The 230686-nt window shown below is 59.4% G+C and carries 215 protein-coding genes and 3 tRNA genes (2 of these 218 cut by a window edge); 128 read left to right on the top strand and 90 right to left on the bottom strand.

Annotated elements, in window-relative coordinates; all coding sequences use genetic code 11:
• Both F550_RS0105945 and F550_RS0105940 read right to left on the bottom strand, forming a co-directional pair.
• Positions 1–160: the beginning of an HWE histidine kinase domain-containing protein gene (locus tag F550_RS0105945; RefSeq protein ID WP_018147616.1), read on the bottom strand. It extends 2411 nt beyond the left edge of the window; only the first 160 of its 2571 coding nucleotides appear in the window; its start codon is at positions 158–160; the stop codon falls past the left edge of the window.
• Positions 157–663 (bottom strand): biliverdin-producing heme oxygenase, encoded by a 507-nt coding sequence (locus F550_RS0105940; protein WP_156807835.1) that lies wholly within the window; start codon positions 661–663, stop codon positions 157–159. Before F550_RS0105940 ends, F550_RS0105945 begins: the two co-directional genes overlap by 4 nt.
• A gap of 276 nt (positions 664–939) precedes the next feature.
• Between F550_RS0105940 and argF the strand changes: the two genes are divergently transcribed.
• The 3 genes from argF (at position 940) to F550_RS0105925 (ending at position 4099) form a co-directional block, all read left to right on the top strand.
• A complete protein-coding gene (gene argF, locus F550_RS0105935) occupies positions 940–1866 on the top strand; it encodes an ornithine carbamoyltransferase (RefSeq protein ID WP_018147614.1) in 927 nt (308 codons plus the stop codon).
• 44 nt (positions 1867–1910) lie between these two features.
• The gene (locus F550_RS0105930) at positions 1911–3176 is read left to right on the top strand and encodes a M24 family metallopeptidase (RefSeq protein ID WP_018147613.1); all 1266 of its coding nucleotides are present in this window, start codon (positions 1911–1913) and stop codon (positions 3174–3176) included.
• A gap of 95 nt (positions 3177–3271) precedes the next feature.
• On the top strand, positions 3272–4099 hold the full coding sequence (locus tag F550_RS0105925) for an SIMPL domain-containing protein (RefSeq protein WP_083910923.1): 828 nt from the start codon (positions 3272–3274) through the stop codon (positions 4097–4099).
• 9 nt (positions 4100–4108) lie between these two features.
• Here F550_RS0105925 and F550_RS0105920 read toward each other — a convergent pair whose 3' ends face one another.
• Positions 4109–6484 (bottom strand): pentapeptide repeat-containing protein, encoded by a 2376-nt coding sequence (locus tag F550_RS0105920; RefSeq protein ID WP_018147611.1) that lies wholly within the window; start codon positions 6482–6484, stop codon positions 4109–4111.
• 165 nt (positions 6485–6649) lie between these two features.
• Between F550_RS0105920 and F550_RS0105915 the strand changes: the two genes are divergently transcribed.
• The gene (locus F550_RS0105915) at positions 6650–7750 is read left to right on the top strand and encodes a Zn-dependent alcohol dehydrogenase (RefSeq protein WP_018147610.1); all 1101 of its coding nucleotides are present in this window, start codon (positions 6650–6652) and stop codon (positions 7748–7750) included.
• A 7-nt stretch (positions 7751–7757) separates the two neighbouring features.
• Here the strand turns inward: F550_RS0105915 and F550_RS0105910 are convergent, their stop codons facing one another.
• Positions 7758–8501 carry a hypothetical protein gene (locus F550_RS0105910; protein WP_018147609.1) on the bottom strand — a complete coding sequence of 248 codons (744 nt, stop codon included), beginning with the start codon at positions 8499–8501 and terminating at the stop codon, positions 7758–7760.
• 252 nt (positions 8502–8753) lie between these two features.
• Between F550_RS0105910 and F550_RS0105905 the strand changes: the two genes are divergently transcribed.
• From F550_RS0105905 to F550_RS17030, 3 genes are all read left to right on the top strand, one after another.
• Positions 8754–10325: an NAD(P)/FAD-dependent oxidoreductase gene (locus F550_RS0105905; protein ID WP_040500458.1), complete on the top strand. Its 1572-nt coding sequence runs from the start codon at positions 8754–8756 to the stop codon at positions 10323–10325.
• 10 nt (positions 10326–10335) lie between these two features.
• A complete protein-coding gene (locus F550_RS0105900) occupies positions 10336–10890 on the top strand; it encodes a RidA family protein (RefSeq protein WP_018147607.1) in 555 nt (184 codons plus the stop codon).
• A 93-nt stretch (positions 10891–10983) separates the two neighbouring features.
• Complete coding sequence (locus F550_RS17030) at positions 10984–12222, top strand: AI-2E family transporter (protein ID WP_018147606.1); 1239 nt, start codon at positions 10984–10986, stop codon at positions 12220–12222.
• On the opposite strand, the gene F550_RS0105890 is transcribed toward F550_RS17030, so the two are convergent.
• On the bottom strand, positions 12219–13529 hold the full coding sequence (locus F550_RS0105890; RefSeq protein ID WP_018147605.1) for an MFS transporter: 1311 nt from the start codon (positions 13527–13529) through the stop codon (positions 12219–12221). The two genes, F550_RS17030 and F550_RS0105890, sit on opposite strands and share 4 nt — an antisense overlap.
• A 262-nt stretch (positions 13530–13791) precedes the next feature.
• Here F550_RS0105890 and F550_RS17025 point away from each other — a divergent pair, with 262 nt between their 5' ends.
• Together F550_RS17025 and F550_RS0105880 are read left to right on the top strand one after the other, a co-directional pair.
• Complete coding sequence (locus F550_RS17025) at positions 13792–14394, top strand: YqaA family protein (RefSeq protein ID WP_018147604.1); 603 nt, start codon at positions 13792–13794, stop codon at positions 14392–14394.
• 84 nt (positions 14395–14478) lie between these two features.
• Positions 14479–15681: a serine hydrolase domain-containing protein gene (locus F550_RS0105880; protein ID WP_018147603.1), complete on the top strand. Its 1203-nt coding sequence runs from the start codon at positions 14479–14481 to the stop codon at positions 15679–15681.
• 2 nt (positions 15682–15683) lie between these two features.
• Here F550_RS0105880 and F550_RS17020 read toward each other — a convergent pair whose 3' ends face one another.
• Positions 15684–17657 carry a putative bifunctional diguanylate cyclase/phosphodiesterase gene (locus F550_RS17020; protein WP_169332251.1) on the bottom strand — a complete coding sequence of 658 codons (1974 nt, stop codon included), beginning with the start codon at positions 17655–17657 and terminating at the stop codon, positions 15684–15686.
• A 199-nt stretch (positions 17658–17856) separates the two neighbouring features.
• Between F550_RS17020 and hslO the strand changes: the two genes are divergently transcribed.
• Both hslO and F550_RS0105865 read left to right on the top strand, forming a co-directional pair.
• Positions 17857–18777 (top strand): Hsp33 family molecular chaperone HslO, encoded by a 921-nt coding sequence (gene hslO, locus F550_RS0105870; protein WP_026180601.1) that lies wholly within the window; start codon positions 17857–17859, stop codon positions 18775–18777.
• Between the two features lie 135 nt (positions 18778–18912).
• Positions 18913–19923: an NADP-dependent oxidoreductase gene (locus F550_RS0105865; RefSeq protein ID WP_018147600.1), complete on the top strand. Its 1011-nt coding sequence runs from the start codon at positions 18913–18915 to the stop codon at positions 19921–19923.
• A gap of 4 nt (positions 19924–19927) precedes the next feature.
• Here F550_RS0105865 and F550_RS17015 read toward each other — a convergent pair whose 3' ends face one another.
• Both F550_RS17015 and F550_RS19295 read right to left on the bottom strand, forming a co-directional pair.
• Positions 19928–20548 carry a 1-acyl-sn-glycerol-3-phosphate acyltransferase gene (locus F550_RS17015; RefSeq protein ID WP_018147599.1) on the bottom strand — a complete coding sequence of 207 codons (621 nt, stop codon included), beginning with the start codon at positions 20546–20548 and terminating at the stop codon, positions 19928–19930.
• A 2-nt stretch (positions 20549–20550) separates the two neighbouring features.
• Positions 20551–20706, bottom strand: coding sequence for a hypothetical protein (locus tag F550_RS19295; protein WP_018147598.1), 156 nt, complete (start codon positions 20704–20706; stop codon positions 20551–20553).
• Between the two features lie 92 nt (positions 20707–20798).
• Between F550_RS19295 and F550_RS0105850 the strand changes: the two genes are divergently transcribed.
• The 20 genes from F550_RS0105850 (at position 20799) to F550_RS0105755 (ending at position 36845) form a co-directional block, all read left to right on the top strand.
• Positions 20799–22052, top strand: a complete 1254-nt coding sequence (locus F550_RS0105850) for a DNA-packaging protein (RefSeq protein WP_018147597.1) — start codon at positions 20799–20801, stop codon at positions 22050–22052.
• Between the two features lie 157 nt (positions 22053–22209).
• Complete coding sequence (locus F550_RS0105845; protein ID WP_018147596.1) at positions 22210–23325, top strand: phage portal protein; 1116 nt, start codon at positions 22210–22212, stop codon at positions 23323–23325.
• The gene (locus F550_RS0105840; RefSeq protein WP_018147595.1) at positions 23322–23549 is read left to right on the top strand and encodes a hypothetical protein; all 228 of its coding nucleotides are present in this window, start codon (positions 23322–23324) and stop codon (positions 23547–23549) included. The genes F550_RS0105845 and F550_RS0105840 overlap by 4 nt, the downstream gene beginning before the upstream one ends.
• Positions 23542–23952, top strand: coding sequence for an HK97 family phage prohead protease (locus F550_RS0105835; RefSeq protein WP_018147594.1), 411 nt, complete (start codon positions 23542–23544; stop codon positions 23950–23952). Before F550_RS0105840 ends, F550_RS0105835 begins: the two co-directional genes overlap by 8 nt.
• Before the next feature lie 12 nt (positions 23953–23964).
• Entirely contained in the window at positions 23965–25140 is a 1176-nt protein-coding gene (locus F550_RS0105830) for a phage major capsid protein (protein WP_018147593.1), read from the top strand.
• A 105-nt stretch (positions 25141–25245) separates the two neighbouring features.
• The gene (locus tag F550_RS17010) at positions 25246–25797 is read left to right on the top strand and encodes a head-tail connector protein (protein ID WP_018147592.1); all 552 of its coding nucleotides are present in this window, start codon (positions 25246–25248) and stop codon (positions 25795–25797) included.
• The gene (locus F550_RS0105820) at positions 25794–26225 is read left to right on the top strand and encodes a DUF3168 domain-containing protein (RefSeq protein WP_018147591.1); all 432 of its coding nucleotides are present in this window, start codon (positions 25794–25796) and stop codon (positions 26223–26225) included. The genes F550_RS17010 and F550_RS0105820 overlap by 4 nt, the downstream gene beginning before the upstream one ends.
• A complete protein-coding gene (locus F550_RS0105815; RefSeq protein WP_018147590.1) occupies positions 26225–26644 on the top strand; it encodes a phage major tail protein, TP901-1 family in 420 nt (139 codons plus the stop codon). The genes F550_RS0105820 and F550_RS0105815 overlap by 1 nt, the downstream gene beginning before the upstream one ends.
• Complete coding sequence (locus tag F550_RS0105810; protein ID WP_018147589.1) at positions 26641–26931, top strand: gene transfer agent family protein; 291 nt, start codon at positions 26641–26643, stop codon at positions 26929–26931. Before F550_RS0105815 ends, F550_RS0105810 begins: the two co-directional genes overlap by 4 nt.
• Positions 26915–27088 (top strand): phage tail assembly chaperone, encoded by a 174-nt coding sequence (locus F550_RS18850; RefSeq protein ID WP_233349000.1) that lies wholly within the window; start codon positions 26915–26917, stop codon positions 27086–27088. The genes F550_RS0105810 and F550_RS18850 overlap by 17 nt, the downstream gene beginning before the upstream one ends.
• A gap of 3 nt (positions 27089–27091) precedes the next feature.
• A complete protein-coding gene (locus tag F550_RS17005) occupies positions 27092–27463 on the top strand; it encodes a phage tail tape measure C-terminal domain-containing protein (RefSeq protein ID WP_018147587.1) in 372 nt (123 codons plus the stop codon).
• Positions 27460–28089, top strand: a complete 630-nt coding sequence (locus F550_RS0105795) for a DUF2460 domain-containing protein (protein WP_018147586.1) — start codon at positions 27460–27462, stop codon at positions 28087–28089. Before F550_RS17005 ends, F550_RS0105795 begins: the two co-directional genes overlap by 4 nt.
• Positions 28090–28093: 4 nt before the next feature.
• Positions 28094–28735: a DUF2163 domain-containing protein gene (locus tag F550_RS0105790; RefSeq protein ID WP_018147585.1), complete on the top strand. Its 642-nt coding sequence runs from the start codon at positions 28094–28096 to the stop codon at positions 28733–28735.
• On the top strand, positions 28732–29163 hold the full coding sequence (locus F550_RS0105785; protein WP_018147584.1) for an NlpC/P60 family protein: 432 nt from the start codon (positions 28732–28734) through the stop codon (positions 29161–29163). Before F550_RS0105790 ends, F550_RS0105785 begins: the two co-directional genes overlap by 4 nt.
• A 5-nt stretch (positions 29164–29168) precedes the next feature.
• Positions 29169–32849 (top strand): baseplate multidomain protein megatron, encoded by a 3681-nt coding sequence (locus tag F550_RS17000; RefSeq protein WP_018147583.1) that lies wholly within the window; start codon positions 29169–29171, stop codon positions 32847–32849.
• 41 nt (positions 32850–32890) lie between these two features.
• Positions 32891–33742 (top strand): DnaJ C-terminal domain-containing protein, encoded by an 852-nt coding sequence (locus F550_RS0105775; RefSeq protein ID WP_018147582.1) that lies wholly within the window; start codon positions 32891–32893, stop codon positions 33740–33742.
• An 87-nt stretch (positions 33743–33829) separates the two neighbouring features.
• Complete coding sequence (locus F550_RS0105770; RefSeq protein ID WP_018147581.1) at positions 33830–34141, top strand: PepSY domain-containing protein; 312 nt, start codon at positions 33830–33832, stop codon at positions 34139–34141.
• 10 nt (positions 34142–34151) lie between these two features.
• Positions 34152–34835 (top strand): response regulator transcription factor, encoded by a 684-nt coding sequence (locus F550_RS0105765; RefSeq protein ID WP_018147580.1) that lies wholly within the window; start codon positions 34152–34154, stop codon positions 34833–34835.
• A gap of 25 nt (positions 34836–34860) precedes the next feature.
• Positions 34861–36258 carry an ATP-binding protein gene (locus tag F550_RS0105760; protein ID WP_018147579.1) on the top strand — a complete coding sequence of 466 codons (1398 nt, stop codon included), beginning with the start codon at positions 34861–34863 and terminating at the stop codon, positions 36256–36258.
• Positions 36255–36845, top strand: a complete 591-nt coding sequence (locus F550_RS0105755; protein ID WP_018147578.1) for a tetratricopeptide repeat protein — start codon at positions 36255–36257, stop codon at positions 36843–36845. Before F550_RS0105760 ends, F550_RS0105755 begins: the two co-directional genes overlap by 4 nt.
• A 3-nt stretch (positions 36846–36848) precedes the next feature.
• Here the strand turns inward: F550_RS0105755 and F550_RS0105750 are convergent, their stop codons facing one another.
• A complete protein-coding gene (locus tag F550_RS0105750; RefSeq protein ID WP_018147577.1) occupies positions 36849–37193 on the bottom strand; it encodes a nuclear transport factor 2 family protein in 345 nt (114 codons plus the stop codon).
• Between the two features lie 110 nt (positions 37194–37303).
• Here F550_RS0105750 and F550_RS0105745 point away from each other — a divergent pair, with 110 nt between their 5' ends.
• The 12 genes from F550_RS0105745 (at position 37304) to F550_RS0105690 (ending at position 50015) form a co-directional block, all read left to right on the top strand.
• Positions 37304–37729, top strand: a complete 426-nt coding sequence (locus F550_RS0105745) for a cytochrome c maturation protein CcmE (RefSeq protein ID WP_018147576.1) — start codon at positions 37304–37306, stop codon at positions 37727–37729.
• Positions 37726–39630 (top strand): heme lyase CcmF/NrfE family subunit, encoded by a 1905-nt coding sequence (locus F550_RS0105740; RefSeq protein ID WP_018147575.1) that lies wholly within the window; start codon positions 37726–37728, stop codon positions 39628–39630. Before F550_RS0105745 ends, F550_RS0105740 begins: the two co-directional genes overlap by 4 nt.
• Positions 39627–40034, top strand: a complete 408-nt coding sequence (locus F550_RS0105735; protein ID WP_018147574.1) for a cytochrome c-type biogenesis protein — start codon at positions 39627–39629, stop codon at positions 40032–40034. Before F550_RS0105740 ends, F550_RS0105735 begins: the two co-directional genes overlap by 4 nt.
• Before the next feature lie 80 nt (positions 40035–40114).
• Positions 40115–41356 (top strand): bifunctional alpha/beta hydrolase/OsmC family protein, encoded by a 1242-nt coding sequence (locus tag F550_RS0105730; protein WP_018147573.1) that lies wholly within the window; start codon positions 40115–40117, stop codon positions 41354–41356.
• Positions 41357–41463: 107 nt separating this feature from the next.
• Positions 41464–42999: a Do family serine endopeptidase gene (locus tag F550_RS0105725; RefSeq protein ID WP_018147572.1), complete on the top strand. Its 1536-nt coding sequence runs from the start codon at positions 41464–41466 to the stop codon at positions 42997–42999.
• Between the two features lie 22 nt (positions 43000–43021).
• Complete coding sequence (locus F550_RS0105720) at positions 43022–43696, top strand: winged helix-turn-helix domain-containing protein (RefSeq protein ID WP_018147571.1); 675 nt, start codon at positions 43022–43024, stop codon at positions 43694–43696.
• Complete coding sequence (locus tag F550_RS0105715) at positions 43693–45096, top strand: sensor histidine kinase (protein ID WP_018147570.1); 1404 nt, start codon at positions 43693–43695, stop codon at positions 45094–45096. Before F550_RS0105720 ends, F550_RS0105715 begins: the two co-directional genes overlap by 4 nt.
• A gap of 9 nt (positions 45097–45105) precedes the next feature.
• The gene (locus F550_RS16995) at positions 45106–47832 is read left to right on the top strand and encodes a bifunctional [glutamine synthetase] adenylyltransferase/[glutamine synthetase]-adenylyl-L-tyrosine phosphorylase (RefSeq protein ID WP_018147569.1); all 2727 of its coding nucleotides are present in this window, start codon (positions 45106–45108) and stop codon (positions 47830–47832) included.
• Positions 47833–47885: 53 nt separating this feature from the next.
• Positions 47886–48389, top strand: a complete 504-nt coding sequence (locus F550_RS16990) for an EF-hand domain-containing protein (protein WP_018147568.1) — start codon at positions 47886–47888, stop codon at positions 48387–48389.
• A gap of 6 nt (positions 48390–48395) precedes the next feature.
• A complete protein-coding gene (locus tag F550_RS0105700; RefSeq protein WP_018147567.1) occupies positions 48396–49013 on the top strand; it encodes a sigma-70 family RNA polymerase sigma factor in 618 nt (205 codons plus the stop codon).
• Positions 49010–49492, top strand: coding sequence for a hypothetical protein (locus tag F550_RS18445; protein ID WP_018147566.1), 483 nt, complete (start codon positions 49010–49012; stop codon positions 49490–49492). Before F550_RS0105700 ends, F550_RS18445 begins: the two co-directional genes overlap by 4 nt.
• The gene (locus tag F550_RS0105690; protein WP_018147565.1) at positions 49485–50015 is read left to right on the top strand and encodes a periplasmic heavy metal sensor; all 531 of its coding nucleotides are present in this window, start codon (positions 49485–49487) and stop codon (positions 50013–50015) included. Before F550_RS18445 ends, F550_RS0105690 begins: the two co-directional genes overlap by 8 nt.
• Here F550_RS0105690 and F550_RS0105685 read toward each other — a convergent pair.
• Entirely contained in the window at positions 50012–50407 is a 396-nt protein-coding gene (locus F550_RS0105685; RefSeq protein ID WP_018147564.1) for a GFA family protein, read from the bottom strand. The genes F550_RS0105690 and F550_RS0105685 overlap by 4 nt on opposite strands.
• A 6-nt stretch (positions 50408–50413) precedes the next feature.
• Positions 50414–51847 carry an amidase gene (locus F550_RS0105680; RefSeq protein ID WP_018147563.1) on the bottom strand — a complete coding sequence of 478 codons (1434 nt, stop codon included), beginning with the start codon at positions 51845–51847 and terminating at the stop codon, positions 50414–50416.
• A 191-nt stretch (positions 51848–52038) separates the two neighbouring features.
• Here F550_RS0105680 and F550_RS0105675 point away from each other — a divergent pair, with 191 nt between their 5' ends.
• The gene (locus tag F550_RS0105675; protein ID WP_018147562.1) at positions 52039–52740 is read left to right on the top strand and encodes a hypothetical protein; all 702 of its coding nucleotides are present in this window, start codon (positions 52039–52041) and stop codon (positions 52738–52740) included.
• A 20-nt stretch (positions 52741–52760) separates the two neighbouring features.
• On the opposite strand, the gene F550_RS0105670 is transcribed toward F550_RS0105675, so the two are convergent.
• The 4 genes from F550_RS0105670 to F550_RS0105655 all read right to left on the bottom strand — a co-directional run bounded on the left by F550_RS0105670 (position 52761) and on the right by F550_RS0105655 (position 58341).
• The gene (locus tag F550_RS0105670; protein WP_018147561.1) at positions 52761–53150 is read right to left on the bottom strand and encodes a metallopeptidase family protein; all 390 of its coding nucleotides are present in this window, start codon (positions 53148–53150) and stop codon (positions 52761–52763) included.
• Positions 53151–53214: 64 nt separating this feature from the next.
• Entirely contained in the window at positions 53215–54225 is a 1011-nt protein-coding gene (locus F550_RS0105665; protein ID WP_156807832.1) for an endonuclease/exonuclease/phosphatase family protein, read from the bottom strand.
• A 22-nt stretch (positions 54226–54247) separates the two neighbouring features.
• On the bottom strand, positions 54248–56404 hold the full coding sequence (scpA, locus tag F550_RS0105660; RefSeq protein WP_018147559.1) for a methylmalonyl-CoA mutase: 2157 nt from the start codon (positions 56402–56404) through the stop codon (positions 54248–54250).
• Complete coding sequence (locus F550_RS0105655; RefSeq protein ID WP_018147558.1) at positions 56401–58341, bottom strand: methylmalonyl-CoA mutase family protein; 1941 nt, start codon at positions 58339–58341, stop codon at positions 56401–56403. The genes scpA and F550_RS0105655 overlap by 4 nt, the downstream gene beginning before the upstream one ends.
• Positions 58342–58518: 177 nt before the next feature.
• Between F550_RS0105655 and F550_RS0105650 the strand changes: the two genes are divergently transcribed.
• Positions 58519–58773, top strand: coding sequence for a hypothetical protein (locus tag F550_RS0105650; RefSeq protein WP_018147557.1), 255 nt, complete (start codon positions 58519–58521; stop codon positions 58771–58773).
• 232 nt (positions 58774–59005) lie between these two features.
• A complete protein-coding gene (locus F550_RS0105645; protein WP_018147556.1) occupies positions 59006–59632 on the top strand; it encodes a hypothetical protein in 627 nt (208 codons plus the stop codon).
• On the opposite strand, the gene F550_RS0105640 is transcribed toward F550_RS0105645, so the two are convergent.
• Entirely contained in the window at positions 59633–60376 is a 744-nt protein-coding gene (locus F550_RS0105640) for a pyridoxine 5'-phosphate synthase (RefSeq protein ID WP_018147555.1), read from the bottom strand.
• Positions 60377–60499: 123 nt separating this feature from the next.
• On the bottom strand, positions 60500–60850 hold the full coding sequence (locus tag F550_RS0105635) for a hypothetical protein (protein ID WP_018147554.1): 351 nt from the start codon (positions 60848–60850) through the stop codon (positions 60500–60502).
• Positions 60851–61111: 261 nt separating this feature from the next.
• On the opposite strand from F550_RS0105635, the gene F550_RS0105630 reads away from it, so the two are divergent.
• Positions 61112–62062, top strand: a complete 951-nt coding sequence (locus tag F550_RS0105630; RefSeq protein ID WP_018147553.1) for a calcium/sodium antiporter — start codon at positions 61112–61114, stop codon at positions 62060–62062.
• A 77-nt stretch (positions 62063–62139) separates the two neighbouring features.
• Here F550_RS0105630 and F550_RS0105625 read toward each other — a convergent pair whose 3' ends face one another.
• The gene (locus F550_RS0105625; protein ID WP_018147552.1) at positions 62140–62871 is read right to left on the bottom strand and encodes a hypothetical protein; all 732 of its coding nucleotides are present in this window, start codon (positions 62869–62871) and stop codon (positions 62140–62142) included.
• 176 nt (positions 62872–63047) lie between these two features.
• On the opposite strand from F550_RS0105625, the gene F550_RS0105620 reads away from it, so the two are divergent.
• A complete protein-coding gene (locus F550_RS0105620; protein ID WP_018147551.1) occupies positions 63048–63620 on the top strand; it encodes a carboxymuconolactone decarboxylase family protein in 573 nt (190 codons plus the stop codon).
• Here the strand turns inward: F550_RS0105620 and F550_RS0105615 are convergent.
• Positions 63612–65189, bottom strand: a complete 1578-nt coding sequence (locus tag F550_RS0105615; RefSeq protein WP_018147550.1) for an ABC-F family ATP-binding cassette domain-containing protein — start codon at positions 65187–65189, stop codon at positions 63612–63614. The genes F550_RS0105620 and F550_RS0105615 overlap by 9 nt on opposite strands.
• Positions 65190–65371: 182 nt before the next feature.
• Here F550_RS0105615 and F550_RS0105610 point away from each other — a divergent pair, with 182 nt between their 5' ends.
• Positions 65372–66664, top strand: a complete 1293-nt coding sequence (locus F550_RS0105610; protein ID WP_026180597.1) for an NADH:flavin oxidoreductase/NADH oxidase family protein — start codon at positions 65372–65374, stop codon at positions 66662–66664.
• 82 nt (positions 66665–66746) lie between these two features.
• Here the strand turns inward: F550_RS0105610 and F550_RS0105605 are convergent, their stop codons facing one another.
• The gene (locus F550_RS0105605; protein WP_018147548.1) at positions 66747–67553 is read right to left on the bottom strand and encodes an SDR family NAD(P)-dependent oxidoreductase; all 807 of its coding nucleotides are present in this window, start codon (positions 67551–67553) and stop codon (positions 66747–66749) included.
• A 271-nt stretch (positions 67554–67824) separates the two neighbouring features.
• Here F550_RS0105605 and F550_RS0105600 point away from each other — a divergent pair, with 271 nt between their 5' ends.
• The 3 genes from F550_RS0105600 to F550_RS0105590 all read left to right on the top strand — a co-directional run bounded on the left by F550_RS0105600 (position 67825) and on the right by F550_RS0105590 (position 69828).
• The gene (locus F550_RS0105600) at positions 67825–68808 is read left to right on the top strand and encodes an NAD(P)H-dependent flavin oxidoreductase (protein ID WP_018147546.1); all 984 of its coding nucleotides are present in this window, start codon (positions 67825–67827) and stop codon (positions 68806–68808) included.
• A 133-nt stretch (positions 68809–68941) separates the two neighbouring features.
• Positions 68942–69370: a D-Ala-D-Ala carboxypeptidase family metallohydrolase gene (locus F550_RS0105595; RefSeq protein WP_018147545.1), complete on the top strand. Its 429-nt coding sequence runs from the start codon at positions 68942–68944 to the stop codon at positions 69368–69370.
• Positions 69358–69828 (top strand): hypothetical protein, encoded by a 471-nt coding sequence (locus F550_RS0105590; RefSeq protein WP_018147544.1) that lies wholly within the window; start codon positions 69358–69360, stop codon positions 69826–69828. Before F550_RS0105595 ends, F550_RS0105590 begins: the two co-directional genes overlap by 13 nt.
• Positions 69829–69896: 68 nt before the next feature.
• Here the strand turns inward: F550_RS0105590 and F550_RS0105585 are convergent, their stop codons facing one another.
• A complete protein-coding gene (locus F550_RS0105585; RefSeq protein ID WP_018147543.1) occupies positions 69897–72833 on the bottom strand; it encodes a TonB-dependent receptor plug domain-containing protein in 2937 nt (978 codons plus the stop codon).
• A gap of 274 nt (positions 72834–73107) precedes the next feature.
• On the opposite strand from F550_RS0105585, the gene F550_RS0105580 reads away from it, so the two are divergent.
• Positions 73108–75135 carry an alpha/beta hydrolase family protein gene (locus F550_RS0105580; RefSeq protein WP_026180596.1) on the top strand — a complete coding sequence of 676 codons (2028 nt, stop codon included), beginning with the start codon at positions 73108–73110 and terminating at the stop codon, positions 75133–75135.
• 206 nt (positions 75136–75341) lie between these two features.
• Here F550_RS0105580 and F550_RS0105575 read toward each other — a convergent pair.
• Positions 75342–75416 (bottom strand) — tRNA-Thr (locus F550_RS0105575).
• A 77-nt stretch (positions 75417–75493) separates the two neighbouring features.
• On the opposite strand from F550_RS0105575, the gene F550_RS19490 reads away from it, so the two are divergent.
• The 8 genes from F550_RS19490 to F550_RS0105535 all read left to right on the top strand — a co-directional run bounded on the left by F550_RS19490 (position 75494) and on the right by F550_RS0105535 (position 81484).
• Positions 75494–75625, top strand: a complete 132-nt coding sequence (locus F550_RS19490) for a hypothetical protein (protein ID WP_018147541.1) — start codon at positions 75494–75496, stop codon at positions 75623–75625.
• Entirely contained in the window at positions 75625–76827 is a 1203-nt protein-coding gene (locus F550_RS0105565) for a cytochrome P450 (RefSeq protein WP_018147540.1), read from the top strand. The genes F550_RS19490 and F550_RS0105565 overlap by 1 nt, the downstream gene beginning before the upstream one ends.
• A 65-nt stretch (positions 76828–76892) precedes the next feature.
• A complete protein-coding gene (murA, locus tag F550_RS0105560) occupies positions 76893–78179 on the top strand; it encodes a UDP-N-acetylglucosamine 1-carboxyvinyltransferase (RefSeq protein WP_018147539.1) in 1287 nt (428 codons plus the stop codon).
• A 9-nt stretch (positions 78180–78188) separates the two neighbouring features.
• Positions 78189–78647, top strand: a complete 459-nt coding sequence (locus tag F550_RS0105555; RefSeq protein ID WP_018147538.1) for a DUF2948 family protein — start codon at positions 78189–78191, stop codon at positions 78645–78647.
• Positions 78648–79958: a histidinol dehydrogenase gene (gene hisD, locus F550_RS0105550; RefSeq protein WP_018147537.1), complete on the top strand. Its 1311-nt coding sequence runs from the start codon at positions 78648–78650 to the stop codon at positions 79956–79958. It abuts the gene before it with no gap.
• A complete protein-coding gene (locus tag F550_RS0105545; RefSeq protein WP_018147536.1) occupies positions 79948–80436 on the top strand; it encodes a UPF0262 family protein in 489 nt (162 codons plus the stop codon). The genes hisD and F550_RS0105545 overlap by 11 nt, the downstream gene beginning before the upstream one ends.
• 236 nt (positions 80437–80672) lie before the next feature.
• Positions 80673–80891: a translation initiation factor IF-1 gene (infA, locus tag F550_RS0105540; protein ID WP_018147535.1), complete on the top strand. Its 219-nt coding sequence runs from the start codon at positions 80673–80675 to the stop codon at positions 80889–80891.
• 2 nt (positions 80892–80893) lie between these two features.
• A complete protein-coding gene (locus F550_RS0105535) occupies positions 80894–81484 on the top strand; it encodes a Maf family protein (RefSeq protein ID WP_018147534.1) in 591 nt (196 codons plus the stop codon).
• Here F550_RS0105535 and F550_RS0105530 read toward each other — a convergent pair.
• Positions 81460–82281, bottom strand: a complete 822-nt coding sequence (locus tag F550_RS0105530; protein ID WP_018147533.1) for a fimbrial biogenesis chaperone — start codon at positions 82279–82281, stop codon at positions 81460–81462. The genes F550_RS0105535 and F550_RS0105530 overlap by 25 nt on opposite strands.
• 135 nt (positions 82282–82416) lie before the next feature.
• On the opposite strand from F550_RS0105530, the gene F550_RS0105525 reads away from it, so the two are divergent.
• From F550_RS0105525 to F550_RS0105505, 5 genes are all read left to right on the top strand, one after another.
• On the top strand, positions 82417–83142 hold the full coding sequence (locus F550_RS0105525; RefSeq protein WP_018147532.1) for a fused DSP-PTPase phosphatase/NAD kinase-like protein: 726 nt from the start codon (positions 82417–82419) through the stop codon (positions 83140–83142).
• Positions 83143–83215: 73 nt separating this feature from the next.
• The gene (locus F550_RS16980; protein WP_018147531.1) at positions 83216–83524 is read left to right on the top strand and encodes a hypothetical protein; all 309 of its coding nucleotides are present in this window, start codon (positions 83216–83218) and stop codon (positions 83522–83524) included.
• 38 nt (positions 83525–83562) lie between these two features.
• Positions 83563–83835, top strand: coding sequence for a hypothetical protein (locus tag F550_RS0105515; protein WP_018147530.1), 273 nt, complete (start codon positions 83563–83565; stop codon positions 83833–83835).
• A 130-nt stretch (positions 83836–83965) separates the two neighbouring features.
• A complete protein-coding gene (locus F550_RS0105510; RefSeq protein WP_018147529.1) occupies positions 83966–84856 on the top strand; it encodes a hypothetical protein in 891 nt (296 codons plus the stop codon).
• 38 nt (positions 84857–84894) lie between these two features.
• A complete protein-coding gene (locus tag F550_RS0105505; RefSeq protein ID WP_018147528.1) occupies positions 84895–85863 on the top strand; it encodes a hypothetical protein in 969 nt (322 codons plus the stop codon).
• 9 nt (positions 85864–85872) lie between these two features.
• Here F550_RS0105505 and uvrA read toward each other — a convergent pair whose 3' ends face one another.
• Positions 85873–88788 (bottom strand): excinuclease ABC subunit UvrA, encoded by a 2916-nt coding sequence (gene uvrA, locus F550_RS0105500; RefSeq protein WP_018147527.1) that lies wholly within the window; start codon positions 88786–88788, stop codon positions 85873–85875.
• A 212-nt stretch (positions 88789–89000) separates the two neighbouring features.
• Here uvrA and ssb point away from each other — a divergent pair, with 212 nt between their 5' ends.
• Positions 89001–89492, top strand: a complete 492-nt coding sequence (gene ssb, locus F550_RS0105495; RefSeq protein WP_018147526.1) for a single-stranded DNA-binding protein — start codon at positions 89001–89003, stop codon at positions 89490–89492.
• Positions 89493–89551: 59 nt separating this feature from the next.
• Positions 89552–90145, top strand: coding sequence for a hypothetical protein (locus tag F550_RS18440; RefSeq protein ID WP_018147525.1), 594 nt, complete (start codon positions 89552–89554; stop codon positions 90143–90145).
• A gap of 10 nt (positions 90146–90155) precedes the next feature.
• Here F550_RS18440 and F550_RS0105485 read toward each other — a convergent pair whose 3' ends face one another.
• Genes F550_RS0105485 through F550_RS0105475 form a run of 3 tightly spaced genes read right to left on the bottom strand, consistent with a single transcriptional unit; the run spans position 90156 to position 92390 of the window.
• Positions 90156–90677 (bottom strand): GrpB family protein, encoded by a 522-nt coding sequence (locus F550_RS0105485; protein ID WP_018147524.1) that lies wholly within the window; start codon positions 90675–90677, stop codon positions 90156–90158.
• A gap of 33 nt (positions 90678–90710) precedes the next feature.
• Entirely contained in the window at positions 90711–91337 is a 627-nt protein-coding gene (locus tag F550_RS0105480; RefSeq protein WP_018147523.1) for a YitT family protein, read from the bottom strand.
• A 30-nt stretch (positions 91338–91367) separates the two neighbouring features.
• A complete protein-coding gene (locus F550_RS0105475) occupies positions 91368–92390 on the bottom strand; it encodes a Kelch repeat-containing protein (protein WP_026180593.1) in 1023 nt (340 codons plus the stop codon).
• Between the two features lie 176 nt (positions 92391–92566).
• Here F550_RS0105475 and F550_RS0105470 point away from each other — a divergent pair, with 176 nt between their 5' ends.
• The 6 genes from F550_RS0105470 to tgt all read left to right on the top strand — a co-directional run bounded on the left by F550_RS0105470 (position 92567) and on the right by tgt (position 100466).
• Entirely contained in the window at positions 92567–93802 is a 1236-nt protein-coding gene (locus F550_RS0105470; protein ID WP_018147521.1) for an acyl-CoA dehydrogenase family protein, read from the top strand.
• A gap of 191 nt (positions 93803–93993) precedes the next feature.
• The gene (gyrA, locus tag F550_RS0105460; RefSeq protein WP_018147520.1) at positions 93994–96729 is read left to right on the top strand and encodes a DNA gyrase subunit A; all 2736 of its coding nucleotides are present in this window, start codon (positions 93994–93996) and stop codon (positions 96727–96729) included.
• 57 nt (positions 96730–96786) lie between these two features.
• A complete protein-coding gene (gene coaD, locus F550_RS0105455) occupies positions 96787–97281 on the top strand; it encodes a pantetheine-phosphate adenylyltransferase (protein WP_018147519.1) in 495 nt (164 codons plus the stop codon).
• The gene (locus F550_RS16970) at positions 97278–98174 is read left to right on the top strand and encodes a peptidylprolyl isomerase (protein WP_018147518.1); all 897 of its coding nucleotides are present in this window, start codon (positions 97278–97280) and stop codon (positions 98172–98174) included. Before coaD ends, F550_RS16970 begins: the two co-directional genes overlap by 4 nt.
• 9 nt (positions 98175–98183) lie before the next feature.
• Positions 98184–99236 (top strand): tRNA preQ1(34) S-adenosylmethionine ribosyltransferase-isomerase QueA, encoded by a 1053-nt coding sequence (queA, locus tag F550_RS0105445; RefSeq protein ID WP_018147517.1) that lies wholly within the window; start codon positions 98184–98186, stop codon positions 99234–99236.
• A gap of 84 nt (positions 99237–99320) precedes the next feature.
• On the top strand, positions 99321–100466 hold the full coding sequence (gene tgt / locus F550_RS0105440) for a tRNA guanosine(34) transglycosylase Tgt (RefSeq protein WP_018147516.1): 1146 nt from the start codon (positions 99321–99323) through the stop codon (positions 100464–100466).
• Here the strand turns inward: tgt and F550_RS16965 are convergent.
• A complete protein-coding gene (locus F550_RS16965; protein WP_156807830.1) occupies positions 100411–101085 on the bottom strand; it encodes a hypothetical protein in 675 nt (224 codons plus the stop codon). The two genes, tgt and F550_RS16965, sit on opposite strands and share 56 nt — an antisense overlap.
• 108 nt (positions 101086–101193) lie before the next feature.
• On the opposite strand from F550_RS16965, the gene F550_RS0105430 reads away from it, so the two are divergent.
• Positions 101194–101269, top strand: a tRNA-Lys gene (locus F550_RS0105430).
• Between the two features lie 95 nt (positions 101270–101364).
• On the opposite strand, the gene F550_RS16960 is transcribed toward F550_RS0105430, so the two are convergent.
• Positions 101365–102312, bottom strand: coding sequence for a tyrosine-type recombinase/integrase (locus F550_RS16960; protein ID WP_169332250.1), 948 nt, complete (start codon positions 102310–102312; stop codon positions 101365–101367).
• Between the two features lie 446 nt (positions 102313–102758).
• Between F550_RS16960 and tnpA (F550_RS19555) the strand changes: the two genes are divergently transcribed.
• The 6 genes from tnpA (F550_RS19555) (at position 102759) to tnpC (F550_RS0105395) (ending at position 108012) form a co-directional block, all read left to right on the top strand.
• Entirely contained in the window at positions 102759–103319 is a 561-nt protein-coding gene (gene tnpA, locus F550_RS19555; RefSeq protein WP_407637644.1) for an IS66 family insertion sequence element accessory protein TnpA, read from the top strand.
• Positions 103316–103669 (top strand): IS66 family insertion sequence element accessory protein TnpB, encoded by a 354-nt coding sequence (tnpB, locus tag F550_RS0105415; protein ID WP_018147512.1) that lies wholly within the window; start codon positions 103316–103318, stop codon positions 103667–103669. The genes tnpA (F550_RS19555) and tnpB (F550_RS0105415) overlap by 4 nt, the downstream gene beginning before the upstream one ends.
• Positions 103670–103745: 76 nt before the next feature.
• Entirely contained in the window at positions 103746–105290 is a 1545-nt protein-coding gene (tnpC, locus tag F550_RS0105410; protein WP_018147511.1) for an IS66 family transposase, read from the top strand.
• Between the two features lie 103 nt (positions 105291–105393).
• Positions 105394–106041: an IS66-like element accessory protein TnpA gene (tnpA, locus tag F550_RS0105405; RefSeq protein ID WP_018147510.1), complete on the top strand. Its 648-nt coding sequence runs from the start codon at positions 105394–105396 to the stop codon at positions 106039–106041.
• Complete coding sequence (gene tnpB, locus F550_RS0105400; protein ID WP_018147509.1) at positions 106038–106391, top strand: IS66 family insertion sequence element accessory protein TnpB; 354 nt, start codon at positions 106038–106040, stop codon at positions 106389–106391. The genes tnpA (F550_RS0105405) and tnpB (F550_RS0105400) overlap by 4 nt, the downstream gene beginning before the upstream one ends.
• A gap of 76 nt (positions 106392–106467) precedes the next feature.
• Entirely contained in the window at positions 106468–108012 is a 1545-nt protein-coding gene (tnpC, locus tag F550_RS0105395) for an IS66 family transposase (RefSeq protein WP_018147508.1), read from the top strand.
• A gap of 349 nt (positions 108013–108361) precedes the next feature.
• Here tnpC (F550_RS0105395) and F550_RS0105390 read toward each other — a convergent pair whose 3' ends face one another.
• The 21 genes from F550_RS0105390 to F550_RS0105290 form a co-directional block, all read right to left on the bottom strand.
• Positions 108362–109171: a hypothetical protein gene (locus F550_RS0105390; protein ID WP_018147507.1), complete on the bottom strand. Its 810-nt coding sequence runs from the start codon at positions 109169–109171 to the stop codon at positions 108362–108364.
• 231 nt (positions 109172–109402) lie between these two features.
• Entirely contained in the window at positions 109403–110362 is a 960-nt protein-coding gene (locus tag F550_RS0105385; protein WP_169332249.1) for an EpsG family protein, read from the bottom strand.
• 129 nt (positions 110363–110491) lie between these two features.
• Positions 110492–112471 carry an asparagine synthase (glutamine-hydrolyzing) gene (gene asnB / locus F550_RS16955; protein ID WP_083910919.1) on the bottom strand — a complete coding sequence of 660 codons (1980 nt, stop codon included), beginning with the start codon at positions 112469–112471 and terminating at the stop codon, positions 110492–110494.
• Positions 112472–112520: 49 nt separating this feature from the next.
• Positions 112521–113558, bottom strand: a complete 1038-nt coding sequence (locus tag F550_RS0105375) for a glycosyltransferase family 4 protein (protein ID WP_083910918.1) — start codon at positions 113556–113558, stop codon at positions 112521–112523.
• On the bottom strand, positions 113555–114640 hold the full coding sequence (locus F550_RS0105370; RefSeq protein ID WP_018147503.1) for a glycosyltransferase: 1086 nt from the start codon (positions 114638–114640) through the stop codon (positions 113555–113557). The genes F550_RS0105375 and F550_RS0105370 overlap by 4 nt, the downstream gene beginning before the upstream one ends.
• Before the next feature lie 52 nt (positions 114641–114692).
• Positions 114693–115805: a glycosyltransferase gene (locus F550_RS0105365; RefSeq protein ID WP_156807828.1), complete on the bottom strand. Its 1113-nt coding sequence runs from the start codon at positions 115803–115805 to the stop codon at positions 114693–114695.
• 322 nt (positions 115806–116127) lie between these two features.
• Positions 116128–116601, bottom strand: a complete 474-nt coding sequence (locus F550_RS19290; protein ID WP_233348997.1) for an acyltransferase — start codon at positions 116599–116601, stop codon at positions 116128–116130.
• Between the two features lie 76 nt (positions 116602–116677).
• Complete coding sequence (locus tag F550_RS0105350; protein ID WP_018147500.1) at positions 116678–117655, bottom strand: glycosyltransferase family 2 protein; 978 nt, start codon at positions 117653–117655, stop codon at positions 116678–116680.
• A gap of 262 nt (positions 117656–117917) precedes the next feature.
• On the bottom strand, positions 117918–118643 hold the full coding sequence (locus F550_RS18840; RefSeq protein ID WP_169332247.1) for a polysaccharide pyruvyl transferase family protein: 726 nt from the start codon (positions 118641–118643) through the stop codon (positions 117918–117920).
• A 336-nt stretch (positions 118644–118979) separates the two neighbouring features.
• Positions 118980–120011, bottom strand: a complete 1032-nt coding sequence (locus tag F550_RS0105345) for a glycosyltransferase (protein WP_018147499.1) — start codon at positions 120009–120011, stop codon at positions 118980–118982.
• Positions 120008–121522 (bottom strand): O-antigen translocase, encoded by a 1515-nt coding sequence (locus F550_RS0105340; RefSeq protein ID WP_018147498.1) that lies wholly within the window; start codon positions 121520–121522, stop codon positions 120008–120010. The genes F550_RS0105345 and F550_RS0105340 overlap by 4 nt, the downstream gene beginning before the upstream one ends.
• Complete coding sequence (locus F550_RS0105335; RefSeq protein WP_018147497.1) at positions 121519–122616, bottom strand: DegT/DnrJ/EryC1/StrS family aminotransferase; 1098 nt, start codon at positions 122614–122616, stop codon at positions 121519–121521. The genes F550_RS0105340 and F550_RS0105335 overlap by 4 nt, the downstream gene beginning before the upstream one ends.
• Positions 122613–123422: a WxcM-like domain-containing protein gene (locus F550_RS19095; protein WP_156807827.1), complete on the bottom strand. Its 810-nt coding sequence runs from the start codon at positions 123420–123422 to the stop codon at positions 122613–122615. Before F550_RS19095 ends, F550_RS0105335 begins: the two co-directional genes overlap by 4 nt.
• Positions 123367–123924 carry a GNAT family N-acetyltransferase gene (locus F550_RS0105325; RefSeq protein WP_018147495.1) on the bottom strand — a complete coding sequence of 186 codons (558 nt, stop codon included), beginning with the start codon at positions 123922–123924 and terminating at the stop codon, positions 123367–123369. Before F550_RS0105325 ends, F550_RS19095 begins: the two co-directional genes overlap by 56 nt.
• Positions 123924–125198 carry a Vi polysaccharide biosynthesis UDP-N-acetylglucosamine C-6 dehydrogenase TviB gene (gene tviB / locus F550_RS0105320; RefSeq protein ID WP_018147494.1) on the bottom strand — a complete coding sequence of 425 codons (1275 nt, stop codon included), beginning with the start codon at positions 125196–125198 and terminating at the stop codon, positions 123924–123926. The genes F550_RS0105325 and tviB overlap by 1 nt, the downstream gene beginning before the upstream one ends.
• Positions 125199–125205: 7 nt before the next feature.
• On the bottom strand, positions 125206–126222 hold the full coding sequence (locus tag F550_RS0105315) for an SDR family NAD(P)-dependent oxidoreductase (RefSeq protein ID WP_018147493.1): 1017 nt from the start codon (positions 126220–126222) through the stop codon (positions 125206–125208).
• A 48-nt stretch (positions 126223–126270) separates the two neighbouring features.
• The gene (locus F550_RS16950) at positions 126271–126648 is read right to left on the bottom strand and encodes a MarR family EPS-associated transcriptional regulator (RefSeq protein WP_040500452.1); all 378 of its coding nucleotides are present in this window, start codon (positions 126646–126648) and stop codon (positions 126271–126273) included.
• A gap of 309 nt (positions 126649–126957) precedes the next feature.
• Entirely contained in the window at positions 126958–128079 is a 1122-nt protein-coding gene (locus F550_RS0105305; protein WP_026180588.1) for a glycosyltransferase family 4 protein, read from the bottom strand.
• Between the two features lie 288 nt (positions 128080–128367).
• Entirely contained in the window at positions 128368–129207 is an 840-nt protein-coding gene (locus tag F550_RS0105300; RefSeq protein ID WP_156807825.1) for a hypothetical protein, read from the bottom strand.
• Between the two features lie 299 nt (positions 129208–129506).
• Positions 129507–130001 (bottom strand): hypothetical protein, encoded by a 495-nt coding sequence (locus F550_RS19090; protein ID WP_156807824.1) that lies wholly within the window; start codon positions 129999–130001, stop codon positions 129507–129509.
• Between the two features lie 94 nt (positions 130002–130095).
• Positions 130096–130887: a metallophosphoesterase family protein gene (locus F550_RS0105290; protein ID WP_040500451.1), complete on the bottom strand. Its 792-nt coding sequence runs from the start codon at positions 130885–130887 to the stop codon at positions 130096–130098.
• A 277-nt stretch (positions 130888–131164) separates the two neighbouring features.
• On the opposite strand from F550_RS0105290, the gene nusG reads away from it, so the two are divergent.
• Genes nusG through F550_RS19550 form a run of 3 tightly spaced genes read left to right on the top strand, consistent with a single transcriptional unit; the run spans position 131165 to position 133390 of the window.
• Positions 131165–131677: a transcription termination/antitermination protein NusG gene (nusG, locus tag F550_RS0105285; protein ID WP_040500450.1), complete on the top strand. Its 513-nt coding sequence runs from the start codon at positions 131165–131167 to the stop codon at positions 131675–131677.
• Between the two features lie 19 nt (positions 131678–131696).
• On the top strand, positions 131697–133013 hold the full coding sequence (locus F550_RS0105280) for a sugar transferase (protein WP_018147486.1): 1317 nt from the start codon (positions 131697–131699) through the stop codon (positions 133011–133013).
• Positions 133014–133027: 14 nt separating this feature from the next.
• Positions 133028–133390, top strand: a complete 363-nt coding sequence (locus F550_RS19550) for a VanZ family protein (protein ID WP_018147485.1) — start codon at positions 133028–133030, stop codon at positions 133388–133390.
• Between the two features lie 119 nt (positions 133391–133509).
• Here F550_RS19550 and F550_RS18835 read toward each other — a convergent pair whose 3' ends face one another.
• Genes F550_RS18835 through F550_RS16940 form a run of 4 tightly spaced genes read right to left on the bottom strand, consistent with a single transcriptional unit; the run spans position 133510 to position 139050 of the window.
• Positions 133510–134931: an O-antigen ligase family protein gene (locus F550_RS18835; RefSeq protein ID WP_156807823.1), complete on the bottom strand. Its 1422-nt coding sequence runs from the start codon at positions 134929–134931 to the stop codon at positions 133510–133512.
• A complete protein-coding gene (locus tag F550_RS0105265; protein WP_018147483.1) occupies positions 134928–136079 on the bottom strand; it encodes a hypothetical protein in 1152 nt (383 codons plus the stop codon). The genes F550_RS18835 and F550_RS0105265 overlap by 4 nt, the downstream gene beginning before the upstream one ends.
• Positions 136080–136081: 2 nt before the next feature.
• Positions 136082–138346: a GumC family protein gene (locus F550_RS0105260; RefSeq protein ID WP_018147482.1), complete on the bottom strand. Its 2265-nt coding sequence runs from the start codon at positions 138344–138346 to the stop codon at positions 136082–136084.
• Positions 138347–138369: 23 nt separating this feature from the next.
• On the bottom strand, positions 138370–139050 hold the full coding sequence (locus F550_RS16940) for a polysaccharide biosynthesis/export family protein (RefSeq protein WP_018147481.1): 681 nt from the start codon (positions 139048–139050) through the stop codon (positions 138370–138372).
• A gap of 341 nt (positions 139051–139391) precedes the next feature.
• Here F550_RS16940 and rfbB point away from each other — a divergent pair, with 341 nt between their 5' ends.
• The 4 genes from rfbB (at position 139392) to F550_RS0105235 (ending at position 142563) form a co-directional block, all read left to right on the top strand.
• Positions 139392–140486, top strand: coding sequence for a dTDP-glucose 4,6-dehydratase (gene rfbB / locus F550_RS0105250; RefSeq protein ID WP_018147480.1), 1095 nt, complete (start codon positions 139392–139394; stop codon positions 140484–140486).
• A 4-nt stretch (positions 140487–140490) separates the two neighbouring features.
• Positions 140491–141393 (top strand): dTDP-4-dehydrorhamnose reductase, encoded by a 903-nt coding sequence (gene rfbD, locus F550_RS0105245; protein WP_018147479.1) that lies wholly within the window; start codon positions 140491–140493, stop codon positions 141391–141393.
• The gene (rfbA, locus tag F550_RS0105240; RefSeq protein WP_018147478.1) at positions 141390–142250 is read left to right on the top strand and encodes a glucose-1-phosphate thymidylyltransferase RfbA; all 861 of its coding nucleotides are present in this window, start codon (positions 141390–141392) and stop codon (positions 142248–142250) included. Before rfbD ends, rfbA begins: the two co-directional genes overlap by 4 nt.
• A gap of 130 nt (positions 142251–142380) precedes the next feature.
• Entirely contained in the window at positions 142381–142563 is a 183-nt protein-coding gene (locus F550_RS0105235; protein ID WP_018147477.1) for a helix-turn-helix domain-containing protein, read from the top strand.
• 24 nt (positions 142564–142587) lie between these two features.
• On the opposite strand, the gene terL is transcribed toward F550_RS0105235, so the two are convergent.
• The 4 genes from terL to F550_RS0105215 form a co-directional block, all read right to left on the bottom strand.
• Positions 142588–144012, bottom strand: coding sequence for a phage terminase large subunit (gene terL, locus F550_RS16935; RefSeq protein ID WP_018147476.1), 1425 nt, complete (start codon positions 144010–144012; stop codon positions 142588–142590).
• On the bottom strand, positions 144009–144422 hold the full coding sequence (locus F550_RS18430) for a DUF5681 domain-containing protein (protein WP_018147475.1): 414 nt from the start codon (positions 144420–144422) through the stop codon (positions 144009–144011). The genes terL and F550_RS18430 overlap by 4 nt, the downstream gene beginning before the upstream one ends.
• Positions 144419–145717, bottom strand: a complete 1299-nt coding sequence (locus F550_RS16925; RefSeq protein WP_051076816.1) for a site-specific DNA-methyltransferase — start codon at positions 145715–145717, stop codon at positions 144419–144421. The genes F550_RS18430 and F550_RS16925 overlap by 4 nt, the downstream gene beginning before the upstream one ends.
• A gap of 459 nt (positions 145718–146176) precedes the next feature.
• On the bottom strand, positions 146177–147499 hold the full coding sequence (locus F550_RS0105215; RefSeq protein WP_169332246.1) for a glycosyltransferase family 4 protein: 1323 nt from the start codon (positions 147497–147499) through the stop codon (positions 146177–146179).
• A 274-nt stretch (positions 147500–147773) separates the two neighbouring features.
• Between F550_RS0105215 and F550_RS0105210 the strand changes: the two genes are divergently transcribed.
• The 5 genes from F550_RS0105210 (at position 147774) to F550_RS0105190 (ending at position 151821) form a co-directional block, all read left to right on the top strand.
• The gene (locus F550_RS0105210; protein ID WP_018147472.1) at positions 147774–149201 is read left to right on the top strand and encodes a circularly permuted type 2 ATP-grasp protein; all 1428 of its coding nucleotides are present in this window, start codon (positions 147774–147776) and stop codon (positions 149199–149201) included.
• A complete protein-coding gene (locus F550_RS0105205) occupies positions 149201–150139 on the top strand; it encodes an alpha-E domain-containing protein (protein ID WP_026180584.1) in 939 nt (312 codons plus the stop codon). The genes F550_RS0105210 and F550_RS0105205 overlap by 1 nt, the downstream gene beginning before the upstream one ends.
• 9 nt (positions 150140–150148) lie before the next feature.
• Positions 150149–150958, top strand: coding sequence for a transglutaminase family protein (locus F550_RS0105200; RefSeq protein ID WP_018147470.1), 810 nt, complete (start codon positions 150149–150151; stop codon positions 150956–150958).
• Between the two features lie 2 nt (positions 150959–150960).
• Positions 150961–151695: a proteasome-type protease gene (locus F550_RS0105195; protein WP_018147469.1), complete on the top strand. Its 735-nt coding sequence runs from the start codon at positions 150961–150963 to the stop codon at positions 151693–151695.
• Between the two features lie 50 nt (positions 151696–151745).
• Positions 151746–151821: transfer RNA gene (locus F550_RS0105190), tRNA-Lys, on the top strand.
• Between the two features lie 9 nt (positions 151822–151830).
• Here F550_RS0105190 and F550_RS0105185 read toward each other — a convergent pair.
• The 4 genes from F550_RS0105185 to F550_RS16920 all read right to left on the bottom strand — a co-directional run bounded on the left by F550_RS0105185 (position 151831) and on the right by F550_RS16920 (position 156533).
• Positions 151831–152802: a lysylphosphatidylglycerol synthase transmembrane domain-containing protein gene (locus F550_RS0105185; RefSeq protein ID WP_018147468.1), complete on the bottom strand. Its 972-nt coding sequence runs from the start codon at positions 152800–152802 to the stop codon at positions 151831–151833.
• 73 nt (positions 152803–152875) lie between these two features.
• A complete protein-coding gene (locus F550_RS0105180; protein WP_156807822.1) occupies positions 152876–154777 on the bottom strand; it encodes a hypothetical protein in 1902 nt (633 codons plus the stop codon).
• A gap of 75 nt (positions 154778–154852) precedes the next feature.
• The gene (locus F550_RS0105175) at positions 154853–155734 is read right to left on the bottom strand and encodes a class I SAM-dependent methyltransferase (protein WP_018147466.1); all 882 of its coding nucleotides are present in this window, start codon (positions 155732–155734) and stop codon (positions 154853–154855) included.
• The gene (locus F550_RS16920) at positions 155727–156533 is read right to left on the bottom strand and encodes a glycosyltransferase (protein ID WP_018147465.1); all 807 of its coding nucleotides are present in this window, start codon (positions 156531–156533) and stop codon (positions 155727–155729) included. Before F550_RS16920 ends, F550_RS0105175 begins: the two co-directional genes overlap by 8 nt.
• A gap of 256 nt (positions 156534–156789) precedes the next feature.
• Between F550_RS16920 and F550_RS0105165 the strand changes: the two genes are divergently transcribed.
• The 4 genes from F550_RS0105165 to F550_RS0105150 are packed head-to-tail and all read left to right on the top strand — an operon-like array spanning position 156790 to position 162564.
• Entirely contained in the window at positions 156790–158136 is a 1347-nt protein-coding gene (locus tag F550_RS0105165; RefSeq protein WP_018147464.1) for an efflux RND transporter periplasmic adaptor subunit, read from the top strand.
• 11 nt (positions 158137–158147) lie between these two features.
• Entirely contained in the window at positions 158148–160085 is a 1938-nt protein-coding gene (locus tag F550_RS0105160; protein WP_018147463.1) for a MacB family efflux pump subunit, read from the top strand.
• A 4-nt stretch (positions 160086–160089) separates the two neighbouring features.
• Positions 160090–161442: an efflux transporter outer membrane subunit gene (locus F550_RS0105155; protein ID WP_018147462.1), complete on the top strand. Its 1353-nt coding sequence runs from the start codon at positions 160090–160092 to the stop codon at positions 161440–161442.
• A 48-nt stretch (positions 161443–161490) separates the two neighbouring features.
• On the top strand, positions 161491–162564 hold the full coding sequence (locus tag F550_RS0105150) for a serine hydrolase domain-containing protein (protein WP_083910913.1): 1074 nt from the start codon (positions 161491–161493) through the stop codon (positions 162562–162564).
• Between the two features lie 13 nt (positions 162565–162577).
• On the opposite strand, the gene F550_RS0105145 is transcribed toward F550_RS0105150, so the two are convergent.
• A complete protein-coding gene (locus F550_RS0105145; protein ID WP_018147459.1) occupies positions 162578–165097 on the bottom strand; it encodes an NAD-dependent epimerase/dehydratase family protein in 2520 nt (839 codons plus the stop codon).
• Positions 165098–165315: 218 nt separating this feature from the next.
• On the opposite strand from F550_RS0105145, the gene ku reads away from it, so the two are divergent.
• Positions 165316–166185 carry a non-homologous end joining protein Ku gene (gene ku / locus F550_RS0105140; protein ID WP_026180582.1) on the top strand — a complete coding sequence of 290 codons (870 nt, stop codon included), beginning with the start codon at positions 165316–165318 and terminating at the stop codon, positions 166183–166185.
• Positions 166186–166191: 6 nt separating this feature from the next.
• Entirely contained in the window at positions 166192–168675 is a 2484-nt protein-coding gene (ligD, locus tag F550_RS0105135; protein WP_018147457.1) for a DNA ligase D, read from the top strand.
• Here the strand turns inward: ligD and F550_RS0105130 are convergent.
• The 5 genes from F550_RS0105130 to F550_RS0105110 all read right to left on the bottom strand — a co-directional run bounded on the left by F550_RS0105130 (position 168672) and on the right by F550_RS0105110 (position 176018).
• Positions 168672–170945: a xanthine dehydrogenase family protein molybdopterin-binding subunit gene (locus tag F550_RS0105130; RefSeq protein ID WP_018147456.1), complete on the bottom strand. Its 2274-nt coding sequence runs from the start codon at positions 170943–170945 to the stop codon at positions 168672–168674. The two genes, ligD and F550_RS0105130, sit on opposite strands and share 4 nt — an antisense overlap.
• Entirely contained in the window at positions 170945–171994 is a 1050-nt protein-coding gene (locus tag F550_RS0105125) for an FAD binding domain-containing protein (protein WP_018147455.1), read from the bottom strand. Before F550_RS0105125 ends, F550_RS0105130 begins: the two co-directional genes overlap by 1 nt.
• Positions 171991–172479, bottom strand: coding sequence for a (2Fe-2S)-binding protein (locus tag F550_RS0105120; RefSeq protein WP_018147454.1), 489 nt, complete (start codon positions 172477–172479; stop codon positions 171991–171993). Before F550_RS0105120 ends, F550_RS0105125 begins: the two co-directional genes overlap by 4 nt.
• Before the next feature lie 152 nt (positions 172480–172631).
• Complete coding sequence (gene katG, locus F550_RS0105115; protein ID WP_018147453.1) at positions 172632–174833, bottom strand: catalase/peroxidase HPI; 2202 nt, start codon at positions 174831–174833, stop codon at positions 172632–172634.
• Between the two features lie 180 nt (positions 174834–175013).
• Positions 175014–176018 (bottom strand): zinc-dependent alcohol dehydrogenase family protein, encoded by a 1005-nt coding sequence (locus F550_RS0105110; protein WP_018147452.1) that lies wholly within the window; start codon positions 176016–176018, stop codon positions 175014–175016.
• A gap of 168 nt (positions 176019–176186) precedes the next feature.
• On the opposite strand from F550_RS0105110, the gene F550_RS0105105 reads away from it, so the two are divergent.
• Entirely contained in the window at positions 176187–177605 is a 1419-nt protein-coding gene (locus F550_RS0105105) for a DUF2252 domain-containing protein (protein WP_018147451.1), read from the top strand.
• Between the two features lie 86 nt (positions 177606–177691).
• On the opposite strand, the gene F550_RS0105100 is transcribed toward F550_RS0105105, so the two are convergent.
• The 3 genes from F550_RS0105100 to F550_RS0105090 all read right to left on the bottom strand — a co-directional run bounded on the left by F550_RS0105100 (position 177692) and on the right by F550_RS0105090 (position 182585).
• The gene (locus F550_RS0105100) at positions 177692–180034 is read right to left on the bottom strand and encodes a TonB-dependent receptor (protein ID WP_018147450.1); all 2343 of its coding nucleotides are present in this window, start codon (positions 180032–180034) and stop codon (positions 177692–177694) included.
• A 246-nt stretch (positions 180035–180280) separates the two neighbouring features.
• Complete coding sequence (locus F550_RS0105095) at positions 180281–181069, bottom strand: enoyl-CoA hydratase/isomerase family protein (protein WP_018147449.1); 789 nt, start codon at positions 181067–181069, stop codon at positions 180281–180283.
• A 31-nt stretch (positions 181070–181100) separates the two neighbouring features.
• Complete coding sequence (locus tag F550_RS0105090; protein ID WP_018147448.1) at positions 181101–182585, bottom strand: amidase; 1485 nt, start codon at positions 182583–182585, stop codon at positions 181101–181103.
• 127 nt (positions 182586–182712) lie between these two features.
• Here F550_RS0105090 and F550_RS0105085 point away from each other — a divergent pair, with 127 nt between their 5' ends.
• From F550_RS0105085 to F550_RS0105015, 13 genes are all read left to right on the top strand, one after another.
• Entirely contained in the window at positions 182713–184092 is a 1380-nt protein-coding gene (locus F550_RS0105085; RefSeq protein WP_018147447.1) for an L-serine ammonia-lyase, read from the top strand.
• Between the two features lie 53 nt (positions 184093–184145).
• Positions 184146–185213 carry an MBL fold metallo-hydrolase gene (locus F550_RS0105080; protein ID WP_018147446.1) on the top strand — a complete coding sequence of 356 codons (1068 nt, stop codon included), beginning with the start codon at positions 184146–184148 and terminating at the stop codon, positions 185211–185213.
• 233 nt (positions 185214–185446) lie between these two features.
• On the top strand, positions 185447–186271 hold the full coding sequence (gene lepB, locus F550_RS0105070) for a signal peptidase I (protein ID WP_233348994.1): 825 nt from the start codon (positions 185447–185449) through the stop codon (positions 186269–186271).
• Positions 186272–186345: 74 nt separating this feature from the next.
• A complete protein-coding gene (locus F550_RS0105065; protein WP_018147443.1) occupies positions 186346–187518 on the top strand; it encodes a GNAT family N-acetyltransferase in 1173 nt (390 codons plus the stop codon).
• A gap of 76 nt (positions 187519–187594) precedes the next feature.
• Positions 187595–188203, top strand: a complete 609-nt coding sequence (locus F550_RS0105060) for a histidine phosphatase family protein (protein WP_018147442.1) — start codon at positions 187595–187597, stop codon at positions 188201–188203.
• Between the two features lie 71 nt (positions 188204–188274).
• Positions 188275–188523, top strand: coding sequence for an exodeoxyribonuclease VII small subunit (locus tag F550_RS0105055; protein ID WP_018147441.1), 249 nt, complete (start codon positions 188275–188277; stop codon positions 188521–188523).
• Positions 188524–188533: 10 nt separating this feature from the next.
• Positions 188534–189418: a polyprenyl synthetase family protein gene (locus tag F550_RS0105050; protein ID WP_018147440.1), complete on the top strand. Its 885-nt coding sequence runs from the start codon at positions 188534–188536 to the stop codon at positions 189416–189418.
• 54 nt (positions 189419–189472) lie between these two features.
• Entirely contained in the window at positions 189473–191389 is a 1917-nt protein-coding gene (dxs, locus tag F550_RS0105045; RefSeq protein WP_026180581.1) for a 1-deoxy-D-xylulose-5-phosphate synthase, read from the top strand.
• A 96-nt stretch (positions 191390–191485) separates the two neighbouring features.
• Positions 191486–192127 carry a hypothetical protein gene (locus F550_RS0105040; RefSeq protein ID WP_018147438.1) on the top strand — a complete coding sequence of 214 codons (642 nt, stop codon included), beginning with the start codon at positions 191486–191488 and terminating at the stop codon, positions 192125–192127.
• Positions 192128–192208: 81 nt separating this feature from the next.
• Positions 192209–192844: a hypothetical protein gene (locus tag F550_RS18425; protein ID WP_018147437.1), complete on the top strand. Its 636-nt coding sequence runs from the start codon at positions 192209–192211 to the stop codon at positions 192842–192844.
• A 94-nt stretch (positions 192845–192938) separates the two neighbouring features.
• On the top strand, positions 192939–194684 hold the full coding sequence (locus F550_RS0105025; protein ID WP_018147436.1) for a class I adenylate-forming enzyme family protein: 1746 nt from the start codon (positions 192939–192941) through the stop codon (positions 194682–194684).
• Between the two features lie 15 nt (positions 194685–194699).
• Positions 194700–195707: an aldo/keto reductase gene (locus F550_RS0105020; RefSeq protein WP_018147435.1), complete on the top strand. Its 1008-nt coding sequence runs from the start codon at positions 194700–194702 to the stop codon at positions 195705–195707.
• A gap of 5 nt (positions 195708–195712) precedes the next feature.
• Positions 195713–196396 carry a DUF938 domain-containing protein gene (locus F550_RS0105015; protein WP_018147434.1) on the top strand — a complete coding sequence of 228 codons (684 nt, stop codon included), beginning with the start codon at positions 195713–195715 and terminating at the stop codon, positions 196394–196396.
• Positions 196397–196400: 4 nt separating this feature from the next.
• Here the strand turns inward: F550_RS0105015 and F550_RS0105010 are convergent, their stop codons facing one another.
• The 3 genes from F550_RS0105010 to F550_RS0105000 all read right to left on the bottom strand — a co-directional run bounded on the left by F550_RS0105010 (position 196401) and on the right by F550_RS0105000 (position 199351).
• Positions 196401–197387, bottom strand: a complete 987-nt coding sequence (locus F550_RS0105010; RefSeq protein ID WP_018147433.1) for a zinc transporter ZntB — start codon at positions 197385–197387, stop codon at positions 196401–196403.
• Entirely contained in the window at positions 197384–197716 is a 333-nt protein-coding gene (locus tag F550_RS0105005; protein WP_169332245.1) for a hypothetical protein, read from the bottom strand. The genes F550_RS0105010 and F550_RS0105005 overlap by 4 nt, the downstream gene beginning before the upstream one ends.
• Positions 197717–197842: 126 nt before the next feature.
• The gene (locus F550_RS0105000; protein ID WP_026180579.1) at positions 197843–199351 is read right to left on the bottom strand and encodes an acetyl-CoA acetyltransferase; all 1509 of its coding nucleotides are present in this window, start codon (positions 199349–199351) and stop codon (positions 197843–197845) included.
• Between the two features lie 118 nt (positions 199352–199469).
• Between F550_RS0105000 and F550_RS0104995 the strand changes: the two genes are divergently transcribed.
• Positions 199470–200456 carry a DNA topoisomerase IB gene (locus tag F550_RS0104995; protein WP_169332244.1) on the top strand — a complete coding sequence of 329 codons (987 nt, stop codon included), beginning with the start codon at positions 199470–199472 and terminating at the stop codon, positions 200454–200456.
• 3 nt (positions 200457–200459) lie between these two features.
• On the opposite strand, the gene F550_RS0104990 is transcribed toward F550_RS0104995, so the two are convergent.
• From F550_RS0104990 to F550_RS0104980, 3 genes are read right to left on the bottom strand one after another with little or no spacing between them, the layout of a single operon-like run.
• On the bottom strand, positions 200460–200795 hold the full coding sequence (locus F550_RS0104990) for a zinc ribbon domain-containing protein YjdM (protein WP_018147429.1): 336 nt from the start codon (positions 200793–200795) through the stop codon (positions 200460–200462).
• The gene (locus tag F550_RS0104985) at positions 200792–201421 is read right to left on the bottom strand and encodes a CoA transferase subunit B (RefSeq protein ID WP_018147428.1); all 630 of its coding nucleotides are present in this window, start codon (positions 201419–201421) and stop codon (positions 200792–200794) included. Before F550_RS0104985 ends, F550_RS0104990 begins: the two co-directional genes overlap by 4 nt.
• The gene (locus F550_RS0104980) at positions 201421–202152 is read right to left on the bottom strand and encodes a CoA transferase subunit A (RefSeq protein WP_018147427.1); all 732 of its coding nucleotides are present in this window, start codon (positions 202150–202152) and stop codon (positions 201421–201423) included. The genes F550_RS0104985 and F550_RS0104980 overlap by 1 nt, the downstream gene beginning before the upstream one ends.
• Positions 202153–202319: 167 nt before the next feature.
• Here F550_RS0104980 and F550_RS0104975 point away from each other — a divergent pair, with 167 nt between their 5' ends.
• Positions 202320–202988 carry a hypothetical protein gene (locus F550_RS0104975; protein ID WP_018147426.1) on the top strand — a complete coding sequence of 223 codons (669 nt, stop codon included), beginning with the start codon at positions 202320–202322 and terminating at the stop codon, positions 202986–202988.
• An 89-nt stretch (positions 202989–203077) separates the two neighbouring features.
• Here F550_RS0104975 and groL read toward each other — a convergent pair whose 3' ends face one another.
• Both groL and groES read right to left on the bottom strand, forming a co-directional pair.
• Complete coding sequence (groL, locus tag F550_RS0104970; protein WP_018147425.1) at positions 203078–204733, bottom strand: chaperonin GroEL; 1656 nt, start codon at positions 204731–204733, stop codon at positions 203078–203080.
• Positions 204734–204791: 58 nt separating this feature from the next.
• Complete coding sequence (groES, locus tag F550_RS0104965) at positions 204792–205079, bottom strand: co-chaperone GroES (protein WP_018147424.1); 288 nt, start codon at positions 205077–205079, stop codon at positions 204792–204794.
• A 236-nt stretch (positions 205080–205315) separates the two neighbouring features.
• Here groES and F550_RS18420 point away from each other — a divergent pair, with 236 nt between their 5' ends.
• Positions 205316–206641 carry an alpha/beta hydrolase family protein gene (locus tag F550_RS18420; protein WP_018147423.1) on the top strand — a complete coding sequence of 442 codons (1326 nt, stop codon included), beginning with the start codon at positions 205316–205318 and terminating at the stop codon, positions 206639–206641.
• A gap of 760 nt (positions 206642–207401) precedes the next feature.
• Here F550_RS18420 and F550_RS0104955 read toward each other — a convergent pair.
• From F550_RS0104955 to F550_RS0104930, 6 genes are all read right to left on the bottom strand, one after another.
• Positions 207402–207887 (bottom strand): PaaI family thioesterase, encoded by a 486-nt coding sequence (locus F550_RS0104955; RefSeq protein ID WP_018147422.1) that lies wholly within the window; start codon positions 207885–207887, stop codon positions 207402–207404.
• The gene (locus F550_RS0104950; protein ID WP_018147421.1) at positions 207884–208255 is read right to left on the bottom strand and encodes a tRNA-binding protein; all 372 of its coding nucleotides are present in this window, start codon (positions 208253–208255) and stop codon (positions 207884–207886) included. Before F550_RS0104950 ends, F550_RS0104955 begins: the two co-directional genes overlap by 4 nt.
• Before the next feature lie 12 nt (positions 208256–208267).
• Positions 208268–209038, bottom strand: a complete 771-nt coding sequence (locus tag F550_RS0104945) for an SDR family NAD(P)-dependent oxidoreductase (protein WP_040500789.1) — start codon at positions 209036–209038, stop codon at positions 208268–208270.
• Between the two features lie 89 nt (positions 209039–209127).
• Positions 209128–209481, bottom strand: a complete 354-nt coding sequence (locus F550_RS0104940; RefSeq protein ID WP_018147419.1) for a DUF423 domain-containing protein — start codon at positions 209479–209481, stop codon at positions 209128–209130.
• A 27-nt stretch (positions 209482–209508) separates the two neighbouring features.
• Entirely contained in the window at positions 209509–211011 is a 1503-nt protein-coding gene (locus tag F550_RS16905; protein ID WP_018147418.1) for a flavin-containing monooxygenase, read from the bottom strand.
• A gap of 102 nt (positions 211012–211113) precedes the next feature.
• On the bottom strand, positions 211114–211530 hold the full coding sequence (locus tag F550_RS0104930) for a PaaI family thioesterase (protein ID WP_018147417.1): 417 nt from the start codon (positions 211528–211530) through the stop codon (positions 211114–211116).
• A gap of 98 nt (positions 211531–211628) precedes the next feature.
• Here F550_RS0104930 and F550_RS18415 point away from each other — a divergent pair, with 98 nt between their 5' ends.
• From F550_RS18415 to F550_RS0104910, 4 genes are read left to right on the top strand one after another with little or no spacing between them, the layout of a single operon-like run.
• Positions 211629–212033 (top strand): VOC family protein, encoded by a 405-nt coding sequence (locus tag F550_RS18415; protein WP_018147416.1) that lies wholly within the window; start codon positions 211629–211631, stop codon positions 212031–212033.
• 5 nt (positions 212034–212038) lie between these two features.
• Positions 212039–213136, top strand: coding sequence for a hypothetical protein (locus tag F550_RS0104920; RefSeq protein ID WP_018147415.1), 1098 nt, complete (start codon positions 212039–212041; stop codon positions 213134–213136).
• The gene (locus F550_RS0104915) at positions 213129–214190 is read left to right on the top strand and encodes a phosphotransferase family protein (protein ID WP_233348992.1); all 1062 of its coding nucleotides are present in this window, start codon (positions 213129–213131) and stop codon (positions 214188–214190) included. Before F550_RS0104920 ends, F550_RS0104915 begins: the two co-directional genes overlap by 8 nt.
• Entirely contained in the window at positions 214187–214603 is a 417-nt protein-coding gene (locus tag F550_RS0104910; protein WP_018147413.1) for a hypothetical protein, read from the top strand. The genes F550_RS0104915 and F550_RS0104910 overlap by 4 nt, the downstream gene beginning before the upstream one ends.
• Positions 214604–214609: 6 nt before the next feature.
• Here the strand turns inward: F550_RS0104910 and dgcA are convergent, their stop codons facing one another.
• On the bottom strand, positions 214610–215587 hold the full coding sequence (dgcA, locus tag F550_RS0104905; RefSeq protein WP_018147412.1) for an N-acetyl-D-Glu racemase DgcA: 978 nt from the start codon (positions 215585–215587) through the stop codon (positions 214610–214612).
• Between the two features lie 102 nt (positions 215588–215689).
• Here dgcA and F550_RS0104900 point away from each other — a divergent pair, with 102 nt between their 5' ends.
• The 4 genes from F550_RS0104900 to F550_RS0104885 are packed head-to-tail and all read left to right on the top strand — an operon-like array spanning position 215690 to position 219154.
• On the top strand, positions 215690–216817 hold the full coding sequence (locus tag F550_RS0104900; RefSeq protein WP_018147411.1) for an ABC transporter permease: 1128 nt from the start codon (positions 215690–215692) through the stop codon (positions 216815–216817).
• On the top strand, positions 216814–217584 hold the full coding sequence (locus F550_RS0104895) for an ABC transporter ATP-binding protein (protein WP_018147410.1): 771 nt from the start codon (positions 216814–216816) through the stop codon (positions 217582–217584). Before F550_RS0104900 ends, F550_RS0104895 begins: the two co-directional genes overlap by 4 nt.
• A complete protein-coding gene (locus tag F550_RS18410; protein ID WP_018147409.1) occupies positions 217584–218546 on the top strand; it encodes an MlaD family protein in 963 nt (320 codons plus the stop codon). The genes F550_RS0104895 and F550_RS18410 overlap by 1 nt, the downstream gene beginning before the upstream one ends.
• Complete coding sequence (locus F550_RS0104885; RefSeq protein ID WP_018147408.1) at positions 218543–219154, top strand: ABC-type transport auxiliary lipoprotein family protein; 612 nt, start codon at positions 218543–218545, stop codon at positions 219152–219154. The genes F550_RS18410 and F550_RS0104885 overlap by 4 nt, the downstream gene beginning before the upstream one ends.
• A 10-nt stretch (positions 219155–219164) precedes the next feature.
• Here the strand turns inward: F550_RS0104885 and F550_RS16890 are convergent, their stop codons facing one another.
• The 3 genes from F550_RS16890 to F550_RS0104870 form a co-directional block, all read right to left on the bottom strand.
• Complete coding sequence (locus F550_RS16890) at positions 219165–221543, bottom strand: PAS domain-containing sensor histidine kinase (protein WP_156807821.1); 2379 nt, start codon at positions 221541–221543, stop codon at positions 219165–219167.
• 86 nt (positions 221544–221629) lie between these two features.
• Complete coding sequence (pepN, locus tag F550_RS0104875) at positions 221630–224227, bottom strand: aminopeptidase N (RefSeq protein WP_018147406.1); 2598 nt, start codon at positions 224225–224227, stop codon at positions 221630–221632.
• Positions 224228–224307: 80 nt separating this feature from the next.
• Positions 224308–224880, bottom strand: coding sequence for a hypothetical protein (locus tag F550_RS0104870; protein ID WP_018147405.1), 573 nt, complete (start codon positions 224878–224880; stop codon positions 224308–224310).
• A 179-nt stretch (positions 224881–225059) separates the two neighbouring features.
• On the opposite strand from F550_RS0104870, the gene F550_RS0104865 reads away from it, so the two are divergent.
• The 4 genes from F550_RS0104865 to F550_RS0104845 all read left to right on the top strand — a co-directional run bounded on the left by F550_RS0104865 (position 225060) and on the right by F550_RS0104845 (position 229348).
• Positions 225060–226175, top strand: coding sequence for an acyl-CoA dehydrogenase family protein (locus F550_RS0104865; protein WP_018147404.1), 1116 nt, complete (start codon positions 225060–225062; stop codon positions 226173–226175).
• Between the two features lie 12 nt (positions 226176–226187).
• Positions 226188–227390, top strand: a complete 1203-nt coding sequence (locus F550_RS0104860; RefSeq protein ID WP_018147403.1) for an acyl-CoA dehydrogenase family protein — start codon at positions 226188–226190, stop codon at positions 227388–227390.
• A gap of 71 nt (positions 227391–227461) precedes the next feature.
• Positions 227462–228190, top strand: a complete 729-nt coding sequence (locus tag F550_RS0104855; protein WP_018147402.1) for a hypothetical protein — start codon at positions 227462–227464, stop codon at positions 228188–228190.
• A gap of 189 nt (positions 228191–228379) precedes the next feature.
• Complete coding sequence (locus F550_RS0104845; RefSeq protein ID WP_018147400.1) at positions 228380–229348, top strand: alpha/beta fold hydrolase; 969 nt, start codon at positions 228380–228382, stop codon at positions 229346–229348.
• On the opposite strand, the gene F550_RS0104840 is transcribed toward F550_RS0104845, so the two are convergent.
• Positions 229340–230686, bottom strand: the 3' portion of a protein-coding gene (locus F550_RS0104840; RefSeq protein ID WP_018147399.1) for an amidohydrolase. Its footprint extends 30 nt past the window's final position; only the last 1347 of its 1377 coding nucleotides appear in the window; its start codon lies beyond the right edge, outside the window — the gene reads right to left on this strand; its stop codon occupies positions 229340–229342. The genes F550_RS0104845 and F550_RS0104840 overlap by 9 nt on opposite strands.

The raw sequence follows: 230686 nt of genomic DNA, 5'->3' as shown, positions 1-230686 counted from the left end.
GAAATTCGCGGACATTCAGCGAAACATGCTGAACCAGCCAGTCGGCATTCACCGCAATCAGGCAGCCGAACTGCTGGACATGACCAAGGATATGGATCGGTTCGCGGTCACAGTTCGTGAGGTCGATCTTGGTGTCGGGGGACACGGTCGGGGTCGTCATACGTCGTTACTTGCTTTCTGAACGGTACTGTGTGCCGCCTCAAACCACGAAAAAGCCGTTTGTGCGGAAGTCACTATCTTGTTTTCTTCATGTGGCTGACCTGACCAGCACTTGAGGGTTTTACTGACCGATTTCCACATTTCACTGGTTGCTGGGCAGGCAAAATACCGCGTCGCGGCGGCAACCTTTGGATCACCGGATGCCTGGATGTCTGAGAGTAGTATTCGCGCACCGAGCGTGGACCCGGCAATTACATAGATCAGCCCAAGTGGATGAACATCGGGAGCGGGGTCGGCGAAATGGCGTTCGCCTGGAACGGCTTCATCGAGCGCCTTGAGGTCTTCATCAATCGCCGCAATCATTGTCTGAAGCGTCTTTGCATAGGTGGAAGTCTGGTTTGAGAGGGCCGAAAGCGTCCGGTTCAGGGCAACCGAGTGGGCCCGTAGTACCGAGCTCAGACCGTTTCGGGTGGAGAGGTCGTGCTGGCTGAAAAGGGCGTCCACGGCGGCATGCGCATCCCTGGTTTCCTCGCGAAGACGTAGTCTCAGAGTCGACATGGTTGGCGCTGTATTTCTCCTGCCAGATCCCGGGCAACTGGCGTTTAGTTCTGTGTCTCTGTTCCACAAATACAGAGTGTAAAGCGCCGATCAAATGAAATTCCCCCACGCGCCGGCGGTTCCAGCGGAGCTGTCACTGGACGGCAATTTTGCATCAGCGCCGATTATGCTCTAAAGCGCGCGCTTCGATTTCTGGCGCTCACACGGGAAGGCAGACAAGCCATGGCGATCAGGCATTTCCTCGATATCTGGCAGCTCGAAGCAAGTGAGCTTCGGGCCATCCTTGATGATGCGCATGCGATGAAGTCGGCCCGCAAGGGCTGGCCCAAGGGACGTTCCGATGAAGGCGCGCCGCTGGACGGCCATATTCTGGCGATGATCTTCGAGAAGTCATCGACGCGCACCCGCACCAGCTTTGATGTGGGCATTCGCCAGCTTGGTGGTACGTCCATCGTGGTGAACTCTGCCGATATGCAGCTTGGCCGCGGTGAGAGCATAGGTGACACGGCGCGTGTCCTGTCGCGCTATGTCGACCTCGTCATGATCCGTGCCAATGAGCATAGCGATATCGAGGATTTCGCAGATTCAGCGGGCGTGCCGGTTATCAATGGGCTGACGGACCGCTCGCATCCCTGCCAGATCATGGCCGACCTCATGACGCTGGAAGAAAACGGGCTGGCGCTCAAGGGTGCGCGGCTTGCCTGGGTCGGCGATGGCAATAATGTCTGCTCGTCCTTTATCCATGCCGCGCCGAAGTTTGGCTTCACGCTGGCGATCGGCACCCCTGACCGCTATGCGCCCGACGATGACGACATCGAGCTTGCGCGTGAGATGCAGGGGCGCATCGAGCTTTGCAGCACGGCAGAAGATGCCGTTGCGGGCGCAGACGTCGTAATCGCAGATACCTTCGTTTCGATGGGCGATACCGACGCCGATGAACGCCTCGAAGAGCTTGAGCCCTTTGCCGTGACCGAAGAGCTGATGGACCTTGCCCAGCCCGGCGCGAAGTTCCTGCACTGCCTGCCCGCCCATCGCGGCGAAGAGGTCGACAGCGAAGTGATCGACGGGCCGAACTCGCTTGTCTTCGAGGAGGCAGAGAACCGGCTCCACGCCCAGAAAGCCATTATGCGGTGGTGTCTGGACAAATAGGTTCGCGCCGTCAGAGTGCTGCCCGGATGCGAACAGCCGGGAGGATGGGTATGCTGACGAAACGCGATCTGTTGAAGGTGGGCGGGGCCGCTGGTCTCATGATCGGGGCAGGGGGCGTCGCAGCGCGCGCGCAGCCCTCCGACGGCGGCGCAGCGCTTCCAAACCTCGCGGCGGATGCCGAACCCATCAGCAAGGCTGAGCACGAGACGCGGATCGCGAAAGCCCAACGACTGATGCAGGCGCAGGACATTCATGCGCTGGTCATCGAGGCGGGCTCGGCGCTTGTCTATTTCACCGGCCTTCAATGGTGGCGATCTGAGCGTTTTACCGGCGTCGTTATTCCCCAGGAGGGGACGCCCGTTGTCATCACGCCCTACTTTGAAGAGCCATCCATTCGCGAGACGGTGAAGGCCGATGTCGAGGTGCGCACCTGGCATGAAAATGAGAACCCGTTTGCGCTGGTTGCTGGCGCGCTCAGCGATTTCGGGCTTGATGGCGGCAAGATCGCCATTGAGGAGACCGTCCGGCATTTCGTCTCCAACGGGATCGTCAGGGCGGCGCCTGCTTTCGATCTCGTCTCCGGCATGAGCGTCACGCGCGGTGTGCGTATGTACAAGTCGCCCGCCGAGATCGCCCTGATGCAGACGGGCAATGATGTGACGCTGGCTGCCTATCGCCATATTTATCCCAGGGTCGAACTTGGCATGAGCCAGGGCGACATCGCTGCCATGATGAGCGAGGCAACGCGCCAGCTTGGCGGCAATGTCGAGTTTTCCATGGTGCTCCTGAATGAGGCAAGCGCCTATCCGCACGGCACACGCAGCCCTCAGACCGTGCGCGAAGGCTCCGTCATTCTCATGGATTGTGGCTGCGGGGTGCATGACTACGAGTCTGATATCTCGCGGACCTGGGTGTTCGGAGAGCCGACGGCGAAACAGCGCGAGGTCTGGAATACGGTGAAGGAAGGCCAGGAACTGGCGCTTGAGACCGCAAAGGTCGGCGTGCGGGCAGGTCTCGTCGATGAGACGGTGCGCGCTTTCTATGAAGCGCAAGGCTATGGGCCGGGTTACAGGACGCCAGGGCTCTCGCACCGCCTCGGCCATGGTATCGGCATGGACGGCCATGAGCCGGTGAATTTCGTTGAGGGTGAGGACACGCTGCTGGCACCGGGGATGTGCTTTTCAAATGAGCCGGGCATCTACATCTTCGGCGAGTTCGGCGTGCGTCTGGAAGACTGTCTCTACATGACTGAGGAGGGACCTGAGCTCTTCAGCCCGCTGTCGCCGTCCATCGACCAGCCCTTCGCTTGAACGCCTCGCCAATTTTCGAAATTCTTTTCTCAGGTGCTGGCGTGCCGCCCGCGCTCGTGTAGTGTTTTGGCGTGGGACTTAGTGGGGGGTATAGGATGCGATCAGTTGTTCCGGCCATTGCGGCTTTGGTTTGCGCAGGCTCGGCGCTTGGACAGGAAGCGACCAGTTTCAGCCAGCCATACTGGATCGACAAGCCGGTCATCGAGGCGATCGGGCGCGCAGAGCTTCAGGTCGATCCCAACCGGTCGAATTTCTCTGTCGGGTTCAAGAATACCGCCCGCACCTCTGCCGAAGCAACACGGCTGGCCACGGCGCGGGCCAAGCGCGCCTATCAGGCCATGGAGGGTGTCGCTGGTGATGATTTGACGATTGAGAGCCGCGTCAGCGTCTCGGCCATCTACAATCAGGTCGAAGATGATGAGGGCAATCTGGTCACCGATTATTCGGCCGACAATATCCGCGCCTATGAGGCGAGCGTCCTCTATTCCGTCGGCGTGAAGGACCTCTCCAAGGCGAGCCGGACGCGCGCGGCGGCGCTGGCTGTCGGGCCAGAAACCTCCAGCTATTTCAACAATAGCCTGCAGCGCGATACCGACATCCTGCAGGCCGCTTACCGGGCCGCCATTGTCGATGCGCGAGAGCGCGCGCAGCTGATGGCAGAGGCCGCTGGCGTGTCGCTGGGGCGGCTGCTGGTCGTTCAGGAAGGCTCTGGGCCATGTCTCGGCGAATGGAGCGGCTCTGTCGGGGCCACGTCCTATATGCGAAGCTCCTCACCGCCCCCACCGCCTCCACCCCCACCGCCGCCAAGTCCGGGAAGCGAGAGCATCACCGCAGATGATCTCGATGCGCTGGAACTGCCCAACACACCTGACAAGGTCGGCATCAGTGCGCAGGCCTGTTTGGTGTACGAGATCCGGCAGTAAACGGCGAGTTCAGTTGATCTGGAACTTCCGCCGGACTGCGAGGCCCGAGAGAAAGACAAGGACGATGGCGGAGAGCGACTGGAAGGATGCGATGAGGCGTATCCAGATCGGCGTGCCCGGCCACCACAACTTATAGTCGACCCCGTCCTGAATGGCGCAGGGATCCGACCCCGGCTCTGGCGAAAGGTCCAGCAAGCGGCCTATCAGACCGCAGGCATCCGGTTCGCTCCATGGCCCGACGGGTAGGACGCGCCCGAAGGAGAATGACAGCGCGTCGCCCCACCCTTGCCAGGATGGCGTGAAGGCAAACCATGTCCCCATCATCCAGTAGAGTAGGGCGAAGACGAAGACCGATCCCGCCAGCCAACCCAAGGGCAAAAGGGGCGACGTGCCGAAATCAGAAATCGCGCCATAGACATCGGAGGCCAACCGTTCTGGCCTTTTAACATGCCGGTCGCGGCGTTTGCGTCTGGCTTTAAGTTCAAGCTTGAAGAAGCGCGCTTCCTGACCCCGGTCACGCTTGTCTTCATTGAGCTGCTTCAGCGTACGGTAACAGTCTTCCAGGCGTCCAAAATAGGCTGACTGTTCATTCTGCGGGGCCGCGCTGAAATCATCTTCAGCCGTCTGGCGCTTTTGAGTGAAGTCTTTTGTCCAGACTTCGAATTCGGGAACCGGTTTGCCTTCTATTTCCGCGGCGCGTTTTTCGGCGCCATAAAGACGATTTAGCGCGGCGTCCCAACTGGGCTGAAATTGTGGGTCAATTTCTGGAAACGCCGACCCCCTTTCCACCCCAGACTTCATCTGCGTGTCGCGAAACGAGATGCCGCGATGCAGTTTGCTGTCATGAAATTCCGCTTCGCGCAGAAAGATGGCGTTCGTGAAAGAAGTATTTGAGAGAAAATCGCGATTATCGAATCGTGCTGAGCCCATAAAGACAGCCTGTCTGAAAGACGCAGTGGGAAACGAGCGTCTTGCTATCCAGCTGTCCTGTTCAGGAAATTCGATTTCGCCATGGGCGGGGCCTGAGGAAGTGGTGCTCAGCGCCTTGATGTGCACGGCACCTTTCCAGCTATCCGTTGTGACAGATGTGCCTTTGCCGGTGAACCAGATATCACCGGCAAAAACGACCTCTTGGAACGACGCATCACCGGAAAAGGCGGCCCTAGAGAACTGGGCGTCACCGGCAAAGGCGGACTTATCGAGCGAGGTATAACCTGCAAAGGAAGCGTCGTAGAACCAAGCGTCACCGACAAAGGCAGTTTCGTAGAAATGGGCGGAGCCGATAAAGTTCGCCTCTTGAAACCAGGCGTCACCGGCAAAGGCGGCTTGGTGGAACCAAGCGTCACCGGCAAAGCGGGCCTGCCGAAATCGGGCGTCACGCTCAAAGGTTGCCCTTTGGAACGAGGCACCGGCAAAGGCGGCTTTGTCGAAAGAGGATTTATCGTCAAAGGCGGCCTCCTCAAACGAGGCCCCACCATCGAAGGCGCCCATGTCGAATGACGCGGGGCCGCCAAAGATGGCCAGGTGGAATGAGGCGTGACCGGCAAAGTTGGCGCTGTCGAAGCTTGAGTCACCGACAAAGGTGGCCTCGCGGAACAACGGGGCGCCGTCAAAGGTGGACTCTCGGAACGAGGCCCGACGGGCAAATGAGGCCTTGTCGAACCGAACTTCACCAGCAAACGTTACCCTCTCGAACGACGCTTTATCGACAAAGGTGGTCCTGTCGAACCGGGCAAGTGCGGAAAAGGCAGCTTCATCGAACGAGGCTCGACCGGCAAAACAGGTCTTGCTAAACCACGTGTCACCGGCAAAGGCGCAAATCTCGCAACAGATAGAGAGTTTGATCTGCTCCCATCCTGGCCGCAGGTTTACCGGCAATCGCTGAACATCGAATTCGAGTATGACACCCCCTTGCAATTGGGCTCGCCAGTCAACGAACGTCTGAAGGCCTTCCATAAAGGCGCGGTCATTGACGCGATTCATTCGGTTATTCAGAAGCGCGTTCAGCGCCGTCGGTTCCCAGTTTGCCTTCGGTGTCTCTGCGTTGTCCGGCCAGAGAAAGGGGAGGTGTAGCTTTGTAAAGGCCCAGGTGCGGCCTTTATATTTGATGGGGGTGCCGTTTTCATCCTGCCAGACCTGAAGACTATCTTCCTGATCGCGCCAATAGTCCTGAAGCGATGCCGGGCGCGCTTCGGGACCAAAGCGTTGTGCTAGATTGGGATGCTCTCCCGGCCAATCATATTCATCATCTGCCTCTGGCTCCGCTCCCGGCTCGGGTACGACCCATCCCCTCCAAGGCTTCTTCGCCAGTCCCTCCCACGACCAGTCTTTTGCCCACCAGCGGTCCCACCATTCCTGGCTTATGCCGTCTACGCCGCCTGCCATGATGTGTTCCCCACTGCCGAACCCGCCGCCCGCACCTTAGCGCGGCTTGGGCGCAAGTTGAAAGACGGTTTCCCCTGCGCACCCCCTAGTCAGCACTGAGGGTGTGGGCCAAAGTTGCGGTCAAAGACGCGCCGAAAAGAGCGCGCCGCAACAGGAGGAAACACCATGAAAGCTGCCGTATTGCGTGAGCCTAACAAGCCGCTGTCGATTGAGGAGGTCTCGATCTCCAAACCCGGACCGCGTGAGGTTCTGGTACGGCTCAAGGCCGTCGGCGTTTGCCATTCGGACGTGCACTTCTGGGACGGGGCTTTTCCGCATGAGTTACCGACCATTCTGGGTCATGAGAGTGCGGGCGTGGTCGAGCAGGTGGGCAGCATGGTGTCGGCGGTGAAGCCGGGCGATCATGTCGTCTCTATCCTCTCGCCCTTCTGCGGGACGTGCGAGTTCTGCCTGACCGGCCATATGTCGGTCTGCCACACGGTTAACCGGCCGCTGTTCAACCGGGCGCCAGAGGATGCGCCGCGGCTTTATGCAGGCAAGGAAACGCTCAACCAGTTCCTCAACCTGTCGTCCTTTGCTGAGCAGATCCTGGTGCATGAGAACACGCTGTGCGCCATCGATCCGGAAATGCCCATGGCGCAGGCGGCGCTGATTGGGTGCGGTGTCATTACCGGTGTCGGGTCGGTGTTTCATGCCGCGAAAGTTGAGCCCGGCTCGACCGTGGCAGTGGTCGGTTGCGGCGGGGTCGGCCTCTCGGCGATCAATGGCGCGGCGATTGCCGGCGCCTCGCGGATCATCGCGGTTGATCTTTCAGATGAAAAGCTGGCGATGGCGAAGAAGTTCGGCGCGACCGATTTCGTCAATCCGAAGAATGGCGACCCGGTCGAGCAGGTCAAAGAGCTGACCGGCGGCGGCGTCCATTATTCGTTTGAGTGTATCGGTCTGAAGCTGACGGCCGAGCAGTCCTATCTGATGCTGCGTCCGCGCGGCGTCTCCACGATTATCGGCATGATCCCGCCCGGCGTGAACATCGAGGTGCCGGGCATCGAGCTGCTGGTCACCGAAAAGCGGCTGCAGGGCGCCGTGATGGGGTCGAACCGGTTCCGGGTCGATTTCCCGCGTCTGATCGAGCTCTACAAGCAGGGCAGGCTCCATCTTGATGATCTCGTGTCCGACCGGATCGGGCTTGATGGCATTACGGGCGCGCTTCAGAATTTGAAGGACAACAAAGGCACGGTCGCCCGCCAGGTCGTGGTGTTCGACTAGCGCACGCCTAGAAGCTTTTGGTGATCCAGAGCCGGATGTCGTTCTCAGGGGCGGCATCCGAGAGGCCAAAGAGCGTGCCTGCCGTCCAGCCATAGCCGTTGCCAAGCTTGCCTGACAAAGCAGGGCCAGCCTGCTGGACGCGCCCGCCAACGCTGAAATCATCGCTCGAGCCGAGATTGGTGAAGCTCAGCAGGGCGATGTCATGATCGGCGCCGATCTTCCAGCTCAGGCTGGAGCGAACCTCGAAATCGATGGATTTGCGGCCGTTGTAGCCGAGCTGGCGCGTCGCGATGAGTTGGGCCCGGGCGCGAAGCCTGTCTGACAGCTGCCACTGATTGAGCCAGTTGAAGCCAATCCGCTCTGGATCGGGGCCGTTGGACACGCGGGCGTCAAAGCGGATACCGGTCTTCCAGATGTCGGCATCTTCGGGCGAGAGTTCGATGAGGTATTCGACATTGATATTGTCGAAGCGGATATCCTCCCCCGGATTGTCCTCGAAATTTGTGGCGACCTTCAGACTGGTTCGCTCATTGACCGAGAGACGATAGTCAAACCGGTGGCCAAAGCTGTCACCGCGGCCGTCTTCGCCCGGAACCCAACCGAACCTGTATTCCACTTCGCGGTCGCCGGCGCTGACCACGGGTCCGGAAACCGAAGAGGTGTTCTGTGCTTGGGCAACTCCGCAGGCCATGAGAGCGGCGGTGGCAGCTGCAAGCAGGGGACGGGCGCAGCGAATAGGGAGGGTGTTCATCAATGAGTTCTCAGGTCGGGCGCGGTCAACAGGCGCGCAGGATGACAATTTTGTGTCAACTGGGCGTTCTGCTTGAATTTGCCAAGATATCCAAGTGACAGGACCGCGCTTCCCGTCGCTCCGTTTCCAGCCGCGAAGCTGGGCGCGGGTGCCAGACATCCGGTCACATCAGCGCTCAAGGCCCTCATGTAGGAGGTTCCGCTGGTGGACTGGGCGCTCACGGGGTATGCTGCAACTGTGGGGGACGCCAGTATGAGCGGATCGATTTCCCGGCGCGACGTGATATGGAATTTTTCCAGGGTCATGGGCGTAGCCGGCGCCTATACGGCCATGGAGGCGCTAGGCCTGGTTGCGGAAGCCGGGCCTTATACTGGTCCGCCTGAAGCAGAGCCGATGCTGGGATCGGGGCGGCGGGTCGTGGTTCTTGGCGCAGGCATTGCCGGTCTGGTCGCGGCCCATGAGCTGAAACAGGCAGGGTATTCGGTGAGCGTTCTAGATGCGCGCGAGCGGCCGGGCGGACGTGTCTGGACGGTGCGCCGGGGCAGCGTCATGGAACATGACCACCTCCCGCCACAGCGCTGCCAGTTTGACACGGGGCATTATTTCAATGCCGGGGCTGCGCGTATCCCATCGGTTCACACCGGGGTTCTGAACTACTGCCGCGAGTTTGGGATACAACTCGAAGCGCTCATCAATGAAAGCGGGGCGTCGAAATTCGTCAGCTCGAAACTGCGCAATGGTCTGCCGGTCGATCACCGCCAGGTGGTCAATGATATCCGCGGCGGGGTCAGCGAACTTCTCTCCAAAGTGGCCGGACAAGGCGCGCTGGACGATGATCTGACTGGCGAAGACAAGACCCGGCTTCTCGACTTTCTGTCGGTCTATGGCGCGCTCGGCGATGGGTCCGTCTATCAGGGCAGCGACCGCAGCGGCTATGAGGTGGAGCCAACTGTCCTCAATGCCGCGTCGCAAGCCCGCGCCGCCATTCCGCTTCGCGAACTGATCTCCGACAGATCCATTGCACTCAATCTCGTCTTCAGCGAGGGGCTGTTCCAGCAGGCGACGATGCTGCAGCCGGTGGGGGGCATGGATGCAATCCCCTATGCGTTTGCCGCCAAATTGCGCGGCGAGATCGAATACGGCGTGCGGGTCAGCTATCTTGGTCGCACCGATGAAGGCGTCCGCGTGCTTTATGACCAGAAGGACGGGACGGGCGGGGTCGTCGAAGCCGACTTCTGTGTCTGCACGCTGCCATTCTCCGTCGTACAGTCGCTCAATCTCGGCCTGTCGGAGCCTGTGCGCGACGGGATCAATGCGTTCCGCTATGAGGCGGCTGGCAAGGTTGCCTGGCAGTCTCGGCGCTTCTGGGAGACCGATGATCACATCTATGGCGGGATATCCTTTGTCGACACGGACTCGAACATGGCCTGGTATCCAAGCCAATCCTTCCAGTCGCGCGACGGCGTGCTGATCGGCACCTATAATTTTGCCGGCCAGTCGGAGCGCTTTGCCGCGATGGGCTGGGACCAGCAATTTGCCGCCTCTCGCGCATCGGTTGACCGGATCCATCCTGGCAAGGCGGTGCAGCTTGGCCGGCCCGTTGGGGTCAACTGGGCACATGTGCCTTATTCGATGGGCGCCTGGGCAAGCGAGAGCGGCGAGGATCATCCGAGCAGGGCGCAGGTCGATGCGGTCATGGGCGGCGATGGCCCGATCGTGTTTGCCGGCCAGCATCTCAGCCCGATTGGCGCGTGGATGGAAGCGGCTATAAGATCATCGCACCATGCGATTGCGCAGGTGCACGAAAGAACAAGAGCAGGTTAGGGGACGCGAGATGAAAAGCTGGACAAAAGTTGGATTGGCCGGATCGGCGGTGGCAGGTCTTCTGCTCGGCGCATGCGGTAGTGATGCGCCGGACGGCGGGGCTGCACCTGCGGGGGAGACGACGCCGGGCACAATCAATCGTATTGCCATACCCGGCTCTGACTTTCCGATTTCCATGGCGGTCGAGACGAGCGGGAATATCGAAGGGATGTATGTTAGCGGGATTGTCCCGCAGGTGGTCGACCCGGAAGCCGACCCAAATAGCCGGGCGGCTTATGGCGACACCAAGCGCCAGACCGAGAGCGTGCTGGAAGCCATGCGCGAGCGGATGGAAGGCGCGGGATGGTCGCTCGGCGATATCGTCATGATGCGCGTCTATCTGGTTGGCGATGAGGTCAATGAGGGGCGCCTGGACTTTGCCGGCTTCATGGAAGGCTATTCGCAATTCTTTGGAACGCCTGAGCAGCCAAACAAGCCAGCGCGCGCTGTGGTCGAGGTTTCCGGTCTGATCCGGCCGGGATGGAGGGTCGAAATCGAGGCACAGGCAGCAAGGCCTGCAGAGTAGAAGCCGCGCCGGCGGAACGCCTGCGTCGACTGGTCGTTATGCGTTGAGGTTCAGGCGACAGGCCGGGCCGGGTGCAAGGCGGGTGATGCGACTTTGAAAACAGGTATTCTGTCAGGCAAGGTCGAGCCGGCCTATACACATTGGGCCATTATCGGCCTTTTCATTTTCGCGTCGGTCAGCGCGCTGTCCTTTGCGCAGGCTTTCTTTATCCCGGTCGTCTTCGCCATTTTCCTGGCGCTGATCTTCAGTCCGGTCCGCAGGTTCCTGGGCCGGCTCGGTATCGGGCCGGCCTTTGCCGCTGCCATCATCATGACCGTGTTCTGCCTCGCGGCATTCACGACGCTTTATGTGATCTCCAATTCGCTCGCGGCCATTCTCAGCGATGAGCCGCAGATCATGAACCGGATACAGACCCGGCTTCAGGAAATATCCGGTGTGCTCGAGCCGGTCCGCGAGGCGGGCAAGCAGATCGAGCAAATGCAGGGGGGCAATCAGGGCCCCGAACGCGTTGTCGTGCGCGAGGAAGGCATCTTCAGCCTGTGGGCCGAAACAACGCCCTATGTTCTCGGCCAGGCCGCGCTGGCCATTGTTCTGGCGACCTTCCTTATCGGCTCCGGCGACATGTTCTATGAAAAGCTGGTCCGGGTCATGCCGACGGTTTCGCGCAAGAAAGTCTCGCTCGGGATTGCGCGTGAGGTGGAAAACCAGCTCTCGACATACTTCCTGACGATCTTTGCGATCAATCTTGCGCTGGGCGTTGCCATCGCCCTTGCGATGTGGGCGCTCGGAATGCCCGACCCTGTTTTCTTTGGCGTGATCGCGTTTGCACTGAATTTCATCCCCTATGTCGGCTCGCTTGCCGGGATCGGTTTCGCGTTCGTCATGGCACTGGTGACCTTTGACAGCCTGCTGATGACGCTGGCACCGCCATTCGTCTACTGGCTGATCAATACGGTCGAAGGCCAGTTCATGACGCCCGTATTCGTTGGCAGGCGCCTGAAGCTGAATGCGGTGGCGGTCTTTCTCTCGCTCGCCTTCTGGGCCTGGCTCTGGTCCTTCGTCGGCATGTTTCTGTCGACCCCTATGCTCATCGCCCTGAAGGCCTTTAGTGAGCGCACGAATGAGCTGTCCTGGCTCGATACCTTCCTTCAGGGGCGGACCGAGTGCGACCCTGACGACAATGCAATCGTGCACGATGTCCTCGACGAACCAACCGATGCCTGTGACGCGCCCGATGCCATTCCGGAGGAAGAAACGACCGATGGGGCGGCCGAGAGCACTGAGGAAACCGCTGGCGATGACGATGACCGGATAGCGCCTGCGATTACCTAGGCGTTTTCGGCCTGCACTTCCTCAAGTCCGAGCGCGACCAGTACCGATAGCGCACTCATGGCCCCCAGAACGCCAAGGACGACGGGGACGCCTGCGGTTTCTGCCAGCAGACTAAACGCGCCGCCAAGGGCCAGAAGTAAGCCGATGATCGTATTCGAGAGCGCGGTGTAGGCGGCGCGCGTTTGTTCGGTTGCCATATCGACAAGGTGCGTGGAGCGGCCGAGCCGGACGCCCTGATAGGCGAGCATGAGCGCAAAGATCATAGCCGGCAGGGCCCAGACCGCTTCGAGCAATCCAAGAGCATTGAGCGTGAGCGTTGCGGCGAGTGCGATGGTTGCGGCAATGGCCGAAAAGACAAGGACCTTGCGGCTGGACCGGTCGGCGAGGCGGCCCCAGACGTAAGAGCTGACGAGCGCCGCGCCTGCAGATGCGATGACCAGAAGCCCCAGGCCTCCAAATGCGTTTTCGGTTCCGTCTGGCGCGCCAAGCGCAACCATGAAGGGCGGGGCGAGCGCTGTTGAAATGAGAAGACCGCGGGTCGCAATGAAACGGCGAAGCTGGGCGTCCTTTGCGAGCAGGCCGAAATTCTCCCGGGCCGCTGCAAGTGGGTTGGCCCCGCCTTCTGTCGCGCCGGGTTCTTCCTCAAGCGTCGAGAATAAGAGCGCCGCAGCGATCCATAGGCCGGAGGCGACGAAGAGGCCGGCAATCACGATAGGCATACGATTGAGCCAGCCGCTGGCGAGGGTGACGCCAAATATGATGACGAAGAGAGCGGCGGTAGAGCTGGCGGTGCCGGTGGCCGTGCCGCGCCGTGCCTTCGACACGGTCTTTCCGAGAACATCCTTATAGGTGACTGAACAGACGCTGCGGGCGAGGGCGAGCACCGCCAAAGCTGTAACGATGGCGTATCCCGCGGCGGCGCCTTCGAGAAAGATCGCAGAGAGCGCAATTGCTGCAGCGCTTGCGCCCTGCACGGCGCTGCCGGCGCTCCAAGCCCATTTGCGCTGGGCGAGCTTTCTCAGGCTGGCCGCGGTCAGAAGTTGAGGCAGGAGGGCGCCCGCTTCCCGCACCGGAACGAGCAGGCCGATAAAGGCGGCGGGTGCCCCGAGTTGCGTCAGGAGCCAGGACAGGACGAGCTTTGGGTCGATAAGGCCGTCAGCTGTCTTCGTCGCCCCGAGGGAGATAATATGGGTCAGGAAGTTCTTCGGCTGATGATTGCAGGCGCTTTCGGGAATATCCCGGCAGACACGGCCATCATCATCCGATGTCAGCATCCCGTAGGCTTTTTCCAGCGTTGTCTCGGCCATCGGTCGTGATCGTCCTCAGTGAAGTCAGAGCGCAGGTAGGCCAAAGGAGGGGCGCGTCAATGATGCTTCAAGCGAAGCGCCATTCTGTCAAACCTAAAAGGGTCTCGCACGTCAGCGCGGTTAATGGGGCGCTCATCGAGGCCGGTCTTGATATGGCCTGTCGGCTCTGATCACCCGTTCATTTCAGGTTCCAGATGAAGGATCTCCGTCTTCTGACAAGTGAGCACCGGAACACCTCTGTTGCATCGCTCGTTTGTGACTCATGTCAGCCAGAACCGACGATCAGTCACAATCGCTCAGGGGGCGTATCAAGTCGTGGGCCAAGGGCCCGCTCTATTATCCGATTGCCATACTTGTGGGCTTTCTGGAGGGCAGTTTCGTCCTTGTGCCGATGGAGCCTGTCTACATTCCGATGATGGTTATGAGGCGCAAGCAGGCCTGGCTTGTCGCTCTGGCCTTGCTGCTTGGAAATGTGCTTGGCGGTCTGCTGATCTACTGGCTTGGGGCGGTTCTGGCCGACGATCTGATGCAACCGATGATCTCGTTCTTTGGCGCTCAGGAGACCTATGATGCGACGCTCCAGAAGCTGAACAATAATGGTTTCACGACGCTGTTCATGATCGGCGTAACGCCGTTTCCCTTCCAGATCGGCGTCGCCGCTGCGGGTGCTGCAGGCTTTTCAGTGCTGCTCTTCACCGTTGCGGTAACGGCGTCACGTTCGATCCGGTTTCTCGTCATTGCGCTTCTGGTCATGATCGTCGGCCAACGTGCCGAGGACCTTCTCAAGAAGTACGATGTCGAGATCTTTATCGGCGGGCTTCTGCTGTTTGCCGGCTTTGCCACCTATCTTGTCTTCTTCCGCTAACCCGACGTCAGAAATCTCTCTGCTTGATAAGGCGAGGTCGCTCGTTTCATATCCGCCTCAAAACGGCAGGGAGGAACGAGCATCATGTCTGGACAGGTTCAGGGCCATTGCGAGCCGAAATTTGCTGAGCTGCGCGAGGAGTTCGAGCGCAATTTCAAAGAGCGCGGCGAGAAGGGCGCGTCGGTTTGCCTGAGTGTCGGCGGTGAAAGGCTGGTCGACCTCTGGGGCGGTGTCGCCGATGTGAAAACGCAGGACCCGTGGCGCGAGGACACCGTCTCCATCATCTTTTCCTGTACAAAGGCCGCGACGGCGATCTCAGCGCATATCCTGATCGACCGCGGCGAGCTGGAGCTTCAGGCGCCGGTCTCGAAATACTGGCCGGAATTCGCCAAGAACGGCAAGGAGAAGACCACGGTCCAGATGATGCTAAACCATGAGAGCGCCATCCCGGCCCTGCGCGAGCCGGTGAAGCCCGGCGGGTTCCTGGACTGGGATTACATGATCAAGCGGATGGAAGATGAGCCGGCCTGGTGGGAGCCGGGCACCCGCAATGGCTATCACATGGTCAATTTTGGCTGGACGGTCGGTGAGCTTGTCCGCCGGGTTTCAGGCAAGTCGCTGGGCCAGTTCTTCGCCGATGAGGTCGCCGGGCCGACGGGAGCGGATTTCTGGATCGGGCTACCGGATGGGGTGGAGCCACATATGGCAGCCATCCTTCCTTATATACCGCAGAAGGGCGACCAGCTGTCTGATTTCGCCGGACTTCTCATGGGAGATCCAACCTCAATCCAGGCGCTGTCCTTTGCCAATAATGGCGGATGGGGCGCCAATGACGCGGATGCCCACCGGGCTGAGATCGGCGGGGCAGGCGGCATCTCCAACGCTCGTGGGCAGGTTGCGATGTATACGCCGCTAGCGGTCAACGATGGCTCACTGGTTTCAAAGGACAGGGTGGCAGCGATGTCGATGGTGTCGACAGCGACCCAGCGCGATGCGACCTTGCTGGTGCCGACGCGGTTTGCATCGGGCTTCATGAAATCGATGGACAATCGCGGTCTGGAAGGCGCTCAGGCCCAGTCTGCGATTATCGGGCGCGACGCATTCGGTCATGTCGGGGCGGGCGGTCATATTGGTTTCGCCGACCCTGAATGCGGTCTGGCGTTCAGCTATACGATGTCACAGATGGGGCAGGGGTTGCTGATGAATGAGAGGGGGCAATCCCTCATCGATGCCGCGTACCGCGCGCTCGGTTACCGGACCAACGCGCCAGGGGCCTGGGTCCGGTAAGATCAGCTTGCGGCGCGGTGCAGCATGATTGATTCAAACTCGATCTGGAGAACCATATGGGCGTCTCCAGCCGAGAGAGGCTTGCTGTAGTAATAGCCCTGTATCTGGCTGGCACCGAGATCGCTGATGAGGTCGAACTGTTCCTGGGTCTCAACGCCTTCAACAACGCAATTGAGGCTCATATTCTCGCAAAGGTCGAGGATGGAGCGAAGCACGTTCGTGCTCTTCTCGCTTTGTGGGAGATCGCGCACGAAGCTGCGGTCGACCTTGAGCGCGTCGATCGGCAGACGGTGCACATAAGCCAGGCTTGAGAAGCCGGTGCCAAAATCATCAATGGCGATGCGGGCGCCGGCAGCCTTGATTTCTTCGAGCACTTCAAGCGCGCTCTCGAAGTCTTTCAGAACGGCCGACTCGGTAATCTCGAAGATCAGCCGGTTGAACGGAAAGCCGAACTGTTCGGCCATTGAAAGCAGGCGGGTGACGGCTCGTGGCGTGTTCAGGCTGACGGCAGACAGATTGAAGCTGAGCGTCAGATGGTCTGGCCAGAGGCAGGCTTCGCGGATGGCCTTGCGGAAAAGCACTTCCGTCAGCCGCCCGATGACGCCTGTATTCTCTGCGATATCAATGAAGCGATCCGGCCGGACATGACCGAGCGTCGGCGAATACCATCGCGCGAGGGCTTCGAGGCCGCATGTATGCCCCGCCTTGAGGTCGAGCGAAGGCTGGAATTCCACCGACATTTCTGTTTCCAGATCCGCGTGGCGCAGCGCGTGTTCGAGCGCACTGGTCTCAAAGACCAGCCGTTCATGGTCCTGTGAGAAGAAAACCGGTTCAGACTTCTGATGCTGCTTTGCAAAATAGAGGGCGTAGTCGGCCCGGTCGAAGAGATGGCTACGAGTTTCAGCGCTGTCTGGAAAACGGGCCAGGCCAATCGTTGCAGAGAGGTTCGCGGTGCCCTCATCGAAGGAGAAAGGTTCGCGAAGGGCTTCGCAAGCCTTGCGGGCGAGCCAGATAACTTCTTCGTCGCTGCCGGGTCTACGCATCAGGAGGCCGAACTCATCGCCCGCCAGACGGGCCACGGTGACGTCCCTTCCCTCAAGGACACTGGTCAGACGTGCCGATGTTTCAATGAGTACCGCGTCCCCGGCCGGGTGGCCGAACACGTCATTGATGGCCTTGAACCCATCAAGATCAAGCAATGCGACCACGAAGCTGGACTTTTCCTTCCCGCATTGATCAACGAGGTCATCGATTTTGGACAGGAACTGCCGCCGGTTCGGGAGCGAGGTCAGGCTGTCAGTGTTCGCGAGGCGGTGATTTTCCTCATAGAGGGCCTGAAGCTTCTTCTGGTGCTCGCGTTGCTCTGTCTTCTGGTTGATCATCTGAACGAAGTCTCGCTCGATATTGATCAGGATGTAGCTGAGAACCACCGAGACCAGGACAAGGTTCAAGGCAAGAGAGGTGTAGGCCAGTGACCCTTCAAGGATCAGAACGACGCAGGTGAGCGGTGTGACGGTTACAAGTACGAGTATCGCCGCCTGGCGAAGATGCGCGAGACAGAAAGCGCAAGCAGATACTGAAACGGCGTTGAAGAAGATCGCCTGTGCGTTTTGGCCAGCGTCGCCATAGGGCAGAAACAGGATGCCCCAGACGCCGAACAGCGCGCCTATCGGCACGACCAGGTTCAAGGTTGTCCGCAAGCTCCGAACAATTTCCTCGTCGGACATCGAATTGTTGTCAGTGCTGATGTATTTCACGGTCCGCGCCAGCATGAATGCCACCATCGCCACAGGGAGGATCATGGTCATCAGGATTGGCGCATCAGACCCAAAATGGGTCACCGACAGGCCGATCACGTTGATCGACAGGATGCCGTACATCAGCGGGACCTGCTTGCTCAGCGCGTTGTAGCGAGCGCGATTCACCTCGATCTCTGTTGAATCGAGCGACAGAAAAGAGCGCAATCTGGACAGCACGGGCGGGGCCTCGTCAATCTACCGAGGGTTAGGCCTATCCAACTGAGCTTAAATCGGGCTTTCGCAGATAGACGAGATTTCATCTATTCGCTCAACGCCCACGCGAACGCACAGGGCGTCAGCGTCTGCAGGGGGCCGCTTGTCTCGCGCCATGGCCGCCGCCACATGGTGGCGCAGCAGCAGCCCAGAGGAAAATTCAGTGAGCTCACTGTCATCTAATCCGGACGACTTCATCGCTGGCTTCACGTCGGACAAATTGCCAATCACGGGCCGTATTGTGCGTATGGGACCAAGATCGCTCTCGCCGATCCTGCAGCGCCATGCCTATCCAGACCATCTTGGAGAAATCCTTGGCGAAGCGCTTCTGCTGTCGACGCTGGTCGGGTCCGCGATGAAGTTTGAGGGCCGCATCCTGGCGCAGGCCGAAGGCGATGGACCGGTCTCGATGCTGGTCGGTGAATACCGAACCGATGGCGGTGTGCGGGCCTATTCGAAATTCGAACCCGAACGCTGGGCCTATCTGGAGAAGGTCAACAAGGGCGCCAAGCCCCATATGCCGCAGCTCTTCGGGCCGCAGGGCGCGCTGGCGCTCATCATCATTCAGGATGACACAAGGGTGCAGCCCTATCAGGGCATTGTGCCGCTGAACAAAGGGTCTCTGGCTGAATGCGCAGAAGACTATTTCCGCCAGTCGCAGCAGGTGAAGACCTGTCTGGCGCTGGCTGTCCGGCGCGATGCGGCAGGCGACTGGCATGCAGGCGGCATGATGATCCAGAAGATGGCGGGCGATGATCTGCGCGGCGACACCGAAGATGGCTGGCGTGAGGCGAAAGCCCTTTTTGCCACGCTGGAACCAGACGAGCTCTGCTCGGAAGAACTGTCTGCGCAGGACCTCCTGTTCAGGCTGTTCCATGAGGGCGGGGTGCGCATGCAGTCGCCTGAGCCTGTCGATGACGCCTGCACCTGTAATGAAGAAAGGCTGCGCCAGACCCTGTCAGGGATGCCGGACGAGTCGCTGCTGGAAATGGCGGAAGGCGATGGCACGCTCGGCATCGACTGCCAGTTCTGCGCGCGCCACTACGACATTCCGATCGAGTTGGTGACCGGCCCCACAAACTGAGCCGTTCGCGCGGGCAGCTTCCCGTGAGGTCAGCATTGATCCTGGACCGGTTTGTGCGCTTCAACCTGCAGATCGGCTGCGCCAGTAAAATGCGCGCGGCGTCTGTTTGAGCGGGAGGAGCTTGAAATGGCACGAATGAACAAGACCTGGATCCTGAAAAAGCGACCAGTTGGAGACGTTTCGGAAAGCGACCTTGATCTGGTCGAAAACCCGGTTCCTGCGTTGAAAGAGGGCGAGGTCTGCCTGCGTACCATCTATCTGTCGCTGGATCCGACGAACCGGATCTGGATGTCGGACCGCGAACAGTACATGCCGCCGGTTGGCATCGGCGATCCCATGCGCGGAGGTGGCATTTCCGTCGTTGAAGAAAGCCGTTTCGATGGGCTTGAGGCTGGCGATGTCGTGAATACGGGTCTCGGCCAGTGGTCGCTTTACCAGGTGAAGCCAGGCGCTGAGGTCAACAAGCTGCCTGACCTGCCGGGCGTGCCACTGACCGCGTTCATGGGCCCTATCGGGATGACCGGGATGACGGCGTATTTCGGCCTGATGGACATCGGCAAGCCCAAGGCCGGTGAGACAGTGGTTGTGTCGGCCGCAGCTGGCGCGGTTGGTTCCATGGTCGGGCAGATCGCGAAGATACTAGGCTGCCATGTAGTGGGCATTGCTGGCTCTGACGAGAAGTGCAAGTGGCTGACGGAAACCGCCGGGTTCGACGCCGCCATCAATTACAAGCGCGAAGATGTTGGCGAAGCGCTGGACCGGCATTGTCCGAACGGCATCGATATCAATTTCGAGAATGTTGGCGGCGAGATCATGGATACGATCCTGATGCGCCTCAACGATTTCGCGCGCATGCCGCTCTGTGGCCTGATCTCATCCTATAATGCGACCGAGCCGGTACCGGGGCCTTATAACTTCTCCATGCTGCTGATGCGTCACGTCACGCTGAAAGGCTTTATCGTGACCGACTATATCGAGCGGTTCGCTGAAGGCATGCAGGCCATGGCCGGCTGGCTGATGGAAGGCAAGATCAAGTTCGAGACCGACATCGTCGAGGGGCTGGAGAACGCGCCAACATCACTGGAGCGGCTCTTCACAGGCAAGAATCTCGGCAAGCTGGTGCTCGAAGTCTCCAAGCCAGGCTGAGGCATCAGTCGTCAGATACCGAGAACTTCGCGCGGTGCCGGCCCTTGGCGTCGGCGTACTTTGCCCGGATGGCCGGCAGGTCGGCTTCATAATCGCCGGTCGGCTGGAAGAGGCCGCGCACCGTTATGGTGCGTGATCCATAGTCCAGAACCGTGATCAGCAAGGGGACGTTTGCGCGAAGGGCGATGCGATAGAAACCGCTCTTCCAGATCGGGGTACCGGCGCGCGTGCCCTCAGGGGCGACGGCGAGAACAAGCCTGTCGGCAGCCTTAAAGGCGTCGGCCATCTGGTCGACGAATTCGCCCGCGGCGGTCCGGTCGACAGGCACGCAGCCGAGCCAGCGGATGAAGCCGCCAAACGGGTGATCGACAAGCGACTTCTTGCCCATCCATCTCAGCTTCACCCGGTAGTAGCCGGCTGCCATGAGCATCCAGAAGCCGTCCCAGTTCGACGTGTGCGGCGCAGCGACGAGGACCACCTTCTCGGCTGGCGGCCAGTCTCCCTCGACCTTCCAGCCACCGGCCGAGAGAATGAGGGCGCAGACCTGACGCCATATCCATGAGACGGCAGATGAGCTGCCCGAGGGTGCTGGCCGCGTCCTGGAAAGTGGGGATGCGGCCGACACCTTCAGTCTTTGCGCTTCTTGACCGCGCCTTGCAGCGTAAAGCTGAAGGCGAGCGACAGGATCAGAGGCACCCAGATCGGTAGCGACCCGAGACCGGGTGTTTCGAGCGCAGCCGCGAGGTGGTCGTCAACGCACCACCAGAGTAAAAACAGGAACATGTTGGCTTTCTCCCCATGCTTGCGAGCTTAACAGGCTGGAGCGCGCCTGCAATCTCTCCGACGGTATTCCTTGCCCGTCTAGTTTGCCGGCGATGACAGATACGACGATTGCGACGGCGGACGATATGGCCCTGCCATTTGTGCTGACGGCGAGGGCACCGCAGTGCGCGCCCGAAGGCGACTGGACTAGCTGGCTGGCGCTTGGTGGGCGCGGCGCAGGCAAGACGCGGGCAGGGGCTGAATGGGTGCGCTTTGGCGCGCTGTTCGGCGGGTTACGCTTCATCGCGCTGGTCGGGCCGACGCTGCATGATGTGCGCGAGACGATGATCGATGGGGTGTCCGGCCTCTGCCAGATTGCGCGGCCAGGCGAGGAACCGCCCGCCTATGAAAGCTCTCGCCGAAGGCTTGTCTGGCCAAACGGCGCTGTGGCGCAGGCTTTCTCGGCTGAAGATCCAGACAGTCTGCGCGGGCCGCAATTTGATGCGGCGTGGTGCGATGAGGTCGCCGCCTGGAACAGGGATCTGGCGACGTGGGACATGTTGCAGCTCGGCCTGCGGATTGGGCCGCGGCCTAAATCGGTTATCACCACGACGCCAAGGCGAACCCCGCTAATCCGTAAGCTGATGAGTGATGCGAGCGTCGCGGTGACCCGCAGCACGACGCACGACAATGCCGATTTCCTGTCGCCTGCCTTCATCGCACACATCGAAGCGACCCTTGGGGGGACGCGGCTTGGTCGCCAGGAACTGCAAGGCGAATTCCTTGAGGCCGAGGACGGACTGCTCTGGACACGGGCCATGCTGAAGGCGGCGAGGGCAGATACGCCGCCAGCAGATTTCGGCGACATCATCGTTGCGGTCGATCCGCCCGTCAGTATTGGCGACAGCGCTGATGCCTGCGGTTTGATCGCCGCAGGTGTGAGCAATGCCTCTGGCGGCGGCGCGCATTTCTGGGTGCTGGAAGATGCGACGTTGCAGGGCCGCTCTCCTGCGGTCTGGGCTGATCAGGCCGCGCGCCTTGCGGCCCGCACGGGCGCGAGCCGTATCCTGGCAGAGGCCAATCAGGGCGGCGAACTGGTGCGCAGCGTGCTGCGGTCCACCGGCAGCGGCCTTCCCATACAGCTGGTGCATGCGCGCCTTTCAAAGACCGCCCGCGCGGCACCTGTCATTGCGCTCTATGAGCGCGGGCGCGTGTCGCATGCGGGACACTTCCCAGACCTCGAGGAAGAAATGCTGCAGTTCGGGACGGGCACTGGCGGCTCGCCGGACCGGGTGGACGCGCTGGTCTGGGCTGTCAGCGCGCTTGAGGCGGCAACAGGCCGGCACCCGCGCATTCAGACGCTTTAGCCGGGGACGGACGCGCGCTGTGCCCGGCAAAACACCCGCCGCCAAAGGGATCACACTCCGTTTTCCGACCGGGCAGGGCCGCCGGTTAGACATGTCTCAACGCTGAAGAAAAGACGGCGGGCAACGCGCCCCGCCATGAAGACGGAGATAGACCCTGATGAGATGGCCCTGGCAATCGGTCGAAACACGTTCGGCGCAGACGTCCTTGATTGCACTTGCGGGCCTGCCGGGCGCCGGGTGGGGGCGCAGTGATGCCGGCGCCCTGATGCGAGACGGCTATGCGGGCAATGCGATTGCCTATCGGTGTGTACGGATGATCGCTGAAGCTGCCGCATCTATCCCGCTCCTGACCGGGGATGAGGCGGTCGCGCAGCTCCTGGCAAGGCCGTCGCCTGATGAGGCTGGCCGTGTCCTGCTGGAGCGTCTCTATGGCGACCTTCAGATTACAGGCAATGCCTGGGCAGAGGCCGTTACGCTGGCTGGGGACGACAGCCCCAAGGGTATCTTCGGGCTCCGCGCAGATACGGTTCGCGCGCACACCAATTCCGAAGGCGGGCTGATCGGCTGGGCGGTGCGCCAGCGCCGGGGTGAGCGGGTCATCCACCGCGAAAGCGATGGCTGGAGCCCTGTTCTTCACCTGAAACTCTACCATCCATCCGACAGCATCCTTGGCCTGTCGCCGCTGGCGGCGGCGCGCAAGGCGCTGGACCTTCACAATGATGCGGCGGCCTGGGCAAAGGCACTGATCGGCAATGCGGCGCGGCCCTCTGGCGCGCTGGTCTATGACGGGGAAGGCGCTGGCCTGACACCCGCCCAGTTCGACCGGCTGAAGGAGGAGCTAGAGAGCGCACATACCGGCGCGATCAATGCAGGACGGCCGCTACTGCTCGATGGCGGGCTGGACTGGAAACCCATGTCGCTATCGCCGGCTGAGATGGACTTTGCAGGCACCCGCCATGCCGCCGCGCGGGAGATTGCGCTGGCGTTCGGCGTGCCGCCGATGCTGCTCGGAATCCCCGGCGATAATACGTATGCGACCTATAAGGAGGCCAATCTCGCCTTCTGGCGCCTGACGGTTCTGCCGCTGGTTCACAAGGTGGCCGATGCGATGAGCGTCTGGCTGTCGGGCCGGTTCGACGAGGTGCAGGTGCGTCCTGACCTTGAGGATGTGCCCACTTTCTCTGCTGAACGCGATGCGCTCTGGGCGCGGCTGGAGGCGGCGAGTTTCCTCAGCCGCGAGGAGAAGCGCCAGATGGCGGGGCTCGGCCAATGATCGAACGGAAACTGACCGCTGGCTTCCTGCTCGCGCTGGCGGTGCAGACGGGTGGCGCGCTGGTCTGGGCAGGTGCGGCGGCAGAGCGGATTTCCACGCTGGAACAGCGCGCGGATATCGCACGCCCGGTCGCAGAGCGACTTGCACGCGTGGAAGCGCATCTAGCCGCGATTGAGAACCAGCTGGACCGGATCGAAGCAAGACTGGAGGCCAAGCATGACTAGGCAGCCGGTTCTTATCGAAGGCTATGCGGCGCTGTTCGGGGTGGCGGATATATCGGGCGATGTCGTGCGCGCAGGGGCGTTCACGCAAAGCCTGAAGACCGGCCCAGTGCCGATGTTGCTGCAGCACAGATCTGGCGTGCGCGCCGGACACTGGACGCGGGCTATCGAAGACGGGCGGGGCCTATTCGTTCGTGGACTGATTGATCTGCCGCGCGCGCAGCTGATGCTGCGAGATGGCCTGTCAGGCCTTTCGATCGGGTTTCGCGCCAGGCTCTGGAAGCCAAGGCCGGAAGGCGGGCGCGACCTCATCAACATCGACCTTGTGGAGATTTCGCTCGTGGATGCGCCGATGCAGCCGCTGGCCCGGTTCACTGAGATTGGAGAGGCCGCACGGGCGGCCTGAGGAAGGAGAAACATGACCAAGGAAACCAAAATGGCAACGCGAGAGGATGTGGGTGCCACGGCAGAAATGATGGCGGCGTTTGAAGCCTATCAGGAGACAAACGACCAGCGCCTGACCGAGATCGAGGGCAAGGGCGCGGCAGATCCGCTGCTGGAGGCGAAGCTGAAAAAGCTGGACCGCCGGATCGACGAGATCAGCCTGAAAGCCGCCCGTCCAGAACAAGGCCAGGCTGAACGGACAAGCGGTGAACACGGCGAAGCGTGGACGCGATATATGCGGTCGGGCGATGAAAGCGGCCTGTCACATCTCGATGTGAAATCGCTGTCTGCGGGCACCGAGGATCAAGGCGGTTACACCGCGCCACCAGAGCTTGATCGACTGATTGAGGCCCGCCTGACGCAGGCCTCACCCATGCGCCAAATCGCCAGCGTTCGCCAGACGGCAGCCGGGGTTTACCGCAAGCCGGTCAGCCTTGGCGTCGGCGCGGCCTGGGTCGCTGAGACAGGCGCGCGCACTGAGACCACGACCGCCGGGCTCAGCCTGCTCGAATTCCCTGCGGGGGAGCTCTATGCCATGCCGGCGGCGACGCAGACGCTGCTCAATGACAGCTATGCCGACGTCGATGCCTGGCTGGCAGATGAGGTGGAGGCGGCCTTCTCGGTTCAGGAGAGTAAAGCCTTTGTGGACGGTGATGGTGACGGCAAGCCGCGCGGCTTCCTTGATTATGATGTCGTTGCAGACGCCAGCCATGTCTGGGGGAAGATCGGCTCTGTCGCCGGTGACTTCACCGCAGAGGATGCAGGCGACCAGATTATAGACCTGATCCAGACGCCGAAGAGCCAGTATCGGAACAATGCCCGCTTCGTCATGAACCGCCGCACGGTTGCGGCTGTCCGTAAGCTGAAGGATGCAGATGGTCGCTATCTCTGGCGGCCGGGCGTCGCCGGTGAGGGCCAGACGATCTTTGGCTATGCCGTGACCGAGCTCGAGGACATGCCGGATATCGGCACGGGCAATGCGGCCATCGGTTTTGGTGATTTCCGCCGTGGCTATCTGATCGTTGACCGTCAGGGCGCACAGGTCCTGCGTGATCCATACTCGGCCAAACCCTACGTCCTCTTCTACACCACCAAGCGTGTCGGGGGCGGGGTCCAGAACTTCGACGCGATCAAGGCGATGGTCTTCTAGGCGGGGACCGAAAGGGCTGGACTGCGGCGAGGCGCGCTGCGGTCCAGTCACCGCCCCGGTAAATGGCCGGGCTCGGACGTAACTCAACACGATGGTATCTTTGAAATGACGCTGACGGTTGTCACACCGCCAGACGGAGAGGCTGTGTCTCTGTCTTCGGCAAAATCATATCTGCGGCTTGGCCATGACGGCGAGGACGACCTGGTTGCCTCGCTGATCGCGGGCGCGGTCGCAGCGGTCGAGGAGGCGGCAGGTTTCTGCCTGCTCAGCCGCACCTTGCGCGAGACCTTCCTTGCTTGGCCGCAAGGTCTGCTCAGGACCTCTCAGCTGAAGCTCGGCGGTCGGCCAGTGACATCGCTGGTCGATGTCGGGCTGGTCGATGCCGAGGGCGTGTCGACTGATATCTCCGGCCGGTTTGGTCTTGAGGGAGACCGGATATGCCTGCGGCCGGGATCCTGGCTGCCGCGTATTCCGCCGGGCGGAAGGGTCGAGATCGACTTCATAGCAGGGTTCGGCGCGGCAGATGATGTGCCGGATGATCTGAAGCTTGCCATTCTGATCATGATTGAGGCGGCCTACCGGCGGGGCGGATCTGAAGGCGCTATGCCTGACGCAGCGGCCCGCCTGATCGATGCGCGCCGTGAGGTGCGGCTATGAGCGCGGATCTCATGACAGCCGGCGCCGAGGCCGAACTCCAGATTGCCGTCCTCGATACGTTGCGCGCCGATGCGGGGGTTCAGGACGTCCTCGGGTCGCCAGCGCGGATTTTCGACGGTGAGACGGATGCGCCGCTCTTTCCCTATGTCGAACTGGAGCGCCACGACGTCAGGCCGAGAGGCAGCGCGGGGCGGGCCGGGCAGGCCCATACGATCACCTTCGGTCTGCGGTCGCGGTCCGGTGGCCGGGCCGATGCAGTCCGCATTCTGAGCGCGCTGAGACAGGTCATCGATGGCTTGGGCGGCGAGCTTGCCACTCAGACCGTGATCCTGTCGCAGACCCTCTATGCCGACGTCATGCGGACGCCTGACCTTCGCGAGTTCAGAGGTGTGCTCCGGGTACGAATTATCACAGAGGAGGCAGGCTGATGGCTGGGCAGAAAGGACGCGATGTCCTCATCAAGATATCGGATGGCGGCACGCCGGAGATGTTCGTCACCGTGGCGGGCATCAGAACCAGCACGTTTGATCTGGAACAGAAAGGCGTCGACGCGACAAGCATGGAGAGCCCCGGCGGCTGGCGTGAGTTGCTGGCCGGGGCGGGCCTTAGATACATGCGCGTGCGGGGGCGGGGCCCCTTCAAGGATGCGGCCAGCGATGCGCGGCTTCGCGCGGTGTTCCTTGCCGGGGAGCTCTGCCGCTTCAGGCTGGAGGTGCCGGATTTTGGCAGCTTCACGGGGCCGTTTCAGATTGCCCAATTGAGCTGGGGCGGCACGCATGATGGCGAAGCGACTTTTTCAATCGACCTTCAGAGCGCGGGACTGATCAGCTTTGAGGCCGCAGCATGAACGGCGCGCGCGGCGAAGTTACGCTTTGCATTGATGGCCGTGAGCGGACGCTCTGCCTGACGCTGGGCGCCCTCGCGGAGATCGAGACCGCCTTTGGCTGCTCGTCCCTTTCAGAGCTGCAGCCCAGGATGCGCCGCCTGTCGGCGGCAGAATTGATGCAGGTTCTTGCTGTCCTTCTGAAGGGCGGCGGAGAGCAGGTCGCGCCAGAGCAGCTCTCTGCGATGAAGATCAATCCCGGGCTTGCCGCGCGTGCGGTTGCGGAAGCGTTCCGTGCTGCCGTGGGCTGAGATGATGCGGGCTGCCGCCTCGCTCGGCATCGCGCCTGCCGCCTTCTGGAAGCTGAGCTTGCGGGAGTGGCGGTATCTGACCGGTGCGGGCCGCGAGATGCTGGGCCGCCGGGCCTTCGAGCAAATGATGACAACCCACCCAGACAAGGAAAGCTGAGCCATGGATGATTTCAATCAGCAGATGGAAAGCGCGAGCGATGCGCTTGCCGCGATTGCAGACGGTCCGGGACAGGACGCTGCCGCCTCGCTGGAGGCGGCGTTCAGCCAGGCAGGCGCAAGCATAGAAGCCTCGCTGTCGCAGGCAGCAAGATCTGGCGAGCTGGACTTTGCCCAGATGGCGAGATCGGTCCTGGCTGACCTCGCCAGTATCGCTGCCGAGGCGGCCCTGGCGCGCGCCGGGATTGGTACAGCGCCAGCGCCGATGACGGTGAATGTCCAGTCGCTGGCAGGCGGCGGCAACTCTGCGGTGTCGGCCAAGGACGTCTCGAAGGCCATCGCCAAGGCCGCCGCCATCGGCCGGAGGTTCGCATGAGCTTTGCTGGATTTCATGAAGGCCGCCTGCCGGTGCCGACGGGTCTTGGAACAAGTCACGGGCCGCTCTGGCAGACGGAGACGCTGATCCTTGCCAGCGGGCAGGAGGTGCGCAATGCGCGCTGGGCCCTTCCGCAACGGCGATGGGATATCGTGACCCCGCCGCTTGGGCATGCGGCGTATTTAGCACTCGCTCATTTCTTCAATGCGCGGCGCGGCAGGCTCCATGGGTTCCGTTTTCGCGATCCGTCAGCCTTTGGTAGCGGGATCGACGGACAGTCACCTGCGCCAGACGATCAGGTGCTGGGGACCGGAGACGGGGCCGAGACCGAATATCCCCTGCTGCTGGATGAGGGCGACCTTGAACGGCGCATCCTGAAGCCGGTTGCCGACACGGTCCTGATCGCTTTGAACGGCGCGCCGCAAGCGGCTGGCTGGAGCGTCGATGCCGCCGCAGGCGTGGTCAGCTTTGATGTCGCGCCGGAGGCCGGGAGCGTCATCACATGCGGCTTTGAGTATGACTGGCCGGTGCGGTTCGACAGCGACGCGCTTGAGATCAGTCATGACCAGGCGGGCAGCGGGCGGGTGGTGAACCTGCCGCTTGTCGAGCTTTTCAAAGGGGCTTGAGATCATGAAAACCATGGATGACGCTTTCGCGTCGAAGCTTGAAAGGGGCGCGGCGACAACCTGCCTCTGCTGGCGACTGGAGCGGCGCGATGGGCTGATCGTTGCGCTGACCGATCATGATGATGTGCTGATTTTCGGCGGGCATGACTACCAGCCCGGCGCTGTCCTCAATGCCGCGCGTTTCGAAAATGCGGGAGGGCTGAGGCCGGGCAGGGCGTCTACGGATGGCGCGCTGTCGGCCAGTGCGATCACGGATGATGACCTTGCTGCTGGCCTCTGGGCGGGCGCGCGGGTCTTCGTCTACCGCGTCGACTGGCAGGTGCCGGAGCACGGTATCCTTGTCTGGACCGGTTTCCTTAGCGAGGTGACGCGAACCGGCGACCGCTTTGAAGCAGACCTCATCTCGTTGAAGGCAGAGTTGGAGCGACCTGTTGGCCGGGTTGTCTCGCGGCATTGCGATGCGCAGTTTGGCGATGCGCGGTGCGGGCTGTCGGCGCTGCCGGGACAAAGCTGCGACAAGCGGTTCGAGACCTGCCGGGATGTCTTCGCCAACGCAGTCAACTTCCGTGGATTTCCGCATCTGCCGGGGCAGGATTTCGTCCTCTCCGGTCCCGCAGCCACTGGCAATGATGGCGGCAAGCGATGAAGCGGGCGGACATCGTGACGTCAGCGCGTGGCTGGCTGGGCACGCCTTACCAGCATCAGGCAAGCCGGCGCGGCGTAGGCACTGATTGCCTCGGCCTGGTGCGTGGTGTCTGGCGAGAGCTAATCGGAGACGAGCCCCAGGTGGTGGCGCCTTACACGCCGGACTGGGCCGATTTGAGCGAGACCGATCAGCTTTTGGACGCCGCGCGAAACTGGCTGCGCGAAATACCGATCGGGTCAGCAGATGCAGGCGATGTCCTCCTCTTCCGGATGGGCGCTGGCTGCGCGGCCAAACACTGCGCCATCGCGACGGGGCCTGACAGCCTCATCCACGCCTATTGGGGGCGCAGCGTCTGCGCGACGCGTCTGGTGCCCTGGTGGCGGCGCCGGATCGCGGGCGCTTTTTCCTTTCCCGGACTGGAGGACTGACACCCATGGGACAGATTATCCTTTCGCACGCCGGTCAGGCGGTTGGGCAGGCCTTCCTACCAAACGGGCTCAGTTTTCTGGGCGCCGAGATTTCGGGCGCAGCGCTTGGCGGCGCGATTGGCGGGCTCGCGGGCCGGGCCGTGGATGCAGCTTTTCAGGGCGGCATTCATGGCCCGAGGGTCAGCGCGCTAAAACTGCTTGAAAGCCGCGAGGGCGCGGGCCTGCCACTGATCTACGGCCGGGCGCGCGTCGGCGGGCAGGTGATCTGGGCGGCGCAGTTCAAGGAAAAGCGCCGTGAGCGTTCGGCCGGCAAGGGTGGCCCGAAGGTCAATGACTACAGCTATTCGGCGAGCTTTGCGGTCGCTGTCGCCGATGGGCCTGTCAGCCGTATCGGCCGCATCTGGGCGAATGGCGAGGTGCTGGAGCTCGCTGGGCTGAACGTCCGTGTCTATCGCGGTGATGAGAGCCAATTGCCCGACCCGCTGATCGAAGCGGTGGAAGGCGAGGCGGGCGCGCCCGCCTTTCGCGGGACGGCCTATGTGGTCTTCGAAGGCCTGCCTCTGGACGCGTTCGGAAACCGGCTGCCTCAACTCAGCTTTGAGGTGTTCCGTTCATTCGAAGGCGAGGGCGGCCTGCGTGCAGTTGTCGAAGGCCTCAACATCATCCCGGCGACCGGTGAGTTTGTGTATGCAACGGATGTTGTAAGGGAGCGGCGGTTTCCCGGTATCGAGACACCGCTCAACATGAATAACCCGGTGGGTGCGCCGGACTTCGTCCAATCCCTTGATCAGTTGACGGAGGAAATGCCGAATGTGCGCCGTATGGCGTTGACGGTTGCCTGGTTTGGCGATGACGTTCGGGCTGGACATTGCAGCATCCGGCCGGGGGTTGAAACACGCGACCGCGTGACCGTCCCCTATGGCTGGGAGGTCGCAGGGCAGACTCGACAATCCGCGAGGCTCATTAGCCAGACCGATGGACGGCCCAATTTCGGCGGCACGCCATGCGACCGGTCGGTGCGCGATGCCATTGCCGCGATGAAAGCCGAAGGCATCTCGGTGACCATGTCGCCATTCCTGCTCATGGATATTCCTCAAGGCAATGATCGGGCCGACCCTTATGGCAGCAGTGAGCAAGCGGCCTTCCCCTGGAGAGGGCGGCTCACGGCGTCCGTGGACGGAGCAAGTTCGACGCGGTCAGACGTTGAGAGCTTCGTGGGGAGTGATGGAGGCTTTGGGTATCGTCACTTTATCCTTCATCATGCGCGGCTGGCGGTCGAAGCAGGCGGTGTCGATGAGTTCCTGATCGGCAGCGAAATGGTAGGCCTGACCCGACTTCGTGACGAGACCGGCGCGTTTCCCTTTGTCGAGGCACTCATATCACTTGCAGCCGAAGTGAAAGCCATTCTGGGGGATGGGACCCGTGTCTCCTACGCCGCCGACTGGACCGAATACGGCGCATACCTTCCAGAGGACGGGTCGGGCGACGTCCTCTTTCCGCTGGACGCGCTCTGGGCGTCTCAAGACGTGGATTTCGTCGGCATCGATTGGTATCCGCCCATGGGGGACTGGCGTGAGGGCGATGCCCATCTGGACGCTTTGGCAGGCTTTGATGGGCCGGACGACAAGGCTTATTTGCATGCTCAGCTTCAGGGCGGCGAGGCCTTTGACTGGTATTATAGCTCGCCGGAGGCGCGCGCCGCCCAGTTGCGGACGCCGATTACTGACACCGCGCATGGTGAGGACTGGATCTTCAGGCAGAAGGATATCGTCGGGTGGTGGGGCAATCATCACCATGAACGCACCGGCGGAGTGCGCGCAACGACGCCGACACTATGGCAGAGTGAGATGAAGCCCGTGCGGCTTATGGAGGTCGGGTTTCCGGCCATCGATCGCGGGACCAATGCGCCGAATGTCTTCTATGACCCCAAAAGCTCTGAAAGCGCCTTGCCGCCATTCTCCAGCGGGGCGCGGAATGATGTCCTGCAAAGACGGGCGCTGGAGGTCTCGATCGCCTATTGGTCGTCTCAGCCCTTTATTGATGCCGCCTACGCATGGGCTTGGGACGCACGGCCCTGGCCGGATTTTCCGGTCAGGGAAGACGTCTGGAGCGATGGCCCGAACTGGGCGCGCGGGCACTGGCTGAACGGGCGAACAGGACTTGTCTCGGTGTCCGAGGTCATTGGCGACCTGGCGCGCCAGGCGGGCATCTCGATTGAAACCGAGAACCTTGATGTTCTCGTTGAGGGGTTGAGCATTGAGGCCCCGACCACCCTTCGGCAAATTATCGAGCCGCTTCATGCGCTCTACCGATTCAGGTGTTTCGAGCGCGAGACTGGATTGGTCATCTCGGCTGAGGCTGGCGGGTCGCTGGCAATGATCCCTTTCGCTGAAACCGTTGGCGCCGGACCGAACGTGACCCGGCTCTTGCTCGACAAGGTCCCCGGTCACCTGACGCTCAGCTATATCGATAGCGAACACGCCTATGCGCCAGCGCTTGTCGATGCGCGCACGGACGGGGGCGATGCGACCTATACAATCCGCGCGAGCCTGCCACTTCTGATGTCAGAGGCGGTCGCCCGCCGCGCTGCCGAGGATCTGCTTCTTTCCGAGCAAGAGAGCGAGCGGGCGTTGGTGGAGGTCCCTCCGCACTTCTGGGCCCTCGAGCCGGGCGATGTCGTAAATGTCGAAACGCTAGGTGGCGAGTGGATCATCAACGACATTACCGATGATGGCATCGGGCGGTCGCTAGAGCTTTCAAGACCCGTAAAAGCCAGCCCCATCCTCGCCGGGTCGCTTCCCGAGGCGTCCAGGCCTGCCACGATCCCGGCAAGACCAGAAGTTGTGATTGCCGACGCGCCGAACCTGGCTGGCGATGAGGTGCTCGGGCCCGTCGTGGCGGTTTCCGGCGCACCATGGGCGGGACCAGTCATTCTGGAAGCTGGACGAAGCGTCCAGTCGCTCACCGCGCGCGGTCAGGTCGCGTATCCGGCGCAGATTGGCAGGCTGACCGCGCCACTGGCGGACGGACCACGGGGGCGCTGGGATGAAGCCGGGGTGATCGAGCTGCTGATCGAGGCGGCAGACCTCTCGAGCGCAGAGAAATTCGATGTTCTTGCGGGGGGCAATTCGCTTCTGGTGAAGGGCGCATCGGGATGGGAAGCGATCGCATTCCGGCGCGCAGAGCTGTTGGACGAGAATAGCTGGCAGCTCTCAGGCCTGCTTCGCGGGCTTCAAGGCTCACCCGTCGCCGACGCAGAGGCGGGGGCCATCGTGCTCATTGTGAATGAGAACCTCGAGCGCGCGTCTGTCGCGCGGGAAGAGATCGGTGCAGAGCTTCTCTGGCGTGCCGGCGGGTCAGATATGATCACCTACACGCACTTTGATCATGCGGGCCTGCCTTGGTCCGTGGCGCATCTGAGAGCGGCGATCCTTCCGTCAGGCGGGCGACGCATCAGCTGGGCCCCGTGCGGCGCGGACATCCCGGAAAGCTGGGACCTGCCCGACCCTGTCGAGGCGCGCCGTTATGCGGTTCGCGGGCTCTATGAGGGGGCCGAAATCGTCAGTTTCGAGACGAGCGAGACGTCGATTGTCCTGGAAGATGAGATTGATGAAATATCGGTCGCGGAGACAGGAACTGATGGACGTAGAGGCCCATGGGTTTCAATCGCGACGGGGGCACTCTAACTAGGCTCTGGAATCTAAGATGACGAAAGAGAAACCCGCCCTTGGCTCGAGACCCTTATCAGACGCTCGGCGTAAACAAGTCTGCCTCTACCGAGGAGATCAGGAAGGCTTATCGCAAGAAGGCGAAAGAGCTTCATCCTGACCTTCATCCCAATGATGAGCAGAAGGCGAACGCCTTCAAGGAAGCGTCAGCGGCGTTCGAGATTCTGAGCGACGAGGCCAAACGCGCTCAGTTCGACCGCGGCGAGATCGACGCCGACGGCAATCCGACGGGATATGCGAATGCCGGTGGCGGCTTTGGCGGAGGTGGCTTTCGCCAGCCGGGTGGCTCGTTCCAGGGCGATCCGTTCGAGGATATCCTGTCCGGCATGTTTGGCGGCCAGCGCAGGCGTACCGGTCCCCGCAAGGGCGCAGATATCCGTTACCGGGTCGACATCTCATTCGAAGACGCGGTGCAGGGCGCCAAGCGGCAGATGACGATGGCCGATAATAAGAGCCTGAACGTGTCGATCCCGCCTGGCGTCACGACCGGGCAGGTGCTGCGCCTCAAAAGCCAGGGCCAGGCCTCGCAGACAAGCGGCCCGCCGGGTGACGCCCTCCTGGAGTTACATGTCAGGCCGAGCAAGATCTGGACCCGCGATGGCGCAGATCTGCGTATGTCGGTGCCCCTTCCACTGAAAACCGCGTTGCTCGGCGGCACGATTGAAGTTTCCACGCCTGCAGGGCCCGTCACGCTGAAAGTTCCCGAAGGCTCCAATACGGGCAGCGTCCTTCGTCTTCGCAATAAGGGCGTCCAGTTCAAGGACACGCCGGGTCATCTCTATGCGCGGCTTGAAATCACGCTTCAGGATCCAAAGGATGAAGGGCTGATCGAGTGGGCCAAACGCCAGTAAGCCCCGCATTGCCTTGCTCCGTTTCTAACTAAACGCCACAATAGTCATTCAGCATGTATTCAGGGCGGCCGAGGCATAGTGTTCGACATGAAACGGATCATCTTCTCCATCTGCCTCGGCGTTATTGCTCTGTCGCCGACTGCCCTTGCGCAGGGGCAATGGAGTAATTCATTCACCGCCGATGACGCCCGCAACGCGCGCGAGCGCGGCGAAATCCTTCCCCTGAAAGATATTCTTCGCCCGATCGAGTCGCGATATGGGGGTGAGATGCGCCGTTTTGTCGGCCTCTTTGATAGGAATGGCCGGAAGGTCTATGTCATTGACTGGACAACGCGGCAGGGTGAACTCGTGCAGTTCACTATCAACGCCCAAAACGGACAGATCATAAGCGTAAGCTAGGTACATATTCATGCGAATTCTTGTTGTAGAAGACGACGCCGACCTTCGCCGTCAGCTCGCCGATGCGCTGACGCAATCGGGCTATGCCGTCGATCTCGCCGCAGATGGGGAAGACGGCCACTTCCTCGGCGATACAGAGCCCTATGATGCGGTCATCCTCGATCTTGGCCTGCCAAAGATGGACGGTGTCACGATCCTTGAGCGCTGGCGCGATGACGGCAAGGACTTTCCGGTGATGATCCTTACGGCGCGAGATCGCTGGAGTGAAAAGGTTGCCGGGTTTGATGCCGGCGCCGACGATTACCTGACCAAGCCGTTCTACACAGAAGAGCTTCTGGCGCGCCTGCGGGCGCTCCTGCGCCGGGCGACGGGGCATTCTGCGGCCGCGCTGGAAGCCGGTAGTCTCCGCGTCGACACGCGGGCTGCGCGCGCCACGGTCAATGGCCGACCGGTCAAGCTGACCGCGCACGAATACCGTGTCCTCTCCTATCTGATGCACCACCAGGGCCGTGTCGTGCCGCGGACCGAACTGGTCGAGCACATCTATGATCAGGATTTTGACCGCGACTCCAACACGATCGAGGTGTTCATCGGCCGGCTTCGCAAGAAGATAGGGACCGACCGTATCCAGACAGAGCGAGGGCTTGGCTATCGGCTCGTCGTGCCTGAAGGCGAGACGGCGGGTCTTGCCTGAGGAAGAGGTGCCTTCAAGCCCTTCCATGAGCCCGGCAGAGCGCCCCGGCAAACCGCGTCTTTCCCTGTCGCGGCGGCTATTTCTCGGCGCTATCGTCTGGAGCCTCATTGTGGTCGTCGGCGGCGTCATCGCCATGACGGCGGCCTATCGCACCCAGACCGTTCGCATCCTTCAGCAGGAGCTTGACTCGACGCTGGTGACCCTGCCGCGCGCGCTGGAAATCCTGCCGGATGGCAGGGTTGTCGATATCGAAGAACGGCTGCCAAGCGATTCGCGCTTCACCTTGCCTCTGTCGGGGCGGTACTGGGCCATGATCGCCATACAGGACGACAGAAGCTTCGGTGCTGATATCCGGTCCCAGAGCGTCTGGGATGGCCCTTTGCCGCTGCCGCAAGACCTCGCCAGCCGCGCGCTGGATGCACCGGGCCAGACCCAGTATGGCAATACGCGCGGTCCAAATGATGAAGAGTTACGGGTCGCTGTGCGCTCCATCACCGTGCCGAACCGCGAACATCCGATTCTCCTGATGGCGGCAGCAGACCGCGATGTCACCGATGAGGGCGCAAACCAGCTGCGGCTCATCCTGCTTACGGCGATGGCAACCCTCGCGGGCGGGACGCTGCTGGCGCTCTGGATCGGCCTGCGCATGGCCTTGCGCCCCTTTGATCGGGTGCAGAACCACATTGCAGAAATCAGGGAAGGCCAGCGCGCACGCCTTGATGGTGATTATCCGATTGAGGTGCAGCCCCTCACCGATGAGTTGAACAAGCTGCTCGACAGCAATCGCAAGATCGTTGAGCGCTCACAGACCCATGTCGGCAATCTGGCGCATGCGCTCAAGACCCCGCTCGCGGTGCTGCGCAATGAAGCGACGGGCGATACATCGCTGGACGATGTGGTGCGCCGTCAGACAGAATCGATGCGGGCCAATGTCGATCACTATCTGAAGCGGGCACAGGCGGCAGCGCGGTCCGAAGCGCTCGGCGTTCGCACAGAGATCGCGCCAGTCGCTGCAGGCCTTGCGCGGCTGCTCAACCGATTGTTCGAGGCGCGGGGTATCGAGGTCACCGTCGAGATCGCCGCCGACCGGTATGTGCGTATCGAACAGCAGGACCTTGAAGAGATGCTCGGCAATCTGATGGAAAATGCCTGCAAGTGGGCGCATTCGCGCGTTGAAGTTTCCTGCAAGCGTGGCCAGAACGGCCTCATGCATATTCACATCGATGATGACGGGAAGGGACTTGCCCCCGAAGCGAGAGAAGCGGCGGTCAAGCGCGGCGTTCGTCTTGATGAGACCGCGCCCGGCACCGGCCTCGGCCTTTCAATTGTTGCTGACATCTCCGAGATGAACGGTGGTAATCTGGAGCTCGCCGAAAGTCCCCTTGGCGGCCTTCGCGCCACGATCACGTTGCGCGGACGATGAGCCGGTCGACCTATATCTGGCTTGGCCTTGCGCTGGTGCTGGCGGGCGTTGCCTACCTTTTTAACGGCAGGCCGCTCCTGCCTGACCAGCCCTATGCGGCGCGCGAGGCTGAGATCGCCGCGCGCCCGGCCGAGGACCTGTCACCAGGTGAAATGCTGGCGCGCCTGCAAAAGGCAGCGCGCGAACGCCCGGATGAGGCAGAACCGCAATACTATATCGGCGTGCTGCTGCGGGCGCAGGGTCGCACAGATGATGCGCTAAGGGCGTTCCAGTCGGCCCTCCGCCGGAACCCTGAGCATGTACCCGCCCTGATCGGGCTGGCAGACGCGGTTGTCACGCGCGATGGCGGCATCGTCACCGATCCGGCCGCGCGCCTTTACGACCGCGCCTGGCGTCTCGATAATAGTGAAGTACGCGCAGGCATCCTCGCGGCCATGCCAGCCTATGAGGCAGGTGATCTACAGGCCGCCCAGGCCCATTGGGAGAAGGTGTTCGCAGACCTGCCCGCCGATGATCCGCGCCGGGCCATGCTGAATGCGATGCGCGCCGAGGCCGACGCCGCTCGCGCCGCCGAAGATGCAGAGTAAAGCCTAGGCCGGGGTTTGCTGGTGCTGGACGATCTTCCAGCCGCCATCAATGCGCAGGTAGGTCGAGCTGCAATAGGCCTCATACGTGTCGCGGCCCTTCAGCCCTCGTCCGACATAGGCAAGCGTAACGGTATCTTCGTCGGCCTTGATCTCGATCTGGCTATCAAACTCCACATCGTCCCAGCGCGGCGCCAGCTTCACGGTTTCGATGATCTTGTCGCGCTGCAGGATGCCAGCGGGCAGGGGGAAAACCATGACGCAATCGTCTGCCATCAGCCGGTCATAGTCTTCAGCTGGTCCGGTCCATAGCTGCTTTTCAATGTCCCAGAGATCGGTGAATTCCGGCATAGATAGCCTTTCAGCGCTAAGTATTGGATGTCCTGCACTAACCCCCGAAGCAGTCTGGTTGTTTCGGTCGCAGTGTCAAATCCTGCAGTTTCCAGTAGAAGGCAGGCGTCATGAGAGCCAGATCGAAACGACTTTGGGGTGTATCCATCGCCGCGGCGCTGCTGGTCAGCGCAGTGGCGCTGGCGGCGGTCGCGCTGAAACAGCATGCCGACCTTTTCTACACGCCGCAGCTTCTGGCAGAACAAGGTGTGCCAGCCCCTGACCGCCGGGTGCGGATCGGCGGCTGGGTGCAGATCGATTCCATCGAATTTGGTGACGGCGCCGACATGACTTTTCTCATCGAGGATGGCTCCGGCGAGACGGTGATGGTCAGCTATACCGGTGTCGTCCCTGATCTTTTCCGCGAGGGCGAAGGCGTCGTGGCCACAGGGCGCTTTGATGAAACAGGCAGCTTCACGGCTGAAAACATTCTCGCCAAGCATGACGAGAACTACCAGCCGCGCGAACTGAAGAATGCCCGCCAGGCCACCTCATGATCGAGGCCGGTCATTTTGCGGCGTTTGCCGCGCTCATCCTCAGCTTCTTCCAGTCCGCTCAGGGCCTGACAGGGCGCCGCGCGGCGGCCAGCCTGTCAGCGCAGGTCGCCTTTGGCGCAATGGCGTTCGCATTTCTGACGCTCCTGATTGCGTTCGCGAGGTCTGACTTTTCGGTCCAGCTGGTGGCCGCCAACTCCCATACGCTGAAGCCCTTCGTCTACAAACTGGCTGGCACCTGGGGCAATCACGAAGGGTCGATGGCGCTCTGGTGCCTTGTCGGTATCGGGTTCGGCGCCGCTGGTGCACGCCTGTTGGCGACGGGCAGACCAGTTTTCGAGGCGCGAACCCTTGGCGTGCAGGGCCTGCTGAACGCCGGCGCTCTCCTCTATCTGCTGCTGGCCTCATCGCCGTTCACACGCCTTTATCCCGCGCCGTTGCAGGGCGCAGGTCTCAACCCGCTCCTGCAGGATCCGGCGCTCGCGATCCATCCGCCGATGCTTTATCTCGGCTATGTCGGCTATTCCTTTGTCTTCGCGCTGGCCGCTGCAGGTCTGATCGAAGGCCGCATTGACCGGGTCTGGGCCCGGACGGCCAGGGTCTGGGCGCTTGCGGCCTTTGTGCCGCTCACGCTCGGCATCGCGCTTGGCAGCTACTGGGCCTATTATGAGCTCGGCTGGGGCGGATGGTGGTTCTGGGACCCGGTTGAGAATGCCAGCCTGATGCCATGGCTGATCGGTGCGGCTTTTCTCCATTCGGTCATCGTCACGGAAAAGCGCGGCGGCTTCGGCGTCTGGAGCGCATTGCTGGCTGTACTTGCTTTCTGTTTCTCAATGCTCGGCGCATTCCTTGTGCGCTCCGGCGTGCTGACATCGGTGCACGCCTTTGCGGTCGATCCGCTTCGCGGCTCGCTCCTGCTGGCCGGCTTGCTGGTCTTCGGCGGGGCCGCCTTGCTGCTCTTTGCGCTGCGCGCCTCCAAGCTTGAGCCTGGGCCCGCCTGGGCCACAGCCAGCCGTGAGGGCGCGCTGATGGGCAATAACCTCATACTGGTGGTTGCCGCCGCAACAGTGCTCCTCGGCACGCTATTCCCGCTGATCGCAGAAGCCGCTGGCCAGACGATCTCGGTGGGTGAGCCTTACTTCAATCTCACTTTCACGCCGATCATGTCGCTCGCACTGATCGCGCTTCCCATCGTCCAGGCCTGGAGCTGGGGCAGGGCGGATCTATCTTCGCTCTGGAAGTGGGCGGCAGGCTTTGCCGGCATCGTTGCGGTCTTCTGGCTCGCAGGGATCGGCCCCTTCGACATTCCACTGCTCGCGGGTGTCGGTCTTGCGATAGCGGTCTGGCTGATCGGCGGGGCGGCGATCGAGTTCTGGCGAAGAGCCAAGACACTGAGCCGCTTTACCAGAATGCCCGCGCGCATCTGGGGCATGACGCTTGCCCATGCGGGCCTTGGCCTTTTCGTCATGGGCGCGGTGCTTGAAACCTCCGGCCGGGATCACACCACAATTGCGCTGCAAGAAGGCCAGACAACGTCGGTCGCTGGCTGGCAGCTCACCCTCGACGATGTGGAGAGTATTGAAGGGCCGAACTGGTATGCGGAGCGCGCGACCCTGACAGCGCGCCGTGGCGGTACCGTTGCTGAGCTGCAGCCACACAAACGCTTCTACCCGGCGGCGCAGATGCCCACCACCGAGACAGCGATCCACAAGACAGGCCTCGCCGACCTTTATGTGGCGCTCGGAGATGGCCGCCGTAATCAGCAGGGCGAGACGCGGTGGACTTTTGAAGTCTTCTTCAACCCTTTGATCGACCTCATTTATTTTGGTATATTTCTGATTGGGCTTGGAGCAACGCTCAGCATGTTCGGGCGGAAGTCGAAATCAGCAAAGCCAGGTGAATGAAAGCTCTCATTGCGTCTCTTCTTTTCGTTTTCGCGGCTGAGGGCCAGCTTGCCGACCCTCAGGAGGAGGCACGTGCGCAGGATCTGATGCGCGAGATACGCTGCGTTGCCTGCGAGAATGAGCCGATCTCCAATTCCGGCTCTGACATCGCTGCCGACATGCGTGAGCGCGTGCGGGCCATGGTGGCCGAGGGTGAAAGCAATGAGGCCATTCGCGCCTGGTTTGCCGAGCGCTATGGCGACTTCGTCCTCTTCCGTCCGCCGTCGCGGGGGCTTGGCGGCATGCTGCTCTGGACCGCGCCGTTTCTCTTCCTGCTCGCAGGCGGAGCGCTCGCCTTCTTTATCAGCCGCAATCGCCGCTCTTCCGTCGAGGTAGAGCCGGTCGCGCCTGAAGAGAGCACTTAATCTCGCACTCAAGCCTAAATTCTGGCAAGTCATGAGCCGCGCGCCTATCTCGTTGGAGCAATGGATGCGAGGTATCGGGGATGTACAGCGAACCCGTGAGTTTTACCGGTACGACCGGACAGACGATTTCAGGCAGGCTCGAACACCCGACAGGACGTTTTGGCGGATGGGCGATCTTTGCTCACTGCTTCACCTGCTCCAAGCAGTCGCGCGCCGCCGTGTCGCTCTCACGCGCCCTTGCGCAGCATGGCATCGGGGTCCTGCGCTTTGACTTTACCGGCATCGGCGAGTCCGACGGCGATTTCTCCGAAACCGTCTTCACGACAAATGTCGAAGACATCCGCGCCGCAGCAGACTGGATGGCGGGGGAAGGTCGGCCGGTCTCTCTCCTGGTTGGGCATTCGCTCGGTGGGACCGCCGCGCTGCTGGCAGCGGGAGAGATCGATACGCTGAAGGCGCTTGTCACAATTGCCGCGCCCGCTGAGGCCAGTCATGCAATCGGCCAGTTCGACAAAAACCTCGCCGCAATCGAAGCCGAAGGCGAGGCCGAAGTGGAGCTTGGCGGGCGATCCTTCACTGTAACGCGTCAGCTTGTCGATGATTTGCGCGACGCGCGCGTTGGCGCGGTGGTCTCTAATCTGAGGCTTCCGCTCCTCATCCTGCATGCACCCGCAGATGACGAAGTAAGCATCGATAACGCAACAGCGCTTTTCATGGCAGCGCGTCATCCCAAGAGCTTTGTCAGTCTTGATGACGCCAATCACTTTCTGGATCGCGGTAGCGACACCGATTTCGCTGCCGGCGTGATTGCCGGCTGGGCGGAACGCTATCTTGTCCCCGAAGCAAACGGCCCTGATGACTATCGCGGCGAGGGTGTGCTTGTTCGTGAAACGTCGGGTCCTGGTCCCTATCAGAACGAAGTGTTGAGCGGCGGCTTTCGCCAGATCATCGATGAGCCAAGAGATCTTGGCGGCGCCGATACCGGACCTGATCCATATTCCATGCTCTCGGCGGCGCTTGGCGGCTGCACGTCGATCACGCTGCGCATGTATGCAGACCGAAAGAAGTGGCCGCTCGACCATGTCAGCGTCGAGGTGAGCCATGCGCGCGAACATGCGGCAGACTGCGAAACATGCGGCGATGCAGACAGGATCGACGTCTTTCGCCGGGATATCACTGTCGAGGGGCCCCTGGACGAAGAGCAGCTTGCACGCCTTCTCGAGATCGCCGACAAATGTCCTGTACACAAGACACTTGAGTCGGGCAGCAAGGTACGCAGTCGAATTGAAAGCAAGTCACGATCAGACGAGCCGGTCGCGTGATCAGGAATGTCCAAGTCTAACCGATGTTTAATCAGTCTAAGGACTGGCACATATTAAGCTTTGCCCACACTATTAAAGACACGAATTCTGAGGAGAATGAGCGAAACATGAAAGCGATTGCAATCTCGAAACAGGCACTGGTTGCCGCAGTCTTTGGCGCTGGCGTAGCAGGGACTTTCTTTTACGCCCCGACTTTGCAGCAGGCCGATGCGAAACAGCCAATCTCGATCCAGCAGCCAAGTGGCGCGCCGATCAGCTTTGCAGACCTGATCGAGGACGTCAGCCCAGCAGTCGTCAGTGTGAACGTCGTGTCTGAGCGCGAAGTTGGCGGCATGGGGAATATGGAAGAGTTCTTCGAACGCTTCCGGGGCCTTCCGGGCTTTGACGACTATATGCGTGAGCGCCAGGAAGAGGGCAATGATGATGAGCCCCAGACCCAGGAGGCCCGCTCGCTCGGATCCGGCTTCTTCATTTCCGAAGAAGGCTACATCGTTACAAATAACCACGTCGTTCAGGACGCCACCGAAATCGAGGTTGTTCTCGAAGACGGGCGCGAGCTCAAGGCAGAGCTGATCGGCACCGACGCGCAGACAGACCTCGCCGTTATCAAGGTCACCGAAGAGGGCACCTATCCCTTCGTTGAGTTCGAGACCGATACACAGCTTCGCCGCGGCGACTGGGTCGTTGCGCTGGGCAACCCGTTCGGCCTTGGCGGTACCGCGACTGCTGGCATCCTGTCAGCTGACGGGCGTGAGCTTGGCGGCAATAATCCCTACACCGACTTCCTGCAGATCGACGCGGCCATCAACCGGGGCAATTCCGGCGGGCCGACCTTTGACCTGCAGGGCCGCGTCGTTGGCGTGAACACAGCCATCTTCTCACCAACTGGCGGCTCGGTCGGCATCGGTTTTGCCATCCCTGCCGAACTCGCTGTGACCGTCACAGATGCCCTGATCAAAGATGGCCGCGTATCGCGTGGCTGGCTCGGCGTGACCATTCAGGACGTCACCGAGGATATGGCGGATGCGCAGGGTCTCGAAGAGGCACGCGGCGCGATCATCGCCGATGTCAGCCCCGACAGCCCGGCAGAGTCCGGCGGTCTCCAGCGCGGCGACATCATCCTTTCCGTCAATGGCACAGACACAACCGATGCGACGTCGGTGACGCGTCTCGTCGGCGCCCTGCTTGCAGGCTCGGACAACACCTTCGTTGTCCTGCGCGGCGGTGAGCGTGAGACTGTCGGTGTGAAAGTCGGCGAACGTCCCGAGAACCCGAATGCGCTTCCGCAATCTCAGGCCGGCGTTTCAGCCGATAAAGAGGACAGCAATGCCAAGGACGGCCCACTTGGTCTGGCGCTGCGTCCCTTCACCGAGGCCGACCGCGACACGCTGGGTCTGAATGATAACGAGGCCGGTCTCATGATTGCCGACGTCGACAGCGACAGCCCGCTTGCCGACTATGACATCCGCGCCGGTATGGCGATCCTCAGTGCAGCCGGGACGCCTCTGAGGTCCGTTTCGGATCTTGAGGGTGCCATCTCCGACATGAAGGAGAAGGGCCGCGACAAGCTGCTCCTCGCCGTGCGGAACGGTCAGCGGACCCTGTTCGTTACTGCGGACATCAGCGACACAGAGTCGGACTGAGCTCATAGAGGAGATCCGGGTCATGCGAGTTCTAGTCATCGAGGATGATCGCGAGCACGCGAATTTCATCAACAAGGTGCTGTCAGAAGCCGGCCACGAGGTCGAGCTGGCAGAGAATGGGACTGACGGGCTGACAAAGGCACGCGAGGGCGAGTTCGATGCTCTCGTCGTCGACCGGATGCTTCCTGGTAAGGATGGCCTCAAACTCGTCGAGGAATACCGGAATGGGGGCGGGCAGACGCCGGCCCTCTTCCTCTCTGCGCTTTCCGACGTCGACAACCGCGTCGAAGGTCTGAAAGTCGGCGCCGACGATTATCTCGCCAAGCCGTTTGCCCCTCAGGAACTGGCCGCGCGCGTCGAAGCGCTCGGTCGCCGTCAGGTCAACGGCGAACCGCCTGTCACCAGGCTCAAGGTTGCCGACCTGGAAATGGATCTGCTGGCCCGCAAGGTCTGGCGCGGCGAACAGAAAATCGATCTCCAGCCTCGCGAGTTTCGCCTGCTGGAGTTCCTGATGCGTCATGCCGGCCAGGTCGTCACGCGCACCATGTTGCTTGAAAAGGTCTGGGATTATCACTTCGACCCCCAGACCAATGTGATCGACGTCCATGTCTCGCGCCTTCGGGCTAAGATCGACAAGGATTTCGATGAGCAGCTGTTGCAGACCGTGCGCGGCGCAGGGTACTGCCTGCAAGGATGAAATCGGGCCGTTTTGCTTTCGTTCGGACGACCACGTTCCGGCTGGCACTCGTCTATTCGGTCCTCTTCGGCCTCTTTTCCTTTCTACTCCTGTCTTACCTCTTCCAGGCGACGGTCGGCTCTCTGCGTGCAGAGGCTGACCAGCGCCTGGAAGCTGAGATGGGCGCGCTTGAGCTTGCCTTCTATACAGGCGGGCTGGAGCGGCTTGAGCAATCCCTCATCGAGCGCGCGCTCGTCCCCGGCGCGCCGTTTCGCTATCAGCTGGAAACACCTGATGGTGAACGGCTTATCGGCGACTTTCCCAACCTGCCTGTCTCCCCGCCCGACACGGTGGGCGAGGTCAGCAATGTCAGCCTGACCATCGAAGTGCCCCGGCCAGGCGGCGACCCGACGCTTACCGAAGCTGAAGGCCGTATCGTCCGCCTTCCCAATGGCAATGTGCTTCTCGTCGCGATCGAAACGGGTGAACGTGGCCGTATCGTTCGCCGCATTACGCAGGCCATCACCACCGCAGCGCCCATCGGTGTCCTGCTTGCCCTCATGGGCGGTATCTTCATCTCGCGCTATGCGGCCCGCCGGGCTGAACAACTGACCCGCACGACAGAGGCCATCGTCGCCGGTGACCTCTCCGTGCGCGCGCCTGTACAGGGGTCGGGCGATGAATTCGACCGGCTGGCGACCCATGTAAATACCATGCTGGAAAAGCTCGAACGCCTGATGGCGTCCAGCCGCCATACCGGCGATTCCATCGCGCACGATCTGCGCTCGCCGCTGTCACGGCTTCGCAACCGCCTCGAAACTGCGCTGATTGACGACATGTCGGAAGAGACCGCCCGCGAAACGCTCGTCCAGACGGTAGAAGAGGTCGACAGTGTGCTCGCGACCTTCAACGCGATCCTGCGCCTCTCGCGCCTCGACGCGGGCGCAGAAGGCCGGCTGGTACGTTTCGACATGCACGAAATGCTGATGGAGATCGCCGACCTCTATGAGCCCGCCTGCGAGGATGCAGGTCTCAAATTCGAGAGCGAAATTTCGCATCAACTCTACGTGCTGGGTGACCGCGAACTCCTCGCCCAGGCCATCTCGAACCTGCTCGACAATGCCATCAAGTACACGCCCGAAGGCGGCACCATCACCTTCAGGGCGCTGCGGACCTCAGACCAGGTCGACATCATCGTGTCCGATACAGGGCCGGGCATTCCAGAAGCCATGCGTGACCGCGCAAAGGAGCGCTTCTTCCGCCTCGATGAAGCGCGCACACAAAGCGGATCAGGTCTTGGCCTGGCGCTCGTGGATTCCGTCGCGGACCTTCACAAGGGACAGCTCGACCTTCTCTGGGCCAGCAAATTACCTACCCCTCATGGACTGAAAACGGTTTTTTCTCTGCCACGTGAGCGTTAGGACGATGGCATGCTTGATATCCGTCCCCTCGCTGCCGCGCCGATAGACGCGTTCAAGGCTGCTGCCGACCTCGCGCCCTATCTCTCTCGCGCCGCCCGCAGATCGCCTGATGCGCTGAACATTCTCGAAAGAGAGGGCGCTTCGGCGCTGCATGAACACGCGCTCGAAAAGGCCCGCGCCGCCGGTGACGCGGCAACGCTGGACGAGACGATGGCAGAGCTTCGCACGGCCAAGCTCGCGCATCACATCGCTGTAGCGGCCCGCGACCTCAGCGGGGACGCCGATGTCACGGCCGTCACCGAAAACCTCACCGAGTTTGCAAACACCGCTCTCGACGCCGCCTTAAGGGCCGTTCTGCGCGCGCGTGACGTGAAAGCCGATGGGCTTTTCATCTTCGCACTGGGAAAGATGGGCGCGTTCGAGCTCAACTATTCTTCCGATATTGATGTCGCCGCATTCTTCGATGCGGATGTCTTTGATGGTGGCTCTGGTGAGGCGCAGACAAAGGCGAACCGCGTTGTACAGGAAACGATGCGCGTCCTCGAAGAGCAGACCGGGGACGGCTATGTGTTCCGCACGGACCTGCGCCTGCGGCCCGATCCATCTTCCACGCCGCCCGCGGTCTCGACCCGCATGGCGAGCCTCTATTATGAGAGCGTCGGCCAGAACTGGGAACGGATGGTCTGGATCAAGGCGCGCGCGGTGGCCGGTGATCTCGGTGCCGCCGAAGCCTTTCTGGACATGCTCACCCCCTTCGTCTGGCGCAGGCACATGGACTATTGGGCCATCGCCGACGTGCAGGCGGTCAAACGCATGATCAACTCGAAGGCGGGCGCGGCCCTGAATGACCCGGCGCCCGATGTGAAGCTCGGTCCCGGCGGCATCAGGGAGATCGAGTTCTTCGCCCAGACCCAGCAGATCATTCTTGGCGGTCGCAACGAATACCTTCGTGGCCGCAAGACCCTCAACAGCTTGCAGGCGCTGGTCGCCGCCAAAGCCGTCGATGAACCGGTCGCCGAGGAGCTTTCAGCTGCCTATGCGGACCTCCGCGCAGTCGAGCATCGCATCCAGATGATGCAGGATGAGCAAACCCACCGTGTCCCCAGGGACGAAGAACGCAGACAGCGGCTAGCCATGCTTTGCGGCTATGATGACCTCGCCGCATTCGACGCCGACCTTCACGCGACGCGTGCAAATGTCAGCCGCCACTATAGCGACCTCTTCGCCGAGCAAGAGCGCAAGACCCAGTCCGCCTCAGAGGGTAATCTGGTCTTTACCGGGGTCGATGATGATCCGGGAACGGTCAGTACGCTTTCCTCGCTGGGCTTTTCGGACCCCTCGCGCGTCATTTCCACCATTCAGAGCTGGCACCGCGGCAAGACGCCTGCCACCCGCACGGAACGGGGCAGGGGGCTTTTGACGGCGCTCCTGCCTGGCCTCTTGATCGCCATGAGCCGGACCGGAGAGCCTGACACCGCGTTCACCCGCTTCACCCAGTTCTTCGAAGGGCTCCGGTCAGGTGTCCAGACGCTTTCCATGCTGGTCGCAGAAGCCGCGCTTCTGGAAGATCTCGTCACGACGCTGGCCATCGCGCCGCGCCTTTCAGAAACGCTGGCCCGCAGGCCGGTCCTCCTGGAGACGCTTGTGTCTTCGAATGCGCCGGAATTTCCGCCGACACTTGACCGGGCCGATGATTTTGAAAGCCGGATGGATGAGGTCCGCCGCTGGAAGAATGAGCGCGCCTTCCTGATCGGGCACCGGCTGCTGCATTCGCGTCTGCCCGCCTCGCAGGCCGCGCTTGCCTGGAGCGACCTCGCCGACACATGCGTGCGCCTCATGGCCGACGCAGCCGCCATCGAAACAGCGCGCAAATACGGGCCCCAGCCCGGGGACTGGGTCGTCGGCGCGCTCGGCAAGCTTGGCGGGCGGGAGCTGACGGCAGGCTCTGACCTTGATCTCCTCATCGTCTTTGAGCCCGATGAGGACCAGGCGCTTGAGGCGGGCGGCTGGTTCACACGCTTTGCCCAGCGTCTGATCACGGCGATTTCGGCTGAAACGGCCGAAGGCAATCTCTATGAGACAGACATGCGGCTTCGCCCCTCAGGGCGCTCGGGCCCTGTGGCGGTTTCTCTGTCTGCCTTTGATCGATACCAGCACAAGGATGCCTGGACTTGGGAGCTGATGGCGCTCACCCGGCTTCGCTTTATCGCCGGAAATGAGGCACTCGGAGAGCGGATGTCCGACATCGCGCGGGACGCCATCGTTCACGGCAAACCGGACGAAGAGCGCAAGACAGACATATTGGACATGCGCCAGCGGCTCTGGCGCGAAAAACCACCTCGCGGGACATGGGACATAAAACTTAGCGAGGGCGGCCTTGTTGATCTCGAATTCGTGCTCCAGCAGGGCATGCTGCTGAGCGGGGACCCGGGCGCTGTGCATGCCACGACGGCCGATGCCATCGAGGCTCTCACCGGCAATGGTTATCTGTCCAGCGAGGAAGCAGATACGCTCGGCCACGCCTTCCGGCTCTTGCAATCCCTGCAGCAGGTGCGGCGCATCGCGGTCGGCAGCGAAGTCTCCTCACAAACGTTCTCCCGGGGCCTGAAAGACCGTCTGGCGCTGGCTGCTGACTGTCCGGGCTTCCAGGTGCTCGAACACCGTTTTGAAGAGACGAAACAGGCAGTCGCTGCCATCCGCAGTAAAAAAATCGGTTCTCTGGCGACGGATTCCTGAACCTCCCTCGTCTCACCTGTCGGGTAACACAGAAAAACAGAGGATGACCCGACATGAAGAAACTTGCACTTGCAGCCACCCTGACCGGCCTCGCCACCCTTGGCGCAGCTGGCCTCGCTTTTGCCGACAATCATGAAGAGGGCGATCGCTCCAGTCACCGCGAAGCGCGCAGTGAGCGTATGATGGAACGGTTCGACACCAATTCTGACGGCACGATCACGACCGCTGAAATCGAAGCCATGAAGGCTGAGCGTTTCGCAGCCGCTGATGCCAATGGCGATGGCGGCCTGACCATGGCCGAGATCGAAGCCCACCGTGAGGCCGAACGGGCCAGCCGCATGCAGACCCGCAAGGAGCGGATGTTTGCGCGCCAGGACAAGAATGGCGACGGCGTCATCTCGGTCGATGAGTTCGAAACACGCGGCATGCCGATGTTCGATCGCATTGATGCAGACGAGAACGGTGAGATCACGGCATCTGAGCTTGCCGAGATGAAAGGTCATCGCGGCGGTCGCCGGGGCGGCTGGCATCATCGCGGCGGCCCTGACCGGAACTAGGCCGGGATGAGCGATGCGGCGGCCAGCGCGGGATATGACGATTTCCTCCCTCGCAACTCGCGTGGCCGCCGCTATGCTTGCAACGTGTCAGACCCTTCAGAGAGAGATCAGATCGCGCGGGCAGCTGCCGGAGACCGGATGGCCCAGTCCGCGCTGGTCAATCGCCACATGCCGGTCGTCTGGCGTGTGGCATTTCGCATGTTGCGCGATCGTCAGGAGGCCGAGGACGTGACGCAGGAGACTTTCCTTCGCGCCTGGAAGATGCTGCCGGATTGGGAAGGGCGGGCGAAGTTCTCGACCTGGGCCTGCACCGTGGCGATCAATCTCTGCCGCGACAGGATGAAGAAGAAGGCACCGGTCCTGATGGAGACGCTGCCTGAACGCGAAGCACCGGAGATGCAGCCGGAACAGGCCCTGCATCAGAAACAGGCGGGGGCGAAGATCGAAACGCTGATTGACGCGCTCCCGGAACGACAAAAAGAAGCCCTCACTCTCTGCGCCTTGGAGGGGATGGGAAACAAGGAAGCTGCCGCAGCCATGCAGGTCAGCGTAGAGGCGCTCGAAAGTCTGCTCTCGAGGGCGCGAAGAACGCTCCGGCAGGCCTTGGCGGAAGGACAGCAATGATGAAGAAGACAGAGATGACGGACGACAGGGTGTTTGAACTGCTAGAGGCTTACGGCGCCCACACCATGGCGTGGCCGGAAGATGAGCGTGACGCCGCCGAGGCGCACATGAACGCCCATCCGGAACGCTTCGCTGAGGCGCTGGCGACAGCCCATATGCTGGACGCAGCCTTTGAAGCCGCGCCCATGCCGGACCCTGACCCATCGCTTGCCGCGCGTATTCTCGATGACGCCCCGCGCGAGCGGTCAAGCGCGACAGGGGGACTGGCGCGGCTGAAAGGCCTCCTCATGCCGAACGGCCGCCGCTGGCCGGCAAGCGCGGCGCTGGCGAGCCTCGGTATGGGCCTCTTTGCTGGCTACACCGCCTCGGCATCCAGCCTTCCGGCGACCTATGAGGCAGAGGCTGAAAACGTCGTCTATGGTGCCCTCGGCTATGACCAGTTTGAGGCATACCTGGCTGAGGAGGCCATAAATGAGTGATCGCAAACGCCTTTCCAGCCTCTCCATTGCGCTCATCGTTTCGCTGGTCGCCAATGCGCTGTTGATCGGCTTTCTCGTTGGGGGTCAGCTCGGTGAGCGCGATCATCGCCGCCACGGCCCGCGCGGCGCAGACCACATGATCGCACGCGGCATCCAGTCCATCGTGCCGGATGACGAACGCGAAGGCATACGAGACGCGTTCCGCGACGCTTTCCGGTCTGCGAGCGGATCCTGGCGTGAAAAGCGGCAGGCGCGCGACGATCTGGTCGCCGCCCTCTCCAGCTCACCATTTGACCCGGCCGCAGTGGACAATGCCTTTCTTGCGATGCGCACAGCAGATGCGAGGCTCAACGAAACCTTCCAGACGGCGCTCTCCGACCAGATCGCCGCGCTCAGCCCTGAGCAGCGCGCTGAGCTTGTGGCCTGGCTGGAAGAGGTTGAGGCAAGGCGTGCAGAAGCCCGCGCTGAACGGCCTGAACGGCGCGGTGGACGCGAAGACAGGGATGGGCCGCCGCCGCGCTAGGCCTTTGACTTGTGCGCGAGGCGCGCCGCGTTGGCCTCCCAGTTCTCGCCGTCAAAGCCGGTAACGCTGGCGTCCATCATCTGCCAGTCATCGAGGCATCGCCAGGTCACCGCATACCCGTCCGGGTTGGACCGGGGCACGTAGAAGCTCTTCACCCCGCAGATGCTGCAGAAGAGATGGCGCGCGGCGCCTGTGTTGAACCGGTACTCGGTCAGCACGTCTTCGCCCTTCAGCAGACGAAACCGGTTCGCGGGCACGATGATATGATCATTGCCGCTCATCGCGCAGATCGAGCAGTTGCAATCCTCGACCTCCACATGCGGCGGCAGGTCCACTTCGAAGCGGACCGCCTTGCAGTGGCAGCCGCCCTGATGCGCTGAAAGCCCGTCCATCTCAGCCTATCCGAACCAGACCGGCGGGCGCTTGTCGGCCCATGGCGCGGCACGTTCGATCTGACCTGCCAGCGTGTAGAGAAGGTCCTCGCGGCCAAGGCGGGCACCGAACATCATGCCAAGCGGCAGGCCTTCCGGCGTCCAGTGCAGCGGCAGCGAAATGGCAGGCCAGCCTGTCTGGTTGAAGACAGGGCACCAGGCCGCAAAGCTTGAAACATCAACCCCATACTGGTCGAAATCAGGTGGATCGAGGCTGAGCACGCCAAGCTTCACGGGCGCACGCGAGAGGGTCGGCGCCAGGATGAGATCATAGCCGCCCTCATCCATGAACATCTCCATCTGGTAGGCAGCCTCGCAGAAGGCATTATTGGTTTTCACCAGTTCCGACATCGGAATCGTTCGGCCAAGCTCGATAAAGCGGAGGGCGACCGGCTCGAAGTCCTCATCGCCGATCGGACGGCCGAAATGGGCTTCGCGCTCATCAGCAACGGCGGCCATGAAGGACGAGACCATGATCATCATGCCCTTGCCAAGCGCATCGCCATCAAGGACCGGTCCGGCCTCCTCGACATGGTGGCCGAGCGCGCTGAGCAGCTTCGTCGTGGCATCGAGACCTGCCTGCGCATCCTTGTCGGGCTTTACGCCATTGGGCGCGGTGTTCCACACAGCGATTTTCAGCGCACCCGGTTCGATATCCAGCGCCGAGAGAAAGCTGCGCTCAGGCGGCGGGGCGATATATCGCGCGCCCGGTTCCTGTCCGTGCGTGACGTCCAGGAGCGTCGCGCTGTCGCGCACCGAGCGGGCGACGCAGTGATTGGTAGAAAGCCCGAACCAGTTCTCTGACAGAGGCGGACCCATCGGGACGCGTCCGCGCGAAGGTTTCAGGCCAACAAGGCCGGTGCAGGCGGCAGGGATACGGATAGACCCGCCGCCATCGCTGGCATGCGCCATCGGGATCACGCCAGATGCGACGCAGGCCGACGCCCCGCCAGACGAGCCGCCAGACGTGTGTTCGATATTCCACGGATTGCGCGTCTTGCCATAGAGCGCGCTTTCGGTGGAGGTGGTGAGGCCGAATTCGGGGCTGGTCGTCTGCCCGAAGATCACAAGGCCGGCGTTTCGCTGGCGCTTGACCAGTTCTGCATCCACCTCGGAAATCGTGCCCTTGAAAGCGCGCGATCCGCTTGTGATCGGCTGGTCTTTCAGCCGCGCGCCAAGGTCTTTCACGGCAAAGGGAACGCCCTTGAACGGGCCGTCCGGCAGACCGTCCTTGATCTGCTTGCGGGCGGCGTCCTCGAAGAATGACGAAAAGCAGTTGAGCTCACCTTGTGCCCCCTGCGCGCTCTCCAGCGCGAGATCCAGAAGCTCGCTGGGTGAGGCCTCTTTCTTGCGTACCATGGATGCCAGCTCAGTCGCGTCGCAGTGTCCAAGTTCCTTCACTCTCGATTCCCTCCAATACCTGTTCTCTCGCCACTCTGTCGGATGGAGGCGTCGGGGGGAAGACCTTACAGAGCAAGACGTAGCATTGCGCGCATCAATAAAGATAAAGCTTTTTGAAAAACGATAAAACAATATTGAAAAACAATAAACAATATGGTAATTCGGCCCATTAGAGCTCACCGGAGGCCACCATGATGACCATTCTTATGCTGCTGCACATCATCGCTGGGACCGCGGCCGTCGCAGCGGGTGGCGTGGCCCTCGCTCTGCGAAAGGGAAGCCCCCTGCACCGGGCAAGCGGTCTCGGCTTTGTCGTCTCGATGGTCATTTCGGCGCTTGCCGGGACAATTCTCGCGGGCCTGAAGCCAGAGTTCATCACCCTCCTGGCAGGTTTTTTCACGATCTATCTCGTATTGAGCTCCTGGATGACCATGCAGGGCTGGGGGCAGGGGGGCGGCGTGGTTGCAGGGGGTTGCCTTGTGCCGGCAGTCCTCATCGCAACTGTTGGCGGCATTTGGGGGGCAGAAGCGCTGGCGTCTTCGGACGGGCTCAAGACCGGATATAGCGCCGAACCTTACTTGGTTTTCGCAGCGATTGCCGGTCTTGCAGGTCTTGGCGACCTTTCAGTTATTGTGCGCAAAGGCATTCGTGGCCGACAACGTACCGCGCGCCACCTCTGGCGCATGTCGCTGGCGCTATTCATTGCGGTTGGGTCGCTCTTCACGGGGCCTGGTTCCAGTATCTTCCCTCAATCAATTCGCGACACTGGTCTTCTCTCTCTGCCAGAGCTTCTGGTGCTGTCTCTCATGGTTTTCTGGCTCATTCGGGTTTTCGTTGGCCGCGAGCTACGGGCACGCAGCCCGGTCTCCCGGCCCGCTTTGAAAATGCGATGACAGGCTGGCCACTGGCGCGCTCAGTCTTCCTCCAGAAGCTGGTGCATTTCCTCGTCAGACCAACCGAAATGATGGCCGAGCTCATGGATCACGACATGTTCGATCAGCTCTTCCAGCGTGACGTCGGGCCGCGTCTTCAGCTCTGCCAGCAATGGTTTTCTGTAAAGAAAGATGCGGGGGCTTTCAGGGCTTGGAAAAGAGATACTGTCATGGATCAGCGGAATGCCCTGATAGAGCCCGGTCAGGTGCCACGCATCGGGAATACCGAGCTCTGCCAGCACCTCCGGTTCGGCAAAGTCGCGGACATGGATCTCGATCCGGCCGGCCGCCCTGCGGAAGGCTACGGGCAGGCGCGCATAGGCCGCTTCGGTCATGTCCTGGAAGGTATCGAGATCGGGTGTGGTCAGCATCTAAGGTCGGCTCCAGAACATCAATTCCGACCCATATGGGATGCCAATCCGGTCCGTCCAAACCTCAACGGACGGTGGAGTCTGGCCGTTCCAGTGAGACCTTGAAGGTCGCCGAGCGATGGTCGGATCCGAAATGGCCGCCGACCTCATGGCCAGAGCACGACATGGCGCCGCGGCAGAAGGCGAGATCAATGGGAATCGCAAGCGCAGGCGGCCAGTCCACACTCGGCACATCATACTTGATCGGCATGCGCGCCGGCCATGTGCCCGCCCGTGGATTGCTGACCAGGCGGAAGCCGTATTCGCGCTGGAGCGGCCCTGATATCCGGCCCCAGGCGGCTGAATTGACATCCCCCAGCATGATGATTGGGCCGTCAATGCTCTCAATCGTTTTTGCCAGACCGCCTAGCTGCCGGATCTGGTCGTTCGGTCCTTCAAAGGGCCAGGGCCGCGTGAAATGGATCACCAGCACCGTTACCTCGCCCTCCGGCAGAACGAGGCGCGCGCGAAGCATGGCTGGCGAGTCGCGCGGCTGCCAGATGTCGGCTTCCAGGATTTCATAACGCGATAGAAGCTTCAGCCGGTGTGGGCGCCGCTCCTCCAGCAGCTTGTGCGCCTGATACGGCCAGCGCTTTGTCAGCGATTCGTCAAAGCTTGCGATGACGGGATCTTCAGCCTCGATCAGCGCGACAATATCCGCCTTGCTGGCAAAGAGGCCGCGCATGGTGCGTTCGGGCTCTGGATGATTGCCCCAGATATTATGCTGGTAGACGGTGATCGCGGTCTCGCCCGCCTTGGGCGTACTATCCGGCCAGATCCAGTACCAGCCAAGCGCGGCGATGATGACGGCGAGGTTCGCGAAGAACAGGTTTACGAACCGCTTGCGGCTGAACGGCAGTGTCAGCACCAGAAGGGCGGCCGAAACCATCAAGCCCCAGAGCGCTGCTAACTGGAACTGCCCGGCAAAATCGAAGGCCCAGAAGAGCCCGGACAGACAGGCGCTAATGACGATCACGCCGCAAATGACAACGGCTGCCGCCCAAAGAACGGTCAGAAACGTCAGCAATGCCCTCATTTAGCGGTTCCCACCCGGCAGCCTATTCGGCTGCCGTGTCGACGGGGTCGTCTTCGAGCGATTCCAGCATGGCGCGCGCGGCGTCCGAAATGACCGTGCCCGGCGGGAAGATCGCCGATGCGCCAGCAGCCCTCAGCGCATCATAGTCTCCGGGCGGGATCACGCCGCCTGCGATGATCTGTGTGCTGACGGCGCCTTCATTGCCGAGGGCGCGGCGAAGCTCTGGAATGAGCGTCAGGTGCCCGGCGGCGAGCGATGAGGCGGCAACGATGTCGACGTTGGCGGCGCGAGCATCGCGGGCGGCTTCTTCCGGCGTCTGGAAGAGGGGGCCGATCTCGACATCCCAGCCAAGATCCATAAGGCCTGATGCGACAACTTTCTGGCCGCGATCATGGCCGTCCTGACCCATTTTTGCGATATATATCCGTGGCTTGCGGCCATTCTTTGAAGCAAACGCCTCGGCGAGGTTGCGTGCCTCCTCAGCCTTGTCGTCCTTGCCGATAGAGCCGCCATAGACGCCCTTGATCGAGCGGATCACGGCCTGGTGACGACCCTGGCTGCGCTCAACCGCTTCGGAAATTTCACCGACGGTTGCCTTGGCGGCGGCCGCGTCGACCGCGAGCGCGAGAAGGTTGCCCTTGCCGTTTTCTGCCGCAAGCGCGATGGCGTCCAGCTTGGCATCGACTTCGGCCTGATCGCGGTCTGCTTTCAGGCGTTTCAGCTTGTCGAGCTGCATGCGGCGCACGGTGGCATTGTCGACCTTCAGGACCGGCACGTCTTCGTCCGTGTCGAGCAGGAATTTGTTGACGCCGACCACAGTTTGTTTGCCGCTATCGATGCGCGCCTGCGTATTGGCGGCCGCTTCCTCGATGCGGAGCTTCGGCACACCTTCTTCGATGGCCTTGCGCATACCGCCGAGTTTCTTGACTTCCTTGATATGCTCCAGCGCCTTGGCGGCGAGGTCATGGGTCAGGCGCTCGACATAATATGAGCCGCCCCATGGGTCGATGGTCTGGCAGGCGCCGCCTTCCTGCTGCAGGAAAAGCTGCGTGTTGCGCGAGATGCGCGCCGAGAAATCGGTCGGCAGGGCAAGCGCTTCGTCGAAGCTGTTTGTATGCAGGGACTGTGTCTGTCCGCCGACGGCTGCGATACCTTCAAGGCAGGTGCGGATCACATTGTTGTAGACGTCCTGCGCCGTCAGCGACCAGCCAGAGGTCTGGCTGTGGGTGCGAAGGCTCAGTGATTTGGGGTTCTTCGGATTGAAATTTTCCTTCACCAGCTTTGCCCAGAGCAGACGCGCGGCGCGCATCTTGGCGACCTCCATGAAGGTGTTCATGCCGATCGCCCAGAAGAAGGAGAGGCGCGGCGCAAACTTGTCCACGTCGAGGCCTGCATCGACCCCGGCCCGGATATACTCGATGCCGTCTGCCAGCGTGTAGGCAAGCTCAAGGTCTGCCGTCGCGCCGGCTTCCTGCATGTGATAGCCGGAGATGGAGATGGAGTTATATTTCGGCATGTTTTCAGACGTGTAGGCGAAAATGTCCGAAATAATGCGCATCGATGGCTTGGGCGGATAGATATAGGTGTTCCGCACCATGAACTCTTTGAGAATGTCGTTCTGGATCGTACCAGCCAGCTTGTCCGGCGACACGCCCTGTTCCTGGGCGGCGGCGATATAAAGCGCCAGAATTGGCAGGACCGCGCCATTCATCGTCATCGACACCGACATCTGGTCGAGCGGAATGCCCGAAAAGAGCGTGCGCATGTCATAGATGCTGTCGATCGCCACACCGGCCATACCGACATCGCCCGAAACGCGGACATGATCGGAATCATAGCCGCGGTGGGTGGCAAGGTCGAAGGCGACCGAGAGGCCTTTCTGGCCCGCCGCGAGGTTGCGGCGATAGAAAGCGTTGGAGTCTTCTGCGGTCGAGAAGCCAGCATACTGGCGAACGGTCCATGGCCGCTGGGTATACATGGTCGGGTAGGGCCCACGGCCAAATGGCGCGAGACCTGGATAGTCATCAAGGAAGTCGAGCCCCTTGGTGTCGGCGGCGCTGTAGGCCTTGGCGAGGTCGATACCTTCCGGCGTTTCCAGCGTGCGCGCGTGCGGCTTTGACGGCGCCTTGGCGTCGGGCGTGGCAAGGTCGATCTTGGTGAAATCGGGGAAGGTTGTCATTTCGCGACTCCCAGTTCGGCTTGGGCCAGTTGCAGCATGTCTACCGCATCGCAGCCCATGAAGATGTTGTTGTCGATGCCGGGCGCTTCGAACTTGCCAGCCAGGTAGACACGTTGCGCGCCAGCATCTTTCAGCGCCTTGGCGGCGGCTTCCGCTTCGTCCTCATAACGCTTGTCGGCGCCGCAGATGACGGCGATCCGGCAGCCTGAGGCCTTGAAGGCATCGGCCAGAACCTCTGATGTTTCCGGCAATTTGTTTGCGTCGACGCCTTCGACCCCGCCAGAGGCAAAGAGGTTGCGGGCAAAATCGACCCGGGCATTGTGTTCGGCAAGGGGGCCTAGCGTTGCAATGAAGATCTGCGGGCGCTTGCCTGTCCGGTCGGCGTGGGCGTCGGCGCGGTCGCGCAGCGTCTCGAAGTCGCGTGCCAGCCGGATCGGCTCCAGCGGCGCGGCCTTGGTGGCTGGACCTGACTTGTCTGGCAGGTCTTTCAGGAAGCTGTGAAGGCCTTCAGCAGATACAGATGTTGCACTGCTCTCGAATTTGATTTCGGCCACAGGGGCCTCTTCAGCGTCGAGCAGGGGGAACTCGCTGACACCGGTCAGGGGCCGTTTGCGCTTTGCGATCGCGGCGAAGCGGGCATCCCGCGTTTCAGCGATACGCGCTTGCAGCTTGCCGTCGATGAGGCTCTGGACGAGCCCGCCCTCGGCTTCGATGGCCTGGAAGACCGCCCAGGCGGCTTCTGCGAGATCATCGGCGAGGGTTTCCTCAAACCAGGCCCCGCCAGCGGGGTCGGCAATCCGGCCAAGGCCGGACTCTTCCATGGCGATGACCTGCGTATTGCGGGCCGTGCGCCGGCCAAGCTCTTCAGGCACGCCGAGCGCTTCGTTGAAGGCGCGCACCGTGACGATATCAGCGCCGCCGACGGCGCCTGCAAAACAGGCGGCCGTGTTGCGCAGCATGTTCACCCACGGGTCGTAGCGCGTCAGCATCCGGGCAGAGCTGACCGACTGGAGTGTCATCGGCTCAATCTCGAGGTCCATCGCGTCCTGAACGCGGGCCCAGAGGCGGCGGGCGGCGCGCAGCTTGGCGATTTCGAGGCCGTAATTGCCACTCGCGGCCAGCGTAAAGACGGTCTGCGAGGGGAAGGCGTTGATATCAAAGCCAGCCGCGTCGAGCCTGCGCATCGTGTCGACGGCATGGGCGATAAGGACGCCCAGCTCCTGGGCTTCGGAGCCGCCAGCCTCATGGACCGGGCGCGCATCGGTGCGCAGCGTGGTCGATTTTGGGTAGCGAAGGCAGAGCAGGCGCGAGAGCTCAGCTGTGCGCACGAACGCGGCGTCGATGCCGCCTTCTATCTCGCCCTTGCGTGTCAGAAGACCGATCGGGTCGATATTGAATGCGAAGCGGAGCTTTTCGGCATCGCCGTGCTGTTCGCCCCAGAGGGCCAGCAAGCCGGCAATGGATGTGCCCGAGCCAAGCCCCCGATGATCAACAGCGATCGTTGCGATATCGGCGCGAACGCCTGCCAGAGCCGTGGATAGCGTGTCTGCATCATAGATGGCCACGCCCTCCTTGCCGGTACAATCGATGGCGAGCTCTACTGATGAGACGCCGCGTTCGAGGTCTCTCAGGATCTCGGAATTCGTGACGTCCGGGTCCGGATGGCCAAAGCTCTGGCGGATGTCCCAGGGCAGGAAAGCGTCTGGCTCTGCGCTCGCGCCGCGCAGATAGGGCGCTTCGCCTGGCACGCCGCGCGGATCAGTGGCGCTCGCAAAATCATTTTCACGATAGAGTGGCTGGATCGTCAGGCCATCATCGGTGGTGCGCTGCAAGCGCTCTATTCCGCCGCCCTTCAGGGCCTTGGAGACCGCCTCCAGCCAGTCAGCCTCATTCGCCTCATCGAAGGCGCCGCTCAGTTTCAGAAACCCGTCTGCCATAACCTAACCGTACTCATTTCAGTGCTTAGCTGTATAGGGTTCGCGCCGCCTTGAAGGTCAAGTGTTTCCATCGCGGCAGCGCTGTAATGGCGCTGCTTTCGGTAGGTGGTTCCCCCATTTGACTCCTCCCACGACGTATGTGCAAATGAGAAACATTCGCAACTAGGGAGTCGGTTCATGTATAATCTCGAAGGTGGAGGCGCACATCTCGCGCAATCGAGCGCTGGTCAGCGCGCCCGCGAAAGTCAAAGCGGCGGCGAGGGTCAGGGCGCGCCGAAACGGCTTCTGGACTGGATCGACAGCCAGTCAAAGGTGACCCGTATCTGGCTCGATGAGCTGATCGCCGAGGGAGACCCCAATGACATGATCAGCTTGATCCACCGCCAGGCCGCGTGGCTGGATCTGATGCGGTCGCGGCTGGCGGAAAGCTGACTGTCTATCCGGTCGGAAAATGTGCGGGCCGGGTGTAGGAAATTCTGGCGGTTGTCCCACAGTTTTCAGGGTGCCTGGAGGGTGTCTGGGCGGTGTCTGGACGGTGTTTGGTGAAAAGCACTGGTCTCGGCCGACCCGCCGCTTTGCACGCTTTAACGAAGAAGGGCCCCGGCTGGCGGAGGTTTTGAGAATTTCGTCCCCCGTCGCCGCTTACCGGCGATGATCTGCGTCGATGACTGAACCGCTCCCGAACTTCGCCAACCTGCCGACAGGCCGCATGTTGATCCTGCTCAAGCTCGAGACCGGGCTGCGGCTCGGCCAGACTTATGAGGCTATGGCGAAGCGTCTGGGCATCTCGCTGAGCGCGTCCAAGCACTGGGCGAGCGAGTTTGGCTTTCGCCAATGCGACCTCAACCTCGAAACCGCCGAGATGCGCGCCGCGCGGCATGTGCGCTGGGCGCTCGCTCTGTCAGACCTTGGCCGCGAAGAAGAAGCTGGCGCTTTCGAGGCCGAGGCCCGGAGACTGGAAGGCCTGCTCTCGCGGCTTGAGAAACGCGCGGCAAAAGACCCGGAGCGACCTGATCCGTTGGCGCCAGCGCGGACGTTCATTGAAAAGGTCCGCGCGTCGCTCGGTCCCGAGGCTGATGCCGGCGAGGCCTTCGCCGCGCTTTCGGCCTATTACCGCGCGCTCCGCGGCTTCGGTGCGATCCTGAAACCGGATGGGCAGGTAAGATGGCGCAAGGAGATTGCACCGGGTGGCCTGCCCAAGACGCCTGACTGGCTGCCCTGCAACCCATGGGAGGTCACAGATCAGGAAAGGTGGGGCGCTGAAGTGGGACGCGCCCTGGCCATTCTTTGATCAGACCACCTGGCCGTAGGCGCGGCGGAAGCGGCGCACGGTTTCGGCCATGCCGTATTCGAGGGCGTCGGCAGTGAGGCCGTGGCCGATGGACACTTCGGCGAGGTCCGGGATGCGGGCGACGAGGGCAGGGAGGTTGTCGACGGTGAGGTCGTGGCCGGCATTGAGGCCGAGGCCGAGCTTGCGGGCCGCGTCTGCGGTCTGGCCCAGTCTTTCTAGTTCTGCCGCTTCGGCGACCGGGTCATTGACGGCATCGCCATAGGGGCCGGTGTAGAGCTCAACCCGGTCGGTTCCCGTGCCGACGGCCGCTTCCATCTGGGCGGGGTCTGGGTCTGCGAAGAGGGAGAGGCGCGCGCCTGTCCGCTTCATCCGGGCGACAATCGCGTGGAGCTTCAGGGCGTGGGTGCGAAAGTCCCAGCCATGGTCCGAGGTTGCCTGTGACGGATCATCCGGCACGAGCGTGATCTGGTGCGGCCTGATCTTTTCGACCAGAGCCATGAAGGCCTCATTCGGATAGCCTTCAATGTTGAATTCGCGGTCCGGAAACTCGCTCGTGATCAAATTCATGAGGTCTGGCACATCGGCGCGCGTGATGTGGCGCTCATCGGGGCGGGGGTGGACGGTGAGGCCGGCCGCGCCTGCGTTCAGCGCGATGCGGCCAAGGTCCACGACGCTCGGCCAGGGCAGGCCGCGCCGGTTGCGCAGGAAGGCAACGGCGTTGAGATTGACGGAAAGTTCGGTCATGGCCGCTCCGATCGGGAGGAATACTGCTGCCGATGTAGGATGGCTGCGCCGCGATGACCATAGCCGAGGATTAAAGCCCGGCGCAGTTGCAGGTCTCGCAGCTGCGCCGGGCCGGCAAGGCCGCTAGTCCTGCGGGGTTTCAGTTAGCGGACTGTCCAGTGTTTCTTCTGCCGGGACGTCCTCTGCGGATGCGCCGAGTGCTTCTGTGGTGATCACAGTGTCTTCGGGGAACAATGGCATTGGCGAGACTTCGCTATCAGTGCCATCGACGGCCGGAACGTCGTTTCTTGCCAGCTCAATGCCTGTTTCATCGAGGCCGGCCGGATCCGCCGTGGTGACATCTTCATCGGCGACGAGGACGGTTTGCGTACTACCCGTGCCGGTGTCTTCGGTGAAGTGGAACCAGGCAGCTGCGCCCAGCAGTATTGTGATCGAAGCAGCGGTTGCGACGACCAGACGAATGCGTGCGCTCATCTTGCGCACTCTCCTGAAGTTAAGAGCTGAAGCGAGCGATATGCGCGCTCCGCGGGACGTTTTTCGTCCGCATGGAAGATCTGGTGAAGGCCTGCGGCGCGCGAAAGACGGCGCTGCGAGGCTACGAAAATTTAATCTGCTGGGGAGGGGGGAGGCCCGCTTGTGGAAGGTACTGGTCGCGCACATTTCTTCGCGGTCCCGGCAAGTCTGCAATGAGCGGTTTCATTGCGCGGGCAGTTCACAGGATCTAGTACCCTCCTCATGCTCGCTTTCTTTCTGATTGCCGGTCTTGCACTCTTGCTTGTCGGCGGCGACCTCTTTGTTCGCGGTTCAGTCAATGTCGCGCGCCGCTTTGGCATATCTCCGCTTCTTATCGGTCTGGCGCTGGTCGGTTTCGGCACCTCGACGCCGGAACTGGTGACCAGCCTTCAAGCCGCCTTCGCCGGATCGCCGGGCGTCGCTGTTGGCAATGTCGTTGGCTCCAACATCGCCAATATCCTGCTTATCCTGGGTCTGGCGGCGCTGATCCAGCCGGTCATGGCCGCGCGCGGGCCATTCAAGCGCGATGCGGCCGTCCTGACCGTCTCTGCGCTTGCCGCGCTCGCCCTGGTGCAGAGCGGGATGCTCGACAGGCTGTCGGGCATTCTCTTCGTGATGGGCCTTGTCGCCTATATCGGCTTTGCGATCTGGCAGGAGCGGCGGGCGCTGCCAGCTACCAGTGCGCTTCCCAGTGAGGCGGCTGAGACGCCGCAAGGGGGCCATCTGCTGCTTGACCTTCTGCTGACGGTTATTGGCCTTGGCCTGACGATTGGCGGCGCCAGCCTTCTGATCGACGGCGCTGTCGGTATTGCGACCCGTTTCGGCATCTCTGAAACGATTATTGGCCTGACCATTGTGGCCATCGGGACATCGTTGCCAGAGCTTGTCACCTCGCTTGTCGCGGCGATCCGCAAGCAGGGCGATGTCGCCTTCGGCAATATCGTGGGCAGCAATATCTACAACATTCTCGGCATTCTTGGCGTCACGGCCATCGTCAAACCGATCCCGGTGCCGCAGGAGATTGCCAATGTCGATATCTGGGTGATGCTCGCGGCGACGGCTGCGCTGATCATCTTTGCCTTTTCGCGCGGGCGGATTGGCCGAGTGGAAGGGGCGATCATGCTGGCAGGATACATAGGGTATACGGTCTGGCTGGCTGGGCAGGCCGTCTAAGGTCTATCGTCGCCCGAACGAAAAGGCCCGGCAGAAATCTGCCGGGCCCTGAGAGGCGGTATGGCCAGACCCGTCGCCTAGCTTGAACTCATCGTGATGAAGCTTGCTTCCAGCTCCTTTTCCTCAAAGAGCGGATCATCCATCTCGCCGGTGACCGAGACCCAGTCGCCGACGGAAATCTCGGGGTAGCCTTCATCGTCGAGCGGGTCGTAGCCGAGGCTGCCCGTGTCGGCGTCGATCTCCAGATCATAATAGCCGGTATCGATGATGAACTCGCCTTGCAGCGGCATGGTTTCGGTTACGATACCTGAGAAGGTGACGCTGTTTCCATAGTCTGGCATCGGCGTATACGTGCTCCAGCTGCGCAGTGTTTCCTCGTCTGCGGCAGAGGCGTAGAACACCGTGTTGAGGTCGGCGACATAGACGCTGGAGGCCTCGATATGTGCCGTCTCCAGAAAGTCGTTATCGATCAGACCAGTGACGGCGACGGTCTGTCCATCAACGATGGCATAGGCCTCACCCCATGTATCCCAGTCGTCCATCTCGACTTCGATAATGCCATCGCCATAGTCGAGCATGAAACTGGACATAGTGGAGTCCGTAACTTCGCCTGTTAGCGTGACAAAGGAATCATCGGTTTTCAGGAACGGGCTGTCGCCTGACAGGTCAATCTCTACATCGGTTTGCATGGTGTCGCTGACGGTCTGGTCGGCCTGTGACGCATCCTGCGCGGCGGCGGTACCGGCCAGCGAGGCCGCAAAGGCGAGCGCTGTGACAGATCCGAGTGTTTTCTGACGTGTGAATGTCATAAATGTCTCCTTTCTGAAAAATGCTTGTCCTCGCAGGGGTTCTCCCTGCGTACCAAAACAACGGGAATTACCTTTTGCGAGTTCCAATCGGCTCCAGGACCCGCTGGGCGCGTGAGGGGCTTGCAGCCCGGCCGGTTTGGCGGTCAGCTCCGCAGTGCACCAAGGAAGGACCTGCCATGAGACTGAACCGGCCACGTATTGCCCCGCTGTCGAATGATGAACTGAGCGACGAACAGAAGGAGATGCTGGGCGAGCGGTTTGATCGCAATGCCATCTTCAATATCTTCCGTACACTGGCAAAAGCGCCAAAGGCCTACCGCGCCTTCATGCGCTGGGGCGGCTATATCCTGTCGGACCGTAATGACCTTTCGGCGCGCGACCGCGAGCTGGTCATCCTGCGGGCGGGCTATAATTGGAAGGCCGGCTATGAGTGGGCCCAGCATGTCGTGATCGGCAAGGAAGCGGGCCTGACGGACGCCGAGATTGGCCGGATCAAGGCCGGGCCGGATGCCGACGGCTGGAGCGCGCTGGACGCTGCGATGCTGCAGGCGACCGATGAACTGACGGGAAATGCGTTCATCACCGATGCCACCTGGGCGCGACTGGCCGACCTCACTGAGAAGCAGAAGATGGACCTCGTGATGACAGTTGGTCAGTACACGCAGGTCTCCATGATGCTGAACTCGTTCGGGGTTCAGCTCGATGACGGGCTGGTGCTTGATCCGGATCTGGATGGGCGGTCAGCCTAACCCAAATTGCCGCTCTATACCGATCGCCTCCAGAAACCGCTCGTCATGGCTGATGGTGAGTATGGCGCCGTCATAGGATTGGAGGGCGGATTCGAGCAGGCTGACGGCGTCCATGTCGAGATGGTTGGTCGGCTCATCGAGGAGGAGGAGTTCGGGTGGCCGCGGCGCGGCGAAGGCGGCGGCGAGGGCGGCGCGCAGGCGTTCACCACCTGAGAGCGTGCCGGCGAGCTGCAGGGCATCATCAGCGCGAAATGCGAAGCGGGCGAGCTGGGCGCGCGCTTCATTTTCGCTGAGGGCGGGGGCGAGGCGTCTCATATTTTCAATGAGTGAGCTGCCCGGATCGAGCGATGAGCTGTGCTGGTCGAGCAGGGCAATACGGTCAGTGTGCAGATTGATGGCGCCCGAGGTTGGGGCGAGCTCTCCTGTGATGAGCTTGAGAAGCGTTGATTTGCCGGAGCCGTTCGGTCCCTTGATGGCGAGGCGCTGGGGCCCTCGAACTTCAAACGACAGGGGGCCGAAAAGCTGGCGATCGCCGAAGCGCATTGCGGCGTCCCGAACACTCAGCAGCTGACGCGAGGCGGGCAGGTCGCAGGCGGGAAGCTCAATGGTGAGCAGGGTGATGCGCTCGAGTCGGGCGTCTGCATCGCTGAGGGCGGCCTGCGCATCGGTTAGCTGACGTTCGGCAAGGTGCTGGCCCCGGCCGCTTGTCGTTTCGGCGCGCTCAGCGCGGGCACCCAGGAGGAGCTTTGGCTGATCGCCGCGCGCCCGCACCGCCCGGCCGCGCGCATCGGAGCGATCCTTGCGTTCCTTTGCCTGCTGGACCTTTCGTTCGGTTGATTTCAGTTTGTTGGCGGCGCTTTCCGCCTCCGCTCGAGCGCGGGCGCGGGCGGCGTCGCGGGCCGCTTCAAACTCTGACCAGCCGCCGCCGAAAACGGTGCAGCCAACGGGGGTTAGCTCCACGATACGGTCCATCCGCTCCAGCAAGGCGCGGTCATGGCTGGCGATCAGCAGGCCGCCGGACCAGCTTTCGATGAGGGACATGATGCTGGCACGGCCTTCGGCGTCGAGATTATTGGTCGGCTCATCGAGGAGGATGAGGTCAGGCTCTGCCAGCAGGAGGCGGGCAAGGCCGATGCGTGTGCGCTCCCCGCCGGAGAAGGTTGCGAGCTTTCGGGTGGTGTCGACACCAGCGAGGCCGGTGTCGGCGAGTGCCTTGTTGAGGCGTGCCTCCAGCGTCCAGTCGGCGGCGTTGAAATCCTCTGCCGTGCCATTCCCAGCGGTGATGCGGGCGAGACGGGCGAGGTCTGTCTGGACGCCGAGGGCTTCGGCGACGGTATCGGCTTCGTCAAAGCGCTGCTGGAGCATGGCGGCGCGGCCATGCACGCTGATCTGGCCGCGTGCGGGGGCGAGATCGCCCGCGATTGCTTGGAGCAGCGTGGACTTGCCACAGCCATTGCGTCCAACGAGGCCGACAGCCTCGCGTCCGAGCGACAGGGTCAGATTGTCGAAAAGTGTGTCGCCTTCAGGCGTGGCGAGCGACACAGAATCGATTGTGAGGAAGGAAGACATGGGGGACCTCTCGGGTCAGGCAAACAGGCAGCGCGAATTGGGTGCGTGCTTGATCCATGTCTTTGGTGTCCTCTCGGCCTCTCGGGGGTCTAGATAGGCGCCAGCGGGACGGGACGCAAGGAAAACCCGTGGACGGCCCGCGCGGGCTGGGTCATGCTGGCGAGTGCAATGGGAGGGCCGCCATGACCAGCATTCTTGAACAACCCCTGGATCTGCCTTGCGGGGCGCGCCTGCCGAACAGGCTGTGCAAGGCGGCGATGACCGAGCAGCTGGCCGGGCCGCTGAACCGGGCCGATGCGCGTCACGCGAAGCTTTACGAAACATGGGCTGGCAGTGGCTGCGGCCTGCTCCTGACGGGGAATGTGCTGGTCGACCGGATGCATCTGGAAAGCCCCGGCAATGTCGCGATTGTGGGCGAGCAGCCGCCTGAACACATCGCGGCGCTGAAGGCGTGGAGCGCGGCGGCGAAGTCTCAGGGCGCGGCGGTGTGGATGCAGATCAGCCATGCCGGGCGCCAGACGCCGACCCTCGTCAACAAGACGCCCGTTTCGGCCTCCGATATCCAGCTGGCGCTGCCCGGCAACCAGTTCGGCAAGCCGCGCCCGATGACGGTGCAGGAGATACACGACACGATTGCAACCTTTGCGCATGCGGCAAAGGTCGCCAGGGAGACGGGCTTTGACGGGGTGCAGGTGCATGGCGCGCATGGCTATCTGATCAGCCAGTTCCTCTCGCCGCGCTCTAACATTCGCAATGATGAATATGGCGGCTCGCTGGAGAACCGGGCGCGCTTCCTGCTTGAGGCCGTGGATGCGGTGCGCGCGGCGGTGGGGCCTGATTTCGGCGTGGGGGTGAAGCTCAACTCGGCTGATTTCCAGCAAGGCGGCTTCAGCTTTGAGGACTGTATCCAGGTGGTCGAGTGGCTGAACGAGAAGTCCATCGACCTGCTTGAGATTTCGGGCGGCAATTATGAGCAACCGGCGCTGCTCGGCATTGAGGGCATGCAGGCGCGCGAAGAGCAGGCCGTGCGCGCCAGCAGCAAGGCGCGCGAGGCCTATTTCGTCGACTATGCCGCCATGGTGCGCGAGCGTGCGAAGATGCCGGTCATGGCGACGGGCGGTTTTCGCTCAAAAGTCGCGATGGAGGAGACGGTTTCTGGCGATATGGCCGACATGATCGGCATCGGTGCGCCCCTCTGCTCTGACCCTCATGGGACAGCTAAACTGCTCGCCGGTGAGGTCGAACGTCTTGAGAACCATGCCAAGACCATGCGCCTCGGCCCCGGCTTCCTCGGCCCAAATAGCGGCATCGGCATGGTGAAGATGGTCAATGCGCTCGGTCAGCAGGCGTGGAATTATCTCGCGATCGAGGCGATGGCGGAGGGGTGTGAGCTTCCTAAGGGCAAGGGGCTGCTGTCGAGCTTCATGAAGCATCAGGCCCGGCAGCAAAAGCAGGCGAAGGCGCTGGAGCGTTAGGCGGGACGCTATCGGGATTGGTTATCCGCTCGGCTCGTCCTTCGACTTCGCTCAGGATGAGCCTTTCTAGCGTATTGTCTGACTAGATACTGCCGCGCTCGCGTATGCGCTGGATATAGGTGCGCACGTCATATTCCTCGTCGCCCTCATGACGCGGGGCGTAGCGGGCATAGGCGTCCTTCAGGGCGTCCATGCGCTCGTCGATGCGGACCGTGTTGTAGGCGTGGGAGACCACGAAACGTTCGCCTTCGAGGATCTGCGGATAGATGATGCCTGCGAACTCATCGGCATGCATGGCAACGTTTTCAAAGCCGGGCGTCAGCTCTGTCGAGACCCAGCCGGGGATGATCAGGCCGACGGTGATGAAGTCTGGCATCTGCTCGCGGAAGGTCTCTGTCAGGCCGAGGACGGCGTGTTTGGACGCGATATAGGCGGCAGCATTCGTGGCGCAGAAGAAGGAGTTTTCAGAGCCGGTATTATAGATCATGGCGGGCCTGCCCTGTTCCTTCATGCGTGCGCCGAAAACCCGGCAGCCATGCCAGACGCCCCAGAAATTGACGTTCATGATGTGGTGCGCGTCGTCCATTGGTACGTCGGGGAGGCGCTTCTCACGGCTTCCGACGCCGGCATTGTTGAGGAGGACATCGCAGCCGCCATAGGTGTCCCAGGCGAAGTCAGCCAGCGCTTCGACCTGAGCGAGATCGGTGACATCGCAGACCTTGTAGCTGGCCTCGGTGCCCGTCTCTTTCAGCGCCTCGCACGCCTGTTGCAGGCGGTTTTCGCGCGGTTCAGCGAGCACGATCTTCGCGCCGTCCGCCCCGAACGTCCTGGCGAGCGCATAGCCGATGCCCGTCGCACCGCCAGTAATGACCACCACCTTGTCCTTCATACACATTGGCTCTGGCACTTGATGTTTCCCCCTTGGCTTTAGGCTCTCGATCTTTGCGGCCTGATCAGGAAGATTGGTCGCAATCGGAATGGGGATCAAACGAAACCATGCTGCTGCCAAGGATCATGATGGATCATTTCAATGACGATCTCGCATGGCTGAACGCGCGAGACTGATCCTCAGCGATTTTCCCTACGTCACGACTTGCCGGGGGCGCGCGTGAAGTTAGGTCTGCCAGACGAGGGAATCTGCTCAAGAGGGAAGCGCCATCATGTCCGTGCCATCAGTCCTGTCCAATCTGCGCCTGCCGGTTATCGGCTCGCCGCTGTTCATCATTTCAAATCCGGATCTGGTCATTGCGCAGTGCAAGGCCGGTGTCGTGGGGTCTTTCCCGTCGCTGAACGCGCGCCCGATTTCGCAGCTCGATGAGTGGCTGGACCAGATTACGTCGGAGCTGGCCGCTTATGACAAGGCCAATCCAGACCGTCCGTCGGCGCCGTTTGCCGTCAACCAGATCGTCCACAAGACGAATAACCGGCTGGACGAAGACATCGAGCTTTGCGTGAAATACAAGGCGCCGCTCGTGATCACATCACTGGGCGCGCGTGCCGAGGTCAACGACGCGATCCATTCCTATGGCGGCATCGTCATGCATGACGTCATCAATACCTGGTTTGCGAAGAAGGCCCTTGAGAAGGGCGCCGACGGCCTGATCGCCGTGTGTTCGGGCGCAGGCGGGCATGCCGGCACGCTGTCGCCCTTCGCGCTGATCCAGGAGATCCGCCAGTTCTTCGACGGCCCGCTGGCGCTTTCCGGCTCCATCGCGCATGGCGGCGCGGTTGCCGCCGCGCAGGCCATGGGCGCCGACTTCGGCTATATCGGCTCGGCTTTCATTGCTTGCGACGAGGCCAATGCCGATGAGCGCTACAAGGACATGATCGTCAATAGCGGCGCAGACGACATCGTTTATTCGAACCTCTTCACCGGTGTGCACGGCAATTATCTGAAGCCATCCATCGAGGCAGCTGGCCTCGACCCGAACGATCTGCCCGAAAGCGATCCGAGCAAGATGAATTTCGGCTCTGGCGGCAATCAGAAGTCCAAGGCCTGGAAGGATATCTGGGGCTGCGGACAGGGCATTGGCGCGATTGGCAAGCGCATGTCGACGGCTGAGTTCGTTGACCAGCTGGAGCAGGAATACAACGCCTCCATTGCTGCGCTCTCGACCGGACGGGCCTTTGCGCCTGTTGGATAGTATCCGATAATCCGCATGCAGAATATGAAGTAAGTCGCTGTATTCGAATAATTAAATAGAACGGCCGGTCTGAATGTTCAGACTGGCCGTTTGCTTGTGCGATGATCTCCTCCGTCGAAGGAGGGGTTTCGTCTTGCTGTATCCGAACGTTCTGCAGGCCCGCCGTCAGCTTCAGTCTGGCTGGCGCTGGCCGCACTTTAGCGTGGCTGAGCTCGCCTGCCGGTGTGGCGGGCGGTTCTGCGGCGGGCGCTATTGGCACGATCCGGTATTTCTGGACGGGCTGGAGACCATGCGGGCGCATATTGGCGGACCGCTCGTGCTCAATTCTGGCCACAGATGCCCCGGATGGAATGCGGCGGTCGGCGGTGCACCGCTATCGCAGCACAAGGAGGTGGCCGCCGATATCCAGATTGGCCAGCACGACAGGCATCGGCTGCTCGATGGCGCCATCGATGCAGGCTTTACCGGTCTGGGGCTCGCGCGAAACTTCCTTCATGTCGACAGGCGGGCGCGGCCAGCGCGCTGGTATTATCCGGGAAGCGAGAAATTATGGACCCTTTGACGGGAATTGCGGCGAGTGCGGCAGGCGGTGGACTGTTTGGCCTCATCGGTACGGCACTGGGGCGAGTGGCGGGGTATTTCGAGACCCGGCAACGCCTGCAACATGAGACGGAGCGCTGGTCGCATGAGACTGCGCTGCTCGAGCTGCAGCAGAGAGCGCGGGCAGAAGAGTCAGAAGCCGAACTGGCGCTGGTGGAAACAGGCGGGCGCTGGGCGGGGCTGGAAGCATCAATGGCGGCTGAGGCGGCGATTGGCGACAGCTATGCCTGGGTCAATGCGGTGCGCGGTGTGACGCGGCCGGCGCTGACGCTGCTTCTCTGGCTGATTGCCGGTTTCATATGGCTTGGCGCCGATCTCGCCGCGCGCGCCTCCATCACCGAAACGGCGACCTTTGCGGCAACGGCTGCAACCCTCTGGTGGTTTGGTGACCGCGGTCCACGCCGCGACGCGGCGCATTAGAGCAGAAGATACAAAAAAGGCGGGCCGATGAACGGCCCGCCTTCCTGTAGTGGATGTATCCGGAAAGACTAGAAGGTCTTCTGAGCCCGGATGAAGGCGCTGCGACCACGCAGGTCATACTGCGAGCCAGCAACCGGGACGTTGCCGCGGCGGCTTGCAACACCGGTGGAGACAAGCGGTGGCTCTTCGTCGAACACATTCGACATGCCGACGGTCAGAGCCCAGGTGTCCTGCTGCCAGCGAGCCGAGATGTCGTGATACCAGACAGCTTCGGTGTCATCGATGTAGCGGCCGCCACCTGGATAATCGAAGTACGGGCGAACCGAGTCCGAGAACAGGTAAGCATTTGAGGTCCGGCCGACAAAGTCGGAGAACCAGCTGACTGTCCAGTCGCCGGTTTCCCAGGACAGACGCATATTGGCGGTCACTTGCGGATCACCAATGCTTCCGTTGAAGTCGTCATCCTCGAAGCCAGATTCCGCATCGGAGCTGAAAAGACGCTGAAGGTCTTCAAAGGTCCAAGTGGCCTGACCTTCATAGATCAGCGTGCCGAGGTCGAACTCGCGGGTATAGCGAACCGAGGCATCAAGGCCGCGGCTGACCTGCTCGTTCACGTTCAGGAAGTTGTCGGTGACGTTCAGGATGTTATTCGGGCGCACCGGGTCGTTTCCTGGCGCACGCTCAAACAGGTTACAGAACTCGTTCGGGAAGTTCTGTGAACCATAGCAGCCACCCACGATCGCCTGAGCACCAAGCTGTGCAACCTGATCGTTCACTTCGATTTCAAAGTAATCGAGCGCGAAGTTGAGGTCGGCGAAGGTTGGTGTGAAGATCACACCGATGGTCTGAGCGTTCGAGGTCTCTGCTTCGAGATTTCCGGCGCCGCCGCCCGTCACGATCGTGGCTGACGAACCCGCACCGGTATAATTCGGTCCAATGCCCTCAGCTGCACAGTTCGCAATGATGTTCTGGTTCGAGCTATCAGCGTAGTTGATGCAGGGGTCGATCGAGGTCTGGCCAAGGAACGAGGTCTGGTCACCGAGGAACAGTTCATACAGAGCCGGGGCCCGGTAGGAGGTGCCATAGGTACCACGCAGGCGGACCGTCGGAATGATCTGCCAGTTAAGGCCGACCTTGTAGACCGAGTCAGAGCCATAGGACTCATAGTCGAATGCGCGACCCGAAAGGTTCAGGGTCAGCTCTTCTGCGAAGCGCTGGCCTGCCAGGATCGGAACTTCGACCTCACCATAGATCTCAGCGACGTTGTCGGAGCCTTTGGTGATGAGCGCGGAGCTGCCGCCCCACACATTACCGTCAAGGGCAACCTGACCGGGTTGATCGTCAATGCTGAAGTCACGGTATTCGATACCAAGACCAACACCGATGGCACCGGCCGGAAGCTCGAACAGTTCGCCAGTTACAACACCTTTTACCAGCCATTGCTCGTAAACCGTATTGCCGGTGTCCTGTTGTGACAGAATGTTGTACTCGGCCTGCGTGAAATTGCCGGCGAGAACGCGTGGATCAAAATAGTTGACCTGCGGTGCGTCAGCATCGAATTGGGCATCGCCAGACTGGTCGGCAAGGATCACATTGTTCGTATAATCACCGTCCGAACGTGAGTAGGATCCACCAACATTCCAGTTCCAGTTGGACAGGAAGCCGGTATTGCCAAAATCACCATCGAGGGATGTGGAGCCGTAATAGTAGTCGACAGACACATCTGTGTTCGACGGAAACAGCATAACGGGCTGAACAAGAGAGTTCAGCGGGTTATCGTAGGTTGGGTCGTTTGCGTAAGCGAGACCAAAGGGTGCAGCCGATGCACCACCGACCAGCGGGAAGAACTGACGCCAGTTTTCTGCGCGTGTCTCGCGAGTCGTGTAAAGCAGTTCGGTCTGCCAGTCAGCAAAACCAACATTGACGTTGCTGAGGCCGTACAGGCTGAAGCGCTCGGTCTCGTTGATCGCCATCGTTGACTGCTGACGTGGATCGGTCAGCACGTCTTCATAGAAGGCCTGGCCGGACGGACCATTGTAACGCTCGTTCTGGCGAGGGCGATAGCCTGGCACAGGGCCAACGGTCACGCCATCCGGGGATGGAATGTAGCGGGCGCCGGTGAGAGCATCGATGTAGGTGTTTACGTAGATGTTCGAGCAGGCACGGTCTGTGAGGCCGCCGGTAACGGACCGGTTTTCACGGTCGATACGCTCACCCGTGTTCGGATCGTAAACCAGGTCTTCGCCGCAGTTCAGATAATCGCGCTGGCCGACGCGGAGGGCTTCGTTCTTCTGGTACTCTGCGCCAACGATGATGTTGCCCGAATCGAAGTTCAAGCCATAAGCGCCGTCTACGGAGTAGCTTGCGCCGCCACCGCCATAAGGTGCGTTGATTGCGACATTGATTTCCGGACGGTCGATCGAGGTGCGGGTGATGATGTTCACCACACCGGCAACCGCGTCAGAACCGTAGATCGACGAGGCGCCATCCTTGAGGATCTCGACGCGCTGGATCATGGAATCCGGGATGACGTTCAAGTCAAAGGACCCGACTTGGCCACGCGTACCGGCTGGACCTGGACGCTGACCGTTCAGGAGAACGAGCGAACGTTGGGCACCAAGACCACGCAGGGAGATCGAGTTGATACCGGTGCCGCCCTCGACAACAAAGCCGTTGAACTGGTTGTTGAACTGAACGGAGCCAGAGGCGACGCTGGAAGACTGGATGATGTCAGCAGTATCAACGAGGCCCTCAAGCGTTGCGGTCTCGGCCGTGATGACCTGAATCGGCGAGCTGGAGCTGAATTCGTCGCGGCTCAGAAGCGAGCCGGTGACAACGACTTTCTGCTGGCGCGCTTCTGGCTCGTCGTCTTCCTGAGCTGTCTCAGTCGTGATGACCGGATCATCAGTGTCGGCTTCCTGCGCATGTGCAACGCCAGCAATGGCGAAAACGCTGTAGGCTACTGAGCCAAGCGCGAGATAACGAAGATCGTTCTTAATCGACATGGGTACCCCTTCAAATAGGATTTTTGTATTCCTTGTGTCCGGCCCTGACGCCGGGGTCTTAATGGAATGCACCCACCATTACAGATCCGCAATTACGCGTTACACCAATTTAAGATGTTGAAAGACTGTGTGACATTTCAGTAACGGCACGGGTCAGGTCTTGCTGGCTATACGGGGGTGTAAGGAACAATCTTGCGCCTGCGAGGCGAAGTTGACCAATCGTCGTGCTTGCGCAAGTGTCATTACAGGTCAGAACAGAACGAAGGGTGCTTCCATGAAGCGGCAATCAATGATGTTGGCTGGCGCACTGGGGCTGGTCCTCAGCGCGAATGCCAAGCCGATACCAATCGAGGACTTTGCCAAGGAACCGAATATCAGCAGCCTGTCGATGTCGGATGACGGCACGTATATGGTCGGGCTGATCGCGACACCGGGCGAAGACAATGAGACGCTGTCCGTTGCAAGCTGGGACCTTCCCGACACGATCGACACGTCCAAGCCACTGGTGCCGACGCGCATAACGCCGCCGAACCGCAAGATGCGTTTTGCCGCTATTCAGGCTCTGCCAGGCGACAAGGCGTTCGTGGTTGGCCGACAGGCCTGGACGGGCCAGACCTATTGTACTGAAGGTGGCGGCGCGGGCGCCGTGAAGACCTTCGTCGTCAAGTTTTATGTAGGCTCAAAGGATCTCGATGATCTGGACGAAGGTATTGCGGGTCTCGGTACCGAACGGCTTGCCAATAAACAAGTGGAACAATGCCGCGATATCAACAATACCACGGGCATCGCCAACTCGCTGCCGCTGAGCGACGATGAAGTCATCGTCCGCTATAACAATATCGCAAGCGGCGAGACCGAGTATTACCGCGTCAACATGCGGACCAACCAGAAGACCTTCCTGTACAATGGCTCCGGCCGCCAGCAGATCGCCTTCACTGATCCGCGCGATGGCCGTATCCTGGTCCGTCAGGGCATCGAGCCCGCCGGCGAGGGCGACTGGCGCGTCGAGACCTATATGCTGAACGAGGCAACGGGCAGCATGGAGCGCGAGGAGCCGCTCGATTACCTGGCCTCCAACCGCTACCAGATGGACATTGGTGGCTATGACGAAGCGTCCGGCAAATACTATATGATCACGGACAAATTCTCGGACAAGGCAGCGGTCTATTTCTATGATCCCAAGACCAACCAGTTCAGCAGTGAGCCGGTCTTTGCGCACCCGGAATTTTCCGTCACAGGCATTATCCTTGGTACCGACGAAGAAAACTGGAATGAGCCTCTTGGCATCAACTATGCCGCTGCAACGGTTGAGACATATTGGGTCGACCCTGAGCTGAGGTCGGTTCAGGAAGGTCTCGAACAGGCATTCCCTGGCCAGCTGGTCGACATCATCGACACGGCGAAAGACGGTAACCGGGTTCTGTTCTCGACCGAAGCGTCGGATCAGCCGCCAGCTTACTACATGCTGATCAACAAGAACAAAGTCGTGATGATTGGCGACAGCCGTCCGTGGATCGACGAATCGGATATCGGCGCGACAGAGCTGATCTATTATCCGGCCCGTGACGGTCTTAGCATTCCTGGCCTGCTGTCACTGCCCGACAGCTACAACAAGGAGCGTGACGGCGCGGTTCCGACCGTGATCCTGCCGCATGGCGGTCCATGGGCGCGCGACTATGCTGGCTGGGATGTTTCCGGCTGGGTGCCGTTCCTGACCTCACGCGGCTATGCCGTGCTCCAGCCGCAATACCGCGGTTCCACTGGCTTTGGCCGTGAGCTTTGGTTCGCTGGCGACAAGGAGTGGGGCCAGAAGATGCAGGACGACAAGGATGACGGGGCGCAATACCTCGTTGACCAAGGCATTGCGGACCCAGACAAGGTGGCGATCTTTGGCTATTCGTATGGCGGCTTTGCTGCCTTTGCTGCGACGGTGCGGGAAGACAGCCCGTATCAGTGCGCGATCGCCGGTGCTGGTGTGTCCAGCCTTGCGCTGTTCCGCCGGATCGTGAGCGCGGACCGCATTTCGCGTATCGTGCAGGGCAATACGATTGACGGCATGGACCCTAGTGCCAACACGTCCAAGGCCAACATTCCGATCCTCGTCTATCACGGTGACCGGGATGTGCGCGTGCCGATCGCTGAAGGCCGCGATTTCTACAATGCTGTCAAAGGCCGTGTGGACGCGAAGTTTGTAGAAGTGAAGGACATGCCGCACAGCCTGCCTTGGTGGCCTGAGCACCACCGCCAGTCGCTCACCGCGATTGATAGCTGGCTGAAGAGCGACAACTGCTTCGGTAGCTAGGCTTCAGATATAATCGGACATCGAAGAGGGCCGCGCCGAAAGGTTGCGGCCCTTTCTTTTTGCGGGTCAGCTAGTACGGCTTGAGGGGCGGCAGATTTGCCAGCAGCCTCTGGACGTGAATATCTGAATGGAATGGGGACTGCGCAAACGCGGCGCCATTCTCCAACCAGCAGACCGTTGTCTGTATAAAGCGAACTGGATGAGAATGGTGCCGCGAGACAGAATTGAACTGTCGACCTCGTCATTACCAATGACGCGCTCTACCACTGAGCTACCGCGGCGATTGATGCGTATGCGGGCTGGCCTTAGCTTATGCCGGGAATGATGAAAAGACCGTTTCAGGCATGGAGCTGAACAAATGGCAGCTAAGGAAAGCGAGAACGAGCGTGAGGCGCGATTGAAAAAGGCGCTGCGGGACAATCTGAAGCGCCGCAAACAGGCGGCCAGACGCAGCGATCCACCGGATCCGCGCAAGACCAGGGACGAGTGATGCTGCAGCTCCAGAAACAGGATTATCTCAGGACGCCGCATGCGACGCTGGCGCGGGCCCTCGAGGCAGGCCTGTTCGAGGAGACGAAGATCGTGTTCTTCGGCCCGATGCGGCTGGTTTTGGGGCATCCTGAAATCCAGGAGCTGCTGAAGGATACCGACCGGTTCGCCGTCGACGCGCGCAATGCCGGCCATGATTCGCCATTCGGCCTACGGTTTCTGCCGGGGTCCCTGAAAGTGCTGGCAGACAATCTGCTGGGACTGGACGACCCGCGCCACAGGCAATTGCGCCAGATGGTGGACGAACCCTTCCGGCGTACCGCGATCGACGAATTGAAGCCTTCCATCGAAGAGATGTGCGACCGGTTGGTCGATAACATGTTGAGGACTGGCGAGACCGATCTGGTGCCGGGCCTCTGCCGCGAATTGCCGCTGCAGGTGATCTTCGAACTGCTGGGCTTTTCAGACGAAACGCGCGCGGCCTTGCACGATGTGATGAAAGGGGTGGCGGGAGGCGGCTCTCCGTTCCAGATGATCCGCGCCATCTTCCGGCTGAAACCGGCCCAGGATGCGCTGCGCCGTGAGTTCGAGCGGGTGCGGGCCGAACCACAGCCGGGGCTCGTCTCCGAACTCGTCCATGCCGAGGCCGACGGAGAGCGAATGACCGATGACGAGCTGCTGGCAATGGTCTTCGTCCTGTTCGTCGCCGGGCATGAGACGACATCGCACCTGATTTCGACATCGGTCTACACGCTGCTGACGCATCCTGGCGCGGCCGACCAGTACAGAGCCGGGGACGAGAATGCGCGCGGCGTCGCGGTGGATGAGCTTATGCGCTATTGCACGCCAGTGCAGATGACCAAGCCGCGCCACCCGCGTGAGGATATGGAATTCCACGGCGCACAGCTGAAGAAGGGCGAGCGGATCATGGCGCTGCTGGCGGCGGGCAATGTCGACCCGCGCGTCTTCGACGATCCCTTGACGCTAAACCTGGCGCGGCGTCCGAACCGGCATCTCGGCTGGGGCGGGGGCCCGCATCTCTGTCTCGGCCTGCACCTCGCCCGGGCCGAGGCGCAGGCGGCGCTGAGCTGTCTGTTCGACCGGTTTCCCCACCTCGCGTTCACCGTCGACCCAGACAAGCTCAGATGGATCCCCCGCTCCGGCATGCGGGGGCTGAAATCGCTGCCGCTGGGGTTTCAATAAGACTTGTGGCCCGACGTCACATTCGCGCCTTTCCCCCGTGGCCCGGCGCACTATAAGACCTCCCCATGGACAGTCTTAAAATCATTGGCGGACAACCGCTTTCCGGCGAGATCCCGATCTCGGGTGCGAAGAACTCGGCATTGAAGCTGATGGCAGCCTCGCTGCTGACGGCACAGCCCGTCACGCTGACGAATATGCCGAATCTCGCCGACACCCGGTTTCTCTCGCAGCTGCTGCAGACTCTGGGCGTCGAAGTATACTGGCCGAAGGGCCATTCGGAGTGCCGCCTCAACGCGGAAAATCTGACCTCGACGATCGCGCCCTATGAGCAGGTGCGCAAGATGCGGGCGAGCTTCAACGTGCTGGGGCCTATGCTGGCGCGCTATGGGCATGCGACGGTGTCGCTGCCTGGCGGCTGTGCGATCGGTGCACGTCCGGTGGATCTTCACCTGCAGGCCTTTGAGGCGATGGGGGCCGACCTGCTGGTCGAGCAGGGCTATGTGAAGGCGGCGGCCATTCACGGGCTGAAGGGCGCGCAGATCGTCTTTCCATTCGTGTCGGTTGGCGCGACAGAGCATGCGATGCTGGCTGCGACGCTCGCCAAAGGGGAGACCGTGCTTGAAAACGCGGCGCGCGAGCCGGAAATTGCCGACCTTGCCAATTGTCTCATTTCGATGGGCGCCAAGATCGACGGGGCAGGGACCTCCACGATCACGATCCAGGGCGTCGACGAGCTTCACGGCACCCAGCACAAGGTCATGTCTGACAGGATCGAGGCAGGCACGTTTGCGATGGCGGTTGCCGCAGCTGGCGGCGACGTCACGTTGACCAATGCGCCCGTGGGCGCCTTGAGCGCGATCAATCACGCCCTTCGCAATGCGTGGGTCGAGGTTGATGCGGACAAGGAAGCGGGAACGATCCGGATCAAGCGCGGCGACACTGCGCTCAAGCCGGTCAATATCGACACCGCCCCTTATCCCGGCTTTCCAACCGACCTGCAGGCGCAGTTCATGGCGCTGATGTCGATTGCGAACGGGCCGTCGATCATTCGCGAGAATATTTTCGAGAACCGTTTCATGCATGCGCCTGAATTGTCGCGGCTTGGAGCACAGATTATTGTGCGCGGGTCCGAGGCGATTGTGACGGGTGTCGAGCATCTCAAGGGCGCGCCCGTCATGGCGACGGACCTGCGTGCCTCTGTCTCTCTTGTCATCGCAGCGCTTGCTGCCCAAGGTGAGACGGAAGTGAGCCGTATCTATCACCTCGACCGGGGGTTTGAGCGGCTGGAAGAGAAGCTGAGCGCTGTCGGGGCGAATATTCGCCGCGTCAGCGTCGATGCAGAAGCAGGCTAAGGGGCCCCCATGGCAGAGCAGAAACCATTACGGCTGGTTGCTGAAGACCGGGATGACCTGACCGTCATCTCCGCGGCCGTGCAGGACAGCGTCATCAAGGCTGAGAATTTTCGCTATGAGAAAAGCCAGAGACGGTTCTCGCTGGAGCTGAACAGGTTCCGCTGGGAGCAGGCCGCCGGCAAGTCGAAGCGTCAGCCGAAAACGCGGATCCGCTCCCTGCTGGCGATCGACGGGGCGCTGTCGGTCAAGACACGAGGCGTGTCGCGCGCAGACCCTGATCTGGTCTATTCATTGCTGAGCGTGGAATTCGAGCCAGATGAGACTCCACCGGGCGGCATCGTCAGGCTGCATTTCGCTGGCGACGGAGAGCTTGCCATTCACGTGGAAGTTCTCGATGTGACGCTGCTCGACAGCGATTATGAGTGGACGACGCGGCGCACACCGCAGCATGAGCGCAGGATACGCTAAATGGCCAGATGGCTTGACGGCACAAAGGCAGACTTCGACGACGCGCTGGCCGCTTTCCTGGGAGAGCCGCGCGGCGAGGTCGAGGACGTGGCGAAAACCGTCGCGGACGTGCTGGCAGACGTCAGTGCCAAGGGCGGCGAAGCGGTAGCGCGTTACACCGCGAAGTTCGACCGGCTGACGCTGGACCCTGTGACACTGCAGTCGGATAATGTGGACCTGCACGCGCTTGCGGCCGGGTGCCCTGCAGACCTGCGTGAGGCCATCGATTTCGCGGCAGAGCGCATCGCCGCCTATCATGAGCGCCAGCGCCCAAGTGATAATTTCTTCAAGGATGCAGAAGGGATTGAACTTGGCTGGCGCTGGACGCCGCTGGACAGTGTTGGCGTCTATGTGCCGGGTGGGCTTGCCTCCTATCCAAGCTCGGTCCTCATGAATGCGGTGCCTGCCAAGCTGGCAGGGGTACAGCGCGTCGTCATGACGGCGCCTGCACCGGGCGGTCAGCTGTCCAATGCGGTCGCCTATGCCGCGCTGAAGGCCGGGGTGGATGAGTTCTACCCGATTGGCGGGGCGCAGGCGGTAGCGGCGCTGACCTTTGGTGCAGGGCATTTGAAACCGGTCGACAAGGTCGTCGGACCGGGGAATGCCTATGTCGCCGAAGCCAAGCGGCAGGTGTTCGGGCGCGTGGGGATCGACACGATCGCCGGTCCGTCCGAAATTCTGGTCGTTGCTGATCATAGCGCAAACCCCGACTGGATCGCCGCTGATCTGCTCAGCCAGTGCGAACACGACACTTCGTCCCAGTCGATCCTGATCACTGTGGAAAAGGCTGTGGGTAAGTCTGTGGAAGAAGCTGTGGAAAAGCAGCTTAAGTCGCTCTCTACCGAAGCGCGTGCCCGGTCCGCCTGGGAAACGCATGGCGCGATCATTCTGGCGAAGGGTCTTGACCAGGCCGCAGACATTGCGAACGAGATCGCGGCCGAGCATCTGGAGCTTGCGATCGATGACCCGGAGATGCTGTTGCCGCAGATAAAACATGCGGGCGCGGTCTTCCTTGGCCATCACACACCAGAGGCGCTGGGTGACTATGTCACCGGGTCGAACCACGTGCTGCCGACAAGCCGTGCCGCGCGTTTCAGCTCGGGACTCGGCCTCACGGACTTCATGAAACGGATGAGTGTCCAGCGCGCCAGCCCAGAAGGATTTGCCGCGCTTGCGCCGTCTGTCCTGCGCCTTGCTGAAGCCGAAGGCCTGCCTGCGCATGCGCGCTCTGTTTCCATTCGCACCAATGCCGGTGGGGGTGATGGCGGATAAACGTCTTGTTGCCGTTGAGATCGATGAGGAGACGCTTTCGACAAGCGGTCCCGACGCTGAGCATGAGCGCCGTGTCGCCATATTCGACCTTATCGAGGAGAACGTATTTGGCGTTCAGGGCGACGAGACCGGACCGTATGTGCTTCATCTGTCGATGATCGAGCGCAAGCTGGTCTTTGATATCCGGCTGGAGGACCAGACCAAGGTCCATATGTTTATCCTGTCGATCTCGCCCTTCAGGGGAATTATCCGCGACTATTTCATGATCTGCGAGAACTATTATTCCGCGATCAAGACGCAGTCGCCGCACCAGATCGAGGCGATCGACATGGCGCGGCGCGGTATCCACAATGAGGGGTCTTCGCTGCTTGCAGAGCGGCTGGAGAACAAGATCGATGTCGATTTCGATACGTCCCGCAGGCTCTTCACGCTGATCTGCGCGCTCCATGCCGGTCAGACACGAGGACCGGGGACGTAAAGCCCGCCGGCAGGGCCTTTGGCGCCTCCCGACGATGAGGGGTCGCTGCCACCCATAATTGAATTTCCGGCCGCCTGGCACCAAATTCCTGCCCAAGCCGTTATGTCCGTGCAGGCGCGTGCGTCGCAGCCGCGGTCTTTTACGGCTTGCTCTTCCACGTGACGAAAGTTACGAACCGCGCCATATCTGGCTTGCGGGACACTTATCGATCTTCCGCGGCTGTCAAAGGAGTGCCAATGTCAAAAGAAGAACTTATCGAGTTCAATGGAACGATCATGGAGCTTTTGCCGAACGCAACGTTCCGCGTGAAGCTCGAAAATGATCATGAAATTATCGGCTATACCGCCGGCAAGATGCGCAAGAACCGCATCCGCATCCTGACGGGCGACAAGGTCCTCGTTGAAATGACGCCTTATGATCTGACCAAGGGCCGGATCACCTACCGCTTCAAATAGTGATGCAGGACGGGCGCGCGCCCCTGACATTGGCGAGCGCGAGTCCACGGCGGCTCGACCTTCTGGCGCAAGCGGGAATCGCTCCCGATCGCATCCAGCCCGCCGATATCGACGAAACTCCGCTAAAAGACGAACCGCCCGCAGCGCTGGCCGAACGCCTTGCGCGGCAGAAGGCGTTGCATGTTCACACCGAGGGCGGGTTTACGCTGGCTGGCGATACGGTTGTCGCGCTTGGCCGCCGGGTGCTGCCCAAGGCAGATGACGCGGCGGAGGTCGCTGAATGCCTCAACCTGCTGTCTGGCCGCGCCCATCAGGTCCTGTCGGGGCTCGCTGTCTGCGCGCCGGATGGCCGGGTATCGGTGCGCGTCGTGCAATCGCGCGTTGTCTTCAAGCGCCTGACCGAAGTCGAAATAGAGACATACGCTCAGCATGGCGACGGTGTCGGCAAGGCTGGCGGCTATGCCATCCAGGGCAAGGCGGCACCATTTGTTCGCCGCATCAATGGATCCTACACCGCGATTGTCGGTCTCCCGCTCTATGAAGCGGTCTCCATGCTTGAGGGACTTGGCTATCGCAGGGCGGCAGCTGGCTGAGCTTCCAGCGGCGCCGTAAAGCGTGGCAGGGGCCATTGGCCCTGAGGGATCTGCGGGGCATGTGTGTCGACGAGGTCGACCGTCACCATCGGATTATCTGGCAACTGGCGATCAAGCGGGATCTGAAAATCGCGCGTTGATCCTGGCAGTATGACGAGGCTGGCGATGGGGAGGGTGATCGTATCGCTCCGGCCACCAATGCGCACAGTGCCTTGAAGGCGCGCATGGGCGCCGCCTGTATTTTCCAGACTGAGGGTAAGGGTTTGCGCGTCGAGCCCTGCGTCCAGAATTGCCGGGTCGCTGCTGGCCCTGGCGCCTGTCAGGTAGACGAGGCTGGAAACTTCAATCTTGCGGAGCAGGCCATCATTTCCGGGGCGGGTATCAGGCGAGATCGCCGAGGCAAGTAGCGCAAAGCGCCGCGCGCTGGCCGCGTCAAAGTCCGATGGCGTGGCGATGTCGATGAGAATGTCCCGGGTTTCACTGGGTGCCAGCGTAACAAAGGCGGGGGTGAACCTGACAGATGGCGTGATCGTGGTCTCGCTGTCGCCCGGTGCCAGCAAGGCGAGCCCGCCTCCGGCATCGATGGTCCAGTCGGCGAGACTGATGGTCAGCGAGAGCGTCTCGGCGCTGTCGTTATTGGTCAGCGTGACGACGTCGCGAACGCGTTCACCGGGCACAGCGGTCAGTTCGATCGATGTGGGGGACAGGCTGACCTCGAGGCCATCGGCGGGAATGTAGCTGCCGGCCAGAACGGCAAAGGCAAGCAATCCGCCGCGTATGAGCCGTGAGAGTTTCATCCGTTTGTCCCGTCTGAGGCCGGTTCCGGTCAACGCAGCGTACACTTGGGCGGGTTACCGGCAGGTTTAGGCGGCCATTGATGCGTGCCGCGCCAGCTTGCGTCGCTGCGCAGGCTCGGATAGCCCGTCTATGGGATGAGTACTGAACCGGAAAAATCCGCGCCGAAAAAGCGCAAGAAACGCAAGAAACCGCCGCATATCGCCGCCGATATGACGACGGCTGCGGGGCGCAAGCGTGCGCGGCGGGAAATGACGCTCAGCGATCACGGATTTCTGCGGGAGGGGTTTCAGAACCTTCATCAGATCAGCCCTGAGATGTGGCGATCCAATCAGCCCAATCCGCGCCAGGTAGCCGAACATGCCGCCGCGCGCGGTATTCGGACCATCATCAATCTGCGCGGTGAGAGCACGAAGGGCTATTACCTCCTTGAAAAAGAAGCCTGCGAGGAAGCGGGCATTGCGCTGGTCGATTTCCAGGTCTTTTCGCGCGATACGCCGACGGTTGAAACGATCGAGGCGGCCCGCGATCTGTTTGAGACGATTGAATATCCGGCTCTGATGCACTGCAAGTCGGGCGCAGACCGGGCAGGGATCATGAGCGCCTTCTACATGATCTTTCGGCGCGGCATGCCGGTCGAGAAGGCACTGAAGCAGCTTTCTGGCAAATACCTGCATGTGAAGTCAGGCAAGACCGGCATGCTGGACGCCTTTTTTGAGGCCTATCTGAAATCCACACGTGAGACGGGCAAGCCCTTCATGGCGTGGGTGCGCGAGGATTATGACCGCGAGGCTGTAAAGGCCGATTTTCTGAACCGTTCGCGCGGCCGGATCGGTCTCGACCGGCTGCTCCGGCGGGAATAAATACCATTTTTTCTGGCATCTTCAGCGATTTCGTGGAAATCTCCGGTCAGAAAGGCTTCAGAAGGATGCATCCATGAAATACTTGGCGCTCGTAGCTATTTCCGCCCTGGCCCTTAGCGGCTGTGACAGGACGGCAGAGGACCGGGAAGCCATCATGGAATTCTGTCAGGAGGAGGTCGGCATGGAGGTCTCCGAATGCACCTGTCTGGTCGATGCGGCCGAGAAGACCCTTGACGATGAGCTGTTTGGCAAGTTCGCCGCGGTCGCCCGCAATGACGGAGACCGGACCGAGCGGATGGAAGAACTGTCGAGTGCCGAGCAGCGGCAATTATACGGCTTTATCGAAGAGTCTGCAGTTTCGTGTGCCTTGCAACAAGAGTGAGTTGAACGGCTTTAGAGTTTTTTAGTGGGGGGAGTAGAATGAAGTTCATTATTATCAACAGTTTCCGGGCGATGGTTTATGTCGCCTTCATTGCGATCATCGCAGCTGGCGTAATGCTGGGCATCTATCAGGATGGTCAGTTTGCGGCCGCTTATGGGCTTGATGGCGATACGGCGCGCATTGCCGAGATTGCCGGTTTCACGCTGGCGGGCTGGATCTGCGCCAGCATCATCTGTGGCCTGATCGTGACGTTCCTGGATATCCGCGATGATATCAATGACCGTCTGCCGGATGCGCGCCGCGAAGACTGACGCGGGCGTTCTTTTACATAAACTCAAGCGTGGTGGGACATGGTGTCCTGCCACGTCCATTTTCGTTCGACTTCATGGCTTGCCGTGTGCTTAGGCTAGGGGCCTTCAGAGCTATCCTTGCGCGAACAGAATGACCGCTTCAGCCTTGCAGACCGCTTCTATCTCCCGCGATGCCATGCGCCATGGGCGAAGCGTCGCCTTGCCGACATTGCCGGGCCTTTTGCTGCTCGTCGCCGCCGTTACGGCGCAAAGCTATGTGAACCGGCTGGCGCAAGCGGGCGGCGAGCCTGTCTTCTACTGGTTCGCCATGGGCCTGGTGGTGATCTTCACCGGCAGCTTCTGGTCGGCGACGATGTACCGGCGCCTTCTGCCAGAGGCAGGGACAGGCAGCGCGCTGACCGACGCGGTCAGGCTGTTTGTCGCGAACCTCGCCGTTTATTCGCTCTTCTTCATTCTCCTCTTTCTGCTGACGCTCTTTTTCTCGATCTTCGCCGGCGTGCTGATCGACGCATCGGGCTATGATCCGGCAGCGGCAGGTCAGTCGCCGGACGAGGTCTGGCGCTCTATGGAGGCGCTCTCCAGCTCTGGGGCCGCGGTAATCCTTTATATGCTGCTCGTTGTCGCCAGCGGGGCGCTGATCTGGCTGGGCCTGCGCCTATTCCTGTTCGGGCCAGCGACCATTGCAGAGCGGCATGTCACCATCTTCCGCAGCTGGCCGTGGACCTCGCGGCATGTCGCCCGGATCGCGCTACTCTGGGTCAGCCTGCAGCTTGTACCCTGGCTTGTCCTTTCCCTGATTGCCTCACTGCTCCTGCACGCGGGCGGGATGGCCACCATCATTAGCGTCTACGCTGCGCCGCCGGGGGCGGCCGATGCTTTAGGCGACGTCGAGTTTGCAGGTCTCACGGGTGTTGCGGTGCTGATACTTGCGCCGTTCTACTGGCTCGGCCATGGGCTGGCGGTCGCGCTCTACCAGCGGCTCGCCCCGACCCGAGTTGACGCGGACATGACTTTCGGCTGACTACTCTCAGCAGCAAGCCCGCAGCCGGGGAGGGCGTCGTGGACCACCGTTTCAGTTTCGCGACCGCCATGCTGCACTTCGCGCAGGCCCGTGGTCCCGGCGGTTTCATCTGGAAATATGCGCTCACCTATCTGATCGCGGTCACGGCGATGGGCGGGCTCGGCTATTTTCTGTTCCAACCGCTGATCGGCATTTTCACCGAAGCACTGCTGCAGGTCGCGCGCGACGCGATGAGCAGTGACGATGTTGAGGTCGCCATGACGCAGCAGATTTCCGGAATGGTCGGGCGCATCGTCTTTTCCTACATCGCGATGCTGCTGCTGACGGCGCTCTTATGGGCAGCTTTCGAAGCGGCCATTCAACGGCGCTATGTGCGCGAGGAAGGGTTCAGCATCGGCATTGGCGGCGATGAGCTTCGCCTGCTTGTTGTCGGGATAATGTGGATTGTCTTTTTCTTCGTCGGCTATCTGCTCAGCGCGATCATGGCCGGAGTTCTCGGCAGTCTCATCATGGAGATTGGCGAGGGCGAGAATTTTTTCCTCGGCTTCAGTTTTCCGATCGTGTTTCTGATCGCCGCTTTTGGCTGGGCCTATGTTGCCGTGCGCCTGTCGCCAGCATCTGGCCTGACCGTCAGGGACCGCAAGATCCAGTTCCTGAATGCCTGGGGGGCGAGCCGCGGCCGGTTCCTGCCGCTTTTCTTTGCCTACTTCTTCCTGACGCTCATTTTCTGGATCGTCTTTACGCTGGTCTATTCGGCGAGCGCGGCCACAGCCATTTCGGTCTTCATGTCGAATTTCGGCAGCATCGAGCAGGTGGAGCAAAATCCGGCCCAGCTCATCTTCTTCATCCTGCAGGGCCGGTTTATTGCCACCGTGATGGGCATTTATGCGGTCCTGCTCGTGATGCAGGGCATCTTCATCTACATCTGGGCAGGCCCGGCTTCGCTGGCGGCCAAGACCGATCCACGCGGCGGCGGCATTGCGCAGGCGCCGGATGTTTTTGCCTGACGAACTGCCTTATTCGGCCGCCTGTTTTCCTTTGAGGCGTTTGGCGTAGGCGGCTCGGCGCTCATCCTGACGGCGGAAGGTTTCGGCAAGGAAGCGCCCCGTCCAGCTGTCTTCGATGGCCGACACCTCTTCCGGCGTGCCGACTCCGACCACGCGGCCACCGCCATCACCGCCCTCAGGGCCGATATCGATAATGTGGTCGGCCGTCTTGATGACGTCGAGATTATGCTCGATCACGACAACCGTGTTTCCAGCATCGACCAGCTCATGCAGGACTTCGAGAAGTTTGCGGACATCCTCGAAATGAAGACCCGTCGTCGGCTCGTCCAGGATATAGAGCGTGCGGCCAGTGGCACGTTTCGAAAGCTCCTTGGAGAGCTTCACCCGCTGGGCCTCGCCGCCTGAAAGCGTCGTCGCCTGTTGGCCGACCTTGATATAGGTGAGGCCGACCCGGCTCAGCGTTTCCATCTTGGACTGGATGCTGGGCACGGCGTGGAAGAATTTTTCGGCCTCCTCGACTGTCATGTCGAGCACGTCAGCAATCGACTTGCCCTTATAGAGGACCTCCAGCGTCTCGCGGTTGTAGCGTTTACCGTTACAGGTTTCGCAGGTGACGTAGACATCCGGCAGGAAGTGCATCTCGATCTTGATGAGGCCGTCGCCCTGGCAGGCCTCACAGCGGCCGCCCTTCACGTTGAACGAGAAGCGGCCCGGCTTGTAACCGCGTGCCTTGGATTCCGGCAGGCCAGCGAACCAGTCGCGGATTGGCCCGAAGGCGCCGGTATAGGTCGCCGGGTTCGACCGGGGCGTTCGCCCGATCGGTGACTGGTCAATGTCGATGACCTTGTCGAGATGATTGAGGCCTTCGAGCCCTTCATAGGGGGCAGGGGCCTGCGACGCGCCGTTCAGTTTGCGGGCCAGCGCCTTGTACAGCGTCTCGATGATGAGGGTCGACTTGCCGCCGCCAGAGACGCCGGTAATCGCGGTGAATGTGCCGAGCGGGATGGTTGCGTCGACATTTTTGAGGTTGTTGCCGGTCGCGCCCTTGATAGTGAGTGAGCGGGACTTTTTCTTGAGGCGTCGCTTTGGTGGAATGGCGATCTCTTCCTTGCCATTGAGGAAGGCACCGGTGAGGCTGTTTTCGTCAGCGATGATGTCTTCGGGCCTGCCCTGGCTGACAATCTCGCCGCCATGGATGCCGGCGCGTGGCCCCATGTCGATGACATGGTCTGCTGTGAGGATCGCATCCTCATCATGCTCAACGACAAGCACTGAATTGCCGAGGTCGCGCAGGCGTTTGAGCGTTTCCAGCAGGCGTTCATTGTCGCGCTGGTGCAGGCCGATGGACGGCTCATCGAGCACGTAAAGCACACCCTGCAGGCCAGAGCCGATCTGGCTGGCAAGACGGATGCGCTGGCTTTCGCCGCCAGAAAGCGTGCCCGATGCACGGGAGAGTGACAGGTATTCGAGACCAACCGCGTTGAGGAAGACCAGACGGTCATTGATTTCCTTCAGGATGCGGGTGGCGATCTCGGTCTGCTGGTCGTTGAGGGTATCGACGACCTGGCCGAACCATTCGCCCGCTTGCTTGATTGAAAACTCAGCGCTGTCGGAAATGTCGAGGCCGTCGATTTTTACCGCCAGGGCCTCCGGCTTCAAGCGCTTGCCATTACAGGACGGGCAGGGGGCCGCTGACTGGAATTTCGCTATCTCGTCGCGCGCCCACTGGCTGTCTGTCTCGCGGTAGCGGCGGTTGAGGTTCGGAATGACGCCTTCGAAGGTCTTCTTTACCTCATAGCGGCGGAGGCCGTCATCATAGACGAACTGGATTTCCTCATCGCCCGTCCCTTGCAGGATAATGTCGCGGATCGGCTGTTTCAGCTTGTTCCAGGCGGTGTCGAGGTCGAAGTCGTAATGATCGCCGAGGGCTTGCAGCGTTTGCGTTTGATAGGGTGAGGCAGCGCGCGCCCAAGGCGCAATCGCCCCCTTGGCAAGCGACAGATCCTTATCTGGTACGACGAGTTCCGGATCGACTTTCAGCTGCTGACCAAGGCCATCGCAGGCCGGACAGGCGCCAAACGGGTTGTTGAACGAGAAGAGCCGCGGCTCGATCTCCGGGATGGTGAAGCCGGAGACAGGACAGGCGAAGTTGGCCGAATAGGTGATGCGTTTGGCTTCGGTCTCACCTTCTTCGACGTCTGCATATTCGAGGACGGCGATGCCATTCGCGAGGCCGAGGGCGGTCTCGAAACTTTCCGCGAGCCGCTGCTCCATGCCCTCGCGGATGACGACGCGGTCAACGACGACGTCGATGTCATGCTTGAACTTCTTGTCGAGCGTTGGCGGGCTTTCGAGATCGTGGAACTCACCATCAACCTTTACGCGCTGGAAGCCGTTCTTCAGGAGCTCGGCGAACTCTTTGCGGTATTCGCCCTTGCGGCCACGGATCATCGGCGCGAGCAGGTAGAGGCGCGTCTTTTCAGGCAGGTCCATCGTCCGGTCGACCATTTCCGATACGGTCTGCGACTGGATCGGCAGGCCGGTGGCTGGCGAATAGGGAATGCCGACGCGCGCCCAGAGAAGGCGCATATAGTCGTAGATCTCCGTGACGGTGCCGACGGTCGAGCGCGGGTTTTTCGACGTGGTCTTCTGCTCGATTGAGATGGCAGGCGAGAGGCCTTCAATGCTCTCGACATCAGGCTTCTGCATCAGCTCAAGGAACTGGCGGGCATAGGCCGACAGGCTCTCGACATAGCGCCGTTGGCCTTCTGCATAAATCGTGTCGAAGGCGAGCGAGGACTTGCCGGAGCCAGACAGGCCCGTCAGCACGACGAGCTTGTCGCGCGGGATGTCGACATCGACATTCTTCAGATTGTGTTCTTTCGCACCGCGCACGCGGATCATGCGAAGATCAGGTGACGTCATCGACTAGCCTTTCGGGACCGCGCCTCGTCTTGCGTTGAAGTATGATGTGTAACTGGAGTCCATCTTGACGACCAGAACAAAAAATGAACATTGATTTGTGTGCAGCGTTTTCAGCTGCCGATTGTGGAAATATGGGGTGCGAGGGCGACAGGCGCCAAGTGACGTATTACACCCCGAAACTGGATTCGACGGCGAAATGATTGGAGCGCGACATGGCTGGCTCAGTGAACAAAGTAATTATCATCGGCAATCTCGGGGCAGACCCCGAAGTGCGCCAGTTCCAGAATGGCGGCCAGGTCTGCAATCTGCGGATCGCTACATCTGAGACCTGGAAGGACAAGAATACAGGCGAGCGCCGGGAGAAGACCGAGTGGCACCAGGTGGCCATCTTTTCCGAAGGTCTGGTGCGGATTGCGCAGCAATACCTCAAAAAGGGCTCCAAGGTTTACGTCGAAGGCAAGCTCCAGACCCGCAAATGGCAGGATCAGAGCGGCGCCGATCGGTATTCGACCGAGATCGTGCTTCAGGGCTTTGATGGCACGTTGACCATGCTGGACAGCGCTGGCGGTGGCCAGGGCGGCGGCGGCGGTGGTGGCGGTCGCTCGGGCGGTGGCAACTATGGTGGTGGCGGCGGCGGGCCGCGCCAGCTCGACGGCCCCCCTCAGGATTTCAATCAGGACTTCGAAGACGAGATCCCGTTCTAGTCGGGGAACGCCTCTGTCAGCTAGCCGTTTAGGTCCGGTCTGATGGGAGCTTCACCGACATGCTGAAATACAGCCTAATACCTTTTGCCTGCCTTGCGCTGGTTGCTTGCGGTGACGCAGGTTCATCTTCTGGCCGGGACGCAACCGGGCCTGACGCACGCGCGGGCAGCGACGAGGCTTCGCTTGTCGATACGGCAATCGATGAAGACGGTGCTTCTAGCGCTGACGAAGCGCCCGTTGATGAAACCATGCCGCCGGTGGATGCTGGCAGCCCGGCTGACGCTGCACAGCGCTGGGCCGATGCGCTCGAAGCACGTGACTGGGAAACCGCCCGGCAAGTCTGGGGTGAAAGTGGGGCGGCAAGCGGTCTCGATGCCGAAGAGTTCGAGGTCGCGTTCAGCAAGTATCGCACGATCGATATCAGCTTTGGCGAAGCGCGCGAGGAAGGTGCAGCCGGGACGCTTTACTACGAAGTGCCTGTGACCATGACGGGTGAGCTGGAGAATGGCGACCCCTACCGGATGGAAGGCCCGCTGCTGCTCAGCCGGGTCAATGATGTGCCCGGCGCCTCAACGGAGGAACGCAAATGGCATATCGAGATGAGCGATTTGCGCCCGCGCCCCGTGAATAAAGACGTCGGCGAGCCTCAGTAATCAAGCGTATTCAGCCCGGACCCGCGAGCATCATGATGCGCTCGATGAAGTCGTGCTTGGCGAGGGTGTAGGCTTCCCGGTCGTGCCGGTACCGCGCTGCCAGCCGTTGTTTGAGACTTGCATACTGGCGCGCTTCTTCAGGGTGGGCATTGAGGTAATCCAGGAAAATCAAACGCTGACGCATCTCGCCATCCGGTTCACTGACGTGCACGTGATGGGTGCGCCTTTGGCCGCGGGGCGGCATGCCACGGACGAAAAAGAGGCGGTCTGTCTTCGGATTGTCAGCCCAGTAGTCGTAGCCGATCCAATCCAGCTTTTGGGGTAGCGCCTCTTTCGCTAAATCCAAATCCGGAACGACGATCAGGATATCGATGATGGGCTTGGCGGGCATTTCTTTGATGGCTGTGCTGCCGAAATGGAAAAGTTCGAGAATATTCTCGCCGGCGAGGGCACCGTACAGCCTCTCTCGCTCCAGCCTGAAAGCCGCTGGCCAGTTTGGGTCATAGTCAACGATTTCGATGTCATCCGTCATGGCTCTCACCGTAACGCATGGTGAATTTCGCGCCTAGCTCATGCCCCGGTAGCGGCCGGGCCTGTGGTTGATGGCGACTGTCAGGTTCAGAACGAACGCCCCGACAATTGAGAGTGCGACCAGTTTCAGCGGCAGCAGGAAGAGCGCCACGATGAGGATGATCAGGTCAACGATCAACTGGAACAGGCCGGCCCGAATGATGCCCCGGTCCTGCAGGAATTGGGAGAGGATGGTCACCCCGCCAATACCTGCGCGGTGGCGCAGAAGGACGACAAGGCCGATCCCCATCATCGCAGCGCCTGCGACGGCGGCATAGGCAGGCTCCAGGAAGCTGAAATCGACCCACATTGGCAGAAGCCGGGTCTGCGCAGAGACAAGCGCCACAGAGATGAATGTCCGGATCGTGAAGGCCCATCCCATGCGAAGGATGGAGAGCGCAAAGAAAGGCAGGTTCAGGATAAAGAAGACCGGCCCGAAGGTGAGCGAGGTGCCGAACTCAACTAGCAGGCTGGTGCCTGCGACGCCGCCGGTGATCAGCATCGCTTCACTGTAGAGGATCACGCCGAAGCTCAGCAGCAATGTGCCGAGGATGAGCGCTTGGACGTCCTCATACCATTTGTGCTGGACGATCGGCGCTTCGGTTTCAGGTGTGTCGGACATGGCCGCTCATTGCGCGGGGGCAGGGCGGCGTCAAGGCGTATAGATCTCGACAGCCGCGCTGGTGCGGTTGCCGCCGCGTTCCAGGGCACCTCCGATCAGGTAGATGTCGTCGCCTATGGTGAGGCCGCCAAGCCCGTGGCGAGGCTTTGGCATGTCGGCGATAGATGCCCAGCGATCGGCCTGTGGATCATAGGCCCACGCGTCCGAATAGACGCCGCCGCCATTTTCGAACCACTCGCCGCCGAATGTGTAGAGTTTCCCGTCCACAACACCGCTGGCGAGCCCGGCCTGCGCGCCCGGCATTGGAGCGAGGCGTTCCCAGCGATCCGTGCCCGGATCATAGGCTTCATGGACGGCGGTATTGCCGCCATCCACCGTTCGCCCCGCCACCACATGGAGGCGGCCATCGATCACGCCGCCTGCCGCGCTGTTGCGCGCGGTCGGCACTGGGGCAAGCTGTTCCCAAGTTGCGCCATCAAAGCCGAGCAGTGTGTCGACATCCCTATGGTCGTTCCAGGCGAGATTCCTGAGGCCGGATGGCTGCCGGCCGCCCGCGAGATAGAGCGTCCCGGAAATGATGCCCGCCGTGCTTTCGCCATTCGGAACGGGGAGGGCGGAGGCGGTCAGCCACTCGTCGCCAGCTTCATCATAGCGCCAGGCCGTTCGCTGCATGCGCCACGCGCCTTCTGGATCGGCCTCAAACCCGCCAATGCAATGGAGCGTGCCATTGAGGCTGACGAGCTGTGGGTGGTGGCGTGCAACAGGCAGGCGCGCAAGCGGTTGCCAGATGCCGGTGGCCGGGTCGAGGGCGTGATGGGCGTCTGTCGGCCCCGTGATGGTGCCATCTTCGGCGACAAAGCCGCCAGCAAGATGGACGCGCCCAGCGTGAAGGCAGGGATAAATTTCCTGGACCGGGAAAGGGAGCGCGGGGCCGTCGTGCCAGCCAGCGGCGTCGGCGTTGCCTTCGCCCATGGCGGGCCGCACGGTACAGCCTGCGGCAAGGCCGGCGGCCAGCAATTGAAGCGACTGGCGGCGTGTCGGGGAAAATCTCATCTGGCAGGCTCCTCTCTTCCCGGGGGACCATAGTCAGAGCCGAGCGAGAGGCAAAGCCGAAGCGTAAGCGCCGCGAATATCACTCGAGGCGATGCTTAAGCGACGCTGCGTGAGGCCTGTGCAGGGGCGAAATTCGCTTCTAGCCTGATGGGAACGCAGAGATGAGGGAGTGAAACATGTCTATCGATTTTACGATTCCAGAAGACGCAAAGAAGGTCCGTGAGAAGGTTCGCCAGTGGGTGCAGGATGAGTGCATTCCGGCAGAGAAACGCCTGACCGACGGCGAGGACTACAAGACGGTTCTGAATGAGCTGCGTACGAAAGCGCGCAAGCAGGGCCTCTGGCTGCCCTTCATTCCCGAAGAGCATGGCGGCATGGGCCTCGGCCCGCTTGCCAATGCGCTGGTGCAGATGGAGCTCGGACAGAGCCACCTCGGCGCGCTGTCGATGAACTCGCAAGGGCCCGATGATGCGACCATGCTGACGCTGCTGGCGCATGGTACCGATCATCAGAAAGAGAAATTCCTGAAGCCGATCCTGAACGGTGAAAAGCGTGTCTGCTATTCCATGACGGAAAAGGCTGCGGGTGCTGACGCGACGGGGATGCAGACCCGCGCTGAGAAGGACGGCAACAGCCATTACGTCCTGAACGGTGAGAAGTGGTATTCGAGCGCGGCCAGCGTCGCCGACATCGCGGTCGTTATGGCCAAGACCAATCCGGAAGCCCCGCGCCATGAGCAGTTTTCGACCTTCATCGTCGAGCTGCCCAATGAGGGCTACAATATCGTTCGCGATATCCCGACCATGGCCGTGCATGGCCCGCTCTATGAAATCATGGGCGGTGGCCACGCCGAGGTGAAGATCGAAAACCTGCGCGTCCCGCAGGAGAATCTGCTCGGCGGTGAGGGAAAGGGCTTTGCCATGGGCCAGCACAGGCTCGCTTATGGGCGCCTTCGCCACGGCATGCACAATGTCGCCATGGCGCAGCGGGCGCTGGATCTTGCCACGGAACGGGTCACCAGCCGCTCGACATTCGGCAAGGGGCTGGAGGACCGCCAGGGCGTCCAGTTCATGCTGGCGGAATGTGCGAGCGAGCTCTACATCGCGCGCCTGATGCTGATGCATATCGCCTACAAGGCCGAGAACGGCATGGACCTTCGCCAGGAAAACGGCATCGCAAAGGTCTTCCTCGCGAACATGGTTCACAAGGTGGTCGATACGGCGATCCAGCTGCACGGCGCGCTTGGCTATTCGCTCGATACGCCGCTTGCTGCCTGGTACACGCATATCCGCTCCCAGCGCCTCGTCGACGGCCCGGATGAGGTCCATAAGTGGATCACGGGCAAGAACGTCATCAAGGCGTTCAAGAAGGATGGCACCACGGCCGCTGCTGCGGGCGGTGACCTGCTGTAACCAAAGGGGTTTCTGGGCTGAAAATTGCCTTTCGGGGGCGCTGCTTAAATGCGGCGCTCCCGTTTGTGTATGGAGGCCGCGTTTGCTAGTCTGTACGCCAATGATAGCGGGCGATTCGACGCCACCGCGAAAGTAGACAAAGAGGCCTAAAGCCCGTGAGCGACGAGACCACTCCGCCAGAAGACCCAGAAATGCCAGAACCACCGCATGAGGCCGGGATCGACCCGGTCGATATCGAGGATGAGCTGAAGCGCTCTTATCTCGATTATGCCATGAGCGTGATCGTCAGCCGTGCGCTGCCTGATGTCCGCGATGGCCTGAAGCCCGTGCACCGGCGCATTCTTTACGCGATGCATGTCAACGGCAACACGCCGGACAAGGCGTACAAGAAGTCCGCGAACATCGTCGGCGCCGTGATGGGTAACTTCCACCCGCATGGCGACAGCGCGATCTATGATGCGCTTGTGCGCATGGCGCAGCCTTTCTCCATGGGTCTGACGCTGGTCGACGGGCAGGGCAATTTCGGCTCGATCGACAATGATCCGCCAGCTGCGATGCGTTATACCGAATCGCGGATGACCAAGGCGGCGCAATATCTGCTTGCCGACATCGACAAGGACACGGTCCAGTTCCAGGACACCTATGACGGCGTCCAGCAGGAGCCGATGGTGCTGCCGGCGCAATATCCGAACCTGCTGGTCAATGGCGGCGGCGGTATTGCCGTCGGCATGGCGACGAACATTCCGCCGCACAATCTGGGTGAGGTCATCGACGCGACGCTGGCCATGATCGATGAGCCGGGTATCGATGATGAAGCCCTTCTCGAACTCGTTCCTGGCCCGGACTTTCCAACCGGCGGCCTGATCCTTGGTCATGCCAGCTCGCGCAAGGCGCTGCTTGAGGGCAGGGCGTCGGTCATGATGCGAGCGCGTACCGAGATCGAGGATGTAAAATCCGGTCGTCAGGCGATCATCGTCTCGGAAATTCCGTATCAGGTGAACAAGGCGACGATGGTCCAGAAGATCGCCGAGCTTGTGCGCGACAAGCGCATTGAAGGCATCGCGGATCTGCGCGACGAGTCTGACCGTCAGGGCATTCGCGTCGTCGTCGAGATCAAAAAGGATGCGAGCCCGGAAATCGTACTGAACCAGCTTTTCCGCTATTCGCCGCTTCAGACCTCGTTCCCGGTCAACATGCTGGCGCTGAACGGTGGCCGTCCAGAGCAGCTCAACCTACGCCAGGTGCTGCAGGCCTTTATCCAGTTCCGTGAGGAAGTGGTCGCCCGGCGCACCAAGTTCGAGCTGAACAAGGCGCGCGACCGTGCGCACGTATTGGTTGGTCTCGCGCTGGCTGTCGCGAACATTGACGAAGTGATCCGGATTATCCGGAGCGCTCCAGACCCGAACTCGGCCCGTGAGCAGCTGCTGGCGAAAGCCTGGCCGATCATGGACATGGGGCCTCTGCTTGAGCTGATCGCCGACAGGCGGACGCGCCGCGGTGAAGGCGAGACGATCTATCTTTCCGATGAGCAGGCGCGCTCCATCCTCGCCCTGCAACTCTCCCGCCTCACGGGCCTCGGCCGCGACGAGATCGGGACCGAAGCCAAAGGCCTTTCGGACAAGATTGCCGACTATCTCGACATCCTCCGTTCGCGCCCGCGCATTCAGGACATCATTCGCGGTGAGCTGAACGAGGTGAAGACCAAGTTCGCTGTGCCACGCCGGTCCGAGTTCACTTTCGTCGACGCCGACATGGATGATGAAGACCTGATCGAGCGCGAAGACATGGTCGTGACGGTTACGCATGGCGGCTACGTCAAGCGCGTGCCTCTCTCGACCTATCGGACGCAGCATCGCGGCGGCAAAGGCCGTTCCGGTATGTCGATGAAGGACGAGGATTTCGTGACGCGGCTGTTCACGGCGAACACGCATACCGAAATCCTGTTCTTCAGTTCCGAAGGCATGGTCTACAAGGAAAAGGTCTGGCGCCTGCCGATCGGCTCCCCGCAGGCGCGCGGCAAGGCGCTGGTCAATATCTTCCCGCTGGCAAAGGATGAGCGCATCGAGAGCGTCATGCCGCTGCCAGATGATGAGGCGGCGCGTGAAGAGCTCGACCTGATGTTTGCGACGCGTTCGGGCACCGTCCGGCGCAACAAGCTCAGCGATTTCACGCGAGTGAACCGCAATGGCAAGATCGCCATGAAGCTCGATGAAGGCGACGGAATCGTGTCTGTGCGTATCTGCACAGAGCAGCAGGATGTCATGCTGACGACGGTCCTCGGCAAATGTATCCGGTTCCGCGTCGACGATGTTCGTGTGTTCGCAGGTCGTAACTCGACCGGTGTGCGCGGCATCAGGCTGGACAAGGGCGACGAGGTTATCTCGCTCGGCATCCTGCACCATATCGATTTCAGCTCCGCTGAGGCGCGTGCCTTCATGAAGCAGGAAGCGGCCAAACGCCGCGCTATTTCCGGCGAAGATGAGGATGAAGGCGAAGCGATCACGGACGATGATGATGATGGCACCGAGGAAGACGTGTCGCTGTCCACCGATCGTATCGTCGAGATGGGCGCGGCCGAGGAGTTCATCCTGACCATCGCCGATGACGGCATGGGCAAACGGACCTCGTCCTATGACTACCGCGTCACAGGGCGCGGCGGTAAAGGCCTTGTGGCCCACAATATCTGGGGCTCCGACAAGAAGAAGGGGCCGGTCAAGCAGATCGCGCAATCCTTCAGTGTCGATGACAATGACCAGGTGATGCTGGCAACAAATGCCGGTCAGCTGATCCGGACACGCGTTGATCAGATTCGCATTGCTGGCCGCGCCACATCGGGTGTCTGGGTGCTTCGGACCAATGAGGGTGAGCGGGTTGTTTCGGTGGCACGTCTTGTAGAAGACAGCGAAGACGATACAGAAGACGAATAAACGGCCCCGCAGGGCCAGCTGTATCTGTAGTGACTGCCGCAGGCGAGGAGAGTTCCCATGCAACGTGTCGGGCTTTATCCGGGGACTTTCGACCCCATTACGGCGGGCCATCTCGATATTATCGCCCGTGGTCTGAAACTGGTCGATAAGCTCATTGTGGGTGTCGCCGTCAATGAAGAGAAGAAACCACTTTTCTCTCTCGATGAGCGCACCGCCATTGTCACTGAAGAGACCGCGAAGCTGAACAATCCGCGCAATGTCGAGATCGAGGTTCTGCCCTTCAACAATCTGCTGATGCATTTTGCTGAAACCTGCGGGGCCCACGTCATTATTCGCGGCCTGCGTGCAGTATCGGATTTCGAATACGAATTTCAGATGACGGCGATGAATGAGCAGCTGAACCGCGAGATCGAGACCGTCTTCCTCATGGCGGATGTCCAGCATCAGGCGGTGGCTTCGCGTCTCGTCAAAGAGATTGCGCGATTTGGGGGCGATATTACTTCCTTCGTAACGCCAAGCGTGAAGGAAAAGCTTCTGGAGAAGTATAAGTGAAATTTGCAAGATCGACGGTAAGCGCACTGGTTCTGGCTGGCCTTGCTGGGGCAACGGCCTGCGCGCAGGACAACGCGGCAGAGACAGAGGCGCCGTCCTATACGCTGGAAGATGTTGAAGCGGCCCCTGACGCCTGGCGTGAGGCTGATCCGGAAAACCTTATGGTTATGGAGACCACAAAGGGCCGCATCATTATCGAAATTCTGCCGGAGGCGGCGCCCGCTCACGCCACGCAGTTTCGGACCATCGCCAGCGAAGGCAAATGGGACGGCACGCCGTTTCACCGAGTGATCGATGATTTCATGGCGCAAGGCGGCGATATCCGCGCGATGAATGGCGAAGGCTCTGGCCTGCCTAATGTGAACGGAGAGTTCACCTTCCGCGCCATGCCCGCTGAGATGAACATGAATGTGATCGGCCCAATTGATACCGCGACGCAGGGTCTCTATATGGGCTTTCCGATGGCGACGCAGGCGCAGTTCCTCGCTGAGCTAACTGGTGATGCAAGCGTCGAACGCTGGGTCCCACACTGCCCGGGTATTGTCTCGACCGCGCGCACCAACGATCCAAATTCGGCCAACAGCCAGTTCTTCCTGATGCGCCACCAGGCCGATCATCTGGACAAGCAGTACACCGCATGGGGCCGCGTCGTTGACGGGTTCGAGGTTGTCCGGGCGATCAAGCACGGACCAGGCGGCAGCGGCACGCCGATCAGCAATCCGGACCGTCTGGAGCGCGCACATATGGTCAGCGACCTGCCAGAGGGTGAGCGTCCGCAAGTCTATGTTCAGCGTACCGATACCGAGGAATGGACGGCCCGCCTTGCCGCCGCCGACGAAGCCGAGACCGATATCTGCGATGTCATGCGCGTTCCGGCGGTCGTTTCCGAATAGGAGGGGAGGGTGGATCTTTCCGCCTTTGCTTTCGATCTCCCTGAAGAGCTGATCGCGCTTCGGCCGGTCGAGCCGCAGGACGCCGCACGCCTGCTCGTCGTGCATGGCGATGGGCGTCTTGAGGATGCCGGCGTGAGAGACCTGCCGCGATATCTTTCAGCGGGCGATACGCTGATTTTCAACGATACGCGCGTTATTCCCGCAGCCCTGAAAGGCGTTCGTCCGGCGCGTGACGAGATGGGGTCGGACGTCGCCGTGGATGCCAACCTTGTTGAGCGCGCTGGGCCAGATAGCTGGCGCGCACTGGCCCGGCCCGGCAAGCGGCTGAAACCCGGCGATACGATCCAGTTTGGCGACGGGTTCGAAGCTGTGGTTGCCTCCAAGGGCGACGGCGCGGACCTGCTGCTCCGCTTCAACCTGTCGGGTGATGCACTTGATGAGGCGTTGGACGCCTTCGGTGCGATGCCGCTGCCGCCCTATATTGCACGCCGACGGGCCGCGGATGCAAAGGACCGGGAGACCTATCAGACGAGCTTTGCTGGCGATGAGGCGCAATCGGTCGCTGCGCCGACGGCTGGCCTGCATTTCACGCAGCGTTTGCGCGCAGACGTCGAGGCGGCACGCATCGAGAGCGAGTGGGTCCGCCTGCATGTCGGGCTCGGCACCTTCTCGCCGCTGCAGGAAAGCCAGCTCACAAGCGGGCGCCTGCATGAGGAATGGCGCCGGGTCAGTCCTGAGGCAGCTGAGCGGCTGAACAACGTGCGCGCAAAGGGCGGGCGGATCGTGCCGGTCGGGACAACCGCGCTGCGGACGCTTGAAAGCTCTGTGCAGGATGGCGAGATCGTCGCGACGCTAGGACCGACGGATATCTTTCTGAAACCAGGCGACAGGCTGCAGGCGACCGACGCGCTGGTCACCAATTTCCATCTGCCGGAGAGCTCGCTTTTCATGCTGGTCTGCGCCTTGATGGGTACCGACATCATGCAGGCGGCTTATGCCCATGCCATCAAAGAGAACTACCGCTTCTATTCCTACGGGGATGCGTGCCTGCTTTTGCCGTGAAGAGGGCGGACCCTTCAGCGAGGAGTTCGGCGCGACCGCATCTGAGTTCTTGTCACCCGATCCTGTTTCGTTCACATGCCGCCCATGGCGACATTTCCATTTGAGATAAAGGCCCGGGAAGGCAAGGCACGCACAGGCGTCCTGAAAACACCGCGCGGAGAAATTCGCACGCCCGCTTTCATGCCAGTTGGCACCGCCGCAACCGTGAAAGCCATGTACATGGATCAGGTTGAGCAGGCCGGCGCAGAAATCATTCTGGGCAATACCTATCACCTCATGCTGCGGCCGGGCGCTGAGCGCGTGAAGCGCCTCGGCGGCCTGCATGAGTTCTCTGGCTGGAAGGGCCCCATGCTGACCGATAGTGGCGGCTTTCAGGTCTGGTCGCTGTCGCAGCTTCGCAAGATGGACGCCGACGGGGTCACCTTCAGAAGCCATATCGACGGATCGGAGCACCGGCTGACCCCTGCGCGCAGCATTGAGATTCAGGCGGACCTGCTGGGCGCTGATATCTCCATGCAGCTTGATGAGTGCACCGATTTTCCGTGCACGCATGAAGAGGCCGAGCGTTCGCTTGTCCTGTCCCTCGACTGGGGTACTCGCAGCCTGGAGGCCTTTGGGGAGCGGGATAATCAGACTCTGTTCGGGATTGTGCAGGGCTCGAACTTCCCGGATCTGCGTGAGCAGTCTGCGAAGGGTGTGGTGGCGCAAGGCTTTGGCGGCATTGCGCTGGGCGGGCTCGCTGTCGGCGAAGGGCATGACCAAATGTGCGCGACGATCGACATGACCATGCCGCATCTGCCCGATGAAAAACCACGCTATGTCATGGGCGTCGGCAAACCCATCGACCTCGTCGAGAGCGTGGCGCGGGGCATCGACATGTTTGATTGTGTCCTGCCAACGCGCGCGGGTCGCCATGGGCAGGCCTGGACATGGGACGGGCCAATCAATCTGAAGAATGCGCGCTTCGCTGAGGATCAGACGCCGCTCGATCTGGGCGTCCCGTCACCTGCAAGCCAGGACTACACCAAGGCCTACCTTCACCATCTGATCAAGTCAGGCGAGTATCTCGGGTCGATGATCCTCTCCTGGCACAACACGGCCTTCTTTCAGGCCCTGATGGCTGAACTGCGGCTTGCCATCGCGCAAAACCGCTTAGAGCCCTTGCGGGCAGAGCTTAGTCAGCGTTGGGCTGCGACGAAGTCGTCGCCCCGGACGGCGCCGGCTGCCTGAGATCAAGCGGCCCCGACGTGTCGGGCGGCGTCTTGCGGGTGGAGGGCGCATCTCCGCGATAGTCGACCTGCGGCGATCGCTCATCGGCGAAGACAGGCGGCGGGATACCCCCGCATCCCTTCGTGCGACCGATCGCCTTCAGATAGGTACGGCGGGCCGCGCCCCGGTCGAAAGCTGCACGAAGCTTCCTGTCGTGACTGTTCGCGCCGCTGAGCCGACGCACCCAGCCCCGGTAGGGGATAAGCTCGCGCGCTTCCGACGCCACAACGCCAAGGACGCCGTCCGAGGCTGTGTCGGCGGCCCGGTCAGAGAGGCTGGTCTGTTCCTCCTCGGTGAGGACATCCCAATCTGGAGGTAGGACCGTATCAAGTGCTTTTATCTCCGCCTCGATGTCGCTGCACGCCATCTCTTTATCGACATTGTAGGGGTTGCGGATGCTGGCAAGCACGGCGGGGACTTCATCCTTGCGAAGGTTGAGGTCTTCAAGCGGCGAAAGGGCTGCATCGGTCAGGCCCGCGCGCGTCTGCGAGACCGCTTTCGTGGCCGGTTTGCTGGCGCATCCGCAAAGCAGGATCGCAGCAGATATAAAGAGAAGCGACGCATTAGATTTCATGATCACGACTACACACCAGCATGTCGGCAGAATCGTGGCGCAAACCGACCTGCAATTAGGGCGTTTCAGTGCGTTGACCTCGCCCCGGCTCTCGACTAGGAACCACGCTTCGGCGCGCCCATAGCTCAGTTGGTAGAGCAACTGACTTTTAATCAGTAGGTCACAGGTTCGAATCCTGTTGGGCGTACCATTTTTCTTTAAGTAATTCGGATGTTGCGGGCTTGTCTTCTTAACGACAGGACCGGGATCGAGAGCCTGATTGCGGACCTTCTGAATTCCCGGACATCAGTTTTTGAGGCTGGCAGATCTGGCTTTCACGCGCGCAGGTTTCGACCGCAGCAGCGTAGCCTTTGATCGCTGGTTTCGCCTTGCGCTTCCCGAGCGGCGGGTAATCGCGTCGGAGACCTGTTCGGCCGCATCAAGAAGCGGAGCGTCGTAGAGGTGGGCATAGCGGGCCGTCGTCTGGGTCTGCGTATGGCCAAGCAAAGCGCCAATAACAGGCAAACTGTTTCCGTTCGAAACCGCGAGACTGGCGAACGTGTGCCGAAGGTCGTGCAGGCGAAAACCTTCAATTTCCGCCTCTTTCAGAACGCGGGCCCAGGTTCGGCGGACTTCCTTCAGAGCCCTTCCCGTTCTTGAGGGAAAAACATAGGGTGTCTCCCTGCCTTCCAGCTTGGATTTGCGAACGCGTAACAGGGACGCAACCGACTTCGAAATAGGTACGCGGTGTCTGCGCCTTTGCTTCGTGCCAGAGGCGGGCTTTGTCCACACCTTCAAATTTTCGTCAAACTGCTCCCATCTCGCACTGAGCGCCTCGCTTCGACGGCAACCCGTGAACAACATGAGCTTTATGGCATCCGCTGAGTCCTGCTGTGGGTGTCGATCAAGGGCGTTCAGAAGACGATCCAGCTCATTGGCGTTGAGAAATCGATCCCGCTGGTTTTCGCAATTCAGTTCGACGCCTATTGCTGGATTACGGTCTATCCAGCCCCAACGAACCGCGAGGTTCAGGCAACGGCGAAGTGTTGCGATTATCCGGTTCGCGGTGGTTGGCGTGCGCTCTGAGGCCTTGCGGTGGATGAGTTCGCAATCGGCGAAGGTGACATCAGTGATCTTCTTTGAGCCCAGCTCTGGGAGTATCCAGACGTCGAAATATCGTCTGGCATCTCGCTGACCGGTTTTTGCCAGTCTCGGCAGGAAGTCCCTCTCGTATCGCTTGAAGAGGTCATGCATCGTTGGCTCTCGCGTTCTTTGCGGTGCTCTGTGATCGATCTGGGTATTCTTTCCGTGAGCCATCAATTCTCCAAAAATCGCTTATTAAACAGTGTTTCATGCAAGCGATGCGGGCGCGGAGAAGTCAACTTCAAGGTCGGCAACAACGGAGGTGGATATGCTGTTGGGATGTGAGAATTCCCTGATAACGGCCGATTTACAGGGAAATGCACCAATTTTACAGGGAAGGGCGCAGCCCAAGCCCTATAATTATTGTCAAATTACAAAGTATTAGGCCGAAATTCCCTAAAGATAAGAACACGGATTCTTCTGGAGCAGAACAGGGAATTTATTTCTAATAACAGGGAATTATTGTAAGCGTCCATGTAAGCGTCCAATAGTGACACGCTTGTGCGCGGTGTCGGTCATTCGATCTCTTTCGGCTGGTGTTCAAAAGTCGAGAGGAGATGCCGATGCCGAGATTGTCACCTGAGAAACGTGCGGAGCTGGAAGCGTTCTGGTGGGCCCATCACGAAGCGTGGAAGCGCAGTGACTTGAATCAACGCGAATATTGCGAAGTGAACGACCTGCCGCTGAAGCGTTTCGGGAACTGGCGCGCCCATTTCAAACGCGAGCCGCGGCCGGAACCCGTACATCTTCTGTATCGCCGCGGGGGCCTAAGTCATAGCTTTAGTCATAGGCTAAGTCATACCCTTAGTCATAAGCTAAGTCATACCCTTAGTCATAAGCTAAGTCATAGGCTTAGTCCTAAGTCAGACCGTCCGGCCGATATTCGGTCGACTCCAAATGGTGATCCGATCCTCCCGCCTGTTCAGGAAGGGCGTCGGCGCAAGTTCAGTGCCGCAGACAAGAACGCGATCGTCAGGGCAGCATGTCGACCGGGCGCTGTCACCTCCGATGTCGCTCGTCGCTATGGCGTTGCCCCGCGTGTTCTGTTCCGCTGGAAGCAGGAGCTGGCTGTCGCCGATGAAACGCCGCGCTTTGTCACGGTTGAGGTGGCATCATGACCTTGCTTCCAGAAGGTGTGCGCGTTCACCTGGCGGTTGGCCACACCGACATGCGCAAGGGGATCGATGGCTTGTCGGTGATGGTTCAGGAGGTTCTGAAGCGCGATCCGTTCACAGGTCATCTCTTCGTGTTCCGCGGCCGCAAGGCGAACCTGATCAAGATTGTCTATTGGGACGGTACCGGGCTCTGCCTGTTCATCAAGCGGCTCGAGCATGGCGCCTTCCTCTGGCCATCGGAGAATGAGCCGGGCAAGTCGATTGTCCTGACATCGGACCAGTTATCGATGCTGATCGATGGCATCGACTGGCGATCCCCGGACGAGCGATGGCGTCCCGCCCGAGCAGGTTGAGGGGCTGATGCGACCGATTGAATCAGGCCGCAGAAAGCTGTGCGGAGCGCGCTGATTCCAGCGTAAACTCCGTGCTATGGAGCTTGACCTCGCCGCCCTGCCTGAAGATGTGGACGTGCTGCATCGCATGATCCGGGACATGGCTGCGGCACGTCATAGCGAGCGCGCTGAAGCACGAGCAGAAATCGAGCGGCTGCGCCAGATGGTGAAGACGCTTCAGCGCAGCCAGTTCGGCCGCCGGGCCGAGGGACTTGATCCCGGCCAGCTCCAGCTTGGCCTGGAGGATCTGGACAGTGATGTGGCGCGGCTTGAAGCGGCATCGCCAGATACACTTGTCGAGACTGGCGATCGTCCAGCCCGCACGCGCGCGTTCAGCCTGCCGGACCATCTTCCGCGCGAGGATGTGGCGGTCGACACCGAGACCAGCACCTGTCCATGCTGCGGCGGGGCGCTGCACTTCATCGGCGAGACGGTCAGCGAGATGCTGGACCATGTTCCGGCGCGGCTGCGTGTCCTGCGGATCAAGCGCCCGCGCTATCGCTGCCGGGGCTGCGGGAAGATCCACCAGGGATCAGCCCCGGAACGTCCGATCGCGAAGGGGCTCGCTACGCCAGGCCTGCTCGCGCATGTCATCGTCAGCAAGTACTGCGATCACCTGCCGCTCTACCGCCAGTCACAGATCTTTGCCCGCCAGGGTGTGAAGCTGAACCGGTCAACGCTTGCCAACTGGGTGGGCGGGGCCAGCTGGTGGCTGGAAGCGCTGCATGAGCGGCTCGCAAACCATGTCTTCAGCTCGAACATGCTGTTCGCCGATGACACGCCGCTGCCTGTGCTCGATCCGGGCCGCGGGCGCACCCGAACAGGTCGGCTCTGGGTTTATGCCCGCGATGATCGACCGTGGAATGGACCCGGTCCGCCCGCTGCGGTTTACATCTACAGCCCGGATCGGCGCGCTGAACGTCCGGAAGCCCATCTCAAGGCCTTCAGCGGTGTGCTGCAGGTCGATGGCTATGCCGGGTTCGAGCGGCTGACCGCGGGTGGGGATATTACTCTGGCGGCCTGCTGGGCGCATGCGCGGCGCAAGTTCTACGATGTCCACCAGGCGACGGGCTCACCGATCGCGGCCGAAGCGTTGCAGCGGATTGCAGAGCTCTATGCCATCGACGCCTCGATCCGTGGCCAGAGTGCGGACAAGCGCCGGATCGCGCGGACCCGCAAATCGCGTCCGCTGGTCAGGGCAATGAAGGTCTGGCTTGAGACTGAACTCCAGCGTATCCCGCCGCGCAGCGGGCTTGGTGATGCGATCCGATATGCGCTTGCCCGCTGGGATAAGCTCAGTCTGTTCCTCGAGGACGGCCGCATCGCCCTCGACACAAATACTGTCGAACGCGCCATCCGCCCGGTGGCGCTGGGACGCAAGAACCACCTGTTCGCCGGCTCCGAAGGCGGGGCACACAGATGGGCCGTCATCGCTTCGCTGCTGACCACCGCCAAGCTCAATGATGTCGAGCCGCATGCCTATCTGACCGACGTTCTCGAGCGTCTCAGCCAAGGCCATCCGATGAGCCGGATCGACGATCTGCTACCTTGGAACTGGGCCGCTTCCCGGGCCGACGTGTAAGAACTGGACGCTTACGCGTCCATTGCTCACACGCTTGTCCTCCAGAAGCGGCATCTGATCTTTCTCCCCACGGTGCAATCCGCACGGGTTGGAGGAGATGTTTATGGCGAAACCGAAGACACTCAAGCAGACAGAGCTCAAAGCGTTCTGGCGCGCACATCACGATGCCTGGATGCGCAGCACGCTGAATCAGCGTGAATATTGCGAAGCGCATGGGTTGCCGTTGAAGCGGTTTGGCAACTGGCGCGCCCGGTTCAAGACTGAGAAGACTCGCGTCAGCGGAAGGGTACTCTACCGGCGCGGCGGGCAGCTTAGTCATATGACTGGTCATATGACGGATAAGGACATTCCGCCGCCTTCGAAATATCTGCCCTCGCGCTCTGATGCACCAAATGGCAGGCGCCAGTTCAGTCCTGAAGACAAGCGCCGCATCGTGGCCGAGACGGAAAAGCCCGGCGCGACAGTCAGCGGTGTGGCGCGGCGGTACAATATCGCTCAGCGCGTGCTGTTCCGCTGGAAAAATGAGCTATCTCCGCCAGAGGACAGTCCCACATTCCTTTGTGTTGAAGTAGAGGATGGCGCGAGTGGAGAGGTCGCGTCAGCGGTTGCCCCATCGCCGATAATCATCGAACGCGGAGCGCCTGGCATAGAGGTGGAACTGGTTGGGGGGCGTCGGATCCGGTTCGACAAGGATGTCGATCCTGACCGTGTCCGACAGCTTGTCAGCCTGCTTGAGGCAGACCTCTCATGATGCTGGCGACATCAGGTCTGAAGGTGCACCTCGCCGTGGGGATCACCGACATGCGAAAGGGAATAGATGGACTCGCCATGCTGGTTCAGGGCGTGCTGGCGCAGGATCCGTTCTCGGGCCATCTGTTCGCGTTCCGCGGTCGCAAGGCGAACCTGATCAAGATCCTCTACTGGGATGGGACCGGGCTCTGCCTCTTCTCGAAACGCCTGGAGAAAGGCGGTTTCCTGTGGCCGATGCAGACCGAGCAGGGTGCTGTGGTGAAGCTCAGCGCTCGGCAGCTCTCGGTCCTGCTTGAAGGGATCGACTGGCGATCACCAGATGAGCGCTGGCGTCCTGATCGGGCGGGCTGACACACGGATGCGACCGATTGAATCAGGCCGCAGAAAGCTGTGCGGAGCGCGCTGATTCCAGCGTAAGCTCCGGGGCATGGAGCTTGATCTCACCGCCCTGCCTGAAGACGTGGATGTGTTGCATCGCATGATCCGCGACATGGCTGCAGCGCGTGAAAGCGAACGCACCGAAACACGAGCAGAGATCGAGCGGCTGCGCCAGATGGTGAAGACGCTGCAGCGCAGCCAGTTCGGCCGCCGGGCTGAAGGGCTCGACCCCGGCCAGCTCCAGCTCAGTCTTGAGGACCTGGATGGCGATGTCGCCCGCTTGGAAGCTGCCGCACCTGATCTCCGTGTCGATGCGGATGGTCGTCCATCCCGCACCCGCGCGTTTAGTCTGCCGGATCACCTGCTACGCGAGGATGTCTCGATCGAGACCGAAACCAGCGTTTGCCCATGCTGCGGCGGTGCGCTGCACTTCATCGGCGAGACGGTCAGCGAGATGCTGGATCATGTCCCGGCGCGGCTGCGGGTCCTGCGGATCAAGCGGCCGCGTTATGGTTGCCGGGGCTGCGGAACGATCCACCAGGCGCCCACCCCAGAACGCCCGATCGCAAAGGGGCTGGCCACGCCAGGCCTGCTCGCGCATGTCATCGTCAGCAAGTATTGTGATCACCTGCCGCTCTATCGCCAGTCGCAGATCTTTGCCCGCCAGGGTGTGAAGCTGAACCGATCAACGCTTGCCAACTGGGTGGGCGGGGCCAGCTGGTGGCTGGAAGCGCTGCATGAGCGGCTCGCAAGCCATGTCTTCAGCTCGAAGATGCTGTTCGCGGACGACACGCCGCTGCCCGTGCTCGATCCTGGCCGGGGGCGCACACGCACCGGCCGGCTCTGGGTCTATGCCCGCGATGATCGTCCATGGAATGGGCCGGGGCCGCCGGCTGCGGTCTACATCTACAGCCCGGATCGGCGCGCCGAACGCCCGCAAGCCCATCTGAAAGACTTCAGCGGTGTGCTGCAGGTCGATGGCTATGCCGGGTTCGAGCGGCTGACCACGGGTGGCGATATTACGCTGGCCGCCTGCTGGGCGCATGCGCGGCGCAAGTTCTACGAGGTCCACCAGGCGACGGGCTCACCGATCGCGGCTGAAGCGCTGCGGCGGATTGCAGAGCTCTATGCTATCGATGCCTCGATCCGCGGCCAGAGTGCGGAGAAGCGCCGGATCGCGCGGACCCGCAAGTCCCGCCCGTTGGTCAAGGCCATGAAGGTCTGGCTGGAAACCGAGCTCCAGCGCATCCCGCCGCGCAGCGGGCTCGGCGATGCAATCCGCTATGCGCTGACCCGCTGGGACCAGCTCAGTCTGTTCCTTGAGGATGGTCGGATCGAACTTGACACCAACACCGTCGAGCGCGCTATCCGCCCGGTCGCGCTGGGACGCAAGAAGCACCTGTTCGCCGGCTCGGAAGGCGGCGCTCAGAGATGGGCCGTCATCGCGTCACTCCTGACGACGGCAAAGCTCAATGACGTCGAGCCGCATGCCTATCTGAGCGATGTCCTCGAACGGCTTAGCCAAGGCCATCCGATGAGCCGGATCGATGATCTGCTGCCTTGGAACTGGGCCGCTTCCCGAGCTGACGTGTGAGAACTGGACGCTTACGGATCAGTAGGCGTCCAGTAGTGACACGCTTGCGCGGGAAGCTGCCCATCCAATCTCTTTCGGCTGGTGTTCAAAAGCCGAGAGGAGATACCGATGCCAAGATTGTCACCTGAGAAGCGGGCGGAGCTGGAAGCGTTCTGGTGGGCCCCTCACGAGGCATGGAAACGCAGCGACTTGAATCAGCGGGAATATTTTGAGGTGAACGACCTGCAGCTGAAGCGTTTAGCCAACTGGCGCCCCATTTCAGATGCAAGCCGCAGCGGGAACTGTTCTAAACTATTGCCAACGGGCCAAATGGTAGAATTGTGGTTCGTCACTCCAGAATGGAGCTACACTACGGCATGTTTATACCGGCCGAATCTCCGCCGGTTACATCGACGAACGGAAGATGTTTGATCTGCTCCCAAAATTGCGCGGTGGGCGCCTTCGAACCATCCGGGTACCGCTTCAAAAGCTTCATAGTGTCTAAGTTCATCGGTTCGTCCTCCGGATTGAGGAGGTCGTCGCGCATGAAGAAGGCGTTTACCCCGTTGGCGCTGACCGACATAAGGCTGTAGCCGTGCAGTCGGCACAGCTGATCCAATGCCGTGATGGAGGCTCCATAGTATTCCCCGCTGCTGTGCTTCAACATTCGATCAAAGTTCGGATCGTAGGGAACGGTGAGGGGGCGCTTGCCGAATGAGACGTTGAATTCCGACACGATGATCGCCGGACGTAAGTGAATGAGGTCTTTCAGAAACCAGTAGTCATTGCCATCAACGTCGATGGATAGAATACCGAGATCGCGATGTTGCGCGTAGCTTGAGACCACATCCAGGGTCTCCCGTGTGATCCAGAGCCGCTTCGCAACGATTCCGTCATGGTAGATCTGGTTCGCCGTTTTAACATTGTAGTCGCCACCATCCAGCAAAAGCCCCTCCCACAAAAGATTGCGTGCGAGACCGATGCAATTGAATTCCCAGCCTGAAAAGCCGAACTCGACGAACGATCGTGGTACGGCCTCGCGCCGCGTGAGTTCGTTGAGGATATTCGCCTCATTGCTTTGCGACTGTGGGGTCGCGGAGAAGCGGTGTCTCGCCCATATGTATGAGTGAACTAGCGGTGATCGCTTCACCCAATCCTTTGTGACGGATAAAACTTTCATAACATGTCTTCCCCTGCTTTCTATGACGGACCACTGTTGAGAGCGTCAAGCAGCGGGACATTGCGGCAATATCTGCTTGCGATTAATCAAAACACAGTTGGGCTTCGCGAAGATTTTTCAGCGCAACCGGCCGATTGTGTAAAGCCTAATCTTGCCGAAAAGTCGAGTTCGCGGTAGCTTTAGTAGTCTCTTAGGGTCTTCGCGCTACGCTAAAATGTTCATCTCACGCCGCTAACCGATCCGGATTTGATATGGGACCCAATAAGTTGAATGATTTGCAAAATTGAGCCAGACGAATAGGATTGTGGCATAGTAAAAAAGTATCAAGGCGACGATATATTGTCTATTACGCAGATCGGAGGTGCCTATAGCTTCTGGAAGTTGCGCGAATACAACTAGTTGCAAAGGAATTATGTAGAGCGCCATGCGGTCGAGCGCGGTGCTCAAATTTGTTGCGAAAAACGCAAAGAACATAGAAATCGCCATAAGTGAGAAGATTAGCCAAAGTTTTTTTTCAGCTGGCGAGAGCGCGAAACGCTTGCGATAGATCAAAAATAGAATGGCTGGAACAGCGTTCATTGCAAGACGGATGAAAGCACCCTCAGACTCGATATTCTTGTCCACATAGGTTGCGACCAAACGCGTGGCGCTGTCCTCCAGCAAAGTGAAATAGCCCAGCGCCGTCGCAGCAGCGACAAGCGACAAAGTCAGAAACCGGTTTTTCGACGCCGTCAAAAGCGCTATTGGGATCAGCACGACCGCAGATTTATGAAATAGCGCCCCGGCTAACACCCAAAGCGCAAAAATCGCGAACTTTTGTCGGCCAAGCATAACCAGACCGATCATCACCAATCCTAATGCGATCGCTTGCCGCGTATAACCCATGGAAACCACGGTGACGAGGTAAGGCATAGCACAGGCTAGCGCCAGCCATGGACGGGATAGACTTCGACAGAGCAGGACAAGGCCGATGGAGAAGAGGAAGGCACCGAAAGTGTTAACGCCTGTGATGCCGAAGCCCAGTTGCGTCGCCAAAATATTGAGCGCCCAGTACCCCGGATCCTCCATGCCACCGAGGTCCGAATATGTCATTTCATAGGAGCTGGATAGATATCGGAGATAGCTGTGCCAGTCACCGCCAACATTGAAGCGAAACCCGATGACGACGGTCAGCGCCACAATCACGAGCATCCAAGCTCCATCGACTTGCAGTGGGCGTGGTGTCCCGTCGGACCGCACTCCCCTCAGAGGGGGAGACGCAAGAGCCGCAAGCGCGGGAATGATGAAGAAAAGCCAATAGGGCAGCATCGATTTGGTCTTTCAGGAAACCGCGGGAAGCACGTCCACCGAACGCGTACTGACAACGTCATGACGATAATGCCTCAACCAGTCTAGCAGCATCAAAATAGTCCACAGCTTGGTGCCATTATTTGCGCTGCCAGACTGGTGCAGGTCCCACAATTCATGGACTTTTGTCAGTTTCAGGCCGGCCAAATCAACAAGCTCATCATCAGACAAGAGCTTCTCGCTCCATTCCCGCAGGGCACCACGCAACCACCGATCCAACGGAACTGCAAAGCCTTGTTTTGGACGCTCGATAAGATCTCGAGGCACATGCCGATCAAGGATTGATCGCAGTGCCTGCTTGCCCCTGCCGTCAGAGATCTTCATGTCAATCGGCAACCTCCAAGCAGCGGTTACCACGCGCGAATCTAAAAAGGGTGCCCGCGTCTCAAGCGACGCTGACATTGCGGCACGATCCACCTTCACCAATATATCCCCTGGCAGGTATGTGACGCTGTCCATGGCCATCATCCATTCCGCTCCTCCGACTGAAAAAGCCTGTTCCGGAAGCGTTAAAGTCGTGGCGTGCCGCATCAGGTCTTCAGGATCATCAATGCTGCGGGTGAAATGTTGATAGAGCGCTTGTAGGTTATTGATTTCACCCAAGTATGGCGCAAAATTCGCCGCCTTGTCGAGAGCTGTTACCGGTAGGCGCATCCTTGATGCGAAACGACGCGGCCATCCATTCTCCGGCGTGATCGCAGGGGCACATGACGAAATCACCCGCCCTGCCGTACGGCGCAAGCCCCGCGGCACGGATTGTAACATCGCCAGGAGCCGCGGCCCGATGACGTGACGATTGTAACCTCCGAAGACCTCGTCGCCCCCGTCCCCTGTCAGAGCCACCGAGACTGAATTACGCGCCTCGCGACACAACAGGACTGTGGGAATCTGAGAAGAGTCTGCAAAGGGTTCGTCGTAGATTATCGGTAAATCGCCGATGACCCCAAGCGCGTCCCGCTCTGACAGAATGAATTCGGTGTGCTCGGTCCCTAGGTGTCGGGCCACCGCGGCGGCATGGGGGGCTTCATTAAAGCGCGCCTCGCTGAATCCGATGGCAAACGTACGTACCGGTTGCGCACTCCGGCTCTGCATCAAAGCGGCCACCAAGGAGGAATCTACTCCGCCTGACAGAAAACAGCCCAGCGATACATCGCTCAGCATTTGCTCTTCAATAACTTCGCTCAATGTCCTTTCAAGCCTGTCTATGCTGTCGCTCTGCTGCCCCACGCCGCGCTGTGCAACTGCTCCATCAAGCAGCTCGCAAAAGGTTTCATAAGGGTGGTTTACGGGTGCTCTGGCAACCAACGATACGCTTGTCACATGACCGGGCGGCACTTTCTGCACATTCTGAAATATGCATTTTCCGTCAGGAACATAGCCATAGGTTAGATATGCGGCAACGGCCTCGCGACATAGATGCGCCTTAAAGTTGGGTACGGCAAGCAACGCCTTGAGTTCCGATCCGAAGGCCCAGCCATCAGAAAGCCGCGCGAAGTAGAGTGGCTTTTCACCCAAACGATCGCGGGCGAAGTGAAGCTCCTGCGCCTGCCTGTCCCACAAGGCCACTGCAAACATTCCAGAGGCACGCTGCAAGGCGTCGTGAAGGCCCCAATGGGAGACTGCAACGAGCAATGTCTCTGTATCGGAACTCCCCCGCCATGAAGGTGCCGCACCCACTTGTTCAAGATCGTCACGCATGACCATGTGGTTATAAATCTCACCATTGAAAGCGAGGACATAACGGCCGCAAGGCGACACCATAGGTTGCGCTCCTGCAGGGCTGAGGTCGATGATGGAAAGCCGCCGGTGACCCAGTGCTACGGCCACATCGGAATCCGCCCACACACCGGCATCATCTGGACCGCGGTGACGCAATGTATCAGCCATTTTGCGTGCAGTGTCAGCCAAGGATGCATCTGGCCCGGCTGACAAAACTCCACATATTCCACACATGTCGGCTCTCCAGATGCACGATGATGACAAAAAGGCTACGTCGCACCACTCAACGCTTGATTAGCTCTTTCGCGGCCTCGAGGAAATCATCTCGATAAAGCGGTTTCGCCTGCCAGGATTTTGCTGCGGCGCAAGACATCTGTTTGTATCGATCCGGATCCCACAACAAGTCCAGGACAGCGGTTACTGCGGCGTCGTCTTCGTGGACTAGGACGGCATTCTTTTGATCATGACAATAGTTGGCAATCTCGCCAACTGGGGTCACCACCGGCACGAGCCCAATCTGCATTGCCTCGACAACCGACATTGCCATGCCTTCGTGCAAACTCGTCTGCAGATAGAAGGACGCATGATTTGCTGCTCCCGCGATATCATCATGCCGCATGGAACCCTTGAAAACTACGTGATCACGCAGCCCCAACTCTGCCACCTGTGCCAGCAGTTGATCCTCCACACCCCCATGTGGGCCAATGATCGTAAATCGTACATCCTGCCGGTGTCGTTTGACGGCTGCAACCAGATCAAGCGCCCGATCCAGGCCCTTCTGCGCGTTGAGGCGTCCCCAGAATATGAATTCGGGCGTAGGGTCGCGTTGTCCAGGCAAGGACCGCCGGTCCAAGAGAAAAGAAACGACCCGCCCTTTTTTTTGCAACCAGCGCGGCACGCGTCGCTGAAGCGAGACGCTCGAGTCCGCCCAGATCGCGTCGGAAAGAAACATTGCGACCCAGTTTGCTGCCTTGTCGACAAAATGAACGCTATGGGCGAGATGCAGAAAAACGACCATTGTCATGCGAGGCCGCAGAATTTTTAAACAAATCAAGACCAAGGCGCTACGCCACAAGGACACCACTAGAAGATCTGGCGGATCACGATGCAACCGCCAAAGAGTGTGCCAATACGCGCGTGGGTTGTTTACCGAAATTGGCGGTCCGTGATATTCGCCTGCTTCAATAGAAGAATCGGGAGCGCTAACCAAGTAGTTACGCTCAAACTCCAATCCTCCGTGACACCCAGTCGGCAACGAACGCGCGGCAATCTCTACGCCACCAATTGCGTGGTATGGAATGAGGTGAACAACTCGTTTCATAGGCCCAGTAGCCGGAAATGTTCAGTGAGAACAGCATCCTCTTGAAAAGGTTTGAGCGCCTCTGCCAGAACGTCGGCGGGCACGGGGCTGCGCAGTGCGTTCTCGATCCCGGTGGCCAGCGCCTCAGGATCCTGAACAGGCACCAGATAGCCATATCGGCCGCTTTCGAGAATTTCGCGGGGTCCGGTGGGGCAATCGGTGGCCACGGGGGTGCAGCCCGCCATCATCGCTTCAATCAGCACATTGGGCATGCCTTCGAGCAGCGAGGACAGCACGAAAGCATCAGCATGGGCGAAATATTTGAGCGGGTTGGATATATGCCCTTCCAGACGAATGCTGTCTCCCATCCCCAATGCATCAATCTGCGCTTGCAGGGCGGGTCGCTGTGCGCCTTCTCCAAAGATTGATAGGCGCACGGGTTGTTTTTGCGCGACGATATGCACGGCGGCAATCAGATCGGAAAAACCTTTCCATGGCCCGAGTTGACCGGCGGCAACAAGAGTGGGAACGGTTCTGTCGGTGAACCAAGGGTGATCTACTGGTTCGGCAATTCGGGCTCGAGCGGCAGGGGTGTCAACTATATTATAGACGTAGGAATGCGGCGCATTGCGAAATAGCGTTCGATATTGATCGACCATTGCCTTCGATACACAGGTTAGCGCATTTGCCCGCCACATCAACGCGCCCATCATACGTTTTAGAAACCAGCGTTTAGACAGTATCTTTTTGCTATAAGTATCGAACGGGTTGACTCGCGACGAGCCGGTGATTTTTGCCTTGGAGCCTGACAAAAGCGCACTCGCAATGACGACGGCGTTGAGGTGGTCTTCGGCGGAGAAGATTGCATCGGGCTTTTCTTTCCTTAGATAATCCGTCATGTCGAACAGGATACTGCGCGCCTTAGGCCGGTTGAGGTGGATCACGCGCACGTTATCTAACTCTGGCACCGGCAGGCCTTCGGCGACATATCCTATTATCAGTTCAACCTCATGCCCGCGTGCGGCGAGGGCGCTGGCGAGCCGAGCTTGGGCAAGGGGAACGCCGGAAATAGCGTAGCGCGCTACTATTACAGTGAATTTCATGTTATTTTGGCTGATATGAGGTTTGAAGCGATTTTTGGGATATCTCGATATTTCAAGGTATTTGATTGCGACATGCGTTTTCGAGGATATTTTTGAGCGTTTCGCGCATTGAACCTTCTGAATAGTGTTGGATGTATTGCTCGCGCAATTTAGGATTAAATCCTGCTGTCATCGAAACAGATCCTTGTAAAGCCTCCAGAAAATCCGCGGGCGTCGTGCAGCAGATAAGACTGTCTTGTGCTACCAGATTGTAACCTTCGAAGGCCTCGGCGGTACCTGCGATTGGCTTGCCGTGCATCAGAGCTTCGGCTGTTTTGGTTTTCATGCCCGAGCCTGACAAAATGGGCGCAATGATGATTTGCGCATGGGCATACCAGCGCGCCAGTTCATCAACCTCGCCAACTACATTCACACCGCCCCATTTCTCTAGACGGGTGCAGTGTCGATCCATCCCCCTACCGATCACAACCGTGTCCAGAGGTGCGTGTGGGGCCACCTTTTCAGCGTACCACGCCATACCCTCGACATTGGCGTAGAAACTGCCGCCGACAAAGAGGGCATATGGCTTATCCCAAGGGCGGGCTGCCTTCGCGGCCGCAGGATCGTATTGATCGCGCACAGTCATGGGCAATATATCGGTTCCAGGACGGCGATAAAGACGGGCATGTAGCCGTTCATCGCGTTGGTTAAGCAGGACGCGACGCTGGGAATAATTCGCGGCCCAGCGTTCTGCGATGGTATTTGCGATTAGCACACCTAGGGCATGCCCCGATGGGGCGGCCCTCAGCGCGTCGAAAAAGAAATGAGACTCAACGTTGTGGTAAAAAGTTACTATTGGGAGCGTAACGCCAGTTTTGCGCAGTAGTCTTGCGAGGCGCCCCAGATTGGAGCCTTCGATGAAAATGCAATCCGGAGAGAGTTGGGACACGCGCTTGACGAGTTTCGCTTCGATTTGCGCAGTGATCCCGTCGATTCGACCCGAAAGACGCTCCAGAACACTCGCTTTGACTTGGGGAAAAGGGAGGTGAAATATCTCCACCCGATCCCCAGTCACGCAGCGTAAATTTTCCAGGATCAAGCGAGATAATTGCTCACGACCGCCTCGTTCCTTGACGCAAGGCGCAATCAGTAGGACATGAATATCGGTTTTCGCTTCAGGCGTCACTGTGATGTGCCTCTACGAATGTGACCGCCTGAAGAGGTCATTCTCTTTTGCCTCGAACCCTGCAGGTGACAGCTTCTCGTTATTTGCAAGCCTTTGCTTTAGATTGTACAGCAGTTCGCTACGATCGAGAACAGGTCCTGGCGCTTTGTAAATCTTTCGCCTGACCCGCGCGGTTTTGAGTGAAGCGAAGAAGCTTTCGAGGACCGCATTGTTCCAGCAGTTGCAGCGACGGCTTATGCTGGCTTCCAGATCGTTACCTTCAGGTAATGGCGCCATTCTTGGCTGGTAAACTGCGCCGCTATGTATCTAAAAGTTCCACGATCTAACGACATGCGATTTGCTTGGCGGGCACCCCGCCCACGACGGTGAGTGGTAGCACCGATTTAGTTACGACCGCACCTGCGCCCACAACACAACCTCTTCCTAAAACTACACCATCCAACACCCGAACACCAGCACCTATCCAAACGTCGTTCTCGATTGTGATGCCCAATTGCTGCAGGCCTTGATCCTTAATGAGGGCATCAGCGTTTGAAAAGACATGATTGGAAGGCACGATTACCGTATGGGCGGCGATGCGGGTATTGTCTCCAATCGTTAGCCCGCCGCCACCATAAAGAGCCGAATAGGCATTTACTGAGCAGTCGTCTCCAATTTTGACGAAACCGCCTAGCGACCTAACGATAACGCCGACATCGATGAATGTTCGGGCGCCTATGTGGATTTTTCCTCCTGACGGCTCGAATATTGCCTTCGGATGAATAATTGCGCTTCCATCCACCACTACGCCGCGCATGCGAAGGTCAACGATTTTTAGGCGCTGTCTCGTCGATCGCATAAGCCGGACGATTGCGTAGGCTAGAGTGAGGACACTACGAGCCATGGTTCAGCTTTTCAGTCGTTACGGTCGCGACAGCCTGCGCCGCCAGAAACTCCCGGTGAGTTTTGCGCACCTTGCCTTGCAAACGATCCTTGAATGATAGGGCAAGTGCGGCTGGCCATATCACTATAAGCAGCGCGACTTCCCGCATATCAGCCCGCCAAAGCCTGAGCGCCTCACTCAGCGAGATTTCCCCATGCTGACAATAGCGCAAATAGTTAACTGTGCGCCTCAACTGCTCTTTTCGGCTAAGAAAGGGGGCTAGATGGGGTTTGGTCAGGGCAATCGCATGCGCGTGTCCACGATTATAGGACATGTGCCCGCTATGGGAGATGGCATTGACCTCACCATATCGATTGCGCTTCAATACGACTGGCAGAAAGCGCGTCTTGCGCACGCCTATATTGTTCCAGACTGAGGATTCCGAGATCAGGAAATCCACCTCTGGAAACGGGGTTTGTCTCACCAGATCAGCGCGGGTGAAGATTACCAAGTCAGCACGCAATGCACGATACATCTCATTCCAGATCATATCCAGCGGCGCATCCGAGTTGTAGAATCGGTTGCCCAAAACGCCCTCCTCTGTATCGCAGAGCGCGCTGACACCGCAAAAGAGGTCACGCTCTGACTCCGGGATGCTGTGCCAAGTGTCGATTAACGTCTGCAGGGCACCCGGCAAAAGGACATCGTCTGAATCGCACCAAATAATGAAGTCGCCCCGGGCGGCACGAACAGCCTCGTTGTCGATGCGCGATTTACCCACTCGCTGCGAGGCGCAAATCAGCGTCACGGGGAAATTAGACTCTAAGGCAAGCGCGCGTACGACCTCCACCGTCTCATCTTCTGATCCGTCATTGGCGACGATCCATTCAAAGCTTTCGAAGCCCTGCGCATCCAGCCCTTCCCATACATTCTTCAAATAGGAAGCGCGGTTCCACGAGGGGGTAATAACAGAGATAGCAGGGCTCAAACGATTATCTCCAATTTCTTTCAACTCAGAAAGGTCAATTTTCTATAAAAACAACTTATTCTAATGTCTGAGCAATTTTCCCCGAAATAATAAATAAAAAATACAAAAGTTTTAAGGCTGCTTCGTCTCATAGTATTTCTACTAACATTCAAATAAATGCTCTCATGCACAGTGCGATCAATAAGCTTCATATATGTTTGCTACGCTCAGAATTCGGCATCGAATGGCATTATGTTTTCTAATATACGAAAATTCAAAATAACTACGGTCTAAGACTATCAGAAATGCATGATTCGATATCACAAAGGGAAAACCGATATTCTGCTACGCTGCATCGCGAGAGTGAAGAAATTAAACACTTTTCTTTGCTTGAGTTTCGAAAGTCTACAAAATCGTCGGACGGTCTATTGGTTGTAGAGTAATAGTCAGAAAACTTATAATCAGCACCAACAACTCGATTCGTTAACTTAATTCGAGCATTCGGAATTTTGAAAGCATCCGAAAAAATTATGCCGTGGAGAGAGCTGGAAAGAATGCGTTTACACCTACTTATTTCTCTAGCAAAATCTTTTGGACTTTGAGAGACACGAATTAGCTTCCCACCCATTTTTTGAGCAATCTCCTCCAGTTCGCTGTCTGCTTCGCTCACATGCAGCACCAGGCCGAATTCAAATTCTGAACTACGTTCAACGTCGCCATAAACTTTAGAAATCAGTAAGCCCGGGTCACCTAAAAGTATATCGTCTCTTGGGTTCTCGCGTTTATTTCGAACAACTTCTCTAGTGATTTCACCTCTAACGACTTTAACAGTTCCAAAAGTAGGAGTGTCTTCTGTATTGTTAGGTTCGATGAAGCCAGCGCCAAGCAGCACGCTATTTTTGTTGGCATGTTGTGCAATGCTTCCGATGATAAGGTAATGCTTAAAATGTGACAGAATTTTTGGAACTCTTATTGCTCTTGAGTCGCCATAGAAACTTACAATATCCAAGTTAAATAAATCTCCAACATTTCTGTGAGAGTGATAGTAATGTATAAATGGTCGACCTTGAACGAATCCTGTCGCGCACTCAAGAAATCGCGATACCGTTTCTATAGCCATAGGTAATCTTTCGTGGTTTTTTAATTGAGACGGTCATGTTCGGTGCATTGGGTATGCTTTGCGACACCTTTTTTCGATAAGTCCAAAGTATAATTGGTTGGTGCGCAACCTTCCCAGTATCGTGTGATCGAATTTCCAGACATAATTATCTTATTGATGGAGTAGAAGTAGATGAAGCACTAAATTAATTGAAAAACGGCCGAATATTAAGTCAAATGCTCACGATTATCGCTGTTCCAGTGGTAAATTACGATATTCTCTTCTATATTTTCCGTATACTATTGGAAAAATTGAAATAATTATCCACTTAATTCGATCACGAAGTGAAAGTGCTGAGAGTGGATTAATGCTCACTGCCATTCTATACAAAAATTTACTCTTATATAGTTTACTTTGCTGATGAGCATACTTCCTTGCCTTAGTTGATTGAGCTCCAAGCCAGTTCAAGTCTTCAGCGGGTACAGATTTGAGTTTTCTAATTTTATCCATATCCGATGATAGTTGCTCAAACATTGCAATGCGGCCTTCCCAATAGGCAGCCATCTTCGCAAACCTTTCATTAGAACTGGAAAATTTCTTTCGGGTTATGCTTCCACTTGTTTTTCTATAGTACACAAGCTCCTTAGGTAAAAAACCTACCGAACCAATAAGAAGTGATCGCAATGGTATCGAGACATCTTCATGTGCAACGTTGCTGTTTAGCGGCCCGAAAATGTCGAAGACGTCTCTGGTCCAGGCATGGCTGCAGCCAGAAATTCCGGAAAAATTATTTAGCATAGATATATTTTTGTCCGACAATTTGGTCTTAAAAGGTTCTAGACGCTTACTGTGCGGATAGAGGGCTCCTTCTTCACTGATGGATCTGAAATTGGAATATATTGATCCACTAAACTTACCATTTGACAGCCAGTAGTTTGTCAGAGTACTCGTTCGCTCGGGAACAGAGATGTCATCACCGGCAGCAATAACGATTAGCCGTCCCGTGGAGGCTGCCATCACGTTGTTAATATGATCAGCTAAACCGAGATTTTTGCAGTTGCGTCTAAGAATAACTTTGTGGCGGCCGAAGTATTTATTCGCTAATTCTTTCATGTGCGCATAGGTTTTGTCGCTTGAGAAGTCGTCAGAGAGGATAATTTCCAGCGGCTCGTAGGTTTGTGAGAACGCGCTCTCCACCGCCTCGCCAATGTATTTCTCCTGATTGAAGGCAATAAGCGCAAACGTGACTAGCGGCCGATGATCGGTGGGGTCTGTCATGGTGTCTCCGGAATGGGCCAGCCGAGTGTGGCGTAAAGGCGGGCGAAGCGCGAGGTGAGGCGGCCGCCGGGACCGATCTTGATGAGCACCACGCGGAGCCCTAAGAGTCCTGTCGCCGAGGCTAACAGAGGCGAGGCCACCGCCGCCGCGACCGGGGTCATCAGCGCCAAGAGCAATAGTCCGACCGCCAGCCCAGAATGCACGCCCAGCAGACCGAGCGAGAGCGGCTGGAATCGAAATCCGTTTATGTGGCGGGCGAGCATGTATACGGTGACAAGATAGACAGCATATCCCGCTACAAATGCATAGGCTGTCACATTTAGGCCGACCCTCGGCAGCAGGATCATCACCATGCTGAGAAAAACGATGTTAAAGGTAATCTCCATAAAAAAATACGTCTTGGCGCGGGCAGCAGCCACGATGGAAAAGCTCATAGCCCAACTTGCCAGTTTGAACACGTTGCCCACCGTCTGCCATTGCAGCAGCGTAACTGCAGGCCTGAATTCTTCCGAATAAAGCAGGGTGATCACCCAAGGTGCCAGTCCGATGAGCAGCAGAAGTACCGGTCCACCGATAGCGAGGCCCAGCTGCGCTTGGTCGTTCATTAAGCGAACCGCCGCTACCCGGTCGTGGATCACCTCACTCAGCCGAGGATAATAATCGGCCCCCATCGCCCCGAGGAGGAAGCCTACATAGGTCATGGTAATTCCCCACGCGGCGGCAAAATGTCCAGCCGCTTCCAGGCCCAGCTCTTGGGAAATCCGCCCGCGCACCAACAGCAGTGTCGCTGTTGTGGCCAGCCCTCCCAGCATGAAGGCGGCACCGAGCTTCGCCATTGGTCTCCAGATATTCCAGATCTCGACAACCGATAGGTTGGAAGCCGTAGGTTTGGGTAGGCGACGCGTGTAGTGCAGGGCAATCAGAACTGTGGCCAGCGGCTGAACGAGGATGAACCAGATCAGTCCGCTTTCGCCCCACAACCAGACTGCGGCAAGCCCAGCTATAGTACCGATAAAGGCTCCGAGCACGCTGATGCGGCCGAGGTCTGCAATCCGGCGCAATCCGTGCAACAGTGCTGTCTGTGCAGTACCAAGGAGCGCCAGAAAAATAGCGATCCCGATCAGCCCGACCTCTGTCGTATGGGCTGTATCCCCAAACAGCCAGGTAGCAATCGGCTCACGCAAAAGCCAGACGGCCACCATGGCGAGAGCGCCCTGCACCAGATGGGCGGCAAAGAGGACGCGGCGCACACGGCTCAGCGTGATCTCCTCCCCGCGGGATGAGGCGATTTCCCGAACACCGCTGGACCCCATGCCGAGGCCTGCAGTTTGCTTCACCATGCCTTGTAAGTTGTTGTAGATGCTAAACAGGCCCACACCACCGGGCCCCAGCAGAACGGCCAGAACCTTCATCCTGCCAATCGAAATCAGGATGTTAACGGCCTGTGCAGAGCCGATAACTAGCATCGACTTGATAAGTCCGCGTGAGCTGGAGGATCCAGCGATGCTCATTTAAAATTCTGAATCTGCATGATAGCCTCACGAACATTTTTCAGGCCCAATTGTGGCCCCATAGGCAGGCTGAGCACTTCGTCGGCTATGTTGCGGGCCAGCGGTAGAACGGTGGGCGCGATCCCAAGCTGGGCATATGCAGCCTGCATGTGAGGTGGGATAGGATAGTGGATAAGTGTACCGACACCTGCCTCGGTCAGTCTTGCCTGTAGAGCATCGCGCTCTGGCGTGCGGACCACGTAAAGGTGCCAGACTGGTTCTGCCCAGTCTGGAACATGGGGCAGGATCAAGCGGGTTTGCTTCAGACCCTCGGCATAAGCGGCCGACACGTCGCGGCGACGGTCGGTCCAAGCGTCCAGCACCCGAAGTTTCACTCGCAATACAGCGGCCTGCAACGGGTCTAGGCGGGAGTTCACGCCAGCCTCTTCGTTCACGTATTTTTGCCGAGAGCCATAGTTGCGGAGAAGCGCCACCCGCTCTGCCAGGCTGGCATCGTTTGTGGTGATGGCGCCAGCATCGCCGAGCGCGCCGAGGTTCTTGCCAGGATAGAAGCTCCAGCACACGATATCGCCATGGGCCCCTATACGCCGGCCCTTGTAGCGTGCACCATGAGCCTGCGCCGCGTCTTCGATCACATACAGACCTCGTCGGCGCGCCAAATCAAGGATCGGGTCAAGATCGGCAGGCTGTCCATACAGATGCACGGGTAACAGTGCGCGAGTTTGTTGGGTGATCGCAGCCTCGATCCGCGTCGGGTCGATATTGTAGGTTGCCTGGTCCGGTTCCACTGGTACAGGGGTGGCGCCCACAGACGATACTGCCAACCAGGTGGCGATATAGGTGTTGGATGGCACGATAACCTCATCGCCCGCTCCGATGTCGAGGGCGCGCAGAGCCAAGGTCAACGCATCAAGACCATTGGCCAGTCCGACCGCATGCTTCGCGCCACAATAGGACGCCCACTCGTTCTCAAATGCCTCGACCTCAGGCCCCAAAATGTACCATCCACTTTCAAGCACGCGAGAAACAGCGGCGTCGATCTCTGGCTTGAGCTCGCGGTAGGGGGCACCAAGGTCAAGAAAGGGAATCTTCATGTCATCCGCCTTTCCCGTTCGGAAAGGAAATCGTCATAAGTGCGAAGGTAGTCTTCTGCTTCATATGAGTGCGAAGCGAATACGAGCAAAACCGCATCACCACTATAGCGATATTGAGTGCCCCAGATCATCTCTGGCATGAACACACCCATGTCCGGGCGATCAAGCACGACCTCGCAGCGTTGATAACCATCATCCAACAGAATCCTACATGAGCCATGTAAGCAGATCAAAAATTGTTGGCACTGCTTGTGGGCGTGTTCGCCGCGCAACTCTACCGTGGGCACGTCGAAGACAGCAAAATACCGAGCTGGGGTGAATGGCACTTCGGTCGGCACTTCGCCCACAGTTAGCGCTCCCCGCGCATCGGCAACCCGTCTCATTAGGTATAGTGCGCTGCCCCCAACCTTTAGAGGTACTCGTGCTGGGCGATCCATATGCTCGAAGCCGTGAATGTCGATAAGCCTCGGATCAGGGCGCGTGCTTGGATTTGTACCATTGAGGTAGCCAACTACCTGCGCCGGATTGCCCTCGACGATGGCATTTGGAGGAACAGACCGTAGGACAACTGCACCGGCACGGACCCAAGCCCCTTGACCGACGGTCACGCCCTCACCAATCACGCAGGCTGCATCTAATCGAACATGATCTCGTAAAACGATGCCATCACCGGCTAAAATGACGCGGGGGCCGATGGTGGCGCTCTCGGAAATTTGGGCACTCTCTGGAAGAATGCTGTTTTGCCATGAATTAACCACTTGGTTTCCCCAGCGAGAGAAGCGAGAGGTAATTTGCTTTGTCAGCATGGAACTGCGCTCTCGAATAGATGAAGTAAATATCTTGATCCGTCCGGCAGGTTTCGGTCATCCCCAGCCGACGGTAGAAAGCCTCGGCGTGTGAGTTCTCCAAACGCACATCAACTTTTGCCAAATCCCGCTGCATCAAGTCAAAGCCGACCCCAAATGACAGAACTGCACTTTCGAGCGCCGCCTTATGCGGCTTGTTCTCATCGAGGATCCAGCTTCCCCAAGTAAAGCGGTCTGCTTCGATATCGTAGAGCCGCACAAGGCCGCACCGCTTGCGGTCTTTCCGTTCGATCACATAGTAAAACTCTCGCCCGGCGGCTTCACGTGTTTTGTACTGCTCAATCCACTGGCGCTGATCATCAACGCTGCCCGTCACTTTGGACAGATGACTATTGTAAAGTGGGTTGGTCCGCAGGCCATAAACATAGGCCGCATCTTCAGGGTCCATCAGCCGAAGCCGCAGATTGGGCCCCTCAATCCGGGCGAGTGACGACGAGTCCATCACAGTCTCAGATCGCTCTCATCGCGGGCAAGGACGCTTTTTAAGTCGCACAATACATGGTCAGGGCGGCCGTAGCTGCGCAGTGACATTGCACCTGCCTCGCGATAGCTGTCATGGGCCACGGCCAAGATCACACCATCATATGCGTCAGATTCCGGCGTTTCGACCAATTCCAGACCATACTCCTGTCTGGCCTCGGTCGGGTCGACCCAAGGATCATGCACGTCCACCTCAATGCCGTAGTCGCGCAATTCCGAAACCAGGTCGATGATGCGGGTATTGCGCATATCCGGGCAATTTTCTTTAAAGGTTAGGCCAAGGATAAGCACGCGGGATCCTTCGACCTGTATCCGGCGCCTCAGCATGGACTTGACCAATTGGCCCGCAACATAGGCGCCCATGCCGTCATTGATGCGCCGGCCGGCGAGGATGATCTGCGGGTGGTAGCCGAGAGCTTCGGCCTTGTGGGTGAGGTAGTAGGGGTCAACACCAATACAGTGGCCGCCGACCAAGCCTGGGCGAAAAGGGAGAAAGTTCCACTTCGTACCAGCCGCTTTGAGGACCGCCTCGGTATCAATATTCATCCGGTTGAAGATCATCGCGAGCTCATTCACAAGCGCGATATTGAGATCGCGCTGTGTGTTTTCTATAACCTTGGCTGCCTCGGCGACCTTGATGCTTTCAGCTTTGTGAGTGCCTGCGGTCACAATGCTTGCATAAAGCTCATTCACGGCATCTGCGACGTCGGGAGTAGAGCCTGCCGTGACCTTCACAATTGTAGTCAGGCGGTGAAGTTTGTCGCCTGGGTTGATCCGCTCCGGACTGTAACCGCAGAAGAAGTCCTCGTTAAAAGTCAGACCGGACACGCGTTCCAGTACGGGTACACAGTCTTCTTCAGTGGCGCCGGGATAGACTGTGCTTTCATAAATTACCGTGTCGCCCTTTTTGAGCACTTTCCCAACTGTCTCGGATGCTTTTAGAAGCGGCGTCAGGTCCGGACGTTTGTGAGCGTCTATCGGTGTGGGGACTGTTACGATGTATACTTGTGCATCCCGGATCAGCTCTAGATCGGACGTGAATTGTAGGTGCCTTGCCGAAGCGAGTTCGTCAGCTTCGACCTCTCGGGTCCGGTCCTTGCCCTGTTTTAGCTCTGAAATTCTACTTTCGGATATGTCAAAACCGATTGTTATGCGCTTCTTGCCAAACTCGACAGCGAGAGGCAGGCCGACATAACCGAGGCCGACAATGGCAAGTTTGCTTTCGGGCGTCATCATCGGTGTGTTACTTCCCGTAATAGTCGCGAAACCAATCAACAAAGCGCGCGATGCCGTCTTTGAAGTCGGTCTGCGGCTGATAACCAGTCAGAGTTCGGAGCAATTGGGTATCTGCCCAGGTCGCTGGCACGTCACCTGTCTGCATTTCCATGCCGTTGCGGATTGCCTTTATGCCAAGACATTCCTCAATCGCGTCGATGAAATCCAGAAGGCGTATTTTCTCTGAATTGCCGATGTTGACAATGCGGAACGGCGCGACCGGGGAAAGACTGTCGCCATCTGGTACTATACCGGTAGAGGGGCGCACCGGAACCGCATCAACAAGAAGGCGGATCGCCCGAACGAGATCGTCGACATAGGTGAAATCACGATACATTTCGCCATGATTGTAGATGTCGATCGGCCGCCCATCGAGCATAGCGTCGACAAACTTATAAAGGGCGAGGTCGGGCCGGCCCCAGGTTCCGTATACCGAGAAAAAACGAAACATGGTTGTCGGCAAATCATAGAGATGCGCATAGGAGTGCGCCATACTCTCATTTGCCTTCTTCGTTGCGGCATACATCGTCAGCTGAGTGTCGGCTTTTTCCATTTCGCTGAACGGCATTTCTGTATTGGCACCGTAAACCGAGGAAGTCGATGCGATAAGCAAGTGTTGAACGCCAAGACGACGAGCCGCCTCCATGACATTGAAAGTGCCGATCACATTGGAGTTTATGTAGGCTCTGGGGTTTTCAAAGCTGTAGCGTACGCCGGCTTGAGCTGCGAGATGCACAATCACATCTGGCTGGAACTGGTCCGCTAGTTCATCGAACGTCGCTTGATCTTCCAGCATGCCTTCAGTGGTAGAAAAATTCTGGTGTTCCAGAAGAATCTCATGGCGTCGGCGTTTTAGGCTGACGTCATAATAGTCCGTCATGCCATCATAGCCTTGAACCCGACACCCTTCGGAAAGTAGCAGCTTGGCGAGGTGAAAGCCGATAAAACCCGCCGTGCCGGTAACGAGGATGCGTCTATTGTTCATCGAGTTGCTCACTGGGATTTGCAATCATTCTTAAACACGCTGTCCATGCTAGTTTCCTTTGGATGCTTTTTTGATCTCGGCGAGTTCACGATCAGAAACATCCCTTCCCACCTCTTCGATTTCAGCTTTGAGAAGCTCATACTCAGCGACCTTCCGGGCCAAAAACCGCCTGGTAAGATCAGCCTTAGCGGCAACGCCCTTGGGTGTAAGGGCGTAGGTATAACGCCGCTTGTCGTTGGCTGCCCTGAAATTCCCAAGCTTGATGAGACCTTTTTCGAGAAAAGCGCTGAGGGCGTAATGGATGCCCCCTGTACTCACGCCAAGGGCTTTGGCTAGATCACGCTGGCTCATCTCCGGGCTGTCCTGAAGAAGGCGGAGGAGCCGGAAACGTATATCTTCTCGTAACTTGTCACGCTGCGTTGTCATTTGATTGGACGGAATTCTAAAGCTACCGCACAAGAACTCACCTTGCGGTGCCTTGTTAGCTCAATGCTTGCGATGTAAGGCAGACAATTCATCATCGTTCAAAGTTGAGCGATATCGAATCTGCCTGCAAAGCGCAACAAGAACCTTTTTGAAATGATAAGTTACAGATTCTTGCAACGCTTCTGCGTTTCTTGCCTCGATGCAAACTACAAGCCAAACGTCGATCTTTGGCCTGCTGCGCTGGTGCTAAGAATTTCTGCGTAAGGAACCGCTTGGCTTGTGAACGCAGCATTGATCAACATTAGGGTATTAGGTTTTTGGCTTAGCAAGGAGCTCAAAAATAGCATCGCGATAGGCTTGCACGACGATTTCTTGATCGAATTCGTTCATCATTTTTTTTCGACCGGCCCGCCCCATCTCTTTTTGAGCCTCAGCGGAAAGTTTTAGGAACGCTTTGACTGCTGATGCGAGACTTTTGCTATTGCGAACTTCGCAGAGCAGACCGGAAATTCCGTCATCGACAATGGCTCTGCAGCCGGGCACATCGGTTGTGATTACCGGACGAGCCATTGCGGCTGACTCGATCAATGTTCGCGGCGCGCCTTCGCGGTAGGATGGTAGGACGACGCAAGAAGCTGCTGTGATCACAGGGCGAACATCATCCGTGGTTCCGAGGTACTCGACAACACCTTCGGCGACCCACTCCTCAACCATCGTTGCATCGATTGCGGTGCGGTTTTCGGACCCGATTGCGCCGAGCAGTTGAAAGCGAGATTTTGGATAATCTTTTTTAACTATCCGGGCCCCTTCGACGAATTCGATCACCCCCTTATCTCGCAACAGTCTGGCGATCATCAGGAAGATGGGCGCATCGGTGGTGGAGGGCAGGGCGGTTTCAGGAAAATGATCAAGATCAATCCCCGAGCCTGGTAGCAAGCGAGCCTGTTGGGGGCTGACCATATCTTGCTGCAGGAAGAGCGTTCGATCATCCTCGTTCTGAAAAAAAACGACCGGTAGTGCGGCGAATGCGTGCCGATAGAGAAACTTCGCCACTCTTTCAAGCATCCGGCCGGAAAGGAAAGCGGTGCCCAGTCCTGTCACATTTGGAATAAATGGAATATTTTCGGCCCGAGCGCCAATCGCACCAAACAGATTATTTTTGATCGTGTAGCTCAGCGCAATGTCGGGTTGAGTTTCTCGAAAGGTCTGCTTGAAGCGATTTGTCAGTTTCAATCCGTCTATCGGGCTCAGGCCTTTTGCATCCATCTCCAGTGGAAGATACGCGCAACCCAATGACTCAAGATTCGCAACGCTACTATCTGGCGGTGCAAAAACGGTAACTGAATGTCCTTCATCCAATAGGGAAGATACGATCGGTTTCCGAAAGTTCCAAATATTCCACGCCGTGTTGGCAGTTACCAGAACGTGCATGTAAACGAACCCACTGAACCTACCTGCCTGAGACTTCGAGCCTTCTAACACCATTAATGGACACTGTAACAGTCTGAGACGGACCCGTTTCTAGACAAGAACCCTCTTTTCGGTCTCACGGGCTCAGTGCCACCGGTCGCTGGCTGGTGTTCCCCGCCCAACAAATTCCTAGGCGGTAGTCAGCGAAAGTGCTCTGTACCTGATGCGCCTCCGTCACTGCAGTGGCCACTCCTTCTCGGAAAAGGCGCTACGGCATCTGGGCATCCGTGTCGCAGGACCGCAGAGTCACTAGCTGTCGCCTGAGAGTATAGTATCGGCCTGATCGGGTGTCGTTGATATGGGCTGCGCTATCGTGAAGGCGGCCGGCTCTACTGTGGACAAACCTTTGTTGCCCAAGACTATTTTGGCGCGCAGACCGATCTCTGCGGTGGCTGAGGCAGCCTGTTCGGTAAATATCGCCACTGAGGGTTGAAGCTCTTTCGATGTACTTGCGAGCTGGACGCGTGAGCTAAACTCAGTTTCTGCCTGCGCCTCTTGGGTCACAGTTTCCTGAGCGGTCTGCTCGTGCGGGGCCGAGGCGATGAGCATCCTAGCGTCTTCGGGCGCAGCTTCAGCGCCAGCCGCCTGGCTACGAGCCTCTGCAAGCGCGAGTGCTTGAGGTGATTGACTTGCAGGCTTTAGTGCGCCGGCTTCTTCGAAGCTTGCGATTGTGGACTCTGACAGAGCGATCGCTTGTGGATTTACACCGGCCATCTCGTCGGGCAGATAACTGCCGCCTTCGTGGGTGCGGCTCCAACCATTCGCATGGGCGAGTTCATGGCAGAGGAGGCGGGCGTACCAGCCGGACGTGATCGTCTGGCATGGATTGGGCATTGTGATCATGCGCCCGTCGCCACAGCCCATGGAGCTTAGCTGCGGTACGCCGAAGATGTGGGCGCCGCGCTGGGCGCATCTTGCCCCGACCAGCATGGGCGACACGAATTCAACCGCGACTGTATTGTCACCGCGAAACTCGAGGGGGGCATTCTTTACAGGCTCAAGCGGGGCGACGGTCATGCAGCCGGCCAGCAGGGATGAGATCCAGAGAGAGCTCATCATTTTTAGGCGTGAAAACTTGTTCTTCGTCATGTCCATCATCCCGACTTCTTTGAGTTGGTAGATGTAGATGTACGAAAGCTGGGATAATGGCCGCTTGAAGCGCTCAGGGCAATTTAGCCCCGAATGGTTTGAAATCATTAAGCTTTTAGAGTATCGCCACTTAAGAGTGTCGACGCTCTTGTTAGAAAGCTCAATCATTTCAGAGTATTATGGTGCCGGGCCGCTGCGAAGAGTAAGCTTTGAAAGCTCGGATATCTAAGCAGTATTACACGAAAAAAGGCGTGCCATCTTGGCACGCCTTTTCGAGAACTGGTAACTAGATGACCAAACTATGGACTAACCGGTGTTCCATCATCATCATCGGCAGCAGCAGCGGCCGCGCCAGCTGCTGCAACGGCACCTGCAATAATACCAGCAGCACCAATAGGCGGAGCTGTCACGCCGCCCAGCGTAACGATCTGCTCAGCTGTAAGCGCCGTGGCGGGCGTATTACAGAATGCGGCGTTTACAACAATTTGCTGACCAGGTTGAAGAACCTGTTCGCAGCCGCCAATGGTTAGGGTCACTGTGCCTGGAGTCGCAGCGGACTCGGGACGAGTTTGAATGATATCACCTTCAAAGAGCGCATCCCCTTCAGACAGCGAATAGGGCTGGCCATCGCGAATAACGATAACCGAACCGACTTCGCTGGAAAGACCAGTTACAGACCCTTGTTGTGCGACCGTTTGCGTCGCAGCGGTTTGGGTCCCACTCTGTGCGTGTGAAACTTGGACTGCCCCACCCAGGGCGAGCGCCAGAATAGATACTTGTAGTGTTAGGCGCATTGGAACGCTCCTTTAAGCTCAACCACGTCATACCGCACGTTCGGCAACTTGTATACGTGTCAATAGCAAAAATTTACAAAATCTTTACAATCGCCTAGGATTGGGTCCGCGCCGCACAGTGCTCGCGCGACTGGATAAAATCGGCTTGATCGCCCTCCAAACGGACGGCGCTCAAAATTCCCGTGCGATATGCGCCCGTATCTAGCCCGATCCGATTGGAGCGCGGCATGATCTTTTCCTCGACGGAGTGACCGTGAACGATCATGCTGCCATGTTGGCGGGTGCTTTCCAAAAATTCCTTTCGGATCCACCGCATGTCGCTCGGGCTTTGGTCGTCAAGAGGGGTGCCGGGTCGGATACCCGCATGCACCAAGAGATAGTCACCAAACTGTATGCTGTCGAGAAATCCAGCCATGAAGCGAATGTGGCTTTCGGGGATCGCTGAGAGAAGTGCATGTTCCAAAGCATCATCGCCCTGGCTGCGCAGATAGGCGGCATCGACGCCATAGCTTTCAGCGGTTGTATCGCCGCCATGCTGGATCCAGCCGTCCAGAAGATGGGGTTCGCCGCGCAGGCCTCGAACAAGAACTTCCTCATGGTTGCCCATCAGAAAATGGCAGCTTGCGTTCGAAGGCGCATAGTCTATCAGGCGCTCAACGACATGGCGGGAGTGAGGCCCGCGATCAATCAGATCTCCAAGAAAAATGATGTGGGTCTGTTTGGGTCGCCGCCCGGCAATATCGTCCTCTATCTGCGCGAGAAGGTCATTCAGCAAATCCAGCCGTCCGTGTACATCACCGATTGCGTACGCACGCTTTCCGGCGGGGGCCGATGGCCGATGGGTGTCCACAGACTTATCCACAGTTTTCGATAGAAATCGAAGCATGATCGGCTTTCGCGATAGAGGTTGCTGCTCTCGTCAGCGTCTAGCGCCTAATTGAAAGCGTTTAATACATATAGAGTGAAATGCCGAAAACCTCAACGTATTCCGACGTGATGACCGTCCTAAGGTGAGCGGCACAGGACTTGCGAATCGGTGTGCACCTGATTCAATCAGTCAAGGCCGCAAGGTAAAGTTTTAATTAAAATTCTTTTGCAAATGCGGCTCGCTCGTGTTTGATCTGCATACACCTGCAATTGACCCATCGGTGAGGGGGGGGGACATGACAGCAGACGCTCAATGCACTTGGTTTGCCGCACAGACACTTTCCGGAAAAGAGGCTCTTGCAACATCTCATCTGGATCGTCAGGGGTTCAAAACTGCCTGTCCGCAGCTGTGGCGTACGGTCAGGCATGCCAGGAAGACTCGCCGCGTGCTGCGGCCGATTTTTCCGGGCTATGTCTTTGTAAGCGTTGACATGCAGCGCATGAGATGGCGCGCGATCGATAGCACGATCGGTGTGGCGAAGTTGGTGCGTTTTGGTGACCGGCCTGCAGCCTTGCCGTCTGGCATGGTCGAAAACTTCATCGCGCAGACAAGTGACGATGGCGGGATAGAATTCGAAGAGCGCCTGGCGGTTGGTGACAATATCCGCGTTATGTCCGGCGCTTTCGAGGACTGGGTCGGCGAGATTGTGTCAATGCCGGACTCCGACCGCGTCAAAGTGCTGATCGGCATGATGACCCGGCATGTCGAAGTGACACTGCCGAAGCAACAGCTCGTTCGAGCTGGATAAAGATGGAAGTGCAGGGGACATGAACACGCTTAGCCATCTCGCGGTCGGGACCGAGCAGCAGGACCGTTTCTCGAGGCGTCTCGCTGACGCTCTCTTCCGTATTCGTCATCAGCTGGTAGGGGCAATCCTGTTTGGTGTGGTGGTGCCCGTTACCTTGCGCGGTCAGTTCGAGCGCTTGCCCGACCAGATCGCCAGCTATGACAATTCCCTATTTGGCACGCTCTGCGCCGTTCTGATCGGCTATATGGTCTTCCGGAAGGTGACCGTTCTGCCAGGGTCGAACGCGTTCACGAGCATTACGCCAGCCTTCATCTCCTCGTATGCGATCATCATCGCTATCTTCTTCATCCTGCGTCTTGAATATAGCCGCGCGCAGTTTCTCGCGAGCTTTCTGCTTACGACAGGATGGTTTCTCGCGCTCTCCTACTATGTCGCACGCTTCCGCGAAGCCAATCTTGGCCTTGTCTCGTCGCAAAAGCTCCAAGAGCTTGCCTCACTGCCGGGCGTCAGCTGGGTCAAGTTTTCTACGCCTGAGGCCGCATCGAAGCAGCGCCACCTTCCTTTGGTGGTCAATCTCCGGGATCCTGAGCTAAGCCCTGAATGGGAACGCTATATCGCTGAAGAAGCCATTGCCGGTCGTGTGATCTACAATACCAAGCAGATCGTTGAATCGCTTGCGGGCCGTGTGCGGATTGAGCACCTCTCAGAGAACTCCTTTGGGCACCTCGCCCCTGACTCGATTTATGCGCCTGCAAAGCGCTATATCGATGCGATGACAGCGGCTGCCGGGCTTCTGCTTTTTTCGCCGCTTTTCGTGATTATGGCCATCTGGATCAAGCTCGATAGTCCGGGACCCGTCATCTTCCGCCAGAAGCGGATGGGATATCGCGGCCAGATGTTCACCATGTACAAGTTCCGCTCAATGACCGTGCGCGAGCTGTCTTTAGGCGATGACCGAAACATGGATATGACGAAGAACGAAGACCAGCGCATTACGCGTTCTGGCCGTTTTATCCGCAAAACCCGCATTGATGAGCTGCCCCAGCTATGGAATATCCTTATTGGAGAAATGAGCTGGATTGGCCCGCGTCCCGAGACGCTCAGCCTTTCGTCATGGTATGAAGAAGAAATCCCATTCTATCGCTACCGGCACATTGTGCGGCCCGGCATTACCGGCTGGGCGCAAGTTAAGCAGGGCCATGTTACGAGCGTTGACGATGTACGACGCAAGCTTGAATACGACTTCTATTACGTGAAGCATTTCTCGGTCTGGACAGACGTTTTCATCACAATCCAGACCGTTCGCGTAATGTTGACCGGTCTTGGTGCAAAGTAGCGCGCGAACATACGATGGTGAGGGCGATTCTCTGGTTCGCTCGTACCGGGTTTTTGGCTCTGTATGCTGCGATCATATTTCTATCGCTGGCATCGGTCGAAAGCGATGTGAATGTCGTTCACCTCATTCCGAGCGATAAGGCCGGTCATTTCCTAGGCTACTTCGCTTTAACATCGATTGCGATCCTCGCCTTTCCACGCATCCCGATTGCCGTTCTGGCCGTTATAATCATTACCCAATCAGCCGCTGTTGAAGTGGCCCAGCCATTTTTTGGTCGGACCGCAGACATATACGACTTGCTTGCCAACCTAGTTGGCGTTGCAGGAGCGGTAGCGCCAGTAATCTCCAAGAACCTCCGAGAGCGAATGCGAGCATGAGAGAAGTCACGTATTGGCGGTTACTATTCGCGGACAGTCATGTTCCGCTCTCCGACTGCGTAGTGGCATCAGAAGTCTTGTAGGACTGTGGCCGGCCGAGAAGTCTGAGCCGTGGCGCGTTATATGACGCGGTGGCGGGCTTTGTTTGCGTGGGACCCGGGTTGCTGTGTAGATCGGCGGCCTTTGCCTCGTTTGTTGGCGGGGTCCATAACGAGTAGAGCAAAGCAGGTCGCAGCCAGGCACGCGACAGCCGGCGTCCGCAGAGGATAGTCAACAAAGCTGTGCAGCAGCGCAATCAGCAGTGCTGTCGCAGCTGCTCGCTTCAAATGTCGGTGTTCATCGCCATGCTGGCTCCAGACCCGGAAGAACAGATAGCCAAAAAGCAAAAGGCCGAGACCAACAACGAGCGTGCCCGGAAGCCCGAATTCTACGATCGCCTGAAGATAATCGTTGTGGGCATGGTTGGCGAATGTACGCGTTACCGTATCAGGATCTTCATAGAGCCGATAAACTTCGTCAAAGGACCCAATACCAGTTCCGAAGAGCCAGTGGTCGGCCGCCACTTCGCCGGTTAGGCCCCAAATCTCGATCCGGGACGTCCGTGATGTATCTAGGCCCGCGAGACCGAGGCCGCCAAGTACAGGGCTGGATGCCACAACGATGGCGGACAGGACGGCAGTCGCCATGACTATGAAAGGAAGCTTGATCTGCACTTTTTTCGATGAGGCAGGCTTTCTCGCTATGATCACACCTAGAACCAAGGCCGGTACGAGTAGTAGGTAGCCAGCGCCAGACCCAGCAGCCAGAACACCAATCAGAAGGATAAGTGAGAGAACTGCGCATGCGATGGCCTTGGCATGATCCTCGTCGCCGGATCTCCAGTTTCCTCTTACTTCTCGGATTGCGGCAGCCGCGAATGGTAGGCACATAGCCAGGAAACAGGCTTGGTGATTTGTGTTCGCGAATATGCCGACGGGCGAACCAGGATTGGTATTTTCATAGAAGTATAGATGAGCACTATTTTCCGTCAAAATTTGCGCTAACCCTAGAAGCGCGCTCAGGGCGCCTAGTATCGGAACTGTCCAACTCAGCCGGGAAGCGCCTTTTCGCCAACCGAGCATTGAGACAAGTAGAAACAGTGCGAGAGGAGCTGCTGTGGCGGCTAGAGACAGCCGACCCTCAAGTGGAGAGAACGAAATCGGCATAGGTTGGTTTATCGGCAGTCCCAATAAATCCAGACCCTCTACTATCACGGAACGGTCACCAAGCCGGCTCCACAGCCAGCGGGGCAGAGGTACCAATTGAAGCGCACACCAGACTAACCATAATGCGGAGAGAAGGAGCACGAATTGGGTTGGACGGCTCCAGTCTTCCCGAGTTGCTACCGGCAGCAAAGCAATGAGCAAAATGAGAGTGGCTAAAGAAAGCCATAACCGGGGGGCCTCATCGGGAACAGATGAACCGCCCAGCGCCACGGCGATGCCCAGCAGAATTGGAAGCGCAAAACCTGCGGTCCGTCGCTTAATATGCGATAGTTTCACTGTGCTGGACCGTCGCTGACATCTGTGATCAAAACTTCATGGATGCGTGCGCGCACAGGACGCGGAAATTCACCAGCGACGCCTGAAAGCTGAAGCCACTGAAAATCGCAATCTTCGGCAGGCACCTCAAAAGCTCCACTTATGGAGCTTTTGTTTGAGGACAATTCCTGGACTTCTAGTGCCAACTGGGTGCTCTTCGAGCTGATACATTGCACTGTCCATCTAAGTTTTCCGCCGCGCTCGTATAAATTTCCGTCCATGCTGGCCTGTATATTATAGTCTCCAGGAGTAAGATGGATGACCTGCTGCGCAATGGTAGGGTTCCCTTGACCGAAAAAGCTTACGCCTAATCCGCCACCGGGCTCGAAGCTGGCTAAGTTCCGGCTGAGCCGCCAATTAAATGGCTCAGAGCCATCAAGCGCTAAAAAACGGCTGTCGAAAGGGATCGTTGGATCACTATTTCCGCCCGGGGGCAAAAAGTTAAGAAATGCCCTATAGGCTTCGTCGACTTCCCCAGCATTATAAAGAGCTCTAACAATATCGCCGTGGCTTTGTGGGTAATCAATTGCCCACCTGATCAACAGATCAGTGTCGTCGAGCTTACCGGCGAGGTTGGAAACCAGTCGAGCCCCCCATACTGGCTCGCCTTGCAATAGTTCCTCGATGGCGGGACGGGTTTCGGTCTGGGCTGCCATAGCCACCAAAGCATCAATCAGTAAGCTGTTGTTGGCGCCACCAATCGACAGGAGATTGGAGATATTCAGAGCACCGCGATCAAAGTTTCCGTCCTGAAATTCGATCTCAGCAAGCACTAGTCTCGCGTGGGCGTTCCTGGGGGCAATGCGAATAATATGTTCGGTAAGCCGGCGTCTAACTAAGCGAAGCTCGGCATCACCCGGCGCTATGGTGGCCATACGGACCGAAAAAGGACGGGACGAAAGAGGCGCTCCGAGAAACCAGGAATGGAGTGCGTTCTGAGCGTTTTGATCGTCCAATGGCGATTGAATTTCCGTCCAATCTAATCGGTTGATCCCATCATGCGCGCCGGTCACCGCACTGGGGAGCAGGTTTGGAGCAAGGCTGCCGAGGGTGTTGAGGCCCAGCCAGAGCAGAAATAGCCAACCCCCGATCACTATCAGTGAACGCATGATTATTCCGCGTCGCGATAAGGCGGCGTTTCGTTTGCGTCGGAAAATAAGTGAATCTTGCGTTTGGCACTTTCGCTATCGGACACCTTGCCTTGTTGGTAGGCGTACGCGCCCTGCCCAGAATAATCGTAATAGTAAGCTGAATCGTAACCAACTTTCTTGGCATCAAATTTTGTGAGGATGGCGCCGAGCAAATTCGTGCGGCTTTCCATAAGACGACCTATAGTCCGCAGGGCTTGCGGCGTCCGAATAGCGCCGGACTGGATGATAATCACAGAACCCTCGCAGAGCGAGCCCAGAATGGGGCCGTCCGCGAAGCTCAGTACCGGCGGAGAGTCAACAAGGACAAGATCAAAAGCTTGCTCGGCTTCGGCTATAATCGATTTAAGCCTCGGATTAGAAAGGAGCTCCGCAGGGTTCGGTGGGATAACACCTGCAGGAAGAAGAAACAGTCCATCATGCCGGGAGTTTACGATATTCTCAAGCAGGCTAGCTTCACGCGTAAGAAGTCCCGATAGCCCTATTGAAGCACCTGAATCTGCTATAAATGATGGTTTTCGCATATCTGCATCGATGATCAGGACACGCTGACCGATCTTGGCGAACGCCATGGCAAGTGCGACCGTTGAGCTTGTCTTGCCTTCACTTGGCCTTGTTGAGGTCATCAACAGGCTCCGGGGTGCACCGCTAGACGTCGTAAATTGAAGTGCCGTACGGGTGGAGAAGAATGCTTCTGATACTGGCGAGCGGGGATCTGATAGTTCGCTCGACACAATATCCTTACTATTCCTAGCCTTTGGTACCACGCCAATGGACGGAAGCCCCAGCTTACTCTTCACATCGTCAGGCGTCTTAATCGTATCGTCTATATAATTGAGGGCGAAGGCGAGGCCCCCTCCGAGCGCCAGACTCAGTAGCAGCGCCATTAGCAACGTGCGTTCTAAATTTGGCTCAAATGGGGTAGTAGGAACCTGCGCGCGATCAATGATCGAAACTTGGCTGGATCCGACGCCGCTTGCAATTGAGATCTCCTTCATTCGTTGAAGGAGTGCTTCGTATTGTGTGCGGTTGGTGTCCACTTCCCGTTGTATAATTGTGTAGTCAATGCGGCGGTCCCGAAGGTCCTGAAGCTCACCTCTCAGCTCGCTGACGCGCTCACTCAAGGATGCTTCCCTAGCTTGAGCGGCCCGATACTCCGCTCCAAGAGCTGTCAGGATGCCTTCACGTTCCTGCTCTATCTCGGCGTCCAGCGAACTGATCCGCGCTTGGAGTTGTTGCATCTCCGGGTAGCCAGGTTTGAACGTTCCAAGCTTCTCTTGATACTCAGCATTCAGTTCTGATCTGCGTGTTCGGAGCCGGCTTAGATCTTCACTCTCAAGCATCGTACGCGTAGTCGGGTTGCTTTGGGCTTCGCGGTATCGTTGCTCAGCGGCAATGCGTTCACTTTCAGCGGCAGCAAGTTCCTGATTGAGCGAAACGATGGAGGTTGCATCGAGGGAACCACCACCTTCTCCGCCGAGCTCGAGAATATTTTGACGCGACGCATATTCGACAAGTTGGCGCTCGGAATCTTCCAGGGCCTGTTTGGTGGTCTGAAGTCTTTCTTCTACGAACTCGCGGGCGTACGCTGTTGTGTTATATTTGCGCTCGAGAGTGGTCTGGATGAAATTTTCAACTACCGCATTGGATATTCGTGCAGCCTCCTGAGGGTATGCGCTCACGAATTGAACATTTACCACGCGACTGCGGCCCTCTGGGGCAACCCGAACATTGTTCACGACTTTCGACGCCGCTTGTTCAAGTCTTTCGTTGCGGGGTAGGCTTTGATTCGCGTATCTTTCGTCTGAAGGTAAATTCAGCATTTCGGCAACTCGCTCAGCAAGCGATCTGCTTTGGAGAAGCGCGTATTGCGTTTCCATGTGCTGGCTATCAGCGACAACTGCGGGGTCAACTGATGCACCTTCAATGATCTGTGTTTCCCTTTGCTGCACCTCGATTGTCGCTGTGGCGCGATACATCGGCGTTACGCGAAGTGTCATGATCGCAGCAATCGTAACACCGAGAAGTGTGATTGAGAGGATCATCCATTTGCGACGTAGGAAGACGTGCAATAATTCCCAGATGTTGATGCCGTCGTCTCCATCGCCCTGTCCACTATTGTCATGCGCTAAGGCTTCGAAACGTTCGACGGAGCGAGAACGCGGCGCACCCAGGGCGCCGTTGCGCGGGCCGGTGCTCGGGAGGTTGTCGAATCGGTCGTAGTTCATGAGGTCATACCAGCGGTGGAAATCTAAAGGATCAGGAAGAAGCTGAGGAGAGGAATTGTCCGAAGAAGTTCGCCACGGGCCCGTCGGGCCTCAGAACCGTCAACGACGATAATGTCGTTACCAAAAACTTTGGGATTTTCAGCATTTCCATTTCGGATGGCCACGAGATCGTAGCTCGCACCTACTTGCTCGCCATCCACTTGCCGAAACACGATGACATTTCTCGGATTGGCCCCTTCGGTTGGACCGCCTGCAATTGCGACGGCCTGGAGTAAGCCAAGTTGGCCGTTGACCGCAATCATTCCCGGCTTCTGGACAGACCCATCAACAGTAATCTGCTCATTCCGGCTTTCCTGCAAAGACACGGTGACGTCAGCATCCTGCAGATAATTATCTTCGAGCCGCCTCTCTAGAACGCTGGCAAACTGGAGTGCGGTATAGCCTTGTGCGGTAACTTCGCCGATCAGAGGCATTTTGATACGGCCCAAATGATCGACTTGATATGACCCGTTTAGTTCGTTTACCCCAAACACCTTTATGCCGAGCATATCACTTGGGCCGATACTCATATTGTCGTTTTGGACCATCTTGGTCGTATCCGGTGCCGGCAGCTGGCGATCGGTGAACGTTGATCCGCTGTCGCTGGCGCAAGCAGTGACGAACACAGCGGCAACAAGAAGAAAACTTGTCAAAAAGCGTCTCATGCGTGGTGTCCCTCTCAAGCGCAATCTGGTTCCTGATGTTTATACTCTGCTACTGTGACTGCAACTATGCGGTTCGTCAGGAATGCAAGTCAGTCTTAAAGTCTGCTTTACACCGACATAAGCAAAATTGGTGCCAGTTTCCTGAGATTTTAGCAGGGTAATCAACCATTTTTAAATGGCCGGAATTCGTGACCTAATTCGGGAAATATCAATTTGGCTTCCGGCGTCTGGGGTTTACGGCGCGAGTCAATGTGGCTGAAGCCGCTAAGCAACTCCAAAGTTTACTTGCACTTCTGTCCTCCTCTATACGTACGTAGTCCTACAAATTGGGGGTGCGCAGGATGCCGCGAATTATCGTCACCGGAGGGGCCGGGTTCATTGGGTCTGCTGTCGCGCGCCACTTGATCGAACATACCGATGCCGACGTGACGGTGGTCGACAAGCTGACCTATGCGGCGAACTTGGCGAACCTTGACCCCATCTCCAGTTCATCACGCTTCAAGCTGGTGCAGGCTGACATCTGCGATGCGTCTGCAATGGCAGATCTCATGTCGAGCGAGCAGCCGACACATGTGATGCACCTGGCGGCTGAAAGCCATGTGGACCGGTCGATTACAGGGCCGAGCGATTTCATTACGACGAATGTGGTGGGTACCTACACCTTGCTGGAAACAGCACGTCAGTATTGGGCCGGCCTGGACGAGGCGAGCCAATCGGCATTCCGCTTCCTGCATGTCTCGACCGATGAGGTCTACGGGTCTCTCGGAGAAGAGGGCCTGTTCCACGAAACGACGCCCTACGATCCTTCATCACCCTATTCGGCATCCAAGGCCTCATCCGACCACCTCGCCAAGGCCTGGCACCGCACCTATGGCCTGCCGGTCATTATCTCCAATTGTTCGAACAATTACGGGCCGTACCACTTTCCTGAGAAGCTGATCCCGCTGGTCATCCTGAATGCCCTCGAAGGCAAGACGCTACCCGTTTACGGGACAGGAGCCAATATCCGTGACTGGCTGTATGTTGACGACCATGCCAAGGCGCTATGGCTGATCGTCAACAAAGGCGAGCTCGGTGAAACCTATAATGTCGGCGGGCGCAATGAGCGCACTAATCTGGAGGTCGTTCAGACCATCTGCGACGAACTTGATGCGGTGCGTCCGGCGCAAAAGCCCCGCCGTGACCTGATCGAATTTGTTGCTGACCGGCCCGGCCATGACCAACGCTATGCGATCGATGCGTCCAAGCTGGAGAATGAGCTTGGCTGGAAGGCCGAAGAGAATTTTGAAAGCGGGCTGAAGAAAACCGTGCGCTGGTATATCGACAATCCTCAATGGTGGGAGCCGCTGCGCAAATCGGTATATTCCGGCGAAAGACTTGGCTTGGACAAGAGCGCCGCCAGTAAGGCTGAGCACGGCTCGACAGAAAAAGTCTGAGCATATGACTTTCAAAATCCTAGTTTGCGGCAGCCAGGGCCAGGTCGCACAAGCACTTGCGGAGAGCCATCTCCCGGACGACATCAGCCTTACTGCCCGGGGACGGCCCGACCTTGACCTGCTGGACGCAGCCTCCATTCGCCAATCGCTCACAGATATTCAGCCTGACCTTGTCGTCAACGCAGCGGCATACACGGCCGTCGATCAGGCGGAGACTGAGATAGAGGCCGCACACGCCCTGAATGCGGCGGCGCCCGGCGAGCTTGCGCGGCAGACAGCAGCACTTGGTGTCCCACTCATTCACCTGTCGACCGATTACGTCTTCGATGGATCGAAAGATGCTCCGTATACGGAAGAAGATCCGGTCAACCCTCTTGGGGTCTATGGCCGCACGAAGCGCGAGGGCGAAATTGCTGTCATAGAGGCAAACCCGAATAGTATCGTCATGCGGACCGCCTGGGTTTACAGCCCGTTCGGCAAGAATTTCTGCAAGACAATGTTACGGGTGTCCGAGCAGCGTGACGCGCTTGGCGTCGTGATGAACCAGCTCGGCAACCCCACCGCAGCCCACGATATCGCCAGCGCGATCATAGCCGTCTCGAAAACCATACTGGTCGAGCGCCAGCCTGTTCAGCACAGTATCTACCATCTGTCTGGTACGGGAGAGGCAAGTTGGGCTGATTTCGCGTCGGCAATCTTCGAGCACAGCGCCAGCATCGGCGGTCCCACCGCTAAGGTAAAAAGAATTACATCTGCAGAGTTCCCAACGCCCGTAAAGCGACCGTCTAATTCGCGTCTCGATTGCAGGAAACTCGAGCAGGCTTACGGAATAGAGATGCCACACTGGCGCGAGAGCATGCGCGCGTGCGTAAACAGACTTGTCGAGACAGGAGCTTGGAAAACATGAAGGGTATCATTCTGGCCGGGGGCAAGGGAACGCGCCTTTATCCGATCACCAAAGGCGTGTCGAAACAGCTTCTTCCCGTTTACGACAAGCCGATGATCTATCATCCGATCACGACGCTGATGCTGGCCGGTATCCGCGACATCCTTGTCATCTCGATGCCGGAATCGCTTCCAGTGTTTCAAAGAATGCTAGGTGACGGGTCTGATTGGGGCATGAATTTCGCTTATGCACCGCAGGCTGAAGCCAGAGGACTTGCGGAAGCGTTTCTCATTGGCGCTGAATGGATCGGCCAGGACAAAAGCGCCCTCGCGCTCGGCGACAACATGTTTTACGGGTCCGGCCTTGGCAGCATTTTGAAGGACGCTGGTGAGCTGGAAACAGGGGCACAGGTCTTCGCTTGCCAGGTCAACGATCCATCCTCATTTGGTGTCGTCGAGATGGACGAGAACGGCCGGGCCATCTCGATTGAAGAGAAACCGGACAAGCCAAAGAGCAATCTCGCTGTGACGGGGCTCTACTTTTACGACAATCAGGTTGTTGATATCGCCAAGGACGTCAAACCGTCCGAGCGTGGCGAACTTGAGATCACGAGTGTGAACGAAGCCTATCTCAACAAGGGGGAGCTGACCGTAAACAGCCTTCCACGTGGGACAGCCTGGCTGGATGCAGGCACGTTCGATGGGCTGATCCAGGCCTCGCAATTCGTGCAGACCATCGAGAAGCGGCAAGGTATCAAGATCGCCTGCCCCGAAGAAGTCGCCTGGCGCGCTGGCTTCATCGGAGATGAGCAGCTGCTCAAACTCTCAGAGACCTACAAGAACGAATATGGCGAGTATCTTTCGGGGCTTCTCGATTGAATTGCTGCTACTGGATCAATTCTTCACTAAGCAAAAAGCTGAGAGTTTAGATCCTTGTAGGTGGTAGTTTTAGAGTCGGCATGGCGCTCCAGCAGCGTGCGTTGATATACGGGTTGAGGGCGGCGCCAACATGAAACGGCTTCGTAATCTGAAAGGCTGGTCGCAGGAACATGCCGATCGTTCCAGCCTTAATCGCACTTATATCTCGGGTGTTGAGCACGGGGTCAAAAGTCCGACCGTGATTGTCATCGATCAACTGGCAATAGCGCTCGAGGCCTTGCCGGCGGAATTTTTTAAAAGGGACCCTGACTGACTTAATGTGATCAGCCCCTGCCGATCAGATTAATTCGTGGCGCGCCCAATCATCCCTTGAGACGGGGTAGCTTTGCCAATCCGCCTTTAGCCACTGCAGTAGTTGAGAAAGCGCATCGACCTGGTCATCATGTTTCCCATTGGGAAAGGCGGCGATTTCGTGGATGAAGGCGTCGAGCCACGAGGCGTCGCGAGGTAAATATACATCGCCAGCTTCGATACGGCTGCTATAGATCGATAGGCGCTCCACCTTACTTCCCGATGGCTTGACGCCAATTGGCGAAACTACCCCCGGCACGGGCCTGGCGCGGAGGTCGTCCAAGAGCGGTTGACCATTTGCGGCCTTCTCAACCAGGATTGAGCGAGGAAGCCATTTTTGGCCAAGCTCGGCGTACTTTTTCTTCTGCGCGGGGTAATTAAGCCTGTCACGGAAGATATCGAAAATGAAGATCTGGTTCTTCTGAACGAGCGCTGTCAGGCAAACGGTGTAATCACTCCCTGCGCTGTCTGTGACGGCAAAATCCCAGGATTGGATTGTCCGCACGCCGGGCTTGATTTCCGGAGCTTCCTCATAACGCTTGAACCAAGCCGGCCGGATGAGGTTGCCCGTCTCAGGCACCGGGCGCTGCTGATACTGTGCGGAGAAGGCGTAACTTCCCATTTCCTGTCGCTGGCGCTCCAGCGCTGCGAAACTTTCACGTTCCGGATGGAGTGCCTCGCCTTCCTTTCGCGAATGGAATTCAGCGTGCCCTGTCTGGATTTCCTCATCGCGCTCGGCAATGGCCGGAAGGTCGAGATGATCCCAGCCGCCTCTGGCGAGAAGATGCCCGGCGAGGTCTTCCTCGTGCAGACGTTGTTGGATCAGGATGATCGCCCCGTTCTCCTTATCGTTGAGGCGTGTGCTGAGTGTGTTTTCGAACCATTTAATGGTGTTGCGTCGTCTGGTTTCCGATTGAGCTTCGTCAGGTTTTTGTGGGTCGTCAATAATAATGATGTGGCCGCCACGGCCGGTCAGTACGCCGCCATTAGTCGCAGAGATCCGCCGCCCGCCTTTCGTGGTCTCAAGGTCATTGACTGCTGCGCGCGCCAGACGGGTTTTCGGAAAAATATGGCGATAGTCCGTCTCCTCAATGAGACGACGGCACTGGCGAGCCAGATCGATGGAAAGCTCTTCACCGTAAGACACGGTCATGATGTTCGTCGTCGGGTCTTGGCCCAGCAGGTAGGCTGGCCAAGCTACCGACACGGTGAAGGATTTGAGCGAGCGCGGCGGGACGGTAATGATGAGCCGCTTGCACTCGCCCCGCCTGATTTGATCAAGCTTCCAGCTAATCGCCTCAATATGCCAATTTGGTAAATAGGGCGTGCCAGGATGAAGTTGCTCGAAGGCGTGCGCGACAAAGAGGTCGAACGCTTGCCGGAGGGTTTGTTGATACAGAGCGCGCTTCATCCCGCATCCTTAAGTTTCTTCGCCTCCCGCAAGACATAATTCTCCAACCGCTTTGCCTCCGTCTCGGTGAGATCGTCGGCATCCCTATCGGATGGCCTTGAATGACCGGCGTCTAAGTCGTATTTCAGAATCAGGGCCGCTGAGCGCACATCGCCTTTCGCAGCCTTTGCAGTGAGCTGCTTGATGATTGCTCGTCGCTTTGAACAGGATTTGCGTTGACCGCGTTCGGTAAACTCGATCATCTCACTCAATTCTTCTTCGAGGTCAGTTTTCAAATTCTTGCTCCCTTTAGGTCGGCCCTTTTCGTTGCCAGACTTTCCAGGCTTCCAGCGCGTGTCCTTGGGTGTTTTGCCAAAGCCGACATCATAGGGGGCCTTCTCCGGATCAAATCCTTTTTTCTTTCCGCTCATGCGCCGTTCTCCTTTGGCTGGTGGGTTGAAAAGATGCGTTCAGCATCGCCCTTTGCGTAAGTCTCCCAGCGCTGCAGGATGACATCGCAATAGAGCGGGTCGATCTCGGCGAGGTACGCCCGCCGGCCTGTTTTCTCGGCAGCCAGCAAGGCGCTGCCCGATCCCCCGAAAAGGTCCAGAACAATGCCGTTGCGCTTAGAGACATCACGGATGGCGTCAGCGATCATGGCGACGGGTTTGACCGTGGGATGCATGGCAAGCTCGTCAGCGCGGTTCGCGCCGGCCGAGTTCATACCGCGATAGTGCCAGACATTGGTGCGGTAGCGCCCATGCTGGCCGAGCTCGAAATTGTTGGTGTGTGGGGCGGTGCCCTTCTTGAAGGCGAAGATCAGCTCGTGTTGGGAGCGGTAGAACGTCCCCATGCCGCCATTATCCTTCACCCAGGTGATCAAGTTCTTGAGCTCGGAATAGACGCCTTCACCCGCGCTGAGGATCTCGGCCATGTGCCGCCAGTCCATGCAGACAAAGTGGATAGACCCATCGATCGAGTAGCGCGCCTGGATCTTGAACGTGTCCTTGAGAAAGGCCGTGAACTCCGCCTTGCTCATCTCGCCTGAAGCCATCGCAAACTCCCGGTGCTTCACCGAGCCCGAGCCGCAGACATTGCCATCGATCGCCACGTTGTAGGGCGGATCCGTGAAGATCATGTCCGCCTTCGCACCTGCCATGAGGAGACGAATGGTCATAGGGTTGCGGGCATCCGTGCACATCAGCCGGTGCCGGCCAAGTTGCCAGATATCGCCTGGCTCACAGCGCCTCGGCACAGAATTCTTAGGCGGAACAACTTCCTCTTTTGGATCGGCTGCCGGCGCCTGGTCGGCCCCGTCGATGATAAGATCAATCTCCGCTGTATCGAAGCCAGTGATCTCAAGATCGAAGTCGAGATCCATCTCGCTTAGGGCGCCGAGTTCGATTGCGAGGAGGTCTTCGTCCCAGCCGGCCTTCAAAGCCAGCTGGTTGTCCGCGATGACGTAAGCGCGCATCTCATGCTCGGTCATATGATCGAAGCGAATGCACGGGATCGATTTCAACCCAAGTAGTATTGCCGCTTCACGTCGGCCATGTCCCGCGAGCAATTGCCCTCGTCCATCCACCAAAACAGGATTGATAAAGCCAAATCGCTCGATGCTGTTCGCGATCTGGCGAACCTGTTTCTTGCTGTGCGTGCGGGCGTTGTTCTTGCGAGCCGTTAGCTCTTGGGGATCGACATGGATGATCGTAGCTTGTTGAGGCATTGTTTTTTATCGAACGTCTTTAGTTCCATAAAGTGGGCCTCGTTGCCCTAGCGGATCTATGTTTTTTCGATCTCCTTTTTATTGGTCTGATGTAACTAGAGTTTGCAAAAAAGGCGAGGCTGTCAAGTCTCTGATTTATTTCGATTTATTTCGCAAAACTTTAAGAAATGGAGCTTTCGTCGGAATCGAAAAGCTGATTCTTATCAGACCACTAAGTGCCTCGTTCGGTTCCTGTAGTGACCAGCTACAGGAACAGGTCGAGCCCAACCGGCTCTCGCTTGCCACGGCCTCTTGACCTTTGATTCGGTTTTGGCGCGGGAAGAAAAGCGTTCATTTATGGACGCGGTCCAGACCAAGGAACGCTTGTCGGAAATTTGACGAAGCAGGAATCCAAACCAGAAGAAGCCCCACGCCTCCGGAAAGGCGCAGGGCGACAAATGCTAATTTATGGGCAGCTAATCAGGCGCGAACGTGACCGAATGCGCCCTGATAATCACCGGTAGGCTGCGTGCCTGGAATAGTGATCGCTTCGAGGCGCATGGCGCGGCGGTAGATTTGCAGGGTGCGGGCGCCGAGTTCTTCTCGGGTCCACGACTTTGCCGCTTCCAGACCGGCTTTTCGCATGTCGAGCATGGCCTGGCGGTCATTGAAGAGGTTGGTGATGGTCTCGGCGATCGCGTCCGGCGTGCAGCCGTCGGTAAGGACACCGCACTCATGTTTGCGAACATGCTCAACGGCTGTTGGGTCTTCAGAGCAGGCGATCAGCGGGCGGCCGAAGGCGGCGGCTTCGTGATAGACTGAGCCGAAGGACTGATAGCGTGATGGGGCCAGAACCGCATGGCAGCGCGTCAGGATGTGCGCCATCGACTCGTCGGTGACGCGTCCATAGTCGAAGACTTGTTCAAGCAGGCTCTCTGAGAGGCCCAGCTGCTCGGCGCGGGCATCCAGCGCGCCGGTTTCAAGACCCATCAAGTGGAGCTCGGGCAGGGGCTCGCCTTCGTCGCGGAACTGCTGAGCGACCTTCTGGAAGCCAAGCAGCATCTCATCGAAGCCTTTGCGCATGCTGTCGTCACCAATGTAAGCGAGGCGAAGGCGTGCATGGGCGGGCGGGAAGGCGGCGTTTGCACCGGCTTTGCGGATCACTGGGTCAACCGACAGCGGCGTGACCATATGGATAAGGCCGGGCGTCAGGTCATACCAGTCGCGGATGGCGTTGGCGTGGCTGCGGCTGTTTGAAATAATCGCATCGGCGCGATGATTGCAGCGCGCTTCCATCCCACTGACGATGCGGTTGGAGAAGCGCTCGCCGATCGAATTGTTGTCAGCTTCGTCGAGGCTATGCGGCGCCGAGTTGCGGATGACGACCGGAAGACCGGTATCCATAAGCATGGCAGCAGGGGCGCCCCAATTGGCGGCTTCGATAATGTCGAACGGGCGGCGATCATGTTCTTCGTGCAAGCATTCGCGAAAGGCGGCGGCGGCGGCAACGTGCTCTAACCCCGGCACCTTACGCATGAGGCGACGCAGACCGGTGATGCGGTTTGCGCACCCGATAACCTCGAGACGTTCGTGATCGGTACGCACGACGTCGTCGCGGTCCATCGTAAAGACGCGGACGTTGGCGCCGTGGCGCGCAAGACCGTGTGCGACCTCACAGGCAACGCGGCCCTTCGCTGATGGGATCGGCGGATATTCCCAGGTCAGGATGGCGACCTCAAGCGGAGGGCTCTCTTCCAGCCCCTCAACCGGCGCGATCGGATTGGTGTACTGCATCTGTCTCATGACAACCCAAACGCCAGATGCTGTTAACGGTTGCATTGGTGTTCGCAGGTGGTATCCATCACTGTTGCATTCCAGTCACAATCAGATTGACCGCCGAGGCTTGTTTTGTCCGGGCATCGCTACGTGAAGAGTTCTCCATAAACTCTTGGTTTTGCTGACTGGTTTTTATGCAGCGGTGCGCTAACTCCCAATAAGTCGGCGCCGCGCCATTGCCTCAGCCAATAGCGCTCGGTAGGTGTTAAACATAGCTGTGGAAAGATGCTGACGGAGCTGTATGTCGAAGGACAACCCGCCTTTTGATGAGATGTTTGGCACCGGCGAGACGCCGCGCGGCCCCTATCAGACCTACAATGAATGGTACCAAGGCGAGAAGAGTGGTCGCCTACGTCGTAAGGCAGATGAAGCCGAACAGGCCTTCAGGCGTACAGGGATCACATTCAATGTCTATGGGCGCGAGGAAGCCAATGAGCGGCTGATCCCTTTTGATATCGTGCCGCATATCCTGTCGAACAGGGAATGGACCAAGCTTTCAGAAGGCATTGAGCAGCGGGTTCGTGCATTGAACGCCTTTTTGCATGACATCTATCACCGCCAGGAGATCATCAAGGCAGGGCGGATTCCGGCTCACATGATCAGCAACAATGAGGCGTACCTGCCGAAGATGATCGGCGTTGAGCCTCCTGGCAGCATTTACACGCATATTGTCGGCACGGACATCGTCCGGACCGGCGAAGACGAGTTCTTCGTGCTCGAAGACAATGCCCGCACGCCGTCTGGTGTCTCCTATATGCTGGAGAACCGGGAAACGATGTTCGAGATGTTTCCTGAGCTCTTCATCCAGAACCGCGTTCGCTCGGTGTCGACCTATCCCAAGCGCCTGCGCCGCTCGCTTGCGGCTTGCGCGCCGCCAGCCTGCAAGGACAACCCGGTGATCGCCGTTCTGACGCCCGGCATTCACAATTCAGCGTATTTTGAGCACGCTTTTCTGGCTGACGAAATGGGCGCTGAGCTGGTCGAAGGCCATGATCTGCGGGTCATCAATGGCCGCGTCGCGATGCGCACGACACAAGGGTATATGCCGGTCGATGTTCTCTATCGCCGCGTCGATGACGACTTTCTCGACCCGCTAAATTTCAATCCGAACTCGATGCTGGGTGTGCCAGGTATCCTTGATGTCTACAGGGCAGGGGGCATTACGATCGCCAATGCGCCCGGCACGGGTATCTCCGACGACAAGGCAATCTATTCGTACATGCCGGAAATCGTCGAGTTCTATACGGGCGAGAAGGCGAAGCTCCCGAACGTGCCGACCTGGCGTTGCTCCGAGCCGGATTCGCTCGCTTACGTGCTCGATAATCTCGAAGAACTCGTTGTGAAGGAAGTTCACGGGTCTGGCGGGTATGGCATGCTCGTTGGCCCGGCTGCTAACCGCAGGGAGATCGCAGATTTTCGCTCCAAGCTGAAAGCCAAGCCGGACGGCTATATCGCGCAGCCCACGCTTGCGCTTTCCACGGTGCCAATCTTCACCAATAAGGGCCTCGCCCCGCGGCATGTTGATCTTCGACCATTCGTACTGGTCTCGCCGGACGGCATCGACATCACGCCGGGCGGCCTGACGCGCGTCGCGCTGAAAAAAGGCTCACTGGTCGTGAATTCCAGTCAGGGCGGCGGCACCAAGGATACATGGGTCCTTGAGTCATGATGCTTGGTAAGACAGCCGGCGGCCTGTTCTGGATGTGCCGCTACCTTGAACGCAGCGCCAACAACGCACGCCTGATCGAGGCCGGTTCGCGCATGACGATGACGCGCTCGGCTGCCGACGATTCTGAATGGGAGTCAGTGCTCTCAACCGCTAATGTGAAGGAAATATTCCTTCAAAAGCATGACACGGTGAAACGCGCCGACGTTATCGATTTTTTGCTTCGCGATCACTCCAACCCGTCCAGCGTCATGTCTGTTGTAGAGGCGGCGCGGAACAACGCTCGCATGGTGCGTGTCGCCCTGACCCGCGAGGTGTGGGAAGCGGTCAACGATACGTGGATGAGATTGAAGGACGCACTCGCCCGTCCGGTGTCTGATGCCGACCTTCCCAATGTGCTGGAACTTATACGCCAGCAGAGCGCGCAGGTCCGCGGTGCCCTCCAAGGCACGATGTTGCGTAACGACATTTTCAATTTCTGTGGGATCGGCACGTTCATCGAGCGGGCCGACAATGTCGCCCGTATCCTCGACGTCAAATATTACGTACTCCTTCCATCTGTTTCCATGGTTGGCTCGACGATCGACAATTTTCAATGGGAAGCCATCCTGCGCTCGGCCGCCGCAGAGCGGAGCTTTGCCTGGCTGAACAAGGAAAGCGGCCCGCGGCCAATAGCGGACTTCCTGATCCTTGATCAGCGACTGCCTCGGTCAATCGCTTTCTGCTACACCAATCTGGCACGCAATCTTGGCTATCTCGAAGAGGAATATGGCGAGACACGGCCCAGCCGTGCGCTTTGCGAAGAAACACTGACGCGTCTCACCCATACCGATGTCGAAACCATCTTCGACGGCGGCCTGCACCAGTTCATCCAATCCATTATCAAATCTAATGGCTCTCTCGGTTTGCAGATCGAGACAGATTACCGGTTTTACACCTGAAGGAGACCCGTGCGCCTCAAGATCGCTCATCTGACCCGGTATGAATTTGCCGAACCTGCCGTCTACGGACTCCAGCAGATCCGCCTCGTTCCGAAAACACGGCGTGGCCAAGATGTCGAGGACTGGTCCGTCAGCGTCGAAGGCGGGCGCGAGCAAGTCCATTTCGTTGACCAGTTCAACAATCAGACATTGCTGATCGGTCTGGAAGAGGGCGCCAACGAACTGGTGATCCGCGCAGAGGGCACCGTCATTACGCAGGACGAAAGCGGTGTCGTCGGCGAGCATGGCGGCTGGACCCCGCTTTGGCTTTATCGCCGCAGGACCCCCCTTACGACACCGGGCGAAGCGATCCGCGCGATCAACGCTCGCCTTGACGGGACCTACGAGAACGACGTCGCGCGGCTTCACGCGCTCATGATGAAGATCTCTGAGATGGTTCGTTATGAGGCGGGAACGACCGGTGTTGCGACATCCGCCGAGAAAGCCGCAGCCACAGGAAGCGGCGTCTGCCAGGACCATACCCAGATATTCATCACATGCGCCCGGCTCCTTGGATATCCGGCCCGCTATGTGAGCGGCTATCTGATGATGAATGACCGTGTGCAACAGGATGCTTCCCATGCATGGGCAGAGGCGTATGTTGAAGGCTTGGGATGGGTGGGATTCGATGTCTCCAATGCCATTTCGCCGGACGCGAGATATGTCGCCGTGGCGACGGGGCTGGATTACATTGATGCCGCACCGATTTCGGGGCTGAGTTTCGGAAGTGCTCAGCAGGGGTTGGAAGTGTCGGTTCAGGTGCAGCAACAGCAGCAATAATTATGACATACTGCGTGGGTCTTTGCCTCAATAAGGGGCTTGTCTTCATGTCAGACACCCGCACCAATGCGGGCGTCGACAATATTTCGAAATATCGGAAGATGTTCACCTGGAATGTTCCAGGCGACCGCACCTTCGTTCTGATGACGGCAGGCAACCTTGCGACGACTCAAACCGTGGTCAGCATGCTTGAAGAGCGCACCAAGGCGCCCGAAGAGCGCCATCCCTCGATTCTCGAAGTGCCGTCCATGTTCGAAGCCGCGCGCCTTGTCGGCAAGACGTTGCGCGATGTCATCAAGGAAAGTGCGCCGGCAACAGGCCCAGATGCTGAATCGCAGTTTCGAGCGACGCTTATCCTCGGCGGTCAGATCGCCGGCAGCGAACCGCGCCTCTTCATGATCTACCCGGAAGGCAATTTCGTCGAGGCGAGCGATGAAACCCCATACTTCCAGATCGGCGAGACGAAATACGGCCGCCCCATCCTGGTGCGGGCCCATGACCCTGACATGTCATTCGCTGAAGCAGTCAAGCTCCTCATGGTGTCGTTCGACTCCACAGTGAAAGCCAACCTTTCGGTCGGCTTGCCGCTCGATCTGCTGCTTTATGAGAAGGACAGCATCGACATCCTCAAGCAGACCCGGATCGAAGAAGACGACCCCTACTACTCAGAAATTTCCGCAAACTGGGGCGAAGCCCTGAAAGCGGCGTTCGCCTCGCTGCCAAAATACGAAGTCTAATATTTGCAATCCAGTGGCGGCGTATTACATGCCGGAACTGTACTAAAAGTGCGCCTATAGCTCAGTTGGTAGAGCAGCTGACTCTTAATCAGCGGGTCTGAGGTTCGAATCCTCATGGGCGCACCACTTCCCCAATTATTCGGACATCTCAGGCGGCGGCTCAGGTAGCCTGCGCGCTTCCGAGATGACCAGCGGAAGCGAAAGCAAGCCGTACAATAGCGGGATACATCCGAAAATCAGCGATGCCGCTACTGTGTCAGACGGAGCAACGCCAACGAGGGTTAGCGCTGCGGCAAGAACGGATTCGCGGATCCCCCAACCAGCAATCGAAATCGGGACCATCGTAAAAATGAACGCGACGGGAAGGATGAAAAGAATGAAAAGAACATCCACTTCAATTCCAACGCCGCGCGCCAGGACAAAGAACATCAGGGAATAGAGCGTGCACTGAAGGCAGCCGATGGCAATAATCGCTGCGGCGATCGGTGGGCGTTTCAGGAGGGTACGGATCCCTGTCCATATCATCTGAACCACATCCAGTAGTTTCGAGATCAGCCCTGAGCGAAGGGCCTGCGGACGCCTGGAAATGATGAAAGTCACGCCAACCCCGGCGACCACGCCCGCAATGAGCAAGCCTACCGCGAGAAGGATCGGCCCGACGGGGAGATCTTCTGGCAAGGACCCAAGCGCAAAAGGGAATGTCAGCAACACTGTACCGGCGAGTGAAATGAGACCGGCTATCCTGTCGATAGCGACCTTCTGCGCCGCAACTCTGACGGCGACGCCGAGCCGTGAAAGTGCCAACAGCTTGATGGCATCTCCTCCCACCGCTGAGGGCATGACCTGATTGGCGGCGTTCCCGATAAGCGTGATATACGCCGCCCTCATCAGGCCGATGCCATTTCCATCAAAGTTGGTCACCAGCGACAGGCGCAGCGACAGGAGGGATAGCTGAGCAAGGAAGAGCGACAGGGCGATCACCAATGCCGACATGCTGATGGAGGTAATAGCCGCCATCAGTCCGCGAACATCAATCAGGTTCAGCAGAAGGTACAGCGCTATGAGGCTGATGAACACCTTTACGAGGACTGACAGGGTTTTGTTCATTCAATTTACGCTCTTGTTTCAGACGTGCGGCCTTGCCGATGTTTCCGGCCGCATTGAAAATCATGTGTGGCGCCTAGGGGTGCTCTATTTCCAAAATGATCATGTTTAAGCTGCCGTCTGGACCGGTGTCGAATGAGTGGGTCTCAATCAAGTTGAAAGAGACGGGCGGGGAGCGTTCTCCAGCGGCGGCTATGATCTTCCGCAGACTTTCAATGATGACTTCATTTCTTGCCAGAAGCACAAAGCGATTCACGTCTCTGTTCCAGAGAAGATCGAAGTCGATCTCGCTCGGACTGGCCGTTGTTATTGCGGGATAGACACTGGCGGCCCCAGTATGTCCCAGGCTGTTGGTGAGACGGTAATTTGGTGCCACCGAGCAGCTCGGGCGCGGTGATATCAGCGCCGGCTCTACCGGGGACCAGACGAGACTAACGCTGCTAACATCAAGCTTCAGGAGTGGAATCGACATTTCGGCGATCGCGACGAATTCTTCCTTGGAGTTGTTACAGGCCATGGTGGAACGGCTGTACTGGTAGCTACCCGGGTAGCCAGCGAGCGCCGCGAACATGACCCCGCCCGTGACGAGCAGTCCCGCCAATGCCCGCTGGCGTATTGCTCCGGCCAGAAGCAGTAGAGCGGTTGTAATAACGGCGATAGTTACAGCCAGTTTGAAAACGGCAGGAAAGGGCGAGAAGTCTCTGATAACGCCTTGAAGTTCATACCTGTCGTGGACCGACACCAGGTACATGGTAACCAGGAATACAAGCTGCAGCGCTATCGCCAGTAAAGATACCAGGCGATCGCTGAGACGATGCTCGACCTGGAACATGGGCAGTCCCGCAACTATAAAGGCGGGCCATATCAAATGGTAGCTGATGTAATCGACCTGAAGGACATTCTGGCCAGTACTTTCAAAATAGACGAAGCCAGCTAGCGAAATCAGGTACCAGGCCGAGACCAGGACAGTCTTTCTGTTAGTCTCCGAAAATTGCCGGCCACTGGTCAGTCCCCAGACCACGACCACAATCAACATGATCATTGCAATCGCGGTTGCCGCAAGAACGAAGCCGATCCAGCCGGCGATAGAGAACCAGTCGTCGAACGCAACCGTCCATGGATTATCGTCCAGCGCCCTCATGACGAAGTTGAGCTGCGGCTCCATGAAGTTCAGGGGCCCGCCAAAAGCCACGCTCAGAAGCGCAAGCACCGCCAATCCAGCTGCAGCTCCGGCAAGGCCGAAAATCGCCAGACGCAATATGGGGATCTGCCGGTTGGTAAAGAACGCGTAGGCAAGCACGATCAGACTGGCCGGAAGCAGAGCGGCAAGCGCGAAGGTGGTGCTCAATGCGACCACTGCGGCCGCGCCGCCGACAAATGCCCAAACCCAATGAAACTGTTTCCCGATGCGCAGCAGGCAGAGCGTGCTCAGAAGAAAAAACGCGTTGGCAAAGCCCGCGTGATAATTCCAGAAAGTCGCAGCAAGATTGTTGCCATGTAGACCCGGGTAGCACGCGGCCAAAGCCAGCAAAATAAGCGCAATTCTGCGCGTCAACAGCTGTTTGGCGATGAGGTAGAAAACAACAAGGTTTGCAATGAGTATCGTGCTGGTCAGCACAATCTGACCGTACTCATAGGAAAATAGCTTGAAGCACAGCCACCCCAGGGAATGCCAACCGATCCGTGACCCTTTGTAATCCGAGGATAGATACTGCAGCCGTCCATCGTCGGCGACGTCAAACCCGAGAAAATATCTGAGCGACTGCCAGTTGTCGGCGCCCCCCTGATCGAAAAACCAGTTGCCGTTGGACGCGATTCCGAACCACACCAGTGGTAAACAGATCAGGAAGAAAGGCGCGACAAGGGTGGTATGTTTAGACCCGTGCCAGGCACCCAAAATCTCGCGACGCCCATTTCTCGACCGGAGATTGGAAGCAAATTCATTTACACGGCTTGATGGCCGGGTTGACGTATTCATCTTTGTTTCCCGAGATTTAGATAGGTCCGTCACCAAAGTGGGCTCAGCCCATTCATAGCTGGTTTCTATCGCGCTCTAGCGCGGTTTACGGAAAACGCCAATCATCAGGCCTATGGGGAGAGGAAGCACTGTAGACCCCTTATTGGGCTTTGCCGGTGCTGGCATCTGAAGCGTCTGCCGGATGCGGCGTGCAACGAGATTGAGATCTGCCGGAAAAGGTATTCCCTTGATCGATTCCTTGACGAAGCCTCTTCGGGTCAGGATGCGATCGATCGTATCGGGCCGGAAATACCAGATGTGCTCGAGCAGATAAGAGTTCCAGAAACGCCCCGTAAGTTTGGCGGCCGCACTTCCAACATTTGGAACGGTGAAGACAAACAGGCCGCCTGGCTTCAGCAGCGCGTAGATCTGATCGAGTGACTGATCGAGCTTTGGAAGGTGTTCGAGCACGTCCCAGGCCGTAATGATATCGAATGATCCGTCGGCAAATTCAGATGACTGCTCGCGGGCATCGTCCACCGCACCCCGGAACACTTTGCCGTCCCAGGCTGACTTTTCAGAGTCGACCTCAAAACCGATGGCATCAAATTCGGGGATCTGTTCGAGGAACGCGCCAGACCCGCAGCCAAAATCCAGAAGGCGGCCGCCGCTCGCATGCCGTCGCAGCGCCTTTGCAAGGCCTGCAAAACGGGCATGTTCCGAGGTTGTCTGACTTTCGTCCTTGGACCACGAGCTCGCGACCTGGCTGTAGATGAAATCGTATTCCTCAGATGTGAATTGCGGAGAGGTGAAAATGAACCCGCAATCCTTGCATTCTGCGATCCGGCCTCGGACGGCTCGTTCACGATTGGTCAGAAAAAACGGCACGGCGTCAGATGGCGTTCCCGAGAATGTCGCGGGGTATTTTTCGACGATGTCCCGACCCTGACAAACCGGGCACTGCTTGATCTCAATCATTGTGCCATTTCGCTTTGCTGTCTTTCTTGCTGAGATTTTGCTGGTAGGGCTGGCCGAGACGTTTCAGCAGCGAGAAGCGCAATATGTAGACGTACCATTTCAGGTAATTCCCCATCCAGGAAAGCATCTTGAACTTTGAATTACCTGCGGCCCGATCGCGGTTGATGGTGGGAACTTCTGAAATATTATAGCCGAGGATGTAGGCCTTCGCGATCAGCTCCAGCGTGATCTCGAACCCGCCGGTCGACTCGATATGAATGTCATCCAGCACTTCGCGTTTGTAGATGATGAACGCGTTCGTCATGTCGTGCGTGGGGATGCCGGAGAGCCGATGCAAAGACCCGTTCGCAAGACGCGACAGGGCGAGCTTGATTTTCGGCCCCCCGATCTTTGCCCCGCCTGGCGCATAACGCGACGCGACGACGAGGTCATAGCCTTCCTGAATCTTTGAATAGAGCGCATTGACCGTTTCGGGCATGTCCGAGAGATCGCACATGATTGGCACGATATAGTCGGTTCTCGCGACCTCGAATCCCGTCTTGAAGGCCGAAACCACGCCGGTGCCGGTGTTCTTTACGAACTTGATGGAGGAATGTTGGGCTTCCAGGAATTCGCGGTGGACAAGGGTCGTATCATCGTCCGAGTCGTAGATGATGTAAGCGAAATAGGGCTCTGTAATCGTTCGCTTAATTTCGTTGAACAGATTAATAATATTGTCCTGCTCATTATACACAGGAACAATGAGCGAAATCTTCGGGTCGGTTTTCAGCTCGCTATCGTAAGATTGATCAGCCTGCATAGCCGCAACTCTCTCGCCCATTCATGTGAACCGCCAGTTGTTATGCGGCTTTGGCATGATTGAAAAGGCACCTCTCCTAGGAATTACAGCTTCGAAAGGTTTGGTGAGGCCGGTGCAATCAATTGATTCCAACTGGCTCGAGGGACCCGTCGGAGCTCTGATCGATATCCGAAGAAAACAGCAGCCTTGGCCGACGGATTGCGCCGGGCGGGGCGTCTAAGCTTTCAGGTAACGCCAATAGAAAGCCTGCAAGCTCATGATATCACGCCTCTTAAAGTCGCGCTTGGTGCTCGTTCTCGCGATATTCGTTCTGGCCGCGGCGGGGTGGTTCGGCCTCAAGGCCACTGTGCTGTCGGGCGCCGAAACGCCGGACTATCAGACCGCGCAGGCGACCCGCGGCGATATCGAGGTGACCATATCTGCGGCGGGCAAGATCACGCCGAAAGTGTCCGTCGATGTTGGCGCGCAGGTGTCCGGCCAGCTTCAGGAACTTCTCGTCGAGATCGGGGATGAGGTCGAGAAGGGCGATCTTCTTGCCCGGATCGATCCGACACTTGCCCAGACCAGTGTCGAGGCCAATCGCGCGCAGCTATCCGAACTTCAGGCGAGCCGTAAACAGCAGCAGGCAACCCTTGAACTTGCGCGCGCCGACGCAGACCGCGCCGAGATGCTCTACAAGGCTGATGCCATAGCCCGCGCCGAGTTTGAAAGCGCTCAGGCTGAGCTGACAATTGCGCAGGGCCGCCTTGAGGCAATCGAGGCCCAGATCCAGCGTCAGTCATCATCCCTGCAGTCAGAACTCGCCAATCTCGAATTCACCCGCATCTATGCGCCGATTTCCGGCACGGTCGTGTCGTCGGCCGCTGTTGAGGGCCAGACGCTCAACGCCAATCAGACCGCGCCGATCATCCTGACCATCGCGGACCTTGGCGTCATGACGGTCGAGACCGATGTGTCCGAGGCAGACGTGCTGCGGATCGATGAAGGCCAGGAGGCTTACTTCACGACGCTTGGCGATGCGACCCGGCGCTGGGACACGACCGTGCGGCAGGTCTTGCCGACCCCTGAGGTTCTCAATGATGTCGTGCTCTACAAGGCGCTGGTCGACGTTGAAAATCCGCAAGGCCGGCTTAAGCCCCAGATGACGGCGCAGGTTTTCTTCGTCACGGGTCGCGCATCCAATGCGGTTCTCGTCCCCGTGACGGCCCTCCAGTCGCGCCCTGCGCGCACAGAGCGCCCGCAAGGACAGGGCGGCGGCCAGCCTGTCGCGAGCAATGATGGCCGACGCCGCGGCTTCATGCAGGCCGATGCAGCATCGCCTGATGGTGAAGCTGGACCCGGTTCGCAGCACCGGGAAGACTTTCGGCGCGCGCGTGACGCAAATCCGGAAGCTGAAACAGCCACGGTTCTCGTCATTGCGGGCGATGGCACGCCGCAGCCGCGGCGGGTTATTGTCGGGTTGAAGACGCGCACTATGGCTGAAATCATTTATGGCATCGACCCGGGCGAGACCGTTATTACGGGCGGTGTCTCCATACAGCGGCCGGCCGGGAATGAGCGTGGCGGCCGGCGTGGCGGCGGTCCCCGCTTCATGCGCGGATAGGGGCAGGCCAGATGTCAAATTCCTTGATTCAGCTCGAAAATGTTCGCCGATATTATGGTGCGGGCGATACGGAAGTCCGTGCGCTTGACGGTGTTTCCCTGACGATCAATCAGGGCGAGTTCGTTGCCATTGTCGGTCAATCGGGCTCCGGCAAGTCGACATTGATGAACATTCTGGGCTGTCTGGACCGGCCCACGGACGGTACATACACGGTGCGTGGAGAGTCCATTTTACGGCTCGATGCGGACGAGCTCGCGGCGCTGAGGCGCGAGACGTTCGGCTTCATCTTCCAGCGATATAATCTGCTCGCCAGTGTGACGGCCTCCGAGAATGTCGAGATCCCGGCTGTCTATGCCGGCCTCGGCCAGGAAGAGCGCCGGACCAGGGCAAAGGAGCTGCTTGCCCGCCTCGGTCTCGGTGACCGGACAGGCCACAAGCCCGGCGAGCTGTCCGGGGGCCAGCAACAGCGCGTTGCGGTTGCCCGCGCCCTTGTGAACGATGCCGAGGTCATTCTCGCCGATGAGCCGACCGGCGCGCTCGATTCAGGGTCGAGTGCAGAGCTGCTGACGTTGCTGGAAGGCCTGCATGAGAGCGGGCGGACCATCATTCTCATTACCCACGATGAAAAGGTCGCAGCACGTGCGAAACGGGTCGTGACGATCGAGGATGGGCGTATTGTTTCAGATAGCGGGGATCAGCAGGGCCATCAGGAGACCCGTGAGCCTTATCGCTATACGCGCAAGGGCCCGTCGCCGATTGGGCAGGTCTTCGAAGCAGTAAAAATGGCATTCCGGTCGCTACGCGCGAATTTGTTTCGCACGGCGCTGACCTTGTTGGGGGTCGTCATCGGTGTCTCTGCCGTGGTGGCCATGCTGGCGATCGGGCAGGGGAGCCAGCAGGACGTCATGGCCCGATTTGAATCGCTTGGCCCGAACCTTCTCTTCGCTCGGCCAGGCGCGCCGGACCAGCGCCAGCGCGGCGACGCCATCGCAACCCTGACCCTTCAGGATGCCGATGCATTAGGAGAGCTGGATAATATCATCGCCGCCGTCCCTTCGCGGTCCAGCAATGCCACGCTGCGCGTTGGATCGAATGACGCGCGCAGCCAGATCGAGGGCGTGTCGGAGGATTGGCCCATCGTCCAGAACAGAGGCATGAAGTACGGCACGTTCTTCACAGAGGATGATATGGACCGGCGCATTGGCGTTGTCGTTCTTGGCACGACGACCGCCGGCAACCTCTTTGAGGACGTTCAAAGCGCGGTTGGCCAGTATGTTTTTCTGGGCGGTGCACCGTTTGAGGTCTCAGGTGTGCTTGAAGAGAGGGGCGCGACCGCATGGGGACAGGATCAGGACGATGTCGCGCTTGTGCCGATTACTACCGGCATGATGCGCCTCTTTGGCCAGTCCTACCTTTCTTCGATCACTCTGGCCGTCGACGATACCGACCGGATCGCCGGGACCGAAGAGGCGGCACGCGCACTGCTACTCGCGCGGCACGGCACTGAAGATTTCCAGCTGCGCAACACTGCCTCGTTTCTGGAATCCATGCAGGAAGCGCAAAGCTCTTTCTCGATCCTGCTGGGATCTGTCGCCTCCATCTCTCTCCTCGTTGGCGGGATTGGCGTCATGAACATCATGCTGGTCAGCGTCTCGGAACGGACGCGAGAGATCGGTGTGCGCATGGCGACCGGCGCACGGCGATCCGACATCATGATCCAGTTTGTCGTCGAGGCACTTGTCGTTGGGGGCCTCGGCGGGATCGCCGGCGTCCTCTTCGGCCTTGGCATCTGTTTCATCCTGGCAAAGAGCGGCATGACCATCGCGGTCACTGCTATGCCCGCCATCCTCGCTTTCACCTCGGCGCTCGGCACCGGCCTTGTTTTTGGTCTCCTGCCGGCCCGCAAGGCTGCGCGTCTCGACCCTGTCACCGCGCTTGCTTCGGAGTAACCCAATGCTGCGTTCATTCCTCATCTCGGCCAGCCTGATCGCGCTCTCTGCGTGCCAAACGAGCTTTGCTCCACAACCGCCCGTCAGCGATGCTGCGATCGCGATGCCCGCCGCCTATGATTACGCGGCAGAGGTCGAGACGCTGGCGAAGACCGATGAGGCCTGGTGGGAAAGTTTCGAAACCGCAGAGCTTGAAGCCCTGATGGCTGACGCGCTTGCCGCAAACCAGACCCTGGCGCAGGGGATCGCCAATATCCGCGCCTCACGCGCCGCGGTGCAGGTCGCCGATGCGGCCTTCCTGCCGCAGGCAAGCGCTGGGTTGTCGGCCTCCAGCAGCACCGCAGGGCAGGGTCTGGACGACTTAGACGCCAGCGGGCGCCTTTCGGCCTCCTATCAGCTTGATCTCTTTGGCGCGAACGCAGCAAATCGCGCAGCAGCCCTCGCAAATCTGGACGCGGCCATGTTCAACCAGCGGGCACTGGAACTTACCGTACAGGCCGATGTGGCGAGCAACTACTTCTCCTTGCTTGCTGCGCGGGACCAGCTGGCGGTCGCGCGCCAGAACCTCGATATTTCCGAACGCATTTTCGAGATCGTCGAGGTGCGCTATGAGGCTGGCGCGATCTCCGGCTTCGATGTGTCGGCCCAGCGCGCCCAGCTTGCAAATGCACGGGCCCGCATCCCACAAATCGAGGCACAGATCACGGGTTTTGAAACCGCACTTGCGATCCTGACCGGCCGCGTGCCGCAAGGCTTTGAGGTGCCCGGAGAGGATATTCTGGACGTTGCCCTGCCGCAGATACCAGCTGGGCTCCCCTCTGATCTTCTCCTTCGGCGGCCCGACCTTCTACAGTCTGAAGCCAGCCTTCGCGGCGCTAATGCCAATATTGTGGTGGCGCGAGCAGCTTTCTTCCCGACCGTCGACCTTGGCGCAGGTCTCAGCGCGCTGCTAACCGGCGGGTCCAGCTTGACGGGATCGCTTTCGGCTGGTCTCGCGCAGACCGTTTTCTCGGGCGGGCGTCTTGATGGTCAGCTTGAAGCTTCGCTCGCACGGCGCGACGCGCAGCTTGCCGCCTATCGCCAGTCCATACTAAGCGCGCTTCGCGATGTTGATGTGAGCCTACAGGCCTCAGACACCAATGCCACGCGCGAGGCCCAGCTGGAGATTGCCGAAGCGGCGGCAGCCGATGCGCTTGAGGCGGCGGAGCTGCGCTACCGGGCAGGTTCAGATGACCTTTCCAGCCTGCTCAATGCGCAGCAGACTTACTTCGACGCATCGAGCAATCTGGTTCAGGTCCGCCTCGACCGGCTGACGTCTGCGATCAATGTCTATGTCTCGCTAGGGGGTCGGTATTAGGCGCACTTGCGCGATTGGAGCTCGAGGCCTGCGCTCTACATCGGTGTCATGAGAATTTTGCCAGCGATAACCATCGTCATCTTCGCAGGGTGCGGCGCACCGTCAGAGCCGTCGACATCAAACGCACAGCCAGCGTCTGTTTCCGAGCGGTCAGCCTTGGTGGCGCCAGACACCTCTGGTCTCAACGAACAGACCATCGAGGCGACGCTGGAGGCAGCCGAGGGGCTGCCGCAATTGCGGTCTTTGATTGTCATGCGTGATGGCGAGGTTCTGGTTGAGGAGCGGTTCAATGGCGGCCCGCCTCTGGACCGCGGCGTAAACATCAAGTCGGCCTCCAAATCGGTCATGTCTGCGCTGGTCGGGATCGCAATCCATAAAGGCGTACTGACCGGTGTCGATCAAACGGTACTCTCCGTTCTCGAGGCTGATGCGCCCGCCGACCCGGACCCGATGCTGTCAGAGGTCACCGTTGGTCACCTCCTGTCGATGCAATCCGGTCTGGAGCGAACCTCCGGCGCAAACTATGGCCGCTGGGTCGTCAGCGATAATTGGGTGCGCCACGCCCTGTCGCGGCCTTTCGTCGATGAACCGGGCGGACGCATGCTCTATTCGACGGGCAATACGCACCTGCTATCTGCCATGCTGACCAGCGCTTCGGGCAGAGATACCTATCAACTCGCCGAGGATTGGCTCACTGAACCGCTCGGCATCAGCATCCCGAGCTGGCAAACCGATCCGCAGGGCATCTATTTCGGCGGCAACAACATGTCGATGAGCCCGCGGGATATGGCCGCCTTTGGAGAGCTCTATCGGCTCGGCGGCGTCGTTGACGGTCAGCGTGTCCTCTCGGAAGACTGGATCGAGGAAAGCTGGACGCCGCGGACCGTTTCGCCATGGAGCGGTGAGCAATATGGTTATGGCTGGTTCATCAGCGACGCGGGCGGTTTCCCAGTACGCTATGCCTGGGGGTATGGCGGCCAGATGATCTATGTGCTGCCAGACCTTGGCCTTACGGTCGTCATAACGTCCGACACAGGCAGCGAGCGGGGCAGCAGCCATATCCGCGAACTTCACGAGCTTCTCGAGGAAGGGATCGTCCCGGCCGCTGTCGATGGCGGCTGAGCCAGCGCTTCGGTCAGATCATGTGGCGGCTCCAGTCACCGAATTTGTGGCGGATCTTCCCGCGTGGAATGGCGAGGGCTGCGATGGCGAGGCCGACGACGACATCAACGGCCATCTGAAGCAGTGTCGCCTCAACGATGAAGGGCATCAGCGCGACCGCGACGCCGAGGCAGAGATTGAGAAGACGCACGGGGCGGATCGGTTCGGCGAGAGCTGCGACACTGACGGTAATGACAAGCGCGCCGAGAAGGTGGTCAGCATCGGCGAGCGCGCCTTCTGTCCCTAGCGACAACCGTGTGAACATGAGCCAGACGCCGAGAGCAGCGCTGATCAGCAGCGTGTAGGAGAACGTCATGCCGCCAGTGACCATTTCACGGATCACCGTGCCAGGCGGTTGCATGAAGTCGTCCTCGACGCGCTCATCAGGGCCGTCATCGGTATCGCCGCGGAACAGGACCCATAGAACCGGGCGCCCCTTCTTCTTGCGGCGGATGAGGAACTGGAAGGTCGCAATCAACTCGTCGACGGCGTAAGGGATCTGAAGCAGCATCATCAACGCCGCGATAAGGCAGACCGTGCACCAGGTGCCGATCACGATGGGCTGGATAATGATGAAGGTGATGGAAACCACGCCAAGCGGCACGATCATGATGCCGAAGATCAGCACAAGCCACGGCATGGTCCGCCAGCGCCGCGACGAGCCGACAATGCCCGTCAGGATTTCCAGCATGTAAGTAAGGGCACCGACGCCAGCATCAGGCACAGGCCAAGCTTCGGAGATACTGGAGGTGATGATTTCCTCTGTCCCGTTTTTGCCGTTTCCGGGCGTGCCTGAGAAAAACGGCTCCCAGACGGCGTCGATATGCCCAAGCTGGTAGGCGGTCATATGGCGCGAGATGAGGAAGCCGATAACGGCGAGTGCGATGATCGGCACGCGCTGGAACCAGCTGGATGGCGACTGGTCCCATCCGGGGGGGATTGTCGGGCCGGTGGCGGCGGCGGCTGGCTGCACGCCCGGTGTCGGCCTGGCCAGAACGGCGAGACCAAAGATCAGAGCGCCAGCTAGGGTCTGGTTGAGATAGACCGCCCCCGTGGGCGCCCAGAAGACCAGCGGCGCGAACATGATCCACGTTGCAACACCGGCGGTTGCCCAGCGCGCGAGGCGAAGCTTCCAGCTGAGCGACAGGAAGCCGAGGACCATCACGGCGAGACCCGAGAAAACATCACTCCAGATGAGCGGCGCGGAATCGTAGACAATCATCGCCGGACTGCTCGCGAGCCATGCCCCCATGGCGATCGTCAGGAAGGGGGTCCAGATAAATTTGCGGTGCAGGCTGAGCGTTTCGTTCTCGTCCTCGATGCGTACCTGTTCGGGGTCGTGATCCTCTTCGTCCGCGGCCGTCAGCCATGGCGGGGGCGTGATGCCATTACGCTCATACCAGGCAAGTGGATCGGATTTCAGGTCCTCGATCATGGCCGGCAGCGTTTCGCGCAGGCTGTGTTTCGGCTCCCAGCCGAGCAGACGCTTTGCGCGCTCGATACTGAGTTCGTAATGGTCGTCAGCCATGTCGACCATAAAGGGCCGGATAAAGGGCTTTTCCCCCTGGTCGATATCATCCGGAACGACAGGTTCTGTTACGGATTCCGTCCAGGCCCCTGCAGATGCGACGGGTTTTGGAAGCGAAAAGGTCCGCCAGTCCTCTTCGCCATGGATGAGGCGGGCGATCTCCTGCTGCAGCTCCTGATAGCTCATCGTGTCGGTCTCGCCGATCAGGATAACGTTTTCAGCTGGCAGCTCCTTGCGCCGCTCTACCGTGCGGCGGAAGGCCTCGACCATGTCCTCCTGATGCAGGAAAGCCTGACCCACCTGGAGTGAGCCGGCATAGGCATGGCCATGCGGATTGCGCTCATAGATCCTGCGGATTTGCTCAGACAGCGTCGGGACAGCGAATGTCTCATCATAGACGCCAGCCAGATGGAGCAGCGTATAGGGAATGGCGCCATGGGCCTCGCGAATGACGCCTTCGGCGGCGGCCTTCGATTGCGGGTAGGCCCATTTCGGATTGAGCTCGGTTTCTTCGGTAATCGGCTGGCCCGGGTCACCGGCCTGATGAACCAGCATGGTGCCGGAATAGATGAAGCGGTCGACGGTGAAGTCCTGAAGCGCTTCCAGGAGGCGGCGCGTACCCTCGACATTCAGCTTGTCGTAGAGTGGGTGCGGCTGGCCCGTGAAATCGAAATAGGCGGCGAGGTGAATGACGGCCGCAAGGGATTGCCCATGCTCCATTGCGAGCTTGTCGAGGGCTTCGCGGACGGACTGATCGGAGGTTAGGTCGCACCCGATCAACTCGCAATCGGCCTCCTTTCCGGGTCTGTCCAACCCGACGATCTCGTATTTGTCCTTGAGGACAGAGACCAGCGCGCTTCCGAGATTGCCCGCGGCGCCAGTAATCAAGATGAGGGGTTTGCTGTCTGTGGTCCGGGACGCCGATGCCGCGTCCGTACCGCGCTCGGCCTGATTTTTATCTGCCAATGATTGTCACCCCCGTGTCGAATTATTCCTCATTCAGGCGTTTGGCCCATGGCTCTTGGCCAACGCATCGGTATGGGGACTGTTCCGGCGGAAGCTTCCTGGGAAGCCTGCGCCGGCGCCTGATTGATCCCGGCTAGCCCCTGCCTGTCCTATTGCCCCGGCCCTCGCGCGGAACTGATTCGCCGATGCGGCATTGATTTGCCAATGGAGGGCCAATCATGGCTATGCGTGCTTACTGGAAAGGCTATTTGCGCCTTTCCCTCGTCAATATCGGGATCGAATTATACTCTGCGACATCATCCTCGCGGACCGTGTCCTTGCGACAGATCCACAAACCCAGCGGCAAGCGTATCCGCTATCAGAAGATTGCTGAAGGTGTCGGACCCGTCGACAAGGATGAGATCGTCAAGGGGTTTGAGACCAGCAAGGATGAGTATGTCATCCTGGAGCCAGAAGAGCTTGATGAGATCAAGCTGGAAAGCAAGCGGACCATAGATCTCGTCCAGTTCGTGGAGTCGTGCGAGATCGATCCACGTTACTTCGAGAAGCCATACTATGTCGTTCCGCGCGATGATGAGGTTGCTGCCGAAGGCTTCACCGTCATCCGCGACGCGCTGCGCAAGAACAAGATGGTTGGGCTGGGACAGATGGCGGTGCGCGGGCGCGACTATGTGGTTGCGATCAAGCCTTGCGGGGATGGCCTGCTTCTCGAGACGCTCCGTTTTGCCGACGAAATCCGCGAGAGTGACAAGATTTTCGACGAGATTCCCGAGGTCAAACCCGACAAGGAGATGCTCGAGCTTGCCAGCGAGCTGATCGAGCGAAAGACCAAACCCTTCAAGCCTGAAGTCTTCAAGTCGAGCTATGCCGATGCGCTCATGGACCTCATCAAGGAGAAGCGGGAAGAGGGCGCGGTTAGCCACGATGACAGCGGCGACAGCGATACGCCCCGCGGCAAGGGCAAGGTGGTCGACCTCATGGAGGCGCTGAAGAAGAGCGTCGACAAGGACAAGAGCGGCGCCAAGAAAAAGACCGCCTCGAAAACCTCGTCCAGGTCCTCGAAGTCAAAGTCTGGAAAGGCGGCGTAATCAGGCATGGCGAAATCCAGCTCCGACTCCCTCAAGACCTATCGTGAGAAACGCGACTTCTCACGAACGCCGGAACCTGACGGCTCTTCAAGGCGCAAGTCGAAATCCAGGGGTAAGCTCAGCTTTGTGGTTCAGAAGCATGATGCAAGCCGCCTGCATTATGACTTCCGGCTGGAGCTGGACGGCGTTCTGAAAAGCTGGGCGGTCACGAAGGGGCCGAGCCTCGACCCCGCCGACAAGCGCCTCGCCGTGCGTACTGAAGATCACCCTCTCGACTATGGCGACTTCGAAGGGGTCATCCCGGATGGCTATGGCGCCGGGACGGTCATGCTCTGGGACCAGGGAGAATGGATCCCGCGCGAAGACCCTGAAGAGGGGTTGAAGAAAGGGTCCCTGAAGTTCGACCTCAAAGGTCAGCGCATGAAAGGCGGCTGGGCGCTGGTCCTGATGAAGAACAACTCGAAAAAGGGCAGAGAGAACTGGCTTCTCATCAAGGAAAAGGATGACGAAGCCGACCGCGACTCCGACCCGCGTGAGACCTGGCAGACCAGCGTTACAACCAATCGGGATTTCGATGAGATTGCCGTGGCCGCGGCAAGTGGGGACGCCAACATTCTGGGCGAGGATGAGGCGCCCGATTTCCCGGACTTTGTTGAGCCACAACTTGCAAAACTGCGCGATGATCCGCCGTCCGGCGAAGAATGGCTGCATGAACTGAAATTCGATGGCTACCGCATTCAGGCACTGATCGCAGGACATCAGGTCCGCCTGATCACGCGCAATGGCAAGGACTGGACGGATCGCTATCCGGATGTCGCCAAAGCGCTTGCGGAGCTGGATGTGAAGAGCGCGGCGATAGATGGAGAACTCGTTGCGCTGGATGATCGTGGCCACAGCCATTTTGCGTCATTGCAGGCGGCCACAAAAGGTGAAGGGGATGCAGCGCTCGCCTATTACGCCTTCGATCTCCTGTCGCTCGGCGGCAAGGATTTCCGCAAGAAACCGCTGACCGAGCGCAAGGCCGCGCTCAAGGACATCATGCCGAAAGATGAGGAGATCATCCGGTTCTCCGATCACATTGCGGGCAAGGGCGAGGACGTCATCGGCAAGGCCTGCGGCATGGGCCTCGAAGGAATTATCTCCAAGAAGGCCGCCGCCAAATATGTGTCGGGACGTGGCTCCGGCTGGATCAAGTCGAAATGCGTGGGGCGCGATGAATTCGTGATCGGCGGGTATCGCAAGTCCGACAAGCGCGGTCGGCCTTTTGCTTCGCTGCTCCTGGGGGAGTTCGAAAATGGCAAGCTGCTTTACCGAGGGCGCGTCGGCACGGGCTTCAATGAGGCGCTCATGGATGAGCTGGCGGGCGCGATGGCAAAGCTTGAGCGCAAGACGCCGGCTTTCGAGGATATTCCATCGGACGCGAAACGCGGCGCGGTCTGGCTGACGCCGAAACTTGTCGGTGAGATTGCTTACACAGAGCGCACGTCCGACGGCTTGCTGCGTCATCCAAGCTTTCAGGGGCTGCGAGAGGACAAGGCACCAAGGGACGTCAAGACGACAGCAGCCAAGCAGGAAGAGGCTGGCGACGAAGACAATGGCAAGGTGCTCGGTATCCGCATTAGCCACCCCGACCGCGTGGTCTATGAAGAGCAGGGCGCCACCAAGCGCGAAATCGCCGAATACCTGGCAGAGATTGCGCCGCGCATGATCCCACATATCAAGGACCATCCGGTAAGTCTTGTCCGGTGCCCGTCAGGGGCAGGGGGCAAGTGCTTCTACCAGAAACACCACACTGACTCCGTTCCAGCCGCGATCGGCGAAACGAAAATCAAGGAAAAGGATGGCGAGACATCGAGTTATCTCGTTCTGAACACGGCTGAGGCGCTTGTCTCTTCGGCGCAAATTGGCGCGCTTGAACTGCACGTCTGGGGCTCGCGAACCGACAAGCTTGAGAAGCCGGACCGGCTTGTGCTGGATCTCGACCCTGATGAGGGGCTTGATTTCGAGGATGTGAGGTCAGCTGCCTACGAGGTACGCGACGTGCTCGGCGCAGCGGGTCTGACGACTTTTGTGCTGCTGACTGGCGGCAAGGGATTGCATGTCATAGCGCCACTTGAGCGCCGGCAGGGCTGGGATGAGGTCAAGGCCGCCTCACGGGGCCTCGCAAAAAAGCTATCGGAGGCAGCCCCGGATATCTATGTCGCCGAGGCGTCGAAAGCCAAGCGCAAGGGGCGTATCTTCATCGACTGGCTGCGCAATGAGCGCGGGGCGACAGCGGTCTGTCCATACTCGCTGCGCGCAAGGCCCGGTGCACCGGTCGCAACGCCTGTCCGCTGGGACGAGCTCGCTGGCATATCATCCGGTCATGATTACACGCTGTCCAATATCAGACGGCGTCTAAGCTCTCTCAAATCGGACCCGTGGGAGGGCTATGATGATGTCAGGCAGTCAATTTCGAAGAGTGTACTAAGCGTACTTTCAGACGCTTAAGCCTCAAGCGTCTGCGCGCCCTTCAAAAGATCCTCAATCTTGATCGGATAGCGCGCTGTGCGAACGCCCGTTGCATGCCAGACCGCATTGGCAATCGCGCCAACCGTGCCAGTAATGCCCAGCTCGCCGACACCTTTCACACCAAGGTCATTTACGTGCGGGTCCTCTTCATCGACCAGTAGCGCTTTGAGGTGCGGCACGTCAGCCAGCACCGGAATGTGATAGCCGGCAAAGTCATTATTGAGCGGTCTGCCGCTACGCTTGTCGTGAATGCCTTCTTCGTGGAGGGCAAAACCGACGCCCCAAATCATACCGCCGGTGAGCTGACTTTGGGCGAGGCGCGGATTGATGATCCGTCCGGCGGCGAATGCCCCGACCAGCCGGGTAACGCGAACCTGGAAGAGGTCAGGATCGACCTTCACTTCAGCGAAGACTGCCCCGTGCGAGAACATGGCATAGGTTTCGGTGCTGGCCTTGTCGCGGTTGCCGCGGCCTTTGCCTTCGATTTCTTCGATACCGGCCCTTTGAAGAATGTCGGTATAGCTTTCACCGACGTTCGGATCCTCGGCCTTGAAGAGGCGGCCATTTTCACCCAGCACGCGTTCATTGCCCGCGCCGAAGAGTGGCGAGTCCTTGTCCTGCGTTGCGATTTCGGCGAGCTGGCGGATGACATCATTGCCGGCCGCAAAGAGCGCGCCGCCTGCCGACGCCGTATGCGCCGAGCCGCCGGCGACACTGCCATCGGGGAGATCAGAATGGCCGATGTCGAACTCGATATCGTCGGCTGCCATGCCAAGCCCGTCCGCCGCCATCTGCCAGAGAACCGTCCAGGCACCTTGGCCCATATCGGCGCCAGAGGTTTCTGCGCGCGCGCTGCCATCCTGGCGAAGGACCGCCCGTGCCTTTGCGGGGAAGAAGGGCGCGTGGAAGATACTGGTGCCCATGCCCCAGCCTGTCAGGAGGCCGTTCTCATCGCGCATCTGGCGAGGTTTCAGCGGTCGGTCCTCCCAGCCAAAACTGTCAGCAGCCGCTTTATAACATTCCCGTAAAGCCTTGGCAGAATAGGGCTTTCCGTTGGACGGGTCCTTTTCGGCATAGTTCAGCAGGCGAAACTCCAGCGGGTCCATGCCTGCCTTCTCTGCGGCCACATCGATCGCGCATTCGATTACCGCAGATCCGGTTGCGATGCCCGGGGCGCGCATCGCGCCCGGCGTGCCGGTGTCGAAGCGTGTGCCGGAATGGCTGACGCTGATAGACGGAGTCGCATAAAGGCTGAGGCCCGCATTCGCCGCGCCGTCCAGCCAGTTATCGAAGCTGCTCGTCGAGACGTTCGCCGTGTGCTCAAAGGCGAGAAACCTGTTCTTGGCATCCATGTCATAGCGGACGCTCTGGCGCGTCGCGCTCCGGTGCTGGACCGGTCCGAACATCTGGTCGCGTTTGAGTGCCAGCTTCACCGGCCGCTTCATTTCACGTGCCGCGAGGATCCCCAGCATCTGCGGCCCGAACAGGACGGCTTTTGAGCCGAATCCGCCGCCCAGATAGGGCGAGCGAAGCTTCACATTTTCAGGCGGAATGCCGAAATAGTTGGCGATACCGGGCTTGGCGAGGCCAATGGCCTGGTTCGGCATGTCGACGGTGACATGGTCGCCATCCCATTCGGCGACGACGGCATGGGTCTCCATGGCGTTGTGATACTGAAGGGGCGTATCCATTTCGACGCTGGCCGATTGGGTCGCCTTCTTGCGGTTGCCCTCAAAATCACCCGTTGAGAATTTTGGCGGCGTGGAGATGCCGACCGCTTCCGGGGCGAACGCTTCGCCATCATCAAAGCCGATGCGCGCCTGGTCAGTTTCGTAGGTCGCCTTAACCAGCCGGGCGCCTTCGACGGCGGCTTCGAGCGTCTCGGCGAGCACAACCGCGATTGGCTGGCCGGCATAACGGACCTTGTCATTCTGCAGCACGTCGATCCGGGCAGTAAAGGGCGTGGTCTTATGATCGGGATCCTGCGACAGGGCAGGGGTATTGGCGGGCGTCATCACATGAACGACGCCCGGATGGGCGAGTGCAGCCTCTATATCGAGGGACGTCACGCGTCCGCGTGCGATACTTGCCCCCGCAAAGACGGCGTGGAGCAGGTCTTCTGGGTGGTTGTCCGCAGCGTAGGTCGCCGTGCCGGTGACTTTCGCGATGCCGTCGCGGCGCGTCATCGGCTGGCCCGAGTTTGAGCCCAGCCGGACATGGTGGGCCGCGACCATAGGTGTGTCAGCCATTAGCGGGCCTCCTTTCCAACCGCAAAGACAGACCCGGGAAGGTCCGGCATCTTCGGCGGCGTCCCATCTGCGGCAGCTTTGAGCGCGCGCACCAGGATGCGTCTTGCCAGTTCGATCTTGTGGGCATTGTCGCCCGAGGGTCTGGCATCTGCCAGCGCCGCATCGGCAGCTTTCCTGAAGGAGGCCTCGTTCGCTTCGGCGCCATTGAGAGCGTCTTCTGCTTCGCGTGCCCGCCAGGGCTTTGCGGCGACACCGCCGAGCGCAATCCGCGCGTCCTTGATGCGGCCATCTCCGATGTGGAGCATTGCGGCCGCCGAGACGATGGCGAACGCATAGGATGTCCGGTCACGCAGCTTGATATAGCGAGCCCGCGGCGCAAACCGCTTGGCGTCCGAGGGAAGGATGATCGCGGTGATGATCTCGCCCTGTTTGAGTGCGCTTCCGGGCGGCTGCGTGCTGCTTGGCAGCGTATAGAACTCATCGATCGAAATCTCACGCGACCCATCCGGGCCATCGACCACGACACGCGCGCCGATCGCGGCCAGTGGCACGCAGAAATCAGACGGGTGGACGGCGATGCACGTCTTCGTCCAGCCAAGCACGGCGTGCTTGCCGGTCTCGCCTTCGAGCGCATCACAGCCCTCACCAACCTCATGCAGATTACAGGCGCTATGGGGGTCGTAGAAATAGGCGCAGCGGGGCTGCTGCATCAGATTGCCGCCAACCGTCGCCGAATTGCGAAGCTGGCCGGACGCCGCTGAGAGCAGGGCTTCGACAATCGCCGGATAGTCACTTAGAATATCGGCGTTGCGCGCAAGGTCTGAATTGCGCACCAGCGCACCGATGCGCAGCGACCCGTCTTTCTGTGGCTCAATCCGCTTGAGGTCATCAAGGCGTGTAATATCGACAAGGCTATCGGGCGTGCGGACGCCAGCCTTCATCAGGTCTAGAAGATTGGTGCCACCGGCATAATAAGAAGCGCCGGGCTTGTTCGCGGCCTTGATCGCCTCTTCGATGGTTTCGGGTCGCTGATAATCAAACGACTTCATGACTTGGCTCCCCTCGCGATGCGCGCCTGAGCGTCCATGACAGCGTCCTGAATGCCGGCATAGGCGCCGCACCGGCAGAGATTGCCGCTCATGCCCTCGCGCACGGCTTCGGCAGAAGCGTCGCCGTCCGTTTCGCCCAGAAAGCCGACCGCGCTCATGATCTGTCCCGGTGTGCAGTAGCCGCACTGGAAGCCGTCATTCTCGATGAAGGCGGCCTGCACCGGATGCAATGTGTCGCCATCGGCGAGGCCTTCAACAGTGGTGATGTCTGCCCCGTCGAGACTGACAGCCAGCGAAAGGCAGCTATTCACACGTCGGCCATCGATCAGAACCGTACAGGCGCCGCACTGGCCGCGGTCGCAGCCTTTCTTGGTGCCGGTCAGGCCAATGCGTTCGCGCAGGACATCGAGCAGCGTCGGCCGGGCATCCTCCAGCTCTACATCGTGTCCATTGCCATTTATTTTCAGAGATATCTGAAACGCCATGCTCTCTCCCGCGCGCTGCCGTCCTGATCATGATGCTAGTGCGCGGGTGATCGGAAGGCGAGGCGTCCAGCCCGATTTAATTGGTTGACCCAACGAAAAAGCGCCCCGGCCGGGACCGGGGCGCTATCTGGTTTCCATCGCTGAAAAGGCGACTAGTTGACGTCGAAACGGTCGAGCATCATCACCTTGTTCCAGGCCTTCACGAAGTCCTTCACGAACTTCGTCTCATGCCCGTTCTCGGCATAGACTTCGGCGATTGCGCGAAGCTGCGAGTTGGAACCGAAGACCAGGTCAGCCCGGCTTGCCGTCCATTTCAGGTCGCCGCTGGCGCGGTCATGACCTTCATAGAGGTGCTCGTTCTCTTCCGATGCTTTCCAGGCCGTTTCCATCTCGAGCAGGTTGACGAAGAAGTCGTTCGTCAGCTGGCCGACACGCTTGGTCAGCACGCCATGCGGCTTGCCATCGGAATTGGTGCCGAGGACACGCATGCCACCGACGAGAACCGTCATTTCCGGCGCGCTGAGCGTCAGAAGCTGGGCACGGTCGACGAGCAGTTCTTCAGCCGGGACCATATAATCCGGCTTCACAAAGTTGCGGAAACCATCAGCCATCGGCTCAAGGTAGGCATAGGATTCAGCATCCGTCATTTCCTGGGTTGCGTCGGTACGGCCCGGTGTGAACGGAACGTCCACATCATGGCCTGCATCCTTCGCAGCCTTCTCGACAGCGGCGCAGCCACCAAGGACGATAAGGTCGGCCATGGAGACTTTCTTGTTGCCACTATCAAACCCGTTCTTGATGCCTTCCAGGGTGGAAAGAACCTTGGCGAGTTGGGCCGGGTTGTTGGCCTCCCAGTTCTTGGCTGGCTCAAGACGCACGCGCGCCCCATTGGCACCGCCGCGCATGTCGGACCCGCGGAACGAGGCTGCCGATGCCCAGGCTGCCGAAACCAGTTCTGAAACCGAAAGACCCGAAGACAGGATCTTCTCTTTCAGCGAACTGATGTCCGACGCATCGATCAGATCGTGATCGACCGGCGGGATCGGATCCTGCCAGAGCAGGTCTTCCTGAGGCGCTTCATCGCCGAGATAGCGGGACTTTGGCCCCATATCGCGGTGGGTCAGCTTGAACCATGCACGGGCGAAGGCATCCTCGAACTCCTTCGGGTTCTCATAGAACCGGCGGGAGATTTTCTCGTAGGAGGGGTCCATCTTCAGCGCGAGGTCGGTCGTCAGCATGATGGTGCTGACTTTCTTCGAGTCATCATCAGCTGCCGGTGCGAGGTCGCTTTCCTTCACATTTTTCGGCTCCCACTGATAGGCGCCAGCCGGGCTCTTGGTAAGCTCATAGTCATACTCGAAGAGCATGCGGAAATAATTCATGCTCCACTCGGTCGGGGTTGGCGTCCACGCGCCTTCCAGGCCCGATGTAATGGCATGACCGCCAACACCGCTCTCATGTTCGCTGGTCCAGCCAAAACCCTGCGCCGCGATATCGGAGCCCTCTGGTTCTGCGCCGACCAGGCTTGCATCGCCAGCACCGTGACACTTACCAAATGTGTGACCACCAGCGATCAGGGCGACGGTTTCTTCGTCATTCATCGCCATGCGCGCAAAGGTATCGCGGATATCGAAGGCCGACTTCATCGGGTCAGGCTCGCCGTCAGGACCTTCAGGGTTCACATAGATGAGGCCCATCTGGACGGCTGCGAGCGGGTTTTCGAGCGCGCGGCCTTCAGCGTAGCGGCTGTTCGGGTTGTCCGAGGGGGCAAGCCACTCTTCTTCAGTGCCCCAGTAGACATCTTTCTCTGGCTCGAAAACGTCCTTGCGGCCGCCAGCAAAACCAAATGTCTTGAAGCCCATATCCTCAAGCGCGACATTGCCGGCGAGGATCATCAGGTCAGCCCAGGAAAGGCTGGCGCCATACTTCTTCTTGATTGGCCAGAGAAGGCGGCGTGCCTTGTCGAGGTTGCCATTGTCTGGCCAGGAATTGAGCGGCGCAAAGCGCTGCTGACCTGTGCCTGAACCGCCGCGACCGTCGCCGACGCGATAGGTACCTGCAGAGTGCCACGCCATGCGGATCATGAACGGGCCATAATGACCATAGTCAGCCGGCCACCAATCCTTGGAGTCCGTCAGGACGTTTGCGATGTCCTGCTTGACCGTTTTTAGATCGAGTTTCTTGAAGGCCTCTGCATAATCGAAGTCCTCGCCCATCGGGTCACCGGCAGGGTGCCTTTGGTGCAGGATTTCGAGGTTGAGCAGCTTTGGCCACCACTCCTTGTTACCACGGCCCTTGAAGAGCCAGTGGCGTTCCTCGCCATGAATTACGGGGCATTTGGCGTCGTCAGCCATGATAGAATCCTTCCTTCTAGCTTGCGCTTTGATCTGAACCTGTAACCTACCTGATCAAGCCGCATCGAACAAATCAAAACGCCGCCGATAAGCTATAGGCATAGTCTATATGTAGGACAAAAGCATGGCAGGCCGGGCGAACCGGCCTGCCTGCGCGTGCTGTTGTTATCTGGGGATCCTTCAGATTTCGACGACAATCTTGCCGAAATGCTTCTGACTCGCCTGATGGGCGAATGCGTCCGCCAGTTTTTCTAGCGGGAAGCGATCGCTGATGACGGGCTTGATGCCGCTTGATTCGATCGCGGAGATCATGTCTTCCTGCGATTGGCGCGACCCGACCGTGATACCGGAGACGGTGATATTCGAGCTGAAGAGCGCTGCCGTTGGCACCTCACCAGAGATACCGGTCAGGACACCGATCAGCGAGATGTGTCCGCCGATACGGCAGGCCGCAATCGACTGGCCCATCGTGCCGGGCCCGCCGATTTCGATGACTTCATCGACGCCGCGCCCGCCAGTCAGTTCTTTCGCCTTGGCACCCCATTCGGGCGTTTCCTTGTAATTGATGACGTGATCGGCGCCGAGCTCTTTCAGCTTTTCGAGCTTCTCATTCGAGGAGGACGTGGAGATCACCCGTGCGCCAGCCGCCTTGGCAAACTGAAGCGCGAAGATCGACACCCCGCCTGTGCCTTGCGTGAGCACCCAGTCGCCCGGCTGGATGGAGTTCTCGACCATCAGGCCGCGCCATGCCGTCAGCGCGGCGCAGGGCAGGGTGGCTGCTTCGGCAAAGCTCCAGCCGTCTGGCATGCGGGTGAGGCCTTCTGCCGGCGCGGCAACGAGCTCGGCCGAGAACCCGTCAATCCGGTCGCCCGGAACCGCGAGCATCTTGTCGAGCTCCGGCGGGCCATCGCGCCAGCCTGGGAAGAAGGTCGAGAGTACCTTGTCGCCCTTCTTGAAGCGGGTGACACCCTCGCCAACTTCGACAACTTCGCCGGCGCCATCCGACATCAGGATCCGGCCATCCGGGCAGGGGATGCCGCCCTGGGCCACCACGAAGTCGTGATAGTTGAGCGAGGTTGCCTTCACACGGACAAGGACCTGTCCTGCCTTTGGCTTGGGATCATCGCGGGTCTCGATCTGGATATTCTGCAGACCACCGGGCTTTTTCAGACTGGCGACTTTCATTTAGGCACTCCCTTTGGGTTTTGGATTTGTGCAACCGCAAAGCATCACTGCCCCTGCGAAAGCCAAGTGATTTCGAAAGATCACACGGGGGTAAGAACCGGTCGCAGGCAACCTACGGGGGGTCGGACGCGTTTTTACGTCTCATTGATAAGAGATCTGGAGGCGGGTTTGGCTGAAGAAAATGAGAAGCTGGTCAGTTCTGATCCGAAAAAGGAATTACATCCGACAGAGAAAGCCGAAGGCAAGGTCGAGCACTACAGACAGCTTGCCGAAACGATCGCTGCTGGCGGGCAAGTCGTTCCGCCGCGTTTCCTGACGGGCCATGCCCGGCGCATGCATGTGCGCTCTACATTGAGAGAAGACCACGCCGCGCGCATCGAGAACCGGTCGTCCGGGGCGGCCAACAAGTTTGACATCCTATCCCAAGACTATTTCAAATTCTTTCGCGGAACGGCGCTTCTGTTCTATCGCGACATGGTCGGTGAAGACAGCCAGATGCCAACCGTGATTGCGCTCGGCGATGTGCATCCGCAGAATTTCGGGATCATGCCAGACGAGAATGGCGCGCCGATCTTCGGCGTCAACGATTTCGACGAAACCATTTACGCGCCTTTCACCTGGGATATCAAACGCGGCGCCGTCGGTTTCTGGGTCGCGACCGAGATGGTTGCCGGCATGAAGCGCAGAAAGCGGCGCAACGTCGTGGCGAAATTCGTCAAAGGCTATCTCAACGCCATGCAGACCTATGCCAAATATGAGAATGAACAGCAGGACGCCTTCCGGCTCGACAATTCGCCGAAGGTCATCCAGCGGCTCTTCGAAGAGGCGTGGGAAGATCGCCGCGACTGGCTGCGTGAGGATTATCTGAAGCCCAGTGGGCGCGGCTTCAAGGCATCCGATGAACTGCAGCCCATGTCCAAGGAGAAAGACAAGTTCCAGAAAGCCATCAATGACCTTGCCAGATCCAAGGGTATCGACGTGCCGGATCGGGCCGGCGAACTCAAGGTCAAGGATGTGTGCGTCCGTCACGGTCAGGGTACCGCATCGCTGGGACTGCCGCGCTATTATGTGCTGATCGAGGGCCCCTCAAAGGACGCGAGCGACGACATCATCATCGAGTTCAAGCGCGCCCGCCAGTCTGCGCTTGAAGGTCTGACCCCGCCCGTGGATTTCAATGCCGGCGACAAGGCAGACCGCATCGCGCACGGGCAGCAGGTCCAGCTTGCGCATGGCGACATTTTCTACGGCGCTGTGGAGATCGATGGGGACAGCTTCATGAGCCGGGAACGGGCGCCGTTCCGCGATGATATCGACATGAATGACCTATCGACCAAGACCTGGAAGAAATACGCCAAGGTCTGCGGGGCAGCACTCGCGCAGGCTCATGCACGCTCAGATGATATCGGTCAGCTCGACTATGACGTCGAACCGGCCATCCTGCAGGCAGCACATCCGCGCAAGCTCTTCATTGATGACATGGTCGGTTACACCGAAGAGGCAGCCGACCGCCTGAAGCGCGATCACAAATTATTTGCCAAAGACCATGCTCGAGGCGCCTTCGAGAATATCGAACTGGTCTTCCGCTAGGACGCATGAAGCCCTTGCAAACAAAAAGGGCGGCAAGCTTTCGCTGCCGCCCTCTTCATTGAGCTTAGATGGATGTCACACGAGGCCTAGCGGCGCAGCGTGAACTCGACACCGACCAGACGGCCCTTCTTGAGCGGCGAGAATGTGCCGCCACCTGGAAGGGGCTGGTAAGGCGTCTGGACACCGTTCGACAGCGGACCTGGGAAAGGCAGCTGCGTGTCGTTACCGGCCTGGACATTGTCCAGGAGGTTGTCACCGAACACCGAGACAGTGAAGCCGTCATAAGGCGTTTCCCAGCTGATGTTGGCAGACAGCTGATGCGCATCCTGGATCCAGCCGAAGTTGCTGTCGGTGTAGGCAATGCGATCACGGAACTGGTAATTCGCGGTGGTGATAATGGCACCCGAGTCACCAAGGTCGATGTCATAGATTGCGCCAACGCCATAGGTGAGCGGTGGAACGCGCGGCAGGTCGAGCCGCTCGTCTAGACCGTTCACAACCGTATCGCCGGAGATGTCGAAACGGACATCGTCATACTCGGCATCGATCATGCCTGCATTGAAGTTCAGCAGGAAGTTGTCGGTGACCGCGACACGGCCTTCGATTTCGATGCCGGTGATGGTCGCATCGGCCGTGTTGAGGATGTTCTGAACGACGCCGGAAGGTCCAGCGGTGTTCACTTCACGCTGCATGTCGGAGATCTTGGTCAGGAAGGCTGCACCATTGAGCTGGATACGGCCGTCTTCGCTGCCTGACTTGAAGCCGATTTCGAAGGCGTCGACTTCTTCCTCGTCAAAGCCGGGCTCGCCGCCTGTTGCAGGCAGGATCTGACCGAGGAACACAGCAACGTCCGTGATGCGGAAGTTGTAGCCACCCGAACGGAAGCCTTTGGTGTAATAGCCATAGGTCTGGAAGTTGTCCGACCAGAAGTATTGCAGGCCAAGCTTCGGTGTCCAGTTGGACCACTCATCGCCGTCGGAGAAGCCGTTTGGCTCTTGCGCACCAATGGCACCCAGCAGCTGGTTGAAGCCGGTGGTTGGGCATGTACCTTCAGCGACCGAACACTCAAAGCGCGGACGGATAAAGGTGATGTCCGCGTCTTTTTCTTCTTTCGAATAACGCAGGCCGACGGTCGCGATCAGGTCAGGCGTGATCGAATAGTCGACGTTTGCGAAGGCGCCATAGACCGTGTGGTCCTGCGAACCGCCGCCGTAGAAGATCCACGGAATGCTCGCTGGAAGCGGGGCCGGACGCGTCGTTGGCAGGTTGCGGACCTCGGTGTAGTCGAGCGTCTGGTTGAAGTAGTAGAGGCCGGTCGTGAGATCCGTTTTGCCGAATGTGCCAGCATAGCGAAGCTCGTTGGAAACCTGCTCCTGAACGAACTCTGCTTCCGAATGGAACAGGGTGAACGGGGTTGCGTCAATGTCGCTGCCTGTGCTGAGCGAATCATACTCGCGATAGCCGAGGATATTGGTGATCCGGCCATTACCAAAGTCGACATCATAGTCGGCACGAATTGAACCGAAGATGGTTTCGGCATCGCCCGTGCCCGGGCTGTTGATGGAGAAATCAAAGCTGTCGCGGTCGAAGTAGGACCGGTTCTGGCCAGATGGGCCATCGACGCGGCTGTCGGTAAACTCACCCTTCGCAAGAACGGTCAGGCGGTCAGTTGCAAACCACTCGAGTGCGGCGCGATAGATCGCGACCTGGGCTTCGCCGTGATTGTCGCCATCGTTCAGATTTTTGAAATAGCCGGCATCGGTGTTGTAATAAGCGCCGAGCTTGCCGTTGAGAACGCCATCGATGAGCGGACCGGAAACGGTGCCCTGGACGGTGGAGTTGAGGCCGCCGCGATCATCGTCGATCGGGCCGTCAAAGGTTGCCTGTGCCTTGTAGCTGAACTCGTCAGTCGGGTTGCCGGTGTTGACCACCAGGGCGCCGCCGGTCGTGTTGCGACCGAAAAGCAGGCCTTGCGGGCCGCGAAGGACTTCAACGCTTTCGAGATCGAACAGGTCGACCACAACGCCACTGTTCACGCCGAGATAAACCCCGTCAATGAACACGCCGACTGCAGGGTCGATCGACGGAATGGAGGAGTTCACGCCAAGACCGCGGATGGCGAAGTTTGCCGTGCCGCGCGCAGTGCCAACGTCGTCGAGCGAAACGTTAGGTGTGGTGTAGGACAGGCTTTCCAGCGTCGTCACGTTGAGCGCGTCGAGCGTGTCAGCGTTAAAAGCCGTCACAGATACCGGCACGTCCTGGACGTCCTCGACATTCTGTTTTTTGGTCGCAGAAACGGTTACTTTCTGAAGAACGCGGTCAACGGCGGACTCGCGGTCGCTGTCGGATGCGTCCTGCGCCAGCGCAGGAAGTTGAGCGAAAATGGCTGCAGAAGCCACGCCAGCGAGGAGGAATTTGCTGCAATGCATTACGATGGGTCTCCCAAAAGACTTATTGTTCTTTCCAGATCGCCGAAATCCCAATAATTATTAGAGATCGCAGCGCAGCACCGCTTAGAATGAGCCGTGGCATAAGCTCAATGGGGCAACTCAGCGCTATGCAGAAATAGTTGGAAAGTGAGGATTTTGTGCATCACGCCCCATTTGGGCGAGGACCAGCGTTTGCATTGCAGCAATTCGGCTGCCGGTCACGCAATTGGTCGACCGCGTGGTTGGCTAACCTGACGGGAAGCTGGCTTTGCGCTTTTCGAGAAAGGCTGAATAGCCCTCCCGGAAATCTTCTCCGGCAGCGCCTTCAACCATGTGATGGAGCAGGTCTCCGTCCGGCACACCGGATCCGATTTCGCCAATCATCTTTTTCAGCGTGCGCACCGACCATCTTGAGTTGCCGGATATTTCATCCGCCATGGTCCGGGCAGCTGCCAGAGTCAGGCCTTCCTCGGCGATCTCGTCAACAAGGCCCATCTGTGCGGCCTCACCGCCTGTGAACCGGCGGGCGGTAAACAGCATACGCTTGGCCGCGGGTGCGCCGATTGTCTCTAACAGCCGCCTGAGGTCGGCGGGCGGATAGACGATACCAAGCTTGGCAGGCGGCAATCCAAACCGGGCTGAGGTAGACGCGATGCGCACGTCGCAGGCCACAGCCAGGGAGATTCCCGCGCCAAAACAGCTGCCCTCAATGGCAGCAATTACGGGCTTCCTGCATTTTATGATCGCATCCAGGGCTTCGGAGATAATCGCTGTCGTCTGCCGTGTCTTTTCTTCGCCGTCATAGATCGTCTCGAATTCCGAGATATCGACGCCGGCCGCGAAATGACCGCCTTCGCCTCCATGGATGATGAGGGCTTTCGCAGCCGTGTCCGCATCTACGGTGCGCACCAGAACCGGAAGCGCAGACCACATGGACATGCTGAGGGCGTTTCGCCTCTGAGGCGCGTTGATAACGATTTCTGCGCTACTGCCGGAGCCTGCCAGATATACGGGGCGTTTTTCTTTTGCGGACATTGGCCACGGGTTTCAGCTTCCACTGGTCCCGTCAAGCAGAGATCAGCGGCGGGCGTCTCGAGATCCACGGCCTTGCCTCTTCCAGCTCGTAGGCGAGCGCCAGAAGCAATCCGTCATCGCCGCGGCGGCCTGAGAACATGGACCCGATAGGCAGACCGCCCTCGGACCAGAAAAGCGGCACGCTCATGGAGGCTGCCCCGGACACGTTCATGTAGGGTGTGAAGGCAACATAATCGGTCACCGATTTCATCGTTTCCTCGAAGTCGCCGTCTGGAGCCTGCGCGCCAATTTTTGGCGGAAGTGTCGAGACGGTCGGTGTCAGCAGGACATCGAAATTTTCAAACCAGCCGTCATAGGTGGATGAAAAGGCCTGAAGGTCGGCAACAGTCTCCGCGAACTCACCCTCTCGCGCCGCAAAATAGGATGCGAGCCCCAGCGTCCAGGGCTCGACCAGCTCGCCGGAAGGCGGCTTGCCGGTATGGGCGGCTGCGTCCTGCATGAATTGGGCAGCGCCTGCCGCCCAGAACAGGATGAACTGGTCCTGGAATTTCTTGCCATCGATTGGCAGTTTCCAGTCGACCACCTCGTGGCCAAGCTCGCGGCAGAGCGTCGCTGTCTGCTCGATTGCGCTTCTTGTTTCCGCATCAAGTGCCGCCCCATTCTCTGGCTCCGGCGCAAAAGCGATCTTGAGCCGGCGCGTCGAGGGGCCAGTAATACGGCCGATGCGGGGCAGGTCGCTTTCTGCTTCGGCCATCGCAAACAGCGCGGCGCTGTCTCGGACGGTGCGCGTGACAGCATGATCGACACTCAGTTCAACCGGCGCGCCGCTGGACGCCGAGACAAGCGCCCCCCGTGAAGGTTTCAATCCAAAAAGACCGCAGCAGGCGGCAGGAATACGGATCGAGCCCCCGCCATCGCTTGCATGTGCGAAGGGAACGACGCGCGCTGAGGTAAGAGCCGCAGCCCCGCCTGATGATCCGCCCGGGGACCTCGAAAGGTCCCAGGGATTGCGTGTCGCGCCGGTGACAAGTGGCTCTGTCGATGAAGTGAGGCCCATCTCAGGCGTCGTGGATTTACCGATGGCCACCACACCAGCCTCGCGCCAACGGCCCGGCAGGACCGAATCGGACTCGGCGAGATTGCCGCGGAATGCGCGGCTGCCATACATGGTCGGCGCGCCTTTCCAGTTATCGAGATCCTTGATGGCAGTTGGAACGCCGCCAAACTCGCCTGCAGGGCTGGCCGCGGCGCGCGTGCGCGCAAGATCATAGGTCTTGGTCGCCAGGGCATTTATCTGCGGGTTTACCGCCTCCGCCCGTGCGATCGCAGCTTCGGTCAGCTGGATCGACGTTGTCTCGCCGCTCGCGATCTTCTGCGCCATTGCAACGCCGTCCAGATTATCAGATCCGGCTCCGGCGCGCATGACGGCTGCGGGGGCGCACGCATTGGCAAAGGGCAGCAGCGCCGCAAGCGAGGTCCCGGTCGCCAGAAGGCGCCGTCTGGTCATCATGGTCATCGATTTCCTCCCGTATCGGCCTCTGGCGGGCCATATGCATCCAAAGGTGCGACGGACTTGCTGAGAAGGCAAGCAGGGGATAGCCCGAAAGAGCGTTTCTATTCCTTATGCGTCAGGCCATGTCTCCATGCTCTCTGTCCTCGACCTTTTTCGTATCGGCCTCGGCCCCTCCAGCTCACACACGGTGGGCCCGATGCGGATCGCGCGGCGCTTTCTTCAGGAAGCTGACCGGGCAGGCAGGCTGGATGGCGCAACGCGTATAGAGGTCGCGCTTCAGGGCTCGCTTGCTCTGACAGGGGTGGGGCACGGCACAGACAAGGCGGTTATACTGGGCCTTGTGGGGATGCAGCCAGAGACGGCCGACCCGGTAGAGGCCGAAACCCGCTTCAGGCAGATCGTGCAGACAAAGACGATACAGCTCGACGGCGGTCCCGAGATTGCGCTCAATCCGCTCAAGGACCTCCAGTTCTGCACAGACATCGTCCCGGACCTGCATCCCAATGGCATGGTCCTGACGCTCCATGACGGGTCAGGTAAAGAGCCCTACAGCCGGGAGTATTACTCGACAGGCGGCGGCTTCATTGCCTCGCGAAAGCAACTTGAAAAGCCAGCTCAGGGTGACCTCGTCGAAAGCGCCCGCGGCGCACCGCACCCGTTCAGTTCAGCAGCCGAAATGATCGCGCTCTGCAAGGCGCATGGCTGGCGGGTCGATGAGCTCGTACTTCACAACGAAGATGCACGAAGAACGCGTGAGAAGACACAGAAACGACTGGATAAAATCGCCCAGACAATGATGGAGTGCATTCGCGCCGGACTGGGCACTGAAGGCACGCTTCCCGGCGGGCTTGACGTGAAACGCCGCGCGCCAGATCTCTATCGCCGTCTTGTCGATAATCCAGGCTCGAATGAGCGCGAGCAGCTGTTCGACTGGCTCAATGTCTATGCCATGGCCGTGAATGAAGAGAATGCCGCGGGCGGGCGTGTCGTCACATCGCCGACAAATGGCGCGGCCGGCGTCCTTCCGTCCGTCATGCGCCATTATTGCTGCGATGATGACAAGCTGAACCCCGACAAGGCGCGCCGTTTCCTGCTGACGGCCGGTGGCATCGGTCTTCTCTACAAGCAGCGCGCATCGATTTCCGGGGCCGAGATGGGCTGTCAGGGCGAGGTGGGCGTCGCCTGCTCGATGGCCGCTGGCGGGCTTGCTGCCGTATGGGGCGCCGACGCCGATACTGTCTGTGTCGCCGCCGAGATCGGCATGGAGCACAATCTTGGCCTCACCTGCGACCCTGTCGGCGGCCTCGTTCAGATCCCATGTATTGAGCGCAACGCCTTCGGGGCTGTAAAAGCGGCAAATGCGGCGCGGCTCGCCCTTCAGGGCACGGGCCAGCACAAGGTCAGCTTGGACCAGGTCATCGAGACGATGCGTCAGACCGGCAACGACATGTCGAACAAATACAAGGAAACCAGCACGGGCGGCCTCGCCGTCAATGTCATTGCGTGCTGACTTCCCCGCCGTCACCGATTGGTCGCGCTCCCCAATCATGGCAGGCTGACGCCATGGATGGATTACAGACAAAGACCCCGGCAAAGCCCGGCCTGATTTACCCCTTCGATGAGCAGACCCCGGAGCAGGGCGAGACCACGGAAATCATACGGGGGCTGCACTGGCTTCGAATGCGCCTGCCATTCGCGCTCGAATGGATCAATCTCTGGCTGATCGATGACGGCGAAAAAGGCTGGACGATCGTTGATACCGGTATGCCACTGCCAGAAACGAAAGACGCCTGGCGCAAGATTTTCGAGGAAAAGCTGGGCGGCCGACCCGTCTGGCGCGTGATCGTCACGCACATGCATCCAGATCATGTAGGCAATGCTGGCTGGCTGACGCGTAAATTCCCAGGCGCAGAGCTATGGATGAGCCAGCTGGAGTATATTTCCTGCCGCATGCTGGTCGCAGATACAGGCCGCGAGGCCCCCGCCGCGGGCATCGACTTTTATATCGCTGCAGGCTGGACCGCTGAACAGATCGACACCTATCGCAGCCGCTTCGGGCGTTTCGGTAAGGGCGTCAGCCAGATGCCGGATGCCTATCGCAGGCTCGGCAGCGGAGAGACGATCAGGCTGGGCGGACGCGACTGGCAGATCGTCATGGGCAATGGGCACTCCCCCGAGCATGCCTGCCTCTATTGTGAAGCCGAGAATGTCATGATTTCCGGCGACCAGCTTCTGCCGCGTATCTCCTCCAACGTGTCGGTCCATCCAACCGAGCCGAAGGCAAATCCGCTGAAGGACTGGCTGGATAGCTGCGCGCGGCTGAAGGAAGCCGTCGCTGACGATGTTCTGGTGCTTCCAGCGCACAATACGCCGTTTCGCGGGGCGCATAAGCGTCTCGATCATCTGGTGCGCGGCCATGATGTTGGGCTGCGGCGTCTCGCTCAGCGTCTGGGAGAAGGACCACGCCGTGTCGTTGACACGTTTCCAGCTCTGTTCGGCCGGAAGATCGGCGACGACTCTCTCTCCCTCGCAACAGGTGAGGCAATTGCGCATCTCAACTATCTGATTGCCGAAGGCCACGCCGTGGTTGAGCGAGATAGCGATGGTGTGGACTGGTATCGAGGCGTTTGAGCCTGCACGCGGCGGTGTCGCAACAGCCGCGAATGAATCGCAGGCGCGGGCCATCATCTACTTGACCAGAGCGGCGCGGACGCTCAAAGCCTTGGCTGACCGCATCCCTTAAGGGTCCGGCCAAACAGTGTTTTACAGCTGGACGCCCTGCGCCCGCTGCAAGGAATCAGTATCGGCCTGACATGAGCAACTCGTCGGAAATCGCTGAATCTTCGCCCGAGGAAAATCGGACGTTGAAGGAGAAAGTGCTCCACGAGCTCAGGGAATGGGCCGTTACGCTGCTCATCTTCATCCCGGCTTTCTATATCTTCTCATTCCTTATCTACGAACAGCGCGTTATCCCGTCCGAAAGCATGGTGCCAAACCTTCAGGTTGGCGACCGTGTGGCGGTCAACAAGTTCGCATATGGCTATAGCCGCTACAGCCTGCCCTGGGGTGCCTGGCGCCTCATCCCCGATGGCGAGGGACGGGTGTTTGGCAGCAAGCCAGAGCGCGGCGATGTCGCTGTCTTCATGCATCCCCACACCGACCGGGTGATGATCAAAAGGATCATCGGTCTACCGGGTGACCTCGTGCAGATGATCAATGAGCAGCTGTTCCTGAATGGAGAGCCGATCGAGCGCGACTTCATCAGGCGGATCTCCTACACCCCGCACGACTTCCGGGGCCGGGAGACGGCCCGCGAATATCGCGAGACCATCGGGGATAAGTCCTGGCTGACCCATCAGTGGCAGCAGGGCCCAAGCCAGATCCGAAGCCTCGACAGCACGCCCGTCTTTGAAGTGCCCGAAGGCCACTACCTCTTCATTGGCGACAACCGGGACAATTCAGAAGACGGCCGTTCCGTGACGGGTCACTGCCCGACAGACTCCGAGGGCGTCATCGATGAGACAGGCTGCGAATTGCCGCCGGGAGTCTCCTCGGTGCGGGCATCCGTCGGCTACGTTCCGGCTGAAAATCTCATCGGGCGTGCGGACACGGTTCTGCTCTCCACCTATTCCTGTTCGAGCGCAAATGCAGACCCGTGCATGAAGAAACGCCTCTGGAGAGGTCTCTAGACCCTTTCCCCAGAGGCGCGAATTCTGACGTGATATTTGCAAAATCCTAATCCAGTCCTGCGTAAGAGACTGGGATGGAAAAGTTGAAATTTCGCCTCCTTCGCATTGAAAACGTTCCAGAAGATATCTGGGCCGAATTCCATGCGTTGCGTGATGCGAGAGCGATCTACGACGACCCCTTCTTTGATCCGGAATATGCAAGGCTCGTTGCCGGGGTGCGCCCCGATGCACGTCTTGGACTGGCGTTTCAGGGGGACGCGCTTGTCGGGGCCTGGCCGCTCCATCGACGGCCGGGGGCCTGGGCGCGTCCGATCGGCGGGCCCTTCTCGGACTGGCACGGGCCGGTGCTTTCAGGCGACACAGATCTGGCCGCCTGCGATTTCCTGCGCGGCCTCGGCCTCCTCGGGATGTCCAGCTTTGGCTGGTTGCCCCAGGATGCCGAAAGCCTGACCCGGCTGACCATGGCGGGTGCGAACATGTCAGATGTGAGCGCCGGGTGGGACACCTTCCTGGAGAATCAGGGGAGCCGCTGGCCGAAACATTTCAAGAAAATGCGCAGGCTCGCTCGCAATATGGAGCGCGATTTTTCCGAAGTCGAATTCTGCTTCGATGACCCGAGCGACGACACGTTCAGCAGGCTGATCCACCTGAAACGGGAGCAATTCCACCGGACCGGCCGCCACGATGTGCTGGCTTCCGAATGGGCGCACCAGCTTCTTGATGGGCTTCGCCACCAGAAAAGCGACAGATTCCGCTTGCGGCTCGTCAGTCTTCACCTTGATGGCAAGCACGCCGCAAGCGAACTCGTTCTGCTGTCTGACAAGGTCTTTCACGGCTGGATCACAGCCTATGAGGCTGAGTTCAATCAGTACTCGCCTGGCAATTTCGTTGTGCAATTCATGCTGGAAGCCATGGCCGGCAGGGACGGCGCGAAGGTCTATGATGCCGGTCCCGGGCTCGATCATTACAAGCGGCATTATTCGAACTTCCAGCTCCCGATCGGGTCTGGTGTGGTACGCAGCAAGCCGTTCGCCATGCGGCCAGATCGCCTGCTGGGGCAGGCATGGCGCACGGGCGAGCAAAACTTGAATACCCGCTTGGCCGACGTCATGAAGTCGTCCAGGCGAAGGCTCGACCAGGTCTGCATCAGCGAGATCAGACCGATGGGCCGATTGGTCGGTATCGGGAAATCCTTCCGGAAGGCGGCAGCAGCACTGGAGCTTGCCGATAGCGACGCGTCCAGCTAAGCGCTTCAGCGGTTGAGGGAGCGCCGCGAGTCGTGAAAGGCTTGTGCGTGCTCGAAGTTGCTAGGGCGGAAGATCAATGCAGACCGGCAAACCCGAAACGGGAAAATCGGTGCGCGGCCCGATTGTAGTCTCGCGTCATGGACGCCCCGCGCTCGACAGGGCGGCAGGGCCGCGGCTCGACTGGAAAGAATACCGCGACTGGTGGGACCGCTATGAGGCAGGCAGCCTCGCGCCAGACCAGCCCGTGCCTGAAAACCTCAAAGCTGCGGTCGCCGACGCCGACATCGTGCTCAGCTCGACAGCGCCGCGTGCCATTGAGACCGCCCGCCTAGCCACCGGCAAGGAGCCGGACACCTATCCTGTCTTTGTCGAAGCGCCGCTGCCGCCGCCGCGGTTTCGCAACCGCAAATACCTGCCGAAGACCTGGAATGTCATTGCGCGGACCGTCTGGCTCTATGGCCATAGCCTTGATGGCGAGAGCAACCGGCAGGCACGCGAACGTGCGCAGCAAGCTGCACAGCATCTTCATGAGGCCTCAGCAGATGGCAAAGTCTACCTGGCCGCACATGGCTGGTTCAACCGGATGCTACGCCCTGCCATGGCGCGGATTGGCTGGGTCTGCGTGCGTGATGGGGGCGACAAGTACTGGAGCTACCGCATTTATGAATATCGCGGGAAATCTTGAAAACGGCCCATTGTGATGCAGCGGTGAGCTGCTTAGGGTACCCACTTTACCTCTGACGCGGAGCAACTCTGATGGTCGATCAGACAGCCCAGGATATTGAGAAAATGAGCTTTGAGCAGTCGCTCAAGGAGCTGGAGGACATTGTCCGCCGGCTTGAGGGCGGCGAGGTCGAGCTTGAAAAGTCCATCGAAATCTATGAGCGTGGGGCGAAGCTCAAATCGCATTGCGAAGCGCGCCTGAAAGCGGCTGAACTCAAGATCGAGCAGATCGTCCAGGGCCCGGACGGCAAACCTGCAACCGAGAGCGCCAGCTTCGAGTAAGGATCCTGCCATGGAGTTTGAGACGCGTCTGACCGAGGTCGCAGACAAGGTAACGGTCGCGCTGGATCAACTCATTCCGCCGGCGCAGGGTCCTGAGGCGGACCTCATGCGCGCCATGCGACACGCCGCGCTCGCCAATGGCAAGCGGATGCGGCCTTTCTACGTCATCGAGACCGGCCAGCTGTTCGATGCCGATCAGAAAGCACTGCTTCGCACAGCAGCGGCACTCGAATGTGTGCACACCTATTCGCTCGTTCATGACGACCTGCCATGCATGGATGACGATGATCTTCGCCGGGGCCAGCCAACGGTTCACAAGGCTTTCAATGAAGCCACGGCGGTGCTGGCCGGGGACGCGCTCCTCACACTTGCCTTCAAGATCCTCGCCAGCGACGAGACCCATCGAGATCCTGCAGTCCGGCTCCGCCTGATCGAGCGACTTGCAGACGCATCCGGCGCCAATGGAATGGTCGGCGGACAGATGATCGATATGCTTCAGGAAGTAAGCCCGCGCGATCTCAACACGATTACCCGCATGCAACGGCTGAAAACCGGCGCGCTCATCTCGTACTCGGTCGAAGCGGGGGCCATCATAGGCGGTGCAAGCAATAATGCCCGCCACGCGCTCGCAGGATTTGCGCAGGACCTGGGCCTTGCCTACCAGATCGCTGACGATCTCCTCGATGCGACAGGCGATCAGACGGTCGTCGGAAAAACGCTACGCAGCGATGCCAATGCTGGAAAAGCGAATTTCGTAACCATTCTTGGCATAGAAGGGGCGCGGGAACGCATCCAGCTTCTTGCAGCTCAGGCCCGGCAGCATCTCGATTTTTTTCACGAACGCGCCAATATCCTGCTGCAATCGGTTGATTATGTTCTTGATAGGACACGTTAGGGTTTATACCGACCCTGAGAAAAGATGTCCGCAGAAAGGACCGGCAGAATGACTTTGCCAGCGAAGACACGACTTCTTGATGCGATCAATTCGCCTGCTGATCTGAAATCGCATTCACGCGAGGAATTGAGGCAGATTGCGGATGAAGTCCGCACGGAAGTTATCGACGCCGTTTCGGTTACCGGCGGCCATCTCGGGGCAGGTCTCGGCGTCGTCGAACTGACTGTCGCCATTCATGCGGTTTTCGATACACCAGACGACAAGCTGATCTTCGACGTCGGCCACCAGTGCTATCCCCACAAGATCCTGACAGGCCGCAAGGACCGCATTCGCACGCTGCGCCAGGGCGGGGGGCTTTCCGGTTTCACCAAGCGCGACGAAAGCGAGTACGATCCGTTTGGCGCTGCCCATGCCTCAACCTCGATCTCCGCGGGCCTCGGTTTCGCCAAGGCGCGGGACCTCATGCAGAAAGACAACAAGGTCGTCTGCGTCATCGGTGACGGCGCCATGTCCGCCGGCATGGCCTATGAGGCGATGAACAATGCCGGGTCCGACCTCAGCAATATGCTGGTCATCCTGAACGACAACGACATGTCCATCGCCCCGCCGGTTGGCGCGATGAGCCATTATCTTTCCAAACTGGTGTCCTCGCGCTCCTATCGGGGCCTGCGCAAATTCGCCAAATCCATCGCCAAGCCCATCGGCCTCGAAAGCCAGGCCCGCAAGGCTGAAGAATACCTTCGCGGGTTCGCCATGGGTGGCACGCTGTTCGAGGAGCTGGGCTTCTATTATGTCGGCCCGATCGATGGCCATGACCTCGAAGTCCTTCTGCCAGTGCTCGAGAACTGCAAGGCCATGCAGACCGGCCCCGTCCTGCTCCATGTCGTGACGCAGAAGGGCAAGGGCTACGATCCTGCGGAAAACTCCGCCGACAAGTATCACGGCGTTGCCAAGTTCAACGTCGTCACAGGTGAACAGCAAAAATCCGCTGCTGGCCCGCCAGCCTTCACCAAGGTTTTTGCCAAGGCGCTGATCGAAGAGGCGCGCAATGATGAGCGTATCGTCGGCATCACTGCGGCCATGCCGGGTGGCACAGGCATGGACCTCTTTGAACAGGAATTTCCTGAGCGCATGTTCGATGTCGGCATCGCCGAACAGCATGCGGTGACGTTCGCTGCCGGTATGGCCGCCGACGGCATGAAGCCTTTCGCGGCGATCTATTCGACCTTCCTTCAGCGCGGCTACGATCAGGTCGTCCACGATGTCGCGATCCAGCGCCTGCCTGTCCGTTTCGCGATCGATCGTGCAGGTCTCGTTGGCGCAGACGGCCCGACCCATGCCGGTAGTTTTGACATTGGCTATCTCGGCGCTTTGCCGGGCTTTGTCTGCATGGCCGCTGCCGATGAGGCAGAGCTGGTGAACATGGTGCGCACAGCTGTCGAGATTGATGACCGTCCGAGCGCGTTCCGCTATCCGCGCGGATCAGGCATTGGTCTCGAACTCCCGAAGACACCGACCGCGCTGGAGATCGGCAAGGGCCGGGTCATGCGCGAGGGCTCCACCATCGCCATCCTTTCCTACGGTGCACGCCTGCAGGAGGCTATGAAGGCCGCGGAGATGCTTGCCGCTCAGGGTCTTTCCTGCACCGTCGCCGACGCGCGGTTCGCCAAGCCTCTGGACGAAGACCTCGTCAATCGGCTTGCGCGCGATCATGAGGTGTTGCTGACCGTGGAAGAGGGCGCGCGCGGCGGGTTTGGATCTTTCGTGCTTCAACATCTTGCTGAAACGAATGCTTTCGACCGCGGCCTCAAGGTTCGTACGCTCCACCTGCCAGACACATTTCAGGATCAGGACAAGCCTGACCTCATGTACGCCGCAGCCGGCCTTGATGCGCGCAGCATCGCATCCCGCGCAATCGATGCGCTGGGGCGTGGTGACATGCGCGAAATCGACCGCCTTGCGCGCGCCTGACCGACACAAGTTTGCCTAAGTTTTCTGTAAGTGCGTATCGCGTAGCATTCGGTGCGGGTTAGGCTTTCACCGACCCTTCTGTTCATGAGGAAGACAATGAGATCATTACTGATTGCCGCGATTGGCGCTGCTGCCCTGCTGACGGCCTGCGAAACCGTGCCTGAACAGGTGAATATGGACCCGGCCTCGTTTCAGTCTGCCGTCTCCGACGCGAATTCCGCCTGGCACCCTTATGCGTCGGTCCAGAAACTGACGCAGATCCTCAATACTCAAACTCTGTCTCCGGCGCAGCGCGCACGGGTACAATATGAGCGCGGACGCATCCGCACGGAAAGCGCTATTGAGCTTCCTGATGCAATTCAGGATTTGCGTGCGGCGAGTTCGATCAATGCCACGCCAGCCGATGGCGACGCGGCTCCGGTGGCCGCGAGCATACCTGATACGGCCCCCCTTATACGCATCGCAGAGGCAAAGCTGAACGCAGCGCGAGGCCGCCTGAACGGTCTTCAGACCCTGCCGGAATGGTTCGACGACAAAGTCGCGACCTCGGCCGTTGCGGAGGCCGCTGAACGGTTCCGCAAATCAGGTCTTGCCCCCGACCCGTTCGATGCGGGCCTGCTTGAGGCGGGCGGTTATCTCTGCCGCAGCTCTTCAGCCGGTCGCGGCGAATGGAACTATGGAGAGAATATCAGTCATCTCTCCGATCTCGACTGGTGCACGACCACGGAAACTTCGTAATTCGATTCCGTTTTCCGCGCAGGGTCTGCTAGATCTGGATTCGAACCTCGTATCCCTAGCAGCTCTCCCGGAGTCCCCGTTATGCGCAACCTGATTATCAGCCTCGCGGGCCTTGGCCTGATTGGTGCCTGCACGTCGACCGGAGGATCCGGGACCAGCGCGAGCAGAGCGACCGCAGAACAGAATAATTATGAGCTTGCGATGGGGACCGTTTCTGCCCTGGAGCGGGCTGGCAATGAACAGACCGCCATCGATCGCCTGACCCAGCTTCTTGGCGATCCAGCGCTCACAGATGCGCAAAAGGCTGAGATACTCTATTCGCGCGCAATGCTTCGCTATGGTGTCGGAAATGATCTCGAAGGGGCCATTGACGACGCTGAGGAAATCGCCGCCAGCCATCCAGGCAGCGAAGTCGCTGCTGATGCTGCAGCGCTTCTCGCGAACGCCGAAACCGAACGCAACGCCATGGTCGTGCGTCTTGAAGAAAGCGGTCTCAGCCCGATGGAGCGGTTCGAGATTCTGTTTGAGCTTGGCCGCCATGAAGAAGCAGGCGACATCATGATGGCAAGCGCCCTTCAGCCCGGCAATGAGTATGTCCTCGACATGTTCCAGATCGGCTATCTCTGTAGCGCGGAAGACCTGTCCGGGCCGACCTATTCGCTTGTTGAACCAGACGGCACCCAGCGGCAGGTTCGCTTCTGCAACGTCGCCGGTTAGGCAGAAACGCGCTTTTCGTTAAACCACACTCTTTCAAGAGTGTTGCGCTCATGATTGAGTGCGAAAAACCTAATATGTGACAGGGAGAAACGTCATGGCAGCAGATGACGCAACAGCATGGCCGGCACTATCCATCGAGCAAGCCAACGAGATGCTCGCTCAGCCAGGGACCCCGCTCGCCGTTGCCGAGGGTGAGATCAACGGCATTCACATGCGCTATTATCCCGAAGCTCCGGCGACGCTCCGCATCCTTGTCGAGGCTTCCCAGCTACATGGCGACCGCACATTCCTCGTCTTTGAGAATGAGCGCGTTACTTTCGCTGCGCACTGGCGCGCCGTCAGTCACTTTGCCCACGTTCTGAAAGATGAATTCGGCGTCCAGAAGGGCGACCGGGTCGCCATCGTCATGCGCAACTATCCGCAATGGTCGGTGGCCTTCTTTGCGGCCCTCAGCATCGGCGCGATCGCAACGCCGATGAATTCCTGGTGGACCGGCGAAGAGCTTGAATACGGCCTGCAGAATTCCGGCGTGAAGGTCGCGATTGTCGACCCGCAAATCTATGAGCGCGTCCGCGAGCACCTTGGCGGACTTGCTGACCTCGAAGCCGTCATCATCGCGCGCGAAACCGAAGAAGAGCGCAACAATCCGCGCGTCCATAATTTCGAGAGCTTCATCGGCGAACCGGGCGACTGGGCCGCGCTTGAGAATAAGGGCCTGCCGGACATCGAGCTTGGCCCCGAAGACGATGCGACAATCATGTATACGTCGGGCACCACAGGCAAGCCGAAGGGCGCGCTCGCAACGCACCGCGCTGTCATCTCGAACTTCCTCAATTCCATGACGTGCCAGGCGCGGATGTTCCTGCGCCGCGGCGAGCAACCACCAGAGCCGGACCCGGAAGAGCAGCGCGCGACGCTCCTGTCCATTCCGTTCTTCCACGCGACAGGGTCGTTCGCCGTGCTCATCCCGACGCTGCTGCGCGGGGACAAGATTGTCAGCATGTACAAATGGGATGCCGGCAAGGCACTTCCGATCATCGAGGCGGAGAAGATCTCTGCCATCGGCGGGGTACCTGCCATTGCCTGGCAGGTCCTCGAACACCCCGACCGCGACAAGTATGATCTCTCATCCATCCTCGCCGTCTCCTATGGCGGCGCGCCATCAGCGCCAGAGCTCGTCGCGACAATCAAGAAGCGCTTTCCAGAGGCGCAGCCCGGCAATGGCTGGGGCATGACCGAAACCTGCGCGACGGCGACGCTCAATATTGGCGAGGACTATGTGCACCGCCCGAAAAGCGCCGGTGCGCCGCCAAAAGCGGTTGAGCTGAAAATCGTCAATCCGGAAGGCGAAATCCTCCCGGCTGGCGAGGTCGGTGAGCTCTGGTGCAAGAGCCCGTCAAACTGCAAGGGCTACTGGAACCGGCCGGACGCGACGGCTGAGACATTCAAGGATGGCTGGGTCGTCACCGGTGACCTTGCCCGTATCGACGAAGAAGGCTTCCTCTTCCTCGTTGACCGCGCCAAGGACATGCTGATCCGCGGCGGCGAGAACATCTACTGTATCGAGGTTGAGAACGCCCTCTACGATCATCCAGCGGTCATGGACGCGTCGGTCGTTGGCATCCCGCACAAGGTGCTCGGTGAGGAAGTTGGCGCTGTCGTCCAGTTGAAGCCAGGCAAGTCGGTCACGCAGGATGAGCTCCGCGCCCACGTCGCCAGCCAGATCGCTGCATTCAAGGTGCCGGTCGAAATCCGCTTCCAGGATGAGCCGCTGCCGCGCAACGCCAATGGCAAAATCCTGAAACCGGCCCTGCGTGAGCAGTTCAAGCCGCGCAGCTAGGACAAGGAGCCTTCCATGACGACACGCAGGATCGGGGATGCAGACGTATACCCCATCGGGCTCGGCTGCATGAACCTCAGCCATGCCTACGGCCCGCCGACACCCCCTGATGAGGCAGCCAAGCTGCTTAACAGCGCGCTCGATCAGGGCTGCAACTTTCTCGATACCGCCACCATTTATGGGGCCGGCGAGAATGAGAAGCTGATCGCCAGCAGCATCGGTGAGCGGCGCAGCGAGTATTTCCTCGCCAGCAAATGCGTTCTCGCGGTCAAGGACGGCAAGCGCGTTCTGGACGCCCGTCCGGAGGCGATCAAGGCAGCGTGTGATGCCAGCCTCCAGCGGCTGAACACCGACGTCATCGATCTCTATTACATGCACCGGCCGGACCCGAACGTGCCCATCGAAGACTCTGTCGGCGCGCTGTCTGATCTGGTGGATGCGGGCAAGATCCGCTTTATCGGCCTCAGCGAGATGGGCGCTGGGCTCATCAAGCGCGCGCAGGCGGTTCACCCGATCGCTGCGCTCCAGACCGAGTATTCGCTCTGGGTGCGCAATCCTGAGATCGCGGTGCTCGATCTCTGCCGCGAGCTCGATATTGCTTTCGTCGCCTTCTCGCCTGTCGGGCGCGGCTTTCTTGCTGACCCCCCTTACGATCCGACGGATATGAAGGAAGGCGACATGCGGCGCCTCTTTCCGCGCTTCTCGCAAGAGCACTATCCAGGTAATCTGAAACTGCTCGAAGGCGCCCGCAACATCGCGAACGAGGCTGGCTGCACCGTTGCCCAACTTGCGCTCGCCTGGCTGCTCGCCAAGGGCGATCATGTGATCCCCATTCCGGGCACGACGAGCATGTCCCATCTGAAGGACGACATCGAGGCCGGAAAGATTGAGCTATCCAGTGCCCTCGTGGAGCGGCTGGACGCACATTTTACGCCAGAAGCGGCGGTCGGCCCGCGTTACGCCCGCATGATGCAGGCCACCGTTGATACCGAACAGTTCGACTTCGAACAGGGTGAGACGTAAGCTACATGGCCGAAGACCAGGACGATATCGGCGCGAGCGGAAAATCGGTCGCCTTGGAAAACCGCAATACCGGGGAAGACGGTCGGCGCTACTCTCCTTCGGCGGCGAGAAACCGCGATGCGATTGCTGACGTTCTCGCCGCGCATATGCCGGTGGACGGACACATTCTGGAGATCGCCTCGGGCACCGGCGAGCATGGCGCCGCCTTTACAGACCGGTTTGAAAGTCTGCACTGGACCTATTCCGATCTCGACGAGATCAGTCTGTCGAGCCAGACCGCATGGGTCGATCATACTGACCGCGGCGGGCGGCTCGGCGGCCCGCTTCGTCTGGATGCATCAAAGTCCCATTGGGGCGAGGCAGAGTCTCTTGCAGACCTCAACGGCATCTTCTGCGCGAACATGATTCACATTGCGCCTTTCGAGGCGGCGGAGGGACTGATAGCCGGGGCAGGGCGTCTTTTGCCGCCGGGTGGCAAGCTCTTCATCTATGGCCCGTTCGCCCGGGATGGCGCGATCGCAGACTCGAATGCGCGTTTTGACAGCGACTTGAAGCGCCGCGATGAAAGCTGGGGTGTGCGCGATCTTGATCGAGAGGTCGTCCCGTTGGCGCAGTCGGCAGGGCTGACGCTTCACAAGGTCATCGAGATGCCAGCCAACAATCTGAGCGTCATCTTTCAGAAGGCATGAGGATCTAGAGCCAGCGCACCCGTCTGAACAGGACGAGCAGCGCCCCGACGAGCACCGTCATGCCAACACAGAGCGCCGCAAAGCCGATCGGACTTTGCGCCCCCGGCATGCCGCCAAGATTGACGCCAAACAGCCCTGTCACGAAACCAAGCGGCAGGAACACCGCCGATATGATGGCAAGCACGAAGAGGCGCTGGTTCATCCGCTCCGCACGCTCCTCAAGAACCTGTTCCTGCAGGACGAGTGAGCGTTCACGAATCGAATCGAGCTCTTCGCCGATCCGTGTCACCCGGTCTCCGACTTCACGAAGGTGCAGGATATCGCTCTGCGACAGCAGGTCCGCGCCGTCCCGGCCGAGATGGCTGAGCGCTTCTCGCTGCGGGATGATGTAGCGCCGCAGGGCGAGAACTTTCCGCCTGAAATTGGCGAGCGCCGACTTTGGCAAGCTCACACCGGGCTGAAGCAATTGATCCTCGAAATCATCAGCCTGCCCATCGAGGTCTGACACAACCGGCTCAATTCCTTCGGTCAGTTTCGCGGCGATATAGGTAATGATCGCCCCGGTAGACGTCGGCACATCGCCTGCCATGATCTGGTCGCGCAGGTCCTGCGCCGCGCGGATGTGAAACGCCCGAAGCGACACAACCACGCCCGTGGTCATCCACATCCGGATGGCGATCATGTCTTCGGGCTCTGACCCCTCATTGAGGTTCACGCCGCGCAAATTGATCAGCAAGCCGGTGCCATGGCGGATGCAGCGTGGGCGCGTATCTTCCTGCAGCAGGGCAGTGTCGATGACCGTGCTGATGCCGCTTTTTTCGGTCAGCCATGTTCTGACCTCTGCGGACAAGCGGTTAAGATGCAACCAGCGATAAACCTCCGGCCGCTCGGCCTCACCGGACTTTACATCGTCCCAGCTAAGGCGCCTGACATTACCATCTGTGTCGAACTCAAAACCAAAGATCAGGGGGGTGGCGTGCGCCTCACTCATCGCCTCTGCGATCCCATTGCCACATAGCCAAGCGCCTCGATCCAGACGATGGCATCCTCGCCGACGCCTTCATCGCGCAGAAAACTCGAAAACGCCGGCATAAAGTCCTGCGACCGGCTGCACTGGGCGACCGCATCATTGAGTTCCGGCAGGACGATCCGGTCGAAGTCCCGGGCGAGATCGGTGAAATCATCCGCAAGCGTCGCCAGCTGGATCATCAAGAGAGGCCCAGGGTTTTCAATGTCGCCCGATACCCGCCGCAAGGCCTGGATCGTGTCCATGTTCGAAGAGGCGAACCTCTCCAGAACCTGGTCGGTTTTCCACTCCACCCATTCGGGCGTGCAGGGTTCAGGTTGCGTGACACAAGCTGACAGAGCGGCGGCTGCGACAGCGAAACCGGCGATACGGGCGAATAACGTGTTGATTTCATATGCCAGACATACCGCATAGGCAGGTCACGCAAAGCTGAAATGTGTGACCTCGCCCTCGGTTCGCGTGGTCACCTTGGCGCCCACGGGGCTTTCGTCCTGACGAAGCCTGTCGAGCGCGGCGGGGTCCGCAATCGCGAGAAAGCGCTTGCCCTCATTGGTTCGCCCAAGGATGACGCCATGCTGTGGGCCTTCGCGTCCGTGCACGACCGTATACGTCTCGACCGTGCCGCCACTTGGCTCTGGATCAAGCTCGACCTGCTCGGTGGGTTTCGCTGACGGTTCGACCGGCTTGAACGCATCAGGCCGCGTGGTCGACCAGACGCCCACCGCCTCCTTGGTCATCCATCCGCCATTCGCGAGAACAAGGCCGAAGGACCCGGCCTCTTCGCGCAGCTTGTGCGCCATTTCGGCAAGTCCGTGCATGGAGTAATTATTTCCCGGTCCACCAAAGAAGGGTAGCCCGCCTGTCAGCGTCAGAGGTCGTTCATCCGTAAACGGATCGATGTTCATCGCCGCCGTGGATGAGAATACTGCGCACGGAAAACAGGAATAGAGATCAAAATGCGCGATACCGCCGGATGTGCGTCCGGCCTGATCAAGCGCCCGTGAAATCGCCGTCTCCATCGCCCATGACCCATCGAGTTTTGGGCGCAGCGTGAGGAGGTCGTCGCTCGCTTCCCCGGCCCCGTGCAGATAAACGCGCTTTTCCCTGGCAACACCGAGTTCCTCTGCCTTCTCCTCCGACATCATCAGGACGGCGGCGCCCTGGTTCACCGCATCCTGCGCGATATGCCACTTGAGGAAAGGGTCGGCGAACTCATAGTTCTCCGGCGACGGTGTGGACAGAAATTCCTCCGAGCGCTCGACAGGAAACTGCGAGTACTCATTGTTGGCGGCGACGTCTGAGAAAGGGTGAAACAGCTTCGCCATGGCTTCGCGCTGGCCCGACCGGCTGCGCCCTTCGCGGGCCGCAATGGCGTTCTCGAACAGGGCGTAAAAGAAAGCCGGCGCCACAAGGCCATGTTTGATCTCGGCGCGTGACAGCATTTCGCCGCCAAGGCCGCGATCCTCATAATCGGCATCGCTGCTGTCTGCCCAGTTGATCTCGACCTTGTTCTTCAGCGCCCCCTTGGAGGCGCGATTGGCTTCAGAACCAGTGATCAGCGCGACGTCGATCTCGCCTGCATGGATACGGTTCGCCATTTCCCCTGCGAGTGCCTGCGGGCTCTGTCCGCCAACGTCCGAATAAATCAGCCGCTCTGGCGACGCGCCGATATCGCGCGCCAGCGTGCCCGGCAGGTTGGTATTGTGACCATGTGGGTGTTTCGCCCCGCGCACCGAGTCTTCGAAGATGCGGACAAAGGTCAATGTGTCGATGGCGGACGCCTCGATCCCCGCGTCATTGATGGCGGTCTTCGAGGCCGTCACTGCGAGGCTGAGCGGTGATGGTGCGCCGTCAGGGCCCGAGGTCCCGTCCCATTCGCTCATCGATTGCCCGACGCCGACCAGAACCGGCATTGACCCTTTAGCCATCACTTCATCTCCTCAAAACTTGAGACCGCACTGTCTGGTGTCTCCCGGTCGCTTGCAAGCCATGACGTTGCGCCAAAATGCGCAGGAACCAGCAGCGCGTTCGCAGGTTTTCACCTTCATGCCATTTACACTCTCACGCGAAGATATGGACCCGGCCGATGCCGGGCTTATTTATGTCTGCAGCTCCGAGCCGGGCTGGACCCGCCGGTCCCATGGCAAGGGCTTCACCTATCTGGATGAAGACGGCGAGACGCTGACGGGTGAGAGGAGAGCGCGCGCAGAGGCGCTCGTCCTGCCGCCTGCCTGGACCGATGTCTGGATATGCAAGCTCCCCAAGGGCCATCTTCAGGCGACCGGCAAAGATGAGGCGGGCCGCACCCAGTATCGCTATCACGAGACGTGGAGGACCCACTGCGAGCAGGTGAAGTTCTCCGACATGCTGTCCTTTGGCAGGGCCCTGCCGCGCATCAGGAAGTGCGTGAAAGCGGTTCTGGATGATCCAGAAGACCATGTCGAACTTGCCACGGCTGCCATTGTCCGCCTGCTCGACAAGGGCGCAATCCGCATCGGGTCAGAGCGCCATGCAAAGAACGGAACGTTCGGCGCTGCGACCCTCTACAAGCGACACGTTCGCCAAACCGACGAGGACACGTTGCGCCTGAGGTTCAAGGGCAAGGGCGGCAAGGAACAGGAGGTGTCCATCTGCGACGAAAGCCTCGCCCACGCCGTTGGTGAGCTCCAGTGCCTGCCCGGCCAATCATTGTTCGACACACCCGACGGGCATGTCGGCTCAAGGCAGGTGAACCGGTTCATCCGCTGGGCAGGGGACGGAGCGTTTACCGCCAAGGATTTCCGGACATGGGGCGGCTCAGTTGCGGCCGTCGAAGCGCTTCACAAAGGCGCCGATAGCATCAAGGCCATCTCCGAAGCGGCAGCCGAACGCCTCGGTAACACGCCGACCATCGCGCGCAATTCCTACATCCATCCCAGACTGGTCGAGATGGCACGCAATGGCGAGAAGCCTGAGCGCGAGGCCGGCCCTGTCCGCCTGCGCAAGAATGAGCGGCGGCTATTTGCCGTGCTTGAGGACGCCGTCATCGACTAGCGATCAGGCCTTTTTCACGAAATCCGTCTTGAGGCCCATCTGGCCAACGCCGTCGATCTTGCAGTCGATGTCGTGGTCGCCGTCGACGAGGCGGATATTCTTCACCTTCGTGCCGACCTTCACCACGGAGGATGAGCCCTTCACCTTCAGATCCTTGATGACGGTGACCGTATCGCCATCGTGCAGCTCTACGCCATTGGCATCGCGCCAGACCTTCAGGTCCGGATCAAGTGACGGGTCTGCTGGCCATTCATGCGCGCACTCGGGACAGATCAGCAGCGCGCCGTCTTCATATGTGAAAGCCGAATTGCATTGCGGACAGGCTGGAAGCTCGCTCAATTGACGAGCTTTGCGGCTGTCTTCTCATACACCTCATCACGCTCGACGCCCGGCGCCAGCTCGATAATCTCGAGGCCGCCATCGACGACATCGAAGACACCAAGATCGGTGATGATGCGGTCCACCACGGCCTTGCCAGTCAGCGGCAGCGTGCATTCCTTGATCAGTTTGGGATCGCCGGACTTTGACGTGTGATCGGTGATGACGACGATGCGCTTTACGCCGGCGACAAGGTCCATCGCCCCGCCCATGCCTTTGACCAGCTTGCCAGGGATCATCCAGTTGGCAAGGTCGCCAGTCTCTGCGACTTCCATTGCGCCGAGGATTGCCATGTTGATCTTGCCGCCGCGGATCATCGCAAAGCTCATCGAGCTATCGAAGAAAGCGGTATGCGGCAGCTCGGTAATGGTCTGTTTGCCAGCATTGATCAGGTCGGCGTCTTCTTCGCCTTCGTAAGGGAAGGGGCCCATGCCCAGCATGCCGTTTTCAGACTGAAGGGTCACCGAAACACCGTCCGGAATATAGTTTGCGACCAGCGTCGGAATGCCGATGCCGAGATTGACATACATCCCGTCTTCCAGCTCCTGCGCGGCGCGCTTGGCCATGTCATCACGTGTCCAGGGCATCAGACTTCCTCCCCTGTCGCCGCAGTGTTCGTCTCAGTACGCTGCCGGACCGTGCGTTGCTCGATGCGTTTTTCGAACTCGCCCTGTACCAGCCGGTGCACGAAGACACCCGGCAAGTGAATATGGTTGGGATCAAGCTCACCGGGCTCAACGATCTCCTCGACTTCCATGACGCAGATCTTGCCGCACATGGCGGCTGGCTCATTGAAGTTGCGGGCCGTCTTGCGGAAGATGGCGTTGCCCGTCGTGTCGGCTTTCCAGGCTTTCACGATGGCGAGATCCGCGAAGATGCCTTCTTCGAGAATGTAGTTCTCGCCGTGGAATTCCTTCACTTCCTTGCCGTCGCCGATCTGCGTGCCATAGCCGGTCTTGGTATAGAAGCCGGCAATCCCGGCGCCGCCAGCGCGCATCCGTTCAGCCAGCGTGCCTTGCGGGTTGAACTCCAGCTCCAGCTCTCCGCCGAGATACTGGCGCATGAATTCCTTGTTCTCGCCGACATAGGACGAGCCCATTTTCTTCACCTGCTTGCTCTCCAGCAAAACACCGAGACCGAAGCCGTCGACGCCTGCATTGTTGGAGTAGATGGTGAGGCCCTTCGTGCCCGCATCGCGAATGGCGGCGATGGAAAGCTCCGGAATCCCGCAGAGGCCAAAGCCCCCCGCAGCGATCGTCATGCCGTCGAATAGCACGCCATCAAGGGCGGCTGCGGCGCTGTCGTAAATCTTGCTCATGGGTCAGATGCTTACGCCCGGGACAGGGGGCTTTCAAGGGACAGTTCACGTCACGAAAGGTGAACAGTTTCGCTCACGCTTCTGGGGGACGAAAACTGGTTTTTCTGTTGCGGATAGGCGGCGCTCAATTCAGGGTAGCGTGACACTCTGACCCTTGGAGGTGCCGTATGATACGCGGACTCATTCTTTCGACAGTCCTTTTGGCCGGCCCGGCGGGCCTTTTTAATGAGGCTTCGGCGCAGGAGGCAAACAATCGTTCACTCTTGCTTGCAGAGCGGAACTTCCTCTGCACCAAGACCGGTTCGGTCACGATCGACACGGGCTTCACCACCGAAGTTACGGTCGATAATACGACCAACATCTATCATGGCGGAAATGCCAAGGAGATATTTGTCGTGGATGAGCCGGGAGGCCCGGGATCCGTTCCAGAGGTCGCAGAGGCTGGCGACCTTCGGTCATATCTCGCAAAGACGCGCCGTCTCTCAAAGACGCTTCCGCTCATCAGTGCAGGTGGCGGGTCTGTGCTCGCCTACAAAGCTTGGGGCCCAGGCCCTGGCGGCAGCGTCACCGTGGTGCATACTCATGAAGACGGGAGCGTAACCTACCGCGACAGGATGGACTTCGGCGGCGGTTCTGGACGCTTCGTCGCCTCCGACCACTATGGCGAGTGTGTTCCCATCAGATCGGAAAGTGAGTTGCCGGAAACGATGGCTATGAAAGAGGGGCTCTCGGGAGACGCAGCAGAGAAATTTATCGACGAATTTGAAGCCGAGATAGACGCGCTGGCAAAACAACAGCAGCGCGAAGAAAGCGATAACGCAGACATGCAGCAATAATAGCCGCGTCCCGAATGTGACCCATAAAAAAGCCCGGCGCTTTGGCACCGGGCTTTCCATTATTGCGTCTGGTGAGACGTGGGGTGAGCCTAGAAGCCCATACCGCCCATGCCACCCATACCGCCCATGCCACCCATGTCGGGCATGCCGCCGCCGTCACCGTCTTTTTTCGGTGCTTCGGCGATGCCAGCCTCGGTGGTGATCAGAAGGGCTGCGACAGAAGCAGCGTTCTGCAGGGCAGAGCGCACGACCTTTGCCGGGTCGATGATGCCCATCTTGTACATGTCGCCATACTCTTCGGTCTGGGCGTTGAAGCCATAGGCCTGATCGTCGTTGGCGACAATGTTCGCCACGATGACTGAGCCTTCAAGACCGGCATTGTTGACGATCTGACGGATCGGAGCTTCCAGCGCCTTGCAGACGATGTCGATGCCAGCTTGCTCGTCAGCATTAAGGCTATCAACCTTGATGTTGCGAGCTGCGCGGAGCAGGGCAATGCCGCCGCCCGGGATCACGCCTTCTTCGACAGCTGCACGCGTTGCGTTCAGCGCGTCGTCAACGCGGTCCTTGCGCTCTTTCACTTCGACTTCAGTTGCACCGCCGACCTTGATCACGGCAACGCCGCCAGCAAGCTTGGCGAGACGCTCCTGGAGCTTCTCCTTGTCATAGTCGGACGAGGTGTCGTCGATCTGCTTCTTGATCTGGCCAACGCGGGCTTCGATCTCGTCCTTGGAACCGGCACCATCGACAATCGTGGTGTTGTCCTTGTCGATCTCGACCTTCTTGGCGGTACCAAGCATGTCGAGCGAGATGTTCTCAAGCTTGATGCCGAGGTCTTCGGAAACGACCTGGCCGCCGGTCAGGACAGCGATGTCCTGCAGCATGGCCTTGCGGCGATCGCCGAAGCCAGGTGCCTTGACCGCAGCAACCTTGAGGCCGCCGCGCAGCTTGTTGACGACCAGCGTCGCAAGCGCTTCGCCGTCGACATCTTCGCTGATGATCAGAAGCGGGCGCTGGGACTGAACGACCTGCTCGAGGATTGGCAGCATTGGCTGGAGCGAAGACAGCTTCTTCTCGTGAAGAAGAATGTATGGGTCTTCGAGTTCGACCGACATTTTGTCAGGGTTCGTTACGAAGTACGGGCTGAGATAGCCACGGTCGAACTGCATGCCTTCGACGACTTCCAGCTCGGTTTCGAGGGATTTGGCTTCCTCGACCGTGATGACGCCTTCATTGCCGACTTTTTCCATCGCATGCGCGATCATGTCGCCGATTTCCTTGTCGCCATTGGCGGAAATCGAGCCGACTTGCGAAATCTCGGAGTTCTCTTTCACCTTGCGCGACTGATGCGCGAGGTCCTTGGTCACTTCGAGAACGGCTTTGTCGATGCCGCGCTTCAGGTCCATCGGGTTCATGCCGGCGGCAACGCGCTTCATGCCTTCGCGAACGATGGACTGAGCGAGAACCGTCGCAGTCGTCGTGCCGTCACCGGCAACATCGTTTGCCTTGGAGGCAACTTCGCGCAGCATTTGTGCGCCCATATTCTCGAACTTGTCTTCGAGCTCGATCTCTTTTGCGACGGTGACACCGTCCTTCGTGGTGCGTGGGGCACCGAAGGATTTCTCGATGACGACGTTACGGCCTTTAGGGCCGAGGGTCACTTTTACCGCGTTTGCAAGCGTGTCGACGCCTTTGAGCATACGCTCGCGCGCATCAGCGCCGAATTTTACGTGTTTGGCAGCCATAGCTGTCTTCCTTCCTGAAATTCAGTTCGAAATTGTGTGTTGGAAAAGGGAAGCGGGGTTACTCGACGATACCGAGAATGTCGCTTTCCTTCATGATCAGAAGATCCTGGCCGTCGACTTTCACTTCCGTGCCCGACCACTTGCCGAACAGGACGCGGTCGCCAGCTTTGACTTCCATTGGAACGATCTCATTGTCGTCACCGCGAGCGCCGGAACCAACGGCGACGATTTCGCCTTCCTGCGGCTTTTCTTTCGCGGTGTCTGGAATGATGATCCCGCCAGCGGTTTTGGCTTCTTCTTCAACGCGCTTCACGAGAACGCGGTCATGTAGAGGACGGAATTTCATTTGCTCTCTTACCTTTGCTTTCGCCCGAGCGGGCAATATGTTCGTAGTGTTAGCACTCACAAGAGGCGACTGCTAACGGCGCTCAATTAGGTATGCTGGCGAGCAACGTCAACTGGTTGAATTGCGAAATTTCGCTGACAATGAGCTATCACTGCTGAGCGGTCACGATGGCGGCTGAGGCTGGCCAGCTTCACCGTCATTGACAGCCATCGCCGGGCGTCCTTACCCAGCAGGCCATGCATCGCCTTTCAGCCCATTTCCGGCAGGTCCCCAGAAACCTTGTCATTGCAGGTGTGGCGCTGCTCGCAGGCTGTGCAACGAATGTCTTTGAAAAAGCCTCGCTCGATGTCCCGGATCTGCCCGTAGAGCCTCCCATCCTGGCACTGCCTGTCAGCGGCGAGAGCGTGACAAATGTGGACGACTGGACGGCGCGCGCAGTCCCTTCCCTGAAACAGGCTTTTCAGTATTCGGTCTATGGCTTCTTTCCGGACGCCTCGAAGACCAAAATCCTCTCGCGGTCTGTGATAGATGATGAGGCAATGGACGGGCGCGCCGTTCGCGAACTCATCGAAATCAGGGTCTCAGCCAGCTTTGACGGAGAGGATGTTGATCGCGAAGCGTTCCAGATCGATCTTCTGCGTCCGACAGGCGGTGAGACGCCCTATGGCGTCATCCTGCTGCAGAGCTTCTGCCCGCTCGATCACAATCACCGCGAGCCTGCCGTGACCCATGGCGGGCCGGGCGTTTCCTGCAATGGCGGTCCGCTCTCCTTCATTATGGGCCAGGTCTTCAAGCGCCGGATTTCCCATCCGCCGGTGGACGCCTTCCTGGACCGCGGCTTCGCGATCGCCTCGATCCATTCGCGCGAAATCATCCCGGATAATCCGACAGCCGGCCTTGATGCCTTGAACGAGCTCGCCCCGGCCCGCGCCGAGAGCGATGACCGCTGGGGCGCGATTGCGGCCTGGGCCTGGATCTATTCGCGCATGATCGACGCGCTGGAAGCAGACCAGAACTTTGATAGTGACCGGATCGTGGCCCTGGGACATTCCCGGTTCGGCAAGTCCGCCTTGCTGGCCGCAGCCTTCGATAGCCGCATCGATGCCGTCATCGCCAACCAGTCAGGGACAGGCGGGGCAGCCCTGACCCGCGACAAGCAAGGCGAGTCCGTCGCCGAAATAACGATGCGTTATCCGCACTGGTTCGCGACCGTATACGACAACTATGTGGGCTATGAGCATGAGCTATCTGTCGATCAGCATCAGCTCCTCGCCCTGATCGCACCCCGCCCGATCTTCCTTGGAAACGCGCGCCGCGATGTCTGGTCTGACCCGGCCGGCACATTCCGGTCTGCACGCGCGGCCAGCGAGGTGTACGACCTGTTCGGTGTCCCGGGCCTCGAACAGGGGTCGATGAAAGACTTCAATCCGTCGGGAAACATCGCCTTCTGGCTGCGCGGCGGCTTTCACGGCCTCGAAGAAGAGGACTGGCCCCCGATCCTGGATTTCCTGGATATCCATCTTCCGTCGCCACCTTCCCCTCTCCCAAGGGAGAGGGGTTAGGGGTGAGGGGGAGCTCCCTTTCGTTACACGATTTCGTTCCAGCGATGCGATGCTGGCTGTCATCATTGCCAGTCGCAGCGCTCGTTTACCTGTTGTCCCCCCTCATCCGCGGCGCTTCTCCCAATGGGAGAAGGGACGAATAGGGAATTCATCCCCACCCCTCTCAGGCTCAGCCATACTACTGCCATCCCATCCCCAGACAGGGCGGTCCGGACCGACCGGTGGGGATGGTTCTCGCGGCGCTGGAGCCTCGCCGGAAAGACCCCGCCAGGGCTTTCAGCAAAGCGGGAGGGCCTGCGGGCGGCAGAGATGCCAACCGCAGGTGGAGTGCGAAGGTGACCGATGCTGCCGGCAGGGCGTAACGCCCCTGCCAATGGCGGTGCGGCGTCATGTGGGCTCAGGAGCGCGGCTGGCAGGCCAGTCGCGTAACCATACCGAGACGGGCCGGGAGTGGGACACCCGAACGGCCAGATCTTCGCAGGGCGCGTCCTGAACGGTCGCTCTACAGCCACGCCGAAAGGCTGGCATTACTAATCAGCGTCCGCTCCGGGCGCGCCCGGCCCTGTCACTGACTGGGCAGACGACACGTACCGCCAGCGGGAGAACCCTGCATGGCGCTTTTGGTACAGGGGGCGGTTAAGAGGCGCTCATCCTGAGCGAAGTCGAAGGACGATCGCCGGGAGTGACCGAGATGGGTATCAAAAAACATTCCCCTCTCCCCAGGGAGAAGCGGGGGATCACACTGAAATAGCACCAGGCCTCAGCGCGCGCCGTGGATTGCCTCAACTGTGCGGATGGCCTTCCAGGCAATGACTTTCACCAGCAGCTTGCCCTCTTCATTGCGCCATTCGGCCTCAATGTATCCTGTCGACCTTGAGCGGTTCACGACCTCAGCCTTGATCGTGATGTCGCCGTGGCCGACCGGCCGGAAGAGCTTGATCTGCAAATCCTGCGTCGTGAACGCCTCGCCATCGGTCAGCGCCGAGAACATGCAGATGGAGACGACATGATCTGAAAGCGCGCCGACCCAGCCGCCAAAGGCGCGGCCGGGCTGAATGTCATGGCTGCCATCATTGGGCCAGACATAATGGACCTTGCCGGGGGTGATTTCCTTCAGCCAGTCTTCCGGCATGATGCCAAGCTTGGCGATGCCCTTGGGCTTGCTTGGCCAGTCGCCAGAGCTGATGCCTTTCAGGAAGCCCTGAAACATCGGCGAATAGTCTTCCGGATTGTATGTGAGGCTCATGCGAGGCGGGCTCCATTGGGGACTGGCGTATCCGGCGCGGCAAGCACGATCGCCCCGCCATCATCGGGAAAACCGAGCGTCAGGACTTCGGACATGAACTTGCCGATCTGGCGCGGCGGGAAGTTGACCACGGCCATCACCTGCCGGCCGAGAAGCTGTTCGGGGGCATAATGTTCGGTGATTTGCGCAGAGGATTTCTTATGCCCGACGCCGGGACCAAAATCGATCACGAGACGGATGGCGGGCTTGCGCGCGCCCTCCAGCGGCGCTGCCTCAAGGACGGTGCCGATCCGGACATCAATCTGCCGGAAGGTGTCGAAATCAATCGGGTCTGCCGGACCATCGCCCGGCAGGTCGACCTTGTGCATAGCGGGGCCTTTCTAGACGATGACGGAGCCGCCATCGACGACGATCATCTGGCCGGCCATGTACTTGCCAGCGTCAGACGCGAGGAAGATGGCTGCGCCTGCAATGTCGACCGGGTCACCGATGCGGCGCATAGGCGTGCCTTTTTCGATGCGGGCGGCGTTCTCCGGATTTTCCCAGAGCGCCTTGGCAAAGTCGGTCTTGATGAGGCCGGGCGCGACGCAGTTGACGCGGATATTGTGCGGTCCAAGCTCGATCGCATAGTTGCGGGCAAGCTGGAAATCGGCCGCCTTCGAAATGTTGTAGGCGCCGATGACAGGGGAGCCCTTGAGGCCGCCAATAGACGAGATGATCACGATGGCGCCGTCCTTGCGCTCTTTCATCTCTGGCGCGACCATCTGGATCAGCCAGTGATTGGAGATGATGTTGTTCGAGAGGATCTTCTCGAACTGCTCGTCGCCAATCTCTTCCATCGGACCGTAATACGGGTTGGACGCGGCATTACAGACGAGAATGTCGATCTTGCCGAAGGAGGCGCGCGTTTCTTCAACGAGGTGCTGAAGTTCGTCCTTGGACGAGATGTTTGCGGGAACAGAAATCGCCGTTCCTGCGCCATGCTTCTCATTCAGCGCCTCGGCAACTTCCTGGCAGGGGCCAGGCTTGCGGGAGGAGATGACAACTTTCGCGCCTTGCTCTGCCATCTCTTCGGCGATGGACTTGCCGATGCCGCGGGACGAGCCGGTGATAAGTGCGACTTTGCCGGAAAGATCGAAAAGACTGGCCATGGTTTCCTCCATTTACTTCACATGTGCAGTATCTGGCGCCGCACCATATTCAAATCGCGCGCGCTGCCAATCCCCTGGCGAAGACGATGTCAGGACCGAAGCGCTGCCACTGCGAAAAGCGCCCAGCCGATGAGAAGCCCGACACCGCCGATCGGCGTGATGGCGCCGAACCAGCGCGGGGCGCCGAGAGCCATGGCGTACAGCGTACCTGAAAAGATGACGGCGCCGATCAGCATGATCCATCCACCGGTCTGGAAGAGACCTGTGCGGCCCGAAAGGCTGGCAGCGAAGACGGCAACCGCATGAACCAGCAGATAAAGCGTCGCCGTTTCCCACCAGCCGCGGCTTTCGGGTGTGAAGCGAGAGGCCATCCCATGCGCGCCGAATGCGCCGAGCGCGACACCCGCAAAACCAAGCAGAGATGCGATAATGGTCAGTGGCATGGTTCAGCCTCCCGTCAACGGCCCATATCAGGCGGCGTTCGCCGTCCTCTTCGAAAGAGCTTGGCCAGCCTCGTCCTCATAGACAAGCGAGGCTTCATCGAGATCGACCTTCGGCAAGGCGTCCTTTTCGTGCCAATAGTCCTGCGTGTGCTGCCATTCGGGATGTTCGGCGCGTTTTGGCATCAGATGCTCACCGCGCTGAAGATAGCCCGGATTGAAATCGGCCGCGTCCATCCAGCTCATCCGCTCGAGCGTGCGCTCACCTGCGGGGACTTCAGGGCGCACTTCGGCAGCGCCCATTTCGTCCATATGCGCCAGCAGGCGGACCATGAAGTCACCCAGAATATCGACGCGCAAGGTCCAGCTGGCGCGGAAATAGCCGAAAACGAAGAGCATGTTTGGCACATCCTCCACCATCATGCCGCGCCAGGTGAGGCGTTCATTGAAGTCCACTGTCTCGCCATCGACGACAAAGGGAATACTGCCGAGGAATTTCAGATTGAAGCCCGTCGCCGTGATAATGATGTCGGCGTCCAGGGTCTCGCCAGACTTCAGCTGGATGCCTTCCGGCACGAAGCGGTCAATATGATCGGTCACGATGCTCGCATCGCCGTCACGTACCACCTGGAAGAAATCCCCGTCAGGCACGAAGGCGATACGCTGGCGCCAGGGCCGATAGTCCGGCGTGAAGGGCGTCATATCGAAATCCTCGCCCATAATTGCCTTGATGTTATTGAAGAGGAGCGTCTTTACCTCTTCGGGCTCCTTGTTCGCAGCCGCCGTGAAATCGCGCTGATCGGTCAGCACTTTCTTGCGGATGATGGTATGGATCCACTCTTCATCGATCTCGAGACGGCGAAGCTCATCGGCAAGCTCGTTCGCATTGCGTCCGGTCGAGAAATAGGTGGGCGACCTTTGGAGCATGGTGACGTGTTCGCATGACTTCGCGATGTTCGGCACCAGCGTCGCGGCGGTCGCGCCAGACCCGATGACGACGACCTTCTTTCCGGAAAGGTCGATGTCGTCCGGCCAGTCCTGCGGGTGGACGATCTTGCCCTTGAAGCTCTCCATCCCGTCCCAGTCGGGCGTGTAGCCCTTGTCGAGATCGTAATAGCCCTGGCACATCCAGAGGAAGCGGGCTTTCACCTGATGGTCGCCGTCGGGGGTCTCATAGGTGACGGTGTAGAGCTTCTCAGCCGAGGACCATTCGGTCTTCGTGATCTTGTGATTGTAGTGGATGAGCGGGGCAAGATCATTCTCTTCGATGAACTCGCCCATATAGGTGAGGATTTCCTCAGCCGCGGCGATGGGCGGTCCGGTCCACGGCTTGTCGCGATAGCCGAAGGTGTAGAGGTCGCTGTCGGAGCGGATGCCGGGATAGGTGTGGACCTTCCAGGTGCCGCCAAAGCCGTCGAGCGCCTCGAAGACGGCGACCTTCTTGCCCGGGCAGCGATCTTTCAGATGGCGAACTGCGCCCACACCGGAAATGCCTGCGCCGACGATGAGTACATCGAGAATCCTGTCGCCCATACTGATCTCCCTTGGACTTGTCTTTTGGCTGAAACTAGCACCTTGCAGGCCCCGTCGAATAGGGAGGAGCCCGTATGCCGCAGGGGCAAGCGGCGGGTTCGCTCAGGCAGCCGGGATCGAGTAGGTGACGATCACATGGCTCGAAACCTTGTCAGAGCCTTCAGCGCGAATTTCCACCTCGGCAACGGCCAGCGTCTTGCCGAGCTTCATCAGCTTGGCCTCCGCGATAACCGCATCGCCGATACAGGGGCGCAGGAAGTTGATGTTGAGATTGCTCGTCACCGTCATCGGCGTGATGCCGAGGCGGGTGAAGATCGCCATGTACGTCACGCTGTCAGCCATGGTCATCTGCGTCGGGCCGGAAATATATCCGCCAGGTCGAAGATGCTCAGGTCCGGCCTTCAGACGCATGATCGCATGGCCGTCTTCCATGAGGATGACTTCAGAGCGGTTCTGCGCATTGTTGAATGCCTTTCCGAGAAAGGCGTTGGCTTCCTCGACGCTAACTTTCGATGTCATGACTATCCCCGCGTCAGTGATTGATCCGGCTCACCGGTTTCGTCACTGTAGGGACAAGATCGGACCCGCCAAGAGGTCACGACAGGGAAGGAAACTGGATGCAAGATCCGCTGGAGCGGTCTCATACGTCGCCAAGATTCGCAGTGCCACATCCGGGGGAAGCGGCAGACTGGTACGAGAAACATCTCGGCTTTCGTACGGCTATCTTTGAGGATGGAGCATATGCGATTGTACGGCGCGGCAAGCTGTCCCTCCATCTTTGGGAATGCGCTGACCCGGCCATTGGCGAGAATACGGCCTGCTACACGATCATCGATGGTGTTGATGAGCTCGACACCCTGCACGCAGAGTGGCTCGAAGCCTCCAGTTACAGCGATTTTGCACCCGGTCGTATCGAGTCAGAGCCGACAGACAGGCCGGGCCACGGCATGCGAGAATTTTATCTATGGGACCCCGCCGGAAACGTCATCAGCTGCGGCGCAAATATTAAACAGAAAGGCTAGTCATCATGCTCACATGGGGCGACGAATACCCGATCCACCAGACACCGGAGCCCGTCTGGGTCGCCGGGTCTGACCGTAATTTCTACGACCGCTACTTCTTCAATGGCTATTCCAGGGATGGCTCTGTCTTCTTTGGCGCCGCCTTCGGCGTTTATCCGCATCTCAACGTGATGGATGGCGCATTCTCTGTCCTGAAGGACGGGGTGCAGCGTTCAGTTCATGTCTCCCGCATCATGAACCATGAGCGTATGGATACCCGCGTCGGTCCGATGAGGATCGACGTTCTCCAGCCGCTTCAATCTGTGAAAATCACGCTGGACAATGCTGAGGGCATCTCCGGGGAGTTGACCTTTACGGGCCGGCACTTCCCGGTTGAGGAACCGCGCTTCCAGCGCCGCAATGGCTCGCGCACGGTGATGGATGTCACCCGGATGACCCAGAATGGTCACTGGTCCGGCTGGATCGAGATCGACGGCGAACGGATCGAGGTCGATGAGTTCTATGGCACACGCGACAGAAGCTGGGGCGTGCGCCCGATCGGCTCGCAGGACCCTCAGCCGGTCGTTCCGGAAAAGCCTTACCAGTTCTACTGGGTCTGGACGCCGCTCAACTTCGAGAACCTCGCGCTTTATTTTCACGTCAACGAAGACGAGCACGGCAAGAGCTGGAATACGCGCTCGGTCCTGGGAATGGACGGCGCGGATGCGCAAGGCCTGCAGCATCTTGAGGAGCCGAAGTTCACCTGCGAATACGAGGCCGGGACGCGCCGCATCAGCAAGGGCCTGCTGGAAGTGAAGGATACGCAGGACAGACTTCACAAGGTCCATTACGAGCCTATCGCCACCTTCCAGATGAAGGGCCTCGGTTATGGACATCCAGACTGGGCCCATGGCGTCTACAAGGGTGCGTTTGCGATTGAGCGCGAGGACTTCAAGCCGGGTGTCCTGGCGTGGAACGAGCCGACTAATCTGCACATCCAGGCGATCTCAAAGGTGACCCATGAGGGCCCGGACGGAAAGTCATCGGAAGGCATCGGCGCGCTGGAGCAGCTCTTTATCGGGCCGCACGCACCGTCTGGTTGGTCGGGCCTGCTCGATGCCTGAGCAGCCCATTAGTGAGCCCGCGCTAGCCAGAAAATTCGCCCGCTATGCCGAAAGGCATATGCCAGGCGCGAGCAACCTTTCAATCACGGCGATGCACCGCATTCATGGCGGGGCCAGCCGGGAAACCTATTCCGTCGACCTTGCCTATGAGGATGCGGGTGTGCCGAAGACCAAGGGGGTGATCCTGCGCAAGGATCCCCCTGACAGCCTCATCGAGACAGAAAGACGTGTTGAGTTCGCTGCCATCCGCAGCGCCTACGGCAAGGGCGCGATACCGGCGCCAGAGGCTCTATTTCTCGAAACCGGAAATGAGGCGCTGGGCTCTCCTTTTTTTGTCATGGGGCGGATAGAAGGCGGCGAACCGCTCAACCCTTTCAGCCTTGATGGGCTGGGTGAGAACCGCGCACCGCTTGGACGCGATTTCTTCAGATATCTGGGCGAGATTGCCGCGATCGACATCCAGGACGCCCCGATCAAGAATGAGATTGACACGCCGGCGCCGGACACATGCTGGAAGCGTGAGCTTGATCACTGGGCCGGTGAGATTCGGGCAAATGCGCGCGAGCCGCAACCGGTCGCCGAAGCCGCTATCCGCTACCTTGCGTCCAACCCGCCGCCACCGGCGCAGCGCATGTCTCTGGTCCATGGAGACTACAGGACCGGTAACTACCTTCACGATGGGCAGGGAGGCATAAATGCCATCCTTGATTGGGAAATGGCCCATATTGGTGACCCCTATGAGGACCTTGGCTGGGCGACCGACCCGCTTTGGGGCGGCAATGACGACGCGCTCGCGGCGGGCCTCCTGCCTTGGGACGAGGCGATTGCAATCTGGCAGCAAAATTCGGGCTGCAGCTTTGATCCGCAAGCTTTTGAATGGTGGAGCCTTTTCTCGCACCTGAAAGGTCTCGGTATCTGGATCTCTTCGGCTCGCGCCTATGCGGACGGAAAGAATGACGACCCGATCCTCGCCTTTTCAGGCTGGTTTACGCATTGCGCGCACGAAACCATGCTTGCCCATCGGCTGGCTGTAAAACACGGAGTTCCTGCATGAGCGATATCACGATGATCCTTGGACGGATCGGTGCCACGCTGGGCAGGGATGTCGTACCGCATCTGGAAGGTCATTATGCGGCCGGTCATGCCCGGATGTCCGGATTGCTTGCCGTCATGGCAGGAGAGCTTCTTGAGAAAGAAGCAGATCTGCTGGTCACGGAGATTACCGGTATCCGCAGCCTGCTGCAGGCTGGGGGCATGGAGGACGATGTGCCTAAGGCTCCATCGCTACGGCTTTCGGACCTTCGAAAGACCCGCAATGCGCTGGCTGAGAAGCTGATCGAGCTGCAGACGCAGCTCGAAGCGAGGGATGATGAGGAGGCGACGGCGCTGAATACGCAGATCTGGGGTCATCTTCTCTCGACGAGCGTCGCCAGAATGCCAAGCCCGCCGTTATTCCACGGGGGCTGAAGAGGCCTAGCCCCACAACTCTCTTGAGGGCGGGAAGACGGTGCCGCCCTCATATTTCAGGCCGTAATCTACATCCTTCGAAAGCCAGAGCGGCCCGTCGAGATCGACAGCGTCGGCAAGGGCGCCAAGCAATGCAGCAGGTGCCATGCTGATCGAACCCGCAACCATGCAGCCGACCATGACGCCCAGTCCGCAGGCCTTTGCCTCGCGGACCATTGCCAGCGCTTCGGTGAGGCCGCCTGTCTTGTCGAGCTTCACATTGATGACATCATACATGCGCGCGAGATCCTGAACCTGCGCCCGCGTGTGTGCGCTTTCGTCCGCGCAGATGGCGACTTCCGGCGGGCGTTTCAGAAGTGCACCGTCCTCGCCGGCTGGAAAGGGCTGCTCGATCAGGACAACGCCCAGCTTTGCTGCCTCTCGCGCAAGGCCGGGCAGGGCGCCTGCCTCCAATTGTTCATTCGCATCGAGGATCAGCCGCGCATCGGGACGCGCCTCGTGCACCGCGCGAACCCTCTCCATGTCGCCACCACCCCCTAGTTTTACCTTGAGCAGTTTGCCAGGCGCATCCGCTGCGGCGCGCGCCATATCGGCGGCTTCGCCAAGCACTACGGTTACGCAGGTTTCGAGCGGCTGGGGTTCCGGCAGGCCTGCGAGTTGCCAGACCGGTTTGCCGCTTTCCTTGGCTTCGAGATCCCACATCGCGCAATCGAGGGCGCAGCGGGCCGCGCCGGCTGGCATCAGGCCCTGAAGCTCCTGCCGGCCGAGCCCCGCTTCGATCGCGCCGCGCTGGGCCTCGATGGCCGACACCACCGATTCGATGGTTTCGCCATACCGACCGTAAGGAACGCTTTCACCGCGACCGCGTTTCTCGCCGCGCGTCAGTGTCACGAGAACCGATTCGGCCGACGTCTTCGCACCACGCGAGATGGAAAAGGCCTGTGCCAGCGGTGAGGAAACATGTTCGATTGAAAGCGTTGTCATATGCAATAAGCTCTGGGGTTACAGCCGGACGTTGTAAGACGGTTCCCGTCATGCTCAAGGTCTGAGCGCGCAGACATTAACCAGCAAGGTATCAGGCGGCGAATGCCAGACGGGCCCGACTTCCAGTTTGAAAGCGACGCCTCGCGCGGACGGCTGACCCTGTCGGGTGCGTGGACCATCCATTCAATCGGCAAGGTCTCCGATAAGCTCGCTGAGATATCGGTGTCCGGCATCGATGTACTTGAAGCTGATTGCTCGGATCTGGAGCGTCTGGACACGGCGGGTGCCTTCATTATTGACCGGTTCGCCTGCAGGGCGGGCGCCTCCGAAGTCAAACCTGTCGAGGCAAGCGACAAGGTTGCCGCCCTCCTGAAGCAGGCCACTGAGCTTCGCCCGGAAGGTGGTGACGAGACGACAAAGCGCGAATTCGGCGTTGTCGACCTACTGGAGCGGACGGGCCGCGCAGCGACGCATTTCATCGAAGAGACCGTGGAAACCCTCGCCTTCCTCGGCGAGACGATACTTGCGATGATGCACATCGTGACCCGGCCATCGAAGATGCGCTGGACGGCGCTTGTCTCTGTCATGGAAGATTCTGGCCTCGATGCTGTGCCGATCGTCGCCTTTCTATCCTTCTTCGTCGGCATGGTCGTGGCCTTTATCGGGGCAACCACGCTTGAAGCTTTCGGCGCGACCATATTCACCGTCGAACTCGTCGGGATCGCCGTTCTGCGGGAGTTTGGCGTCATCCTGACGGCGATCATCCTTGCGGGCCGCACCAACTCAGCCTTTACCGCCCAGATCGGGGCCATGCGCATGCGCCAGGAAGTTGATGCAATGGTCACGCTTGGGCTGAACCCGATGGACGTGCTTGTGGTGCCGCGCGCCTTTGCGATGCTGATCATGACCCCGGTGCTGACCCTTATCGCCGTCCTCTTTGGTATTGGCGGCGGCGCATTTGTCAGCTGGCTTGCGCTCGACATCAACCCAACGGTCTTCATGAACCGGATGCAGAGTTATGTGCCGATCCAGAATTTCTGGGTGGGCATGTCAAAGGCACCCGTTTTCGGTCTGGTTGTCGCGTTGATCGGCTGCCGTCAGGGTCTTCTTGTCGGTGGCAGCGTTCAGTCGCTCGGCCAGTCGACGACCAAGTCAGTGGTGCAGGCGCTCTTCTCCATAATCGTTATCGATGCGTTGTTTGCCGTCTTCTATCTGGAGCTTGGCATATGAGCGAGGAGATCGCGATCAAGGTCCGCGGACTGACCACGGCCTACGGCACGCATGTTGTGCATGAAGAACTCGACCTGGACGTAAAACGGGGAGAGATCCTCGGTGTGATCGGCCCTTCGGGAACTGGCAAGTCCGTGCTGTTGCGGGCGATTGTCGGGCTGAAGCGGCCAGAGACCGGTACGGTCGAGGTCTTCGACAAGAACGTCACTGATCTTGAAGGCGATGATCTGCGGGAGGTGCAGAACCTCTGGGGTATCATGTTCCAGGACGGTGCGCTCTTTTCGAACCTTACTGTCCGCGAGAACGTTATGGTCCCTATGCGCGAACATACAGACTTGCCCGAGCCGCTGATGAAGCAGCTTGCTGACCAGAAGCTGCGCATGTCCGGCCTTGATGATAGCGCCGGCCCTAAATTTCCATCGGACCTCTCAGGCGGGATGCGCAAACGCGCCGCGCTGGCTCGCGCGCTGGCGCTCGATCCGCCAATCCTGTTTCTCGATGAACCGACAGCCGGACTCGACCCGATCACGGCTGCCGGGTTCGACACACTTGTGCGGGATCTGCAGAGCGCCTTGTCTCTCACCGTCTTTCTGGTCACACATGACGTTGATACGCTTGTCGCAACGTGCGACCGGATCGCGGTGCTCGGCCGCAAGAAGGTTCTGGCAGCCGGAACGATCGAAGAGCTTCGCCAGGACGACGATCCCTGGATACAGGACTATTTCTGCGGCCCGCGTGGCCGCGCCGCCCAAGCGGGAGCGAGCTGATGGAAACACGTGCAAATTACGCGCTGATTGGCGCCTTCGTTATTGTCGCCGCGCTGGCGGCGCTCGGCTTTGTCCTCTGGCTAGGTCAGTCACAGTTCAACCGCGACTATGATGTCTATGACGCCGTCTTCGAAGGCCCTGTTACGCTCGAGGAGGGTGCGTCGGTCCGCTATATCGGCATCAAGGTCGGCGAAGTAACCTCCATCGGTATCGACCGTGACGACGCCTCCAAGGTGCGGGCACGCTTTCGCGTCGACAATGAAACGCCGGTGAAGACTGACTCCACCGCCACGATTGAATTTGCGGGCATTACCGGCGTTACGTTCATCCAGATCAATGCGGGCTCACCGAATGCGCAGTGGCTGAAGCGTGCCTCCGATGCGAATGTGCCGGAAATCGAGACCATCTCGAACCCTCTGAGCGCGCTTGTATCGAGCGGTGCGGAGGTCATGGGCCGGGCGACGCTGGCGCTTGAACGTATCGATGAGCTGCTCAGCCAGGAAAACATCGATGCGGTCTCCAGCAGCGTGCAGAATGTCGAAGCCATTACCGCCGCCCTTAGCGGCAATGGTGAGCTTTTCACCGATGTGAACGACCTGCTGGCCAGCGCTAATTCCGCCGCGCTGAGTTTCAATCAGGCGTCGCAGGACCTTGGCCAGCTCGGCCGAGATGCGAGCGTTGAGGTCAAACGCATCGGGGATGAGATATCTGAAATCACGACCGGCCTTGAAGACGTGACCGCCTCTGCCCGTTCGGCCATCGAACGTGTCGAAAGCGCCGTTGATTCCGCAGCATCAGTGATCGAAGGGCCGGGTACCGACGCGGTTGTCGATTTTCGTCTGATCGCACAGGATATGCGGACATTGATTTCGCGGCTCGACAGACTGACACGTGAAATCGAGCAAAACCCGCAGGGCCTGCTTCGCAACGAACCGCTTCCATATGAAAGAGACGGCGAATGACCACCATACACAAACTCTGTGCAGGCGCTGGTCTGGCCGCTGTGATTGCGGCGGGCGGTTGCGTGTCAGTGCTGCCGGAACAGCCAGAACCTCGCGCAGTCTATCAGCTGCCCGACCCCGAGGCATTGGCCGAGCTTCAGACCAATGTCGTGATCCGCGAGCCAGATGCCTCGCGCCTGTTCGCATCACGCAAGATCATTTCACAGAGCGAGGATGACGGTTTCAAGGTTGTGCCCGAAGTCGCCTGGGCCGAACGGTCAACGCGCATGTTTCAGATCAATCTTCTGGATGCATTCAGCACCTCGTCTGCCGGCCTTGCAGTCGATGATGTGACGGGCGTCAGCGGCGCGTACGAGCTCTACTGGCGGGTCACGCAATTCTATCTGCGTGGCACCGAAGGTGTCTGTCAGCTGCAGCTGACCCTGCTGGATGGGCGCAGCCGCGAACCGGTCGCTCAGCATACGCTTTTGGCTAGCTCTCACGTACCCGGACAGGGCGATCTTGTCCGCGCACGAGCGCTGGCTGATGCCGGGCGTCAGTGCGTCGAGAAAGCAGCCGCGTTCATCGCCGAGAAAGCGGTCGACCGCGAAGAAACCGTCGAAGACTGAACGTGGCCGTCTAAGCGACGCTGACCTTTGGGCGCGCCGTATCCTTGCTGACCGGCAGGTAGAAGCTCACCATCGTGCCGCGGCCGACTTCGCTTGCGATGGAGAAGCGGCCACCATGCATTTCCGCAAAGGATTTCGTGAGCGCGAGACCCAGACCCGTACCGTCATAATTGCGTTCGCGCGTTTCCTGAACCTGTTCAAACGGCTGGGCGAGGCGCGGCAGGTGTTCCTTAGGAATACCAACGCCAGTATCGCGCACGGCCACACGGACAAAATCGTTCTTCTGCTGAACGACGACCAGAATGCGGCCGCCCGGATCGGTAAACTTGATCGCGTTGGAGAGCAGGTTCAGCATCATCTGACGCACAGCGCGGTGGTCTGCGTCCACCTCTGGCAATGGCTCTTGAGCCTGTAGTGAAAGCTCGATGCTTTTATCCTCTGCCTTACGGCGGATCATCCGCACGGCTGCGTCGACAGGATCGACGAGATCGATCGGTTTCGGATCAATTGTCATCTTGCCCGCTTCGATCTTGGCGATGTCGAGGATGTCGTTGATCATGTCCAGCAAGTGCTGGCCGGAGGTCAGGATATCGTGCGCATACTCGCTGTAGCGCTTGTCACCAAGTGGGCCGTACATCTGATTGACGAGGATTTCAGAGAACCCGTTGATCGCGTTGAGCGGGGTGCGCAGCTCATGGCTCATATTGGCGAGGAAGGCGCTTTTGGAGTCGGCCGAACGCTCTGCTTTGGCCTTCTCCTCGTTGTACTTGCGGGCAAGCTCTGCATTGTGACCTTCGGAGCGTGCAAGCTCTTCGACGGTGGCGCGAAGCTTCTTCTTTTGCTGCGTAAGTTCGTCCTCACTCTTTACGTCGCGGGTGACATCGAGGCCAAAAGTGATGAGGCCACCAGCCGGTGAGCGACGCTCCACCACTTTCAGCCATTGACCGTTTCGAAGACCGACGACGGTCACATTTGAATCGTCATGGGAGCCACGTTCGCTGATCACATTGGCACTGCGGGCCAACATGACAGTTTCATAGCCGACCCCGACCCGCACCACATCTTCCAGACCAAAAAGTTCGCTGAACGCGTCGTTCCAGAAGGTAAGGCGCTGCTTGTTATCCCAAAGGGCAAAGGGAGCAGGGAAGTGCTCTATGGCCTGTCTCAACCGTGCCTCGGATGATTTGTGGCGCTCGCGTTGGCGCATCGTTTCGGTCACGTCCAGAACGATCCCGCTAACAGACTGGGTCTGGCCAGCACCGGTGTCGTCGAGGCCGCCCCGAAGCTCGATCCAGGTTTCTCCGCGCGACATCGCGGTTGCGATCGTCGTCGTGAAAGGCTGACCTGCGCGGCACCCATCGATGAGGTTGCGCAAATGGTTGCGATGGTCGGGAAAGACCTGCTCGAGCAATTGCGGCACTGTCAGCTCGCCGCTGAACTGAAGTCCGAAAAGGCGGGCTGCATCATCATTGATCCAGGCATCGCCTGACTGAAGCGCGACCTGCCAGGCGCCGACCCGGCCGTTGAATGCAGCCTGGTCCATCCGTGTCGATCTGGGGGCGTCTTCGCTTGACGGGGCGACGGTGTCTGCGCGCGAAGACAGGCTTGAGTAGAGACCGCACACCGCGAGGGCCGGAGCCGTCAGAAGGATCAGGTAGAGCAGTAACTGAATGCCATTGTCGGCGGTGAGCAAAGGACTTGACCGGTTGAGGCAGAGAGAGAATGCCGCCCCATCCACAGGCGCGCATGCGGTCAGCGACCGGTCGAAAAGGCCGGAATAGCGATAGCCGTGTCCCTGGCTGAGAATGGTCGTTGTCGGGGGAGCGACGCCCTGGCCGCCGATAGACACGGTTCGATCACCATCCAGAATGATGCGCTGGGCCTGATTGGCGCCCTTGAGCCACTGATTGAGCGAAACGCGCGAGATGATGCCAGATTGCTCATCGAGCGGGTGAACCAGCATGAGTTCATTTGAGGGCGTCAGGCGCAGGCGCCGGCCGGCCTCGATCATCGATGCCGCCATTTCTGCCAATTGGCGATTGCGTTCATCATTCGACGATTTCGCCGCCTGAAGCGAGATGAGGCTGTCGACGCCAATTTCCTCTGCCTCAATACCTGAAAGTCTCCGACCAGACTGAAGCAGCCTGCCGAGGTTCGCGGCCGCCTCATCAGCCGAGGCATTCAGGGCCTGGCTGGTGAGAAGGGCATCGCGCTGTGCAAGATGGAGCGCGTCCCGGTCTCTGGAGTTCTGAACATTCCAGGCGACCATGGCGATCGAGGCGACGAGAATGAGAAAGGTAACGATAAGAACGGTTGCGGGCATGCGCCCCGTGACAGCTGCCGCTTCAGGACGGCGGTCCCGACCAACACTGTCTCGTACTTTCGCCAAGGACTAGCCCCTCATCAACGCCCGGAGGTCCAGCCAGAGTATGGCCAGAAAACCTTTGCGTTAGAGTTAATGTGGGGCCAGTACCTCTAGTCCAGCGCGCGCGCCAGAATATCCATCGTATTTTTGGAGAGGGACGCTGCCTGAAGTGACTTCAACGTCCTTTCCGCGCTCGCCTTGGCAACTGGTTCCAGTTTGCGCCACTGCTCGAAGCTGGTGAGCAATCTGGCGGCGAGCGCCGGATTGCGGGGATCAGTGTCGAGCGCGATATCGGCGATGACCTTGTGACCTTCGCCGTCGCGAGCATGGAAGGCGGCCAGATTGGTCATGGCGAAGGCGGCCGCAACAGAGCGTACCCGGTTCGGATTCGACAGGTCGAAGTCCTGATGCTCGGACAGCCTGCGCGCGTCTTCAGCCGTGCCCTGACCGGCCTGAACGGCAAACCATTTGTCGATGACAAGCGGGTTGTCCTTCCAGCGCTCATAGAAGGTGCTGATCGCATCTTCGCGCTCGCTGGTCTTGAACGGGACGAGCGTGCGAAGGCATGCGAGGCTTTCAGTCATGTTGGGCGCGGCATCGAACAGCGCTTTCAGCTTACGGGCAGCGTCGGGCGTATCAAGCGCGCCGGTCAGGCCAATCATCGCGGTCCGCAGCGAACGAATACCCGCCTGCTCGGCGTTTGGTTCGAAGGGGGCAGGCGATGGCTCTGCCAGAATTCGTTCGGCGTCGGATTTCAGGTTTTCGCCGAGTGCCTTGCGAAGCCGCTTGCGCGCATCGCTGAGACCGGCCGGGTCGACGGGGTCGCGGTGCTGGAAGAGTTCGCCGATATCCGGCAGGACCGTCAGGAGCGCGGCGAAAGCCGGATCGCTCTCATTTGAGCGAACGGCGTCAGCGAGCGCGCTAATGAGTGCCTCGTCAGGCGGTGATTGTGGATTGTCCAGGAGACGGAAGATTTCGCTGCGTGCAAGCGTCTGGAAATTGTCCCAGATGTTGAACGGATCTGTCTCGCTTGCGGCCAGCTCGAGCAGCTGCTCATTCGAGAGGTCACGGTCGATGTGGACCGGCGCACTGAACTGACGGTTGACCGACAGAAGTGGTTTGTCGCTGCCCTGCGGCAGTTTCAGCTCAACCGTCTTCGTCTCAGTGTCGAGGACGATAACGCCTTCACCGTTCTGCCAGCCGTCGGCATCGATATGGCCGCCCTTGCCATCAAGGAGGGCCGCACGGAGCGGGATAGGGACGGGTTGCTTGTCGGTCTCACCAGGAGTTGCTGGTGTGGACTGGCGAAGTGACAGGGTCAGCGTGGAGGTGTCGCCATTCCAGTCCTCGTCGATGCGGACAGACGGCGTGCCAGCCTGTGCATACCAGCGGCGGAACTGGCTGAGGTCCTTGCCGGACGCTTTTTCGAAGCAGCCATAGAAGTCTTCGATCGTCGAGGCGGTCCCGTCGAATTCGTCGAAATAGATCTGCATGCCTTTGTCGAACGCATCCATCCCGATAAGGACGGTCAATGCACGGATAAGTTCGGCGCCCTTTGAGTAAACGGTGGCAGTGTAAAGATTTTCGATTGATCCGTATTTGTCTGGTCGCACGGGGTGAGCGAGCGGCCCGGCATCTTCTGCGAACTGACGGGCGCGCAGCCCCATGACGTCCTTGATCCGCTGGACAGGGCGCGACCGAAGGTCAGACGAGAACTCCTGATCGCGGAAGACCGTCAGGCCTTCCTTTAGGCAGAGCTGGAACCAGTCGCGGCAGGTGATGCGGTTGCCGGTCCAGTTGTGGAAGTATTCGTGGCCGACAATGCTTTCGATGGCTTCGAAGTCGGCATCGGTCGCGCTTTCCTGGCTGGCAAGAACATAGGCCGAGTTGAAGATGTTGAGGCCTTTGTTTTCCATCGCGCCAAAATTGAAGTCGCGAACGGCCACGATGTTGAAAACGCCAAGGTCATAGGCGCGGGCAAATCGCTCCTCATCCCACTTCATGGACGCCTTGAGGCTTTCCATCGCCCATTCGGCGCTCGTCGCCTGTCCCTTGTCGACGTAGACGCCGAGGTCGACATGGTCGCCGTTCATCGTGGTGAAGGTGTCGCGCCAGACATCATAGTCGCCCGCGCAGAGCGCAAAGAGGTAAGACGGCTTGGGGTGCGGATCGTCCCACTCGGCATAATGACGGCCATCGGAATGATCGCCGCTGTCGCCAGGCGTGCCGTTCGACAAGAGAATTGGATACTTCGATTTGTCGGCGTCCATGCGGACATGGAAGCGGCTCATCACGTCGGGCCGGTCAGGCCAGTAGGTGATGTAGCGAAAGCCGGTCGCCTCGCACTGGCTGCAGAAACGGCCGCCGGATATATAGAGCCCCGAAAGCGCGGTATTGCTCGAGGGGTCAATCGTGACATCCGTTTCCAGCGTAAACTCGTCCGGCACGGTCTTGATCGTCAGCTTTTCGTCGTCGCGCGTATAGTCGCTGTCGCGCAAGGCCTTGCCGTTGAGGCGGATCTCGTTGAGCGTCAGCTTTACGCCGTCCAGAACAAAGGCGCCATCTGCTGTCCGGCGCACTTTCATCTTGGTCTTCACGCGTGTCGCCTTCGGGTCGAGCGAGAAGTCGAGCGCGACTTCATCGATCTCAAACGGGTAAGGCGTATATTCTTCGAGCTTGATCGAAACGGGCGTATCGGTGCGCAGCATGACATTTCCTCTGTCGTTCTGAACAACAGATAGGATGCCTGCGACGCACCCTCAATCGCTATGAGCGCCTATGGCTGATATTACTCCGCGGCCATTTTCGGCGCGCTCGCGACGTCATAGACATGCCGCAACACATCCTTGGCCGGCTTCAGGATGACTTTCATCTCTTCAGAGGCCTTGTCGGGGTTGCGGGCGGTGAACTCAGCCATCTTGCGGACCATTTGCAAAAGCTGCGGCGAGTTCACGATGAGACGGGCCTGATACTCGATCTTGTGGGGGTCCCGGTCGTATTCAGCGCCCGGCACCCGCCAGCCGCCCCAATCATTTTCGTCCGTCATGACGACCGGAAAAGTCCCGGGAAAAGGGTGCGCTGCAATCTCATCGCTGTCCTGCCAGCGATTCTTTGCCCGCTGGATACGCCATTCTTCGGCCGTTGGGTCGTCGTCCAGCCGTGAGCGTGAACGTCCGTGCATGACATCCTCGGAGACGAGTTCTGTTGCGGCAAACTCGCGGCCCAGACCGACATCATAGGTAACCCGCAGCGGCTCCTCGACATCCTTCACCCAGTGCGGAATGACCTTCTCGATGAGCGCCCACGTGCCGACAGGCTTGACGAAAACCCGTTGGGATTTGTGAAAAAGGGCCTTGGCCATCTGCGTCCTCCAATTCTGTGGAGAGCTTTGTCACAGTATGTTTTCGTACCGGTAAATGGACGGCTTTGAATTTGCCGTGTTTGCCATCGCACAGGCCTTACCTTGCGGGACGGCTTCACGGGGCCCGGCGGCGCGCTATTCTCCTGCTCTGATATCAGGATTTAGGGAGACGGAGCCGAATGAACTTCGACTTTTCGGAAGACCAGAAATTTCTTGCGGGTGAAGCCAGAAAATTTCTCAACGCACAGTGCACGACCGCGCATGTCCGCGAAGTGCTGAATGATGACAGCAAGACCCACCATGACGGTGTGTGGAAGAAAGTCGTGGAGATGGGCTGGATTGGCGCGGCCATACCCGAAGAATATGGCGGGCTTGGCCTCGGCATGCTCGAGCTCTGTGTGATCGCAGAGGAAATGGGCCGCGCGCTGGCGCCTGTACCGTTCGCATCGACCACCTATTTCTTTGCCGAAGCGCTGAAGATCGCTGGCTCGGAAGAGCAGAAAAAGGACCTCCTCGAAAAGGTCGTCAGCGGTGAAGTCATCGGCTGTTACGCGGCGAGCGAAGGTCCTGGCAATCCTGATCCTTCGAAGATGAAAACGACGTTTGACGGCTCGAAGCTTACAGGCATGAAAGTGCCCGTGACCGACGGCGATATTGCTACCCATGCCGTCGTTCTGGCCAAGGAAGGCTCCGGATCGAGCCTCGTTCTGGTCGACCTGACTGGTGAAGGCGTCTCGCGCAAATCCGTCAGCACGCTGGAGCCGACACGTAGCCATGCCGAAATTACGTTCGATGGCGCGCCAGCTCAGCGGCTTGGCACGGCAGGCGAGGGCGGCGACTACAATGACGCGGTTCTCGATCGCGCAGCTGTGCTTCTCGCATTCGAGCAGCTCGGCGGCGCCGATCGCTGCCTCGAAATGGCGACTGAATTTGCCAAGGAACGCTATGCGTTTGGCCGTCCGATTGGCGGCAACCAGGCGATCAAGCACAAGCTCGCTGACATGTATGTGAAGAACCAGATCGCGCGGTCTAACTGCTATTATGGCGCCTGGGCGCTGTCGACGGATGCGGCAGAACTTCCAGAGGCTGCGGCGGCATCACGCCTTGCCGCCAGCGAAGCCTACTGGTTTGCTTCCAAAGAGAATATCCAGACCCATGGCGGCATGGGCTTTACCTGGGAGGTGGACTGCCACCTCTTCTACCGCCGGGCCAAGCTCCTTGCCGTGCAGGCCGGGTCACCTAAAGTCTGGAAAGAGAAACTCGTTTCCGCGCTTGAGCGCAAGAACGCTGCCTGAGGAGGACCACCAATGGACTTCAACGACACCAAGGAAGAAGCAGAATTCCGCGCCGAAGCGCGAGGCTTTCTGGAGAAGCACCTCAAACTTAAAGACGCCAACTCTCCGCGCCGGCCAACGGGCGAAGACTATCTGAAGCGTGCGAAAGACTGGCAGAAGATAAAAGCTGAAGGCGGCTTTGCGCAGATCACCTGGCCCAAGGAATGGGGCGGGCGTGGTGGTTCATCCATGCAGCAGGTCATCTGGAACCAGGAAGAAGGCAAGTTCGACGCGCCTGTCGGTCCGTTCGCGATCGGTCTTGGCATGTGCGTGCCTACGGTGATTGCCTTTGGGTCCGATGATCACAAGAAGCGCTATGTCGAAAAAGCCCTGCGCGGCGAAGAAGTCTGGTGCCAGCTCTTCTCCGAGCCTGCTGCCGGGTCCGACGTCGCTGGCGTCAAGACACGCGCCATCAAGGATGGCGATGAGTGGGTGATCAATGGCCAGAAAGTCTGGACCACGGGCGCGCACTTCTCCGACTATGGTATCGTGCTGACCCGTACCGACCCGAAAGCGCCAAAGCATAAGGGCCTCACCATGTTCATTGTGGACATGCACCAGAAGGGCGTTGAGGCGAAACCGATCCACCAGGCATCGGGCGGCCGCGAATTCAACGAGGTGTACTTCACCGATGTTCGTATTCCGGACTCCGATCGTCTGGGCGAAGTTGGCGATGGCTGGAAAGTCGCGCTGGTCACCCTGATGAACGAGCGTCTGGCTGTAGGTGGCTCACCTGGCCCCGACTGGAAAGAGATCATGGACTATGCCCGTGGCACAGGCTCGCTCACCGATCAGGCTTTCCGCGAGAAACTGGCGGACTGGTATGTTGCGGCTCAAGGCTACAGCCTCACCAAATTCCGCACGCAGACCGCGCTTTCGCGCGGCGGTACACCAGGGCCTGAAAACTCGATCGGCAAGATCATCACGGCGAACCAGCTGCAGGATATCTGCAACTCGGCGATCGAGATGCAGGACCATTACGGCATCATGAACGATAGCGACACGATGCCGGCTAATGCCCTGTTCCAGCAAAGCTTCATGTGGGCGCCGGGTCTTCGGATCGCAGGTGGTACAGATGAGATCCTGAAGAACATTATTGCCGAACGCGTGCTGGGCCTGCCCCAGGATGTCCGCGTCGACAAGAAGGTGCCCTTCGAGGAACTCAAACAAGGCTGATAGGCAATCCTTGTGCTGCCGGGCGTGTGTGAATAGCTTGCGCCCGGCATGCCATTGCAAGGAGAGCTTCCATGAAATCAGTATTTGCGTTGGCAGGGGCTGTATTCGCCCTCATGCCCCCGGTATCTTTTGCGCAGTCGCCTGAGGCCGCTGAGCAAGCACCGCCTCCAACTGAGGCCGATGCGCTCGAGCAGGCACAGGAAGAACCGATCAATCCGATGATCGCAGCCCTTCAGGGGCTCTATGTTGCCATCTTGCAGAATGACGAGGGCGGAATCGCCTCGATTCAGCCGGAAAACGGCGATCCAGCTATTATCGCTTTCATGACGCCTCAAACCGCAGAGACGCAGCGCGCAAAGCCGGAATACGCTGATCTTCAAGTGAGGGTCGTCGACCTTGCCGCGATCCTTCGTGGTCAGAACGGGGCGGTCACCTTCCAGGCCTCAGCGCAGGAAATTGCAAATGCGCATGCGCTCGACCCTGAAGCCGTGGACTTCATGGCGCCGGTCTTCTTCGTGACCAGCGACAATATGGAAGTGCAACTGGAAACACCAAACGGCCCGATCACGCCGGTTCTGACGAGCTATTCCGACGCAGAGACCCTGGCGCAAAAGCTGATCGATAGCGGCGATGCGAGCGAAGCAGTCAAAATCATTCCGGTCGAGTTTGCCAGCATGTTACAGGGGATTGGTGAGCTTGAGGGCGATGCCGGCTATCGTTTCTTCACCCATCCGCAAATGGTCGCGGCAATCAATTCGCAAATTCAACCGCCGGCTCAGCCTGAAACGCCGGAAGAGTAGCTGGCGGCACCTGTCTAATGTCCACAACCGCCCGCGGCTTCATCGAAGCTGCGGGCATTGTTATGTGTGCGCTCCATTTCCCCAACGCGACGATTGCAGGCGCAATCCAACAGTGAAACAGTCGCGCCTGACGATCCAGATCGCCGGGCTGGCTTGGGCCGTTCGGCGCGCCAATTCAGGGAGGGCACCATGCCAGACTTCAGCATGATTGAAACCAATGGGATCAAATTGCGCGTTGCGCAGGATGGACCGGACGGCGGCCCGCTCGTCCTGTTTGTGCATGGCTTTCCAGAAAGCTGGTATTCCTGGCGTCATCAGCTGAGCGCGCTGGCAGAAGCTGGCTACAGAACAGCCGCTGTGGATGTGCGCGGCTATGGCGGGTCGGACAAACCAGACCCGGTCGAAGCCTATGATATGGAAACGATTACGGCAGACATCGCCGGTGTCGCAAAAGCGCTTCAGCCGGAGGGGCCGGCTGTCGTTGTCGGCCACGACTGGGGCGCGCCGATTGCGTGGAATTCGGCGCTTCTCTATCCAGATCAGTTCCGGGCCGTGGCTGGCCTATCGGTCCCGTATCTTCCGCTTGGGGACAAACCGGCCATCCAGGTCTTCCGCGAGTTCTTCACCGCGCGCGGCATGTTCTTCTACCAGGTTTATTTCCAGGATCAGGGGCCGCCCGAGGCAGAATTAGAGGCCGATCCGGCCGCGACCATACGCAAATTCTACTACGCCATCTCAGGCGATGCACCCGACGGCACCTGGCCGACCGACAAGAAGCATGGCGACACGCTTCTCCACCGCCTGCCAGAACCGGACATGCCGCTCGCGTGGCTGAGCGAGGAAGATGTCGCCTATTACGACTCCCAGTTCAGACAGTCAGGCTTTCGCGGCCCGCTCAACCGTTACAGGAATCATGAGCGCGATCATGAATTTCTAACGGCGCTGGATGACAGCAAGATCTACCAGCCCAGCCTGTTCATCGGCGGCACGCGCGACCTCGTCCTGAAAATGTTTCCCGGCGACCCGGTCGAGGCGATGAAGCCCAATCTGCCAAATTTGAAAGCCGCGCACCTGCTTGAGGGGTGCGGCCACTGGACCCAGCAGGAGCGTCCAGAAGAGGTGAACTCGATCCTGCTGGACTGGCTCAAATCACTCTGAGCCGGACTGGTTGAACAATGACATCGCGGCTGCGGTCATGGAACTCACACCGGTCTTGATTGTGGGTTCATAATCGGGCGCGAAGAATGGCGAGTGGAGCGACGGCAGACCGGGGCCGCCATCCTGCGCGGCGTCGTAGGTGTCCTGATTGATGGCGCCCAGCCAGAAAATCAGACCCGGCACGCTTTCCTCGGTGCGACCGTATTGGGAGAAGTCCTCGCCGCCCATGACCGGGGTCATCTCCTTGACGTTCTCCTCGCCAATGGCCGCGCTAATGGCCGACATGGCCGTCGTCGCCAGGTCCGGGTCGTTATAAGTCGATGGGGTATAGTCGGAATCGACCGTGATCTCTGGCTCCGGTGCGCCATAGGCTTCAGCCTGCGCCATGGCGATGCGCTTGATGCCGTCGATCAATAGCTGGCGTGTCGCATCATCATAGGAACGGACGGTCAGCAGAAGCTCGGCGCCGTCAGAAATGATGTTGTGCTTGGCGCCAGCGGTGAAGGCGCCCACCGTGACAACCGCGGGTGTCTGCGGGTCGACATTGCGCGAGACGAGGGTCTGAAGCGCCATCACAATGGCAGAGCCGACGACGATCGGGTCCTTGGTTGTGTGCGGATAAGCGCCATGCCCGCCAACGCCTTTGACATGAATATCGACACTGTCGACATTGGCCAGCGCATAGCCGGAAGAATAGGCGACTGTGCCAGCCGGGGCCGCAGCCGACACATGCAGCGCGAGATTATAGTCCGGCAGCGGAAATTCACTATACAGACCATCCTCGATCAACGCTTTGGCGCCGAGCCCGATTTCCTCTGCCGGCTGTGCGAGCATGATCAGCGTGCCAGACCAGTCATCCTTGTTCTCTATAAGCTCGCGGGCAGCGCCGACCCAGCTCGTCATATGGATATCGTGACCGCAGGCATGCATCACGGGGCTCTCGACCCCGGTCCAGGTCGTGCTGATCACCTCAGAGGCGTAATCGAGACCTGTCTGTTCTGGGACGGGCAGAGCGTCCATGTCGGCGCGGATCAGCACGGTCGGACCATCGCCATTTTCATAGACGCCGACGACGCCATGTCCGCCCACGCCGTCGCGCACGGTGCCTTCGTCGCGCTCAGACTTCGCGCGTGTCCAGTCGTCGCCAAGGCCGGTCGTGACGGAGAAGCCCAGCGCTTCAAGCTCAGCTGCCAGGATGGAGGCCGACGTCGATTCCTTGAAGGAGAGTTCAGGATTGGCATGGAGCCAGGTGTAAAGCTCGTTGAGGTCCGTACCGGGTTCCGGGACCGCGCCCTGCGCTAACGCTGGAATGGCGGGCATGAGGGCAAAGGCGGCGGC

The sequence above is a fragment of the Henriciella marina DSM 19595 genome (assembly GCF_000376805.1).
In the GTDB taxonomy this organism is placed as follows: Bacteria; Pseudomonadota; Alphaproteobacteria; order Caulobacterales; family Hyphomonadaceae; genus Henriciella; species Henriciella marina.
The sequence above is the reverse complement of the archived record's forward strand: the minus strand, read 5'-3'. Positions and strand labels throughout refer to the sequence as shown.

Coding starts and splice junctions, on each gene's coding strand:
- F550_RS0105265 (WP_018147483.1), bottom strand. CDS start 136,079: ATGCGTTCACTGATAGTGATCGGGGGTTGGCTATTTCTGCTCTGGCTG.
- F550_RS16980 (WP_018147531.1), top strand. CDS start 83,216: ATGAAATACTTGGCGCTCGTAGCTATTTCCGCCCTGGCCCTTAGCGGC.
- F550_RS0105555 (WP_018147538.1), top strand. CDS start 78,189: ATGGCAGAGCAGAAACCATTACGGCTGGTTGCTGAAGACCGGGATGAC.
- argF (WP_018147614.1), top strand. CDS start 940: ATGGCGATCAGGCATTTCCTCGATATCTGGCAGCTCGAAGCAAGTGAG.
- F550_RS0105020 (WP_018147435.1), top strand. CDS start 194,700: ATGACGACACGCAGGATCGGGGATGCAGACGTATACCCCATCGGGCTC.
- F550_RS0105700 (WP_018147567.1), top strand. CDS start 48,396: ATGAGCGATGCGGCGGCCAGCGCGGGATATGACGATTTCCTCCCTCGC.
- F550_RS0105765 (WP_018147580.1), top strand. CDS start 34,152: ATGCGAATTCTTGTTGTAGAAGACGACGCCGACCTTCGCCGTCAGCTC.
- F550_RS0105630 (WP_018147553.1), top strand. CDS start 61,112: ATGCTCGCTTTCTTTCTGATTGCCGGTCTTGCACTCTTGCTTGTCGGC.
- F550_RS0105930 (WP_018147613.1), top strand. CDS start 1,911: ATGGGTATGCTGACGAAACGCGATCTGTTGAAGGTGGGCGGGGCCGCT.
- F550_RS19290 (WP_233348997.1), bottom strand. CDS start 116,601: ATGCGCGGCGTAGTGGTGGATGGAAGCGCAATTATTCATCCGAAGGCA.
- F550_RS0105160 (WP_018147463.1), top strand. CDS start 158,148: ATGTCAAATTCCTTGATTCAGCTCGAAAATGTTCGCCGATATTATGGT.
- nusG (WP_040500450.1), top strand. CDS start 131,165: ATGACAGCAGACGCTCAATGCACTTGGTTTGCCGCACAGACACTTTCC.
- F550_RS0105345 (WP_018147499.1), bottom strand. CDS start 120,011: ATGACAGACCCCACCGATCATCGGCCGCTAGTCACGTTTGCGCTTATT.
- F550_RS0105110 (WP_018147452.1), bottom strand. CDS start 176,018: ATGAAAGTCGCCAGTCTGAAAAAGCCCGGTGGTCTGCAGAATATCCAG.
- F550_RS0105000 (WP_026180579.1), bottom strand. CDS start 199,351: ATGGCTAAAGGGTCAATGCCGGTTCTGGTCGGCGTCGGGCAATCGATG.
- F550_RS0105260 (WP_018147482.1), bottom strand. CDS start 138,346: ATGAACTACGACCGATTCGACAACCTCCCGAGCACCGGCCCGCGCAAC.
- terL (WP_018147476.1), bottom strand. CDS start 144,012: ATGAAGCGCGCTCTGTATCAACAAACCCTCCGGCAAGCGTTCGACCTC.
- F550_RS0104940 (WP_018147419.1), bottom strand. CDS start 209,481: ATGCCACTGACCATTATCGCATCTCTGCTTGGTTTTGCGGGTGTCGCG.
- F550_RS0105610 (WP_026180597.1), top strand. CDS start 65,372: ATGACCAGCATTCTTGAACAACCCCTGGATCTGCCTTGCGGGGCGCGC.
- F550_RS0105845 (WP_018147596.1), top strand. CDS start 22,210: ATGAGATGGCCCTGGCAATCGGTCGAAACACGTTCGGCGCAGACGTCC.
- F550_RS0104985 (WP_018147428.1), bottom strand. CDS start 201,421: ATGCCCTGGACACGTGATGACATGGCCAAGCGCGCCGCGCAGGAGCTG.
- hisD (WP_018147537.1), top strand. CDS start 78,648: ATGGCCAGATGGCTTGACGGCACAAAGGCAGACTTCGACGACGCGCTG.
- F550_RS19295 (WP_018147598.1), bottom strand. CDS start 20,706: ATGTTCCTGTTTTTACTCTGGTGGTGCGTTGACGACCACCTCGCGGCT.
- pepN (WP_018147406.1), bottom strand. CDS start 224,227: ATGCTGCGCACCGATACGCCCGTTTCGATCAAGCTCGAAGAATATACG.
- F550_RS0104860 (WP_018147403.1), top strand. CDS start 226,188: ATGGACTTCAACGACACCAAGGAAGAAGCAGAATTCCGCGCCGAAGCG.
- F550_RS0105325 (WP_018147495.1), bottom strand. CDS start 123,924: ATGGACTCGTCGTCACTCGCCCGGATTGAGGGGCCCAATCTGCGGCTT.
- F550_RS0105585 (WP_018147543.1), bottom strand. CDS start 72,833: ATGTCGATTAAGAACGATCTTCGTTATCTCGCGCTTGGCTCAGTAGCC.
- F550_RS0105795 (WP_018147586.1), top strand. CDS start 27,460: ATGAGCTTTGCTGGATTTCATGAAGGCCGCCTGCCGGTGCCGACGGGT.
- F550_RS0105730 (WP_018147573.1), top strand. CDS start 40,115: ATGTACAGCGAACCCGTGAGTTTTACCGGTACGACCGGACAGACGATT.
- F550_RS0105370 (WP_018147503.1), bottom strand. CDS start 114,640: ATGAAATTCACTGTAATAGTAGCGCGCTACGCTATTTCCGGCGTTCCC.
- F550_RS0105670 (WP_018147561.1), bottom strand. CDS start 53,150: ATGCTGACCACACCCGATCTCGATACCTTCCAGGACATGACCGAAGCG.
- F550_RS0105810 (WP_018147589.1), top strand. CDS start 26,641: ATGAACGGCGCGCGCGGCGAAGTTACGCTTTGCATTGATGGCCGTGAG.
- rfbD (WP_018147479.1), top strand. CDS start 140,491: ATGACTTTCAAAATCCTAGTTTGCGGCAGCCAGGGCCAGGTCGCACAA.
- F550_RS0105010 (WP_018147433.1), bottom strand. CDS start 197,387: ATGAGTGAGGCGCACGCCACCCCCCTGATCTTTGGTTTTGAGTTCGAC.
- F550_RS0105620 (WP_018147551.1), top strand. CDS start 63,048: ATGAGACTGAACCGGCCACGTATTGCCCCGCTGTCGAATGATGAACTG.
- F550_RS18425 (WP_018147437.1), top strand. CDS start 192,209: ATGCGCAACCTGATTATCAGCCTCGCGGGCCTTGGCCTGATTGGTGCC.
- F550_RS0105315 (WP_018147493.1), bottom strand. CDS start 126,222: ATGAACAATAGACGCATCCTCGTTACCGGCACGGCGGGTTTTATCGGC.
- F550_RS0105785 (WP_018147584.1), top strand. CDS start 28,732: ATGAAGCGGGCGGACATCGTGACGTCAGCGCGTGGCTGGCTGGGCACG.
- F550_RS0104915 (WP_233348992.1), top strand. CDS start 213,129: ATGCCTGAGCAGCCCATTAGTGAGCCCGCGCTAGCCAGAAAATTCGCC.
- F550_RS0105390 (WP_018147507.1), bottom strand. CDS start 109,171: ATGAAAGTTTTATCCGTCACAAAGGATTGGGTGAAGCGATCACCGCTA.
- F550_RS0104900 (WP_018147411.1), top strand. CDS start 215,690: ATGCCAGACGGGCCCGACTTCCAGTTTGAAAGCGACGCCTCGCGCGGA.
- F550_RS0105755 (WP_018147578.1), top strand. CDS start 36,255: ATGAGCCGGTCGACCTATATCTGGCTTGGCCTTGCGCTGGTGCTGGCG.
- F550_RS0104845 (WP_018147400.1), top strand. CDS start 228,380: ATGCCAGACTTCAGCATGATTGAAACCAATGGGATCAAATTGCGCGTT.
- F550_RS0105655 (WP_018147558.1), bottom strand. CDS start 58,341: ATGGCAGACGGGTTTCTGAAACTGAGCGGCGCCTTCGATGAGGCGAAT.
- F550_RS0105525 (WP_018147532.1), top strand. CDS start 82,417: ATGAGTACTGAACCGGAAAAATCCGCGCCGAAAAAGCGCAAGAAACGC.
- F550_RS0105385 (WP_169332249.1), bottom strand. CDS start 110,362: ATGCTCGTGATTGTGGCGCTGACCGTCGTCATCGGGTTTCGCTTCAAT.
- F550_RS19550 (WP_018147485.1), top strand. CDS start 133,028: ATGGTGAGGGCGATTCTCTGGTTCGCTCGTACCGGGTTTTTGGCTCTG.
- F550_RS19090 (WP_156807824.1), bottom strand. CDS start 130,001: ATGCGCCTAACACTACAAGTATCTATTCTGGCGCTCGCCCTGGGTGGG.
- F550_RS0105745 (WP_018147576.1), top strand. CDS start 37,304: ATGAGAGCCAGATCGAAACGACTTTGGGGTGTATCCATCGCCGCGGCG.
- scpA (WP_018147559.1), bottom strand. CDS start 56,404: ATGACAACCTTCCCCGATTTCACCAAGATCGACCTTGCCACGCCCGAC.
- F550_RS0105650 (WP_018147557.1), top strand. CDS start 58,519: ATGTATAATCTCGAAGGTGGAGGCGCACATCTCGCGCAATCGAGCGCT.
- F550_RS0105175 (WP_018147466.1), bottom strand. CDS start 155,734: ATGATTGAGATCAAGCAGTGCCCGGTTTGTCAGGGTCGGGACATCGTC.
- F550_RS16905 (WP_018147418.1), bottom strand. CDS start 211,011: ATGGGCGACAGGATTCTCGATGTACTCATCGTCGGCGCAGGCATTTCC.
- F550_RS0105565 (WP_018147540.1), top strand. CDS start 75,625: ATGCTGCAGCTCCAGAAACAGGATTATCTCAGGACGCCGCATGCGACG.
- tnpB (WP_018147509.1), top strand. CDS start 106,038: ATGATGCTGGCGACATCAGGTCTGAAGGTGCACCTCGCCGTGGGGATC.
- F550_RS0105625 (WP_018147552.1), bottom strand. CDS start 62,871: ATGACATTCACACGTCAGAAAACACTCGGATCTGTCACAGCGCTCGCC.
- F550_RS0105040 (WP_018147438.1), top strand. CDS start 191,486: ATGAGATCATTACTGATTGCCGCGATTGGCGCTGCTGCCCTGCTGACG.
- F550_RS0105060 (WP_018147442.1), top strand. CDS start 187,595: ATGCAGACCGGCAAACCCGAAACGGGAAAATCGGTGCGCGGCCCGATT.
- F550_RS19095 (WP_156807827.1), bottom strand. CDS start 123,422: ATGCTGACAAAGCAAATTACCTCTCGCTTCTCTCGCTGGGGAAACCAA.
- F550_RS0105290 (WP_040500451.1), bottom strand. CDS start 130,887: ATGCTTCGATTTCTATCGAAAACTGTGGATAAGTCTGTGGACACCCAT.
- F550_RS0105215 (WP_169332246.1), bottom strand. CDS start 147,499: ATGAGACAGATGCAGTACACCAATCCGATCGCGCCGGTTGAGGGGCTG.
- F550_RS0105580 (WP_026180596.1), top strand. CDS start 73,108: ATGAAGCGGCAATCAATGATGTTGGCTGGCGCACTGGGGCTGGTCCTC.
- F550_RS0105925 (WP_083910923.1), top strand. CDS start 3,272: ATGCGATCAGTTGTTCCGGCCATTGCGGCTTTGGTTTGCGCAGGCTCG.
- F550_RS0105685 (WP_018147564.1), bottom strand. CDS start 50,407: ATGGACGGGCTTTCAGCGCATCAGGGCGGCTGCCACTGCAAGGCGGTC.
- F550_RS0105645 (WP_018147556.1), top strand. CDS start 59,006: ATGACTGAACCGCTCCCGAACTTCGCCAACCTGCCGACAGGCCGCATG.
- tviB (WP_018147494.1), bottom strand. CDS start 125,198: ATGATGACGCCCGAAAGCAAACTTGCCATTGTCGGCCTCGGTTATGTC.
- F550_RS19490 (WP_018147541.1), top strand. CDS start 75,494: ATGGCAGCTAAGGAAAGCGAGAACGAGCGTGAGGCGCGATTGAAAAAG.
- F550_RS0105235 (WP_018147477.1), top strand. CDS start 142,381: ATGAAACGGCTTCGTAATCTGAAAGGCTGGTCGCAGGAACATGCCGAT.
- coaD (WP_018147519.1), top strand. CDS start 96,787: ATGCAACGTGTCGGGCTTTATCCGGGGACTTTCGACCCCATTACGGCG.
- F550_RS0105015 (WP_018147434.1), top strand. CDS start 195,713: ATGGCCGAAGACCAGGACGATATCGGCGCGAGCGGAAAATCGGTCGCC.
- dgcA (WP_018147412.1), bottom strand. CDS start 215,587: ATGACAACGCTTTCAATCGAACATGTTTCCTCACCGCTGGCACAGGCC.
- F550_RS16940 (WP_018147481.1), bottom strand. CDS start 139,050: ATGAGACGCTTTTTGACAAGTTTTCTTCTTGTTGCCGCTGTGTTCGTC.
- F550_RS0105920 (WP_018147611.1), bottom strand. CDS start 6,484: ATGGCAGGCGGCGTAGACGGCATAAGCCAGGAATGGTGGGACCGCTGG.
- F550_RS0105910 (WP_018147609.1), bottom strand. CDS start 8,501: ATGAACACCCTCCCTATTCGCTGCGCCCGTCCCCTGCTTGCAGCTGCC.
- F550_RS0105475 (WP_026180593.1), bottom strand. CDS start 92,390: ATGAGATTTTCCCCGACACGCCGCCAGTCGCTTCAATTGCTGGCCGCC.
- F550_RS0105155 (WP_018147462.1), top strand. CDS start 160,090: ATGCTGCGTTCATTCCTCATCTCGGCCAGCCTGATCGCGCTCTCTGCG.
- F550_RS0105840 (WP_018147595.1), top strand. CDS start 23,322: ATGATCGAACGGAAACTGACCGCTGGCTTCCTGCTCGCGCTGGCGGTG.
- F550_RS0105915 (WP_018147610.1), top strand. CDS start 6,650: ATGAAAGCTGCCGTATTGCGTGAGCCTAACAAGCCGCTGTCGATTGAG.
- F550_RS17005 (WP_018147587.1), top strand. CDS start 27,092: ATGGATGATTTCAATCAGCAGATGGAAAGCGCGAGCGATGCGCTTGCC.
- F550_RS0105790 (WP_018147585.1), top strand. CDS start 28,094: ATGAAAACCATGGATGACGCTTTCGCGTCGAAGCTTGAAAGGGGCGCG.
- F550_RS0105025 (WP_018147436.1), top strand. CDS start 192,939: ATGGCAGCAGATGACGCAACAGCATGGCCGGCACTATCCATCGAGCAA.
- F550_RS0104995 (WP_169332244.1), top strand. CDS start 199,470: ATGCCATTTACACTCTCACGCGAAGATATGGACCCGGCCGATGCCGGG.
- F550_RS0105530 (WP_018147533.1), bottom strand. CDS start 82,281: ATGAAACTCTCACGGCTCATACGCGGCGGATTGCTTGCCTTTGCCGTT.
- F550_RS0105120 (WP_018147454.1), bottom strand. CDS start 172,479: ATGGCGTTTCAGATATCTCTGAAAATAAATGGCAATGGACACGATGTA.
- F550_RS18410 (WP_018147409.1), top strand. CDS start 217,584: ATGGAAACACGTGCAAATTACGCGCTGATTGGCGCCTTCGTTATTGTC.
- F550_RS16960 (WP_169332250.1), bottom strand. CDS start 102,312: ATGCATGACCTCTTCAAGCGATACGAGAGGGACTTCCTGCCGAGACTG.
- F550_RS0104855 (WP_018147402.1), top strand. CDS start 227,462: ATGAAATCAGTATTTGCGTTGGCAGGGGCTGTATTCGCCCTCATGCCC.
- F550_RS0105835 (WP_018147594.1), top strand. CDS start 23,542: ATGACTAGGCAGCCGGTTCTTATCGAAGGCTATGCGGCGCTGTTCGGG.
- F550_RS0105605 (WP_018147548.1), bottom strand. CDS start 67,553: ATGAAGGACAAGGTGGTGGTCATTACTGGCGGTGCGACGGGCATCGGC.
- F550_RS18430 (WP_018147475.1), bottom strand. CDS start 144,422: ATGAGCGGAAAGAAAAAAGGATTTGATCCGGAGAAGGCCCCCTATGAT.
- F550_RS0105615 (WP_018147550.1), bottom strand. CDS start 65,189: ATGTCTTCCTTCCTCACAATCGATTCTGTGTCGCTCGCCACGCCTGAA.
- F550_RS0105715 (WP_018147570.1), top strand. CDS start 43,693: ATGAAATCGGGCCGTTTTGCTTTCGTTCGGACGACCACGTTCCGGCTG.
- F550_RS0105720 (WP_018147571.1), top strand. CDS start 43,022: ATGCGAGTTCTAGTCATCGAGGATGATCGCGAGCACGCGAATTTCATC.
- F550_RS0105510 (WP_018147529.1), top strand. CDS start 83,966: ATGACCGCTTCAGCCTTGCAGACCGCTTCTATCTCCCGCGATGCCATG.
- F550_RS16925 (WP_051076816.1), bottom strand. CDS start 145,717: ATGCCTCAACAAGCTACGATCATCCATGTCGATCCCCAAGAGCTAACG.
- ssb (WP_018147526.1), top strand. CDS start 89,001: ATGGCTGGCTCAGTGAACAAAGTAATTATCATCGGCAATCTCGGGGCA.
- F550_RS0104975 (WP_018147426.1), top strand. CDS start 202,320: ATGATACGCGGACTCATTCTTTCGACAGTCCTTTTGGCCGGCCCGGCG.
- F550_RS17010 (WP_018147592.1), top strand. CDS start 25,246: ATGACGCTGACGGTTGTCACACCGCCAGACGGAGAGGCTGTGTCTCTG.
- F550_RS0105375 (WP_083910918.1), bottom strand. CDS start 113,558: ATGAAACGAGTTGTTCACCTCATTCCATACCACGCAATTGGTGGCGTA.
- uvrA (WP_018147527.1), bottom strand. CDS start 88,788: ATGACGTCACCTGATCTTCGCATGATCCGCGTGCGCGGTGCGAAAGAA.
- F550_RS0105665 (WP_156807832.1), bottom strand. CDS start 54,225: ATGAGGGCATTGCTGACGTTTCTGACCGTTCTTTGGGCGGCAGCCGTT.
- F550_RS0105770 (WP_018147581.1), top strand. CDS start 33,830: ATGAAACGGATCATCTTCTCCATCTGCCTCGGCGTTATTGCTCTGTCG.
- F550_RS0105735 (WP_018147574.1), top strand. CDS start 39,627: ATGAAAGCTCTCATTGCGTCTCTTCTTTTCGTTTTCGCGGCTGAGGGC.
- F550_RS16990 (WP_018147568.1), top strand. CDS start 47,886: ATGAAGAAACTTGCACTTGCAGCCACCCTGACCGGCCTCGCCACCCTT.
- tgt (WP_018147516.1), top strand. CDS start 99,321: ATGGCGACATTTCCATTTGAGATAAAGGCCCGGGAAGGCAAGGCACGC.
- F550_RS0104950 (WP_018147421.1), bottom strand. CDS start 208,255: ATGCACAAGGTCGACCTGCCGGGCGATGGTCCGGCAGACCCGATTGAT.
- F550_RS0105675 (WP_018147562.1), top strand. CDS start 52,039: ATGATGACCATTCTTATGCTGCTGCACATCATCGCTGGGACCGCGGCC.
- F550_RS0105050 (WP_018147440.1), top strand. CDS start 188,534: ATGGAGTTTGAGACGCGTCTGACCGAGGTCGCAGACAAGGTAACGGTC.
- F550_RS16995 (WP_018147569.1), top strand. CDS start 45,106: ATGCTTGATATCCGTCCCCTCGCTGCCGCGCCGATAGACGCGTTCAAG.
- F550_RS0104945 (WP_040500789.1), bottom strand. CDS start 209,038: ATGGCCAGTCTTTTCGATCTTTCCGGCAAAGTCGCACTTATCACCGGC.
- F550_RS0105740 (WP_018147575.1), top strand. CDS start 37,726: ATGATCGAGGCCGGTCATTTTGCGGCGTTTGCCGCGCTCATCCTCAGC.
- tnpA (WP_407637644.1), top strand. CDS start 102,759: ATGCCGATGCCGAGATTGTCACCTGAGAAACGTGCGGAGCTGGAAGCG.
- F550_RS0104870 (WP_018147405.1), bottom strand. CDS start 224,880: ATGGCCAAGGCCCTTTTTCACAAATCCCAACGGGTTTTCGTCAAGCCT.
- F550_RS0105210 (WP_018147472.1), top strand. CDS start 147,774: ATGTCGAAGGACAACCCGCCTTTTGATGAGATGTTTGGCACCGGCGAG.
- F550_RS16950 (WP_040500452.1), bottom strand. CDS start 126,648: ATGACAACGCAGCGTGACAAGTTACGAGAAGATATACGTTTCCGGCTC.
- F550_RS0105205 (WP_026180584.1), top strand. CDS start 149,201: ATGCTTGGTAAGACAGCCGGCGGCCTGTTCTGGATGTGCCGCTACCTT.
- F550_RS0105125 (WP_018147455.1), bottom strand. CDS start 171,994: ATGAAGTCGTTTGATTATCAGCGACCCGAAACCATCGAAGAGGCGATC.
- F550_RS0105515 (WP_018147530.1), top strand. CDS start 83,563: ATGAAGTTCATTATTATCAACAGTTTCCGGGCGATGGTTTATGTCGCC.
- F550_RS0105690 (WP_018147565.1), top strand. CDS start 49,485: ATGAGTGATCGCAAACGCCTTTCCAGCCTCTCCATTGCGCTCATCGTT.
- F550_RS0105280 (WP_018147486.1), top strand. CDS start 131,697: ATGAACACGCTTAGCCATCTCGCGGTCGGGACCGAGCAGCAGGACCGT.
- F550_RS0105305 (WP_026180588.1), bottom strand. CDS start 128,079: ATGCACGTTCTGGTAACTGCCAACACGGCGTGGAATATTTGGAACTTT.
- F550_RS0105130 (WP_018147456.1), bottom strand. CDS start 170,945: ATGGCTGACACACCTATGGTCGCGGCCCACCATGTCCGGCTGGGCTCA.
- F550_RS0105850 (WP_018147597.1), top strand. CDS start 20,799: ATGACAGATACGACGATTGCGACGGCGGACGATATGGCCCTGCCATTT.
- F550_RS0105340 (WP_018147498.1), bottom strand. CDS start 121,522: ATGAGCATCGCTGGATCCTCCAGCTCACGCGGACTTATCAAGTCGATG.
- ligD (WP_018147457.1), top strand. CDS start 166,192: ATGGCGAAATCCAGCTCCGACTCCCTCAAGACCTATCGTGAGAAACGC.
- F550_RS0105150 (WP_083910913.1), top strand. CDS start 161,491: ATGAGAATTTTGCCAGCGATAACCATCGTCATCTTCGCAGGGTGCGGC.
- F550_RS0105865 (WP_018147600.1), top strand. CDS start 18,913: ATGAACAAGACCTGGATCCTGAAAAAGCGACCAGTTGGAGACGTTTCG.
- F550_RS0105535 (WP_018147534.1), top strand. CDS start 80,894: ATGCAGGACGGGCGCGCGCCCCTGACATTGGCGAGCGCGAGTCCACGG.
- F550_RS0105640 (WP_018147555.1), bottom strand. CDS start 60,376: ATGACCGAACTTTCCGTCAATCTCAACGCCGTTGCCTTCCTGCGCAAC.
- F550_RS18440 (WP_018147525.1), top strand. CDS start 89,552: ATGCTGAAATACAGCCTAATACCTTTTGCCTGCCTTGCGCTGGTTGCT.
- F550_RS0105900 (WP_018147607.1), top strand. CDS start 10,336: ATGAAAAGCTGGACAAAAGTTGGATTGGCCGGATCGGCGGTGGCAGGT.
- F550_RS0105100 (WP_018147450.1), bottom strand. CDS start 180,034: ATGCATTGCAGCAAATTCCTCCTCGCTGGCGTGGCTTCTGCAGCCATT.
- F550_RS0105185 (WP_018147468.1), bottom strand. CDS start 152,802: ATGAACAAAACCCTGTCAGTCCTCGTAAAGGTGTTCATCAGCCTCATA.
- F550_RS0105635 (WP_018147554.1), bottom strand. CDS start 60,850: ATGAGCGCACGCATTCGTCTGGTCGTCGCAACCGCTGCTTCGATCACA.
- F550_RS0105480 (WP_018147523.1), bottom strand. CDS start 91,337: ATGTCCGACACACCTGAAACCGAAGCGCCGATCGTCCAGCACAAATGG.
- tnpC (WP_018147511.1), top strand. CDS start 103,746: ATGGAGCTTGACCTCGCCGCCCTGCCTGAAGATGTGGACGTGCTGCAT.
- groES (WP_018147424.1), bottom strand. CDS start 205,079: ATGAAATTCCGTCCTCTACATGACCGCGTTCTCGTGAAGCGCGTTGAA.
- F550_RS0105080 (WP_018147446.1), top strand. CDS start 184,146: ATGGATGGATTACAGACAAAGACCCCGGCAAAGCCCGGCCTGATTTAC.
- F550_RS0104910 (WP_018147413.1), top strand. CDS start 214,187: ATGAGCGATATCACGATGATCCTTGGACGGATCGGTGCCACGCTGGGC.
- asnB (WP_083910919.1), bottom strand. CDS start 112,471: ATGTGTGGAATATGTGGAGTTTTGTCAGCCGGGCCAGATGCATCCTTG.
- F550_RS18415 (WP_018147416.1), top strand. CDS start 211,629: ATGCAAGATCCGCTGGAGCGGTCTCATACGTCGCCAAGATTCGCAGTG.
- F550_RS0105470 (WP_018147521.1), top strand. CDS start 92,567: ATGTCTATCGATTTTACGATTCCAGAAGACGCAAAGAAGGTCCGTGAG.
- F550_RS0105880 (WP_018147603.1), top strand. CDS start 14,479: ATGTCTGGACAGGTTCAGGGCCATTGCGAGCCGAAATTTGCTGAGCTG.
- F550_RS0105820 (WP_018147591.1), top strand. CDS start 25,794: ATGAGCGCGGATCTCATGACAGCCGGCGCCGAGGCCGAACTCCAGATT.
- F550_RS0105300 (WP_156807825.1), bottom strand. CDS start 129,207: ATGACGAAGAACAAGTTTTCACGCCTAAAAATGATGAGCTCTCTCTGG.
- F550_RS0104955 (WP_018147422.1), bottom strand. CDS start 207,887: ATGAGCCTCACATACAATCCGGAAGACTATTCGCCGATGTTTCAGGGC.
- F550_RS0105545 (WP_018147536.1), top strand. CDS start 79,948: ATGGCGGATAAACGTCTTGTTGCCGTTGAGATCGATGAGGAGACGCTT.
- rfbB (WP_018147480.1), top strand. CDS start 139,392: ATGCCGCGAATTATCGTCACCGGAGGGGCCGGGTTCATTGGGTCTGCT.
- katG (WP_018147453.1), bottom strand. CDS start 174,833: ATGGCTGACGACGCCAAATGCCCCGTAATTCATGGCGAGGAACGCCAC.
- F550_RS0105095 (WP_018147449.1), bottom strand. CDS start 181,069: ATGTCCGCAAAAGAAAAACGCCCCGTATATCTGGCAGGCTCCGGCAGT.
- tnpC (WP_018147508.1), top strand. CDS start 106,468: ATGGAGCTTGATCTCACCGCCCTGCCTGAAGACGTGGATGTGTTGCAT.
- F550_RS0105815 (WP_018147590.1), top strand. CDS start 26,225: ATGGCTGGGCAGAAAGGACGCGATGTCCTCATCAAGATATCGGATGGC.
- F550_RS0105055 (WP_018147441.1), top strand. CDS start 188,275: ATGGTCGATCAGACAGCCCAGGATATTGAGAAAATGAGCTTTGAGCAG.
- F550_RS18445 (WP_018147566.1), top strand. CDS start 49,010: ATGATGAAGAAGACAGAGATGACGGACGACAGGGTGTTTGAACTGCTA.
- F550_RS0105165 (WP_018147464.1), top strand. CDS start 156,790: ATGATATCACGCCTCTTAAAGTCGCGCTTGGTGCTCGTTCTCGCGATA.
- gyrA (WP_018147520.1), top strand. CDS start 93,994: ATGCCAGAACCACCGCATGAGGCCGGGATCGACCCGGTCGATATCGAG.
- F550_RS0104980 (WP_018147427.1), bottom strand. CDS start 202,152: ATGAGCAAGATTTACGACAGCGCCGCAGCCGCCCTTGATGGCGTGCTA.
- F550_RS0105890 (WP_018147605.1), bottom strand. CDS start 13,529: ATGGCCGAGACAACGCTGGAAAAAGCCTACGGGATGCTGACATCGGAT.
- F550_RS0105750 (WP_018147577.1), bottom strand. CDS start 37,193: ATGCCGGAATTCACCGATCTCTGGGACATTGAAAAGCAGCTATGGACC.
- F550_RS0105180 (WP_156807822.1), bottom strand. CDS start 154,777: ATGAATACGTCAACCCGGCCATCAAGCCGTGTAAATGAATTTGCTTCC.
- F550_RS0105760 (WP_018147579.1), top strand. CDS start 34,861: ATGAGCCCGGCAGAGCGCCCCGGCAAACCGCGTCTTTCCCTGTCGCGG.
- murA (WP_018147539.1), top strand. CDS start 76,893: ATGGACAGTCTTAAAATCATTGGCGGACAACCGCTTTCCGGCGAGATC.
- F550_RS0105725 (WP_018147572.1), top strand. CDS start 41,464: ATGAAAGCGATTGCAATCTCGAAACAGGCACTGGTTGCCGCAGTCTTT.
- F550_RS0104895 (WP_018147410.1), top strand. CDS start 216,814: ATGAGCGAGGAGATCGCGATCAAGGTCCGCGGACTGACCACGGCCTAC.
- rfbA (WP_018147478.1), top strand. CDS start 141,390: ATGAAGGGTATCATTCTGGCCGGGGGCAAGGGAACGCGCCTTTATCCG.
- F550_RS0105335 (WP_018147497.1), bottom strand. CDS start 122,616: ATGAAGATTCCCTTTCTTGACCTTGGTGCCCCCTACCGCGAGCTCAAG.
- F550_RS0104920 (WP_018147415.1), top strand. CDS start 212,039: ATGCTCACATGGGGCGACGAATACCCGATCCACCAGACACCGGAGCCC.
- F550_RS17025 (WP_018147604.1), top strand. CDS start 13,792: ATGTCAGCCAGAACCGACGATCAGTCACAATCGCTCAGGGGGCGTATC.
- F550_RS18420 (WP_018147423.1), top strand. CDS start 205,316: ATGCATCGCCTTTCAGCCCATTTCCGGCAGGTCCCCAGAAACCTTGTC.
- F550_RS0104865 (WP_018147404.1), top strand. CDS start 225,060: ATGAACTTCGACTTTTCGGAAGACCAGAAATTTCTTGCGGGTGAAGCC.
- F550_RS0105065 (WP_018147443.1), top strand. CDS start 186,346: ATGGAAAAGTTGAAATTTCGCCTCCTTCGCATTGAAAACGTTCCAGAA.
- F550_RS16920 (WP_018147465.1), bottom strand. CDS start 156,533: ATGCAGGCTGATCAATCTTACGATAGCGAGCTGAAAACCGACCCGAAG.
- F550_RS0105590 (WP_018147544.1), top strand. CDS start 69,358: ATGGACCCTTTGACGGGAATTGCGGCGAGTGCGGCAGGCGGTGGACTG.
- F550_RS0105485 (WP_018147524.1), bottom strand. CDS start 90,677: ATGACGGATGACATCGAAATCGTTGACTATGACCCAAACTGGCCAGCG.
- F550_RS0105085 (WP_018147447.1), top strand. CDS start 182,713: ATGCTCTCTGTCCTCGACCTTTTTCGTATCGGCCTCGGCCCCTCCAGC.
- ku (WP_026180582.1), top strand. CDS start 165,316: ATGGCTATGCGTGCTTACTGGAAAGGCTATTTGCGCCTTTCCCTCGTC.
- F550_RS0104930 (WP_018147417.1), bottom strand. CDS start 211,530: ATGACATCGAAAGTTAGCGTCGAGGAAGCCAACGCCTTTCTCGGAAAG.
- tnpB (WP_018147512.1), top strand. CDS start 103,316: ATGACCTTGCTTCCAGAAGGTGTGCGCGTTCACCTGGCGGTTGGCCAC.
- F550_RS0105600 (WP_018147546.1), top strand. CDS start 67,825: ATGTCCGTGCCATCAGTCCTGTCCAATCTGCGCCTGCCGGTTATCGGC.
- infA (WP_018147535.1), top strand. CDS start 80,673: ATGTCAAAAGAAGAACTTATCGAGTTCAATGGAACGATCATGGAGCTT.
- F550_RS0105195 (WP_018147469.1), top strand. CDS start 150,961: ATGACATACTGCGTGGGTCTTTGCCTCAATAAGGGGCTTGTCTTCATG.
- groL (WP_018147425.1), bottom strand. CDS start 204,733: ATGGCTGCCAAACACGTAAAATTCGGCGCTGATGCGCGCGAGCGTATG.
- tnpA (WP_018147510.1), top strand. CDS start 105,394: ATGGCGAAACCGAAGACACTCAAGCAGACAGAGCTCAAAGCGTTCTGG.
- F550_RS0104885 (WP_018147408.1), top strand. CDS start 218,543: ATGACCACCATACACAAACTCTGTGCAGGCGCTGGTCTGGCCGCTGTG.
- F550_RS0105830 (WP_018147593.1), top strand. CDS start 23,965: ATGACCAAGGAAACCAAAATGGCAACGCGAGAGGATGTGGGTGCCACG.
- F550_RS0105905 (WP_040500458.1), top strand. CDS start 8,754: ATGAGCGGATCGATTTCCCGGCGCGACGTGATATGGAATTTTTCCAGG.
- F550_RS0105090 (WP_018147448.1), bottom strand. CDS start 182,585: ATGACCATGATGACCAGACGGCGCCTTCTGGCGACCGGGACCTCGCTT.
- F550_RS17000 (WP_018147583.1), top strand. CDS start 29,169: ATGGGACAGATTATCCTTTCGCACGCCGGTCAGGCGGTTGGGCAGGCC.